193 protein-coding genes, 2 tRNA genes and 4 pseudogenes (2 of these 199 cut by a window edge) are annotated in these 230,686 nt (G+C 59.2%); 70 read left to right on the forward strand and 129 right to left on the reverse strand.

The annotated features are described in order from the left end of the window. Positions 1–266, forward strand: the 3' portion of a protein-coding gene (locus BCF11_RS25860; RefSeq protein WP_098497740.1) for an NRDE family protein. It extends 511 nt beyond the left edge of the window; the window shows 266 of its 777 coding nt (coding positions 512–777); its start codon lies beyond the left edge, outside the window; its stop codon occupies positions 264–266. Positions 267–310: 44 nt separating this feature from the next. On the opposite strand, the pseudogene BCF11_RS25865 reads toward BCF11_RS25860, so the two are convergent. From BCF11_RS25865 to BCF11_RS25915, 11 genes and pseudogenes are all read right to left on the reverse strand, one after another. After that, positions 311–730 (reverse strand): annotated as a pseudogene (locus BCF11_RS25865) (GNAT family N-acetyltransferase); the annotation flags it as partial. Positions 731–757: 27 nt separating this feature from the next. Further along, positions 758–1,186 (reverse strand): PaaI family thioesterase, encoded by a 429-nt coding sequence (locus BCF11_RS25870; RefSeq protein ID WP_098497741.1) that lies wholly within the window; start codon positions 1,184–1,186, stop codon positions 758–760. Positions 1,187–1,195: 9 nt separating this feature from the next. Next, positions 1,196–1,507: a Dabb family protein gene (locus tag BCF11_RS25875; RefSeq protein WP_098497742.1), complete on the reverse strand. Its 312-nt coding sequence runs from the start codon at positions 1,505–1,507 to the stop codon at positions 1,196–1,198. A 114-nt stretch (positions 1,508–1,621) separates the two neighbouring features. Continuing rightward, complete coding sequence (locus tag BCF11_RS25880; RefSeq protein WP_098497743.1) at positions 1,622–2,221, reverse strand: LysE/ArgO family amino acid transporter; 600 nt, start codon at positions 2,219–2,221, stop codon at positions 1,622–1,624. 94 nt (positions 2,222–2,315) lie between these two features. Continuing rightward, positions 2,316–5,177, reverse strand: a complete 2,862-nt coding sequence (locus tag BCF11_RS25885) for a bifunctional diguanylate cyclase/phosphodiesterase (RefSeq protein WP_233212717.1) — start codon at positions 5,175–5,177, stop codon at positions 2,316–2,318. 242 nt (positions 5,178–5,419) lie between these two features. Beyond that, a complete protein-coding gene (locus BCF11_RS25890) occupies positions 5,420–6,217 on the reverse strand; it encodes a hypothetical protein (RefSeq protein WP_199111253.1) in 798 nt (265 codons plus the stop codon). A gap of 194 nt (positions 6,218–6,411) precedes the next feature. Further along, a complete protein-coding gene (locus BCF11_RS25895) occupies positions 6,412–7,137 on the reverse strand; it encodes an ABC transporter ATP-binding protein (RefSeq protein WP_098497745.1) in 726 nt (241 codons plus the stop codon). Between the two features lies 1 nt (position 7,138). Next, positions 7,139–9,142, reverse strand: a complete 2,004-nt coding sequence (locus tag BCF11_RS25900) for an ATP-binding cassette domain-containing protein (RefSeq protein ID WP_098497746.1) — start codon at positions 9,140–9,142, stop codon at positions 7,139–7,141. Positions 9,143–9,144: 2 nt separating this feature from the next. Further along, positions 9,145–10,035 (reverse strand): branched-chain amino acid ABC transporter permease, encoded by an 891-nt coding sequence (locus BCF11_RS25905; RefSeq protein WP_098497747.1) that lies wholly within the window; start codon positions 10,033–10,035, stop codon positions 9,145–9,147. A gap of 186 nt (positions 10,036–10,221) precedes the next feature. After that, positions 10,222–11,379 (reverse strand): ABC transporter substrate-binding protein, encoded by a 1,158-nt coding sequence (locus BCF11_RS25910; RefSeq protein ID WP_098497748.1) that lies wholly within the window; start codon positions 11,377–11,379, stop codon positions 10,222–10,224. A 311-nt stretch (positions 11,380–11,690) separates the two neighbouring features. Continuing rightward, complete coding sequence (locus BCF11_RS25915) at positions 11,691–11,894, reverse strand: cold-shock protein (protein WP_014005790.1); 204 nt, start codon at positions 11,892–11,894, stop codon at positions 11,691–11,693. Positions 11,895–12,241: 347 nt separating this feature from the next. On the opposite strand from BCF11_RS25915, the gene BCF11_RS25920 reads away from it, so the two are divergent. The 3 genes from BCF11_RS25920 (at position 12,242) to BCF11_RS25930 (ending at position 16,456) form a co-directional block, all read left to right on the forward strand. After that, the gene (locus BCF11_RS25920; RefSeq protein ID WP_098497749.1) at positions 12,242–13,825 is read left to right on the forward strand and encodes an ABC transporter substrate-binding protein; all 1,584 of its coding nucleotides are present in this window, start codon (positions 12,242–12,244) and stop codon (positions 13,823–13,825) included. Between the two features lie 99 nt (positions 13,826–13,924). Further along, positions 13,925–15,217, forward strand: coding sequence for an MFS transporter (locus tag BCF11_RS25925; RefSeq protein ID WP_098497750.1), 1,293 nt, complete (start codon positions 13,925–13,927; stop codon positions 15,215–15,217). A gap of 189 nt (positions 15,218–15,406) precedes the next feature. Further along, complete coding sequence (locus tag BCF11_RS25930; protein WP_098497751.1) at positions 15,407–16,456, forward strand: NADP(H)-dependent aldo-keto reductase; 1,050 nt, start codon at positions 15,407–15,409, stop codon at positions 16,454–16,456. Between the two features lie 61 nt (positions 16,457–16,517). Here BCF11_RS25930 and BCF11_RS25935 read toward each other — a convergent pair whose 3' ends face one another. From BCF11_RS25935 to BCF11_RS25955, 5 genes are all read right to left on the reverse strand, one after another. Further along, the gene (locus BCF11_RS25935) at positions 16,518–17,537 is read right to left on the reverse strand and encodes a bile acid:sodium symporter family protein (RefSeq protein ID WP_098497752.1); all 1,020 of its coding nucleotides are present in this window, start codon (positions 17,535–17,537) and stop codon (positions 16,518–16,520) included. A gap of 179 nt (positions 17,538–17,716) precedes the next feature. Then, entirely contained in the window at positions 17,717–19,069 is a 1,353-nt protein-coding gene (locus BCF11_RS25940) for a 4Fe-4S binding protein (protein WP_098497753.1), read from the reverse strand. 58 nt (positions 19,070–19,127) lie between these two features. After that, entirely contained in the window at positions 19,128–19,958 is an 831-nt protein-coding gene (locus BCF11_RS25945) for an FTR1 family protein (RefSeq protein WP_098497754.1), read from the reverse strand. A 91-nt stretch (positions 19,959–20,049) separates the two neighbouring features. Continuing rightward, positions 20,050–20,385, reverse strand: a complete 336-nt coding sequence (locus BCF11_RS25950) for a cupredoxin domain-containing protein (protein WP_098497989.1) — start codon at positions 20,383–20,385, stop codon at positions 20,050–20,052. Positions 20,386–20,418: 33 nt separating this feature from the next. After that, a complete protein-coding gene (locus BCF11_RS25955; protein WP_158229293.1) occupies positions 20,419–20,961 on the reverse strand; it encodes an iron transporter in 543 nt (180 codons plus the stop codon). Between the two features lie 284 nt (positions 20,962–21,245). On the opposite strand from BCF11_RS25955, the gene BCF11_RS25960 reads away from it, so the two are divergent. Then, a tRNA-Arg gene (locus BCF11_RS25960) sits at positions 21,246–21,322 on the forward strand. 402 nt (positions 21,323–21,724) lie between these two features. On the opposite strand, the gene BCF11_RS25965 is transcribed toward BCF11_RS25960, so the two are convergent. Further along, positions 21,725–22,513, reverse strand: a complete 789-nt coding sequence (locus BCF11_RS25965) for a hypothetical protein (RefSeq protein WP_143751526.1) — start codon at positions 22,511–22,513, stop codon at positions 21,725–21,727. Positions 22,514–22,996: 483 nt separating this feature from the next. Here BCF11_RS25965 and BCF11_RS25970 point away from each other — a divergent pair, with 483 nt between their 5' ends. Beyond that, positions 22,997–23,395, forward strand: coding sequence for a hypothetical protein (locus BCF11_RS25970; protein WP_098497757.1), 399 nt, complete (start codon positions 22,997–22,999; stop codon positions 23,393–23,395). A 436-nt stretch (positions 23,396–23,831) separates the two neighbouring features. Here BCF11_RS25970 and BCF11_RS25975 read toward each other — a convergent pair whose 3' ends face one another. Continuing rightward, positions 23,832–24,014, reverse strand: coding sequence for a hypothetical protein (locus tag BCF11_RS25975; protein WP_098497758.1), 183 nt, complete (start codon positions 24,012–24,014; stop codon positions 23,832–23,834). 279 nt (positions 24,015–24,293) lie between these two features. Between BCF11_RS25975 and ompR the strand changes: the two genes are divergently transcribed. Together ompR and BCF11_RS25985 are read left to right on the forward strand one after the other, a co-directional pair. Further along, entirely contained in the window at positions 24,294–25,049 is a 756-nt protein-coding gene (gene ompR / locus BCF11_RS25980; RefSeq protein ID WP_098497990.1) for a two-component system response regulator OmpR, read from the forward strand. Between the two features lie 54 nt (positions 25,050–25,103). Continuing rightward, on the forward strand, positions 25,104–26,441 hold the full coding sequence (locus tag BCF11_RS25985) for a sensor histidine kinase (protein WP_098497759.1): 1,338 nt from the start codon (positions 25,104–25,106) through the stop codon (positions 26,439–26,441). Positions 26,442–26,452: 11 nt separating this feature from the next. Here the strand turns inward: BCF11_RS25985 and ispF are convergent, their stop codons facing one another. Next, positions 26,453–26,938: a 2-C-methyl-D-erythritol 2,4-cyclodiphosphate synthase gene (gene ispF / locus BCF11_RS25990; protein ID WP_098497760.1), complete on the reverse strand. Its 486-nt coding sequence runs from the start codon at positions 26,936–26,938 to the stop codon at positions 26,453–26,455. 10 nt (positions 26,939–26,948) lie between these two features. Beyond that, on the reverse strand, positions 26,949–27,647 hold the full coding sequence (ispD, locus tag BCF11_RS25995) for a 2-C-methyl-D-erythritol 4-phosphate cytidylyltransferase (protein WP_098497761.1): 699 nt from the start codon (positions 27,645–27,647) through the stop codon (positions 26,949–26,951). A gap of 264 nt (positions 27,648–27,911) precedes the next feature. Between ispD and mfd the strand changes: the two genes are divergently transcribed. From mfd to BCF11_RS26020, 5 genes are all read left to right on the forward strand, one after another. Then, positions 27,912–31,358, forward strand: a complete 3,447-nt coding sequence (gene mfd, locus BCF11_RS26000) for a transcription-repair coupling factor (protein WP_098497762.1) — start codon at positions 27,912–27,914, stop codon at positions 31,356–31,358. Positions 31,359–31,404: 46 nt separating this feature from the next. Further along, a complete protein-coding gene (serB, locus tag BCF11_RS26005; protein WP_098497763.1) occupies positions 31,405–32,265 on the forward strand; it encodes a phosphoserine phosphatase SerB in 861 nt (286 codons plus the stop codon). A gap of 60 nt (positions 32,266–32,325) precedes the next feature. Then, a complete protein-coding gene (locus BCF11_RS26010) occupies positions 32,326–32,688 on the forward strand; it encodes a DUF4870 domain-containing protein (RefSeq protein ID WP_098497764.1) in 363 nt (120 codons plus the stop codon). Between the two features lie 68 nt (positions 32,689–32,756). Beyond that, positions 32,757–33,290 (forward strand): GNAT family N-acetyltransferase, encoded by a 534-nt coding sequence (locus BCF11_RS26015; protein WP_098497765.1) that lies wholly within the window; start codon positions 32,757–32,759, stop codon positions 33,288–33,290. A gap of 148 nt (positions 33,291–33,438) precedes the next feature. After that, complete coding sequence (locus BCF11_RS26020; RefSeq protein WP_233212718.1) at positions 33,439–34,206, forward strand: class I SAM-dependent methyltransferase; 768 nt, start codon at positions 33,439–33,441, stop codon at positions 34,204–34,206. A gap of 556 nt (positions 34,207–34,762) precedes the next feature. Here BCF11_RS26020 and BCF11_RS26025 read toward each other — a convergent pair. The 6 genes from BCF11_RS26025 to phaC form a co-directional block, all read right to left on the reverse strand. Then, complete coding sequence (locus BCF11_RS26025; RefSeq protein ID WP_098497767.1) at positions 34,763–35,926, reverse strand: cystathionine beta-lyase; 1,164 nt, start codon at positions 35,924–35,926, stop codon at positions 34,763–34,765. 39 nt (positions 35,927–35,965) lie between these two features. Beyond that, positions 35,966–36,418, reverse strand: a complete 453-nt coding sequence (locus BCF11_RS26030; protein WP_098497768.1) for a hypothetical protein — start codon at positions 36,416–36,418, stop codon at positions 35,966–35,968. Then, positions 36,415–37,797 (reverse strand): 30S ribosomal protein S12 methylthiotransferase RimO, encoded by a 1,383-nt coding sequence (gene rimO, locus BCF11_RS26035; RefSeq protein WP_098497769.1) that lies wholly within the window; start codon positions 37,795–37,797, stop codon positions 36,415–36,417. Before rimO ends, BCF11_RS26030 begins: the two co-directional genes overlap by 4 nt. Positions 37,798–37,907: 110 nt before the next feature. Next, positions 37,908–38,474: a polyhydroxyalkanoate synthesis repressor PhaR gene (gene phaR, locus BCF11_RS26040; protein ID WP_061940049.1), complete on the reverse strand. Its 567-nt coding sequence runs from the start codon at positions 38,472–38,474 to the stop codon at positions 37,908–37,910. A 199-nt stretch (positions 38,475–38,673) separates the two neighbouring features. After that, a complete protein-coding gene (locus BCF11_RS26045; RefSeq protein WP_098497770.1) occupies positions 38,674–39,414 on the reverse strand; it encodes a 3-ketoacyl-ACP reductase in 741 nt (246 codons plus the stop codon). 143 nt (positions 39,415–39,557) lie between these two features. Beyond that, complete coding sequence (phaC, locus tag BCF11_RS26050; protein ID WP_098497771.1) at positions 39,558–41,327, reverse strand: class I poly(R)-hydroxyalkanoic acid synthase; 1,770 nt, start codon at positions 41,325–41,327, stop codon at positions 39,558–39,560. Positions 41,328–41,395: 68 nt separating this feature from the next. Here phaC and BCF11_RS26055 point away from each other — a divergent pair, with 68 nt between their 5' ends. Continuing rightward, entirely contained in the window at positions 41,396–41,659 is a 264-nt protein-coding gene (locus BCF11_RS26055; protein ID WP_098497772.1) for a hypothetical protein, read from the forward strand. A 1-nt stretch (position 41,660) separates the two neighbouring features. Here the strand turns inward: BCF11_RS26055 and pgeF are convergent, their stop codons facing one another. Both pgeF and BCF11_RS26065 read right to left on the reverse strand, forming a co-directional pair. Further along, positions 41,661–42,446, reverse strand: coding sequence for a peptidoglycan editing factor PgeF (gene pgeF / locus BCF11_RS26060; protein WP_098497773.1), 786 nt, complete (start codon positions 42,444–42,446; stop codon positions 41,661–41,663). Between the two features lie 79 nt (positions 42,447–42,525). Then, positions 42,526–43,581 (reverse strand): RluA family pseudouridine synthase, encoded by a 1,056-nt coding sequence (locus BCF11_RS26065; RefSeq protein WP_098497774.1) that lies wholly within the window; start codon positions 43,579–43,581, stop codon positions 42,526–42,528. Between the two features lie 80 nt (positions 43,582–43,661). Here BCF11_RS26065 and BCF11_RS26070 point away from each other — a divergent pair, with 80 nt between their 5' ends. Beyond that, positions 43,662–44,477: an outer membrane protein assembly factor BamD gene (locus tag BCF11_RS26070; RefSeq protein ID WP_098497775.1), complete on the forward strand. Its 816-nt coding sequence runs from the start codon at positions 43,662–43,664 to the stop codon at positions 44,475–44,477. A gap of 262 nt (positions 44,478–44,739) precedes the next feature. On the opposite strand, the gene BCF11_RS26075 is transcribed toward BCF11_RS26070, so the two are convergent. From BCF11_RS26075 to BCF11_RS26090, 4 genes are all read right to left on the reverse strand, one after another. Further along, positions 44,740–45,798, reverse strand: coding sequence for a glycosyltransferase family 1 protein (locus BCF11_RS26075; protein ID WP_098497776.1), 1,059 nt, complete (start codon positions 45,796–45,798; stop codon positions 44,740–44,742). Further along, on the reverse strand, positions 45,780–46,661 hold the full coding sequence (locus BCF11_RS26080) for a UDP-2,3-diacylglucosamine diphosphatase (protein ID WP_098497777.1): 882 nt from the start codon (positions 46,659–46,661) through the stop codon (positions 45,780–45,782). The genes BCF11_RS26075 and BCF11_RS26080 overlap by 19 nt, the downstream gene beginning before the upstream one ends. Next, positions 46,658–47,425: a GNAT family N-acetyltransferase gene (locus BCF11_RS26085; RefSeq protein ID WP_098497778.1), complete on the reverse strand. Its 768-nt coding sequence runs from the start codon at positions 47,423–47,425 to the stop codon at positions 46,658–46,660. Before BCF11_RS26085 ends, BCF11_RS26080 begins: the two co-directional genes overlap by 4 nt. Positions 47,426–47,681: 256 nt before the next feature. Continuing rightward, positions 47,682–48,209 carry a hypothetical protein gene (locus BCF11_RS26090; protein ID WP_098497779.1) on the reverse strand — a complete coding sequence of 176 codons (528 nt, stop codon included), beginning with the start codon at positions 48,207–48,209 and terminating at the stop codon, positions 47,682–47,684. Positions 48,210–48,416: 207 nt separating this feature from the next. Between BCF11_RS26090 and BCF11_RS26095 the strand changes: the two genes are divergently transcribed. Beyond that, positions 48,417–49,529, forward strand: a complete 1,113-nt coding sequence (locus BCF11_RS26095) for an ABC transporter substrate-binding protein (protein ID WP_233212719.1) — start codon at positions 48,417–48,419, stop codon at positions 49,527–49,529. A 133-nt stretch (positions 49,530–49,662) separates the two neighbouring features. Here BCF11_RS26095 and BCF11_RS26100 read toward each other — a convergent pair whose 3' ends face one another. From BCF11_RS26100 to BCF11_RS26110, 3 genes are all read right to left on the reverse strand, one after another. Further along, on the reverse strand, positions 49,663–51,117 hold the full coding sequence (locus BCF11_RS26100) for a Ppx/GppA phosphatase family protein (protein ID WP_098497781.1): 1,455 nt from the start codon (positions 51,115–51,117) through the stop codon (positions 49,663–49,665). 202 nt (positions 51,118–51,319) lie between these two features. Continuing rightward, positions 51,320–53,350, reverse strand: a complete 2,031-nt coding sequence (locus BCF11_RS26105) for an ATP-dependent DNA helicase (protein ID WP_098497991.1) — start codon at positions 53,348–53,350, stop codon at positions 51,320–51,322. Between the two features lie 111 nt (positions 53,351–53,461). Beyond that, entirely contained in the window at positions 53,462–53,662 is a 201-nt protein-coding gene (locus BCF11_RS26110; protein ID WP_199111255.1) for a YdcH family protein, read from the reverse strand. A 365-nt stretch (positions 53,663–54,027) separates the two neighbouring features. Here BCF11_RS26110 and BCF11_RS26115 point away from each other — a divergent pair, with 365 nt between their 5' ends. Continuing rightward, entirely contained in the window at positions 54,028–54,834 is an 807-nt protein-coding gene (locus BCF11_RS26115) for a PP2C family serine/threonine-protein phosphatase (RefSeq protein WP_098497782.1), read from the forward strand. A 67-nt stretch (positions 54,835–54,901) separates the two neighbouring features. Here BCF11_RS26115 and BCF11_RS26120 read toward each other — a convergent pair whose 3' ends face one another. From BCF11_RS26120 to BCF11_RS26180, 13 genes are all read right to left on the reverse strand, one after another. Further along, the gene (locus BCF11_RS26120) at positions 54,902–55,714 is read right to left on the reverse strand and encodes a hypothetical protein (RefSeq protein WP_098497783.1); all 813 of its coding nucleotides are present in this window, start codon (positions 55,712–55,714) and stop codon (positions 54,902–54,904) included. Positions 55,715–55,764: 50 nt separating this feature from the next. Continuing rightward, positions 55,765–56,862 (reverse strand): cell division protein ZapE, encoded by a 1,098-nt coding sequence (gene zapE / locus BCF11_RS26125; RefSeq protein ID WP_098497784.1) that lies wholly within the window; start codon positions 56,860–56,862, stop codon positions 55,765–55,767. Positions 56,863–57,050: 188 nt separating this feature from the next. Next, complete coding sequence (locus tag BCF11_RS26130) at positions 57,051–57,491, reverse strand: hypothetical protein (RefSeq protein ID WP_098497785.1); 441 nt, start codon at positions 57,489–57,491, stop codon at positions 57,051–57,053. 12 nt (positions 57,492–57,503) lie between these two features. Next, positions 57,504–58,931, reverse strand: coding sequence for a dihydrolipoyl dehydrogenase (lpdA, locus tag BCF11_RS26135; protein ID WP_098497786.1), 1,428 nt, complete (start codon positions 58,929–58,931; stop codon positions 57,504–57,506). A 227-nt stretch (positions 58,932–59,158) separates the two neighbouring features. Continuing rightward, positions 59,159–60,424 (reverse strand): 2-oxoglutarate dehydrogenase complex dihydrolipoyllysine-residue succinyltransferase, encoded by a 1,266-nt coding sequence (odhB, locus tag BCF11_RS26140; protein ID WP_098497787.1) that lies wholly within the window; start codon positions 60,422–60,424, stop codon positions 59,159–59,161. Between the two features lie 60 nt (positions 60,425–60,484). Then, entirely contained in the window at positions 60,485–63,340 is a 2,856-nt protein-coding gene (locus tag BCF11_RS26145; protein WP_098497788.1) for a 2-oxoglutarate dehydrogenase E1 component, read from the reverse strand. Between the two features lie 325 nt (positions 63,341–63,665). Continuing rightward, positions 63,666–64,970, reverse strand: a complete 1,305-nt coding sequence (gene gltA, locus BCF11_RS26150; RefSeq protein ID WP_098497789.1) for a citrate synthase — start codon at positions 64,968–64,970, stop codon at positions 63,666–63,668. Positions 64,971–65,076: 106 nt separating this feature from the next. Continuing rightward, a complete protein-coding gene (locus BCF11_RS26155; protein WP_098497790.1) occupies positions 65,077–65,346 on the reverse strand; it encodes a succinate dehydrogenase assembly factor 2 in 270 nt (89 codons plus the stop codon). A 109-nt stretch (positions 65,347–65,455) separates the two neighbouring features. Beyond that, complete coding sequence (locus tag BCF11_RS26160) at positions 65,456–66,169, reverse strand: succinate dehydrogenase iron-sulfur subunit (protein ID WP_038489897.1); 714 nt, start codon at positions 66,167–66,169, stop codon at positions 65,456–65,458. Positions 66,170–66,264: 95 nt separating this feature from the next. Beyond that, a complete protein-coding gene (gene sdhA, locus BCF11_RS26165; protein ID WP_098497791.1) occupies positions 66,265–68,043 on the reverse strand; it encodes a succinate dehydrogenase flavoprotein subunit in 1,779 nt (592 codons plus the stop codon). Positions 68,044–68,045: 2 nt separating this feature from the next. Further along, on the reverse strand, positions 68,046–68,414 hold the full coding sequence (gene sdhD / locus BCF11_RS26170) for a succinate dehydrogenase, hydrophobic membrane anchor protein (RefSeq protein WP_098497792.1): 369 nt from the start codon (positions 68,412–68,414) through the stop codon (positions 68,046–68,048). After that, positions 68,414–68,824: a succinate dehydrogenase, cytochrome b556 subunit gene (gene sdhC, locus BCF11_RS26175; protein WP_098497793.1), complete on the reverse strand. Its 411-nt coding sequence runs from the start codon at positions 68,822–68,824 to the stop codon at positions 68,414–68,416. The genes sdhD and sdhC overlap by 1 nt, the downstream gene beginning before the upstream one ends. Positions 68,825–69,007: 183 nt before the next feature. Beyond that, on the reverse strand, positions 69,008–69,814 hold the full coding sequence (locus BCF11_RS26180) for a GntR family transcriptional regulator (RefSeq protein WP_098497993.1): 807 nt from the start codon (positions 69,812–69,814) through the stop codon (positions 69,008–69,010). A gap of 471 nt (positions 69,815–70,285) precedes the next feature. Between BCF11_RS26180 and BCF11_RS26185 the strand changes: the two genes are divergently transcribed. From BCF11_RS26185 to BCF11_RS26205, 5 genes are all read left to right on the forward strand, one after another. After that, positions 70,286–71,275: a malate dehydrogenase gene (locus BCF11_RS26185; protein ID WP_098497794.1), complete on the forward strand. Its 990-nt coding sequence runs from the start codon at positions 70,286–70,288 to the stop codon at positions 71,273–71,275. Between the two features lie 170 nt (positions 71,276–71,445). Beyond that, positions 71,446–72,423, forward strand: a complete 978-nt coding sequence (locus BCF11_RS26190) for a CoA ester lyase (RefSeq protein WP_098497795.1) — start codon at positions 71,446–71,448, stop codon at positions 72,421–72,423. Between the two features lie 56 nt (positions 72,424–72,479). Further along, the gene (locus tag BCF11_RS26195; RefSeq protein ID WP_098497796.1) at positions 72,480–72,977 is read left to right on the forward strand and encodes a hypothetical protein; all 498 of its coding nucleotides are present in this window, start codon (positions 72,480–72,482) and stop codon (positions 72,975–72,977) included. An 89-nt stretch (positions 72,978–73,066) separates the two neighbouring features. Then, positions 73,067–75,778 carry an aconitate hydratase AcnA gene (gene acnA / locus BCF11_RS26200; RefSeq protein ID WP_098497797.1) on the forward strand — a complete coding sequence of 904 codons (2,712 nt, stop codon included), beginning with the start codon at positions 73,067–73,069 and terminating at the stop codon, positions 75,776–75,778. A 323-nt stretch (positions 75,779–76,101) separates the two neighbouring features. Beyond that, a complete protein-coding gene (locus tag BCF11_RS26205) occupies positions 76,102–77,379 on the forward strand; it encodes a DUF2863 family protein (protein ID WP_233212721.1) in 1,278 nt (425 codons plus the stop codon). A gap of 223 nt (positions 77,380–77,602) precedes the next feature. Here BCF11_RS26205 and BCF11_RS26210 read toward each other — a convergent pair. Continuing rightward, positions 77,603–77,846, reverse strand: a pseudogene (locus BCF11_RS26210) (class I SAM-dependent methyltransferase); the annotation flags it as partial. Between the two features lie 81 nt (positions 77,847–77,927). Beyond that, complete coding sequence (locus BCF11_RS26215; RefSeq protein ID WP_098497798.1) at positions 77,928–79,049, reverse strand: M14-type cytosolic carboxypeptidase; 1,122 nt, start codon at positions 79,047–79,049, stop codon at positions 77,928–77,930. Positions 79,050–79,216: 167 nt separating this feature from the next. Between BCF11_RS26215 and BCF11_RS26220 the strand changes: the two genes are divergently transcribed. From BCF11_RS26220 to BCF11_RS26235, 4 genes are all read left to right on the forward strand, one after another. Then, positions 79,217–79,293, forward strand: a tRNA-Pro gene (locus tag BCF11_RS26220). 1,076 nt (positions 79,294–80,369) lie between these two features. Next, positions 80,370–80,987: a PAAR domain-containing protein gene (locus BCF11_RS28455; protein WP_233212722.1), complete on the forward strand. Its 618-nt coding sequence runs from the start codon at positions 80,370–80,372 to the stop codon at positions 80,985–80,987. Position 80,988: 1 nt separating this feature from the next. Further along, positions 80,989–81,759 carry a peptidoglycan recognition family protein gene (locus BCF11_RS26230; protein ID WP_098497799.1) on the forward strand — a complete coding sequence of 257 codons (771 nt, stop codon included), beginning with the start codon at positions 80,989–80,991 and terminating at the stop codon, positions 81,757–81,759. Further along, a complete protein-coding gene (locus BCF11_RS26235) occupies positions 81,756–82,049 on the forward strand; it encodes a hypothetical protein (protein ID WP_098497800.1) in 294 nt (97 codons plus the stop codon). Before BCF11_RS26230 ends, BCF11_RS26235 begins: the two co-directional genes overlap by 4 nt. Positions 82,050–82,138: 89 nt before the next feature. Here the strand turns inward: BCF11_RS26235 and BCF11_RS26240 are convergent. The 9 genes and pseudogenes from BCF11_RS26240 to BCF11_RS26275 all read right to left on the reverse strand — a co-directional run bounded on the left by BCF11_RS26240 (position 82,139) and on the right by BCF11_RS26275 (position 91,134). Further along, a pseudogene (locus BCF11_RS26240) lies at positions 82,139–82,899 on the reverse strand (helix-turn-helix domain-containing protein). A gap of 117 nt (positions 82,900–83,016) precedes the next feature. Beyond that, entirely contained in the window at positions 83,017–83,616 is a 600-nt protein-coding gene (locus BCF11_RS26245) for a hypothetical protein (RefSeq protein ID WP_143751528.1), read from the reverse strand. Positions 83,617–83,666: 50 nt separating this feature from the next. Continuing rightward, positions 83,667–84,005 (reverse strand): hypothetical protein, encoded by a 339-nt coding sequence (locus BCF11_RS27845; protein ID WP_143751530.1) that lies wholly within the window; start codon positions 84,003–84,005, stop codon positions 83,667–83,669. A gap of 49 nt (positions 84,006–84,054) precedes the next feature. Further along, entirely contained in the window at positions 84,055–84,279 is a 225-nt protein-coding gene (locus tag BCF11_RS28460; protein WP_233212723.1) for a hypothetical protein, read from the reverse strand. Between the two features lie 213 nt (positions 84,280–84,492). After that, positions 84,493–84,777 (reverse strand): hypothetical protein, encoded by a 285-nt coding sequence (locus tag BCF11_RS26255; protein ID WP_098497802.1) that lies wholly within the window; start codon positions 84,775–84,777, stop codon positions 84,493–84,495. A gap of 140 nt (positions 84,778–84,917) precedes the next feature. Next, positions 84,918–85,196 carry a hypothetical protein gene (locus BCF11_RS26260; RefSeq protein ID WP_098497803.1) on the reverse strand — a complete coding sequence of 93 codons (279 nt, stop codon included), beginning with the start codon at positions 85,194–85,196 and terminating at the stop codon, positions 84,918–84,920. Between the two features lie 941 nt (positions 85,197–86,137). Continuing rightward, positions 86,138–87,315 (reverse strand): IS3 family transposase gene (locus tag BCF11_RS26265; RefSeq protein WP_098493244.1). Its coding sequence is split into 2 segments (ribosomal slippage): positions 86,138–87,054 and positions 87,054–87,315, totalling 1,179 coding nucleotides; the frame shifts between segments, so codons are not numbered across the junction. Positions 87,316–87,380: 65 nt separating this feature from the next. Beyond that, positions 87,381–90,587, reverse strand: a complete 3,207-nt coding sequence (locus BCF11_RS26270) for a DUF637 domain-containing protein (RefSeq protein WP_098497804.1) — start codon at positions 90,585–90,587, stop codon at positions 87,381–87,383. Positions 90,588–90,741: 154 nt separating this feature from the next. Next, positions 90,742–91,134, reverse strand: coding sequence for a nuclear transport factor 2 family protein (locus BCF11_RS26275; RefSeq protein ID WP_098497805.1), 393 nt, complete (start codon positions 91,132–91,134; stop codon positions 90,742–90,744). Positions 91,135–91,339: 205 nt separating this feature from the next. On the opposite strand from BCF11_RS26275, the gene BCF11_RS26280 reads away from it, so the two are divergent. The 3 genes from BCF11_RS26280 to BCF11_RS26295 all read left to right on the forward strand — a co-directional run bounded on the left by BCF11_RS26280 (position 91,340) and on the right by BCF11_RS26295 (position 93,035). Further along, on the forward strand, positions 91,340–91,660 hold the full coding sequence (locus BCF11_RS26280) for an antibiotic biosynthesis monooxygenase (protein WP_098497806.1): 321 nt from the start codon (positions 91,340–91,342) through the stop codon (positions 91,658–91,660). Between the two features lie 331 nt (positions 91,661–91,991). Beyond that, positions 91,992–92,291 (forward strand): cyclic-phosphate processing receiver domain-containing protein, encoded by a 300-nt coding sequence (locus BCF11_RS26290; RefSeq protein ID WP_098497808.1) that lies wholly within the window; start codon positions 91,992–91,994, stop codon positions 92,289–92,291. A 135-nt stretch (positions 92,292–92,426) separates the two neighbouring features. Then, on the forward strand, positions 92,427–93,035 hold the full coding sequence (locus BCF11_RS26295) for a hypothetical protein (RefSeq protein WP_098497809.1): 609 nt from the start codon (positions 92,427–92,429) through the stop codon (positions 93,033–93,035). 270 nt (positions 93,036–93,305) lie between these two features. Here BCF11_RS26295 and pbpC read toward each other — a convergent pair whose 3' ends face one another. The 6 genes from pbpC to BCF11_RS26325 form a co-directional block, all read right to left on the reverse strand. Next, positions 93,306–95,513 (reverse strand): penicillin-binding protein 1C, encoded by a 2,208-nt coding sequence (pbpC, locus tag BCF11_RS26300; protein ID WP_098497995.1) that lies wholly within the window; start codon positions 95,511–95,513, stop codon positions 93,306–93,308. A 101-nt stretch (positions 95,514–95,614) separates the two neighbouring features. Beyond that, positions 95,615–101,476: an alpha-2-macroglobulin gene (locus tag BCF11_RS26305; protein WP_098497810.1), complete on the reverse strand. Its 5,862-nt coding sequence runs from the start codon at positions 101,474–101,476 to the stop codon at positions 95,615–95,617. Positions 101,477–101,554: 78 nt separating this feature from the next. Next, positions 101,555–101,890: a hypothetical protein gene (locus BCF11_RS26310; RefSeq protein ID WP_143751532.1), complete on the reverse strand. Its 336-nt coding sequence runs from the start codon at positions 101,888–101,890 to the stop codon at positions 101,555–101,557. A 198-nt stretch (positions 101,891–102,088) separates the two neighbouring features. After that, complete coding sequence (locus BCF11_RS26315) at positions 102,089–103,870, reverse strand: J domain-containing protein (RefSeq protein WP_098497812.1); 1,782 nt, start codon at positions 103,868–103,870, stop codon at positions 102,089–102,091. Then, the gene (locus tag BCF11_RS26320) at positions 103,870–105,579 is read right to left on the reverse strand and encodes a molecular chaperone HscC (RefSeq protein ID WP_098497996.1); all 1,710 of its coding nucleotides are present in this window, start codon (positions 105,577–105,579) and stop codon (positions 103,870–103,872) included. Before BCF11_RS26320 ends, BCF11_RS26315 begins: the two co-directional genes overlap by 1 nt. Before the next feature lie 212 nt (positions 105,580–105,791). After that, positions 105,792–107,246 (reverse strand): MFS transporter, encoded by a 1,455-nt coding sequence (locus BCF11_RS26325; protein ID WP_098497813.1) that lies wholly within the window; start codon positions 107,244–107,246, stop codon positions 105,792–105,794. On the opposite strand from BCF11_RS26325, the gene BCF11_RS28230 reads away from it, so the two are divergent. Next, a complete protein-coding gene (locus BCF11_RS28230; protein WP_199111282.1) occupies positions 107,179–107,436 on the forward strand; it encodes a hypothetical protein in 258 nt (85 codons plus the stop codon). The two genes, BCF11_RS26325 and BCF11_RS28230, sit on opposite strands and share 68 nt — an antisense overlap. A gap of 650 nt (positions 107,437–108,086) precedes the next feature. Next, the gene (locus BCF11_RS26335) at positions 108,087–110,081 is read left to right on the forward strand and encodes a protease pro-enzyme activation domain-containing protein (protein ID WP_158229294.1); all 1,995 of its coding nucleotides are present in this window, start codon (positions 108,087–108,089) and stop codon (positions 110,079–110,081) included. A gap of 184 nt (positions 110,082–110,265) precedes the next feature. Here BCF11_RS26335 and BCF11_RS26340 read toward each other — a convergent pair whose 3' ends face one another. Further along, positions 110,266–111,582 carry an ATP-binding protein gene (locus BCF11_RS26340; protein WP_233212724.1) on the reverse strand — a complete coding sequence of 439 codons (1,317 nt, stop codon included), beginning with the start codon at positions 111,580–111,582 and terminating at the stop codon, positions 110,266–110,268. Positions 111,583–111,594: 12 nt separating this feature from the next. Further along, a complete protein-coding gene (locus BCF11_RS26345) occupies positions 111,595–112,272 on the reverse strand; it encodes a response regulator transcription factor (protein WP_098497816.1) in 678 nt (225 codons plus the stop codon). A gap of 253 nt (positions 112,273–112,525) precedes the next feature. On the opposite strand from BCF11_RS26345, the gene BCF11_RS26350 reads away from it, so the two are divergent. The 8 genes from BCF11_RS26350 to BCF11_RS26385 all read left to right on the forward strand — a co-directional run bounded on the left by BCF11_RS26350 (position 112,526) and on the right by BCF11_RS26385 (position 121,822). Next, on the forward strand, positions 112,526–114,694 hold the full coding sequence (locus BCF11_RS26350) for a TonB-dependent receptor domain-containing protein (protein ID WP_098497817.1): 2,169 nt from the start codon (positions 112,526–112,528) through the stop codon (positions 114,692–114,694). 49 nt (positions 114,695–114,743) lie between these two features. Continuing rightward, positions 114,744–115,463 carry a phosphatase PAP2 family protein gene (locus BCF11_RS26355; protein WP_233212725.1) on the forward strand — a complete coding sequence of 240 codons (720 nt, stop codon included), beginning with the start codon at positions 114,744–114,746 and terminating at the stop codon, positions 115,461–115,463. Positions 115,464–115,568: 105 nt separating this feature from the next. Then, positions 115,569–116,771 (forward strand): ISL3 family transposase, encoded by a 1,203-nt coding sequence (locus tag BCF11_RS26360; RefSeq protein ID WP_098495354.1) that lies wholly within the window; start codon positions 115,569–115,571, stop codon positions 116,769–116,771. Positions 116,772–116,993: 222 nt separating this feature from the next. Next, positions 116,994–117,773, forward strand: coding sequence for a hypothetical protein (locus tag BCF11_RS26365; protein WP_098497819.1), 780 nt, complete (start codon positions 116,994–116,996; stop codon positions 117,771–117,773). A 17-nt stretch (positions 117,774–117,790) separates the two neighbouring features. Continuing rightward, entirely contained in the window at positions 117,791–118,594 is an 804-nt protein-coding gene (locus BCF11_RS26370; protein WP_098497997.1) for a hypothetical protein, read from the forward strand. 18 nt (positions 118,595–118,612) lie between these two features. After that, positions 118,613–119,278, forward strand: a complete 666-nt coding sequence (locus BCF11_RS26375; protein WP_098497820.1) for a response regulator transcription factor — start codon at positions 118,613–118,615, stop codon at positions 119,276–119,278. Continuing rightward, positions 119,254–120,621, forward strand: coding sequence for an ATP-binding protein (locus BCF11_RS26380; RefSeq protein ID WP_098497821.1), 1,368 nt, complete (start codon positions 119,254–119,256; stop codon positions 120,619–120,621). Before BCF11_RS26375 ends, BCF11_RS26380 begins: the two co-directional genes overlap by 25 nt. Positions 120,622–120,724: 103 nt before the next feature. Further along, a complete protein-coding gene (locus tag BCF11_RS26385) occupies positions 120,725–121,822 on the forward strand; it encodes a zinc-dependent alcohol dehydrogenase family protein (RefSeq protein WP_098497822.1) in 1,098 nt (365 codons plus the stop codon). 211 nt (positions 121,823–122,033) lie between these two features. Here the strand turns inward: BCF11_RS26385 and BCF11_RS26390 are convergent, their stop codons facing one another. The 3 genes from BCF11_RS26390 to BCF11_RS26400 all read right to left on the reverse strand — a co-directional run bounded on the left by BCF11_RS26390 (position 122,034) and on the right by BCF11_RS26400 (position 126,072). Continuing rightward, positions 122,034–122,804 (reverse strand): hypothetical protein, encoded by a 771-nt coding sequence (locus BCF11_RS26390; RefSeq protein WP_098497823.1) that lies wholly within the window; start codon positions 122,802–122,804, stop codon positions 122,034–122,036. 456 nt (positions 122,805–123,260) lie between these two features. Beyond that, a complete protein-coding gene (locus tag BCF11_RS26395) occupies positions 123,261–125,381 on the reverse strand; it encodes a hypothetical protein (protein WP_098497824.1) in 2,121 nt (706 codons plus the stop codon). Position 125,382: 1 nt separating this feature from the next. Further along, a complete protein-coding gene (locus BCF11_RS26400) occupies positions 125,383–126,072 on the reverse strand; it encodes an NUDIX domain-containing protein (protein ID WP_199111259.1) in 690 nt (229 codons plus the stop codon). Between the two features lie 206 nt (positions 126,073–126,278). Here BCF11_RS26400 and prs point away from each other — a divergent pair, with 206 nt between their 5' ends. Both prs and BCF11_RS26410 read left to right on the forward strand, forming a co-directional pair. After that, the gene (prs, locus tag BCF11_RS26405) at positions 126,279–127,145 is read left to right on the forward strand and encodes a ribose-phosphate diphosphokinase (protein ID WP_098497826.1); all 867 of its coding nucleotides are present in this window, start codon (positions 126,279–126,281) and stop codon (positions 127,143–127,145) included. Continuing rightward, positions 127,142–128,611, forward strand: coding sequence for a nicotinate phosphoribosyltransferase (locus BCF11_RS26410; RefSeq protein ID WP_098497827.1), 1,470 nt, complete (start codon positions 127,142–127,144; stop codon positions 128,609–128,611). Before prs ends, BCF11_RS26410 begins: the two co-directional genes overlap by 4 nt. Positions 128,612–128,938: 327 nt before the next feature. On the opposite strand, the gene BCF11_RS26415 is transcribed toward BCF11_RS26410, so the two are convergent. From BCF11_RS26415 to BCF11_RS26425, 3 genes are all read right to left on the reverse strand, one after another. Beyond that, positions 128,939–129,340, reverse strand: coding sequence for a nuclear transport factor 2 family protein (locus BCF11_RS26415; RefSeq protein ID WP_098497828.1), 402 nt, complete (start codon positions 129,338–129,340; stop codon positions 128,939–128,941). A gap of 230 nt (positions 129,341–129,570) precedes the next feature. Continuing rightward, on the reverse strand, positions 129,571–130,017 hold the full coding sequence (locus BCF11_RS26420; RefSeq protein WP_098497829.1) for a DUF4124 domain-containing protein: 447 nt from the start codon (positions 130,015–130,017) through the stop codon (positions 129,571–129,573). A 62-nt stretch (positions 130,018–130,079) separates the two neighbouring features. Further along, the gene (locus tag BCF11_RS26425) at positions 130,080–131,303 is read right to left on the reverse strand and encodes a sorbosone dehydrogenase family protein (protein ID WP_098497830.1); all 1,224 of its coding nucleotides are present in this window, start codon (positions 131,301–131,303) and stop codon (positions 130,080–130,082) included. A gap of 530 nt (positions 131,304–131,833) precedes the next feature. Here BCF11_RS26425 and BCF11_RS26430 point away from each other — a divergent pair. Then, the gene (locus BCF11_RS26430; protein WP_158229295.1) at positions 131,834–133,351 is read left to right on the forward strand and encodes a chitin-binding protein; all 1,518 of its coding nucleotides are present in this window, start codon (positions 131,834–131,836) and stop codon (positions 133,349–133,351) included. Between the two features lie 254 nt (positions 133,352–133,605). Here the strand turns inward: BCF11_RS26430 and BCF11_RS26435 are convergent, their stop codons facing one another. The 5 genes from BCF11_RS26435 to BCF11_RS26455 all read right to left on the reverse strand — a co-directional run bounded on the left by BCF11_RS26435 (position 133,606) and on the right by BCF11_RS26455 (position 140,241). Next, positions 133,606–134,463 (reverse strand): hypothetical protein, encoded by an 858-nt coding sequence (locus BCF11_RS26435; RefSeq protein WP_098497831.1) that lies wholly within the window; start codon positions 134,461–134,463, stop codon positions 133,606–133,608. 76 nt (positions 134,464–134,539) lie between these two features. Continuing rightward, entirely contained in the window at positions 134,540–136,150 is a 1,611-nt protein-coding gene (locus BCF11_RS26440) for a gamma-glutamyltransferase family protein (protein ID WP_098497832.1), read from the reverse strand. Between the two features lie 232 nt (positions 136,151–136,382). Next, positions 136,383–137,696, reverse strand: coding sequence for a carbohydrate-binding protein (locus tag BCF11_RS28465; RefSeq protein WP_233212726.1), 1,314 nt, complete (start codon positions 137,694–137,696; stop codon positions 136,383–136,385). A 553-nt stretch (positions 137,697–138,249) separates the two neighbouring features. Next, the gene (locus BCF11_RS26450) at positions 138,250–139,290 is read right to left on the reverse strand and encodes a cupin-like domain-containing protein (RefSeq protein ID WP_199111261.1); all 1,041 of its coding nucleotides are present in this window, start codon (positions 139,288–139,290) and stop codon (positions 138,250–138,252) included. 327 nt (positions 139,291–139,617) lie between these two features. Next, positions 139,618–140,241 carry a TetR/AcrR family transcriptional regulator gene (locus tag BCF11_RS26455; RefSeq protein ID WP_098497834.1) on the reverse strand — a complete coding sequence of 208 codons (624 nt, stop codon included), beginning with the start codon at positions 140,239–140,241 and terminating at the stop codon, positions 139,618–139,620. A gap of 73 nt (positions 140,242–140,314) precedes the next feature. On the opposite strand from BCF11_RS26455, the gene BCF11_RS26460 reads away from it, so the two are divergent. After that, positions 140,315–140,932, forward strand: coding sequence for a glutathione binding-like protein (locus BCF11_RS26460; protein ID WP_098497835.1), 618 nt, complete (start codon positions 140,315–140,317; stop codon positions 140,930–140,932). A gap of 91 nt (positions 140,933–141,023) precedes the next feature. Here the strand turns inward: BCF11_RS26460 and BCF11_RS26465 are convergent, their stop codons facing one another. Continuing rightward, positions 141,024–141,206, reverse strand: a complete 183-nt coding sequence (locus BCF11_RS26465; RefSeq protein ID WP_098497836.1) for a CsbD family protein — start codon at positions 141,204–141,206, stop codon at positions 141,024–141,026. A gap of 538 nt (positions 141,207–141,744) precedes the next feature. On the opposite strand from BCF11_RS26465, the gene tkt reads away from it, so the two are divergent. Next, positions 141,745–143,826: a transketolase gene (gene tkt, locus BCF11_RS26470; protein ID WP_098497837.1), complete on the forward strand. Its 2,082-nt coding sequence runs from the start codon at positions 141,745–141,747 to the stop codon at positions 143,824–143,826. Between the two features lie 11 nt (positions 143,827–143,837). Here tkt and BCF11_RS26475 read toward each other — a convergent pair whose 3' ends face one another. From BCF11_RS26475 to BCF11_RS26505, 7 genes and pseudogenes are all read right to left on the reverse strand, one after another. Then, positions 143,838–145,145 carry a glucoamylase family protein gene (locus BCF11_RS26475; protein ID WP_098497838.1) on the reverse strand — a complete coding sequence of 436 codons (1,308 nt, stop codon included), beginning with the start codon at positions 145,143–145,145 and terminating at the stop codon, positions 143,838–143,840. Continuing rightward, positions 145,142–146,815: a phosphoglucomutase (alpha-D-glucose-1,6-bisphosphate-dependent) gene (gene pgm / locus BCF11_RS26480; RefSeq protein ID WP_098497839.1), complete on the reverse strand. Its 1,674-nt coding sequence runs from the start codon at positions 146,813–146,815 to the stop codon at positions 145,142–145,144. The genes BCF11_RS26475 and pgm overlap by 4 nt, the downstream gene beginning before the upstream one ends. A 58-nt stretch (positions 146,816–146,873) precedes the next feature. Further along, complete coding sequence (gene gnd / locus BCF11_RS26485; RefSeq protein WP_098497840.1) at positions 146,874–147,902, reverse strand: phosphogluconate dehydrogenase (NAD(+)-dependent, decarboxylating); 1,029 nt, start codon at positions 147,900–147,902, stop codon at positions 146,874–146,876. 109 nt (positions 147,903–148,011) lie between these two features. Continuing rightward, complete coding sequence (locus tag BCF11_RS26490; RefSeq protein WP_098497841.1) at positions 148,012–148,260, reverse strand: hypothetical protein; 249 nt, start codon at positions 148,258–148,260, stop codon at positions 148,012–148,014. A 391-nt stretch (positions 148,261–148,651) separates the two neighbouring features. After that, on the reverse strand, positions 148,652–148,954 hold the full coding sequence (locus BCF11_RS26495; protein WP_098497842.1) for a YqjD family protein: 303 nt from the start codon (positions 148,952–148,954) through the stop codon (positions 148,652–148,654). Positions 148,955–148,997: 43 nt separating this feature from the next. Next, positions 148,998–149,150, reverse strand: a pseudogene (locus BCF11_RS26500) (ferritin-like domain-containing protein); the annotation flags it as partial. Positions 149,151–149,438: 288 nt separating this feature from the next. Next, complete coding sequence (locus BCF11_RS26505; protein WP_098497843.1) at positions 149,439–149,957, reverse strand: RcnB family protein; 519 nt, start codon at positions 149,955–149,957, stop codon at positions 149,439–149,441. 637 nt (positions 149,958–150,594) lie between these two features. Here BCF11_RS26505 and BCF11_RS26510 point away from each other — a divergent pair. After that, positions 150,595–159,342, forward strand: coding sequence for a GH36-type glycosyl hydrolase domain-containing protein (locus BCF11_RS26510; protein ID WP_369827886.1), 8,748 nt, complete (start codon positions 150,595–150,597; stop codon positions 159,340–159,342). Positions 159,343–159,365: 23 nt separating this feature from the next. Here BCF11_RS26510 and BCF11_RS26515 read toward each other — a convergent pair whose 3' ends face one another. From BCF11_RS26515 to BCF11_RS26525, 3 genes are all read right to left on the reverse strand, one after another. After that, positions 159,366–160,133, reverse strand: coding sequence for a bifunctional 2-polyprenyl-6-hydroxyphenol methylase/3-demethylubiquinol 3-O-methyltransferase UbiG (locus tag BCF11_RS26515; protein WP_098497844.1), 768 nt, complete (start codon positions 160,131–160,133; stop codon positions 159,366–159,368). Positions 160,134–160,299: 166 nt separating this feature from the next. Continuing rightward, positions 160,300–160,704 carry an EF-hand domain-containing protein gene (locus BCF11_RS26520; RefSeq protein ID WP_098497845.1) on the reverse strand — a complete coding sequence of 135 codons (405 nt, stop codon included), beginning with the start codon at positions 160,702–160,704 and terminating at the stop codon, positions 160,300–160,302. Positions 160,705–160,764: 60 nt separating this feature from the next. Then, positions 160,765–162,330: a S10 family peptidase gene (locus BCF11_RS26525; RefSeq protein WP_098497846.1), complete on the reverse strand. Its 1,566-nt coding sequence runs from the start codon at positions 162,328–162,330 to the stop codon at positions 160,765–160,767. 738 nt (positions 162,331–163,068) lie between these two features. Between BCF11_RS26525 and BCF11_RS26530 the strand changes: the two genes are divergently transcribed. Continuing rightward, on the forward strand, positions 163,069–163,974 hold the full coding sequence (locus BCF11_RS26530; RefSeq protein WP_098497847.1) for a LysR family transcriptional regulator: 906 nt from the start codon (positions 163,069–163,071) through the stop codon (positions 163,972–163,974). Between the two features lie 12 nt (positions 163,975–163,986). Here BCF11_RS26530 and BCF11_RS26535 read toward each other — a convergent pair whose 3' ends face one another. The 11 genes from BCF11_RS26535 to dctP are packed head-to-tail and all read right to left on the reverse strand — an operon-like array spanning position 163,987 to position 174,330. After that, positions 163,987–164,925 carry an ACP S-malonyltransferase gene (locus BCF11_RS26535; protein ID WP_098497848.1) on the reverse strand — a complete coding sequence of 313 codons (939 nt, stop codon included), beginning with the start codon at positions 164,923–164,925 and terminating at the stop codon, positions 163,987–163,989. 33 nt (positions 164,926–164,958) lie between these two features. Then, positions 164,959–166,113: an ABC transporter substrate-binding protein gene (locus BCF11_RS26540; RefSeq protein WP_098497849.1), complete on the reverse strand. Its 1,155-nt coding sequence runs from the start codon at positions 166,111–166,113 to the stop codon at positions 164,959–164,961. Positions 166,114–166,165: 52 nt separating this feature from the next. Then, positions 166,166–167,116, reverse strand: coding sequence for a triphosphoribosyl-dephospho-CoA synthase MdcB (mdcB, locus tag BCF11_RS26545; protein WP_098497850.1), 951 nt, complete (start codon positions 167,114–167,116; stop codon positions 166,166–166,168). Further along, on the reverse strand, positions 167,113–167,790 hold the full coding sequence (gene mdcG / locus BCF11_RS26550) for a malonate decarboxylase holo-[acyl-carrier-protein] synthase (RefSeq protein WP_098497851.1): 678 nt from the start codon (positions 167,788–167,790) through the stop codon (positions 167,113–167,115). The genes mdcB and mdcG overlap by 4 nt, the downstream gene beginning before the upstream one ends. Next, positions 167,774–168,481, reverse strand: coding sequence for a biotin-independent malonate decarboxylase subunit gamma (mdcE, locus tag BCF11_RS26555; protein ID WP_098497852.1), 708 nt, complete (start codon positions 168,479–168,481; stop codon positions 167,774–167,776). Before mdcE ends, mdcG begins: the two co-directional genes overlap by 17 nt. Further along, positions 168,482–169,381: a biotin-independent malonate decarboxylase subunit beta gene (locus tag BCF11_RS26560; RefSeq protein WP_098497853.1), complete on the reverse strand. Its 900-nt coding sequence runs from the start codon at positions 169,379–169,381 to the stop codon at positions 168,482–168,484. It lies immediately after the preceding gene. Continuing rightward, positions 169,378–169,692: a malonate decarboxylase acyl carrier protein gene (mdcC, locus tag BCF11_RS26565; protein ID WP_098497854.1), complete on the reverse strand. Its 315-nt coding sequence runs from the start codon at positions 169,690–169,692 to the stop codon at positions 169,378–169,380. Before mdcC ends, BCF11_RS26560 begins: the two co-directional genes overlap by 4 nt. 31 nt (positions 169,693–169,723) lie before the next feature. Next, complete coding sequence (gene mdcA / locus BCF11_RS26570) at positions 169,724–171,385, reverse strand: malonate decarboxylase subunit alpha (RefSeq protein ID WP_098497855.1); 1,662 nt, start codon at positions 171,383–171,385, stop codon at positions 169,724–169,726. Position 171,386: 1 nt separating this feature from the next. Beyond that, a complete protein-coding gene (locus BCF11_RS26575) occupies positions 171,387–172,736 on the reverse strand; it encodes a TRAP transporter large permease (protein ID WP_098497856.1) in 1,350 nt (449 codons plus the stop codon). Further along, a complete protein-coding gene (locus tag BCF11_RS26580; RefSeq protein ID WP_098497857.1) occupies positions 172,736–173,314 on the reverse strand; it encodes a TRAP transporter small permease in 579 nt (192 codons plus the stop codon). The genes BCF11_RS26575 and BCF11_RS26580 overlap by 1 nt, the downstream gene beginning before the upstream one ends. Further along, on the reverse strand, positions 173,311–174,330 hold the full coding sequence (gene dctP, locus BCF11_RS26585) for a TRAP transporter substrate-binding protein DctP (RefSeq protein WP_098497858.1): 1,020 nt from the start codon (positions 174,328–174,330) through the stop codon (positions 173,311–173,313). The genes BCF11_RS26580 and dctP overlap by 4 nt, the downstream gene beginning before the upstream one ends. Before the next feature lie 196 nt (positions 174,331–174,526). Here dctP and BCF11_RS26590 point away from each other — a divergent pair, with 196 nt between their 5' ends. Beyond that, positions 174,527–175,216 carry a GntR family transcriptional regulator gene (locus tag BCF11_RS26590; protein ID WP_098497859.1) on the forward strand — a complete coding sequence of 230 codons (690 nt, stop codon included), beginning with the start codon at positions 174,527–174,529 and terminating at the stop codon, positions 175,214–175,216. Positions 175,217–175,306: 90 nt separating this feature from the next. Here BCF11_RS26590 and BCF11_RS26595 read toward each other — a convergent pair whose 3' ends face one another. Together BCF11_RS26595 and BCF11_RS26605 are read right to left on the reverse strand one after the other, a co-directional pair. Next, a complete protein-coding gene (locus BCF11_RS26595) occupies positions 175,307–176,890 on the reverse strand; it encodes a hypothetical protein (protein WP_143751533.1) in 1,584 nt (527 codons plus the stop codon). Between the two features lie 272 nt (positions 176,891–177,162). Next, complete coding sequence (locus BCF11_RS26605) at positions 177,163–177,585, reverse strand: hypothetical protein (protein ID WP_098497862.1); 423 nt, start codon at positions 177,583–177,585, stop codon at positions 177,163–177,165. Positions 177,586–177,671: 86 nt separating this feature from the next. Here BCF11_RS26605 and BCF11_RS26610 point away from each other — a divergent pair, with 86 nt between their 5' ends. After that, positions 177,672–178,031 carry a MerR family transcriptional regulator gene (locus BCF11_RS26610; RefSeq protein ID WP_098497863.1) on the forward strand — a complete coding sequence of 120 codons (360 nt, stop codon included), beginning with the start codon at positions 177,672–177,674 and terminating at the stop codon, positions 178,029–178,031. Positions 178,032–178,082: 51 nt separating this feature from the next. On the opposite strand, the gene BCF11_RS26615 is transcribed toward BCF11_RS26610, so the two are convergent. Then, positions 178,083–178,619, reverse strand: a complete 537-nt coding sequence (locus BCF11_RS26615; RefSeq protein ID WP_098497864.1) for a carboxymuconolactone decarboxylase family protein — start codon at positions 178,617–178,619, stop codon at positions 178,083–178,085. Between the two features lie 138 nt (positions 178,620–178,757). Between BCF11_RS26615 and BCF11_RS26620 the strand changes: the two genes are divergently transcribed. The 4 genes from BCF11_RS26620 to BCF11_RS26635 all read left to right on the forward strand — a co-directional run bounded on the left by BCF11_RS26620 (position 178,758) and on the right by BCF11_RS26635 (position 184,108). Then, positions 178,758–179,684, forward strand: a complete 927-nt coding sequence (locus tag BCF11_RS26620; protein ID WP_098497865.1) for an AraC family transcriptional regulator — start codon at positions 178,758–178,760, stop codon at positions 179,682–179,684. A gap of 114 nt (positions 179,685–179,798) precedes the next feature. Beyond that, a complete protein-coding gene (locus BCF11_RS26625) occupies positions 179,799–180,194 on the forward strand; it encodes a DUF2946 domain-containing protein (protein ID WP_098497866.1) in 396 nt (131 codons plus the stop codon). A gap of 90 nt (positions 180,195–180,284) precedes the next feature. Continuing rightward, on the forward strand, positions 180,285–182,651 hold the full coding sequence (locus BCF11_RS26630) for a TonB-dependent receptor (protein WP_233212727.1): 2,367 nt from the start codon (positions 180,285–180,287) through the stop codon (positions 182,649–182,651). Positions 182,652–182,695: 44 nt separating this feature from the next. After that, a complete protein-coding gene (locus BCF11_RS26635; protein ID WP_233212728.1) occupies positions 182,696–184,108 on the forward strand; it encodes a PepSY domain-containing protein in 1,413 nt (470 codons plus the stop codon). Between the two features lie 6 nt (positions 184,109–184,114). On the opposite strand, the gene selD is transcribed toward BCF11_RS26635, so the two are convergent. From selD to BCF11_RS26655, 4 genes are all read right to left on the reverse strand, one after another. Continuing rightward, on the reverse strand, positions 184,115–185,173 hold the full coding sequence (gene selD / locus BCF11_RS26640; protein ID WP_098497869.1) for a selenide, water dikinase SelD: 1,059 nt from the start codon (positions 185,171–185,173) through the stop codon (positions 184,115–184,117). A gap of 70 nt (positions 185,174–185,243) precedes the next feature. Next, positions 185,244–186,305, reverse strand: a complete 1,062-nt coding sequence (gene mnmH, locus BCF11_RS26645; RefSeq protein ID WP_098497870.1) for a tRNA 2-selenouridine(34) synthase MnmH — start codon at positions 186,303–186,305, stop codon at positions 185,244–185,246. Beyond that, on the reverse strand, positions 186,302–186,820 hold the full coding sequence (locus BCF11_RS26650) for a nuclear transport factor 2 family protein (protein WP_098497871.1): 519 nt from the start codon (positions 186,818–186,820) through the stop codon (positions 186,302–186,304). The genes mnmH and BCF11_RS26650 overlap by 4 nt, the downstream gene beginning before the upstream one ends. Before the next feature lie 68 nt (positions 186,821–186,888). Further along, positions 186,889–187,542 carry a TetR/AcrR family transcriptional regulator gene (locus tag BCF11_RS26655; RefSeq protein ID WP_098497872.1) on the reverse strand — a complete coding sequence of 218 codons (654 nt, stop codon included), beginning with the start codon at positions 187,540–187,542 and terminating at the stop codon, positions 186,889–186,891. Between the two features lie 94 nt (positions 187,543–187,636). On the opposite strand from BCF11_RS26655, the gene BCF11_RS26660 reads away from it, so the two are divergent. Beyond that, entirely contained in the window at positions 187,637–188,488 is an 852-nt protein-coding gene (locus BCF11_RS26660; RefSeq protein WP_233212729.1) for a metal-dependent hydrolase, read from the forward strand. Between the two features lie 104 nt (positions 188,489–188,592). Continuing rightward, positions 188,593–189,201, forward strand: coding sequence for a DUF2242 domain-containing protein (locus BCF11_RS26665; RefSeq protein ID WP_098497873.1), 609 nt, complete (start codon positions 188,593–188,595; stop codon positions 189,199–189,201). Between the two features lie 90 nt (positions 189,202–189,291). Here the strand turns inward: BCF11_RS26665 and BCF11_RS26670 are convergent, their stop codons facing one another. After that, positions 189,292–191,223, reverse strand: a complete 1,932-nt coding sequence (locus tag BCF11_RS26670) for an autotransporter outer membrane beta-barrel domain-containing protein (RefSeq protein ID WP_143751534.1) — start codon at positions 191,221–191,223, stop codon at positions 189,292–189,294. A 190-nt stretch (positions 191,224–191,413) separates the two neighbouring features. On the opposite strand from BCF11_RS26670, the gene BCF11_RS26675 reads away from it, so the two are divergent. After that, positions 191,414–191,881, forward strand: a complete 468-nt coding sequence (locus tag BCF11_RS26675) for an Lrp/AsnC family transcriptional regulator (protein ID WP_098498002.1) — start codon at positions 191,414–191,416, stop codon at positions 191,879–191,881. A gap of 2 nt (positions 191,882–191,883) precedes the next feature. Here BCF11_RS26675 and metC read toward each other — a convergent pair whose 3' ends face one another. Beyond that, complete coding sequence (gene metC / locus BCF11_RS26680; RefSeq protein WP_098497875.1) at positions 191,884–193,083, reverse strand: cystathionine beta-lyase; 1,200 nt, start codon at positions 193,081–193,083, stop codon at positions 191,884–191,886. Positions 193,084–193,386: 303 nt separating this feature from the next. Here metC and ilvD point away from each other — a divergent pair, with 303 nt between their 5' ends. The 8 genes from ilvD (at position 193,387) to BCF11_RS26715 (ending at position 202,842) form a co-directional block, all read left to right on the forward strand. After that, a complete protein-coding gene (ilvD, locus tag BCF11_RS26685; RefSeq protein WP_098497876.1) occupies positions 193,387–195,261 on the forward strand; it encodes a dihydroxy-acid dehydratase in 1,875 nt (624 codons plus the stop codon). Between the two features lie 127 nt (positions 195,262–195,388). Beyond that, positions 195,389–195,547 carry a hypothetical protein gene (locus BCF11_RS28115; protein ID WP_158229296.1) on the forward strand — a complete coding sequence of 53 codons (159 nt, stop codon included), beginning with the start codon at positions 195,389–195,391 and terminating at the stop codon, positions 195,545–195,547. A gap of 73 nt (positions 195,548–195,620) precedes the next feature. Continuing rightward, positions 195,621–196,895, forward strand: coding sequence for a TIGR03862 family flavoprotein (locus BCF11_RS26690; RefSeq protein ID WP_098497877.1), 1,275 nt, complete (start codon positions 195,621–195,623; stop codon positions 196,893–196,895). Positions 196,896–196,996: 101 nt separating this feature from the next. Next, complete coding sequence (locus tag BCF11_RS26695) at positions 196,997–197,890, forward strand: hypothetical protein (RefSeq protein ID WP_143751535.1); 894 nt, start codon at positions 196,997–196,999, stop codon at positions 197,888–197,890. Between the two features lie 329 nt (positions 197,891–198,219). Further along, positions 198,220–200,874, forward strand: coding sequence for a DNA mismatch repair protein MutS (gene mutS, locus BCF11_RS26700; protein ID WP_098497879.1), 2,655 nt, complete (start codon positions 198,220–198,222; stop codon positions 200,872–200,874). Further along, positions 200,874–201,857, forward strand: coding sequence for a hypothetical protein (locus BCF11_RS26705; protein ID WP_098497880.1), 984 nt, complete (start codon positions 200,874–200,876; stop codon positions 201,855–201,857). The genes mutS and BCF11_RS26705 overlap by 1 nt, the downstream gene beginning before the upstream one ends. A gap of 186 nt (positions 201,858–202,043) precedes the next feature. Further along, complete coding sequence (locus BCF11_RS26710; protein ID WP_098497881.1) at positions 202,044–202,313, forward strand: hypothetical protein; 270 nt, start codon at positions 202,044–202,046, stop codon at positions 202,311–202,313. A 7-nt stretch (positions 202,314–202,320) separates the two neighbouring features. Next, a complete protein-coding gene (locus BCF11_RS26715) occupies positions 202,321–202,842 on the forward strand; it encodes an AlpA family transcriptional regulator (RefSeq protein WP_098497882.1) in 522 nt (173 codons plus the stop codon). A gap of 69 nt (positions 202,843–202,911) precedes the next feature. On the opposite strand, the gene BCF11_RS26720 is transcribed toward BCF11_RS26715, so the two are convergent. After that, positions 202,912–203,454, reverse strand: coding sequence for a peptidylprolyl isomerase (locus BCF11_RS26720; protein WP_061946072.1), 543 nt, complete (start codon positions 203,452–203,454; stop codon positions 202,912–202,914). Between the two features lie 176 nt (positions 203,455–203,630). On the opposite strand from BCF11_RS26720, the gene BCF11_RS26725 reads away from it, so the two are divergent. Next, positions 203,631–204,752: a cupin domain-containing protein gene (locus tag BCF11_RS26725; protein WP_098497883.1), complete on the forward strand. Its 1,122-nt coding sequence runs from the start codon at positions 203,631–203,633 to the stop codon at positions 204,750–204,752. A 601-nt stretch (positions 204,753–205,353) separates the two neighbouring features. Here BCF11_RS26725 and BCF11_RS28740 read toward each other — a convergent pair. The 10 genes from BCF11_RS28740 to BCF11_RS26775 all read right to left on the reverse strand — a co-directional run bounded on the left by BCF11_RS28740 (position 205,354) and on the right by BCF11_RS26775 (position 213,944). Further along, positions 205,354–205,683, reverse strand: coding sequence for a hypothetical protein (locus BCF11_RS28740; RefSeq protein ID WP_158229297.1), 330 nt, complete (start codon positions 205,681–205,683; stop codon positions 205,354–205,356). A 100-nt stretch (positions 205,684–205,783) separates the two neighbouring features. Beyond that, a complete protein-coding gene (locus tag BCF11_RS26735; RefSeq protein WP_098497885.1) occupies positions 205,784–206,557 on the reverse strand; it encodes an MBL fold metallo-hydrolase in 774 nt (257 codons plus the stop codon). A 61-nt stretch (positions 206,558–206,618) separates the two neighbouring features. After that, positions 206,619–207,794: an outer membrane protein assembly factor BamC gene (gene bamC, locus BCF11_RS26740; protein ID WP_098497886.1), complete on the reverse strand. Its 1,176-nt coding sequence runs from the start codon at positions 207,792–207,794 to the stop codon at positions 206,619–206,621. A 93-nt stretch (positions 207,795–207,887) separates the two neighbouring features. Beyond that, on the reverse strand, positions 207,888–208,766 hold the full coding sequence (gene dapA, locus BCF11_RS26745; RefSeq protein WP_098497887.1) for a 4-hydroxy-tetrahydrodipicolinate synthase: 879 nt from the start codon (positions 208,764–208,766) through the stop codon (positions 207,888–207,890). Between the two features lie 129 nt (positions 208,767–208,895). After that, positions 208,896–209,486 (reverse strand): bifunctional 2-polyprenyl-6-hydroxyphenol methylase/3-demethylubiquinol 3-O-methyltransferase UbiG, encoded by a 591-nt coding sequence (locus tag BCF11_RS26750; RefSeq protein WP_098497888.1) that lies wholly within the window; start codon positions 209,484–209,486, stop codon positions 208,896–208,898. Positions 209,487–209,493: 7 nt separating this feature from the next. Continuing rightward, on the reverse strand, positions 209,494–210,696 hold the full coding sequence (locus tag BCF11_RS26755) for a tryptophan--tRNA ligase (protein WP_098497889.1): 1,203 nt from the start codon (positions 210,694–210,696) through the stop codon (positions 209,494–209,496). Between the two features lie 11 nt (positions 210,697–210,707). Next, positions 210,708–211,382: a site-2 protease family protein gene (locus BCF11_RS26760; RefSeq protein WP_098497890.1), complete on the reverse strand. Its 675-nt coding sequence runs from the start codon at positions 211,380–211,382 to the stop codon at positions 210,708–210,710. Between the two features lie 135 nt (positions 211,383–211,517). Further along, a complete protein-coding gene (locus BCF11_RS26765; protein WP_098497891.1) occupies positions 211,518–212,141 on the reverse strand; it encodes an L-threonylcarbamoyladenylate synthase in 624 nt (207 codons plus the stop codon). A gap of 67 nt (positions 212,142–212,208) precedes the next feature. Next, a complete protein-coding gene (gene htpX, locus BCF11_RS26770; RefSeq protein ID WP_098497892.1) occupies positions 212,209–213,093 on the reverse strand; it encodes a protease HtpX in 885 nt (294 codons plus the stop codon). Between the two features lie 251 nt (positions 213,094–213,344). Continuing rightward, complete coding sequence (locus BCF11_RS26775; protein WP_233212730.1) at positions 213,345–213,944, reverse strand: glutathione S-transferase; 600 nt, start codon at positions 213,942–213,944, stop codon at positions 213,345–213,347. 177 nt (positions 213,945–214,121) lie between these two features. Here BCF11_RS26775 and BCF11_RS26780 point away from each other — a divergent pair, with 177 nt between their 5' ends. Further along, positions 214,122–215,186 (forward strand): acyltransferase family protein, encoded by a 1,065-nt coding sequence (locus tag BCF11_RS26780; RefSeq protein ID WP_098497894.1) that lies wholly within the window; start codon positions 214,122–214,124, stop codon positions 215,184–215,186. A 3-nt stretch (positions 215,187–215,189) separates the two neighbouring features. Here the strand turns inward: BCF11_RS26780 and BCF11_RS26785 are convergent, their stop codons facing one another. The 9 genes from BCF11_RS26785 to BCF11_RS26825 form a co-directional block, all read right to left on the reverse strand. Continuing rightward, entirely contained in the window at positions 215,190–215,504 is a 315-nt protein-coding gene (locus tag BCF11_RS26785) for a cytochrome C oxidase subunit IV family protein (RefSeq protein ID WP_098497895.1), read from the reverse strand. An 8-nt stretch (positions 215,505–215,512) separates the two neighbouring features. Next, positions 215,513–216,229 carry a heme-copper oxidase subunit III family protein gene (locus BCF11_RS26790; protein WP_098497896.1) on the reverse strand — a complete coding sequence of 239 codons (717 nt, stop codon included), beginning with the start codon at positions 216,227–216,229 and terminating at the stop codon, positions 215,513–215,515. 10 nt (positions 216,230–216,239) lie between these two features. Further along, complete coding sequence (locus BCF11_RS26795; protein ID WP_143751536.1) at positions 216,240–216,881, reverse strand: cytochrome c oxidase subunit 3; 642 nt, start codon at positions 216,879–216,881, stop codon at positions 216,240–216,242. Then, on the reverse strand, positions 216,878–218,653 hold the full coding sequence (locus BCF11_RS26800; protein WP_098497897.1) for a cbb3-type cytochrome c oxidase subunit I: 1,776 nt from the start codon (positions 218,651–218,653) through the stop codon (positions 216,878–216,880). The genes BCF11_RS26795 and BCF11_RS26800 overlap by 4 nt, the downstream gene beginning before the upstream one ends. Before the next feature lie 26 nt (positions 218,654–218,679). Then, positions 218,680–219,852, reverse strand: coding sequence for a cytochrome c oxidase subunit II (locus BCF11_RS26805; protein ID WP_098497898.1), 1,173 nt, complete (start codon positions 219,850–219,852; stop codon positions 218,680–218,682). 203 nt (positions 219,853–220,055) lie between these two features. Further along, positions 220,056–220,556 carry a hypothetical protein gene (locus tag BCF11_RS26810; protein WP_098497899.1) on the reverse strand — a complete coding sequence of 167 codons (501 nt, stop codon included), beginning with the start codon at positions 220,554–220,556 and terminating at the stop codon, positions 220,056–220,058. Positions 220,557–220,738: 182 nt separating this feature from the next. Beyond that, positions 220,739–221,569, reverse strand: a complete 831-nt coding sequence (locus BCF11_RS26815; protein WP_098498004.1) for a 3',5'-nucleoside bisphosphate phosphatase — start codon at positions 221,567–221,569, stop codon at positions 220,739–220,741. A gap of 127 nt (positions 221,570–221,696) precedes the next feature. Then, positions 221,697–222,593 carry an alpha/beta fold hydrolase gene (locus tag BCF11_RS26820; protein WP_098497900.1) on the reverse strand — a complete coding sequence of 299 codons (897 nt, stop codon included), beginning with the start codon at positions 222,591–222,593 and terminating at the stop codon, positions 221,697–221,699. A 33-nt stretch (positions 222,594–222,626) separates the two neighbouring features. Further along, positions 222,627–223,652, reverse strand: a complete 1,026-nt coding sequence (locus BCF11_RS26825) for a patatin-like phospholipase family protein (RefSeq protein ID WP_098497901.1) — start codon at positions 223,650–223,652, stop codon at positions 222,627–222,629. A 385-nt stretch (positions 223,653–224,037) separates the two neighbouring features. On the opposite strand from BCF11_RS26825, the gene eat reads away from it, so the two are divergent. The 5 genes from eat to BCF11_RS26850 form a co-directional block, all read left to right on the forward strand. Next, positions 224,038–225,408, forward strand: a complete 1,371-nt coding sequence (gene eat, locus BCF11_RS26830) for an ethanolamine permease (RefSeq protein ID WP_098497902.1) — start codon at positions 224,038–224,040, stop codon at positions 225,406–225,408. A 64-nt stretch (positions 225,409–225,472) separates the two neighbouring features. Then, complete coding sequence (locus BCF11_RS26835; protein ID WP_098498005.1) at positions 225,473–226,846, forward strand: ethanolamine ammonia-lyase subunit EutB; 1,374 nt, start codon at positions 225,473–225,475, stop codon at positions 226,844–226,846. Positions 226,847–226,856: 10 nt separating this feature from the next. Next, on the forward strand, positions 226,857–227,684 hold the full coding sequence (gene eutC, locus BCF11_RS26840; protein WP_098497903.1) for an ethanolamine ammonia-lyase subunit EutC: 828 nt from the start codon (positions 226,857–226,859) through the stop codon (positions 227,682–227,684). A gap of 274 nt (positions 227,685–227,958) precedes the next feature. Next, positions 227,959–230,193 carry a TonB-dependent siderophore receptor gene (locus BCF11_RS26845; RefSeq protein WP_098497904.1) on the forward strand — a complete coding sequence of 745 codons (2,235 nt, stop codon included), beginning with the start codon at positions 227,959–227,961 and terminating at the stop codon, positions 230,191–230,193. Between the two features lie 23 nt (positions 230,194–230,216). Continuing rightward, on the forward strand, positions 230,217–230,686 hold the 5' portion of the coding sequence (locus BCF11_RS26850; RefSeq protein ID WP_098497905.1) for a Fe2+-dependent dioxygenase. It continues 217 nt past the right edge of the window; 470 of the gene's 687 nt are visible here — the first part of the coding sequence; the start codon lies at positions 230,217–230,219; its stop codon lies off the right edge, out of view.

A 230,686-nucleotide genomic window follows, 5' to 3' on the forward strand; every position in this document is an offset into this window, starting at 1 on the left:
GCCAGGGTGCCCCCGACGCCTGCTTCTTCGACATGCTCAGCGACACCACCCGTTCCGGTGATTGCCGCCTGCCGTCCACCGGCGTCAGCATTGAAACCGAACGCATACTGTCGGCCGTATTCATCGAATCGCCGGATTACGGCACGCGTGCTTCCACCATCGTGAGAGTGAAAGCCAACGGCAGCGCCATGTTGCACGAACGAATTGCGACGCCCTCAGGCGCGCCTTGCCACACCCACGCGCCATCCGGCCGCTGTACGCGCTGAAGACGAGCTCCTGCCTGCCATCCTGCCAGGATCAACGTCAGCTGAAAAACCTGGCGCATGCAGACATGCGCAATTCCCGCTTCGTAGTATTCCTCGCCATCGCGGATGAAGCCGTGGCGGCCATAAAAGGCTTCCGCCTGCGTCTGTGCATTCAGCACCACTTCGCGGTCGCCGCGCTGGTGCGCCTGCGCCATCAATGCTTGCAAGATGGCAGCGCCTATGCCCTGCCCACGCCCGGCCGAACGCACCGCCATGCGGCCGATGTGGCCGTCCGGCAGCAAGCGTCCGGTGCCGATGGCATGGCCGCTCTCGTCATAGGCGACGGCATGCAGGCAATGCTCATCCATATCGTCCCACTCCAGCTCGACCGGGATTTTTTGCTCAATCACGAAGACGTCGAAACGCACTGCGCGTGCGTCCGCCTTCTGCACGACCCAGTTGTCGACTGTCAGATCAAATTTCATGTGTTCTACATTTCCCATTGTTGATTTTCAGCCCGGCTTGATCTTGAGCGCAGCCCGGTTGTGCCTGAGATACTTGAAAGTGCCCATCGCCTTTGCCACCAGGTGGTCACCGTGCCACAGCTCGGCATCGCAAAAGCACATGGTGGTGGATTGATGGAAGGCCCGGCCCTTGGCCACGAGCCGCGCGCCGGTGCGCCCCGCCGGCTGCAGGAAGCTGGTTTTCATTTCTACCGTGACAGCCGCTTCGGCTTGCGGAAAAAGCGAACGGCCGGCCAGCGCCATCACCACGTCCAGCATGGTCATCGACACTCCGCCATGGGTCACCTGCCAGCTGTTCATGTGATGCGGCTGCAAAGTCAGGGCCAGCTCGGCCACGCCCTCGCCCATCTCGACGAATTCAACGCCGAGATAAGTCAGGAAGGGATTATCTATCGGAAAAACATGGGAAGGAAACATGGCGACCGCTCAGCTCAGGTAATCCATGCATTGGCGCGCTTCGCGCACCGCGCCGAAGAAGGGCTTGATGGCGACGTGGGCTGGATGGTTCTGGTAGGCGTCCAATGCCGCCTGCGACTCGAATTCGGAATTCAGCAAGACGTCATAAGTCGCTTCCAGGCCGGGCTGGGCCACTACTGCCTCGAACTTCAGCATGCCGGGCACGATGCCGGCGCAACTGTCCAGCAGGGCCTTGAGTTTCAACGCATTGCTGGCCTTGTCGGCGCCTTCGGCGTGGTCTTTCAATTTCCACAATACGATGTGTTTGAGGGTCGCGCTCATGGGATCTCTGCTCTCTGTCTGATATGAATGAATGCCGCGCGCTCCTGCAACGCCGGGGCCGCGGCCAATCCGTCATTTTACATTCTTGGCGCAGCGCTGCCTCTGGCCGCCGGTTTACTCAGTCAGCAATTTATACGCAATCGTCCACATGGTAAGTCCGACCACGACTTCCAATATGCGCCAGGAAACCGGTTTGGCGAAGATCGGCCGCAGCAAGGCGGCGCCATAGCCGAGCGCAAAAAAGAATACCAGCGAAGCCAGCATGGCGCCGCCGGCGAACCCTGCCTTGTCGTCCGGGAACTGGGTCGAGATGGAACCGATCAGCAATACCGTATCCAGATAGACGTGCGGATTGAGCCAGGTCAGCGCCGCGCACGTCAGCAAGGTTGGCAGCAAGGCAGCCGCGCCATTTTCCGCCTGCTCCAGCACCGCCGAGGATTTCCAGGCCGTGTAGAAGCTTCTGGCGCCATACAGGAACAGGAAAGCTGCACCGCCGTAGCGCATCGCGCTGGTCAGCCACGGGGCTTGCTGGATGACGATCGCCAGGCCGGTCACGCCCAGCAGTATCAGGACGGCATCCGAGACGGCGCAGGTCAGGCAGACCCAGAACACATGCTCGCGCTTCAATCCCTGCTTGAGAACAAAGGCATTTTGCGAACCGATCGCCAGGATCAGCGACAGGGAAAGAGAAAAACCAGAAATTGCAGCAGACATGCATCTCCAACGTCAATATTTTTCAGGCGGCGGCAGCGGCCCTGGGCCTGCATTTTAAACCAGCCGGACCAGGCCTGATGGCTGGGGCCTGTCCTCAATGCAGGTTTGAAGACCATTTGCTGCCTTCCACCCTTTCGACAGCGCCCTTGCGGCGCTCGGCCACGAAACGCGCGACGTCCGGATCCACGATGAAACTGGCGGCGGAGCGCGCCAGCAGGATGGCGTCAGGCGATTGCGGCTTGGCCACGATAAAGCCTTGCACGTAGTCGACCCCCAGCTTGGCTAGCGCTTCTATCATGGCGCAGTCTTCCACCCACTCGGCGATGCTCTTCATGCCAAGATTGCGGGCCAGCTCGACGATCGCTTCCACGATCGCCTCATTGGCGGGATGCTTGTTCATGCTTTGAATGAATGCGCCATCAATTTTCAGCGCGTCCGCCGACAAGCTCTTCAGATAGGTAAAAGAGGTATAGCCGGCGCCGAAATCGTCCAGCGCCACCTTGGCGCCCAGCGCCTGCAGCCGCTCGATGATGCGGCTGGTATGGTCGAGATCGTGCAGCGCCACGCTTTCCGTGACTTCGATGCACAGCAAAGGCACCACCTGCAGATGCTTTTCCAGGATCACGAAAAGATCCAGGATGAATTTTTCATCGTTGAGCGAGGCTCCGCTCAAATTCACGCACACGAACTTGGTCAGCGGCAGCTGCGCCTGGTGCTGGTCCAGCCACTCCAGCACGGTCGCCATGACCCAGCGGTCGATCACCGCGATGCTGCCGTTTTCCTCTGCCGCCGCGATCACCCGGGTGGCCGGCACCACCTTGTTGTCCGCATCGCGCAATCTGAGCAAGACTTCAAAATTCAGCGAGTCTTCCGGGTGCTGCAGCGACATGATCGGCTGCATTTCTACAAACAGGCCGGAAGGCAGGAATTCTCCGCCCAGCCTTTCGATCAGGCTGAGCTCTTCCAGCCGCTCGCGGAACACCGGCGCATTCTTGTGATACACCACGATATGTTCGTTATGGGCCTTCTTGGCTTCCCGGCAGGCGCGGTCGGCAGCGGAAATGGCGTCTTGCACCCGCATGCCGGCATCCACCTCGACCAGCCCGATCGAGCCCTTGACCTGGAATGCGCGTGCGCCAATGTGATAAGACTGGTAGCTGATTTTCTGGATGATGGCGGAGCAGATTTCCGTGGCGGCGCCGATCCCCACATCCTGGAACAGGATAATGAATTCGTCGCCGCCGATGCGGCCGATATGATTGCCGTCGCCCAGCAACAGCTCGACCCGTTCGCACAGTTGCTTCAAGACCTCGTCGCCGGACTGATGGCCGAACAGATCGTTGATCAGCTTGAAGCGGTCCAGGTCCAGATAAGCCAGGGCCAGCGGCCGGTCGTCGCATTGGCGCTCGATGGCCTGCTCCAGCATGATCTCGATGCCGCGCCGGTTCAGCACGCCAGTCAGGGGATCGTGCTCGGCCAGGAAGCGCAAGCGCTCGACGGCGTCGGAACGGTCGCTGATGTCTTGCAGCGAGCCTTCGATACGGCCATTGGCGAAGGTGGCTGTGACCAGATAGGTGCTGGCCTTGCCGCCGGCATCGGCAATCCCGTGCAGCTCGGTTTCATTGCCACCCTTACCGGACACGATATGCCACAGCTTGTTATGCGCGCCGGGTTCGAAATAGTCATCCCATTTCTTCAGCCATGGGGCTCCGGCATCGTGGCCGAGTATTTTCTCCAGCGCCGGATTGGTGCGTACAAAGCTGCCGTCGGCAGAAAGCGTAAACAAGCCGATCGGCGTGACCTCATAAGTGGTGCGCAATTCTGCCTGGACCAGGGCTAGCTCGCGTTTTCCGGCACGCATCTGTTCGGCAAAAGCAAACGACGCCATCAGGCTCGACAGCAAGGCCACAATCACATTATTGGGGACTTCATCCAGCGTTTTGATGCCAAATGCGGCGGCGACCACTTCATCCACCCGCGTGAACAGCACGACAAACATGGATGCGCAGTACCACAGCACCGCTCGGGTGCGGGCTTTCCAGACGATGCGCGCCAGCAGGAAGATCAATATGAGTATGCCGACCACGGTCCAGCACCATAGCACCGGCAAGAACCGCTGGTACGACAGCAATAAGGCGGCAATCAGCAGCATCCCTCCGAGCCAGCGCAAAACGTTCTGCAGGAAAACGAAGCCGACCTGTTTCAACTCATTCTGGAACAGTCTGCCGAACAGGGTGAACGTCACGATGTAGTAAGTGGCGAAAGTCAGCTTGCGCAGCCATGGCAGCCACTGGTTGGGAATCGTCCAGATCAGCCAATGGGCATCCCACCCCATCGCATTGGCGCCCAGCCGCAGATTACCCAGCAGCCAGACGGCAAACAAGACATACATCCATTCGCGGTTGATCAGCGCCGCCACCAGCACGAACAGGGTCAGGGTCAACAGGCCGCCTTCCATCAAACCTATGCCGCGATAAAATTCCTTTTGCGACTGCTCGAAATCCGGGACGCTCCATTGGCGCACGGAAATTCGCGCCGGGCCGGAAAAAACACCCCTGCACAGCACCGTCGCCGGCAGAGCCTGCGCCGCCAGCGACAAGATAAATCCGGTCTTTTCAGTCCTGACCTGGCCATCGACACCGGAGCGGCTGCCGCTCCCAAGCAAACGCCGGCCCTCGTCTTGCCAGCAACTCACCTGCTGCGCGTGACGCGAAGGCAATTCCACTTCCGCCGTGCCGGAATCGGCGGCCGGCAGCACGATGAAGGAAAACCAGAATGGCGTTTCCAGCAATTGCGTATTTTGATAAGTCTTTTGAGGGGCGCCCGCCAGTTTCTGAAATGCCTGTTCCGGCTGCAAGTTCTGCTCCGGATCGCTCAGCACCCGCAACGGCGACGAAACCGGATCCTTGTGCCCAAAACGGCTATCAAGCGTCACGAACGCGAGGATCGTAAACAAGATAACCAAAGCTGGCACCAATACAACCGAAAAAAAGAAACCCAGCCAATCCCGCGGCTTTAGGTTATCGGTATTTTCTTCCGGCGTATCAGCATGGAATAGCCACATAAACATCGCGTCCGTAGAGTGAGAGGGTTCTACTGTACTGTAAAAAAAGCCACATTATTTTTTTCAGTAACAATAACACCCTCTCATTATCATATTTTAACAATACTGAACTATATGACTATTCCGGCCCTTGATCATCCCTTCCCTCTGCCGTGAAGGTCGCCGCGGCTGGGAGCAGATTGAGGGGCCGCCAGGAAATTGGAAGGCTGATCCAGCATCAAATCCGCATGGTGTATCTCAAACATCAAGGAAAACAGTGGATGGGCGGCGGCGCTCCAGCGCGCTCTGGCAGTCGCAACTTCAAACGCCATGACGCGGTGAGGCAGCATGCCGACGTGCTGCATGGGGATGAACTGGCCGCCGGCAAAGACATCTTGAAACAGCAAGGCGTCATATTGCCGGTCCAGAGGCGAACGCGCTGTGATCACCATCCAGTCGATCTCGTTTTCGACACAGTACAGAAAATAGGCTTTAAACAACAAGGTTTTCACCATCTTGCCGACCTGTCCGGGGGCTACGCCCAAACGTGTCGCCTCCGCCAGGCGCTGTCCCTGCAGCCACGCCGGCAAGGTCACCGAATGCTCCAGCACCAGGGGCTGGTCATGGTTGGTCTGGATGCGCATCGTACCTAAAGACGAGCCGTCGAGCTTGGACTCCGCCAACAGGATGATCGTATCCTGAGCCAGGTCTGCCGGTTCGAACCGCGACAGCTTACGCGCCAGTTCCGGCAAGTGGCGGCTATAGGCCGCATGCCGGATCCCTACCGCTTTCTGCAAAGCCTGTTCGTCATTCACTATGCGGATAGTGAACGGCAAGCGCTGCTCGCGCAGCGCCGCCACTGCTGGGTTCGAGGACGAGGAAGATGACGGCGGCGGCGTGCTGCCGCCGTCGGCGAGGTGGCCGGACGTGACGACTGTATGATCTTGTTTCATGTTGAATGCTCCGAAATAGAAAACATGGTTGGCCGTTTTATGCGCGTATTGCATTACGGTATTGCCAGATTCTCACGTTCGGCACACTGTAGAAAACTAAACCCTGTCCGCGTTTAAGCCATTAGTGGCATATAACTCACGCAAAATGACTACTCGCCAACATTAATTTCCGCACATCAACATACTGCACCGTTTCAGTGCTGAGAGCCGCCCAGATACGCCGCCTTGACCGCAGGATCGTTCTTCAGCTTCTCGGCCGGGCCATGCACGGAAATCCGCCCATTTTCCAGCACATAGCCGTAATCGGCGACATTCAGGGCGGCGGCGGCGAACTGCTCCACCAGCAGCATCGTCACACCCTCCGCCTTGAGCCGGGAAATGATGCGAAACACTTCTTCCACCAGGATGGGCGCCAGCCCCATCGAAGGTTCGTCGAGCAGTATCACTTCAGGGTTGAGCATGACGGCGCGCGCCATCGCCAGCATCTGCTGTTCACCGCCGGACAAGGTGCCGGCCAGCTGGCCTTGGCGCTCTTTCAAACGCGGGAACAGTTCCAGCGCCCGCTCCAGATCGAGCTTGATATCGCCGCGCGGACGCATGCGGGTGAAGCGCGGAAAAGCGCCTAGCAGCAGGTTGTCGACCACGCTCATGGTGGCGAACACGCGACGCCCCTCAGGCGAATGGGCCAGGCCGGCGCGGGCGATCTTGTGCGACGGCAAACCGGTGACGTCGACCCCGGCCAGCGTCACGCAGCCGGACTTGGCCTTGATCATGCCGGAGATGGCGCGCATGGTGGTGGTCTTGCCGGCGCCGTTGGAGCCGATCAGGGTCACCACTTTGCCTTTCGGCACGTCCAGCGAAATACCGTGCAGCACTTCAACCTTGCCGTAAGCCGCATGCAAATTGGAAATCGAGAGCATCTTATAACCCCGCTGGCTTGGAAGTGGATGGCACACCGGCCTCGGCTGCAACTACAGCAGCAGCGCTGTCAGCGTCTTCGCCGGCGCTGCCACCGAGATAGGCTTCGATCACCTTGGCATCGCTTTGCACCGCCGCCGGCTTGCCTTCGGCGATTTTCTGACCGAAATCCAGCACTGTTACCGTATCGGAAATCGACATCACGACGTCCATGTGATGTTCGATCAGGATAATCGTGATGCCGTGCTGGCGGATCTTGTGGATGATCGCGATCAGCTCCTTGATGTCCGGCGCGGTCAGGCCGGCCGCCGGTTCATCCAGCAACAACAGTTCCGGATTCAAGCCAAGCGCGCGGCCGATTTCCAGCAGGCGCTGCTTGCCGTAAGGCAGGTTGCGCGCCTCTTCGCCGGCCAATTCGCTGAGACCGACGAATTCCAGGATGCTGGCGGCGCGCTGCCGTGCCTGCTGCTCTTCGCGCCGGTAGCGCGGCGTGTGGAAGATCACGTCCAGCACATTGCTACGGAAGGTGTGATGCAGGCCGACCAGGACATTCTCGGTGGCGCTCATTTCGCCGAACAGTTGCACATTCTGGAAAGTGCGAGCGACGCCGCCCAGGGCAATCGCCGCCGGCGTGGTGCCGGAAATCGTCTTGCCGTTGAATTCCACCTTGCCGGCAGTCGGCTTGTAGATGCCGGTGAGGACGTTCATCAAGGTGCTCTTGCCGGAACCGTTCGGCCCGATCAGGCCATGCACGCTGCCTTTGACGATATCCAGGTTGACTTCATTCAAGGCCTTGAGGCCGCCGAACTGCATCAGGATTTTCCGGCCGCTAAGCAGCGTGCTGCCGACAGCGGCGCCGCCGACAGCTGGCCCCCAAGCCTGTCCAGGCTGGGCGGCAACGCTGACCGGCTGGTCGCTTGCCGCCGCTTTGTAGCCAAGGAGATTGCGAGCGAAGCCGACGATCCCGTCCTGCAGGTAATACACCACGAACAGCGTCATCACGCCGAAGATCGTCAGGCGCCAATCGGTGATGTTTTCCAGCCGATAGGAAAATATCGCCATGCCGACAGTCGCGGCCAGGGGCACCGCCAGTTCGCGCAAGGTTTTGCGTTTTTTCCATAGCAGGAAGGCGCTTGCCAGCACGCCGATCACGGCCGCCGCCGTAGCGATCTGGCGGAACAGTTCGATATCAGCCAGCAGACTCGGCAGCATGACCACGATCAGCGCGCCCAGCAGCGAACCGATGCGGCTCTTGCGCCCCCCCATGATCACCGCCAGCAGGAACAGGATGGTCAGCTCGAAGTTGTAGGTGTTCGGCGAGATATATTCTTCCGAATAGGCATACAGGCTGCCAGCCAGGCCGGCCAGCGCGGCGCTGATCACGAACGCGATCACTTTGTAGCGGTACACTGAGACGCCCATGCAGTCCGACGCAATCGGGCTATCGCGCAGCGCCTGGAAGGCGCGCCCGAGATACGATTTGACGATACGGTGGACCACGATCAGCGACAGCACCATCAAGGCCGCCACCAGGTAGAAGTAACCGACTTCGCTGAGACGGTGGCCGAAGAACTCCGGCTTGGTCAGCTTGATCCCCATCGGTCCGTCTGTCAGGAAACTCATTTCATTGATCAGGATCTGGATGATGGTGCCGAACGCTAGCGTCACCATGGCCAGGTAAGGCCCGGTCACGCGCAGCGCCGGCAAGGCCAGGATGGCGCCGAACAAGGCGGTCACCGCCAGGCTGGCCGGGGCGGCGATCAGGAACGGCCAGCCCAGCTTGAACACCAGCACGCCGGTGGTATAGGAACCGATGCCGAACAGGCCGGCATGGCCCAGCGACACCTGGCCGGTATAGCCGACCACGATATCCAGACCGAACAGCAGGATGGCGTAAATCAGGATGGTTTCCGCCAGGTGGATGTAATACGGATTCGGGATAACTTGCGGAAACGCCAGCAGCAGCAAGATGCCGGCTATCGACAGTGCGAATAACTTTTTACTCATCTTCACACCTTCTTGATGGCAGTCTTGCCGAACAGGCCGGCCGGTTTGATCGCCAGCACCAGCAACAGCAGCACCAGACCCGGCACTTCCTTGTAGCCGGTGGAAATATAAAATCCGGTCAGGGTCTCGGCAACGCCCAGGATCAGGCCGCCGACAATCGCCCCCATGCCGGATGTGAGGCCGCCGATGATCGCCACCGCGAATGCCTTGAGGCCGAGCGAAGTGCCCATGGTTGCTCCGGTCAGCGTCAGCGGCGCCACCAGCACGCCGGCAAAAGCCGCCGTGGCCGACGACAGCGCATAGGAAAACGTGATCACCATACTGGTGTTGATGCCCATCAGGCCAGCCGCATCGCGGTCGTTCGAGGTGGCCACCACCGCCTTGCCGTAAATCGATTTGCGATTGAACATTTCCACCGCCAGCATCATCGCCAGCGCGCCCAGCACCACCACGATCTGCATCGGCTGCACATTGGCGCCGAACACCTGGAACGGCGTCGCCGACAGCGGCGTGGGAAAGGTCAGGTCGTCCTTGCCCCAGATGTTTTCCGCGACATTCTTGAAGATGATCGCCAACGCAATGGTCGACATGATCCAGCCGAATTCAGATTTGATCTTGAGCGCAGGCCGCACGCCTATCCATTCCACCACCACGCCTTGCAGCGCGCCGAACACGATCACCACCGGAATCATCAGCCAGTAGTTCAGATAGGGGCCGCCGTGGATGTTGCCAACCAGGCTGAGGCCGACCAGCGCGCCCAGCATCAAGGCTTCACCCTGGCCGAAATTAAGGGTGCCGGAAGTGGCGAAGGTGAGTTGATAACCGAATGCGATGACCGCGTAGATCATGCCAAGCGCGATACCGCTGAAGACCAGTTGCAGCAGGATTTCCATGATGTATATCCAAGAGACATCGCCGGGGAGCGACGCAGGTAAAGGCGTAAGCGACAATCGCAGTATGGCAGAAACAATAGTTGCGACAACAGCGTCAGACGCAGAAAATCCGGCGCACAGGCCGGATCGCAAGCGCAGTCAAACAGATTGCGGCCGGCCTTTGCTGCTGCCGAGGCCGGCCTGCTATCACTTGGCCAGGACTACGCGGCCACCCTTCACTTCGCCGATCACCACCATGTTCGGCTTGATCGCCTCATGATCATCATGGGTGTAAGGCTTGGTATAGCTGGTCACCACGCCGTCGACCGTACCGTTCAGGTTTTCCAGCGCCTCCCTGACCTTGACGCCGTCAGTGCTGCCGGCCTGCTTGATGGCAGCCGCCAGCAGATAGACCGAGTCATAGCCCTGGGCCGCGGAGACCGGGGACGGCATGCGATCGATCTTGTAGGCTTTCTGATAGGCCTCGATGAAGGCCTTGCGCTTAGGCGAGCTTGGATCCTGGATGAAGGTTTGCGGCATGCGCGCGCCGTCGCCGTTCTTGCCGGCGTTATCGATGAAGTTCCCCATCGACAAAGTCCAGCTGCCGATGATAGGTACTTTCCAGTTGAGTTTTTCCATGCCGTTGGCAATCTGCGCCAGCTCAGGGCCGATGCCGTAGGTCAGCACCACTTCCGCGCCGCCCTGCTTGGCTTTCAGCAGCTGCGCCGTCATGTCGACGTCTTTCAGGTTGTATTTTTCAACTGCGACCGGCTTGATCCCCTTGGCAGCCAGGGCGCGCTCCAGGTCTTCGCGGCCGAGCTGGCCGTAGTTGGTGGAATCCGCCAGGATCGCTACCTTGGTATGTTTCTGCCGCACTACCGCTTCGTCGACGATCATTGCCGACTGGATGGTGTCGTTGGCAGCGTTACGGAAAACGTAGTTATCCTTGTTGTCCGGCCCGACGAACTGCTTGGTGACGATGCTGCCGGTGGCGACATTGTTCATGACCGGAATCTTGGCTTCCTGGTAGAAGCGCTGCGACGCCAGGGCGACGCCGGTATTGATGAAGCCGACCGTGCCGACCACTTTTTCCTTGTTGATCAGTTCCTGAGCAACCTGCACTCCGCGTTCATTCTTCGCTTCATCGTCGCGCTCGACCAGTTGCAGCTGACGCCCCAGCACGCCGCCATGCGCATTGATGTCGGCTACCGCCAGCTTGACGCCGTCGCGCATGGAAACACCCATCGGCGCGGAACCGCCGGTGAAAGGACCGCTCACACCAATCTTGATTGGTTCCGCTGCCATGCCGGCCAGCGACCAGCTTATCAGCGCTGCCGCCACACACGCTTTGCTTATGGTGTTCATGCTTTCTCCTCTGTATTTTTTATAAGATAAGTACCGGCATGCACAAATACCGAAGTACTCGATTAACGTAAAACCTCACCCAGCTTACTGTAAAAAAATGTTATCTGTATACAGCAGACTTCTCCAGCATTTCAGGCCACCCTTACAGCTTCCTGACAGCGGCCTTCCTTTACGTTCTTATGGAAAATATATAGAGTATGTCGCGCGGCGCATCTACCCGCATTACAGCGTGCTATTTGCGTTTGCTACAGACGAAAAAAATCCCCGGCGAACCGGGGATTTTTGCGATGCTGATTCAGCGACTAATTAAATTAGATAGCTTGAATGTTCGAAGCTTGCTTACCCTTTGGGCCAGCAGTAACTTCGAAAGAAACACGTTGGTTCTCTTGCAGCGACTTGAAGCCGGAAGAATTGATTGCGGAGAAGTGCGCGAACAGATCTTCACCACCTTCGTCAGGAGTAATAAAACCAAAACCCTTCGAATCATTGAACCACTTTACGATACCAGTTGCCATTACATTTCCTATTTCAGTTAAGTTGGGCTGTCGCCCGTTAGATCGTTTGAAGCAAGAAAGAAATGACAGACTAATACTGCACTACTAGCTCGAATCTTAAACGATGTGCCATTATAACCGATAATTTTATTAAAAGCACCGGCCGGGTAAATAAATATTGCATCGGGAGAAAGAGTTGCCTTTTCGACTGCCCGCCACCGCCTTCTGCTCCCCTTCAGCCGCTGCTTCTGCGCAAAGCGTATATAACTAAAAGACATAACAAAAAGAAATTATTGTGTTTTGATAATTATATGCCCAGTCATAGAATAGGCTCAGTCTTATTTACCTCACACCGATTGGGAGATCGCATGTTTCAGCTTTCCAGAAAGAAAGTACTTGTCCTGGCTTTCGCCGGCCTTAGCGCCCTGGCCTCTTTGAGCCCCGCAGCCAGCTACGCCGCAGATCTGAAGATCGGATTATATGCCGATGTCTCCACCCTGGATCCGCATTTCAACAATATCGCGCCGAATATCTCGCTTTCTTCGCATCTTTTCGATGCCCTGGTGAATGTCGATGCCAACGGCCAGCTGATTCCCGGCTTGGCGACATCCTGGAAAGCCATCGATCCGCTGACCTGGGAATTCAAGCTGCGGCATGGCGTCAAGTTCAGCGACGGCTCCGAACTCACCGCGGAAGATGTTGTATTTTCGCTGGACCGCCCCGCCACCCTGACCACCAGCCCCGGCCCGTTCACCAGCTACACCAAGCAGATTATCGGCAAGCAAGTGGTCGATCCGTATACAGTGCGCCTGAAAACCGCCACTCCGTACGGCCCGCTGGCGCTGGATGTCAGCACGATTTTCATCGTTTCCAAGAAAGCCGCGCAAAACGCCACGACCGAAGACTTCAACAGCGGCAAGGCGCTGGTCGGCACCGGCCCCTTCAAATTCGCCAGCTTCAAGCGCGGCGACAGTATCGAGCTGGTGCGCAACGATGCCTACTGGGGCGAGAAACCGGCCTGGGACAAAGTCACTTTCCGCATCCTGACCTCTGACGGCGCCCGCCTGGCCGCCCTGCTGGCGGGTGAAGTCGACGCTATCGAAAACGTGCCGCCGGCCGACCTGGCCAAGCTGAAGACCAATCCGAAATTCACGCTGGCGCAAAAGATCTCTTGGCGCACCATTTTCTGGACCCTGGACCAGTCGCGCGACAAGTCGCCCGATATCACCGACAAAAACGGCAAGCCGCTCGACAAGAATCCTTTGAAAGACGTGCGAGTACGACAGGCGATTTCCAAGGCCATCAACCGCCAGGCATTGGTCGAGCGCACGCTGGAAGGATTGGCAGTGCCGGCCTCGAACATCATCGCGCCCGGCATCCTGGGTTATGCCGATACGCTGAAAGTGGAAAAATACGATCCTGAAGGCGCCAAGAAGCTGCTGGCTGCGGCCGGCTATCCGAACGGCTTCGGCATCACGCTGCATGGCCCCAACAATCGCTACATCAACGATGAGCGCGTGGTGCAGACGGTGGCGCAATTCCTCAACCGGGTCGGCATCCAGGCCAAGGTCGAAACGCTGCCGCTGGCAGTCTATTTCGGCAAGGCGCGCGCCGGCGAATATAGCGCGGCTTTGCTGGGCTGGGGCACGCTGGCTGGCGATTTTGGCTTGCGCACCCTGCTCGGCACCACCAATCCGGACACCGGCTGGGGTTCCTGGAACTGGGGCAAATACAGCAATCCGAAACTCGACCAGCTGGTGCAATCCTCGCTGGCCTCGGTCGATCAAAAACAGCGCCAGGACTTTGCCCGTCAGGGTGCGGTAGTTGCCCTCAGCGACTACGCCGTGATTCCGCTCTATCATCAATACGCCACCTGGGCGCTGCGCAAAGGCTTGAAGTACACGCCGCGCACGGATGAATTCACCTTTGCCTATCAGTTCCGTCCCGAATAGCCGACATGCTACAAAAAAGCCGCTGAAGTTAGCGGCTTTTTTTATCGGATCGGCATATCCTATGGCCTCGCCCTGATTCCCCGACTCCGCCCCCGCACAATGACTGCCCCCGCCGCCACTCCCCCTGACCCCGAATCCGTCCTGCGCCATCGCCCCTTTACCCTGTTCTGGGGTGCGCGCGTTGCCTCCACCCTCGCCAACCAGATGCAGATCGTCGCAGTCGGCTGGCAGGTTTATCAGCTCACTCATAGCGCTTTCGACCTCGGCATGGTCGGCCTGGTGCAATTTCTGCCTGCCCTGGTGCTGGCGTTGGTGGTCGGCCATGTCGCCGACCGCTACGACCGTCGCAAGATTGCCCGCATCTGCCTGTTCATCGAAGGCCTGGCTGCCGCCGCGCTGGCCATCGGCAGTTACAACGGCTGGCTGACCAAGGAAGTCATCTTTGCGATCGTGTTCGTGATCGGCGCCACCCGCGCCTTTGAATCGCCGACCTTGCAGGCGCTGGTGCCGGGACTGGTGCCGCCGCGCCTGCTGCCGCGCGCGATCGCCTGGTCGGCATCGGCCACGCAAACCGCCGTGATCATCGGCCCAGCGCTGGGCGGCTTTATCTATGTATTGGGGCCAAGCGCGGTGTATGCCAGCAGCAGCACCCTGTTCCTGGCGGCCAGCCTGCTGGTGGCGCTGATCCGGATTGAAAGCGTATTGCCGCGACGCGAACCCGCGACCATCAAATCCGTGCTGGCGGGAATCGCCTTCATCAGGAGCCGGCCGGCAATCCTGGGCGCGATTTCACTGGATTTGTTCGCTGTATTGCTGGGCGGCGCCACCGCACTGCTGCCGATCTATGCGCACGATATCCTGGCCACCGGCCCGCTCGGCCTCGGCCTGCTGCGCTCGGCGCCGGCGGTCGGCGCTTTGTCGACTGCCATTTTCCTGGCGCGCAAGCCCTTGAGCAGGAAGGTCGGCCGCAGCATGTTTACCGCTGTCGCCATCTTCGGCCTGGCAACTGCGGTGTTTGCGCTGTCGCGCTCGTTTCCCTTGTCGCTGGCGGCGTTGGTGGTGCTTGGCGCTTCCGACATGATCAGCGTAGTGGTGCGCTCTTCCTTCGTGCAGCTGGAAACGCCAGACCATATGCGCGGCCGGGTCAGCGCCGTCAACTCAGTGTTCATCGGCACCTCCAACCAGCTGGGCGAATTCGAATCCGGCGTGACGGCGGCCTGGCTGGGACCGGTGCATGCAGTGGTGCTGGGAGGCGTTGGCACCATCATTGTGGTGCTGCTGTGGATACGGCTGTTTCCTACCTTGTTCAAGCTCGACCGGCTGGCCGATCCGCATGCGCAGGCATCTGCCACGTCCGAGCCGCAGTCCGCCGGTACAGCCAAGGCCGGCTAACGGACCCACAGCCTGGCGGGCCGCGGCCTGCAACGAAACGCGCTTGCGGCTATACTCACTATCCTCTTTTTAGAGTATGGCGTGCAACGCGACGACTAGTCCGGCCAGCCACCGGCACAGGCAGGCAAGCTGCCCTGTATTTGTGCAAATCATTCAATTCTCATTCGGCCCGTAGCAAAGGAAGCATCAATGCAATATCGTGAACTGGGACACAGCAATCTGAAAGTCAGCCTGATAACACTCGGCACCATGACCTGGGGTGAGCAAAACAGCGAGGCCGAAGCGCATGCACAGATCGAGCTGGCGCTGGCGCACGGCGTCAACTTGATCGACACCGCGGAAATGTACCCGGTGCCGCCGCGCGCCGAGACCCAGGGCTTGACCGAACGCTATGTCGGCAGCTGGCTGAAAAAATCCGGCAAGCGCGACCAGGTGATGATCGCCACCAAAGCCACCGGACCCGCGCGCAAGCCGCACAATCCGCGTCACGTACGCGGCGGCATCAATAATTTCGACCGCAAGGGCCTGACCGAAGCCCTCAATGGCAGCCTGGAGCGGCTGCAGACGGACTACGTCGATCTGTACCAGCTGCACTGGCCGGACCGCAGCGTCAACTGCTTCGGCACGCTGAACTATAATCACATTGCCGATGAAGATACGGTGCCGATCGAAGAAACGCTGACCATCCTGGCCGATTTCATCAAGGCCGGCAAGGTACGCCATATCGGGATATCGAATGAAACGCCGTGGGGCATCGCACAGTTCTTGCGGGCTTCGGAAAAATTCGACCTGCCGCGCGTGGTCAGCATCCAGAATCCGTACAGTCTGCTGAACCGTACTTTCGAGATCGGCCATTCGGAGTTTTCTTACCGCGAACAAGTCGGCCTGCTGGCCTATTCGCCGCTCGCCTTCGGCGTGTTGTCGGGGAAATACCTGGACGGCGCGCGCCCTGCCGGCGGCCGCCTGACTTTGTTCGAACGCTTCAGCCGCTACACCAATCCGCAAGTCAACCGGGTCATTGGCGACTATGTAGCGCTGGCGAAAAAGCACAATCTGGATCCGGCGCAAATGGCGCTGGCCTTCGTCAACAGCCGCGGCTTCCTGACCAGCAACATCATCGGCGCCACCACGCTGGAGCAGCTGCAAAGCAACCTGGACAGCGTCAACCTGACGCTGGATGAAGAGATCTTGCGCGAGATCGAGGCGATTCATTCGCGTCAGCCTAATCCCGCTCCCTAAGCCTGCAAGCCGGGTTGGCCAACACTAAATCAAGTCAAATCAAGCCAACCCCGGCAAGCTATCAATCTTCCGGACTGACGTCCGACCACACCGGCCCAGGGGCGCCAGCCACGATCTCTACCGGCCGGCTGGCGTAGCGCCTGGCCAGCACCGCGCACACCATCAGTTGAATCTGGTGAAACAGCATCAGCGGCAAAACGATCATGCCCACGGTATGTCCGGCAAACAGGACTTTCGCCATTGGCACGCCGCTCGCCAGGCTTTTCTTCGATCCGCAAAAGACGATGGTGATCTCGTCTTCCTTGTTGAAACCCATGCGCCTGCTGGCGAAGGTGGCGATGCTCAGCATCACGAACAGCAGCAGCGACACCACTACCATCAAGCCCAACAGAGAAACCGGCGGCAACTGCTGCCACAAGCCCTGCACCACCGCTTCGCTGAAGGCTGTATACACCACCAGAAGGATCGAACCCTGGTCGACGATCTTCAAGATGATCTTGTGCTTTTCGATCCAGCCGCTGATCCAGCGCCGCGCAATCTGGCCGGCGACGAACGGCACCAGCAGCTGCAGCACGATGTTCATGATGGAATCGAAGGAGCCCTTGCCCTGGCCGTGCACCACCACCACCAGCCCGACCAGCACCGGCGTCAGGAAAATCCCCAGCAGATTCGAGGCGGAGGCGCTGCAGACTGCCGCCGGCACGTTGCCGCGCGCGACCGAGGTAAAGGCGATTGAGGATTGCACGGTGGACGGCAAGGTGCATAAAAACAGGATGCCCAGGTACAAGTCGGGCGTGACCAGCGGCAGCAAGGCCGGCTTCAGCACCAGCCCGAGCAGCGGGAACAAAACGAAAGTGGCAAGCAGCACCGTCAGGTGCAAGCGCCAGTGCAGCGCGCCCTGCACTACCGCTTCGCGCGACAGCTTGGCGCCATGCAGGAAAAACAGCAGGCCGATGGCGAGTGTCGTGATCAGATTGAAAGACAGCGCGACCTGGCCTCTGGCGGGAAGAAGACTGGCGATAAGAACGGTAGTAACCAGCAACAACGTGAAGTTGTCGGGCAAGAAACGGGGGCGAGCCATGATCAGGAAGGTCAGCTAGAGTTTAAAAAAGCCATCCCGCCATCGCTGCTTTCTATGGATAGAAGGCAAGGCAACGCAGTAAACATAGACGGGATAACAACCTCATTTTACGCATTAACCGCGGCAAACAGCGGGGGATTTTGGTTTTAAGCGCACAACAATGAGGAAGCGATGGGTATTTACCACAGCCAGAACATCAGCAACCAGGCGAAATTGACCAGCGCCAGGCCGGCAATCACCGGCGCCATGCTCGCCAGCCGCCGCCCAAAGGACGGCGTATAGCGGCCGGTGACACGCCACGCCAGCCATACGCTCCACAAGGTGGTGGCGACCAGCAGGATCGCGCGCAAGTCATTGGCCCAGAATACCGGCAGATGTTCGCCGCGCAGCAGGCTGATGGTGGTGGCCGACAAGCCGACGAAGACGCCGCAGCCGGCCAGCGGAATGGTGGACTGCACCAGATGGTTGAAACGTTTGTGGTCCCAGCTGCCGAGCACGCGGCTGCTCAGCGCAAACAGCAGGCTCAGCGCGCTGCCGAGCACCAGACCGGTGGTCAGGATATAAGCAATCACCAGACCGCCGTCGAGCCAGCTGAAAACATCGTTCTGCGCCGGATAATTGGTAAACACCCACCACGGCGCATGCGTATCGAAAGGCCACATGATGTCGCGGTCGATCAGCCAGGTGGCGATGATCTGCTTAATCTGCACAAACCAGGGACTGGCCGACCAGTGGAAAGCGCCGATGGCGATCCCCATCAGGCCGTACAGCGCCAGGGCGCTTTCCCACAGGCTGTTTTGCTGCTCGCCATGGCGCACGATTTCCTCGGTCGGCGCGCGCCAGGTCAGTTCGATGGCGTCGCGGTGTCCGCTGCAGCGGCCGCACATATGGCAGTCGGCGGCCCCCTTCATGGCCCGCAAAGGCAGCAGCGGCGCACAGTTGACCGGAATCACGGTGCGTCCCTGCGTATGGCTGTGGGTGCCATAGGAAGCGCGCCAGGCGGTTTCGTCGACCTTGTAGTGGAACGGCGCCAGCTTGGCCAGCAAGCCGAACACGCCGTTCACCGGGCACAGATACTTGCACCAGACGCGCTTGTCGCGGCCATACAGATAGCCGACTATAATGGCGCCGACGGTAGAACCACCCAGCACCAGCAGTACAGCCTTGGGGTATTGATAGACGCTGACCATCTGGCCGTAAACCGTGGTCAGGGCAAAGGCCACGAACGGCCAGCCGCCCCAGCGCATCCAGTGTGGAATCGCCTTGCCAAGGCCGTGGCGGCTGGCGAATTCGGTCAACGCCCCTTCCGGACACAGCACGCCGCACCAGACCCGTCCCATCAGCACCATGCTGATCAGCACGAACGGCCACCAGATGCCCCAGAAGGCAAACTGCGCGATCAGGGTCAGATTCGACCAGAGGTGCGCAGTCTCGTCGGGCAGCGGCAAAAAGATCGGCACCAGGATCAGGAAGCCGTAGACCAGCACAATCCCCCACTGCACCCAGCGAATCAGCTTCGCATGGTCCCGCATCCAGTCAGCCGTGCGGGAAAGTCGTGTCGTCTGGGGAATTGCACAAGTAGTCATCAGATCATTTCACCGGGGTTGCTTTAGGCCGGGCGCGTTTCAGGAACAGCAGGACACCGATCCAGTAAGCCGCATACACCAGCAAGCTCATCAGCGCAGGCTGTGCGCGATAGCCGGTCAGCGTGGATACCAGGTTGCCAAAGGTAGTCGTATCGTCGAGCAGGCGGGAGCTGTCCCAGACCGGATCGATCAGCGTCGGGATGATATCCAGCGACATCAGACGCTCGATACCGGTCAGCAGCAAACCTGCGGCCAGGAACAATAATATGATTTCGGTGACTTGAAAGAAGCGGCGCCAGGAGAAAATTCTGCCGCCGAGCTGCAGCAGATAGAAAGTCAGGAAGGCCAGCGCAAAGCCCAGCACTGCCGCCAAGATCATGACTCCGGCGGTTTCGCCTTGCTGCGCCAGGCCGAGACCGTACAGAAAAATCACGGTTTCGCTGCCCTCGCGCGCAATCGCCAATGCCGCCAGGGCGAACACGCCCCACCAGCTGGCCTTTTGCATATTCTCGCTGAGCGAGGTTTCCATGTCGCGCTTGAGCGTGCGGCCGTGCTTGCGCATCCAGAACACCATCTGCACGATCAGGAAGGCCGCCAGGATCACCATCACGATCTGGAAGTAATCCTGGGCATCTCCCGACAGCAGCTCGCTGAAACCCAGCAGTGCCGCACCGAGGCCAATCGCGCCCAGGACGCCGACGCCGACGCCGCCCCACAGATAAGGCAGGCCGCGGCGCGCCGCCGCGCCGCCGTTCTTCAGCCACGCATGCAAAATACCCACTACCAGCAAAGCCTCGACGCTTTCGCGCCAGACGATGAATAAAACCTGGCCCATTCCCAATCTCCAGTCAGTCGTGGCTGCGCCGTTCGACGCAGCCACGCAAATATCTACAATCCGAATAACGAAGCCTCTATATATAGAGGCTCTATTTAGCGACGATCACACCCTGCGCGGTGGCATGGAAATCGTCGAAGAACTTGTACTCGCCCGGCGACAGCGGCGCAATCACCACGAAAGACTCCGCGCCAGGCGCCAATACTTTTTCCTTGCGCAGCTGGACGCTTTCAAATTCCGCCGCCGACTTGCCGAGATTATGGATTTCGATTTTGATTTTTTTACCGGCCGGCACTTCGATCCGCGCCGGATTCAATACGCCATCCTTCATTTCCAGCTTGAAGGTCGGCAAATCGGCGGCCAACGAAACCGCCGCCGCAAAGAATAAGCCGATACCCAGCAAGCCGCGCACTTTGGCAGACACCATGCTCATGCTCTCCGATCGAAAATTCATGAGAGATTAATATCCGCCTTTTTTGCCGACGCCGGCGAAGGTGAATTCGTTGACCACTTCAAACGGCTTGAACCAGGCGCCGACACCGGTTTCCTTATCCACGTGACGGCCGAAATGCGCGCCGACATTGGCCGACGGCGGCGAGATGATCATCTTCAAGGTGTACTTGCCCGGCCCCGCCAGCTTGACGTTGTCGCCGTAATGGGGACCATCGCTGGCCACCATCGGCATCATGTCGCCCTTGATCACCTGGTTCGAACCGGCTTTGGTGAATACGTAAGAGATGACCAGGTTCGGCATCCAATCGCCCTCGGCAAAGCCGTTGGGATTGTTTTTGACGGCCCGGATATCCGCCTCGACATGGATGTCCGACAGCTCCGCCTTGCGCATCATGCCTTCCGGTTCCATCTTGATCGGCTGCAGGTAAACAGCGGCAATCTCCAGGCCGTTCATGATCTGCTGCTTGCCGATCGGGTACTCAGCCGCTGTCGCGGCGCCGGCAATACCAAGAGATAACAATACAGCTGCCGCAATTACTTTTACCTTCATGTGATCAACCTTCTTTCGCAAACAACAAATGATAATGATTATTGTTTGATTATAGCACCGGGCGAATTTCCTCATTGCCCGGGCATCCCAGGCAAGCTTCAGCAAAAAAATAGCAATTAATTGCAGAAAAGGCTTCCCATTCTGCAATTGTTCAGGCATAGTAACGGACTTGGTTGAGGGCAAGCAGAAAAAGAAGTTTAGCTCTGCAAGCGAAGCGAAATATGAAGTTTTTAAATATTTCCCTCTTCCAAAATAAACAAAGATCGTATATAATTTTGTTTTTCGCGGCTGTAGCTCAGCTGGATAGAGTACTTGGCTACGAACCAAGGGGTCGTGGGTTCGATTCCTGCCAGCCGCACCAGTAATTCAAGGGGTTGCAAGAGAAATCTTGCAACCCCTTTCTGGTTTACATCACCCAATTTCTTACAATTTGCAGCCGGCGTTATTATTAGCCGATGGCATCCGTTGACCAGATAATCTGCTGATACATGCGACGGCGCCTCACATTGAATCGCATCGATTTGCTCAGGTATGCGCTCAAATTATTTCCGAGAAAACCTCGCTGGAAGTTAATATCGCTTGCCGACATACGCGAGAAAACAGCCGCTCTGATTGCGTATCAAGCTGCTCCTTTTTCTGCTGGTCCGCATAGAGCATCTGCTGTGCCGCATGCTTAGGAAAATGCGGCACATCATTCAATTCAGCGACGAATGCGGCACGCGTCTTAACGGCCAGCGAAATCTGGCTTTTGAATGAATCAGCCTCATCGCTCCTCTTTCTGATTATCAGTTGCAGTTCGAACGTAGGTGCCTTTGACGATTCCACCTTCATCTTCTACGATTAATTGATTAGGCTTATTCGAATCAACGCTTACTGCAGCCGTTTTGAATGCCTGAGATAATTTACCCAGCTCCAATATTGCCACAACGATTTTTGTTTTCTTGCCGTCCACTTTGAACCACTTGCGTTCAAGCTCTATTGTGGGAAAAGCCAAACCTATTTCAGTAACTTCAACACCCTTCCAGTCCGGCGTTTGCCTATCGGCTAAGAAGACCTGGCCTGAACTACCAGTTTTCGCGCTCCGAATTTTCCCATTCGAGAATTTAAAATCGACCTCGACATCTTTCCATCGCATTCCGATTTTCGGAGTACCTGCTACAAGCCCCATCAGGACAGGTTCCTGAGCACCTTTCGTAAAATCAGAATCAAGCTGATCAATTTGCTGAATTTCGCTAAAGTATGGCGGTGACTGATCTGCATTCAAATAGACTTGATTCCCTGTCACAGACCAAGCCCCATCCGCCTGTGCGTCCGTGCCGCCATACATAGCAGCATATTTAAAGTGATGATCGACTTGCAGAATAATGTCTGCTGCGGCCTCACGTGCACCTTTCAGAGAGTAATGCCCTACTAGCGACGAACCGACATTCATATCAGTTGCTTGCCCCAATACGGGCATGAACTGTGCGAATAGGGCAACAGCGAAAGTACAAGGTTTAAATAATCTGGAGAAATTCATAGCATCTTTTATTTTATTTAATATGCATTGCATGAGTGATTCGGATATCAGCGCGTCGTCTGACAGCAATTCGATTTTATAAGAAAAGTCCCTGCTTAAACCTTCGACTGCTTCGAGCTTATTAATCAGCAGCTCGGCCTGCGGACCGTCGTTGTTGACGAACGAAACCCGCAGGATACTTTGAGGACCGCCTCATGCACTACGCTTAGGAAGCCAATATCCAACGGCTTTTCGTCGTCTGGAATATCAGCTATCGACGTGTATTTCTTCGAAAATTTAGAAATCGATATATCCCAACTCATGGATGTGCTCCTGTCCGTTCTTACCAGATCACATGCCAATCGCTTTACGAAGAAGCTGAATGACTGCGACCTCCTCCCAACTTTTTCACGGCTTTGCCGATCAACGGCGATAGATTCGCAATGCCCCCACTAAACGGACAGTCGCCCTTGTGCAATCATCAAAACTACCCTAGTTTACAAAGAGTAGCAACCAGATTGAACAAGGAGGATGTCAATGAAAAAACTTCTCTTGTTTGTAGGTTGGGTATTGTTCACGAGTGCCACGACGGCACACGCTCAAGAAAAATCCTATATCGTCGGTGATGAACTTAGCCAGTTTGTCAGCCAGCCGGTTTCCGTCATTCGTGCGCAAGACCAGATGAGCTTTCGCTTCCAGTTCAAGAGTGACAGTACGGCGTATCTAAATGTCGGCATCGGCATCTCTGGAACCATAATAAAAAACTACAGCGGCACATGGAAGCTCAATCCGAAGCAAACTTTGGTGTGTACTACCTGGAATTCTGTTGACATCAAAAATTGGTGCTTCGGCTATTACCACGAGGGCGACGGCGTGAAAATGTATACGTATGGCGGCCCGAATAATCCGCACGTTGAGTTTGGGACGGTGAAGTAATCGGCGCCTCAAGATTGTTCTTCATAATGACAATGAGACCGTCAAAAAAAATTCGGGCATGGAGGCACATTCGAAATGTCTAACGTCATCACCGCTGATACCTATGTTCTCCGTGACTGGAACGCAGACTGGTCCCAAAATAGGCGCACAAAAATCATCACTTAAAAGACGGCTTCACTGACTTTCGCGTCCCTTATGCAAGGTGACGAACATTTGCAGTCGCCCCTGCCCAATTAGTCCCGCAGGTTTCCAGCCCCGGCAACTACTTGCATAAATAGTTTCCACGTGGGAACATACCAATTGTGGGTGTTCGCGTACAAGGTCATCAAGCAAAGGCAACGACGGCGATATGCGCAAACCGGCCGCCAATAAAAAAACCGGCGACTTATATCACCGGTTTTTGTCGCGCAAGCAGCGCATGCTCATCCTGTCGAAATCAACGCCGCTGCGGATAGATATCGCGGCCTGCCCTGTCGATCTGCTGGCGCAGGGCGCGCCGCTCATCCGGCGACATGCGGTTGCGCGCATTGCCATCGCCTGGTTCGGCGTTGCGTTCGCGGCCTTGCCACTGTTCGCCTGGCGCAGGACCACGGCGTGGTTCATACTGAGAGGGCGGCATGCGGCGCTCGCCACGCTCCTCAGGTCCCCGGTCGGAACGTGCAGAGGCGCCCATCATTGCCGACAGCAATAATAAACAAACACTGATTTTCCGAAACTTCATCATCATATGGACTTCTTTGCTGTGTGTTCAGGATAACGGTTAAGATTAATCGTCACGAATTCAGTGTAAGCTCCTCGACTTATCGCCATAAGACGATTTTGGTAAAGTTTGTAACACTTTGTAATCCATGGGTCCTAACTGTATTTTTGATGCGCACTCTGAAGTTACCATATGACCATGAATACGATCAACACCCCAACACAAACATCCACTGCCCACCAACATAAAATTCTGGTGGTCGACGACGACATTCGCTTGCGCGATCTGCTGCGGCGCTATCTGACGGAGCAAGGCTTCCAGGTGGTCACGGCGGAGAACGCGCAGGCCATGAACAAGTTGTGGATACGCGAGCGTTACGACCTGCTGGTGCTCGACCTGATGCTGCCGGGCGAAGACGGCCTGGCCATCTGCCGCCGTTTGCGCGGCGCCGGCGACCAGACGCCGATCATCATGCTGACCGCCAAGGGCGAAGACGTGGACCGCATCGTCGGCCTGGAAATGGGAGCGGACGATTATCTGCCGAAGCCGTTCAACCCGCGCGAACTGGTGGCCCGCATCGGCGCCGTATTGCGGCGCAAGGGTCCGGACGAACTGCCGGGCGCGCCGTCGGAAACGCCGCAATCCTTCGAATTCGGCGAATTCGTGCTGGACCTCGGCACCCGCACCCTCAAAAAGAACGGCGAATCGATTCCCCTGACCACCGGCGAATTTTCGGTGCTCAAGGTATTTGCGCGGCACGCACGGCAACCGCTGTCGCGGGAAAAGCTGATGGAGCTGGCGCGCGGCCGCGAATATGAAGTCTTCGATCGCAGCCTGGATGTACAGATTTCGCGCCTGCGCAAGCTGATCGAGCCGGATCCGGCCAGCCCGCTTTACATTCAAACGGTATGGGGGCTGGGCTACGTGTTCATTCCGGAAGGCCAGCCGCGTTGATGCCTGTTTGCGCGGCATGGCTTTTCTCCAACGAAGGTTGCATCGCGTGGTCGCATGGTAACCACTAACCGCCTGGCCTGGCTGAAAAGCGGTCTGCTGTGGCGGACCTTTTTCATGCTGGCGTTCCTGATCACGGTCAGCATGGTGACCTGGATCGCCAGCTTCCGCATCGTCGAGCGCGGCCCGCGGGCGCAGGCGCTGGCGGCGCAGATCATCTCGATCGTCACCATCACCCGCGCCGCCCTCACCCACTCGGCGCCCGACTTGCGGCGCGAGCTACTGTTCGACCTCGCCAGCAACGAAGGCATCCGCATCTATCCGCTGGAAGACACCGACCAGATCGATCCGCCGGTCGACGATTCCATCATGCCGGACCTGGAAAAGGAAGTGCGGGCAAAGCTCGGCAACCAGACCCGGTTTTCTTCCAAGGTCAACGAGATCGGCGGCTTCTGGGTCAGCTTCAAGATCGACGGCGATGAATACTGGCTGGTGCTGGACCGCGAGCGGGTCGAGCGCGGCTCCGGCGTGCAATGGCTGCAATGGGCCAGCGTGGCGCTGATACTGTCGTTGCTGGGCGCGATGTTCATTTCGACCCTGATCAACCAGCCGCTGTCGCGCCTCACGGCTGCCACCCGGGCGGTGGCCAAGGGCTTGCAGCCGGACCCCTTGCCGGAAACCGGCCCGACCGAAATTGAAGAGGCCAACCGCAGCTTCAACCAGATGGTCAGCGATTTGCAGCGCATCGAATCGGACCGCGCGATCATCCTGGCCGGCATCTCGCACGACCTGCGCACGCCGCTGGCGCGCATGCTGCTGGAAGTGGAAATGGCGAACCTGTCCGACGACGCCCGCAGCGGCATGCAATCCGACCTGGCGCAGATGGATGGCATCATCGGCCAGTTCCTGCATTACGCCAAGCCGACCGACACCAGCAGTTTCGAGCGGATCAACCTGAGCGAACTAATCGAGAATGTAGTGCAAACGGCGGAACGCCAGTCTGATATCCGTATCCTGGCCCAGATCGCGCCGGATATCCATGTCTCCGGCAACGAGACCGAACTGCGCCGCGTGCTGAACAATGTCATCGAGAATTCCCGCCGCTACGGCAAGAAGGACGGCGACGACTGCGTCACTATCGATATCAACTGCCAGGCGCGCCAGGACCGGGCTATCGTGATCCTGGCCGACCACGGCCCCGGGATTCCCGATAGCGAAATAGACCGCTTGCTGCGGCCGTTCACCCGCCTCGACGTCGCCCGCGGGCAGGCCAACGGTTCCGGCTTGGGGCTGGCGATTGTCAGCCGCATCGTCAAGCAGCACGGCGGCAAACTGCGCCTCAGCAACCGCGAAGGCGGCGGCTTGTCGAGCCAGATCGAACTGCAGCTGAGCTGACTTTTATTTAATCAGCGTGCGAACAGCAAGGCCACGGCTTCCGCCGCAATGCCTTCTTCCCGTCCCAGGTAACCCAGCTTCTCGTTGGTCTTGGCCTTGACGTTGACCTGGCCGGCGGCGATGCCGCAATCCTCGGCGATATGCGCCACCATCTGCGGGATATGCGGCGCCATTTTCGGCGCCTGGGCGATGATGGTCGAATCGATATTGCCGACCACATAGCCGGCTTCGCCGATCAAACGTACCGCTTCCCGCAGCAGCTTGCGCGAATCAGCACCGGCAAACTGCGCGTCGGTATCGGAAAAATGACGGCCGATATCGCCCAGCGCAGCGGCGCCGAACAAGGCGTCGATGATCGCATGCAGCAGGACGTCAGCATCCGAATGGCCCAGCAGGCCGGTTTTATGCGGAATCGTCACGCCGCCGATGATCAATGGCCGTCCGACCTGCAAGGCGTGGCAATCGTAACCCTGGCCGATGCGAAACTGCTGATTCATGCCCGCTCCTTCATACCTGCTCCTTTAAAAACATTTCTGCCAGGGCGACGTCGTGCGGCAGCGTCACCTTGAAATTACGCGGACTACCCTCGACCAGGCGCGGCCGCAGGCCCAGCAACTCGACCGCGCCGGCCTCGTCGGTGACGGTGCCGGCCAGCGTCAAGGCGCGCACCAGCAGCCCATGGCGGAACATCTGCGGCGTTTGCGCCGCCCACAGCCCGCTGCGCTCGACGGTTTGCGCCACGCGCGCATTCTGGTCGCCGCGCTTGAGGGTATCGACCACCGGCAGTGCTAGCAAGCCGCCCACCCGGTCATCTTTCAAGGCCGCGATCAGATGCGCGATCAAGCCTTGGGTCAGGCCAGGGCGGGCGGCGTCGTGCACCAGCACCCAGTCGTCCTCGCCCACCTGCTCCTTGATCGCCTGCAAGCCGTTCAGCACCGATTCATGGCGGCTGGCGCCGCCCTGGAACAGTACCGTCACCCGCCCCTGCAAATGCGGCGCGGCCGCCATCAGGCCGGCGATATAGCCGTCATCGGGGCTGACCACCACGAATACGTGGCTGATCTCGCTGGCGGCGGCAAATGTCGTCAGGACATGCGCCAGCATCGGCTGGCCGGCCAATGGCATATATTGTTTCGGGATCGCGGTTCCCAGCCGGGCGCCGACACCGGCAGCGGGAATCAGCGCAAAATAAGGGGATGCATTCATGCGCAATGGGCTCGCTGGAGTTGCTGAAGAAATGTCATGAATAATTTAGATAAATAGCGAAAAACCGCGCATAGCCTGCATTCCGTGGCGGAAATCGGCAATTCAGCCCGTGGTTTATAATGCGGCTCTGAATTTTAACTGTCAAATCAGGCGTATTGTGGCTTTTTTTGACCATGCAAGACCACCGGCAGGCCATGTGCATCCCATCGGTTGCGTCATCGCTTGCTTCAGCGCTTGCCTTACGTTTCATGTTAACAGGCTCTAATGTCCCTTGATCTAGAAAAATTGCTGCCCAAGCCAGCCACGCGCTTCGCCCTGCCGGCCCTGCACGGCTCGGCCGATGCCTACGCCCTGGCGCAGGCCGCGCTGGCGCTCAAGCCGCAACAACGCATGCTGGTGGTAATCGTGGCCGACGCCACCGACGGCCAGCGCCTGCGCACGGAAATTCCGTGGTTCCAGGCCAGCGGCGAGCAGCCCAACGGCTTGCGCTGCCATTTGCTGCCGGACTGGGAAACCCTGCCCTACGACGCCTTTTCGCCGCACCAGGACCTGGTGTCGGAACGTCTCGCCACGCTATATGAAGTGCAGAGCGGCCAGTGCGACGTCTTGCTAGTGCCTGCCACCACGGCGCTGGTGCGGATGGCGCCGCCCTCTTTCCTGGCCGGCTACACCTTCTTTTTCAAGCAAGGCGAGACGCTCGATGAAGCGCGCCTCAAATCGCAGCTGACGCTGGCCGGCTACAGCCATGTCAACCAGGTCATGTCGCCCGGCGAGTATTCGGTGCGCGGCGGCCTCATCGATATTTTCCCGATGGGTTCGGTGCTGCCCTACCGGCTCGACCTGTTCGGCGACGCCATTGAAACCATCCGCACCTTCGACGCCGACACCCAGCGCTCGCTCTACCCGGTGAAGGAAGTGCGCCTGCTGCCGGGCCGCGAATTCCCCATGGACGAAGCCGCGCGCTCGGCTTTCCGCAGCCGCTGGCGCGAAGTGTTCGAAGGCGATCCCTCGCGTTCGGCGATCTACAAGGACATCGGCAACGGCATCGCCTCGGCCGGCATCGAGTACTACCTGCCGCTGTTCTTTGAAGATACCGCAACCCTGTTCGACTACCTGCCCGAGAACGCCACCTTCGCCCTGGTGGGCGACATCGACGGCGCCATTCAGCGCTTCTGGGGCGATACCCAGTCGCGCTATAAATTCCTGAAATCGGACCGCGAGCGGCCTCTGCTGGCGCCGGAAGCCCTGTTCCTGACCGCCGAAAATTTCTTCGGCCTGGCCAAACCCTTCGGCCGCTGGGTGATCCAGCACAGCGACGCCGCCTCCGACCTGTCGGCGCCGATTCCGAATATCGCCGTCAACCGCCGCATCGACGACCCGCTGACCAACCTGCGCTCTTATCTGCTGCAGAGCGGCAGCCGGGTCATGATCTGCGCCGAAACCAACGGCCGCCGCGAAACCTTGCAGCAGTATTTCAATGAATACGACCTGCCGCTGGCCTTGTGCGACGGCTACGCCGATTTCATCACCTCGAAACACCAGCTGATGCTGGGCGTGGCGCCGCTGCACGCCGGCTTCGAGCTGCCTCAGCTAACCTTGACCTTCATCACCGAAACCGAACTGTATGCAGGTTCCGGTCGCAGGATAGGCAAGAAGAAGCAGGAAGGCGCGACCCAGGTCGAATCGATGGTGCGCGACCTGTCCGAGCTGAAGATCGGCGATCCGGTGGTGCATATCAATCACGGCATCGGCCGCTATATGGGCCTGCTCAGCATGGACCTGGGTGAAGGCGAGACTGAATTCCTGCATCTGGAATACGCCAAGGACACCAAGCTGTACGTGCCGGTCTCGCAGCTGCACGTGATTTCGCGCTACTCAGGCGCCTCGCCGGAAGACGCGCCGCTGCATGCGCTCGGCTCCGGCCAGTGGGAAAAGGCCAAGCGCCGCGCCGCCCAGCAAGTGCGCGATACCGCGGCCGAACTGCTCAATCTGTATGCACGGCGCGCGGTGCGCCAGGGCCACGCCTTCGAATATTCCGCGCACGATTACGAAGCCTTCTCCGAAAGCTTCGGCTTTGAAGAGACCGCCGATCAGGCTGCCGCCATCAATGCCGTTATCAAGGACATGACCAGCGGCAAGCCGATGGACCGCCTGATTTGCGGCGACGTCGGCTTCGGCAAGACCGAAGTCGCCTTGCGCGCCGCCTTTGTCGCGGTGCTGGGCGGCAAGCAGGTCGCCATCCTGGCGCCGACCACCCTGCTGGCGGAACAGCATGCGCAGACTTTTGCCGACCGCTTTGCCGACTGGCCGGTGAAAATCGCCGAACTGTCGCGCTTCCGCTCCGGCAAGGAAATCACACAAGCCATCAAAGGCATGGCCGACGGCACGCTGGACATTGTAATCGGCACCCACAAATTATTATCGGACGATATCAAGTTTTCCCGGCTGGGACTGGTGATCATCGACGAGGAACACCGCTTCGGCGTGCGCCAGAAGGAAGCACTGAAGGCGCTGCGTTCGGAAGTCGACGTACTGACGCTGACCGCCACGCCGATCCCGCGCACGCTCGGCATGGCACTGGAAGGCTTGCGCGAATTCTCCATCATCGCCACCGCGCCGCAAAAGCGCCTGGCGATCAAGACCTTCGTCCGCAGCGAAGGCGAATCGACCATCCGCGAAGCGTGCCTGCGCGAGCTGAAACGCGGCGGCCAGGTCTACTTCCTGCACAATGAGGTGGAAACCATCCAGAACCGCAAGGCCATGCTGGAAGCCTTGTTGCCGGAGGCGCGCATCGCCGTCGCCCACGGCCAGATGCACGAGCGCGACCTGGAAAAGGTGATGCGCGATTTCGTCGCCCAGCGTTTCAACATCCTGCTCTGCACCACGATCATCGAAACCGGCATCGACGTACCGACCGCCAACACCATCATCATGCACCGCGCCGACAAGTTCGGCCTGGCGCAGCTGCACCAGTTGCGCGGCCGCGTCGGCCGCTCGCATCACCAGGCTTATGCCTACCTGCTGGTGCATGACGTGCAAGGCCTGACCAAGCTGGCGCAGCGCCGCCTGGACGCGATCCAGCAAATGGAAGAACTGGGCAGCGGCTTCTACCTGGCCATGCACGACCTGGAAATCCGCGGCGCCGGCGAGGTGCTGGGAGACAACCAGTCCGGCGAGATGCACGAGATCGGCTTCCAGCTGTATTCCGACATGCTGAATGAAGCGGTGCGTTCGCTGAAGAACGGCAAGGAGCCGGACCTGGCGGCGCCGCTGGCCAGCACCACCGAGATCAATCTGCATGTGCCGGCCCTGCTGCCCAACGATTACTGCGGCGACGTCCACGAGCGGCTGTCGATCTACAAGCGGCTGGCCAACTGCAATGCGCAAGACAAGATCGACGACCTGCAGGAAGAACTGATCGACCGCTTCGGCAAGCTGCCGGATCCGGCCAAGGCGCTGATCGAAACGCACCGGCTGCGGATTTCCGCCAAGTCCATCGGCATCGTCAAGATCGACGCCCACACCGATTCGGCCTTGCTGCAGTTCTTGCCGAATCCGCCGATAGACGCCATGCGCATCATCGATCTGATCCAGAAAAACCGCCATATCAAGCTCAACGGCCAGGACAAGCTGCGGATTACCGTCAACATGCCGGACCTGGCGGCGCGCCTGACCCAGGTCAAAGCCACCATCAAAGCCCTGGCCGGATGAGTTTGTTTACCCGATTGTTCATATTTTAGTAAAGCCACAGCGAACCATGAATCTTATCTTGCAAAGCCTGAACGCAGACCGCAGCGCCATTGACCGCATCGCCAGCCTGGCCGACGTTACGGCGGAAGACATCAGCAGCGGCGGCCGCCATGCATGGCGTTGCGCCGGCGTCGCCTATTCCGCCAGCTTGAAAGCACTGATCGATGCCGCCTGCTATGGCGCCTGCATCGATTGCGCCTGGCTGCCAGCGGCGCCGAAACTGGGCGCGAAACTAGCTGACTTTAAATTGCTAGCCATGGACATGGATTCGACCCTGATCACCATCGAATGCATCGACGAGATCGCCGACATGCAAGGCCTGAAGCCGCAGGTCGCGGCAATCACCGAAGCCGCCATGCGCGGCGAACTGGAGTTCAACGAGAGCCTGACGCGGCGCGTTGCCTTGCTCAAGGGCCTGGAAGCCTCAGCCTTGCAGCGAGTGTACGACGAACGGCTGCAACTGTCGCCGGGCGCGCAAACCATGCTGACGGCGGTCAAGGCGGCCGGCATCAAGACCTTGCTGGTCTCTGGCGGCTTTACCTTTTTCACCGATCGCATGAAAGACGCTCTCGGCCTCGACTACGCCCATTCAAACGTGCTCGAAATCGTCGACGGCAAGCTGACCGGCAAAGTGGTCGGAGGCATCGTCAACGCCGAGGAAAAGAAAAACACGGTCGAGCGCGTCTGCGCCGAACTGAATATCGCCCCCAGCCAGGCGATCGTCATGGGGGACGGCGCCAACGACCTCAGCATGATGAGCATCGCCGGCCTCTCGGTGGCCTTCCGCGCCAAGCCGGTGGTGAGAGAAAAAGCCAGCGTGGCCTTGAATTTTGTCGGTTTGGATGGCATCTTGCCTATATTGGCGTGATTTCCCAGGAAATCGGCGCCGACGGTAACGTTAAATCCTGAATAACATAGAAGGAAAAACATGGCCAACGAACTGGTTTTCGATAACAAGCTGCACTCCGAGAAAAATCTGGCCTGGTGGCTCTATTTCGCTCACGCCGCCAGCCTGCTGTTCTCGCTCGGAACGCTTTCCTGGATCCCCTTGATCATCAACTACGTCAAACGCCAGGATGCGGCAGACACGTTTGTGTATAGTCACCACAACTGGCAGATCCGTTCGTTCTGGTGGTATCTGCTGTGGGTGGTCGTCGGCGGCGTGCTGTGCCTGACCTTGGTCGGGATTCCACTGGCGCTGGTGGTGTGGGGCCTGGCCTGGCTGTGGAAGGCCTACCGCCTGATCAAGGGCCTGGTAGACCTGAACGACAACAAGGCAATGCCTGCCTGAACTGGCGCAACACTGCCCGCTGCTGCGGGCAGTGGCAGCATCATCATTCCCTCACATAGCTTCCAGGCATGAGCAATACCCTCGTTTCACCTGTCCGGCCCATGCTTGCCGGCGACATCTCGGCCGTCATGCGGATCCAGGCCGAGTGCTATCCGCCATCGATGCTGGAAGCAGAAGACGTATTCCGCGCCCGTCTGGCGCTGACGCCAGCCACCTGCTGGATCTGGTCGCCGGCTCCTGATAACGCGGCAGCTTATCTATTCAGCTATCCGTCCCGCAAAGATGCAATCACCCCGCTCGGCGCCCAGTTCAAGCTGGCCGCGGCGCCGGATTGCCTGTACCTGCACGACCTGGCCGTCGCGCCAGACGCCCGCGGCCAACGCGCAGCCAATGCACTGGTCGCGGCAGCGCTCGACCATGCGCGCGCAGAAAACCTGGAGTGGAGCGCGCTGGTGTCGGTGCAGCAATCGCAGGAATTCTGGGGCAGGCTTGGCTATGCCGCGATCGAAGTCGAACACTCCCCGGTCAAAGAAAACCTCGACAGCTACCGAGTGTCCGGCAGCACACAGGCCGCGATTTATATGCTGCGAGAATTGACCTGACGACCGCTGCGGCGATAAGATGAAACACGGCATAAGCCGCAACACCGCCCGCCATTTCCGGGCCCGACAGACTGGAGGCTGGGTATGAAAGCTTGCGTTTCTTTTAAGAGTGAAAAAAACATCAACCACTTTAAAGGAACGCGCCGTCATGGCCACTTCTATTTCTGCCCAAGATCCATTCAAGTACACCACCATCGCCCATAGCGGCCATCATTACTGCAGTCCGCTTTCTTCCAACAAAGCCGTCGGCTTGCTAGCTGCGCTGCAGCTGCAGGCTGACGCCCTGGTGCTGGATGCCGGTTGCGGCAAAGCGGCATTGCTGCGCGACTTGCTGGCATCGCAGCCGGTGCGCGGCGTCGGCGTCGACATCAATCCGGCTTTCCTGGCTGAGGCCGCGCATGCCTGGGCAGCCAGCCATCCTGGCGACGGCCGCCTGACCCTGATCGCACACCAGCTTGAGCAGCATCCCCTTCCCCCCAAAGGCTACGACGCCATTCTGTGTGTCGGCTCCACTCATGCGCTTGGAGGATTTGAACGTAGCCTCACCACCTGCCGGCAATGGCTCAAGCGCGGCGGCGTGCTGTTGATTGGCGAAGGTTATTGGAAACAGCAACCATCTGAGGAATATCTGGCCACTCTCGGCGCCACGGAAGATGAGCTGACCAGTCATGCGGAAAACATTAAACGTGCGCTTGCGCATGGTTTCAAGCTGCGCATCGCCACGGAGAGCAGCGATGACGAATGGGATCAATACGAGAACATGTACTGCCAGGCAGTGATGGAGTATTCGGCATCTCATCCGGATGACCCTGACACCCTCGCTTTCCGTGAAAGAGCCCGGCGCTGGCACGACAGCTATCTCGCATCTGGCCGTTCGACGCTCGGATTCGGCTTCTATCTGCTGGAAAAGAGCTGATACTGCCGTCGCATAAAAAAGCCGGCAGTGCAAGCCTAATGCCGTTCAGTTAAGACTGAACGGCATTTTTATTTGCGGAACTCGTAGGGTGGGCACTCCGTGCCCACGCGGACGGGCCGGGGCGCGTAGCCGGGGCACGAATGTCAGGGACACGAATATCCATGATACTGCGTGGGCACGGAGTGCCCACCCTACGGCAGCGATTTTCAGTAGGGAATGATTAATTGTGTAGCGATTTTGTATCCAGCCGGTTGCTGTGCCCCTGCTTGTGTGGTCGAACTGATGGCGCTGCTGTTCGCATTCGGCGCGATAAGCGCTGCGGGCTTCCTGAGCTCGCGACAAAGCACCGGTAGGGTGGGCACTCCGTGCCCACGCGGATAGGACCGGGGCGCGTAGCCCGGGTGCGAATGCCCAGGGACGTAAATCTCCACGGTACTGCGTGGGCACGGAGTGCCCACCCTACGCCATGTCGTCCTGCCCTAACTGAACAGCATTAGGCAGTGCGGGCCGGCTTTTAAAATCGCAATCGCACCGGCTTCACGCCACTTATCTGTCGCTACATTACGGCCAAGGCCTGTTCGATATCAGCAATCAGATCCTGCGGATCTTCCAGGCCGATGTTGAAGCGCACCAGGATGCCCTTGCCTTGCCAGTTCTGGCGCATGGCCTGGATGCGGTAAGGCACGCACAGGCTATTCGCGCCGCCCCAGCTGTAGCCGATCTTGAACAGCTGCAAGCTGTCGACGAAACGGTCGGTCTGCTCTTCGCTGTAGTGCTCGTCGAACACCACCGAAAACAAACCCGCGGCGCCGCTGCAATCGCGCTGCCAGATGTCATGACCCGGGCAATCCGGGAAGGCTGGATGCAGCACCCGGCTGATCTCGGGCCGCTGCTTGAGCCAGCCCGCAATGTTGCGCGCCGCTGCATCATGCGCTTCGAAACGCATCTTCATGGTCGGCAGGCTGCGCAGCACCAGATAGACATCGTCCATGCCGACGCCGAAGCCAAGCCGCATATGGGCGGTCTGCAGGCGCTGGTTCAAGGCGGCGTCACGCGTGATGACCGCCCCCATCAGGACGTCCGAGCCGCCCGACTGGTATTTGGTGAGGGCATGCATGACGATATCGACGCCAAGGTCGAAAGCGCGCAGGGCCAGGCCGGCCGACCAGGTGTTATCGATCGCTACCAGTACATTGTTGGCGTGGGCCGCCTGGCAGATGGCGGGAATATCCGGCATTTCCATCGACACCGAACCCGGCGCTTCGGTCCAGATCAGGCGGGTATTCGGCTGGATCAGGGCGGCAATGCCGGCGCCGATCAATGGATCGTAATAGCGCGCGCTGATGCCGAAATCGCGCGCCAGCCAGTTGCCCAGGTCGCGGTTCGGGTTATAGACGTTATCCGGCAGCAGCACGTCGTCGCCGCTCTTCAGCAAAGCCAGGTTGACCATCGTGATCGCCGCCAGGCCGCTGGGGGCCAGCAGGCAGTGCTGGCCACCTTCGATTTCCGCCAGGCGCGCTTCCAGCGTGAAGGAAGTCGGGGTGCCGTGCAGGCCGTAAGTGTAGCCGTTCTTTTCCTGCCAGTTGCGCGCCCGCATCGCGGCGACATTCTTAAACAGGACTGTAGAGGCGTGGTGTATGCCGACCGGGAAGGCGTCAAAGCCTGCCGGAGCCTGGTAATCGCTGTGGATCACCGCGGTTTGAAAATTCTTTTTTGCCATATGCCTTGGAAGAATTTCTTGATGAATTATTTGCCCGGATTATTTACTTGAATGGGTGGCCTGCGCCGGCTGCTGCACCACCAGTACGAATGGCTTGGTCACCGCATCGTCGGTGGTCGACCAGGTGCCGCTGAAGGTGTTGCCGACCAGGGCGCCGGTCCACTCGCCGGAGACATCCTTGCCGTTGAGCGACTCTTCCATGACGACATCAGTATTTTCCGATTCGCCGGCCAGCAGGATCTTGGCGTTCTGCCCTGCAATCACGTAGCTACCCTGGATGCCCTCAGTCGGATCCGGCTTCAATTGCAGATGCATTTCTATCTTGGCGTCGCCCAGTGTGCCGCGCAAGGTCAGCGGCTTGGCGAACAGGCCGGCTGCGGCAGGCGCCGTGGCAGAAACCGTCGCCGCGCCGCTATCGCTATCAGCTAGCGCCAGGCTCGAAGCCAACCCCAGCGATAAAGTCAGCGCAACGACAAACTTCCCTGCCGTCATGCAGCTGCCCACAGGTCATGCGCATCGGAGGCGGTGATGGTGACATCGACAAACTCGCCGACCACCAGCTTCTTGTGCGGCTCATACGGCGGCTTGACATACACCACGCCGTCGATTTCCGGCGCATCGGCGCTGGAACGGCCGACGCCGCCGCTGCGGTCGACGGAGTCGATCAGCACGCGCATGGTCTTGCCAACCTTGGCTTGCAGACGCTTCTTGGAAATCTCTTCCTGCAGCTGCATGACGCGGCCGCGGCGCTCTTCGCGCAGCTCTTCCGGCACCGGATTATCCAGGGCGTTGGCAGTCGCGCCTTCCACCGGCGAATAGGCGAAGCAGCCGAGACGGTCGATTTCGGCTTCCTTGAGGAAGTCCAGCAGGTATTCAAACTCGGCTTCAGTCTCGCCCGGGAAGCCGGCGATAAAGGTCGAGCGGATAGTCAGGTCCGGGCACATGGCGCGCCAGGCCTGGATCCGTTCGATATTCTTTTCGCCGCTGGCCGGGCGCTTCATGCGCTTGAGGACATCCGGATGCGCGTGCTGCAACGGCACGTCCAGGTATGGCAGCACCTTGCCTTCGGCCATCAGCGGGATGATCTGATCGACGTGCGGATACGGGTAAACGTAGTGCAGGCGCACCCAGGCGCCGTATTGGGCGGCGATCTCGCCCAGTGCAGTCACCAGTTGCGTCATGTGAGTCTTGACCGGCTTGCCGTTCCAGAAACCCATGCGGAACTTGACGTCGACGCCGTAGGCGCTGGTGTCCTGCGAGATCACCAGCAGTTCCTTGACGCCGGCCTTGAACAGGTTCTCGGCTTCCATCATGATGTCGGCGATCGGACGCGACACCAGGTCGCCGCGCATCGACGGGATAATGCAGAAACTGCAACGATGATTACAGCCTTCCGAGATCTTCAGGTAGGCGAAATGCTTTGGGGTCAGCTTGATGCCTTGCGGCGGCAGCAGGTCGATGAAGGGCGCATGCGGTTTCGGCAGATGCTTGTGGACGGCAAACATGACTTCACCGACAGCGTGCGGGCCGGTCACTTCCAGCACTTTCGGGTGGATTTTCTGGATGATGTCGTCGCCGTCGGCGTCTTTCTTGGCGCCCAGGCAGCCAGTGACGATAACCTTGCCGTTTTCGCTCAGCGCTTCGCCGATGGCGTCCAGCGACTCTTGCACGGCGGCGTCGATAAAGCCGCAAGTGTTGACGATGACCAGGTCGGCGCCTTCATAAGACTTGGCAGTTTCATAACCTTCCGCGCGCAACTGGGTGAGGATTTGTTCAGAATCGACCAGTGCCTTAGGGCAACCAAGGGAGACGAAACCGACTTTAGGGGCTGGAACTGGTGCAGCTGGCGCTGCGGAAATGACATTGGACATGACGAAAGGTGGGGTCAAAGCGAAAGACGCTATTGTACCCCTTCCCTTGCCATGGTTACCCGTGATGAGCCCTAAAAACCTGTCACAGGATCAAGAGCCCTTCAGGGCGTTTACTTTTTGGTCTTTTCCGCTGGCGGCGGAGGCGCAAACGGGAAGGTGCCGAACATGTTCTTGGTCTGGTTCTGCATCTGCTCCTGCATCTGGATGAACAGGCCCTTGCTCTGCTCGATGTAGTTGCTCATCATGCCCTGCATCATCGGTCCCTGGACATTCATGAACTGGGTCCACATCTCCGGGCTGAAAGGCTTGCCTTCGTACAGGCCCTTGGAGTTCTCCGCCAGCTTGTTCTGGATATCGATGAAAGCCTGGATGTTCTTTTCCAGGTAGTTGCCCATCATCCCCTGCATGGCGTGGCCGTAGTAGCGGATGATTTGCGACAGCGCCGCGCTGGAGAACATGGGCGTGCCGTTGGATTCTTCTTCCAGGATGATCTGCAACAGGATACTGCGCGTCAGATCGTCGTCGGTCTTGGCGTCCAGCACCACGAACTCTTCATTGTCCAGCACCAGCTGCTTGACGTCAGTCAGAGTGATATAGGAGCTGGTCTGCGTATCGTACAAACGCCGATTCGGATATTTCTTGATCAAGCGTTCAGACGTCTTTTTTGTAGTAGTCATTTCTGTCCCAGGTTACTGCGCTATAACGCGCTTATAGGTGCTGAGCCGCAATCAATTTGCTGCAACACCTCATTATATTGCGCAAAACATGTGCAACCGGCTTTTATAGGGAGATTTATTGCATTGCAATATGGACAAGCAAATCCAGCAGCCCGCGCGGACCGGCAATGCGGTCCACACGAGTCTGGCAAGGGCTGGATCAGCCCATATGCAAGCCGCCGTTCAGCGAGAAGTCGGAGCCGGTGGCATAGCCGCCTTCATCCGACACGATCCAGGAGATGATGGAAGCGATTTCTTCCGGCTCGCCCAGGCGCTTGACCGGAATCCCGGCCACGATCTTTTCCAGCACATCCGGTCGGATCGAACGCACCATGTCGGTCCCGACATAGCCTGGCGAGACGGTATTGACGGTCACGCCCTTGGTTGCCACTTCCTGCGCCAGCGCCATGGTGAAACCATGGATCCCGGCCTTGGCGGTCGAATAGTTGGTCTGGCCGAACTGGCCCTTCTGGCCATTCACCGACGAGATATTGACAATCCGGCCCCAGCCGCGGTCGGCCATGCCATCGATTACCTGCTTGGTGACGTTGAACAGCGAATTCAGGTTGGTGTCGATCACCGCATCCCAGTCAGCCTTGGACATCTTGCGGAACTGGCCGTCGCGGGTGATGCCTGCGTTATTGATCAGGATATCGATTTCGCCGATCTCAGCCTTGACCTTCTCGAACGCCGCCTTGCAGGAATCCCAGTTGGAGACATTCCCTTCCGAGGCATGAATATCAAAACCCTTGGCGCGCATATCGGCCAGCCATTTGTCCTTGCGCGTTGAATTCGGACCGCAGCCAGCGACTACGGTAAAACCATCTGTGCAAAGACGAGTACAAATTGGGGTGCCGATACCGCCCATTCCCCCGGTCACATAAACGATTCGCTTTGCCATCTCTTGTCTCCTTCAAAAAAACAATTCAATAATCGATCTGCTATTCATTTACTGCTGCCTTCTGCACATCCACTGCTGCCTTCTGCACATCCGCACATTCCTGTGACTTGTTTTATTCTGCCCTGATTTTGTTCTGTTCCAGTCTATTCTGCCCTGACTTTGACATAGCTGCCCGGCGCCGCTTCGATCACGCTGTGCTTAGTATTTCCTAATTTGCGCGGCGCTGCCACTTGTTTTCCTGCATGTTCCGATAAAAATTTCGACCATTCGGTCCACCAGCTGCCAGGATGCTCGGCGGCGCCGGCCAGCCAGGCGTCGGCATCGGCTGCCTTGCCGCTGTCATTGGTCCAGTAGCTGCGCTTGTTCTTGGCCGGCGGGTTGATGACGCCGGCGATATGGCCGGAGGCGCCCAGCACGAAGCGGTTCTGCTTCGGCTTTTTCGGATTCAGCAAGCCCAGCGAAGCATAGGCCGAAGTCCAGGGCACGATGTGATCTTCGCGCGAGGCGTAGATGAAAGCCGGCGCATCGATCTTGCCGAGGTCGATCTTGGCGCCGCCCACGGTCAGCTTGCCGGCATCCTTCAATGAATTATCCAGGTACATATTGCGCAGGTAATAACAAAACATCGGCCCCGGCAAATTGGTGCTGTCGGCGTTCCAGTACAACAAGTCGAAGGAGCTCGGCTGCTCGCCCTTGAGGTAATTCGATTCGACATAATTCCACAGCAGGTCGTTCGGCCGCAGGCTGGAAAAGGCCGAGCCGAACTCGCGCCCCGGCATCAGGCCGCCCTGGCCGATCGCCTGTTCGCGCATGCGGATCTGCATATCGTCGATGTAGACGTCGAGGATGCCGGTATCGCTGAAATCCAGGAAAGCGGTCAGCAAGGTCAGGCTGGCCACCGGATTGAGCTTGGCCGCCGCCAGTTTCGCCAGCGCCGTCGAGAGGATGGTGCCGCCGACGCAAAAGCCGAGCGCGTTGACCTTGTCCTGGCTGGAAATTTCCTGCACCAGTTCCAGCGCCTTGATGGCGCCGTCGTCGATGTACTGATCCCAGGTCGTGTGTGCCAGCGACTCGTCGGCATTGCGCCAGGAAACCAGGAACACGCTGTGGCCCTGCTCTACCGCATAGCGCACCAGCGAGTTCTGCGGCTGCAGGTCTAGGATATAGAATTTGTTGATGCACGGCGGCACGATCAGCAGCGGCCGCTCAAACACCTTGGCGGTCAGCGGCTGGTACTGGATCAGCTGGAACAGCGCGTTTTCAAACACCACCGCGCCTTCAGTGGTGGCCACGTCCTTGCCCACTTCAAACGCCGTTTCATCGGTCTGCGAGACGCGGCCCTTGTGCATGTCGGCAATCAGCTGGGCGATACCCTTGGTCAGGCTTTCGCCGTTGGTCTCGACGATTTTCTGCTGCGCCACCGGATTGGTCGCCAGGAAATTCGACGGCGCCATGGCGTCTATCATCTGCTGCACGGTAAAGCCGATCTTGCGCTTGATCTTGGGCGGCGCGTCCAGCGCATCGACCATGGCGTTGAGGAAATGCGCATTCAGCAAGTAGGCAGCGGCATTAAAGGCATACAGCGAATTGCCATGCCAGGCAGCCCCGCTGAAGCGGCGGTCGGCGAAGTCCGGCGGGCGCGCCGCCAGCATGTCTTGCCACAAGGCCGACAGCTTTTGCGTGTACTCCACCTGCAGCTTTTCCAACGCTACCGGGTCCAGCGCAATGCCCAGCTCGCTCAGTCCGGCTGGGCCTTGGCCGTGGGCCGACGCGTTCAACGCACCGAGGAACATATTGGGATCGCCGATGTGGCTGAGCTGCTGGAGAAACTGGGGATTGAAGGCTTGATTGAACTGCTGCGAGAGTTGCAGCAAGGCGGCAGGGTCGAAGACGGAAAATTGGGGCGTATTCATGCGGTAACCGTTGATTTGGCGTATTTTCGTGTATCTTTTATCGGATTGACTCTAAAGCAGGAAACACAATGTATATCGTCGCCATCGCATGGATCTACGTCGTCTTCATGATGGCAATAACGGAAGCTAACGCAGTCGCCGGTGTAATGACATTTTTGCTGTACGGTGTTTTTCCTTTGACAATTGTTTTATACCTGATGGGCACGCCGCAGCGCAAGAGAAATCGACAGCGAGCTGAAAACTCTGCCAGGTTGGCGGCGCAAGAAAAAGCCGCGGAAGCCGCTGCCAAAGCGGCTCAGCAGCCAGCTCCGGCAGAAAAAGCAAAGCCGTAACTTATTTCAGCCAGATCAGCGACGCCATGCGTCCGGTGACCCGGTCCCTGCGATAAGAATAACAATTCCGGTCATTCACGGTGCACAAACCACCGCCGTAAACCTGTGCCACGCCTGCCTGTTTCAATGCAATTCGCGCAAGCTGGTAGATATCCGCCAGGTATTTTCCCGGCCGCTGCGCAATGGCTACGAAACATGCCTGGATTTGCGCCACGCGACTTGCAGCATCGGCATCGCCAGGCTGCACCGCATCGACAAACGCCTGCAGCACATCGGCGCCGACTTCGAAACTGTCAGGGCCGATAGCCGCGCCCAGCCAGGCCACGATAGGTCCGGCGCCGGCAGCCCGCATGCGCGCCGCCGTATTCTGCAGCACCCCGCCCTGCAAGCCCCTCCAACCGGCATGCGCGGCGCCGACCACGCGCCCGTTCACATCGGCAAACAAGACCGGCAGGCAATCAGCCGTCTGGATTGCGCAAACCACTCCCGGACGCGTGGCAATCGCGGCATCCGCTTCCATCACGGCGCCATCGGCCGTGCCAGCATCCACCACATCGTGGCCATGCACTTGCGTCAGCCAGAGCGGCGACGCCGGCAGCAAGACATCCAGCAGCGCTCGGTTGTGCGCCACCGCCTGCGGCGCATCCTCGACATGCGCGCCAAGGTTCAGGCCGCCGCCGCCGTTGCCGTCGTCATAAGGCCCCTGGCTGACGCCGCCGCTGCGTAAAGTGGCGAAAGCGCCGATGTTGCCCGGCACGCCCGTCCAGTTCGGAATAATCAGTTGCATCTGCTTAGCATTCCCAGCTTTTCATTTTGCTCATAAAAAAAACAGCCGCCAACAGCGACTGCTTTCTCCCACAAACCTGCTATTCCGGCACGCTCATGCCGGCCCGGGTCAGCAGCTCGGCGAAATCCTGCGGCAACGGCGCAAACCATTCGCAAGGCTTGCCGGTAGTCGGATGGATCAGTCCCAAGCGCGATGCCTGCAAGGCCTGGCGCGAGAATGCCGGCATCAGATGTTGCTTGCCGTACAAGGCGTCGCCGACCAGGGAAAAGCCGAGCGATTGCATATGTACGCGGATCTGGTGGGTGCGCCCGGTTTCCAGGCGACAACCCATCAGGCTGACCGGACGCCGCTCCAGCAAGCCGGTTCCCAGGCGCTGGTAATGCGTGATGGCCGGCTTGGCGATCAGGCTGTCCGACACCGCCATCTTGATGCGGTCGCGCGGATGGCGCGCCATCGGGCTGTCGACCGTGCCGTTCAGCTGCGGCGTGCCCCACACCAGCGCCAGGTACTGGCGCTTGACGGTACGCGCCTGCAGCTGGCGCACCAGGTCGGTCTGGGCTTCCAGCGTCTTGGCGACCACCATCAGGCCGCTGGTGTCCTTGTCCAGGCGATGCACGATGCCGGCGCGCGGCACCCCGGCCAGTACCGGCCAGCGGAACAGCAGGCCGTTGAGCAAGGTGCCCGACCAGTTGCCGGCGGCCGGATGGACCACCAGGCCGGCCGGCTTGTCGATCACGATGATGGCCGCGTCTTCATAGACTACGTTCAGCGGCATGTCTTCCGGCGTGAAGGCCTGCTCGTCCGGCGCAGGCTGCGGCAGCACCACCACGGTTTCGTCGCCGTAGGTGGTCATCTTGGTGGTGGTCGCAACCTTGCCGTCCACCGTAACGTGGCCGGCTTCTATCCACTGCTGGATGCGGCTGCGCGAAAACTGGGGCACCAGGCTCGAAACCACCTTATCCAGGCGCGTTCCGCACACATCAGGCGTTAATTGCAATACTATCGGCGCGCTGGCCGTAGCGGCGTCGCCGTCGTCGACGCCTTCATCGAGATCTTCAATATTGGCCTCTAAATCAGCTTCCGGCAGAATTTCAGCCAAATTTGGCTTGGTAAATGACATCAGAGGAAGTCCCATCGGCTATAATCGATCAATCGTTAAAGTAATTACCCAAACACAGTAACTACAGGTAAACATACGCAATCTTGCAAAAAACTATGCAAAAAAGACTCTTAAAACTAGCTGCAGCGGCATTCGTTCTATCCTTATCTGCGTGTGGCTTGCTGCCAGACAAAGTCGATGAAACCGCAAACTGGTCCGCCCCCCGATTATACTCGGAGGCCAAGGATGAAATGAACAGCGGTGGCTACGATAAGGCAATTAAGTACTTCGAAAAGCTGGAATCGCGTTATCCGTTCGGCACCTATGCGCAACAGGCGCAGATGGATATTGCCTATGCCCACTATCGCCAGGGCGAACAGCCTGAAGCGCTGGCTGCGATCGACCGCTTCATCAAGCTGCATCCGAATCACCCTAACGTCGACTATATGTACTACCTGCGCGGCCTGGTGAACTTCAACGACAAGGTCAGCATTTTCGACTTCCTGTCGAGCGAAGACGCCACCGAACGCGATCCGAAAGCCGCACGCGATGCATTCGATGCATTCAAGCAAGTTGTGGTGCGCTTCCCGAACAGCACTTATGCGCCGGACTCCATGGACCGCATGAAGTACCTGGTGAATGCGCTGGCGCAGTATGACGTCCACGTCGCCGGCTACTACTACCGCCGCGGCGCCTATGTTGCTTCCGTCAATCGCGCCCAAAGCGCAATCTCGGAATACCGTGACGCGCCCGCAGTGGAAGAAGCGCTGCACATCATGGTGCAATCGTATGACGCCCTGGGGATGCCCCAGTTGCGCGACGACTCCGAGCGCGTGCTGAAGAAGACCTACCCTAACAGCATCTATGTGGGCGGCACCGGTACCGATAGCAAAAAGGTAGCGGCCAAGGCCCCTTGGTGGAAGTTCTGGTAATCCGGCGGAAAATATCCTGCCTCAAAAAAAGCCCCGCACTGCGGTAATGCCGTTCAGTTAAGACTGAACGGCATTTTTATTTGCGGAATTCGTAGGGTGGGCACTCCGTGCCCACGCGGACCGGCCGGGGCGCGTAGCCGGGGCACGAATGGCAGGGACACGAATATCCACGATACTGCGTGGGCACGGAGTGCCCACCCTACACCGTGTCGTTCTGCCCTAACTGAACGGCATTCCCCGCACTGCGGGGCTTTTTTCATGGCTACAGACCGGACGCCGGCCGCGACTGGCTGGTCAGCAGTTTCTTGGGGCGTACCTTGACGCCCTGGATCTGATGCAGGTGCTGCTGGAACTGCAGGGTCGCCGTTTCCCACGAGTACTCAAGTGCGTGCCGCCGCACCTCGCGGCGGTCGAGGCTGAGCGCCATCAGGCAAGCCGAGGTCAGATCGTGGTCCAGTATCCCCGAACGGCCGTGCGCCACCACGTCCACCGGGCCCGGCACCGGATAGGCAGCGACCGGCACCCCGCAGGCCATGGCTTCCACCATGACCAGGCCGAAGGTATCGGTATGGCTAGGGAAGACCATGACGTCGGCGCAGTTGTAGTAGGAGGTCAGCTCGTGGTGCGCCTTGGCGCCCAGGAATTGCACCTGCGGATAGCGTTGCTGCAGTTCTTCGCGCAGCGGGCCGTCGCCGATTACCCATTTGGTGCCGGGCAAATCGACCTGCAGGAAGGATTCGATATTCTTTTCCACCGCGACCCGGCCGACATACAGATACAGCGGGCGGACGATGCAGGCGTGATCCTCATCGACTGGCTTGAAGCGCTCGGTATCTACGCCCCTGCCCCACAACACCAGATGGCGGAAACCGCGCTGTTCCAGTTCCCGCATCACATGCGGGGTCGGCACCATGACAGCCTTGGAAGGGCCGTGGAACCAGCGCAGCCAGCGATAAGTGACCGCCTTGGGCAGCATGGAACGCGCGCTCAGGTATTCCGGAAAACGGGTGTGATAAGCGGTGGTGAAGCCTATGCCCTGGCGCAGGCAGAAGCGGCGCGCCGCCAGCCCCATCGGACCTTCCGTTGAGATATGGATGCAATCAGGAGCAAACGCCTTCAGGCTGGCGGCGACCCTGGCATACGGCTTGTAGGCCAGGCGGATTTCCGGGTAAGTGGGACAGGCAAAGGTCTGGCAATCGTCCGGACTGAGCAGCAATACTTCATGGCCATTGTTGCGCAGGCCGGCGCTGGTGGCACGCAGCGTGTTGACCACGCCGTTGATCTGGGTCTGGGCGGCGTCCGTTACGATGGCAATTCGCATAAGTCTCTGATCTGGTTGCTGGAAACTGCCTTTTTCTGCTGCATGATTTCCTGCCAGGTGACCAGTCGCAGTTCGCCGCTGGCCTCTTCCACCAGCGCCGACAGGCTCTCCACCCAATCGCCGTCGTTGCAATAGGTGATGCCGTCGATGTCGCGGATTTCCGGCTTGTGGATATGGCCGCAGATGACGCCGTCCAGTCCCTTCTTTTTCGCCTCGGCAGCCAATGCATCTTCAAACGAAGAGATGTAGTTGACGGCGTTTTTCACTTTCAGCTTGAGGTATTGCGACAGCGACCAGTAAGGCAGGCCGGCGCGCGCGCGCCAGCCGTTGAACCACTGGTTGAATTTCAGAATCACGGTGTACAGGCCATCGCCGACATACGCCAGCCACTTGGCGCAGGCGATGACGCCGTCGAAACGGTCGCCGTGCAGCACCAGCATGCGTTTGCCGTTGGCGGTGGTATGCACCAGCTCGTCACGGATGCGGATGCCGCCGAAATCGAGATCGACGAACTGGCGCACCGCCTCGTCGTGGTTGCCCGGCACGAAAATCACTTCGGTGCCCTTCTTGGCCTTTTTCAATACCGTCTGCACCACGTTGTTGTGGACCTGATCCCAGTACCAGCGCCGCTTCAACTGCCAGCCGTCGATGATATCGCCGACCAGATACAGGGTATCCGATTCGGTGGCGCGCAAGAATTCCAGCAGGCGAGCAGCCTGGCAGCCAGTGGTGCCCAAATGGACATCAGAAATCCAGATCGTGCGGAAGCGGATCGGATCGCGCTTCGACGAGGTGGAGGTGGAGCCGGCGCCCGCATTGGCGCCGAACAAAGCCGCTTCCAGAAACTGTTCGCCTGGTTTCATGTCGTCCTCGCTTCTTTCAAGTAGTGACGTGCATAGCGGCCGTCCAGTTTCGACAAGGGCAGCAGCAGGAAAAAATCGGCGGAATGGAAATCAGGATCCCAGGCCGGATCGCCGCAGACCCAGGCGCCGCTGCGCAGATAGCCTTTCAGCAGCGGCGGCATTTGCGCCACGTGGCCGGATTCGCGCTCATAGACTGGGAACGGCACATGCGGCGTGACCCGGTATTCGGCGGGTGCAAAGCTGTTTTGATCGAGCGCGTGGTACAGCGCCGCGGCATTGTGGCCGCCGTCGGCCAGGCTGACGCTGGCGCAACCCATCAGGTAATCGCAGCGCTCGCGCCGCATGAATGCGGCCAGGCCGGCCCACAGCAGCATGATGACGCTGCCGCTGCGGTAGTCGGGGTCGATGCAGGCGCGTCCGGCTTCGGCGATGCTGCTGCGCAGGTTGTCGAGCCGGCCCAGGTCGAATTCCTGTTCGGAATAATAGCGGCCCATGCGCCGCGCGCCGTGCGGGCTCATGACGCGATAAGTGCCGACCACGCGCAGCGTCTTGGTGTCGCGTACGATCAGGTGATCGCAGTAAGCGTCGAACTCGTCGCTGTCGAGTCCATCGGCATTGGCCAGCGCAGACAGGCCCATCGTCTCGATAAAAACCTTGTAGCGCAGGCGCTGCACTTCGCGCACTTCTTCCTGCGTGCTGGCCAGGCTAACCGTCAACTTGGCTTCACTTGAGCTCGCTGCGCCAGCATTAGTTAGGAGTTGCATTCATCGTCCTTTCAGATTGTGACGATGACAAGCCTAACCACCGATTACTTCAAGAAAATGACAAAATTATTTCGGTTTTATGACATAGCAACAGTGACTAAATGGCAATTTTCAAGGCAAAAAAAACACGAAAAACGTGGAAATAACCAGAAGGATATTTCATGTTTTTCGTGTTTATTGCGTCCTGAATCAGGACACTGGCAGTTTGCCGAGCCGCGGCGAAAGCCACGGATCTCGCTACCTTGCAGGCCGCTGTTTACTTCTCTTTTTTCGGCCGGCCGGCCTTGACTGGCGGCAGGCTGGCGACTGCCAGCTTCAGGTTTGCCAGGCTCAGGTCACGGATCAGGGCAACGCCGACGCGCAGCAATTCGCTCTTTTTCACTTCCAGGCCAGCCTTCAGGAAAGTCTTTTTGACGTCGCCCAGCACCTGGTATTCATCGGCCGGCATGGTGAAACTGTCGCGCACCAGCTTGGCCTTCTTGACCTTGGCTTTGGCGTCCGGCAAAGCCTTCAGGCTTGGCGCCGGCTTGACGGCCAGCGGCTTGGCAGCGATCAGCGGCTTCAGCGCGGCTTTCAGTTCCGGCTTGGCTGCTGGCTTCGGCCCCGGCTTGGCCGCCGCTTTCACTGATGGTTTCGCCGCAGGTTTTGCCGCGGCCTTTATCACGGGCGCCGCCTTCGGGCTGGCCTTGACTGCGGGCCGCGCGGCCGGCTTGGCTTTGGCGGCCGCTCTGACTGCGACTACCGGCTTTTTAACAGCGCGTTTAACAATTTTACTGGCAACCATTCAATTCTCCATTAACAAATCGTATAAATAATATATACAATTCTTTGACCTTCGGCAAGAACAGCTTTATCGAGCGCTCCATTTCCAGGCCTGCCAATACAACATCAAGACGGCGGCCGACGCCGCAATTTCATCAAGCGGTCATATTAAACAAGGACACTGCGACTCCTCCGCCACCTTATTTCAATTTTTCTGATGAACTTAAACTTGAAACGCATTTTGTGCAAGTGCCTGGCTGCTTTCTCTTTGTTCCTGCCCTTGCTGGCGCATGCTGCCGACACCATCGTGGTCGGCCAGGCCATCGACCTGTCCGGTCCGAACGCCGATCTTGGACGGGACTATGTGGCCGGTATAAAAACCTATTTTGACGTGCTGAACACCAAAGGCGGCATCAACGGCCGCCGTATCCAGTACCTGGTGCGCGACGACCGCGGCCAGGCCGACCTGGCTGTCAAGGCGGTGGCCGAGCTGATCGAGCAGGCCCACGTCTCTTATCTGTTCGGCGGCGTCGGCGACGACGTCACCCGCGCGGTGCTGAATTCCGCCGATTTCAAGCGCAGCGGCCTGACCCTGTACGCGCCGCTGGCCGGCGCCGACTACCTGAAGGACGCCAGGATCCTGTTCTGGCGGCCCAGCTACCAACAGGAAATCCGCCACATATTTTCCCATTTCGACAAGCTGGGAATCAAGGATATCGGCATCGTCTACCAGGAATCGGCCGCCAGCGCCGATGCCTATCAGCGCCTGCTGGAGCAGATGAAGGAAAGCGGCCTCAAGCTCAGCGGCACCGTCCACCTGAGCAAGGATGCGAAACAGATCAGCAAGGAAACCGCCGCCCTGGCGGCAGCCAAGCCGGGCTTCGTGATCATGGTGGCCGACACCGTCAACGCCGGCGTGTTCCTGAAAGAATTCCGCAAGCTGGCGCCGCAAACTTTTGTGGCAGGCTCTTCCCTCACCAACCTGACCACCCTGCGCCAGCTGGCTGGCGGCAAAGCCGTGGAATGGACGGTGTTTTCGCAAGTGGTGCCAAATCCCGGCATCGGCAGTTCGCCTATCCAGCTGGAACACCTCAACATGATGCGCAAATACCGCGATGAACCGGTGTCAGCCCTGACGCTGGAAGGCTTTGCCGCGGCCAAGACCTGGATCCGCCTGTTGCAGCTGGGCGCCAAGCGCGCGGCCGGCCAGCCTGAATACATCATTCCCGGCGGCGGCTTTGATATCGGCGGCTATATGATGGGCGAAACCGCCAGCAGCAACCATCTATCCAATTATGTCGATATTGCGCTGTTCAACAAGGCTAGCGGGCTGACCTACTAAGAACGCTTTACCTCATGCGTAGCGAGGACACTTCGTGCCCACGCGGGAATTCACTTCATCTACTAGTTATTTTGATGCTGCACGGGTCCGTACTCCGCCTATAGCGGTTACGCGCGGGCACGGGGTGCCCGCCCTACGTCCGGCGGATAGCGAAATCGACGCCGATCTCGCGCCACCAGTCCTGTTCCTTGGTCATCCAGTAGGTCGCGGTGGGATGGTCCTCGATCCAGTCGCGCTTGATGTCGAGCTCGATCTTGCTCTTCATTTTCAGGCGCAGTTCGTCAAGATCGATCTCTATGCGCGAATGCAGGAACATGACGGCCAGGCGCAGCGCCAGCACCGCCTTGGAGAAATCCGGATCAAGCAAGGCGTCGCTGATCTTGCGCAGGTTGCCCTTCTGCCCAAGGATCAGCATGCTCATCGCGCGCTGCTCGCGGGTGGTGAAACCGGAGAGGTCGGCGTTTTCGATCAGGTACGCGGCATGCTTGTGATAGCCGCTTTGCGACACCACCAGCCCGACCTCATGCAGCAAGGCGCTCCAGTGCAGATACTGGCTGAGGCCGTCACTGGCCGGCTTGAGCATTTCAAACAGCGAGGTTGCCGTTTCCGCAACACGGCTGGCGCGCAGCTGGTCGACGTGGAAACGCTGCGAGAAATCGTGCACCGACTGGTCGCGCCGGTCTAGCCGCGTGCCGCGCAACTGTAAATCCCACATCACGCCCATGCGCAGACCGGCTTCGATCGGCTGGATCACTTCAATGCCGAGTTCTTGCATCAGGCCGATCAGCACCGCCAGGCCGCCGACCATGACGGCGGCGCGCTCGGGCTTCATGCCGAGCAGGTCGATACGGCTGACATGACCGAACTCGACGAAGCGCGCGCGCAAGGCCTCCAGGCTGGTGTAAGACAGGCGATGATCGCCCAGGCCGTTCTTGTCGATGGTTTCGGCAATCGCGCGGATGGTGCCGGAAGAACCGTAGGCATGGCTCCAGTTTTGCGGCCGGTAAGGCGGCGCGGCATCTTCGAAATGGCTGCGCGCCGACAGCACCGCGGCATCGTAGGCGGCGGCGGTGATCTGGCCGTCGGCGAAGAACGCCAGGCTCTGGTTGACCGTGCCGATGCCGAACGATTCGACCCGCTCGATCTGCTGGCCGCGGCCCAGGATCAGTTCGGTGGAGCCGCCGCCGATGTCCAGCACCAACCGCTTTTCGTTGGGCAGGCGCAGCATGCTGGCGACACCCATGTAGATCAGGCGGCCTTCTTCCTCGCCCGAAATGATTTCAATCGGATAGCCGATCACTTGCTCGGCGATCGGCAGGAATTCGGCGGCGTTCTTGGCCACCCGCAGAGTGTTGGTGGCGACCACGCGCACCGCTTCCAGCTGGTAGTCGGCCAGGATATTGCGGAAGCGCGCCAGAGAATCCAGCGCCACCTGCATCGCCTGTTCGGTCAGGTAACCTTTGCTGTCGAGGCCGGCAGCCAGGCGGATCGGGTCGCGCGCACTCTTGATGACGCGGATCGCATCACCATTATATTTGCCAATATGCAAACGAAAACTGTTGGACCCCAAATCCACTGCTGCAAACATTGCTTACCTTTATCCAAACGAACGTTCGACAAAAACCCGCACCCTCAGCGCGCAGGGCTTGCGAAATGCAAGCTGCGACAATAGAGGCAGATTATTACATGCTGATGACAAGGCAGAGAGGCGTTCCTCAGCCCAGCTTAGCCGATCATGGCGGATCGCGCCAGCCGCGCCGTCATGAATGACGCAAGAACGATCATGCCAGTTATTCGGCAACCGTGTCGCCGCGCCAGAATGCCTTCACCGCATCCAACTCGCGGGTACGCTTGAACGGCGGCAGGCTTTGCCAAATGCGGCGGCCGTAGCCCTTGGAGATCAGGCGCGGATCACAGATCATCAGGACCCCGCGATCGCTTTCATCGCGGATCAGGCGGCCGGCGCCCTGCTTCAAGTTGATGATCGCGGCCGGCAGCTGATGGTGCATGAAGCCGTTCATGCCCTTGGATTCGAGCGCTTCGATGCGCGCCGCCAGCACCGGATCGTCCGGCGGCGAGAACGGCAGCTTGTCGATGATCACCAGCGACAGCGCTTCGCCGCGCACGTCGACCCCTTCCCAGAAGCTCTGGCTGCCGATCAGCACCGCATTGCCGGCGGCGCGGAAGCGGTCCAGCAGTTCGGTACGGCCGGCTTCGCCCTGCACCATCAGCGGAAAATCCAGATGGCGCGCTTCAAATTCGGCGCGCAGACGCTCCGCCGCGCGGTTGACGGCGCGAATGGTAGTACACAGCAGGAAAGCACGGCCGCCGGAGGCTTCGATCACTGGCAGCGCGGCATCGATCACGGCGTCGGTATAGTCCGGCGAATTCGGCTGCGGCAGGTTCTGCGGCACGTATAGCAGGCCTTGCTGGCCGTAGTCGAAGGGACTGGGCCAGGATTGCGCCGGCTCGTCGCCCAGGCCCATCTGCGCCGCGTAGTGCTGGAAATCGTTCTTGACCGCCAAGGTCGCCGAGGTAAAGATCCATGAGCGCGCCACGCCTTCGCGCTGCTTGTTGAAAATCGGCGCGATCGACAAGGGCGTCTGGTGCAACTGCAGCGACGACGAGAAAGCCTCGACCCACAAGACGCTGCCTTCGCCTTCATCAGCGGCCACCGCTTTGCCGGCCTTCTTGCCGCCACCCGCGACCGGCGTACTGTTCCAGCCGTCCAGCTTGTAGCCCAGTTCGACCGCGCGGGTGCGGCACTGCTCGATGGTTTCCGCTCGTTCCGCCTGCTTTTCCAACACGACGATCATGCCGTGCAACTGGCTGCGCATGGTTTCCAGCGCCGGGAAGAAAATGCTCGATGGCGCAATCTGGTTGACCGACAGCCGCACCACGTCTTGCGGGAAAGCCAGGCGCAGATCGCGCGCGGCCTTTTCCACCGGCAGCACGACCTGACCCCAGTCGGCGCCGTCGCGTGCGTGCGACAAGCCTTCCGCCAGCACATCGCGGCACAGCTCCAGGATCTGCGAGGTGGAGACGGTATTGCCAAAGAACAAAGTAGCGACTTCGGGCAGCTGGTGCGCCTCATCGAAGATCACGGTATTGGCCGACGGCAGCAATTCGGCGACGCCGGTATCCTTCAGCGCCACGTCGGCAAAGAACAGATGGTGATTGACCACCACCACGTCGGCCTGCTGCGCCTCCTTGCGCGCCTTCATGACGAAACAGTCCTGGTAGTACTGGCACTCGGCGCCCATGCAGGTATCGCGGGTCGAGGTCACCAGGTTCCAGATCGGCGCGGTTTCCGGCACCATCGACAGCTCGGCCTTGTCGCCGGACGAGGTGGTTTTCATGAAACGCGAGATTTCGCGCAGGTAGCCGACATCCTCGCGCGAGGTCATGCGGCCGTTCTGCAGCGTGCGTTCAAGGTGGAAATGGCAGACGTAGTTGGCGCGCCCCTTGAGCAGCGCAATCGAGACCGGCGCGCTGAGCGCCTTGCGCACGGTCGGTATGTCGCGCAGGAACAGCTGGTCCTGCAGGTTCTTCGTGCCGGTCGAGACGATCACCTTGCCGCCCCACAGCAGCGCCGGCACCAGATAGGCGAAGGTCTTGCCGGTGCCGGTGCCGGCTTCGGCAATCAGGGTTCTCTGCTGGGCGATCGCTTCGGCGATGGCTTTGGCCATTTCAGTCTGCGCTGCGCGCGGCCGGAAACCGCCTACCGCCTGTCCAAGCGGGCCGGAACTGGCGAACAGACGGTCAACATCAGCGTCGTGGACGCCGGGAGCGGGGATATTCGCTACGGCAGCAACGGCGATTTCGGCTGCAAGGGGGGATGTATCTTGGGTCAAGGTAACTTACTTAATATAAAGCGGCGGCTGGGATAGATGCCTGTTCTACTAGCATCCTACCAGCCTCAGGGTGAGCTATCAGGCAGGGATATCAGGAATTAATTGCATTCTTAACAGCGTAATCTGGTCCTTCAGTTGCAATTTGCGCTTTTTCAGGCGCCGCAACTGCAATTCCTCATACAGGACCTGGTTGGTCATGGTATGAATGGCGGCATCGAGATCGCGATGTTCGACTTCGAGTTCTATAATGCGGCGAAGGATTTCTTCTCGATCGATCATGGTCAGATTCTTGCGTTGGAAAATGTTAACATGTGGAAACACCTTGAAAATCATTCCTGCGTATAATATTTCCCATCAGCTTCTTACCGTTCTCATCCTGGATTGGTAAGCAGGTGGCGATCAGCGACGTGTTAGCGCCGGATCAAGGCCCGGCAAATCCGGAATTACCTGTAGTGTTTCGCATGTAAGGGCGCTTAAGAAATGGTGTATTTTCGTGTCAGGCTAGGCGCAAACCGGAGCGATAGCGAGCTATCGCGAGGATTTGCAACGACGCATGGCGCGAAAAGACACCGTTTATTAAGTGTCATTATGTGCGAAATACTACAACTACATTGAACAGGATGCAGTTTAATCTACCCAGACGAATGAGCCAATACAAGATCGAAGCCGGCACCGGCCAGCACATAGGTGACCGCCAGGAACAGCAGGACCGCACTGCACTATTTACCGCCCCGAAAGCGCCGGGCTACATGATGGCCGTGTTGGCGGATGGCATGGGCGGCCGCAGCGGCGGCGCGCTCGCCGCCGAGCAGGTGATTTGCACCGCCAAGCAGATATTCGAGGGATTTTCGCCCTTGATCGACAATGTCGAAGCCATGCTGCACAACATCGCGCTGGAAACCCATACAGTGATCAAGCTGAGCGGCTTTTCCAACGACAAGGATCCGCACACCACGATGGTGATCCTGGTGCTGTCGCCGGATGGCACTGCGACCTGGGGCCATGTCGGCGATTCGCGCCTGTACCGCTTCGACGGCCCCAATTTCGCCGAGCACACTATCGACCATTCCTATGTCGAAAAGCTGGTGGCGGAAGGCAAGCTGTCGCGCAGCGAGGCGAAATCGCACAACCTGTCCAACATCCTGCTCAATGCATTGGGTTCCAGCACCGATACGCCGAAGGTCACCATCAGCCGCCATACCGGCCTGAAGGCGGGCGACGCTTTCCTGCTGTGCTCGGACGGACTGTGGCATTACTTCACCGAAGACGAGCTGGGTGCGGCGATCGCCATGAACAAGCCGCGCGATGCGGCGGAAATGCTGATCAACAAGACCCGCAAGCGCGCCGAAGGCCACGCTGCCGACAACTGCACGTTCGCCATCGTCAAGCTGGTGGCGCCGCCCAAGGAAGCTGCCAGCTACACCGTCAAGAAGATGCGCCGCGCGGTTTAAAGCGGGGACTTAGAGCCGAAAAGAAGCAAGATAGCCGTTAGCCGCGGACGCAGCTAACGGCTTTATTTTATGGCTGTGCAGCGGGCGCCGCAGCCGGCGGCACAGGTGGCGTTGCAACAGGCGCTGCCGGCGCTTTCGTTTCAGCCGCCTTCTTGGCGGCCAGATCCTTGGCCTTGGCGGCCTTGTTGGCTGCTACTTCACGCTGGCGCGCCGCCGAATCCTGCGCCTTTTTCTCGAAAGCGGCGATATTCGCAGCCTTCTGCGATTCCTTGACGGCGGCGTCCTGCTTCGCTTTCAATTCACGCGCATTGTGGTCCGCCACGCGCTTGTCGGCCTCGCCCAGATGCTTGCGGGTGTTGGCTGCCACTTCTTTTTCCTTGGCCGCGCCCTGCTTGACCTTTTGCGCGTTGCTCAGTTTTTTTTCCTTCTGGTCCTGGGCCTTTTGCGTGTCCTCGGCCGGACGCTGGGCTTCGTTCGCCGCCAGCGCCTTGTCGCGCTCGTCGGCGCGATCCTTGCGCAAGAACGCATTGGCGGTGATGTCGACCGGACGGATCGCCTTCAATGCCAGGCGGCGCTGTTCCTTGGCGGCGTCGAGGCAATGGTTGACGAAAAACTTGGTATAACAGACCCGGCGCTGCTCCAGATCGCGCGCCGCCACCTCGGCCTTGGCGTCGGCGACGTCGTTCAGCGCCTTGTTGGAGACGTCCACAGAAGTCAGCGATTCCAGCGGGTAGCGCGCGGTCAGCTCGGCGGCCGGTTCGGCAACCGATTTGAGCGGGACGGCGTCTGCCGCCTGCGCGCCGGCGCTCAAGGCCAGCAGTGCTGCGGCCAGCGCCGGCACCAGACGCCGCGGCGCCAAATTCAAAGAGGCAAATTCCACTAGGACCTATCCATTTCTATACATTGTTTAGACACTACCGCAGAGCCGGCTCAGACGATGGAATCGGCTTCCGAGCGCCGTTCGCTATCCATGTACTCGCGCGACTGCATTTCCATGATACGCGACACGGTGCGGTGAAACTCATTGGCCAGCATGCCCTGCGTGTAGAGCTCTTCCGGCGGCACCGCCGCCGACATGATCAGCTTGATCTTGTGATCATAGAACACATCGATCAGCCAGGTAAACCGGCGCGCTTCGGACGACATGGCCGCCGACATCTGCGGGATACCGGACAATATCACCGTATGGAAGCGGCTGGCAATTTCGAGATAGTCATTTTGCGAGCGCGGGCCGCCGCACAAGGTGTTGAAATCGAACCAGATGGCCCCGCCAGCCTTGCGCAAGGCCTTTATTTTACGCGCTTCGATGTCCACCAGCGGATCTTCGTCGGCGGTTTCGGCCACCCCGGCAAACGCATGGCGCAAGGCGCGGTCGGTATCGGCGTTGAGCGGCGAGTGATAGGTTTCCACCTGCTCGAGCGCGCGCTTGCGGTAGTCGATGCCGGCGTCGATATTCATGACGTCCAGGTTGTCCTGCAGCAGCTTGATGGTCGGCAGCATGCGATCGCGGTGCAAGCCGTCCGGATACAGGGTGCTGGGCTCGTAGTTGGAGGTCATGACGAAAGACACGCCATTATCGAACAAGGCTCTCAGCAGGTTGTAGAGAATCATGGCGTCGGCGATATCGGACACATGAAACTCGTCGAAACAGATCAGGCGGTATTTCTTGGCCACCCGCTTGGCGACCTCGTCGAGCGGATCGGCAACGCCTTTCAGCTCGTCCAGCTGGCGATGCACGGCGCGCATGAATTCGTGGAAATGCAAACGAGTCTTGCGCACCACCGGCACCACTGAATAGAAACTGTCCATCAAAAACGATTTGCCGCGCCCGACGCCGCCCCACATGTAGACGCCGCGCGGCACGTCCGGCCGGTTGATCAGGCGCTTGAAGGAGCTCGAACGTTGCGCCTTGTACGCTACCCATTCGTCGTAGGCCCGCTGCAGGCGATCGACCGCGCGCCGTTGCGCCTCGTCAGCCTGGAAGCCGCGCTGCGTCAGCGCCTGTTCGTAAAACTCTAATACATTCATGGCTTTTCAGTTCAAAAATTCACAGAGCCGATGCGCGAAGCGTCATCCGTTCCATATTTGTCAATATCGCGGCAACGACATTAACAGAAAATCAATACTCGTGATTTTGCAGGGTTCAAAGCGGCGGCTAAAAATAAAAATGGGCGAGCTTTCGCTCACCCACTTCAACTCAGGAACCAGCCAAGCAACTATGACCGCCCCATTTCCACCAGCACACGGCTGGGATAGGCTTTTTCCTTGCCGCCGAAACTGAGCGGCAGGCTGACGCCGATCCCGATGCCGGAGGCGCCGACGCCGCCGCTGCCGCCCGCGGCGCCGATGCCGACGCTAGGGGAATTCAAGCCAGGCGGCGCCCGGTACACCACTTCCGAAGTGCGGTAGCCGGGCTTATCGCACACTACGTGCAGGTCGCCGTCGGCAGCGACGATCAGGACATCGCCCGGCGTCACCACATTCCAGCGGCTGCTGTCGGTTTTCACCACGCAGCGCGCCCCTTCCAGCTGCTGGCTGTCGGAACTGGCTTCGATCAGCACGTGACCGTTCTCCGACGCTACAGTGGCGCAACCGGATAATGCAAGGCCTAACATCAGAGTCAGCAACAGTGACGGCGACAGCTGCAGAACACGCATCTTGCTTCTTTCTTAAAAATTCAAAGACCGCTTGTCGACCGCCAGCGCTGCTTCCTTGGTCGCTTCCGACAAGGATGGGTGCGCATGGCAGATACGGGCAATGTCTTCCGCCGAGGCGCGGAATTCCATCGCCACCACGGCTTCCGAAATCAGCTCGGAAGCCATCGGACCGACAATATGGACACCCAGGATTTCGTCAGTCTTGGCATCCGCCAGGAACTTGACCATGCCCGAAGTATCGCCCAAGGCGCGCGCCCGGCCATTCGCCAAGAACGGGAAAGTGCCAGCCTTGTATGCTACTCCATCTGCCTTAAGTTGTTGTTCTGTCTTGCCAACCCATGCGATTTCCGGCGAGGTGTAGATCACCCACGGAATGGTGTTGAAATTGACGTGACCATGCTGCCCGGCAATACGCTCGGCAACCGCAACGCCCTCTTCCTCAGCCTTGTGCGCCAGCATCGGGCCGCGCACCACATCGCCTACCGCCCAGACGTTCGGCAGGTTGGTCTTGCAGTCGTCGTCAACCGCGATGAAACCACGCTCGTCCAGCTTCAGGCCGACTGCTTCGCCATTCAAGCCGATAGTGTTCGGCGTGCGGCCGATCGAAACGATCAGCTTGTCGTACACGGCTTTCTGTGCGGCGCCGGTGGCGTCGACATATTCCACTGTCACATCGTTCTTGCCAGTCGTGATGGCGCCGATCTTGACGCCCAGGCTGACCTTCAAACCTTGCTTGGCGAAAAGTTTACCGGCTTCCTTGGCGATCTGCTCATCGACTGCGCCGAGGAAAGCCGGCAGCGCTTCCAGCACGCTGACTTCCGCGCCCAGGCGGCGCCATACGCTGCCCATTTCGAGGCCGATGACACCGGCGCCGATAACACCCAGTTTAGCCGGAACCGCGTCAATTGCCAGCGCGCCGGTATTCGACAGGATCAGTTTTTCATCGAACGGTGCGCCAGGCAGTTCGCGGGCGTTGGAACCGGTCGCCAGCACGATGTGCTTGGCGCTGATGGTTTCTTCCGTGGCGCCGGCAACCTTGATTTCATAACCGCCGGCATCGCCCTTGACGAAGGAACCGCGGCCGTGGAAAAAGGACACCTTGTTTTTCTTGAACAGGTACAGGATGCCTTCGTTATTCTGTTTGACAACGCCGTCCTTGCGCGCCAGCATCTGGCCCAGGTTCAGCTCCAGGCCCTTGACATTGATGCCGTGCTCGGCGAACGCATGACCGGCATGCTCGAAATGCTCAGACGACTGCAACAGCGCCTTGGAAGGAATGCAGCCAACGTTGGTGCAGGTGCCGCCCGGCGCCGGGCCGTTCTTGGCGTTTTTCCATTCATCGATACAGGCTGTGCTGAAACCCAGTTGTGCGGCGCGAATCGCTGCAATGTAACCGCCAGGACCGCCACCGATCACTACGACATCAAATTGTTTGCTCATTTTCCATCCTTGGAGTTGTTGCCTTGCCATCTCGCCGCCGCTTTGCCTGCCGGCGCGGTCAATTGCCGCCGCTGCCGGCAAACGCCCGCAGCAAGAGACCAGGCGCTCATCAATTACTTATCATTACTTAGCCACCTAAGCGACGCGCCCTGCTCTGTTTTCTGCACCGTTTAAAGGGCAAAAAACAGAATCAGGGCGCGCCTGCCTAGCCTTGGCGGATTTGAAGCTTACAGGTCCAGCAACAGACGGGCTGGATCTTCCAGCGCTTCTTTCATCGCCACCAGCGCCAGCACTGCTTCACGACCGTCGATGATGCGGTGATCGTAAGACATGGCCAGGTAGTTCATCGGACGCACCACGATCTGGCCGTTTTCGACAACTGCACGGTCCTTGGTCGCATGCACGCCCAGGATCGCCGATTGTGGCGGGTTGATGATCGGCGTCGACAGCATCGAACCGAAAGTGCCACCGTTGGAGATCGAGAATGTACCGCCGGTCAGATCGTCCAGGGTCAGCTTGCCGTCCTTGGCCTTGGCGCCGAATTCGCCGATTTTCTTCTCGATGTCAGCGATCGACATTTGATCCGCATCGCGCAATACAGGCACCACCAGGCCGCGTGGCGAACCGACCGCGATACCGATATCGAAATAGCCGTGGTAGACGATGTCGTTGCCGTCTACCGAAGCGTTGACGATCGGGTATTTTTTCAGTGCGGCAACCGCAGCCTTAACGAAGAACGACATGAAGCCGAGCTTGACGCCGTGTTCTTTTTCGAACTTGTCTTTGTACTTGGTGCGCAGATCCATGACCGGCTGCATGTTGACTTCATTGAATGTCGTCAGGATGGCGTTGGTCGATTGCGATTGCACCAGGCGCTCGGCGATACGTGCACGCAGGCGGCTCATCGGCACGCGCTCTTGCGGACGGTCGTCCAGGTTGGCTTTGGTCGGCACTGCAACTTGCTGCAACAGCGCTTTGGCTGGCGCTGCCGCCAGCGGCGCCGGCGCAGGTGTTGCTGCCTTGTTGGCTACCGCTCCGATAACGTCGCCCTTGGTCACGCGGCCGTCTTTGCCGCTGCCTGCAACCTGAGTTGCCGACATATTGTTTTCCGCCAGCATTTTTGCTGCGGCCGGCATGGCGATGCCTGCGGCCGATTTCGATTGCAACTCAGGCGCTGCCACCGGTGTCGGCGCGTGGCCGGCTTGCGGTACTGGCACGGCTGCGACTTCCATCGGGCTGACCTTGGCCGAAGCGTCGGTGTCGATCACGGCGATGATTTCATCTGCCACCACGGTGCTGCCGTCGCCCTTGATCAGCTGGACGATCACGCCGTCGGCCGGGGCCGGCAGTTCCAGTACCACTTTATCTGTTTCGATATCGATCAGGTTCTCGTCGCGCTTGACTGCGTCGCCGATTTTCTTATGCCATGTCAACAAAGTCGCTTCGGCGACGGATTCCGACAATTGCGGAACTTTTACTTCAAGAAGTGCCATTTAATTCTCCGTAAGATGGTGCGGCGGCGGGCGGATCATCCAGACCCGCCCTATCGTCAATTATTTGGTAAGAACAAAGCCTTTGAGCTTGGAAAATGCAGTGTCCAGCAATGCTTTTTGCTGCGCATAGTGCTTGTCGTAGTAACCGACAGCAGGCGATGCGCTGGCTGGACGGCCTGCATACGCAAGCTTTTGACCATCTTCCAGATTTTCAAAAATATTGTGCTGGATCTGCAGCCAGGCGCCCTGGTTCTGCGGCTCGTCCTGCGTCCACACCAGCTCATTAAAGTTCGGGAACTGCTTCAGTTCGGCAGCGAACGCCTTGTGCGGGAATGGATACAGCTGTTCCACACGGATAATCGCGACATCGGTCTGACCACGCTCTTTACGGGCATTGACTAGATCGTAGTAAACCTTGCCGGAGCAAGCGACGATGCGCTTGACCTTCTTGGGATCGATCTTGTCATCGACTTCGCCGATGACGGTCTGGAAGCTGCCCTTGCTGAAGTCGGACAATGGCGAACCCGCGTCCTTGTTACGCAACAGCGACTTCGGCGTCATGATCACCAGCGGCTTGCGGAACAGGCGGATCATCTGGCGGCGCAGCAGATGGAAGATCTGCGCTGCGGTAGTCGGCTGCACCACTTGCATGTTGTTGTCCGCGCACAGCTGCAGATAACGTTCCAGGCGTGCCGACGAGTGTTCCGGACCCTGGCCTTCGTAACCGTGCGGCAGCATCATGACCAGGCCGGAAGCGCGGCCCCACTTCACTTCGCCGGAGCTGATGAACTGGTCGATCACGACTTGCGCGCCGTTGGCGAAATCGCCGAACTGGGCTTCCCAGATGGTCAGCGTGTTTGGCTCCGCGGTGGAGTAACCGTATTCGAAACCGAGCACGGCTTCTTCCGACAGCACCGAGTCGATCACCTTGAACGGCGCTTGCTGTTCCGAGATGTTTTGCAGCGGAATGTAGCTGCCGGCATCCCAACGCTCACGGTTTTGATCGTGCAGCACCGCGTGGCGATGGACGAAAGTACCGCGGCCGGCATCTTGGCCTGTCAGGCGGATGGCGTAGCCCGACGATACCAGCGATGCGTATGCCAGATGCTCGCCCATGCCCCAGTCGAGGTTGAGTTCGCCGCGGCCCATGGCGGCGCGGTCGTTCAGTACTTTCTCGACCAGCGCGTGGACCTTGAAGTTTTCCGGCACGGTAGTGATACGGCCGGCCAGGCGCTTCAGCTCAGTCACCGGCACCGAAGTGTCGGCAGCGTCAGTCCACTTGCGGTTCAGGAACGGCAGCCAGTCGACTGCATACTTGCTCTTGAAGTTGGAGATGACCGGATCGACCGTGTGCCTGCCGGCATCCATCGCATCGCGGAAAGCCTTGACCATGGCGTCGCCATCATCGGCTGCGATCGTACCCTGGGCAGCCAGTTTGTCCGCGTACAGCTTGCGGGTGCCCGGATGCTGGCCGATCTTCTTGTACATCAGCGGCTGTGTCAGCGCCGGCGTATCTTGTTCGTTGTGACCGAGTTTGCGGAAGCAGATGATATCGACCACGATATCCTTCTTGAATTCCATGCGGTAGTCGAGCGCGATCTGGGTGGCGTACACCACGGCTTCAGGATCGTCGCCGTTGACGTGCAGCACCGGCGCTTCAATCATCTTGACCACGTCCGAGCAATACAGGGTCGAACGGGAATCGCGCGGATCGGAAGTGGTGAAACCGATCTGGTTGTTGATCACGATATGCACTGTACCGCCTGTGCCGTAACCGCGCGTCTGCGCCAGGTTCAGGGTTTCCATGACCACGCCCTGGCCGGCGAATGCGGCATCGCCGTGCACCAGGATCGGCAGCACTTGCGAACCGTCGGTATCGCCGCGGCGTTCCATACGGGCCTTGACCGAACCTTCAACCACAGGGTTGACGATTTCCAGGTGCGACGGGTTGAACGCCAGCGACAGATGCACCGGGCCGCCAGGGCTGGTGATGTCGGACGAGAAACCTTGGTGATACTTGACGTCGCCGGCCGGCAGGTCGTCGGCATGCTTGCCTTCGAATTCCGCGAACAATTCCTGCGGCATCTTGCCCAGGGTGTTGACCAGCACGTTCAGGCGGCCGCGGTGGGCCATGCCGATAACGATTTCCTGGACGCCCTTTTCACCGGCGCGCTGGATGGTTTCATCCAGGGAGACGATGAAGCTTTCGCCGCCTTCCAGCGAGAAGCGCTTCTGGCCGACATAGCGTGTATGCAGGTAGCGCTCCAGGCCTTCAGCCGCGGTCAGGCGGTCGAGGATGTGTTTTTTCTTTTCCGCGGTGAATACCGGCGCCGAGCGGGTCGACTCCAGGCGCTCTTGCATCCAGCGCTTTTCAGTCGGATCGCTGATGTACATGTACTCGGTACCGATCGAACGGCAATAGGTCTCGCGCAGCGCATTCAGCAGATCGCGCAGGGTTGCCGTTTCGGGACCGAAATAGGTATTGCTGATGTTGAACACGATGTCCATGTCGGCATCGGTGAAACCGTAGAAGCTCGGCTCCAGTTCCGGCAGCGCGGAACGTTCCTGGCGTTGCAGCGGGTCCAGGTTGGCCCAGCGCGAACCCAGGTAGCGGTAGGCAGCGATCAGTTGCGTTGCAGCAACGCGCTTGAAGCCCATTTCAGCATCGGCTGAAGCGGAGATGGTACGGATAGGACCTTGCTTGGCGCGCTCGGCGAACGAGGCGATGACGGATGCGTGACCTACGTCAGGCTTGTCGGAACCGTCGACGGCAGGCACGTGCTGCATGGCGTCGAAATAAGCACGCCAGTTGTCGGCAACTGAACCGGGATTGTCGAGGTATGACTCGTACAGCTCTTCAATGTACGGTGCATTACCTCCGAAGAGATAAGAATTAGAGCGGTATTGTTGCATCATCTTGCTCACCTTTCTTCGCGTTTCGCGAGATTAGCGGGTTAACATAACCTTCCGCGACACGGCCTGACCGGTTAGCGGATTGCACATCAAGTTGTGGGGAAGGGCTCTATTGCTGTGTTCTTTTACTGCTACTTAAAAATTCGGGTATTTCTTATTCCTGCCCTTCAAAACACGCTCACCACATGTTCTTACTACGCTGCAGCCTTATAAATCGGCACAGAATAAGAGCATAGCATAACCTGCAGAAATGCAAACAGCGAATCCGTGGATTCGCTGTTTTTGTGTTGTATCAGGATGTTAATGAACCCCGCCTACTGACGCAGGATCAGCCGCGTTTGTCCATTGCAGGCACATCGCGGGTCGGCGAACCGACGAACAACTGGCGTGGACGGCCGATTTTTTGCTCGGGATCGGAAATCATCTCGTTCCATTGCGCGATCCAGCCGACAGTACGGGCCATGGCGAAGATGCCGGTGAACAGCGAGGTCGGGATGCCCAGCGCCGATTGCACGATGCCGGAGTAGAAATCGACGTTCGGATAGAGCTTGCGGGAAACGAAGTATTCGTCTTCCAGCGCCACTTTTTCCAGCGCCATCGCCAGTTTGAACAATGGGTCGTCATGCAGGCCCAGTTCGTTCAGCACTTCGTAGCAGGTTTCACGCATCAGCTTGGCGCGCGGATCGAAGTTCTTGTAGACGCGGTGACCGAAGCCCATCAGCTTGACGCCGGAGTTCTTGTCCTTCACCTGGGCGATAAATGCAGGGATATTGTCGACCGTGCCGATTTCCTTCAGCATGTTGAGCGCCGCTTCGTTGGCGCCGCCGTGGGCAGGACCCCACAGGCAGGCGATACCGGCAGCGATACAGGCGAACGGATTGGCGCCGCTGGAACCAGCCAGGCGCACAGTCGAAGTCGAAGCATTCTGCTCGTGGTCGGCATGCAGAGTCAGGATACGGTCGAGCGCGCGCACCAGCACGTCGTTGACCTTGTACTCTTCGCATGGCGTCGAGAACATCATGTGCATGAAGTTCGCGCTGTACGACAGTTCGTTGCGCGGATAGACGAAAGGCTGGCCAACGTTGTACTTGTAAGCCATGGCGACCAGGGTCGGCAGCTTGGCGATCAGGCGGATGGCCGACACTTCGCGGTGGCGCGGATCGGTGATGTCCAGCGAATCATGGTAGAACGACGACAAGGCGCCGACGGTGCCGACCAGCACAGCCATCGGATGGGCGTCGCGACGGAAACCGCGGAAGAAGAATTGCATCTGCTCGTGCACCATGGTGTGCTGGGTCACGGTAGCGTCGAACTTTGTCTTTTCGGCCGCGGTCGGCAGTTCGCCGTTCAGCAGCAGGTAGCAGGTTTCCAGGAAGTCGCAATTGACCGCCAGCTGCTCGATCGGGTAACCGCGGTATTGCAGCTCACCCTTGTCGCCATCGATGTAGGTGATCGACGAATTACATGCCGCCGTCGACATGAAACCCGGGTCGTAAGTGAATTTGCCGGTAGCGCCGTACAGCTTGCGGATATCGATGACTTCGGGGCCGACGGTGCCCTTGTAAATAGGAAATTCTACGGATGGGCTGCCATCGGAAAACGATAGCGTGGCTTTTGTATCAGCGGTGGTCATGGCTCTTCCCTCAATCAAAAGGTGACTCTAAATCAAAAAAACAAAAGACGTGTTTGCAAGCTGTGCTACGTCTTCAGCGGCTGTCGCCGCCTGTGAAGACACAAGCTTAAGCAGTGCGTATTCTGGCTAACAGGGCATGCACTTGCGGCAAATCAAGCAAGCCGTCCGGTTCTTTACGGACCAGTAGCAAATCCATTAGTTCATTGTCTGACAATTCCATCAAACGCGAAAAAGCGTCGACGTCATCATCCGTCATGCTGGCTTCATTTGCATCCAGGTAACGGGTCAGTATCAAATCGTTTTCAAGCAGACCGCGTCTTGCGCGCCAGCGCAGTCGGGCTCGGTTGGCGGGATCGGCTTGATGGGTGATAGTCATGGCAAGCACTTATTCTATTTGAAATCGCTGTTCGCCGCAGTCGACGAACAGTTCTAAAACCAGGGCGGGAGATTGCAACGGTGCGCCACAGTCTCGCCACCCTGCTCGCTTATACCGCGCGACGCACCATCAGTTCTTTGATCTTGCCGATTGCTGCATTCGGGTTCAGACCCTTAGGACAGACATCGACGCAGTTCATGATCGAACGGCAACGGAACAAACGATACGGATCTTCCAGGTTGTCCAGGCGCGCGCCGGTGGCTTCGTCGCGGCTGTCGGCGATGAAACGGTAGGCTTGCAGCAGGCCGGCCGGACCGACGAACTTGTCCGGATTCCACCAGAACGACGGGCAGGAAGTCGAGCAGCATGCGCACAGGATGCACTCGTACAGGCCATCCAGTTCTTCACGCTGTTCAGGCGATTGCAGACGCTCTTTTTCCGGCGGGATGTTGTCGTTGATCAGGAACGGCTTGATCGACTCGTACTGCTTGAAGAACTGCGTCATGTCGACGATCAGGTCGCGGATCACCGGCAAGCCTGGCAGCGGCTTCAAGATGATCGGCTCGCTCAGCTCGTTCAGGTTGGTGGTGCAAGCCAGACCGTTCTTGCCGTTGATGTTCATGGCGTCGGAACCGCACACGCCTTCACGGCACGAGCGGCGCAGGGCCAGCGAATCGTCGACGTCGGCCTTGATGCGTTGCAGCGCATCCAGCAGCATCTTGTCGGTTGGCAGCAGTTCCACCGTCAGGTCCTGCATGTAAGGCTTGGCATCCTTATCGGGATCGTAGCGGTAGATTTTGAATTTCAAAGTACGTGATGACATGGCTATACCTCTTGTTTTGGCGTTTTTATCTAGTCAGTTGAGGACAGAGTAATTCGGCGCACGGCGGCGCCTCTTAAACTCTGTCCCGCAACCAGTTAGAACGTGCGTGGCTTTGGCTTGAACGTATCAACTGTCAGCGGTTTGGTAATCACTGGCTTGTAGTCGAGACGATTACCTTCGGAGTACCACAAGGTGTGCTTCATCCAGTTTTCGTCATCACGCTTTTCATAATCGCGATGCGCGTGGGCGCCGCGCGATTCCTTACGGGCTGCGGCCGAAGTGATGGTGGCCTTGGCGGTTTCGATCAGATTGTCCAGTTCCAGCGCTTCGACACGTGCGGTGTTGAAGACCTTGGACTTGTCCTTGAACGAAACATGCTTGCGCCGCTCGTCCAGCACCATGATTTCCTTGTAGCCTTGCTGCAGCAGCTCGTCGGTACGGAACACACCGCAGTAGTGCTGCATGGTCTTGCGGATATCGCCGGCCACGTCTTGCACGCGCTCGGAACCGGTGCTGGTTTCCAGCTTGGCCAGACGCGCCAGGGCGACGTCGGCTGCATCCGCCGGCAACGGCTTGTTGCTGCGCTCCTTGAGCTTGCTGTCGACAATGTGATTGCCGGCCGCGCGGCCGAACACCACCAGGTCCAGCAGCGAGTTGGTGCCGAGGCGGTTGGCGCCGTGCACCGAAACGCAGGCGCATTCGCCGATAGCGTACAGACCGTTGACCACCGCGTTAGGGATACCGTTTTTCGGCACCACCACCTGACCATACACATTGGTTGGGATACCGCCCATTTGATAGTGGATGGTAGGCACGACCGGGATCGGTTCTTTCAGGGCATCGACGTTAGCAAACTTGTGGCCGATTTCCAGGATCGACGGCAGGCGCTTCATGATGGTTTCGGCGCCGATGTGGCGCAGGTCCAGCATCACGTGGTCCTTGTTCGGACCGCAGCCGCGGCCTTCCTTGATTTCCTGGTCCATCGAACGCGACACGAAGTCGCGCGGCGCCAGGTCTTTCAGGGTTGGCGCATAGCGCTCCATGAAACGTTCGCCGTTGGCGTTGATCAGGATCCCGCCTTCGCCGCGCACGCCTTCAGTGATCAGCACACCCGCGCCGGCCACGCCGGTCGGGTGGAACTGCCAGAATTCCATGTCTTCCAACGGCAGGCCGGCACGCGCCGCCATACCCATGCCGTCGCCGGTATTGATGAAGGCATTGGTGGAAGCCGCCCAGATGCGCCCTGCACCGCCGGTCGCCATAACCGTGGTCTTGGCTTCCAGGATCATGACATCGCCGGTTTCCATTTCCAGCGCAACCACGCCGATGACATCGCCTTCGGCATCGCGCACCAGATCGATCGCCATCCACTCAACGAAGAAGTGGGTCTTGGCGCGCACATTGCGCTGGTACAGCGTGTGCAGCAGTGCGTGACCGGTACGGTCGGCAGCGGCGCAGGCGCGCGCTACCGGCTTTTCGCCGAAATTGGCCGAGTGGCCGCCGAACGGACGCTGGTAAATGGTGCCGTCGGCGTTGCGGTCGAACGGCATGCCGAAGTGTTCCAACTCGTACACAGCCTTAGGCGCTTCGCGACACATGAATTCGATCGCGTCCTGGTCGCCCAGGTAATCCGAGCCCTTGACGGTGTCGAACATGTGCCAGTACCAGCTGTCCTCGGACATGTTGCCGAGGGAAGCGCCGATACCGCCCTGCGCTGCCACTGTGTGCGAACGGGTAGGAAATACCTTCGACAGTACTGCAACGTTCAAGCCAGCTTCCGCCAACTGCAGCGAAGCACGCATGCCGGATCCGCCGGCGCCAACGATAACCGCATCAAAGCGGCGTGTAGGAATTGTGGATTTGATTGCTGACACGATTACACTCTCCACAAAATCTGCGCCGCCCATCCGGCACAACCGACCAACCACAGGATTGTGGCAACTTGCAAGACCAGACGCAGAGCGACCGGCTTGACGTAATCCATCCAGATATCACGCACGCCTATCCATGCATGAAAAAACAGCGCCATCAGCGCTACAAAAGTAGCCAGCTTGAACCACTGGTGAGAAAACAGACCTGCCCAGCCTTCATAGGTGAAGTTGCTGGCAGTCAGGAAAGAAATCAGAAGAATGACGGTATAGAGCGCCATGACCACGGCTGTAACGCGCTGCGCCAGCCAGTCGCGCAAACCGTAATGCGCTCCCACTACCAGGCGCTTACCGCCGATATTGTTGTTATCAGCCATTAGAATGCTCCGAACAGTTTCAATGCAACGACCAGCGCCAGCGGCACGCTGATGATCAGGACGCTTGCAGCCGACTTGCGCGCGCTTTCCTTGCTCAGGCCGATATGATTGTCCATGACGAGGTGGCGGATGCCGGCGCAGAAATGATGCAGGTAAGCCCAGGACAGGGCCAGTATGACAAGCTTGACGAACCAGCCCGACGTAAAGCCTTTGAAATATTCGAAAGAGCTTTCAGATACCAGGCTTTTATCCAGCATGAACAAGATGAAAGGCAAGAGCAAAAACATCAGCAAGCCACTAACACGATGCAAGAAAGAAACTAGACCAGCCAATGGCAAACGATAGCTGCTTAGTTCGGTAATGTGAATATTACGAAACTGTGGCCGATTGGGCTTCGCGGCTTCAGACATAACAGGGTTCTCCTCAGTTTAAAAATTTACTGCAAGCGCAATCCCGCAATTTTCGCCGATTTTTGTGCAGCACACCAATAGTTATTATTCGTTATTGCGAATAATCGCCGGCGCCTCTCGAACTTTGCCATTTTGCCACCACTCGGTCGCGCTCACACGCGATCGCCATTTCCACCCACGCCCTCAGCTCAGTTCGTTCTGATAGTGATGGCGGTTGGTGACATACAAACCGCGCCGCACTTCCACCGGCTTGTCGCCGTAAGTGAAAGACACGCGCTCGACACACAATAAAGGCGATGATTTTTCCACGGCCAGCAATTCAGCAGCATCTGCATCGGCGCTGGCGGCGCGGATCTGCTCGGTCGCACGTATCATGCGCGTGCCGAATTCGGTTTCAAACAGGCCGTACATCGGCCCTTTGTACTCAGCCAGGCGCTCCAGCGTCAAAGCCTTGAACAAAGCACCCGGCAACCAGAGCTCTTCGAGTATAGTCGGCACGCCGTCGAACGCCAGCACGCGCTTGACATACACCACCGAGTCGCCCGACTTCATGCCGAGCTGGCGCGCGATATCCGCCGGTGCGCGCAAACGCTTCAGCTCTATCACTCTTTTATCGGTAACCTGAGGCTGGTCGCTGTCCGGCATCAGGCGCAGGAAGCGGAATTGCGAACGGGCTTCGTGATGGGTGGCGACAAAGGTGCCTTTGCCCTGGCGCCGCACCAGCAGATTCTCCGCCGCCAGTTCGTCAATCGCCTTGCGCACGGTGCCCTGGCTCACCTTGAAACGGTTGCCAAGTTCGACTTCGCTGGGGATCAATTCACCGGACTTCCACTCGCCGGACTGCAGGCGCTGCATGATCAGCGCCTTGATTTGCTGATAGAGCGGACTGAATGTCGGGGAACTTGCCGCGGAAGCAGTCGGCGACGCTCCCGGGGCTGCAGCGCTCGGGCTGGCAGGGTCACTACTCGGATTGGACGGGATGGAGCTCATAACCTTGGATTTCACCATAAAACCCCCATTGTCGTCCAGCAAAAATTGCGCAATGATATGTCTTATATAAGACATAAGATATTGATTGACATACCATGTTGCCAAGCCTAAACTCGCGGGCATTAGGACTATTTGATGGCCTGCGCCGCGCGCCAACCGGTTTTCCCGGCTGAACCAGCTGAAGCCCCTGAAGTTGCATACTGCAATCCTGGCGACAATTTCAAGCCGCCGGATCAACGCGAAACAAACTGACGGTTGCGCTTTTCGCCGGTATCATTAGAGGTTGCATATAGAGTCGCCGCTTTTTATCTGGCTGGGACTTTTGTAATTTAACCGTCTTGTTTTTATTTAGATCAGACGGCTAGGGACAAGACCACACGGAAGCGTAATCCGCCATGCTCTGCAGGCCCTTGAACGTATCCGCGCGACGCTGTTCCGCAAATATTTTTATCACCTCTCTGGAGATTCAACATGGCTAAGTCCCCTCTGCGTGTTGCCGTTACCGGCGCCGCTGGTCAAATCGGTTATTCACTGCTGTTCCGTATCGCCAACGGCGACCTGCTCGGCAAAGACCAACCGGTCATTCTGCAATTGCTGGAAATCCCTGACGAAAAAGCACAAAAAGCGCTGAAAGGCGTGATCATGGAAGTCGACGATTGCGCCTTCCCGCTGCTGGCCGGCATCACTGCCCACAGCGATCCGATGACTGCATTCAAGGATGCCGACATCGCCCTGCTGGTCGGCGCCCGCCCACGCGGCCCAGGCATGGAGCGCAAGGACCTGCTGGAAGCCAATGCCCAGATCTTCACGGTGCAAGGCAAGGCGCTGGACGCCGTCGCTTCGCGCAATGTCAAAGTACTGGTGGTCGGCAATCCAGCCAACACCAACGCTTACATCGCCATGAAATCGGCGCCTAGCCTGCCAGCCAAGAACTTCACCGCCATGCTGCGCCTGGACCACAACCGCGCCCTGTCGCAAGTCGCGGCCAAGATCGGCAAGCCGGTTTCCGCTATCGAAAAGCTGTGCGTATGGGGCAACCACTCGCCAACCATGTACGCCGACTATCGCTACGCGACAGCCGACGGCGCATCGGTCAAGGACCTGATCAACGACCAGGCCTGGAACAAGGACGTGTTCCTGCCGACAGTCGGCAAGCGCGGCGCCGCCATCATCGAAGCACGCGGCCTGTCGTCGGCAGCATCGGCAGCCAACGCAGCCATCGACCACGTGCGCGACTGGGTATTGGGCACCAACGGCAAGTGGACCACCATGGGCGTGCCATCGGACGGCTCCTACGGCATCCCTGAAGGCACCATGTTCGGCTTCCCTGTCACTACCGAAAACGGCGAATACAAAATCGTTCAAGGTCTGGAAATCGACGCCTTCTCGCAAGAGCGCATCAACCTCACGCTGAAAGAACTGCAAGAAGAGCGTGATGGCGTGAAACACCTGGTCGGCTAAGCAACAATGTAGGGTGGGCACCGTATGTACTCCGGTTATCCCGTTCACGCGTGGGCACAGAGTGCCCACCCTACTTATTTTTGTGCCATGAAGGCATGTACTCCGGTTATCGCGTTCACGCGTGGGCAGCTTGTGCCCACCCTACCCCGTAATCTTTAAAAAACTTCGCAATGCACCCTACCCAGGTCTTATTCCTAGGCAAGCAACAACCGGTCTCGCTACCGGTCTGCGATCATTACGCCGGCGCTGAAAAGCTCATGCGCAAGTCGATCGCCCTGCAGCAGGAACTGGGGCCGGTCTTCGACATCACCCTGGACTGCGAAGACGGCGCCAGCGCCGGTAATGAAGCAGCACATGCAAAACTGGTTGCCAGCATCGTCGCCGGCGACGACAACCGCTTTGAGCGCATCGGCGCTCGCGTACACGACAGCGGCAGTAACTTTTTCGAACAAGACATCAAACTCATCTGCGGCAACGGCAGCGCTGTCAGCCGGCTGGCCTACCTGATGCTGCCCAAGGCCGAAAGCCTGGCCGAAGTGCGCGCCGCCATAGCCCTGATCGAACACCACAGCAAGCATGCTGGCCGCGCAGACTTGCCGGTGCACGTGCTGATAGAAACCCATGGCGCCCTGGCCGACGTCTTCGCCATCGCCGCGCTGCCACAGGTGCAGTCGCTGTCGTTCGGCATCATGGATTTCGTATCCGCCCATTTTGGTGCGATTCCCAGCGCAGCGATGCACTCGCCGGGCCAGTTCAGCCATCCGCTGGTGGCCCGCGCCAAGCTGGAAATCGCCGCCGCCTGCCATGCGCACGGCAAGGTGCCGTCGCATAACGTCACCACCGACATCAAGGACAGCGCCAGCGTCGCTGCCGATGCCGGCCGCGCCAGGGCGGAATTCGGCTATACCCGGATGTGGAGCATCCATCCGCAGCAGATCAAGCCGATCCTGAACGCATTTACCCCGCCGCAGTCCGAGATAGCGACTGCGGCACAGATTCTGCTTGCAGCCCAGCAGGCGGATTGGGGACCGATACAACACGAGGGCACGCTGCATGACCGCGCCAGTTACCGTTATTACTGGAGCGTTTTGCAGCGGGCAAAAAATAGCGGCGCCGCATTACCTGAAACCACCAGTACCTTGTTATAACCGCGCCCTGCCGCTTACTCAAGAACAGTAGCGGGACGCACTACGGAGCAATAGAAATGAGAAAGATTCTGTCCACGAGCTTGTCAACCTTGGTCTTGCTGTGCGCCAGCCTGGCGGTTACAGCACCGCAGGCGCAAGCACAGACCACTACCAAGAAAACCACCAAGAAGGCCGCCAAGAAACCGGCAGCAAAAGCTGCTCCGGCCGAAGTGGACGACGGTGAAGACGAAGGCACGCCGGATGTCAAGGCTTCGGTTACTGTCGATTACAAATGCGAGCTGGGCAACAGCCTGACGCTTTTCACCAACGCAGAAGACGACAAGCACATCGCACTGCGCTGGGGCAAGACCCTGCGCCGCCTGACCCGTGTGCCGACCACTACCGGCGCCAACCGTTTTGAAAACCGCAAGTACGGCCTGCTCTGGATCGGCATCCCGGCCAAGGGCATTTTGCTGGATTCAAAAACCGGACACCAGCTGGCGAACGAATGCAAATCGGCAGCGCAGGAAGAAATGCCGGCGCCGGCGCCAGTTGACCCGGCACATAGTTTATAAAATTGCGGGACAGAGTTTAAGAGCCGCCGTAGCGCGGCGAATTACTCTGTACCCAACAAATTAACCTAGTTGAAATCTCAGGAGATATCATGTCCCGTAACACATTGAACACACTCAAGGAATTCAAGATTTCCGATTCCAAGAAAGGCAAGTTTTACTCCTTGCCTGCCCTGGAGAAAAAACTCGGCGTCAACATCTCGCGCCTACCGATTTCCATTCGTATTGTGCTGGAGTCCGTACTGCGCAACTGCGACGGCAAGAAGGTCACTGAAGAGCACGTCAAGCAGCTCGCGAACTGGGGCGCAACCGCGGCCCGCACCGACGAAATCCCGTTCGTGGTGGCCCGCGTAGTGCTGCAAGACTTTACCGGCGTGCCGCTGCTGGCCGACCTGGCCGCGATGCGCAACGTCGCCGCCAGCCTGGGCAAGAACGCCAAGAACATCGAGCCGCTGGTGCCGGTCGACCTGGTGGTCGACCACTCGGTGCAGATCGACCATTTCCGTGAAAAGAAAGCGCTCGACCTCAACATGAAACTGGAATTCCAGCGCAACAACGAGCGCTACCAGTTCATGAAATGGGGCATGCAGGCATTCGACACTTTCGGCGTTGTGCCACCAGGCTTCGGCATCGTCCACCAGGTCAACCTGGAATACCTGGCGCGCGGCGTCCACAAGAAGGATTCGGTCTACTATCCGGACACCCTGGTCGGCACCGACTCGCACACCACCATGATCAACGGCATCGGCGTAGTCGGCTGGGGCGTGGGCGGCATCGAGGCGGAAGCCGGCATGCTGGGCCAGCCAGTCTACTTCCTGACACCTGACGTGGTCGGCGTCAACCTGACCGGCCAGTTGCGTGAAGGCGTCACTGCCACCGACCTGGTGCTGACCATCACCGAACTGCTGCGCAAAGCCAAAGTGGTCGGCAAGTTTGTCGAATTCTTCGGTGAAGGCACCGCCTCGCTGAGCTTGACCGACCGCGCCACCATCGCCAACATGGCGCCGGAATACGGCGCCACCATGGGCTTCTTCCCGGTCGACGATGCGACTATCGAATACTTCCAGGGCACCGGCCGCAGCAAAGCTGAAATCGACGCTTTCGCCGGCTACTTCAAGGCGCAGAACCTGTACGGCATTCCAAAGGCTGGCGACATCGACTACACCACTGTGGTCGAACTGGACCTGGCTGCCGTCGCACCGTCGCTGGCTGGTCCAAAGCGTCCGCAAGACCGTATCGAAATCGGCAATGTCAAAGCCAACTTCGCAGAATTGTTCAGCAAGCCAATCGCAGAAAACGGCTTCAACAAGAAGATCGAAGACCTGGATGCGACTTACACCAATGCCGACGGCGTCAAGCTGCAGAACGGCGACGTCCTGATTGCTGCCATCACTTCTTGCACCAACACTTCCAACCCTAGCGTCATGCTGGCGGCTGGCTTGCTGGCCAAGAAAGCAGTCGAAGCCGGCCTCAAGGTTCCTGCGCATATCAAGACTTCGCTGGCTCCTGGCTCGCGCGTCGTTACCGAATACCTGGAAGCGGCTGGCCTGCTGCCGTACCTGGAAAAACTCGGTTTCGGCGTCACTGCCTACGGTTGCACCACCTGTATCGGCAACGCCGGCGACCTGACGCCAGCCATGAACGAAGCCATCGTCAAGAACGACGTGGTGGCATCGGCCGTGCTGTCCGGCAACCGTAACTTCGAAGCGCGTATCCATCCGAACATTCGCTCCAACTTCCTGGCTTCGCCGCCGCTAGTCGTCGCTTACGCGATCGCCGGCAACATGACGCGCGACCTGATGACCGAGCCTGTCGGCAAGGGCAAGGGTGGCAAGGACATTTATCTGGGCGACATCTGGCCAACTTCGCAAGAAGTCGCCAAGCTGATGAAGTTCGCGATGAACGCCAAGACCTTCAAAGCCAACTACGCTGACGTCAAGGGCGCACCAGGCAAGCTGTGGGAAGCCATCAAGGGCGTCGCCGGCGGCGAGGTCTACAACTGGCCGAAATCGACCTACATCGCTGAGCCACCGTTCTTCCAGGACTTCACCATGGTGCCGAAGGCAGCAGCGACCGGCATCACCGGCGCGCGTGCACTGGGCGTGTTCGGCGATTCGATCACCACCGACCACATCTCGCCAGCCGGTTCCATCAAGGAATCCAGCCCGGCCGGTAAATGGCTGATCGCCAACGGCGTGTTGAAGGCTGACTTCAACTCCTACGGTTCGCGTCGCGGCAATCACGAAATCATGATGCGCGGCACATTCGCCAACGTTCGTATCAAGAATCTGATGATTCCTGCTACACCGGACGGTTCACGGGTTGAGGGCGGCATCACCTTGTTCCAGCCTACTGGCGAAGAAACCTCGATCTATGACGCAGCGATGCAGTACGTCAAAGACGGCGTGCCAACCATGGTGTTTGCCGGCGAAGAGTACGGTACCGGCTCGTCGCGCGACTGGGCAGCCAAGGGTACCCAGTTGCTGGGCGTGAAGGCCGTGTTTGCGCGTTCGTTCGAGCGTATCCACCGCTCCAACCTGGTAGGCATGGGTGTCTTGCCTTTGCAATTCATCGGCACCGACAGCGTGCAAACCCTGGGCATCACCGGCCACGAGACTTTCGACCTGAAGGGCATCGAGGGCGAAATCAAGCCACAGCAAGACGCTACCCTGGTGATCCACCGCGCAAACGGCGAAACCAAGGAAGTCAAGGTTCTGCTGCGCATCGATACGCCTATCGAAGTCGACTACTACAAGCACGGCGGCATCCTGCCATTCGTGCTGCGTCAGTTGCTGGCAGCATAAGCAACAGCAGGTAGCAAGAAACAATAGCAGGCAGCAGTTTGCCTGAACGACAAACGCCGGCAATGCCGGCGTTTGTCGTTTCTACAACCCATCTCATCGGCTTGATTGTCTTGAAACAGTTTTATTCCATACACCGTTAAATCCACTACAATAGGATCTAGCAGTCTTCCTGCCTCTGAGTCCCAGAAAAACTCACAGCAAACGGTCGTAGGCCAGAAGGCAGCGCAGAACAGCGGAGCATGTTCGTAAAGAATATGTGAGCATCTCGGTTGCCGAACTTTGGATGCAAGCATCCGCTACGGTCGCGCAGTAAGACATTGACCATGTTGTCAGCCCTTATATTCACTATGCGCCGCCCGTCAAAAAAACCTTCCCGTAAATTTTCCGCCGACAGCCATCGCCTGGCCGAACTGGCGCAAGCATTGATTCAAGCCTCCAGCCGCCTTGAGGAGCGCGCATGGGAGCGCGAGATTGAAGTGTTGCTCAACAAGCATTTCAAGGCCCAGCACCAGGAACCCATCGACAGCGCCCTGGAGCAGCTGTTCCCGGCCCAGCCCGACGCTTACGACGCCCTGATGGACGTGGTCGAGGCCTGCAGCGAATCCTGCAGCATCGACTACCAGGGCAAGCCGTACGACTGCCTGCTGATTGGCATTCCGCTGCTGGCATGGACCCGCTTTTCGATCGGCTCGGGACCGGTTGCGGCCGACACCATGACAGCCATCAGCGCCCACCTGCACGCCCACATCCTGGCGCCCGAGGTACTGACCGGCATCGTGCCCTCACTGTACGCCATCGACCAGCTGCCGCGCAGCCATGCCGACACCTTCGCCCTGCTGCAGCAGCTGTCGCACGCAGCGCTCAGCGCCGCACCGGTGCGCAGCCCGGCCAATCCGCCGCAGACAGCGCCCTACCTGGCCGATACCCGCTACCTGCTGGCCGCCCTGGTGGTGCCAAGCGGCATGCCGCTGTTCCGCTGGCAGATGACGCGCGGGCAAGCCGGCCACATCGCCACCGACAAGGAACTGGCGCTGGAACAATGGCGCAAGCAGGTAACGCCCAATGTGACGCGCTTGCTGCCAGGCTGCGGCGTCCAGCTGTTGCTGCCGGAAGCCTACTACGCTGCCTGCCGCGAAGCCGACCTGCAAATCCGCCCTGCCTCGCTGCGCGCCGCCAGCTACTACCTGTCGCACACGCTGGACATCGCCTCCAAGGATCTGCACGCCAGCATCGGCCGCTTCAGCGAGCAGCCGGAAAGCGGCCGCGTGGATGAATACCGCATCGGCTTCTCGCTGGGCCAGACCAACGAAATCATCTACGGCGTGGTGTGGCCGCTGTACGGTCCGGAAGAAGCCAACGAAGAAATCATCACCCGCTCCAGCGACAGCGATGCCGCCGCGGCCGAACCGGAAACCCCGCTGGAACAGATCCTGAGCCTGCTGCGCGAATGCGGCATCGACGATATCCAGCGCCACACCGACCTGTTCGCGATGGAATTCTGCGACGACTGCGGCACGCCGTTCTATCCGGACCGCGAAGGCGAGCTGGTGCATCCGGAAACGCCGGAAGATACGCCAAGCGGGTCGGCGCACTTTCACTAAGCGTTATTGAGAATTTCATAAAACGCGACACAGCCGTAATCCGGTTTTCGTCGCGCTTCATATACGTAGCTAACTGGGGTCGGAGTGAACTTTCTGCGCGTCTTTTGCAGAAACTTCACTCTGACCCCACTTAGCGGGATACGGAGTGCAGACCTCAAGAAAGGGCGTGGATTCAGCGCTGCGCCGCCACCAGCAACATCATCGGGCGGTCGCGCTCTTCCGCCAACTCCAGCCGCTCCAGGTCGGCGCGAACGTAGCTGACCGCGGCGTCCGAGGTGGTTGCCACCGCCCGCTCCAGCATTTTTTCAGAAACGTCGAGACCGACAACCCGCGCAGCGCCCTGCTCGCCCGCGCAGCATGGCTTGCAGCGCCGGCCACTCCGGCGCGCCTGCCAAGCCCTGCACTGAACGTCCGAGCCGGCTATAGCCTTCAAAGAAGGCCGGATCGTCATAGATATTTTGCGTCATCGGTAAAACAATGCTTTCTTGAACCCTATTGCACCTGCATCATGGAAACGGCAGCCTTGGCTGCCGTTCATTACCGCATGATTATTCAAAGGCACGCAAGATCGGCTGCAGCACCACCTCGCCGAGCCGGGCGCTGCGCGCACCGTCCCAGCCCACCTGCGCATCCGGCAGATTGGCGTTGTCCTTGAACGGCAGCTCCAGCGTCAGCGAGACGCACTTGAAGGTGTGGCCGATATACTTGGACGCCAAGGTCAGCACATCGCTGCTGTACTTGCTCGCGGCATAGCCGAACTCGGTCTGGAAATCTGGGCTGGCGCGCTGGAAGTCGTCGATGAATTTCTGCTGCTCCTTAGCCTGTTGCGGGCTGAAGTCTTCCAGCATTTCCGAACCGGCCACGAAGATGTACGGCAAGGCTTCATCGCCGTGCACATCGAGGAACAGATCGCAGCCGATTTCGTGGATCTTGTTTTTCACCGCAAACACTTCCGGGCTGCGCTCCAGCGACGGCGTCATCCATTCACGGTTCAGGTTGGCGCCAGCTGCATTGGTGCGCAGGTTGCCGCGCACCGAGCCGTCCGGATTCATGTTCGGCACGATATAGAACACCGCGTGCTGCAGCACTTTGGTGGCGAGCGGATTGGCGCTGTCCAGCAAGGCGTCGACCATGCCTTCGACGAACCACTCCGCCATGGTTTCGCCCGGATGCTGGCGGGCGATGACCCAGACCTTCTTGGCCGCCTCGGGATTGCCGATCACCAGCACATTCATGTCGCGGCCATCAACCGTGCTGCCGATATCCAGCACGCGCGCCAGCGGCGATTGCTCAGCCTGCCCCAGCAACGCCAGGTGACGCTCCCAGGAGTACGGCTCGAAGTAAGCGTAGTAGACACTGTCGTAATCCGGCGTGTGGCTGATGGTCATGACCTGGCCGTCAAAGCTAGTCGGCACACGGAACCAGTTTTCCCTATCGTAGCTGGCCACCGCCTGGTAATTTTCCCAACCCTTGGGATAGGTCGTGGCGCCGGCGTTCAGGAAACGGATGGTGCAATCCTCATCGCGCGCGCCCTGCAGGCGGAAATAAAACCACTGCGTGAAATCGGCATGCGAATCGCTGCGGATTTTCAATTCAATCTGCTGAGGACTATCCGCGCGCACGACTTCAATTGCGGCGGCGTCGAACTGCTGGCTAATTTTTATTGGCATAAGATTATTGGATGAGGATCATCGGCAAGGTGTGCTGGCCAATCAAGCGGAATGATGACGCAAGGATCGGCGGCAACACAGGCCGGATAATCGGTGGAAAAAATTTTTAGATTCTTTGCATTCCGTTGGGAACAAAGCAACTAGGCCTGATATAATAACAGGCTTGTCGGGGCGTAGCGCAGCCTGGTAGCGTACTTGCATGGGGTGCAAGGGGTCGGAAGTTCGAATCTTCTCGCCCCGACCAATTGAATCAATGACTTAGGCCAATCTTCGGATTGGCCTTTTTCATTTTTGTAGATTTGTACCCCACTTTGTACCCCACCATTTGAGAATCTATCAACGCGAACAACAGGTTGTAAGCTCGCTTCTATTTTTTATACTTCAGATTTATCCCGTCATTCCCAGCGCACGCTGTCTGCTCCTGCCTTTGATTGTTTTTCAAATACGGCCGCAATTGGTCGGATTGTCTCCCCTACCCCCTTGATTTTTTTTAGAAAAAAATCCTAAAATTTTTCTCATGTTTGGCCTATGCCGTATCGCGCGCATGATACCCATACGACAAATATCCAGTGCAGGGGGTTCTATCTCATGATGGACTGGATAGAGAATTAAGGATTCATGCGGATTTTGAGGCTGTGTGTGCAATTGATGTGCAGTGAGCTCCAGAGAGTCTCGTCCGTCCAGTCAACTCAGTAATTATTGATTCTTTATGTGGCTGCGGTGGCTTCGGTGCCGGGTGGCGGCGAATTTCAGAAGTAAGCCAGGAAAAAGGAGAAAATCCTGTTCCATCTTAGAAAAAGGATTAGAATCAAATCGCAGTACATGAAGTAGAAACAACAAAGACCCGCTATCCCTAACAGGAGGCAGGTTGTTATCTAAAACTTGTGAAAAAGGACCTTATGTGCAAGCCAAGCTAAACTTGCAGTTCCACACCAATTCATTCTTGATCGATCTTCACATCAAAATATCGATTGCAGTCGGTACTTTGATTTTGCTGCTAAAGGACAGCAATATTTTCTAGTGTTGCCCGGCACCTCAAAAATCGTTCACTCTTTTGGGGTGCCATTTTTTCTAACTCAAACAAAGCTATTTATCGTTGCTACCAACGTTAATAACGATTCGATTTTATAGCAAGTGCTATATTTGTGCATCACATTTGATAAATTTCTGAGCTACGTAATTTGGTTGTGGAAATTTTATGATGTAAAAGGTCGCGATTGAATGGGCTAGCGTTGTTATCTAAGCGGATGAGCCAGGAAACTACTTGCAATAAAATTAATCCTCTGTAAAGATGGCCTAGAAGCAATTTTAAGGGCATCTATGGCATTGAGAAAAATTGTCGTTGTGGGCGACAAGACAACTACAAACGGCGTGATTCTTCCCAATGCGAACTCGACGTTCTCACTTGGTAATGCTGGACACAAAGCGGCGCTAATCGGCGGCCCGGTGCAATGCCTTGCCTGCAAGAGCGAGGGTGTCATTGCTAAGGCTGGGGGCCCACGGCGCATGCAATTCATGGGCGAGGTGGCGCTGGAACACGATATCGTCATCTGCGGCTGTCCTGTCCATCCAAAGCTCATAGCGAGTCTCCACCAAACAATGACCTACGATGACGGCATAGAGTCATCTGGTCCCCTATCGCCTCCTACGGGCGCTGGTGCTGCATCTGCTGCCGTTGCAGCGGCCACAGCTATCGCCTCTACTGGCAGCACTCAGGATACTCAAGAAAAGCAAGGCAAGCGCTTCCTATTCCAAGACAGCGAAACTGGAAAGCCATTGGCTAACCGCGCATATCTTGCCAAAGTTGGCGGCGCTCAACAGAGCGGCGTCACAGATGGGGATGGATACGCTAATGTCGATGCTACTCCTGGGCAGACCATTCAATTGCATTTAATTTTCAATGCTCCTACGGGCGCTTTGAAGCACGGAGAGGCTTGAGATGGGAACAGAAGCGCATTACACGCCGACGCAATGGGCAACTGCATTTACAGAGTCAGACTACATGTGCAAGCCGTTCAAGGTAGTGACGGTAAACGATAGGGCAGCAACGCGACAGGCAATCATTGATCAAGTACAGAAGCAAGGCGTCAAGTTTGTGGAGCGGTCGACATGGGATGCACACAGGCATAAGCCAGACAGCGCTGTGAACGATTGGGACTATCAGTCAATCGCACTCCATCATGCCGGGAATAGCTTTAGCTGCTCTGCAAACAGCGTTGAGCAGATGCAGAGGGTTGAGACGATTGATATGGGGTCGTTTAATCAGATCAGCTACCACTATGCTATCGATTGCCAAGGCGTCGTATATGAGGCTCTCGATATCCGCTTCAAAGGCTCACACATTGAGGGTGGAAATACCGGCGTGGTAGGGATTGTTTTTCTCGCTGATCTCAGTGTTAGAGGCGAGGCACAGCGTTATGGTCCGGGAGCTTGGAACGTTACTGTAAAGCGCGGTGTCGTAGCTGGCTTGAAAGAGTGGATTGGACAAGAAAAAGATAAGGGTGCGGTGAAACACGACGAACCTACTGAGCCACAACTCGCCGCTGCTGAAGCACTCATCAAATCTCTAACGGAGTTCTTTAAAATTACTAAGCTCGGTGGTCATCGTGAATTTGCCATGACTCACGGTTCAAGTCGAGCATGTCCCGGTATATATGGGATGATCATTGCAAATCAAATGCGTAAAGCATTCAACTTAGCCCCACCATGAAGAAAATATTATTCGTTGCAATCCCTGTTGTCGTGCTGGCTTGGCTTTTTGTCGGGATGGATCGCTACGTTGGCGACCATGAAGCAGGCTCTGCATGGGACCCTTTCATTAAGCACAAGCCGACAATAACAACGTTCTACAAGAACCCTGCTCAGGTAGGGCTTGATATGGTTCCGATGGAGACCTTGGATGAGAGCGGAAAAAAGAGCCTGATCGAGTATTGCCAAGTGCGATACGGGACGGATGATATTAAGCGCTGCTATGAGGCGTTTTTTGCCAGTCGAGTGTAAAACAGATTTTACGACCAGCGTATTATTTGTAGTAGTCGCGATCTGATCTGACATTCCCCGGTTTGACGTGTGCAGTTGTCAGGTCAAATTCAGTTGTTCAGTGTCGTGATTTTATCTTGCCAGGCCTCCTTTCCGTCAATTAGTGTTTGTATGGGTGTCCGACCGCAGCACATCTTCCCTTGGTGTGTGCGGTCATTGTTGTAATAAGCCAGCCAGTCGTCGAGATCGCTTTGCAGCTCTTCAATCGAGCGATAGATCTTGCGCCGGAATGTGACCTGATAAAACTCCTGCAGAATGGTTTTATGAAAGCGCTCGCAGATTCCATTGGTCTGCGGATGCCGAACCTTCGTCTTGGTGTGCTCAATGTCATTGAGGGCCAGGTAGAGCTGGTAGTCGTGGGCTTCCGGCCTGCCACAATATTCGGTACCACGGTCGGTCAGCACGCGGATCAAGCCCATTTCCTGTTCTGCCAGGAACGGCAACACTCGGTCATTCAATAGATCGGCTGCGGTGATTGGCGTCTTCGTTGTATAGAGCTTGGGGAAACAAAAACACCACGCTTACGCAGTTCGTTCGATACACGGACTTGGCCGAACGCCGGCTGCTCCAGGGCGAATTGAGCTACAGCCATTTCAGTGGCTTCTTCAACGCGATTTCTGAGATTGGACTTTCTACGGTTGGCATCAATCAGGGCATCCACACCGCCTGTTTCTACTGCCGTTTGATAGCGATAAAACGTGTCGCGGGAAAATCCCATCACCTTGCAGGCACGAGACACGTTTCCGAGTTCTGCAGCAAGATTGAGCAGGCCGACCTTGTGCTTGATGACATTCTGAGGAACACTACGCATGGGGTTACTCCTTGGCGCTTACGCGCTGGTTTAATAAAGATTCGCACCTCTATCAAACCGGGTAACCCCACCCATTGGCAAGGTCTTACTGTCCGATCAAGTCGGAACTACTACATATTATTTGCCGCTTGCTACAGAAAATGCGGCAACCAAAATGGGCCACCACTTTTGACAGATGTCGGTTATATCACCAGCTAATGCCGTAACTTTCATTGCCTGATTCAGAAGCGTAAGGGCGACTGAATTTCGCCTAGTGTCTTTCGTTGCGGCTGCTTCTTGAGCAATGGCACTGAGGCTATCAACGAGTTCGCTTTTCTGAGTTTCGTTTAGATCTTTACTCTCAAGGATAGCTTCGGACAGGGCTTTGATAGCATCAGCAAGCCCCGGTTCACCTGTTTGTTTGAGTACTGTAATCGATTGATCAACCGTGCCAATGGAGCCAGTGTTGATCGTTCCGATAGTACTGCCTGTGACATTTATGTTGTTCAATTTCACTTCGCCTATGACTACTGGACTTGGGCGTGGTGGAAGTCGAGAAAAAAATGATGAAGGAATACCAGACACTTCCGCCATTTGATCCAGCGAATAATTCATCATCCGTTCTGCATTCTCGATCTGTTGTTGAGCAATTTGCGCGAGCGTAGCGTAACAGGTGAGACATAACGGATTATTCCCAATCATACCAACTGCTGGTTTACCGCATTGATTGCATGTCACAAGGCTCTCCCAGCGTTAACTATTGTGGGTATGAACTGCTTCTTGCAGAATTATTGCTTTCCGGCCATTACTGCACCTAATCTCTTTTTTGCAGCGGAAACCTGTTTTTTTGCACGTTCAAGCTCACGTTCAGCAACTGTGATTTCGTCAAGACATGCTGCTATCGGGGAGTCAGATAACCAACTGGCGACGGTTGCAACTTGCTCGATGTTCGCACTTACGATGTCTGCCCTATTGCCCTCAAAGATTGAGACACGATGCTTGCATGAGGCTCCCATGGTGCCCGCAGAACATGTGCATACTGCAATGAGGCCATCTTCATCGCGAATGAAAGTTACTTCGTAAGGCACTGCCGCTGAACCCTGAACAGAAAATTGAATCGTCTCCATGTCGCTTCCCCTATGTTGTCAATGATGACATTCTACTATTTGCAACTCTTCACAGCATATTTATGAGGGGCATAACCAGCAATGTGTCATTCCACGAACCTCGGATTGGCAATTTCCGTTGTTCCTCGGTAATGGCGCCGACCTTCCATTCTTTGTCACCGTCCCAGAACCACCAGGTTTCTACTTTATTGGTAGCGGGATCCACAACGCCGGCACGGAAGACCGGAGTATTCCGTGAATGCTCAGGAATCGCGCAATTTGTAATTTTCTGCACGACTCCCTTCTTTAGGGCAGCACTTACAGGAAAAATATCCAGAAATTTGTATCGAGACCTACAAGTTCGTCCCAGTCGGGATGCCCTTTGAAATATGTACCCGGCAGTACCCGAATTAAAGAGCCCATAGGAGCGACATTCTTCACGAACTGGAAATAAGCTTCTCCGTTCGCAGTTTTTATACCAAATACGTCTCCGATTTTCACCATCACTTCAAGAGATTTCGGATTGCGGCCGAATGCCATCGCTATCTATTCGGCAACACCACTTTACGTGTTGGCCCCATCCAGTGGCGGCGTTCTTCTCAACAACGCCAGATGCCGTCAAGTTATCCACATTTCCTTTTTCATCCAAATCGTCCATATACACGTCAACCCGCATCCCCTCCTGGAGAACAACCGTTACGCCGTTCATACCGGCGGCGCTATCTCCAACCGAAAGCAGCACGAGATTGAGTTCCACCAATTCATTAAAATCGACATAAATCATGGGTACCATAGCTAATCTTCATCTACCACGTTGCAATACTGATGCTGGATTGTTTCTCGTTGACGCAAAAAATTCTTTAACTGGCTCAACGCAGCACTGGCAGCCGTGAATTGCGCTAATTGTCTTGGAATAAGCGCTTGATCATTTCCTTATCCTTCTGAGAGAAACGCTTCGAATCTGCACCATTGCGGAAAATCGCCCACAAAAATAAAAAAATCATCAATATAAATTAGCCCAATTTTTTCAAGAGATCTCATGCAATCGTCAGCAGCATCTCCCCCAAAAAATGGGCCGAGTGAAATGAAATTTTTGGACTCATCAAAATACCGATCAAAATGAAACTCTATAAGTATCTGAGACAGATTTACAGCTTTTTCTTTCAGTGCCTCACGGCGAATGACGATCCCAAAATCAGAAGAAATTCGCATATTACCCTCCTACTTAGCCTTGGGAAGAACTACCCCATTTGGCACATTGATCTTTACGTTGTAAGTCGGTGTACTAGAAGACGGCTGCAATATTTGAAAATTATTTGACGCATTCCCGGGTTGCAGCATAGCACCCGGCACGGCAAAATCGATACGTATGGTCCCATTTGCCCCCGGAGGATATGCTGCACCTGCTGTCGTTACATACACCTGAGGAGTGCCGTTTTGTGGCACAGCTGACGGTATCGCAGTTCCCTGATTCTGTACCCAAAGTGCAGCCTCTGCCGGAGATACCCAACGCGAAACTGTGACATACCCTGGTGGCAATGGTCCATTCGCGGCACCTGGGCCAAGCGGATACACCGTGTGGGTATTGGGTGGCGCAGGTATGCTGTTTGCTGCGTTGGCTCCACTATCCGAATTCCCCGAATTAAATATTACAGTAGATCCCTGAGGCTGCACCTGTGGATTCACCAGCACGTTATTGCCACCACCAGACTGGTCACCTGGATTAAACAGCGGGCCGCTGGCTTGCGGACCTGTGTTCGGTGTGAATATCGGCCCGCCAGCTTGTGGCGCGGGATTCGGAGCGCCGCTAATAACCGTCGATCCTTGCGGAGCGGAAATCGGTTTTCCATTAACGCCGCTTGGCCCGAAAAGACTATTGGAGAGATCGTTTAGCAAGCCAGAAGCGCTATCCACAAAATTACCAAGCTGATTACCGGCAGCAGCCCCAACTAGTCCCCCGGCCAATCCGCCAAGAGCCGTTCCCCCAGAGATTTCAAGTGGCGTAAGAGGAAGATTTCCACCAGCGGTAAGCACAGTGCCTCCTGCTGCTGCCCCGGTGGAAAGCACAGCTCCAATACCCAGTCCCGCAACGGTACGAAAATCGGGGTCAGGTCTGAGGTTCCCTCTGTTTTTCGTCTTCCAACAGACGACTTCTATGCAGCTCGTTTTTCCTGATTCTGTTCACTGATCCAGCGCTGTAGAAACTGGAGCGGCGATTTATAACCGAGGGTCGAATGCTGCCGCTTGCGATTGTAAAACACCTCGATGTATTCGAAACTGGCCGCCCTCATTTCAGTCTGGGTGGTGTAGCGCAGGCCATGGTAACGTTCGTTCTTGAAACTGTTGAACCAGCTCTCAGTCGGCGAATTGTCCCAGCAATTTCCCTTGCGGCTCATCGAACACGTCATACCGAACTCACGCAACTTGTCCTGGTAGGCCTGACTGGCGTACTGGCTGCCGCGGTCCGAATGATGCAGGACGCCGGGCGCAGGACGTCGGCGGAACCAGGCCATCGTCAGCGCGTCTGCCACCAACTCAGTCGTCATACGCGGCTTGAGCGACCAGCCGATCACTTCCCGATTGAACAGATCCAGAACGATGGCGAGGTACAGCCAGCCTTCATCGGTCCACAAGTAGGTGATGTCGGCCGTCCAAACCTGATTCGGCGCCGCCGGCGCGAAATCGCGGTCAAGCAGGTTTCTCGCCACTGGCAAACCGTGCTTCGATTCGGTCGTAACCCGGTAGCGCCGCTTGTGGCGCGCATGAATTCCGTGCGTGCGCATCAACCGCTCTACGCGTCCCTTGCTCGCCGTGTAGCCCCGCCACCGCAACTCGCGGATCATCCGAGGACTGCCATAAGCACCTTTTACCTCGGCGTGGATGGCGCGGATCATGGCCAGCGTCTGGCCGGCCGTCAGGCGCTTGCGATCGGGCGTGCCGCCACTCTTCCAGGCTCGGTAACCGCTGATGCTCACGTCGAGCGTATCGCACATTTCCCTCAGCGCGAATCGATTAGTCTGCGCATCGATCCAGGCGTACTTCACAGAACATCCTTCGCGAAGTACGCCGCTGCCTTTTTTATGATTTCGTTCTCCCGCTTGAGCTTGGCATTCTCGGCACGTAAGCGCGACAATTCCATCTCTTCCGGTGTCACAACCTTGCTACCAGCGCCGTTCAACTTGCCAGCCTTAGCGGCCTTGACCCAGTTGCGCAGCGTTTGTTCGCTTAGACCAAGTTCCTTGGCTGTCGCCGCGAAGGACTCGCAGGCATTGACCCGTCTGACTGCCAATTCCTTGAATTCCGCCGTGTATGAACTTCTTGAAATCTTCATTTCTTGCCTTCCCAAAGTAACGTCAATTTTACGTCACCTGTGGAAGACGAAATTTCAGGGAAAGCTCAATTGGCTTTTGCCGCGTTAGTTCCCGCTCCAGTCCCTGAAGCGTCGCTACTTTGGACTGCCGGATATACGATGCTCTGATTTGAAGTCAAGGTAGATCCACCAGTTTTAACCTCTACAATGGCCTGCCCCTGCGAGTTTAGATTGAATGATGTTATCGGTTTACCGTTGGAGTCAACCAACATTTTTCCGTTAGTGTCTTCTGCGATATATCCGGCTGGTATCTGAACAGTTGCGTTAGGAGCACCATTTAGAGCACAGTCAGCGACACATCGGGTAGAGCCATTCGTTAGGGTTACTTGGCCCTGAACTTGCATACCTTGCCCTTCAAAGTCAGATATAACTTCAGCCTCTGCAGCTTTTCCTACCGATCTGTTATTTACGATAGTGCTTGTAGTTGAAGACGGCCCACTTCCTGTACTTAAAATCAGTCCCAATCCACCGCAGAAAAGTGCCGCTGCCCCTACACATGATGATGGATGAGTCAGCAGATTGTTCGCCCACTGCCCAAGCTGATTCGGCAACCCCATAATGGAGTTTCCTAGATCCCCCAACCAAGCAGGTAAAGTCGTCCCGGTATTGGTAAACAATCCTGACTGATTTGTGCTTGGTGGCAGCAACCCATCCAGTGCCTCCAATTGCTGATCAAAAGTTGGTTTCCCCGGAAGTCCAAGACCTCCGATCGGAAGCGCTCCCATCATCGGTATAGGTCCGAACGGAGTCATCAATAGTCCCCCAACAGGGACTGCGCTCATCCACCATTTAGTAGTCGTAGCGTTATTAATCGTTTCGTTGGCCGCGGCATTTGCTGAAGTCGTCGCGTTGAGGCCGAGTGCCGCTGCAACACCGCCACCGGCGAGAATAGCCAGTGCATCGGTCGCCGTGTTATACGCCGAATTGTTATACGCCACGGTTGTCGTTTGCGTGCCATCGGCATTGTTGACGGTAGTGGTGGTGTCTTGGACGTTATAGAGACTATCCCGAATCAACGGTGCAACCACCGCACTGGTCGCGCCACCAACAGCGCCGGCAGAACAACTGTTACCAGCCAAGCTCGCTGCAGCACAACCCAATAGCGCATGGCTTGCAATGTTTGCGGCAATGGTGGTGTCCGTCGCGTTACCCATTCCAATACCAGGGATATTCTGCCCGATCCAATTCGCCCCAATTGCAGCAGCAGAGCCAATCAAATTATTTTTGAGTGCATTGCCGAAGCTGCCGCCCTCGATGATGGTCTGAACTCCTGCGCCAATGGCGCTGTTGGCCACGGTTGCACCGATTCGAATTCCTATCGAGGCAGTCGAGCTCGTAGCCTGCGTCAATGTAGTCCCTGGCAAACTATTAGTGACGCTTTGCGTACCACCAAGATTAGCCAGGCTATTAGGGTCGTTGGCCACGCTATCGAGCCCCACGCCATCGCCGCCATAGGTAATGCCCTGCGTCAATCCTGCGGTGATGCCGGAAACTGCCCCCGATTTCAAGGCCGCCCCCACATCCAGGTTGCCGGTAGTGATCAGTTGCGTTGCGGCGCTGCTCAATGTCCCTACAATCGCCCCTTGCACGGCAACGGATGCAACAGAAGCCACGACGCTGGCCCCCACTTCAGCAGCCGTCATGTCTGCGACCGCACCAACAACCGCTGCACCTGCACCGGCAGTCACGATCGAGATGGCTATGGCTGCCACGATCGCAACAATCATGGCTGTTGGATCGGCCTTCTTGGTCTGCACCCAAGTCTGGGTAATATTATTTTGGGCCGTGCTTTGGGTGAAATCGCTGCCTAACTGCGCCTGCAAGTTGCTCAGCACAGCCTGGCTACCGGCCTGATTCACTGAACCATCGGCATTAGTTTGCTGGAATTGGCCGCTGATGCTGTTGACGCGGTCAACGTTCAACTGATAGTTCGTCGCCGACAAGAAGCCGCCCGGCTGAACTTCAGTGCCGGTCAATTTTGTGTAGCCCTGGTCATTGGTACGAATCGTCTGGACGCCGATGTCGGCAGACCGCGCCTCGTTGTCGAGCTCGCCCGCATTGATGATTAACTGCTGGGCGCTGATATAGCCGGTATTCGTTACTGTGCCGTTCGGATTTTGTGCTGTCCCTGTGCCGGTGGCCGTCAACGTCACCTGGTTACCCTGGATGACGCCGCCGGCCAGCGCACCTTGCGTGGTTTGCGGCAGATAGACCTGCGGCATCAGCGCGTTGATGGTGCCGCATTGGAAGGTGCCAGCAGCTTTGCAACTCGGATCCGGCACGGTTTCTTCGACGTACCACAACATCGGCGCCGTCAGCGCATTGATCTGCTGTTGCGACAGCGCCTGGCCCAGCTGAATATGGTTCTCGGTCGCGTAGTTGATCGCGTTGCTGTACAAGACCGCTTTTTGCTGATCAGCCAGGCTTACCTGATTCTTGCTGTCCCATTGCACACCGCTGACGAAGCTGGCATTGCCGGTCTGCGCCAACGCAGCTTGTTGCAACTGCTGATCTTCGGTAAAGGGATCAAAATAGAACGGCACTGAGCCGTTCGGCTGCAACGCCGCCGGCAAGCTGTTCAGCAAGACTTGCGGCGTCAAACCACCCAACACATTGCTGGCCGGATTGGTGATCACATATTTCGGATCGTTCTTGGTGCTCTGGGTCGGCAAGCCGCCCTGTCCGGCCGGCGTACCCGCGGTGAAATGGAAATCGCCGTTGCCGACGGTGGACGTCGGCGCTGTCGCAAAGCCTTGGCTACCGATGGTTGCCGTTGAAATGCTGCCGTTACCGGCAACGGTCGACGCCGTATGGCTGCCAACAGGTGCTGTGGACGTGGCGCCATTGCCGCTGCTGCCGTTAGCGCTAGAAGTTGGTATCGACGTTTGCGGCCCTACATTTGGATTGGCATTGACCTGCGACGCGGCGCCGCCGGCCCCTGCTGCCTGGCTAGCACCATTTTGGGCGTTCGTCGCGGCAACCGGCACGCCTATCGGTCCCAATGGGATGATGTTTTTCGGGGTAGAACCCGCCGGCGTCATGACTTGCGGGTTGGTATAGCCGTTGGTGATGTTGCTGCCGGTCAGGTTGACCTGGTAGCCAGTGATGGCGCCGGTGTTTTGCAATGCGGCGTACTGGCCGCCCTGGCCGTTGACATTCAGGCTTCCAGCTGCCTGAATGATGCTGTTGGATTGATTCGGCGTATTGTTGTTGACCGGATCGTTCTCGCGCACGTGGTCGCAAGAACCCAGGCTGCAATGGTTTTCGACGTGGTTGTGGTAGCTAGTTACTGCCAGTACATCCGTCGCGCGCTTGGGGCGTTCTATCGCGACGGCAACTGATCCGTGACGGATTGAGATCGCAGACGAGCTATTTAACTGCAGACTCTCATTGAATTGCTTCGACCAAATGCTTTCGATTGGCGGGAGCGAGATAAGACTCAGGCCAGTACTCAACCAGCCCGGTGATCTTGCCGGCCACCACCGTGAAGAAGGAAATGGCTTTGGCCTCTTGCACGCCGTCGGTAATGCCGACCTCGGTCACAACCTCCGCTTCATTGCCGACAATGCGATGAATTGAAAAGCGCCACGGACCGTTTGCAGGGTATTCAGCATTCATCGCAGCGAACCGCTCCCTGCCACGGATGCGCTCATTGCTTTGCGGCCAATCGAGAATGAATTCATCGGCAAGCACCGCGCCGACTGCTGTGAAATCGTTGCAGGCCATGAGCCGCCAGAACTCCTGGACGACCGGGACTGCGGAACGGAATGCTGGGTTCATTTGACAAGCGCCTAACGTTTTATTTTGAGATGGGGATGAAGCTGATTGTCACTGATTTAACAACTATACTAGCTCAGTCTTGAGCTGACGTTGCCTGTCGCGCCTAATGCGGCCGCCATGTAAATGGCTGAGGCCAGCTACAGGCGGACGATCGCAACCATCTGCCGAAATCTCTGAGAACGTATAAATTTTTTAAGGGGATGTAATGTACTCCGCAACATTCATTTTTGAGACAAAGCAGTTTGATGATGATTTTCACCGGCTGGATGGGCTGATTGCGAAGGCTGCCAAGGAGAGCACCGGTTACCTCGGCGAGGAAGCCTGGGAAGACCCGAAAGCGGGACGAATCGTCAATGTGTACTACTGGGAATCGGAGCTCGGCCTGCAGCAATTAATCGCACATCCCAGTCACATTGAAGCAAAGCGGCGGTATTCTGAATGGCTTGGTGGCTATCAGGTCATCATTTCCAAAGTTATTCGAACATATGGCGACAACACGATGAACCATATTACTGAGGGCACATAAGTGCTTGCCTGCAATCGGCCAAAAGCCATCGTTCATATTGGTTTGAAACTGAACTGTTAAAAGCTGGATCATGATGGATAATCAGAAAATCGTCGCACAAAGGCATGCAAAAATCTTCGACGTCTGCGAAGAAAAACTTCAACGTTCCCTTTCAGACCACGAGCGAAATTTCGTGCGGAGCCGGGAAGGATTCATAGCGCTAGAGATGATTGAGGATTCGGTAGCTGCTATGTCGCCGCGAGAGTTGGTGGCGTACTTGAATTCCGAAATCGTCTCCTAACGATCAGAAGTGGACTTCTCTGTAGCTGGCAAGTTCAGAAATAAGGAAAACATGCGTATATTTTTAGATGATGAACGTACGACGCCAGAAGGATGGATTCGGGCGTATTGGCCTGATGAGGTTATTGCTTTGCAAAATGCAGGAGGAGTGACCGAACTCGGTCTTGACCATGGTCTTGGAGATGATACACGCGGTACCGGTTACGACGTCATAGCCTGGATAGAAGAAGCAGTGGCGATTCGAAATTTCCATCTCCCAAAAATTTCGGTCCATTCTGCAAATGCGTCGGCACGCGAAAAAATACTTGCCGGAGTTCGATCGATTGGAACATTCGCAAAACGCTTCTTATAGATGTCCACAATCGGCCAGAGGCTGACAGTCAATGCGACAATACGAAAGCAATCATAGCGCTGCTGAACGCACAATACAAAAATGTAAAAGACTAAAAAGCTCGAATCGGCCAAATTAGAAAGGCTTAGTTTATTGATGTTTAAATTCATTGTGGTAATTTGTGCTCTTGTTATGCCCTTTAGCGAGTCTATGTTCGCTCAGGAAATGACCCAGGCTTGGGAGGTACACGGCACGAGTCCAGCGGACACAGCAAAGGTGGCGAGTATTATTGAAGCACGGTTCAAAGAAATAAAACCACATTTCTACAACTCGGTGTCAACAACATTGACCAAAAATATTGTTACAGTTCGCTTCTCTGGTTGGCAGCCGACTTCCAAACAAACCGATATCTTGCTTCATACCGTAGGTAAACTAAGGATTACACTAGAGTTGAGGTTTCGAGAACAGGAACTACTACTGACCGAAAATGACATAGAAGATGCTGGATTTCTGAGAAACCCGCCACAACTCGCGCTCCGTTTGAAAGATGCAGCCTCAAAGCGGATAACAGCCCGCACCCAAAATGCAACGGGGCAAACTATCGACGTAATTTGGGATGGGCGACTCGTTAATCGCTTGCGAATTGCTGAACCCTTGAAGAAAGATATATCTCTCACTGCACTGTCAGAGGATGAGGCTCAACTAATGAGTGTTGTTCTTCAAACTGGGGCACTTCCAAATGGCGTGACGCTCACGCCAAGGTAAATAGATTATCGGTTGTACTCTAACCGACCAAGTTACGATTCTTTGTATTGTATTTAGCTACGCGTCGACGATGGTGCATGTTTCGAAACTGTATTGTCACTAATCACCGGCGCTCAAGCGAGCATGGCTGACTGTCTGGTTTGGAGAGATTTGACAGGCAGTTCAGGGGCGTTTCCGGACGAAACCTCGTACAACGAATGTCAGATAAAATTTAATCTAATACAATTTAACGTCGGCAATCCGAATGGCACTGCCGAACGTCCGCATCAATTATCTTTTCACGCGACGCCCAGATTTCGGAGCTGCTTCTCTTTCAACAGCGCCGCGCACCTCAAACCGGACCTGATCCAGCACTGCCTGCTTATCGTCCAACAATTCCAGCACATGCCGCCCCGGCCATGGCATCCAGTCGAATGCGAGCTGCGGGTTTTGCGTATGCGCCCGCCGGCTATTCTTTTTCTTGCCGCCTTTAAACGCCGCTTCCGGCATGGCCAGCTGTTTGCCGTCTAGCCGCCATATGGCATTGGACACACCGCCCGCTTCAAACCGTATGCGCTGCCGCTCCGGCGGGATATCGGGGTCCAGCGCCACCAGCATGCCTGCCGTCGGATAGCGTATCGCAATGCCGATGTCGTCGGATTTCGCGGTCCTGATCAGCGCCTGCTCGGTCCCGGCCAGGAAATATTCCTGGCGCGGCGCTTCTTGCTTGTCTTGGTAGCTGACCTCCTGCGCCACCACACCATCCGGCTTTTGTGGAATGGTCTGGCGCTGCTGGTCGCGTGTGTGCAGGTATTGCATGACTTCCTGCCAGATCGGGGCGGCGCCGGTGACGCCGGAGACGTCCCACATCGGCAGGCCGGAGGCGTTACCGACCCAGACGCCGACGGTATAGCGGTCTGAATAGCCGACCGCCCAGTTGTCGCGCATGTCTTTCGAGGTGCCGGTCTTGACTGCGGTCCAGACCCGCGTCGACAACGCATTCTCAAGGCCGAAGGTGCGGCTGCGGGCGCTGCGGTCGGACAGGATGTCGCCGATGATGAAGGCGGCGCCGGGGTCCATCGCCTTGCTCATTTTTACCGGCGGGTCGCTCAGCGAGGTTCGTATGCCGCTGTAGCGGCCCTGGTTCGACAGCGCGCGGTAGGCATTGGTCAGCGCCAGCAGGCTGACATCGGCGCTGCCCAGCGCCAGGCTGTAGCCGTAGTAGTCGCCGGATTCGCGCAGCTGGAAGCCAAGGTTTTGCAGGCGTTGGAAAAAGGCGGTCGGCGTCACTGTGACCAGGGTACGCACCGCTGGAATATTCAGCGATGAACCGAGCGCGGTGCGCACGCTGACCAGGCCTTTGAACTGTTTGTCGTAGTTTTGCGGGATATACAAGCCGCTGGCGGTCGGCAGGTTGATGGCGGCGTCGTTGAGCAGCGAGGCGGCCGTCATCCATTTCTTTTCGATCGCCATCTCGTACAGGAAGGGCTTCAGGGTCGAGCCGGCTTGGCGCAAGGCCACCACGCCGTCGACCTCGGCGGCATTGGAAAAGGTACTGCTGGAGCCGACCCAGGCCAGCACGTCGCCGCTGGCGTTGTCGATGGCGAGGATGGCGCCGTCCTGGATGTTGCGGTCGGTCAGCGCCGCCAGCTGCCGCTGCAGGGCGTCGGTGGCGATGCGTTGCACGCCGCCATCCAAGGTCGAGCGCAGCGATTGTCCCGGCGTGCGCAGCAGCTTGCGCGCCAAATGCGGCGCCAGCTGCGGCGCGGTGGTGGTGACCACCACTTCGGAATTGGAGCCGGTACGCGCCAGCGCCAGCAAGGTGAAGCTTTCCAGGTCCTTGCACTCCTGGCCGGCCTGCTGTTCCTGCAGGATGCGGCAGGCGCGTTCGGTGACTCGGGCCGGGGTGGCGTTGGGGCCGCGGATCAGGGCTACGGCGATCGCCGCTTCGCGCCGGCTCAGGCCGCCCGGATGCTTGCCGAACAAGACACGCGACAAGGCATGGATGCCGACCAGTTCGCCGCGAAAGCTGACCAGATTCAGATAGGCTTCCAGGATCTGGTCCTTGCGCCAGTTGCGCTCCAACAGCTGCGCGACCATTACCTGCGACAGCTTCTGGCTGAAGGAGCGCGGCGAATTGCGGCGCCGCAGATCGTCGTCCAGCAAACCGGCCAGCTGCATGGTGATGGTCGAGGCGCCGCGGGTGCGGCTGTTCCACAGATTGCCCCAGGCGGCGGCCGCTACCGCATTCCAGTCGACCCCGCTATGCTGGTAGAAGCGTCGGTCTTCCGACGCCACCAGGGCGTTGCGCAAGGCTGGCGAGACATCTTCCAGCGCCACCCAGGATAAGCGCCGCTCATGCGGATTCAGACGGATCTGCTGCAGCAGCTGGCCCTTGCGGTCGTACAGGCTGGCTTCGGAGGAACGGAATTCCCGCTGGACGTCGGCGAATTTTTGCAGCGCATGCGCCGGCGCGGCGCTCAAGGCCAGCAACAGCATGGCCGCAAGCGGCCAGCCTTTCAGAGATGGCAGACAGCCCCGGCTTCCGGACGCCGCAGCGTTTTCGCTGCCTGCGCCGAAAGCCGCGTTTTGCTTCAATTTCACTTCACCGTCCATTTCGGATTAGGGCTTTCGCCAAACATTTCCGGCGCATACATCGCTTCCACCCGGGTCGGCGGCAAGCTGAACTCACCCGGATTGTTGAGGCGGAAGGTATAGGTCATGGTGAATTTACCCTTAGGCACGTATTCATAGTAGCTGCGGAAAGACTCGAAGCTGCGCTCTTCATACGCCAGCCAGGCGCTGCCGCTGGGCCGCTGGCTGCTGGTGGCGATCGCCGAATCGCGGCCCAGGCCGGAGCCCAGCAAGGTGGCGCCGGACGGAATCGGATCGGTCGCCACCACCCAGGTCATGTCTGTCTGGGCATCGATCTCCAGGTCGACCCGATAGATATCGCCGCGGCTGTATTTGCCCTTTTCCTTTTGCTCGACCGGCACGATGTTCTTGGTGATCCGGTAACCGCTGGAGAACGGCTTCTTCAGGACTACTGCCGCCAGGCTTTGCACGGTAACCCATGGCGCGCCGCTGCCGGCGTGGCTCAGCTTGAGCTCCGCCGGTACCGCGGTGACAGGCCATGGCAGTTGCAGCTTGCCGCCTTCCGCCGTCGTGGTCGGCCAGCTGAAGCTTTGGCTGTTCGCCACCGCAGCGCCCTGCTCCAGAGAAGCCTTGGTCACGCCAGCAACTTTTTCCGCCTCGAACTTCTGGCTGAATTTTTGCATGGCCAGGCTGCCCCAGACGTTGGCCGTAGTGGTCGCCCAATGGCCGCGCGACTGCCGCTGGATGGCGCCGTTGATCAGCTTCGGCATGTCTTCCTTCCAGGCCGGATTGTCGAGCATGGTCAGCACCAGCCGGGTGGCGTTGACATCGCCGCCGGCCATCAGCCACCACCAATAGTCATCGGTCTCGGTGGAGAATCCCATGCGCGTGCTTTGGTAGTTCAGGCGGGCGCGGATGATCTGGTCGGCTTCGGCCAGGCGCTTGGCGCGGTCGGGAATGCTGGAGACCCGCTGCAGGACGTTGATCCAGTCCAGCACCGCCGATGTCGGCCACAGGTTGGGCGACAGCTGGATCGAATCCAGCATGGCCGGCCGCACCCGGTCATAGCGCGACAACGCTTCCAGCGCAGCCAGCTTGCGCACGTCCAGATCCTTCTTGGGCGACCAGAAATCGCGCGTGATCTTGCCTTCGACAAAAGCGGCCAGGCCATCCAGCATCTTGTCGCGGCTTTGCTGCGGAATCGCAAAGCCGGACTCTTGCGTGACTGCCAGCAGATAGGCGGTCAGGGTGTCGCTGCCACGCCCGGCATTGCTTGCGCTAGGCGGATAGTAGTAAGCCAGGCCGTCGCTGTCGAGATAGGTCGGCAGGTCGTTGGCCACCTTTTGCCAGGCGACGTCGTCACGCAAACCGATGGCGCGCGAAGTTTTTTGCTCCAGGCAGGAGAAAGGATAGTTGACGAAATAACGCCGCAAGCCTTCGCTATTGCCGGCCAGCGAAGACGCCAGCGATACCGCCAGGCCACCGCGGCCCGGCAAGCCGTCGGCCGGCGGCGCCACCGCCATGCTGAACGGCTTGTCGAGCTGGAACATGGTGGCCTGCTGCACCGTCACCGGCACTGCCGGCACCACGCGCTGGGTGAACTTGATGGCGTCCTTGACCTTGGGTCCGCCCTGCTCCTGGGCATTGATTTCCCACACCAGCTGCTTGGCGTCGGCCGGCACGGTCACCGCCCACACCAGTTCGCGCGATTCGCCAGCCGGAATGCTCACATCCTTGGCGGGCAATGGCGTAGCTAGGCCGGCGGCCTGGGCAGTCGCGTTGACTTGCATGACGCGGGTGGTGGTGTTACGCACCGTCACCATCGCGCTGAAATCATCGCCCTCGCGCACCAGCGGCGGCAAGCCGGAGATCAGCTGCAGGTCCTGGGTCGAGCGGATGCTGACGGCGCCGGTACCGAACAGGCTGTCGCCGCTCTGCGCCACGGCGACGATCTTGAAGCTGGTCAGGGCGTCGTTGAGGGGCACGTCGATCTGGGCGCGGCCATTGGCGTCCAGCACGATGGCCGGTTTCCACAGCAGCAGAGTATCAAACAGTTCGCGGGTCGGCGACTTGCCGCCGCCACCGCCAGCCGGTATCGCCTTGCGGCCGTAGTGGCGCTTGCCCACCACCTGCATCTGCGCAGTCGAGGTTTCCACTCCGTAGCTGCGCCGCTGCAGCATGGCCTGCAGCAGGTCCCAGCTCTTGTTCGGCTCCAGTTCGAGCAAGGCTTCATCCACCGCCGCCAAGGCGATTTCCGCGCCGGCGGCCGGTTTGCCGCTCGGCAGGTTGACCTGGATGTTCACCTTGGCGGTGGTGCGGATGGCGTAGCTAGGCTGGTCGGCCTTGACCGTCACCGCCAGCTGGTTGGCGGCGCTGCCCACTGAGATTTCGGCGATGCCGAACTTGTAGGCCGGCTTGGCCAGGTCGACGGTGGCGCTTGGGGCCTGGTATTCCTTGAACTCATGCCACCAGTTCAAGGGTTCTTTCCAGCCCCAGGTAAAGAAGGAATACCAGGGGACGTCGCGCATGCGGCCGCGCACCGCCAACACCGAGACGAAGATGTTTGGTGCATAGCCGGCCTTGACCGGCAGGCTGAAGGTCGGATCCTGGCCGTTCAGCTGCAGCACCTGGGTTTCGACCACGCCTTCGCGTTCCACCGCCACCAGCACGGTGGCATAGCGGAACGGCATGCGCACCTGGAACTTGGCGGTTTCGCCCGGCTGGTAACTCTTCTTCTCCGGCAGGATATCGATACGGTCCTGGTTTTCGCCATCGAACCACAGCTCGCCCTGCTTGGTCACCCATACCGAGCTGGTGGCGACCGACAACTTGCCGCTGTCGTCCTTGCCCTTGGCCGTCAGTTCGATATTGCCCGGCTCCGACAGTTCGACGGTACAGATCATCAAGCCGCGGGCGTCGGTTTTACCCGAGCACAGCGAACCCAGGTCGGTGCCGGTGCTGGTGTTTTCATAGGCGTAGAAACCGCCGACCATACGCTTGCGATGCGAGTTGGTGACCTTGGACGAACCACTGATCTCAATCGGCACGCCGCTTTGCGGCTGGCCCGCGGCATTCAGGGCGACCGCGGTCAAGGTCAGCTTCTTCTTGACCGAGACCCACTCCCCCGCCTTGAGGCCGACCACTACCGCTGCCGGCCAGACCGGGGTAACGCTCGACACGGTCTGGATTTCACCATTCGGATCGGCGAAAGTCATTTCCGTCAGCAATTCCTTGGGCGCCGTGATCGCCGGCAAATCCTTCACCACAGTCTTGCCGCCGCCGTTCTTGTCCAGCGTCACCGGCAATTTGTCGGCGACGATCTTCTGGTCGTCGGCGCTGCTGTCTCCCTCGTTGCGCGCGGCGGAAAAGGAATAGCCGTCGTAGGCGGAAAAGCTCACGCCCTTGCTGCGCAACAGGCTGGTGACGTGCACCGACTGGCCGGAAGCGCCGCCGCCGTTCAGGTAGTTCAACTGCACGTCCAGCGGCACTTCCTTCGGCGCCACCAGGCTTTTCGGTGGCGTGATCCGCCCTTGCAGCAACGGCAGGCGGAATTCCTCGACCCGGAAGCTGCCTGTGCTGTAACTGCGGCGGCCGTGGCCCTCGTCATCGCCCTCGTCGGCACTCTCGCTGTCGCCATTCGCGCTACCGGCCTCGGCGACGTTCTTCGGCGCGCCGCTGTCGAGCATCACTTCATAGCTGCCGAGCTTGGCTTCTTTCGGGATCTCAAACACGGTTTCGGCATTTTTCTGGCCGCGCCAGGCCAAGGCAAACTGGTACTCCTGGCCGCTGCCCTGATGAATGATGCGCACCCGGGTCGGCAGCTTGTCTTTCGCCAGCAGGCCGAAACCCTGCATGGTCTCGGTGCGAATCACATGCTTCATCGACACCGTTTCGCCGGCGCGGAACAAGGTGCGGTCGAACACGGTGTGGGCCCGCACGGTGGAAGCCTTGTCGGTATCGGTCGGCAGGTTGAAGCGCCAGGATTCGATGCCGTTGTTCCAGGAAGTCAAGGCAAACGCCATGTCGGCGCGGCCTTTTTCATCGGTCTTGCGGGCGCTGACAAAGTATCCGGAGATTTTCCCCGATTCGCCGTCGCCGCCGTTGCGGCACACGTCGTCCGGGAATTCCGGCACCATCACGATCCCGGTCTTGTCGGTCTTGCCGCGCCACAGTTCGGTGCCGGTGCAGTCGGAAATCCGTACATCGGCATCGCTCACCGGCTTGGCATTATCCAGCGTGGTGACCCACACCGCGCCGTTCTGGCGGCCGATCTTGACGTGCACCGACAGATTGGTCACCAGCGCGCTGGTGCGCACGAACATCGGCGCGGCCTTGCCCAGCAGTGCCGCGCCCAGCTTTTGCGATTCCAGTTCCACGATATAGAAGCCGGGATCCTTGAGCGGAATGCCGATCACTTCAAACGGCCGTATGCCGTCCTTGTTTTCCGGCGACTGCGGCAGCACCAGGGTCTTGACACCGGCCTGCTTGGCCAGGATGCCGATGCTGCGCGTTTCCACCGGCTTCTTGTTGATGGTGATGCTGCTCTCGTGATAGCGGTTAAGCTTGGTCAGCCAGGCGATGATGCTTTGGTCGTCCGTGACTTTGAGGTTGCTGACATTGCCCGGATGGATCTTGCCGTCGGCGCTGCGCGCAACCATGCTGGCCTCGACGTTGCGCAGGGTAACCGGCAAGGTGGCGTCGGCGTTGAGTTCGATGATGCCGAACGGCGCCGAGGGGAATTTCGCCAGCGGCGGATAATCCGCCATGCGGGTTTTCATCGGGAAGGCGGCAGCGTTCGACAAGGGACGGCCGTTTTCATCCTGGAAGTCTTTCGGCAGCTCGATGCTGAGTTCCGACTTTTCGGCGAAAGGCGGATTGAAGGTCAGCTGCGTCACCGTATCTGCGGTGTCGGTTTTGTCAAAGAATGGCTTGAGCTTGCCGTTGGCGCCGCTCAGCGTGACATTTTCCGCCAGCTTGCGCGGCACCGGCGAGGTAAACAGCAGGCGTGCAGGCAGAATCGGCGCGCAGGCCGCATTGGCATTTTCGCGCTCGCAGCTGAAACTGGCGGTAAAGCTCGGCCGCACCTTGAACTTGAACACCTGCGGCTGGCGGCTGGCGATGCCGGACGGCGTCATCACGCCCTTGTCCCAGGTCAGGCTGACCGCGCTGTCGTTAGGAAGGCGCTGCTGGCACTGCAGTGTGCTGACGCGCTCGGGATTGATTTTTTCGGCAAAATGCTCGAGCAGGTCCTTGCGCACCGTGCCGGCGATCAGTTTTACCGGGATCCGTTCATGCACGCCTTCCGCTTCGCAATACACATGCTGCAAGATGCTTTCGCTGGTCGCTGCGCCGTTCTGCACCAGGATGAAAATCTGCTCTTCCTCGATGCGCTCTCCCGACGGCATGACATTGATCACGGCGGGACCGCCGGTATTGAATTGAAAGCTGGTTTTACCGGACACCGCGGCGCCGGACAATAACTTGAAGCCCGGCTTGAGCGTGAAGCTGCAGCGCGTACCCGGCCCTATGTCCTTAACGAAATCATAGATCCAGTTGCGCTCATCGGCCCAGCGGCCGCTGCCAGCCTCGGCGCAGCTGATATCGAAGGGCATCGGCGCCTTCGGATCGCCAAATTTGACGGCCGCTTCCGAGAAATTGACGCGCACCTGGCGCACCTGGGTGATGTCGCCCTGCGGAGAAAAGCTATTGATGCCGGCGGCATGCGCCATCTGGCTGAACAGCATGGCTGCAAGCAGCGCAAGGATAAGCCGGCCGCTAGCTCGCGGGAAGCTGCAGGCGAAAAAAAACAGCCCCGGAAAATTCATGGCGCTGTTGCTTGCTGTTTTACGCTCGATTACTTGTCGCATGGACGTCCTCAGACTAGGAAAACATGAAAACGGCAGCTTGCCGTGCGCTGTGCCGTTCTATTTTTAAAACCGACTACTTCAGGACGATCGCCCCACAAGCAGATTGACCAGCATGAACAGGCCGATCGCGCCGGCAATGAACGCCCAGTACTGCATCTTGATGAAGAACAAAGAATGGTCCGGCTTCAAAATCACTTCGGCGCCAGTCTGCTTGTCGAGCAAAACCCGGTTCTTCAGCGGCGAATTGAACTTGTTTCCGGCTTGCCAGATCGCGCCTGCGGAAAGGATCATCCCGAGCGCAGCACCATAGGCTACGGATAAGCCGGCTTTTTCAAAAAGCACCGTCGTCAATACTACTATCAATGTCGTGATGACAATCACCAATAGACCCCATCCTTTCCAGATCACAATCATTTCGTCGTCCTGTATTCATCTTGTATTTAGGCGGATAAAAAGCTCTATCCCGAATAGGCGCAACGCAAAACCAGCCATTTACAGGCTGGTCCCGCAATTTTGCGCCATTAATTTTGTTGCAATTTTTTTGTTGCTATTCTACAACTAATTACATTGGATTGCGACAACTAAATTTAATCGGAATGATGGAGATCGCTCTCAAGAGAATTTGCGGCCGCTATCTCTGCAAACCTGGAGATTGCAGCCGATGAACAAGGCCATGACGAGCAGCAAGGTCGAAGTCAAATGGATGGAAGGAATCGTTTTTTCGAGTACTGCGCTGGCTACAATGGTCACTAGGCCAAAGGCATACACTCTCATGCCGGTAGCGCCGCTGCCGAGATAAACGTTGGCAATCGGAAAGCTCAGTAAACACCAGATCCATGCCGCCACGGCAGGCACAATATAGTGCTCCGGCGTGGCCAGAGTCCCCAGATAAAACACCAGCCCGGCGATTCCAAGCCAGGCTAAGCGAATCTTCCAGAGAGAACTGCCGGAAAAATTCGACAAGCCATAGTAGTACTCGCCGCCCCGCACCAGCATGGTCGCGATAGGCAGCGCGATCAGGCTGCACTCCCAAAATCCGAATCCTGGAAAAATGGAGAGCCCTAGTCCGCCGATTCCTCCTAAGACACTGGCCAGCAGGACAACAATAATGAAGCCGACGATATTGAGAAAGCGCCACGCCGCAAACGAGGAAAGCAGCAGGCATACGAACAAGCCCACATCGATCAGGCCATGCGCCAACTCGCTGCGGAGATCGAACATGGAGGCGGTCGAGCACAGCACGAACAGAGGCATCCAGCCGACCTGCACCCGTTTCGTCAGATGTTTGGCGTACAGCCACTGCATTATGCGTTGCGGGATGCCGCGCTTGACCGCCAGGTAAGCCAGCCAGAGCGCGCCTGCTTCGATCACGGCAAAACTTGCCACCGCGACCGCATCCTGCAGGTTTTCCGGGATCAAGCTGGCGCACAAGGCCCTGAGCAAACCGAACACCAGCGCGCCGCACAGCAAGGCAACGACGCCCGAATGCACGCTCAGTCGCGGCGTATGTACTTGCCGCTCCCACCATGCGAAGACTTCTGCATTGAGGCGATACGCCAGCAGTTCAGAGGAGTGCCAGCGGATTCTTTGCGCCAGCTCCTTCATTTCAGCCACGAATTTGCGCTCGTACAATCGCATAGAACGCTTGGGAACCACGGTCTGTATCAATGCCAGGGCGGCCTTCGAGCCGACGATGGCGGAATTTTCCAGCCATTTGTATCCCTGATCCGCCTGGTAGCGGGCCAGCGCCGTCCGCGCCAGCTCTGGATTGTGCTGGAACAGATGCTGCGCATTGTCGACCCAGCCGAAGTGTTCGACCATGGCGGCACGCGCCGTCTGGTCGGCATTCTGGCTGGCGCAGTATTGCATCGCGTGGAATTCAAAGGCATCGCGGACGTCGAAATTCTCGAAATCCTCGGTCTTCACGAAGTTTGCCAGGATCGCGGAGGTATAGCGCAACTTCCCGGGCGTCATCTGCAGCATCAAGGCCTGCCACAGAGAATCCGCCGCTGCTGCCGCATCAAACGCCGGCTGCACGGCCTCCAGCAAGCTTGCCTGGTCTTGATGCAAGGCGACGGCGCGCTTGTCCGCAGCGGGCCGGGAAAGCGCCGCGGCTTCCACTTCCACTTTCGCTGGCGCTGCCGGCTCTCCTGCCGCAGCCGCATCTTGCGCGACGGCCGGCAATTCCGGTTCTTCATCCTTGCGGGAAAACGAATGCTGGATCAGTGTCAAGGCGCGCTCATACGCCTGCCTCAAGGCCTGGAATTTTTCCGGATCGTCGTCCGGACGCACCACCTTCAGGCGCTTGGCATAGGCGCGCTTGACGGTGCGTTCATCGTCGGAAGGCGGGATATCGAGGGCGCTCCAGATCCACTGGTTCCATTCAGAGTGCATCAGATGTAGCTTTCATTTTCGACGTGATCGAGATGCTTCTTCAACTCTGCGCGCGCATGCCGGATCTCATCCATCTTCTGCGATTCAAGCAGCGCCTGAAACGAAGCGATGCGATGCGAAAGAAAGGTCCTTACATCCCCTAACGACTGCTCGTACAGGCGCTCCGCGCGCGCCATCAAGGCCCGGTTTTCGGCCTGGCTGCGCGGGTGGATCTTGAGGTGCTCCAGCTCCTGGAAACGCTGTTCGATTTGCTCGGGCGACATGACGCCGGGATTTTCCGCAATCACCAGCTTGTGTACCTGATCGGTCCCGGTCACCGTGGCTTCGGCCTCCAGGATGCCGTTCAGGTCGTAGGTGAAGCGCACATCGACCGCGATCTGGCCCGCCTTCTTCGGCGGCACCGGGAACTGGATCGTTCCAAGGTAGACATTGTCTTTCACCAGGCGCGACTCGCCCTGGTAGATCGCCACATGCAGTTCCTTCTGGTTATCCTGGATGGTGGTGATGTTTTCGACGCGCGACACCGGCACCACCATATTGCGCTCGATGATCGGCAGGTAATGGCCAGGGATGTATTGGTTCGGGCCGACCTGGCGCGAAATCGCGATCCCCAGCGAATAAGGCGAAACGTCGGTCATGACGACTTCATCCAGCGCCGAATCGCGCATTTTCAGGCCGGCCTGTACCGCCGCGCCCAGCGCCACCACCTCATCTGGATTGAAATGCACCAGCGGGAAGCGGCCGAACATGCGCGACACCAGCTTGCGCACCATTGGCATGCGCGTGGCGCCGCCGGCCAGTACGATCTTGTCCAGCGTCGCGGCGCGGATGCGGGCATCACGCAAGGCCCGTTCGATCGGGGCTCGCAAGCGCGCCAGCAACGGCTCCGCCAGCTTGGTGAAGGCTTCTTCATCGATGAGCCATTTATATTCCTGCTCGCCGTACTGCATGCGCATGGTGACGCTGGAAGCATCCGAAAGCTGGCGCTTGACCTTCTCGGCCTCGTCGCGCAAGCGCTGGTCCTGCTGGGGCGTGCGCAGCATGCCGTCCATCGATGCCCGCAAGCCGCTTTTTTCCACAAAGGCGTCGCACAGCAAGGTGGCGAAATCTTCACCGCCGAGGAAATTGTCTCCCGCCGATGCCCTGACCTCCATGACGCCTTCGAACATTTCCAGGATCGAGATGTCGAAAGTGCCGCCGCCCAGGTCGAACACCAGGAATTTGCTCTCGGCAGCGACATCCTGCATGCCATATGCCAGCGCCGCTGCGGTAGGTTCGTTCAGCAGCCGCTCCACCTTCAAGCCTGCCAGCTGGCCGGCGACACGGGTAGCCTTGCGCTGGGCGTCGCTAAAATAAGCGGGGACAGTGATGATGGCTTCTTCCACGGCTTCGCCGAGGAAATTCTCGGCATCCGCTTTCAGGGAACGCAGCACCATGGACGACAGTTCTTCGGGACGAAACTCCTTGCCGGCCAGGCGAATTTTCTTTTCGCTGCCCATATAGCGCTTGAACAGGGCCGCGCTGCGGTTGGGATGGGTTTGCAAGCGCTCCTGCGCCGCCCTGCCGACCAGCACGCTGCCATCTTCATCGATGCTAACGCAAGACGGCGTCAGGTTTTCACCTAAGGCGTTGGGAATGATATGGGACTGTCCATCGCGCCAAACTGACACCAGGCTGTTGGTGGTGCCGAGATCTATGCCAATAATCATCATTATTCGTTTCTAGTTTTGTGATTCTAGTTTTGTAATAGCTGCTGCTGTCACGCTCCCTTGGGCCAGACCGATTTCAACTGAAAAAACGGCGCCGGCGATCAACCGTCGATTGTAAATGAAACAAGTTGGCAAATTGCAATATCGCACGATATTCCGATGCAATTCTGGGACTCTGTAGCGTTTTTGTCACTCAGCGCCCTGCCTGCCGCTCAGCGGGCGCTGCCGGTCCGCGCCTGATGCGCGCCGCCGCCGAGATTGCTGCCGGCATTCCGCGCCAGTCCGCGATAACCGAGCACGGTCAACAGCGTCAGCACACCCGCCATCACGAAAGCCCAGTGAAAGTCGGCGAGCACGAAATGGACGTCCGGCGCCGCCGGCATCATCGCGCCAGCGCCGCGAAAATAGGCGGCGACCCGCAACGCCAGCGCGCCAAAGGCGATGCCCATGCCGATCGTCATCTGCTGCGCCACGCTCCACAAGGTGCTGGCGGCGCTTTTTTGCGCTTCGCCGATATCGGCATAGGCCAACGTTGCCAGCGTCGAGAACTGCAGGGAACGCGCCAGGCCGTAGATGAACAAGGTCAGCAATATCCATGGCAGCGGCGTGGCAGGAGTCAGCCGGCTGCAGGTGATCACGAACAGCGCGGCGATCGTGACGTTGGTGACGGCGACCCGGCGGAAGCCGTAGCGCCGGATGATGCGCGTGGTGAACATTTTCATACCCAGGTTGCCGAGCGCGCTGGCCAGCAGCAGCAAGCCGGAACGGAACGCCGACAGGCCGAAGCCGATCTGGAACAGCAGCGGCAGCAGATAAGGCACTGCCTCAATGCCGATGCGGGTGGCCGACCCGGTAAGCACCGTGACCGAAAAGGTCGGCACTTTCAAGGTCGAAAAATCAAGCAAGGGATGGGCGCTGCCCAGCGCATGGCGATAGGCAATCGCGCCCAGGACCAAGCCAGCCAGCACAAAACTCAGGGCCGCCAGCAGATTGGCCTCCATGTGGCTGGCCAGTTCGGTGCCGTACAACAGAGAGGTCAAGGCAGCGCCGCTGAGCACGAAGCCCGGCATGTCGAGCGGCCGCCGGTTGCCGCCGCGCTCATTCGGCACCATGGCGATCACCGCAGTCAAAGCCGCTATGCCGAACGGCACATTCATCAGGAAGATCCAGTGCCAGGAAGCATAGGTAGTGATGAAGCCGCCGATGGAAGGACCGACTACCGGCGCCACGATGGCCGGCCAGGTGATGGTCGAGATCGCCTGCATCAGCCGGTCTTTGCTGGTGTTGCGCACTACGATCAGGCGCCCGACCGGCACCATCATGGCGCCGCCCATTCCTTGCAGGATGCGGGCAGCGGTGAATTCGACGACGCTGCTGGACAAACCGCACAGCACCGAAGCCAGCGTAAACACCACGATCGCGGCGCCGAATACCGTGCGTGAACCTACGCGGTCGGCGACCCAGCCGCTGACCGGAATGAATACCGCCAGGGTCAGCATGTAAGCGGTCATGCCAAGGCTGAGCTCATTCGGTCCGACGTGGAAATCACGCGCCATCTGCGGCAAGGCGGTGGCGATGATGGTGGTGTCCAGGTACTCCATGAAGAAGGTGGCAGCGACAATCAAAGGTAAGCAACCGGTGCGCGATTTGGCAGATTCTGCTGACATGAAGCCCCTCGGGAAAATGGCTGGACCATTGGCCGATCCGCTCAACGCTGGAGTATACAAAGAACCGTGGAAACGCGCTTGCAGCCTGGCGATTCGGCCTGATCGCGTATTTCCGGAAAGCGTTTTAGAGCGCCAAAAACAGGCGCTTAAAAAACAGACAGATCTTTCTGTTTTTAGTTACAACTTGTAACACTAGTTACAAAATAAAGAGCAACATATATTGCCACTCAGAAATAATTCCTTTAGTCTAAATTCCTGAGAAGACTGAAGAAAAATTTAGAAACATTGTGCATAACAGTTGCAGCAGCGATATTTTCCCGCGCGTGTTGCCGGCGCCATGAGGGAGGCCTTAGCTGCCGATGATCCTCAAGAGGAACGCCTTATGCCTTGCCATGGATTCGAATCAGCCATCCTGTTTCTGCCGGAATTGTCGGCCGACGATTCCGCTCGCAGCTCTGGACTCTGCGCCTGCCGCTTGCCGGCATCCGTCGAGGCCATGCTGCCCTCGCCCAGCTGAAGGGCGTAGCACCGCGTCACTGATCCAACCTTGATGTAGCACCAGTTCATGCGCCTGCAGGCAGCGCTGCATGCAGTCTTTCTGTTCGCCGATTTTTTGTCAAGCCAGGCAGCCAGCAAGTCGCCGCCGGGTGTTTGCGCCATGTCCGCTGCTTCCGCGCGGCAGGCAATAAGGCATTTCTCCACAGCGCCTGCTGTCAGGCGTTGCGGGAAATTGCGACTTCCCTTGAGAGCTTTACATTTCACGGGAATGCATCCACTGAGCAGATCCAGTCGACCACCGTCGACGGGATCACTTTATCCCTTAAAAACCGGAGTAAAGTAATGACATTCAGATCCAACTTTAAACTGCTGGCGCTCGCGGGCTTGACCCTTGCCGCGTTTGCCACGACCGCCCAGGCGGAAACTTGGGCGCCAACCGCGACCAAGGCAACCGCTGTCGCAAGCACGGCGCGAACCGCTGTGACGCATATTTCGGCAATGCAGTCTGGCGCACTGACCCACGTGGTGGTGGCGCTGAAACTGCGCAATAAACCTGAACTGGATCAGCTCACTGCCGACCTGATGTCCGGCCGCTCGCACAAAACCTTGTCCAGCGCAGACTTCATGCGCCTGTATGCCCCCACCAAGGAGCAGGTGCAAGCTGTCGTCAGCCATCTGGCTAAAAGCGGCTTCACCAATATCACCGTGTCCGCCAACAACCTGCTGATCAGCGCCAACGGTTCCGCCGGTTCGGTGAAGACCGCTTTCAATACCGAGCTGCATACCTATAGCGTGAACGGCCGCAACGCCTACGCCAACATCAGCGACGCTTCGGTGCCGCAGACACTGGACGGCATCGTGCTGGCCGTGCATGGCCTGCAAACCGTGCACCTGCATCACACCATGCTGAAGAAACAGGATGCGCGCGTGGCCGCAACAACCATGTCGGCAGTCGGCCACAACCCGACCGATTTCCCGACCATCTACAACGCCAGCAGCCTGCCTAGCGCCACCAACGCCACCATCGGCATCATCGCCCAGGGCGACGTGACGCAGACTATCGCGGACCTGAACACTTTCACGTCCAACTCCGGCTATCCGCAAACCAATGTCTCGACCGTGGTGATCAACGGTGCCAGCAGCGATACTGCCGGTGTCGATGAATGGAACATGGATACGCAAAGTTCGCTGGCGGCCGCAGGCGGCACCGTCAAGCAAATGATCCTGTACGTCGCCAACACCCTGAGCGATTCTGACCTGACATCGGCCTACAACCAGGCGGTGACGGACAACAAGGCGCAAGCCATCAACGTCTCGCTGGGCGAATGTGAAAACGACGCGCAATCATCCGGTATCGAAGCCAGTAACGACCAGATCTTCCAGACTGCCGTTGCCCAAGGACAGATGTTTTCGGTATCGTCGGGCGACTCCGGCGCTTATGAATGCAACACCAGCACCACTGCACAGAGCTTTCCGGCGGTTTCGCCGTACGTGATGTCTTTGGGCGGCACACTGGTCAGCACTGGCTCCGGTAATAGCTGGTCCTCGGAATCGGTATGGTCTTGCACTGACTGGCAGAGCTGCCAGCAAAGCGCAAGCGGCGGCGCCGGCGGCGGTCCTAGCCTGACTGAGGCAGCACCCAGCTGGCAAGTCAGTTCCGGCGTTCTCGGTTCCTCGAACAAACGCGGCGTGCCTGACATTTCGCTGGATGCCGATCCATCGAGCGGCGCCCTGGTCCTGATCAACGGTTCCCCTACCCAGATCGGCGGCACCAGCCTGGCTGCGCCGCTGTTCACCGGTTTCTGGGCCCGCGTGCAATCGGCCAACAACAACAGCCTGCCATTCCCTGCAGCAGCGATCTATCAGAAAGCCGCAGCCAACCCAAGCATGTTCCACGACGTCACTTCGGGTAACCAAGGCTACGCCGCCAAGGCCGGCTGGGATTACGCCAGCGGCTACGGCAGCCTGAATGTCGCCAACTTTGCCTCGGTCATCGGTTCCGGCACCACTCCGCCGCCACCGCCGCCAGGCAATGTCCTGAAGAGCGGCGTGCCGGTGACAGGCCTGGGCCTGCCAGCCGGTTCCAGCAAGGTCTACACCATCGTGGTTCCTGCCGGCCGCACCAGCCTGACCTTCAAGACTTCCGGCGGCACAGGCGATGCCGATATCTATGTCAGTTTCGGTTCCGCACCGACCACCAGCTCTTACCAATATGTGTCGGATGGCTATACAACGTCTGAATCCATCACTATCCGCAATCCGAAAGCAGGCACTTATTACCTGCTGCTCAATTCCTACGCAACCTTCAGCGGCGTCACGCTGATTGCCAACGATTGAGCAAGATTCGGCAACATAGCTAGAAATATCCATGCTTGAACGGGCGCGCAGCTGCGCCCGGGCGAGGAAGCGGCTGCAACGCCGTTTCCTCCGCCAGACTACCTTACATCCCCCTTCTTCAGCACGCCCGCCAGAGACCGCCAACGTGGGTCGAAAATATTGCCTGCCGGCGCCGCTTTTCGTATCAGACAGAAACCAGCGCATTGAACCGGACGCTGGCTTTCAAGCCCGGCAAGCGGCCGGCACGTTCCAGGCAGACTTCGGCCTGATGCTGTTCCGTGACTTGCTTGACGATCGCCAGCCCGAGGCCGCTGCCGGCTGCCTGCGGCACCAGGCAGCGGTAGAAACGGTCGAACACGCGCTGCCGCTCTTCCGGCGGAATGCCAGGCCCGCTGTCTTCGATTTCCAGGACGATTTTTTGATTGCCGGCGCGGATGGCGACGTCCACCTGGCCGCCGCTGGGCGTGTAGCGGATCGCATTATCGATCAGATTGCGAACCAGGATAGGGATGTGATATTCCGATCCCATGATGATTCCCGCATCCAGCTGCTCCACCCCGAGATTGATTTTTCGGCTGTTGGCGTAGGGGATGAAATCGATGGTCACCTGGCGCACGATTTCATGCAGCCGCAGCGGAACGTGCGGATCGTGCATGCCGCCGAACTCCAGGCGCGAAGCCATCAGCAGCTGTTCGACCAGGTGGCTGCTGCGTTTCACCCCTGCTTTCAGGTCGGCCAGCGCGCTGGCTTCGCGGCCGCTGCCCAGCGATTGCTCCACCAGCTGGACCTGGATTTGCAGGGTCGCCAGTGGCGTGCGCAGCTCATGCGAGGCATCCGCGATGAATTTTTTCTGGCTTTCGAGCGCCACGCCGAGCCGCTGCAGCAAGGTATCGATGGCTTGCGTCACGGGCTGGATTTCCAGCGGCTGGTCCTGAGATGTCAGCCTTTCCAGCTTGTCTGGCGTGCGCTTGGCCAGCTCTTGCGACAGGCGGGTCAAGGATTGCAGGCCGGTGCCGACGCTCCAGTGAATCAGCAAGCCCATGATCAGCAAGAAAATCAGCAGCGGCACCAGCGAGCGCAGCGCATGGTCGAGTGCGATATTGCGCCGGCCGTCCAGCGACTGCGCCACCTGGATCAGATTCTGGCCGGTCTTGCGCACGAACAGCTTCCACTCGTTGCCATGCCATCGCACTTCACTGTAGCCGGGCGTAGGAAATGGCGGCAGGGCGATGTCCGGATGCGAACGGTAAGTCTGCCTGCCGTTTTTATCCCAGATCTGCAGGATGCTGTCGTCGCCATCGTATTTCAGCGCCGGCGTGTTCTTTTCCAGGTCGCCGCCGCTGAAATTGGCGGGGATGGCGAAGGCGATCTGGTTCATCTGATCGTCATAGATATCCGCCAGCAAGGCGCGATCGATCAGATAGTCGGCGACCATGAAGCACACGCCGAGGATGGCGAGGCCGGACAGCAGCCAGAACAGCAGGCGATTCCTGATCGACACTGTCAATAGCCCCTAACCGCCGCACAAGCTATCGGCGCTGGACAGCATATAGCCCAGGCCGCGGATGTTGCGGATCACACCGGGCGCAAGCTTTTTGCGCAATGCATGGATATGCACTTCGATGGTGTTGCTTTCCACTTCATCGTTCCAGCCATACACCTTGTCGACCAGCTGTGCGCGCGACAGCACCGCGCCCGGTTTCTCGATCAGCGCCGCCAGCACCATCAGCTCGCGGCTGCTGAGGCCGATATGCTTGCCCTTGTAGGCAACGGTATTGCTGGCAGGGTCGAACTGGATGTCGCCGTGCACCAGCTGCGGGTTGGTGCGGCCGCCGCTACGGCGCAGCAAGGCGCGCACCCGCGCCGCCAGTTCATCCAGGTCGAAAGGCTTGTTCAGGTAGTCGTCGGCGCCGGCGTCCAGTCCTTCGATACGGTTCAGCACGCGGTCGCTGGCGGACAGGATGATCACCGGCGTGCTGTTGCTGTCGGCGCGCATTTTCTTCAGCACTTCCAGTCCCGACTTGCGCGGCAATCCGAGATCTAGCAAGACTGCCGAATACGACTCCGCGGCCAGCGCCGCTTCGGCGGCGATGCCGTCCTGGGTCCAGTCGACCGTGAAGCCATAGGGATAGAACCCTTTGCGGATGCTGTTGCCCAGCATGTAGTCGTCTTCAATCAACAGTATGCGCATCGCGGCGGAAGCCCGGTTTAATCGACCTTACAAAATAGCAGCCGATTATGACGAGCGCGTGAAATCAAGCCGCGATTGGCGTAAATCAGACAGATTGCGCACAGCTCATTTTCGCTTAATTTTCAAAGCTTATGCTTCGCCCCGAACTCGCGCCAAGCACAGCACAACCCAGCAGGCGAGCGGCCGGAGCAGGGCTGCCGGATATTTATCACCGATTTTTCATAAACACGATTCGAAAAAAGGAAAACCAGCAATGAAGCGCCCAAGTTTGAAACCCGCCACCCTGCATGTCCTGCACGCCCTGGCCGTGATGTGCGTAGCAGCGCCGCAGCTCAGCCACGCCCAGCAAGCCGCCGAACTGGCCGCCGCCGGCGACGCCACCAACACGATTGAAGTGGTCGGCAGCGCCGTCAGCGCCAGCCGCAGCGCACCGGCGCAGAGCTCGTTGTCGGCCCGTTCCGCGCAGTCTATCGTCAGCGACGAATTCATCCGCAACCTGACTTCGCCGGTGGCCGATTTCAGCCAGGTGCTGCAAATGACGCCGGGCATGTACAGCTACAGCCCGAACGGCGTCGGCCTGGGCGACACCAAGACCTATTTCCGCGGTTTCGCCGACGGCGACTACACGGTCAGCTTTGACGGCATCCCGTTCCAGGACACCAACAGCCCCTCGCATCACACCTGGGCCTTTTTCCCCAGCCAGTTCCTGGGCGGCGCGGTGGTCGACCGCAGCCCGGGATCGGCGGCAACCATCGGCCCGGCCAATTTCGGCGGTTCGGTCAACCTGCTGTCGCGCATTCTGGAAAACGAACAGCGCACCAGCGTCTTCGACTCGTACGGCTCGTTCAACACCAAGATCTACGGCGCCGAATTCGAGAGCGGCCAGTTCGGCGCCAACGGCGCCCAGAACCTGTTGCTGAATGCGCACCAGATGACTTCGAACGGCTACCAGAGCTACAACAAGCAGACGCGCGATGCGGTGTCGCTCAAATACCAGTTCAACCTCACCGACAGCACCGCCCTGACCTTGTTCGGTTCGTATATCGACCTGAAAGCCAATACCCCGAACACCAAGGGAGCTACCCGGGCTCAGATCGCCCAGTTCGGCGACGACTATTTACTGAGCAATAATCCCAAGCAAGCCAACTACTATGGCTACAATTTCTACCACGTCACCTCGGATTTCGAATACGCCGGCCTGACATCCAAGCTCGGCAACGGCTGGCAACTGGACGACAAGCTCTACACCTACGCCTACCACAACCAGCAGAACTACAACGGCAGCGCCATCACCGCCACCAGCGCCACCGACAAGCTCAACAGCTACCGCACCTACGGCAACCTGCTGCGCCTGAGCCAGGAATCCAGCTTCGGCATCCTGCGCACCGGCCTGTGGGCGGAAAACGCCGACACCAACCGCTATCAGATTCCGTCCGATCCGCGCACCTGGGTTGATGCCGTCCTGCCGAATTTCCACGAACGCTTCAAGACCACCACCCTGCAACCGTTCGTTGAGTATGAATTCCAGGTTGCCAGCGACCTGAAGATCACGCCGGGCGTGAAGTATTCCTCATATCGCCAGTCGCTGACGCAGTATGCGGATAACGGCAAGACCGTCGGCAACCTGGGTGGCCTGCCTAGCATCGAGCATGCCGTCACCTACAACAGCGTGCTGCCGTCGTTCGACGTGCATTACATGCTGCAGCCTAACTGGTCGGTATACGGCCAGTACGCCACCGGCGACGAAATTCCGCCGACCAGCGTGTTCGACGTCAAGAACGCCAACGTCACTGCCCTGCCGTCGTCGATCAAGAGCAAGACCTTCCAGATCGGCTCGGTGTGGAAGTCGGACCGCTTCACCTTCGATATCGATGCTTACCACATCAAGTTCGACAACGCCTATTCTTCGTTCACCGACAATGCCGGTAACACTACCTTCTTCTCGAACGGCAGTTCCACTACCCAGGGTATCGAAGCGGAAGGCAACCTGGTGCTGGGCGCCGGCTTCAGCCTGTACGCCAACGCTACCTACGGCACCGCCAAATACGGCAACGGCCAGTGGGTCGCCAGCGCCCCCAGCGATACCGAAACGCTGGGCTTGAACTACAACCGCGGCGGCTGGGACATCGGCTGGCTGAACAAACGCGTCGGCACCATGTACAACGACAACGGCAGCGTCCACCAGGCGGTCAAGATCGCGCCGTTCACGATTTCCAACCTGTTCGTCAACTACACCATCCGCCATCCTCTGCAATTTGTGAAGAAGGCCAAGATCCAGTTTGGCGTCAACAACCTGTTCGACAAGCACAGCATCGTCGGCGTCAATCCGGCCAGCACAGCTACTTCGGCGCCGGCGCCCGGCGATGTGCTGACGCTGTTGCCGGCACGCGCCTTGTCGCTGACCGTCAGCCTGGATTTCTAAGGTCGGCCACAACCATTATCTTGATCAGCCCAATATGAAAGTGATACCCATGCGCAAATTCATCGTTCCTTTAATCGTCATGTCCTTCCTGGCCGCAGGCGCATCCGTGCAGGCGCGCGAAGAACATCCCTTCATCACCTCCAAGGAAATCGACCTGGTCAAGCTGCTGCCGCCGCCACCGGCCAACGATTCGCTGCAGACCAAGGCGGAGCTGAGCGAAATCCTGGCGCTGCAGGCGGCGCGCACGCCAGAAATGGTGGCGCGCTCGCAAGCCGACGCCAGCGAAGAAATCTGGCGCTTCGCCGACGTCATGGGAGTGAAATTCAAGCGCGAACAGCTGCCGGTCTTCGCCAAGTTTTTCCAGCGCGTGGTGGATTCCGAGGGTGCGGTGGTCGACACCTACAAGGACGTCTGGAAACGTCCGCGTCCATTCATGGCAAGCGACATGGTCAAGCCGGTGGTGAAACTGTCGCGCTCCGGCGCCTATCCGTCCGGTCACGCGACCGCGGGCACGCTGATGGGCATCGTGCTGTCCAACATGGTGCCGGAAAAACGGGCAGAAATCATGGCGCGCGCCACCGAGTACGCCAACAATCGCATCATAGGCGGCGTCCACTACCGCTCTGACATCGAAACCGGCCGCATCACCGGCACCGTGATCGCCGCCAGGCTGCAGACCCGCGACGACTTCAACACTGGCTTCATCGCAGCCCGCGATGAGCTGCGCAGCGTGCTGGAGCTCGGCCCGGAGCCGGTTGCAGAAAAATAAGGTTCTTCACGGATTATCGGGAAGTAATCTAGAAATGGGAAAGCGGTGAAGTAAGTTTAAACTTGTTGTGCGACCAACAGTTTCTACCCAACCCCACCGCTTTCAATGACGGATAATAATCTTGACCTCCCATTCTGGGAAGGCTTTCGCGTCTGGAATTTTGACCGACGCGACGACGGCACTTGGATCAGCCTTGTGCCCACTGACGGCGCGCCAATGATTTGCTCCGGCTGTGAGCAATCTTGTTCCCAAGTTCACGAGACCTACTGGCGCACCATACGTGACATGCCGATGCTCGGCGATTCTGTGTGGCTGCAGGTGAATCTTCGGCGGCTGCGCTGCGATTCCTGTGGCACACGCACCGAGCGTGTGAAGTGGCTGGATCGGCACGCACGCATTACTCAGCGTCTGGCCCAATTCGTTGGTCTATGGTGCGAGAAGCTACCTGCGGCTCACGTCTGCAAGCTGTCCGGGCTGCACTGGGAAACGGTGCGCAAGATCGACCGACAACGCCTGGAGGGTAAATTGGCTGAGCTGCCTGACGCCCAGCCAACCAGGCTAGTGATGGATGAATTCGCGCTGTTCAAAGGACATCGCTATGCCACGGTTGTCCTCGATGCCGACACGCGCCGCGTTCTCTGGGTTGGCGAGGGTCGTAGCAGAGAGGCAATTCGCGTGTTCTTTGAATGGCTAGGGCCGGCGCGTTGCGCCGATATAAAGGCAGTGGCCATGGACATGAATACGGCTTTCGACCTCGAAGTCCAGCTGCATTGCCCGCAAGCCAGAGTGGTCTACGACCTGTTTCATGTGATTGCCAAATACGGTCGGGAGGTGATCGACAGGGTGCGCGTGGACGAGGCCAATCGCCTTAAAGGCGATCTCCCTATGAGGCGTGTCGTCAAGCGCGCCCGATGGCTGTTGTTGCGCAATCGCAGCAACGTGCCGTCCGAGCAGCAGCCGAAATTGGACGAACTGCTAGCTGCAAACAAAGCATTGATGACGGTCTATATCATGAAGGCCAGTCTGAAGGAACTATGGCAGGCCACTAGCGCTTGGCATTGGCGCAACGCCTGGCGCGCCTGGCTAAAGATGGCCCATGACAGTAGCATCGAGCCGCTACAGAAATTTGCCAAAAAGCTCAAAATCTACTGGCGTGGAATCATAGCCAGGGTACGCTGGCCGATGCACACAGGGCAGCTCGAAGGAATTAACAATCGCATCAAAGTGATGAAGCGCATGGCATACGGATACCGGGATAGCGCCTTCTTCTTCCTGAAGATTAAAGCCGCCTATCCCGGTAATCCGTGAAGAACCAAAAATAAGCGCCGCTAAGCGATACCCGCTGCATCCCGTCCCTGCAACGCCCTGACGCCCGTCAGGGCGTTTTCATTGGACGATCGGAATAGCGCTCAGTGACAGCTAAGTTTGCCTGGGTAAGCTTCCCCCTGACCCAAGGATAGCGTTGCGCATTCCTGCTCTTTTCTCCCTTTGGACAGGGGTTCTCCATCAAATTCACGCATAGGAGTTCTTATGACTATTGCAACTGTCAGAGCCGGCCACGGCTGGATCAACAAGGTGCCTGAGGCCACGCTCCTGTTCTGGATCATCAAGATGATGTCCACCACGGTGGGCGAAACCGGCGCCGATTACCTGGCGACCGACCTGCATTTCGGCCTGGTCGGCACTTCGCTCACGACCGGGCTGCTGCTGGCGTGCGCGTTGCTGTTCCAGCTGCGCGCCAAGCGCTACCTACCGGCGCTGTATTGGATCTGCGTGGTGCTGGTCAGCGTATTCGGCACCCTGGTCACCGACATGCTGAGCGACCTGGCAGGCGTGCCGCTGGCATTCTCGACCACAGCCTTCAGCATTGCCATGATTGCCACATTCGCCGCCTGGCATGCCCGTGAAAAGACTTTATCGATCACTGCCATCGACAGCCCCAGGCGCGAACTGTTCTACTGGACCGTGATCCTGTTCACCTTTGCGCTCGGCACCGCCGCCGGCGACTGGGTCGCGGAAGGCCTGAGCCTGGGCTACGCCAATTCGGCCCTGCTGTTCGGCGGCCTGATCGGGCTGGTAGCCCTGGCCCGCTATGCATTCAAGATCAACGCCACCGCCTGTTTCTGGGTTGCCTACGTATTGACGCGCCCTTTCGGCGCTTCCTGCGGCGACCTGCTTTCCCAGCCGGCCGGCAACGGCGGCCTCGGTTTTGGTACGATAGCGACCAGCGCTTTATTCCTGGCGGTTATCGTGAGCCTGGTCAGTTATCTCTCCTTTACTCAAAAACGTTTGACGGCGCAAGGCGCCTGATGAAAAAGGAAACAATGATGAATAAAACAATGCAGCTGGCGGTAAGCAAGGTGCCTGAAGTCACCCTGATGTTCTGGATCATCAAGATCGCCGCCACCACCCTTGGCGAAACCGGCGGCGATGCGGTTTCGATGTCGATGAACCTGGGCTACCTGGTCGGCAGCGTCATCTTCGGCGCGATCTTCCTGGTCGCGGTGGCCGCCCAGATCCGCGCCACGCGCTTCAAGCCTTTCCTTTACTGGACCACCGTGATCGCCACCACCACCATCGGCACCACGCTGGCCGACTTTGCCGACCGCTCGCTCGGCATCGGCTACCCGGGCGGTGCGTCGCTGCTGTTTGCGCTGTTGCTGATTTCCTTGTTTGCCTGGTACCGGACCATGGGATCGGTAGCCGTCGACAGCGTCCATTCACCGGCAGCGGAAATATTCTACTGGGTCACGATCATGTTTTCGCAAACGCTGGGCACCGCGCTGGGCGACTGGGCGGCCGATACCGCCGGCCTCGGCTATGGCGGTGCGGCTATCCTGTTCGGCGCCCTGCTGGCACTGGTGGCGCTGGCCTACTACCGCACCAAGACTTCGCGAACGCTGCTGTTCTGGGCCGCATTCATCCTGACTCGCCCGCTGGGCGCCGTGGTCGGCGACTTTCTCGACAAGCCGCTCAACGCGGGCGGCCTGGCGTTGAGCCGCTATTCGGCGTCGGCAGCGCTGCTGTTCTTTATCGTTGCCTGCATCCTGCTGTTCCGCCAGCAAGCGGCGCAAGCCCTGAAGCGTGAGAGTATACGGGTGGAGCGTACAGCCGAAACCATAAATCAATAGCGTAATAACGGAGGATGCATGCGGGTATTGCTGGCTGAAGACGATCCGATGATCGGAGAGGCCATCCAGGCGGCGTTGAAAGACGCCTCCTACGCCGTCGACTGGGTAAGGAACGGCAAGACAGCGTTGGATACGCTGTCCTGCCAGCACTATGACTTGCTGCTGCTCGATCTCGGCTTGCCCGGGAAAGACGGCTTCGAGGTGATGGATGCCATCCGGCGCCAGGACAATCCCCTGCCCTTGCTGATCATCACGGCACGCGACGGCCTGGAACACCGCCTGCGCGGACTGGATGGCGGCGCCGACGACTATATCCTGAAACCGTTCGACATGGCCGAGCTGCTGGCGCGCGCGCGCGCCGTGCTGCGCCGCAAAGGCGGCAGCGCCACGCCATTGCTGAGCAACGGCGTCCTCTCTCTTGACCCGTCCACACGCCTCGCCAGCAGCCAAGACCAGCCGCCGCAGCAACTGTCGAACCGCGAATTCGCCTTGCTGCAGGCGCTGATGCTGAGGCCAGGAGCGATCTTGTCGCGCAGCGAGCTGGAGGAGCGGATCTATGGCTGGGGCGAGGAAGTGGAAAGCAACGCCGTCGAATTCCTGATCCATGCCTTGCGCAAGAAACTGGGCAGCGCAGCCATCAAAAATGTCAGGGGTGTGGGATGGATGGTTTCCAAAGGAAGTTGAAGAATTCGATCCAGTTCCGCCTGTCGCTCTGGCTGTCGCTGGCGATCCTGGCGGTGGCGCTGCTGGCCGGGGTATTCGCCTTTATCTCCGGTTTCGACGAGGCGCATGAATTCCAGGACGACATGTTGCGCCAGGTGGCCGCTCTGTTCGACCAGGAGCATATTCCGGTTCCGCCGCGGCAGGATGCCGCCAAGGTCGCCATCGGCGACGAGGAAGCGCGCGTCATCGTACAGTATCTGGGCGACGACGACAGCGGCGCGAGCTCATCCCGGGCGAAAGGACTGAAGCTGCCGACGACCCTGCCGGACGGCATGCAGACTTTGCACTCAGGCCATCATCGCTATCGGGTGCTGGTAAAAACCCTGGCGTCGCAGCAGCGCATCGCCGTCGCCCAGGAAACCGCGGTGCGCGATGAAATCGCCCGCGACAGCGGTTTGCGTACGCTGATGCCCTTCCTGATCCTGATTCCGCTGCTGCTGGTGCTGGTGGCCCACCTGGTGCGCAAGATGTTCCAGCCTATCGCCAGGTTGTCAGCCGAGATCGACAGCCGCAACGAACAAGAACTGCATGCGCTGGCAGCGGAGCCGCTGCCGGTCGAAGTGCGGCCATTCGTGATCGCCATCAACCGCCTGCTGGAGCGCGTGGCGCAAGCCATGGAAGCACAGCGCCGCTTCGTCGCCGATGCCGCCCACGAATTGCGTTCGCCGCTCACGGCGCTGTCGCTGCAAGCCGAGCGGCTGGCCGATGCCGAGATGCCGGACACCGCGCGTCAGCGGCTGGCGACGCTGCGGCAAGGGATTGAACGCGGACGGCGCTTGCTGGATCAGCTGCTGGCGCTGGCGCGGGCGCAGTCCGCGCCGCTGGCGCCCAGCGACACGGTAGCCGTCATGCAGGTCTACCGGCGCGTGCTGGAAGACCTGATGCCGCTGGCTGACGCCAAACAGATCGACATCGGTGTCGAAGGCGAAGCCGACCTGCGGGTGCCGGTGGCCGAAGTCGACCTCATTACCATCGTGAGGAACCTGGTCGACAACGCCATCCGCTATACCCCGCCAGGCGGACGCATCAACCTGTCCATGCACAGCAGCGCCGGCGGCGTCAGCTTGCAAGTGGACGATACAGGACCCGGCATCGCGCCGGAAGAACAAGCGCGCGTGTTCGATCCCTTCTACCGGGTACTCGGCAACGACTCCACCGGATCGGGACTGGGCCTGTCCATCGTCCAGACTATCGCCAGCCGCATCGGCGCCCGCGTCACACTGGCGCATGCCGACCGGAAAACACAGACAGGATTGTGCGTCACCGTATTTATTCCCCTGGTGCCGGCTAAAATAGGCGTCTGATTTGCAGCTCTTCAATTGAAGTCACAATTTCCGGGCCCTTGCACGCAACGGAATATCTGCGGGTGTCGCTGCGTGAGGTAAGCACTGGAATAGAGGAAGCCATATGAAAATCCGCGCCGCCGTACTGCGCCAGACCGGCTTGCCGCATCCCTATCGGCAATCCAAGCCGCTGGCGATCGAAGAACTCGAACTGGCGCCGCCCGGACGCGACGAAGTACTGGTGCGCATCCGCGCCGCCGGCCTGTGCCACTCCGACCTGTCGGTCATCAATGGCGACCGCCCGCGGCCGATGGCGCTCGGCCACGAAGCCGCAGGCGAAGTCGCGGCGCTGGGAGACGGCGTTACCGACCTGCAGCTCGGCGATCACGTGGCGCTGGTGTTCGTCCCCAGCTGCGGCCATTGCCCGCCCTGCTGCGAAGGGCGCCCCGCCCTGTGCGAGCCCGGCGCCCAGGCCAACGGCAACGGCACCCTGCTGTCCGGCGCACGCCTGCTTGAAAGCGCGCGTGGCGAAGCGGTCAATCATCATCTGGGCTGCTCGGCGTTCGCCGAATACGCCGTCGTTTCACGTCATTCACTCGTCAAAATCGACCCTGCTCTTCCATTTGACGAAGCCGCGCTGTTCGGCTGCGCGGTCCTGACCGGCGTCGGCGCGGTAGTCAACACAGCCCAGGTACGAGCCGGCCAGTCGGTCGCGGTAGTCGGCCTGGGAGGCGTCGGCCCGGCTGCGGTGATAGGCGCGCTGGCCGCCGGCGCACGCGAAGTGATCGCCATCGACCTCGCCGCAAGCAAGCGCGAACTCGCCACCCGGTTAGGCGCAACCATGAGCTTTGACGGCGGCGACCCGAACTGCGTGGCAGCGGTCAGGGATGCCACCAACGGCGGCGCCGATCATGTATTTGAATTCGCCGGTTCCGTCCGAGCCTTCGAGACCGCCTACTGCATCACCCGCCGTGGCGGCACCACCACCACCGCCGGACTGCCGCTGGTCAACCTGGTGGCGGAGGAGCGCACAGTCAAGGGCAGCTATATCGGCAGCTGCGTACCGGTACGGGATCTGCCGCGATACATCAGCCTGTATCGCGGCGGACGGCTGCCGGTCAACCTGCTGCTGTCGCACCGTTTGCGGCTGGAAGATATCAATGAGGGTTTTGACCGCTTGCATACTGGTGAAGCGGTGCGGCAGGTGGTTGTTTTTGATTGAAGACTGTTATCGACGGCGGATTCAACTGGTTGATTTCGACCCGGAGCGGGAGTTGGGCGCAGGAAGAGCGGCCGTTCAAACTAGACTCCAAGTGCAGCAAAGGAGCCGCATCGACAGGAAAACCAAGGTGCCGCGCCGCCTGCAAGGTTATGAAGCACCGCGAAAAATCCAACCGTTCGAAGTTCCAGTCGCCTCAGGACGCGCTTGTGGGCTATTTCGGAGGCGCAGTTATTTTGTGCAAGCGTTTCTTGTAATCGAAGTAACATTCAGGGTAGAAGAAATTGTCGAGACTGGCGTAGAGGTCAAAACTCGACAAAGGCAGCAGTCTTGTCGAGGGAAATCGAATCTCCCCAGTCACTGCGTTTTTTGGGCGAACACCCCGTTCGAATTGGTCTTGTGCTACCTCCTGTTGCATCAGGCTTGCAGTGGAATCGCCCGCATCGGACATCGTCAGCCAGCATTCACCCCGTGAAGCGATAAGATTCGTGCTGGCCCCTGACCACATCTCTTGGCTCTTATAACCTGGCGCGTCTAGCTCCTCCTCGGAAACGCCGTAATCGCTCAGCGACATATCCTGCGATTCGATACCAATCATCTTGAATTCGTCGCCGACGCGCTTGAACTGGTATTGGATGAATCGGATGCCGTGATGAGCGTAGTCCTGACGAATGTAGATCGAATTGTTCTTAATTTTGACTTTCGACACGACCCCATCCCCAACATCGATCTCAGTAAGTAATTTGTGCAGCCCATCTCGGCTTTCGAATATTACGATAGCTGGGAGGCGGTCTTCCTTAGGGTTTCCTCGATTTGCCACGACGGCCGTATAGGCTTCTCCGTCGATCTTGCCTTGCGAATACTGCACGATGACTTCAGAGTTATTGAGATTTTGGTAGAGCCAGGCCGGGTCGCTGGCCGCTTGGACAGTAACGACAAAGCTAATCAGAAATAAGGCGACTATTCTCTTCGTGTGGATCGTCATGGCTTAATATTCATGAAATTTGGGAGCATCGATTCGATACGACGCACTACACACGCGATCGCATGAGGTTTGCTAGCTCAGCTCCTCCGCGATCGGCGGGTAGTACGGACAAGATTAAGGTTAAAATGCTACCTACACAGCTGTAGAACGTAAAAGGCCGCTTTGAGCACGAATCTCGGCCGGCCGCTCTTGGCCGTTTTGAGCCAGTCGCGATAGACTCAAATTCGACCCAAGCCTGTCATAGCGATTTCAAGAAAGCTTACGGTCAACATCCCGGTTTAGGTGTGTATTGGCGAAGCACGCGCACTACCTACAACAGATTATTGGACGACCTTTCCCGCGTCAATTAGCTCAAATTCACTGGAAGAGCACATTACACTGACACACACTTCTACTAAGAAAAAACGCTTCTCAAATAAAAACTATGAATTGAATTCAAAAACCATCTCAATGTAACTAAGCCTGAATAATCGTTCCATCCCCATACTCCCCCACAACGGGGTCTAAATTTTCTGGCGAGTGAAGAATCGTGGGGCCTCGGGAGCAAGCCTGCCGCGTCAGGTACTCCGTCAATCCTTCCGCTTGAACTGCGGGAGGAATTTCCGCATGCATTTCCGTCAGTAATTCTACGGTTGCTCTCACAATCCACTCTACCGTGCGATATTTTGGAGATACTATCTGAATGTTCTGCGAGTCAGTCTGGTCAAAGAAACCGTGTTGCAATTTGTGCCTGACATAAGAAAGTGCAGTGATGCCAGGAATGGTGCGCTTTTCCAAATAAGCTTGATTCGCGCCTTCATCATAACGGACGACGTGGTCCGGAAACTCGTATCCCTCATCTTCCAGAAGTGCCTCCTTGACGATATTCGGCAACAGAGGTCTCGCGTCTTCGTGACTGACTTCAAACAAGAGAATTTTCTTGAGCTTCTTCATTTCTTTCTGTTGTTCCGTGTCTGTTTTTCGGATGGCGATACTCGGAAAGTACTCGCGAATGAATTTATTTGATTCATTCATGAGATCATCCCTGCTCAACTTTGGTTGTATTTGCAAAAACCTGTCGTCCATGTCCATCATCTTCCAAGCATGGTTAAGATCGTGAATGAGGAATTCGAGTGGGGACTGCCAGAATTCATCAACATACACAGGTTCCGTTGATACCCCTATAAAATATATTGGAGTACCTCGGATTTTCATGAGATCGGTGGCAGAAATGTTATCAAAAGTCGGAATGATGATTACTTTGGGAATTCGACGCATCAGCTCCTCGTATCGGTACCAGTACTTCTTTTGAAAATGAGTGCTCAAATCCTTCTCAATTCGGCACGCCACATCAAAGAAGCCTGCAGCTTCAAACAAGATACGCAGCGTCGGAGCATAGGGACACATCGGGCCGTTCTGGATCGTAACGTGGTGAAGTTTATGTAGCAACTGGTCGCGCATCGACGCAAATGCCGCATTGCCGCGGCACTTCTCTTCTATCGCGGATAGCATCATCTGGCTACGAACGTACTCAACCACTGGCAACAACTCCAGAACTGCCGTATCCAAGTTGTCGTTATTCGATTCAAACCGTGTCCGTAATCCACGGTACACATCCAATGGGCTGTTTACCGTTTCGCGTATCCATTCGTGATGAGAAGCCCCCAGCGTTTTAGTAAAGTTTTTCGCAATGAGCGCAGCGGCAATCTGTTTGTGGTGACCGAAGGCAAAGGAGCCTTCTTTCGCGTTCGGCGTAGTAATCACGCTCTCCGGAAGCCACCGGCCCTCAACCCCTTCCGTTTCGGAAATTTCTACGAGAAATCCAACCGTGTCAACTATATGACGCGGATCTGAGGGGAGAGCGATGTCTTTAAGGTGATCGCGATATCCATGAGAAATGGTTCTATCCATATAGATTCGCGCTTCTTTTCCTGCTTCGTTCCGGACGAAATAGTATTTACGTCCGTCTAATTCCGCAATTCCATATTCTGGTGTTACTGATCCGAACACTTTGCTGCCCGTTACCCTTAGCGCTGCAAATATGTTGCCGGGAATTCCGATCTCGTTTTGCTCATCTTCATCCCGAAGTAAGCCGCCAGGCAGCGACATACCCTCAGGAAAAAAAGTCCGGTCCAATGTCAGGAATTCCCGCCCATGTTCTCCGTCTCGCATCACAAGTACGTCGACAGTCTTGCGAACCATGACTCCCTGATCAATTCGCTGCTTTGCTTGAATTTTGAGTTTCTGATCGGACAATAACGCGTTCACTACTGCGGATTGATGATCCACGTTTAGATATTTTCCGATGCAATTTTCGATACCATTCTTGCGGACGGGGTCACGTAGGCGATGGAACCAATAAATCATGTACAAGAGTGATTCGGCATAGAGGCTCGCCGGATAACTTTGCGTATCGAGAGCTATCGCGTATTTATCGAGTATTTCCAAAACGATGCCCGCGACGGTATCGCCTTGTGTGGCTGAGAACAAAGCTGAAAGATCATCGATAACTTCTGGGAATTCACTGGTATCTGACAATCCGAGGAGAGGCGCAGGCGCGTTAAATTCCATAATGTTTTCCTTGCCGGTTTCTCTCATGTTAAACACTTAAATTGCGTTCAAAATTGACGATGTCAGCGCCTGGCTTCAGTGCATAGAGCTGCGCCAATCGCCCTCCTGAAGATATTTTTTCATTGGAAATTTCAAACATTTCTGATGCCTCAATTCGTCGCATTAAACTTTTTCTTTGAATTGGCTTTTCGATGATTGCTTCAATCACCTTGATCAATTGGCCGATGCTAAATTTTTCAGGCAAACAAAATACTGGGATCATTGAGTACAGTGTTTTCTGTTGTAGTCGCTGCTGCGCCATATCAATGATGTGTCGATGATCGAAAGCGATCAACAGCTTGGACAATTCACTCACATTCAACCAACAGGTACTCTCAACGGACGCGATTTTAGACTCAACGTTTTGATGTGCTACCAACGCATAATAGGCAAGCGTAACGCTATATCCACGCGGGTCACGCTTAGGTCCAGAGATCACCTGCAGTTGTTCTAAATAGCTCGGTACCAGCCCCGTTTTGTCCAACAACTTTCGACGTGCAGTCATATCGGTGTTTTCATCCACATTGATATCAATAAATCCACCGGGCAGCCCCCAATAACCGACAAACGGCGATTCAGCACGTTTGGCCATGAGCACTTTCAAAACGCCATCGTGAACAGTGAAAAGCACACTGTCCACAGTGAACAAAGGTTTGTCTATTTGCAATATGGCATTCATTTTTCTCATCTTTTTATGTCTTTGGGACACTTTCCTTATAGCATAAATGGCAGCTTGCTAAAAGTTGCTAAATTCCACTTTACTTTGTGTCTCAAAGACATTAATATCTATTCATGTTTTATTCATCCCCCGATAAAACTAAAGAAAGCATAGTCAAACGAGCAAGAGTTGACTGCGCTCTGATTACTTCAAAACAGGGTTAGCAAATGGGCAGCCACGCTACAACCAACAATCGTTATTTTTTACCAAATCCTCAACAAGCTGAAGATTCGTTTAAACATTTTCAATTTAAGAGCGGTGAAAATCACCTCCAAATTTTGGCGCCCAGTAGTTCCCATGTCGAAATTATGTTTCGCTACAGCGGAGATCAATCGCTAATTCAGCTCCTACTGCTGACCGATGCACTTCGCCGCCAGGGCGCAAATGTGATCGATTTATGTATCCCCTATTTTCCAGGTGCAAGGCAAGACCGCGTTTGCAATTCAGGCGAACCACTGTCGGTTAAGGTCTACGCCGATTTGATCAATCAACAGCATTATCAAAAGGTTTGTGTTTTTGATCCCCACAGTGACGTGGTTATTGCCCTTTTGAATAACGTCCATGTAGTCAAAAACCATCAATTTATCAAAGACGTCGTGAATGACATTCGATCAGATTTTATTTTGGTGTCGCCAGATGCCGGTTCGAATAAAAAAATCTTTGAATTATCTAGTCAACTGGGTGGGGTGCCGGTAGTACGGGCAGATAAAATACGCGATGTAAGGAATGGGGCAATTATTGACACCGAGGTTTTTTGTGAAAATTTAAGCGGAAAAACAGCGGTGATTGTCGATGATATTTGTGCAGGCGGCCGAACTTTTATCGAATTGGCGAAAAAACTCAAAGCCAAAAACTGCGAAAAAATTATCTTAGCTGTATCGCATTATGAAGGCACTGCCAATGAAGAAAGATTAGCGGAAAGTGGCATTGATGCGGTGTACACCACCGATAGTTTGCAAAACTTGGTCGCATCGAAATTATTAAATGTAAAAAATATTTGGCGCTTTATGCCAACACAAGGAGAAAAACAATGAACTTGAATCCTGCTACCGCAATTGATGGTTACAAAGTCGATCATCGTCGTCAATACCCGGACAATACTGAAGTGGTGTTTAGTAATTTAACCGCTAGAGCAACACGTCGCGACTACACCGATGATCTAGTTTTTTTTGGTTTGCAGTATTTCATAAAAAACTTCTTAATAAAAAGCTGGCAAGAAGATTTTTTCCAACAGCCAAAAGACGAAGTGATTCGCCGCTTTGCCCGCCGCATTAACAATTATTTAGGCCCAAACAATGTCGGCACTCAGCACATTTCAGATCTTCACGATCTAGGCTATTTGCCCATCAAAATCATGGCTTTGCCGGAGGGATCAGTTTATCCGCTAAGAGTCCCATGTCTCGTGATTTTTAATACAGATGACCGCTTTTTCTGGCTCACCAATTATTTGGAAACTATTTTATCAACTAATGTATGGGGCATGTGCACCAGCGCGACGACTGCACATGAGTACAAAAAAATACTCAACGCTTATGCTCTAGAAACTGATGGCAGCACCGATTTTGTGAATTGGCAAGGACACGACTTTAGTTTCCGAGGCATGTTTGGTGCTGAAGCCGCTGCAATGAGCGGTGCAGCGCATTTATTGAGCTTTACTGGAACCGACACCATTCCTGCCATTGATTTTCTGGAAGATTATTACGGTGCCAATAGTGACCTTGAGCTGGTTGGGGGCAGCGTTGCCGCAACTGAGCATTCGGTGATGTGTGCAGGCGGCATGGATAATGAGCTCAAAACCTTTCTCCGTTTGATCCAGGACATCTATCCAGCTGGCATCGTGAGTATCGTGTCGGATTCTTGGGATTTCTGGCAAGTGATGACCGACTTTACGGTCAAACTGAAAAAACAAATTTTAGCGCGCGATGGCAAAGTTGTGTTTCGCCCTGACACCGGTTGCCCAGTCAAAATGATTTGTGGCGATGCTGATGCCGAAATCGGCTCATCAGAATACAAAGGCGCGATTGAATGCTTGTGGGAAGTGTTTGGCGGTAGCGAAACTAAGCAAGGCTACAAAATTCTGGATCCCCATGTTGGATTGATTTATGGCGATTCCATCACTATTGAGCGTGCCACGGCAATTTGTGCAGGACTCAAAGCCAAAGGATTTGCCTCAACCAATGTGGTTTTTGGAATTGGCAGTTACACCTATCAATACGTAACTCGCGATACCGATGGTTTCGCCGTTAAAGCGACTTTCGCCAAAATTTCCGGTGAAAATCGTGAAATCTTCAAAGCACCAAAAACGGGAGATGGAACCAAGAATTCAGCCAAAGGCCTAGTAGCAGTGTACAAAAATGATCAAGGTGAATTTTATTTGAAGGACCAAGTGAGTTGGAATGAAGTCAATAACTGCGAATTTGTTCCTGTGTTTGAAAATGGAAAATTACTCAACGAGGTAACCTTAACTGAGGTTAGGGAGCGTTTGGCCGCCACGATTTAATATAGGTAGTCAATTAGATATGTTTTTCAGTTTGGAATTTTTTATGTTCCTCGATCCTGTTTTTTGTTTTAAACGATAGATTTTCATGTCGAAGAGCTGCATATAAAAAAAGCAATTTATCATTCAATAAAAGAGCAGGTTCAGTTAGCTGGAACTCGTGGGCGAGAGAAGACAGAGAGGCGAAGTGTAGACGTCCGCGCTGAACCGGATGTTTGCATAATCTAATTGGCAATATGTCTTTCTTCTCGCAACTCTTTGAATTCCGGCTGCTGCTGGCCGAAAGTTTGCAGTCATTATTGCCACATCAATTGCAGCGAGATAGCAATTTTACCGTTGTTGGGCCGCTTCAAGCTGGAGCATCTGACCCATCATTTCGTGAATTTTGTTGACCGCTTTTAGCGGGCGGATCATTACCTTAAAATGTGTAATCAGGCCCTCGTCGTTCCACGTGATCATGTCCACGCCGTTGATCAGGATGCCGTCGTAGCTTGATTGGAACTCCAACACTGCGGAATGCGGTCCGAGCCATTCATTCAAATATTGGAAGGTGTCGTTATTCAAGACATGCAAGGCCGCGGCAAGATATTTGAATGTGATTGCCTTGCCGCTTTGGGCCGTGTGAACAACCGGTGATTCGAAGACCACATCATCGGCCAGCAACGCTTTCAAGGACGCGATGCCGCGCGATTTGACAATCTCGTGCCAGCGTTCAATTGCGGAATTTTCCAAGGCTACTCCCCCTTATTTTAGACGACGGTTTGTGCTTAAAAGCTCAGGACATGCCGTCGATTGGCGCTTCATGGAAATGAACTCAACACCCGCAGCGCCGGTAAATTTTCAGAATATCATCGAATTGATGGCAAGCCAGAACATCCGAATCTGGCCGACTTCAGACATTGATAAATGACTGCCTACGACCCAAGCATCAATATTGAAGCGAAATTTCCCGTTGAAAATGATCAAGGCGGAGGATTGTTGTAATATCTGGCCGGCAGCTCTCTCCCTTCCCTTCTGTCTTGGCGCACGGCCCGACGCAGTTCTTCAAGCCTGCGCGCCTTTTCTTGTACATCGGGCCATTCAGTAGCTTTTGCCAGCTTCTTCAATGCCTGATCGTGCTGCGCTTTGTCCTCCGCCGCTTTCTCTGCAGCTTGCTGACCAGCTCGCCGCTTTTGAAACTCTGCGTCCTGCAACTGCCAATCCTTCGGAGTATCGGATTCCTGATTCATGGCTGCAGGCACAGCTGTGTTTACATGAATTTCCGTGGCTTTCTTCGTAGCAGTGGAGCAAGGCGCGTCGGAATAGCTTACCTTGCCGTCGGCAGCGATGCATCGATTGATATTATCCGCATGCGCGTTTATCCCAAATGAGGCGATAACGGCGAACAAGCAAAGAATTTTAGAATTCATATTTATCCCTTTTTATCAATCACTGAATTCTGTTACTTGTCAAATCAAGTTTCACTGCCGGGTTAGTCAGGCGCCAGCCGCAACAACGTCCCATTCCTGTCCTCTGTAATCACCAAGCTCCCATCGTCCAGCGTAGCCAGCGCCACCGGTGCGCCCATCGGATAGCCGCCGTGCCGATAGTTCCATCCCGCCACCAGATCGCGCGGCTCGCCCACCGGCTGGTAGGCGGCATCCAGAGCCAGGCTGACCAGCCGGTGGCCGGCGGCGCGGTAGCCGTGATAGCCGATGATCAGGTGGCCGTTCAGCGCCGGCAGGCTTTTGCCGTTGTAGATCAGCATGCCCAGCGGCGCTGCATGCGGTGGCAGAAGGCGGCCGGGCGGCGTCTTGGCGCGGCAATCGAATCCCGGATATTCCGGACTGGCCCTAAGTTTGTCGAAACAATAGGGCCAGCCGTAATCGGCGCCAGCGCTGAGCCAGCTGAGGGTGTCGTGCGGCAGCTCGGCGTCGGACAGCTTGGGATCGGCGACGGTGATGTTGTCGCGCGAATTGGTGGCGGCAACCAGCGTGCCGTTGGCGGTGAGCGCCAGCGCCATGCTGTTGCGCAAGCCGCGCGCGTGCACCGGCAGCGCGCGCGCATCAAGCGGCAGGTGGGCGTTTGTCAGGCTGGCGCGCAGCACGCTGGCGCGCGGCGGCGTCTCCTTGATCTCGGGGCAAGGCGAATCCGACTTGCCGGGCTGGTCGGGCCGGCTTTCGCAATTGTCGGTGGCGGAGCCGACATTGATGTACAGTGCGCCGTCGGCGCCGAGCACCATCGCCGTCAGCGGATGGCGGCCAGTGGTCGGCAGGTTGACGACGATATCCTGGGCGCTGCCCAGCAGATCCTTGGCGGCCGGATCGATGCGGACGATGCGGCCGTGCATGCCGATCAGCAGCTTCTTGTCCGGGGTAGCGACGATCCCATTCGGCATGTCAAGCTGGCTCAGCAGCACTTCCGGCTGGCCCTTCTGCTTCTGTTTCAGGTTCAGGTGCAGCAGGCGGCCGCGCTTGCTGACCCAGCCGCCCATGTCCAGCATATAGATATCCTGACCGATCGCGGCCACTCCGCGCACGAAGCCGAGGTGATCGGCGACCAGCCCCATGCACATGCCCTTGGCCACTTTCAGGTCGACACGCGGAAAGCCGTCGCAGCTGCCGGCGGTGCGGTAAGTGCTTTGCGCCGACGCTGCCGCGCAAGCAAGCAGGAACAGCGTGCCAAGGACATTGCGGAGAAAAGATGCTGGTCGCATGAAAGAAACCTTCTGTTCTGTAAAACGATGGGCTCAGCCCTGCCGCGTAAACGAGCCGATTGAGGAATATGTCGGCAGGGAAATATCCGGCATATTGCCACACTCCGTCATTGACGGATTGTTTTCCTGATTGGCATCACCTGCCCGACAAGAATCCACTGCAGAAGCACTAAGACCACATGCAAAAAAATGGAAAAGTGGTATTACGCCTGTCTATCACATGACAGACGCTCGCCCTCTCCGGCAGCGCCAAATTCCGTCGAAAAAATTATCAAGAAGATATTTTTACGAAAAACCTATTCATTGCTACTCGGAAATAATTTCACTTCGCCTAGCGTTCTATTTGTGACTTAAACAGACACCCGCCACGAATGAAAGTCAATACCGCTTCGCAACTGGTATGGTCGCTGCAAAAAACCGTGCAAACCACTTGACGCTCAATTTCGCTTCCCTCATCCTCGGCCCGGATTAGTTGGCGTGCGGAAACTATCTGGTTTCACGCACTTCCCCATTCGACACAGGAGATATGCATGAAAACAAGAATAGTCAGCACCGTGCTGTGCAGCGCGATCGGCAGCATGCTGGCAGGTTGCGGCGACGGCGGTTCGAGCGATGCCGGCAGCGCCAGCCAGAAGCAGATTGCCGCCACCGGCAAGGCCAGCGCGCCGGCCTGCGCTCCCGCCTGGAACGCCAGCACCATTTATGTCGGCGGCAACAGCGCCAGCGCCAACAGCACCAACTACACCGCCAACTGGTGGACCCAGGGCAACGATCCGGTTACCGACAGCGGCGCCAGCGGCAGCGGCAAACCGTGGACGTCCGCCGGCGTATGCGGCAGCGGCACGCCCACCCCGCCGCCGGTCACGCCGCCGCCGGTGAATCCGCCGCCAACCACCCCTGGCAGCACCACCGGCGCCATCAACTATCACCTGCTGCTGGGCGCCGGCAGCGCCCAGGACCAGCTGGTGCTGGATGGCGGCAACTACAATGACCTGATCATGTCGAACATCATCGCCGGCGTCATGTACGGCCACCTGGTGCAGCAATACTATCCGGGCATGCAGTTCCAGAAGGACTACATGTACGGCTCGATCATGGGCCAGCTGCTGCAGGAAAATATCGAGACTGGGCTGTACGCCAGCAGCGGCAGCCTGATCGATCCATCGCCGGACCAGCAAGCCGTGATGGGCGCCGGCCAGGGCGGACCCTACCAGATCAACAACTACGCCGCCGACATGGTTTCCGGCTCCTATGCGCCGGCCGGCCATTCGCTGATCAACTACGTCGCCATCCAGAAGAACATCGGCTACACCATGGCCACCGCGGCCCAGCAGTACACCAAGGTGACGCCGCCTTCGTTCAACAATAAATACTACGGGCCGATGCTGACCGCGTATTTCCATTACAACGACTTTGTCGCCCTGATCCTCACCGGCAAGGGCACCGGCGGCTGGACGACGCCGTGGCAGCCTTACTATGACAATACGCTGGCCAACTTCACCAAGCTGCCTGGCAATTTCCTGGATGTCTTGCTGAATGTCGCCTACAACCAGGGTTACTACGGCACCCTGATGACCAGCTACAGCAAACTGGGAGCGACGGCGACCGCAGCGACGGTCAGCAGCGTCAACGCCTACAGCTCAGTGTGGGGCGCGACCGACACTTATCAGCAATATCCGTATCAGGTGCGCTATTACCTCGACCAGCTGTACGGCAACCCGATCCCGACCACCAGCGCCACTACCTTCACGATGCCGGCCAACCATGTCGCCTTCAACATGCCGGCGCTGGAAACCGTGTTCTCGAACGTGTTCCAGACGCTGGCGTATGTCAACAGCTCAGGGACCTCGGTCTACATTTCAGCGGCGCAGGCGCAAACCGCGTTCAACAGCGCCCTGGCCAGCGTCGGCGTGACCACCAGCGCCACGCTGGACTTGAGCAACGCCGCCAACCGGGCGCAAATCTTCAGCATCCTGGAAAAGGCAATCGGCAACCTGGAAACCAATCTGAACACCAAGTTCAGCGCCACCACAAATTCCCAACTGTAATCGTTGGGAAGCCCAGCAAACGGGCAGAGTCATCTGGGGTCGGAGAAAGAAGAAGCGCATTCATGGTTCTGTTTTCTAGCAACGAGGCGTGCACTCCGTAGCCCGCTAAGTGGGGTCAGAGTGAAGTTTCTGCAAAAAGCGCAGAAAGTTCACTCTGACCCCAGTTAGCTGCGTGTGTTAAGCGCGACGAAAACCAGGTTACGATTTTGTCGCGTTTTATGAAATTCTCAACAATCAAACTTCTTCGACTTATCTCAGAACAAGGAATTGGAGCGCAGATGCTCCAGCCCGGTGAGCTGCATCTGCGTGCCTTGCGGCGCGCCTATCGCGTAAGGCAAGGAGGTACGCAGTGAATTGGCGAAGTCGCCCGTGTACAGCTTGGAACCCTGGTGGCTCAGGTTGGAATTGGCATCGATATAGATGGACTCGCCCAGCCCAGACCATAGCCGGCAAAACCCATAGTCTTCCGACAGATAGCGGCGCGTATCCGGATCGACCATGACGTCGAAGAAGCGGTAATGCAGTCCCTGGTCCGGCACGCCTATGCTGTCGGGCACATAGTTGAGCTCAGGGTAGCTGGCGATCAGCCGCTCAAACACGCTGCGCTTGATCACCATGAAGCCGGTCGGCGCTTCTTCCATGCGCATGAAACCGTCGGCCTGCACCTCCAGGTTGACCTGCTTGCTGCCGTCGGCAACCTTGGCGTTGACGGTATAACGCGCATAGGTCGCTTCGAACTGCTGCTGGGTGGTACCCTGCGGCAGGCCTCCCTGAGGCCAGGTTTCGTGCTTGAGCGGATAGACGCCGGCGGCGATGTCGTAGCCAGAACGCAGCAGTCGGAACGCTGCCTCGGCGGAAAAGCCGATATCGGCGTCGATCCAGAACAGATGCGTCCATTGCGGATTGGCGAGAAAGTCGGCGACGCAGTTGTTGCGCGCCCGCGTCACCAGGCTTTCCCCTTGATGCATGACCACTTGCATCGGCATTCCGCAGCGTTCTGCCTCCACTGTAAAATTCAATAGAGACATCACGTAGTTGCGGAAAAATTTTCCGTCATGGCTAGGCGTCATGATCACCGGACAGATACGGGTAAGGTCGACTGCTTCAGGCATTTTGCTTTCCTTCTTGATAGGTGTGTGGTGCAAACCGGCAGACGCGAGATTGTAGCAAGACGGTGCGGCGCAGGCGCTACCAGGCCGCAATGCAGCCGTCGGTGCGCGGCTCCGTGCCGCCGCACAGCACGCCGTGGCGGTCGCGCCAGATGATCTGGCCGCGGCCGAAACCGAGCTGGTTGGCCGACCACGACGCCTCGTGTCCGAGGCCGCGCAAGCCGCGCAACAGATGCTCAGCGGTCGTATGTTCGATGCTGACGTTATTGCCGCCCTCCCATTCCCAGCGCGGCGCATCCAGCGACGATTGCGGATTGAGGTCGAAGTCTACCGTGTTCATGATCATCTGCATGTGCCCTTGCGGCTGCATGAAGCCGCCCATCACGCCAAACGGACCGACCGCCTCGCCATCCTTGGTCAGGAAGCCCGGAATGATCGTGTGATACGGCCGCTTGCCCGGCGCCAGGCAGTTGGGATGGGATGCATCCAGCGTGAAATTGTTGCCGCGGTTATGCAGCGCAATGCCGGTTCCCGGCACCACCAGGCCCGAGCCGAAACCCATGTAGTTGCTCTGGATGAAGGACACCATATTGCCCTGATCGTCGGCAGTGCTGAGGTAGACGGTGCCGCCGCGCGACGGCTGCCCGGCCTGCGGCAATGCCGCTCGCGCGCCGATCAGCTTGCGGCGTTCGTCGGCATAGGCTGCCGACAGCAAATCCTGCACCGACACCCGCATGTGGCCGCTGTCGGCGATATGCGCCAGGCCATCGGCATAAGCCAGCTTGATCGCTTCGATCTGGCGGTGGTAAGTCAGCAAGCTGTCGCGCTGGCTGAAGTCGAAGCCTTGCAGGATATTCAATGCCAGCAGGGCCACCAGGCCATGGCCATTAGGCGGAATTTCCCAGACATCGTAGCCGCGATAGTTGCAGCTGATGGGATCGACCCACTGCGGCTGGTAGGCTGCCAGGTCTGCTGCATCGAGATAACCGCCGGCGGCGCGCACGAAAGCAGCGGTCTTTTCTGCCAGGGCGCCGCGGTAAAAGCTGGCGGCGCCGTCAGCCGCGATAGCACGCAGCGTATCGGCATGCCCCGGCGAGCGCCAGATTTCGCCGGCGCGCGGCGCCCGCCCGCCGACGCTGAATGTATCGAACCAGGATTGGAAATGCGCTTGCTTGAACTCGCCCTGGAACAGGCTGTGAGCCTGTTGCCAGGCATAGGCAATCATCGGCGACAGCGGATAGCCGTCCTGCGCCAGCGCGATCGCGCCGGCCATGGACACCGGCAAAGGCAAGCTGCCGAAGCGCTCGGCCATGCTGGCCCATGCGCCCGGCGCGCCGGGCACGGTGACCGGCAGCGGGCCGTACTTCGGCATGCTTTGATGGCCGGCGGCGCTGAGCTTGGCGATCGAGATCGCCTGCGGTGCGGCGCCGCTGGCGTTCAAGCCGTGCAGCTTGCCTTGGCGCCAGATCAGCGCAAAAGCGTCGCCGCCGATGCCGTTGGCGGTCGGCTCGACCACGGTCAGAGCAGCTGCAGTGGCGATCGCCGCATCGATGGCGTTGCCGCCGGCCTGCAGCACCGCCAGCCCGGCTTGCGCCGCCAGCGGCTGCGAGGTCGCCACCATCCCGCGCCTGGCGTAGACCGCGCTGCGGCGGGAAGCATAGGGATAATGATCGGGATCGAAATTGAACATGTTTTTTCCTGGCGCATCGGCTACAGCGAAAACAATAACTTTTCGCGCCGCGCCTGCCATGCGGCGTGAGGAATATGATGTCGCAAGTCCAACCCCATGTATACAAGAAAGTAGGCAAGGATCAGATACGTTTGATGCCTGCCATGCAAGGCATTGCGGATCGCGCCAGCCGGCGCCATGAAAAAAGCCGGCTCTTGCGAGCCGGCTTGATGACAAGGCAATCAGCAGCGGATCAGAGACCGAGATCCGAGATGAAGCGGTTGGTGTAAGTCATGCCGGTGTCGCGGTCGAACGACCAGTGATGCAAGCCGGCGATGCCGTTGGCCTTGGACCAGGCCGACAAGGTGTCGGTATCGGCCAGGGTGAAGGTTTCACCGGCAGTGTCGTTGGCGCCTATCATCGGCGTCAGCTCGATCTGGCTATACGGCACCTTGTAGAAGCCGCGGAAGTCCATCGCCGCCTGGATCGCCGACTGCCCCATCTGGCAAACGCCGCCGCTGATCACGCAGTTGACCGCGGTAGCCGAGCCATAGTCCATCACCATCAGGTTGACGTAGTAGTTCTTGAGGCCGGCGGACTGGATCGCCTGCATCACCGCTATCCCCATCGAACCCAGCGGATTAGGCGAAGCCGAGCCCATGTCCACCGCCACCGAGGAACCGCTCTGGCTGGTCGCCAGCGTGGCGATGGTGAAGCTGAAGCGCAGGTTCGGATACTTGACCTGGGCGGCCTGGACCCGCGCCACCAGGTTGTTGATGTCGGACTGGCTCTGGCCGTCTTCGATATCGAAATCGATGCCGACCAGATTGGCTGAGCTATACGTGTTGATGAAAGCATCGAAACCGGCATCCGAGGTACAGGTGAACGACCCTGCCGCTCCGCCGGTTGACACGATGTATTTCTTGCCGGCGGCCACGAAAGACTGGACGTTGGTGGCAATCATCGCCGGTGTGATGCCGGCCCAGGTCTCGGAACCGCAGCCGCCTGTGGCGAAGGCCCAGGTCAGCACGCCGTTATGCGCCGGCATGGCGGTAGTGACCGGCAAGGATGTGCCGGTTGCCGTGCTCTGCATGGCGCCGGTGTTCCAGTTGGCGTCGGCTGTGACGTCCTTGTATGCGCTGAACACAAAACCTGGTGTCGGCGTTGGCGTTGGCGTCGGTGTGGGGGTAGGCGTCGGAGTTGGCGTCGGGGTCGGAGTTGGTGTGGGAGTCGGGGTTGGCGTAGGAGTCGGCGTTGTGCTGCAGGCGCCGTTCGACGTCCACGGCTGTCCGCTGCCGCTGCCGCCATTGTTGGTGGATGGATTATTCCCTTGGGTCCACCAGTTGGCCGTGTAGTTCACGCTGCTGTAGCTGGCCTGGTTGCCGCCGGTGTAGACGGCGGAAGCGCTCCAGGCGGGGGCGCAGACCGGCACGCTGGATTTCACGGTGGCTGAAACCTGCTTCAGGCTGGCCGCCGTCGCTGCTCCCGACGAACCGCCATCGCTACAGCCTGCCAGCAGGCCGCCTATCAATCCCATCAACAAGGTATTGCATACAGTTGTTCTCATGCGCCACTCCTCCTCTATCAAATGACAATGTGCGAGAAGCAGGTCGATGCGACCAGCGCCTGCGCACTCCCTAAGCTGAATCCGTTATATGTCTAACTGGCAGCTGGGCTGAGAATGGAGGTCTGAAAAATCAACGTCAAGTGGTTTAAAAATATTACGGTATAAACCATACCACTTGCAAACAACCTGGGATTTTGAATCGAGAAATTCTATATTTTTCCGCAATCGAAAAGAAAATTTCATCCGCAATACGATGCCACACAGCAATAAAAAACTTCTAAAGATCTCTGTTTTTCTCATATAGAGAACGTGCAATCCACTGCTGCCGGAAAATCAGCCGGAAAAAGTGTGACAATCGGTGCGATACCACTTTTGCAGATGTATGCATGTGGTCTTAGAGATGTGAACGCCATCTTTACGGTTTTGCTGCGCCAACCTGAAAAATCGAGCCAGGAAACAGCCTGAGCCAAGCCGCCGAAAACGCCAGGATCAAGGCTGGATGCGACGCATTTGCAGGAATTCGCGCGAGTTTGCAATATCAGCCGGCGCCTGGCTACAGTTCGTCGTAGGTCGAGTAGAAAGCGCCGAAATTGTTATCCGGCTGGAAGTTAATCAGCGACACGGTAATGCTCGCCTCCAGCCCTTCCACGTAGTGCCAGCAGCCGACCGGCAGGAACAGCAGTTCGCCCGCGGCCAGTTCGCATTCGAGCAGCTGCGCGTTGCGCATCAGCGGGAAGCGCTCGTAGTCGATGGCGGCGCCGTCGACCGGCGAATAGCAATGATGGTGGTTGTAGACGTAGGCCAGTTCGCAGGCTGGGATCAGCTTGACGCGCTTGCGGCCGGCCACCTGCGCCATGAAGTTATTGGTCAGGTCGTGGTGAAACGGCGTTCGCGTGCCTTTTGGCCCCAGCCAGAGAAAGCCGTCGTCCACCGAATCCGGGTTCAGGTATTCCGGCAGACGGCCGATGTCTTGCCACAACTCCGCCAGTGCTTGCCGATTGGACGAGGAATTATTCGCCGTCATGTAGAAATCGTTGCTCTCCTGCGCGCCCTCGATCATATCCAGATAGCTTGCCAGCGGCATCTTGCGCTTGTGCTGGCTGGAATTGATTTCATAGTTGGCGTCCTGTGAACGCCCCATCTGCACTTCGACCTCGCGTTCTCCGAAATGTGCGCGCAAGAAATCGAAATTCCATTTCGTCAGCGCCGGCCAGTCATCCAGCATGCCGGTGATGATCACCGGTTTGTTCAACAGATAATACTGGCGATAGAACTCCTCGCGCGACAGGCGGTGGCGGCGCTCAATCACGCTGCTGCCGGCAGTCTGCCGGTTCAGGGTGCGGTAGATGTCGAGCACCCAGTCATGCTTCTTCAGGCGGTTCTTGAGGCGCTGGCCGGCCTGGCGCGCGCCCAGCAAGTAAGGACTGGCCAGCGCGGCCTGTACTTCGCGCTGCGCCTCGTCTGCAGCCACGCCTTGCGCGACCAGGACGTTGAACAGGTCTTGCGGAGTGGCGTCGAGCGCCAGGTTTTCGCCGATCCAGCGGCGCCAGTCGTCGTTGATGATGATGCTTGCACTATGCTTCGCTTGCGCCATGACTCGTCTCCATATACCGCGCGCCGGTTGGTATTTTCAATCACGCTGTTGCCGCTCCCACTGTCGGGCGGCAGAGAGCAACATTGGGATAATACGGATCAAATTGCAAGTGGTTTTGAATTTGGAGGCACCACGCCGCGGCCGTGCTGGCGCGGTCCCGGAGTGGTATTGATACCGGATGCGGCCGGCGCGCCTTGGATAGCGGATGCGCCTAGTGTCGTGTCATGCCTCCGCTGTCGGCATCTCGCTTGCCTTGACCCGTATCGCGTCGTTGCGCCTCGGACCAAGGCCGGCGCGATATACCGACAGCGGAGGCATGACACGACACTAGCGCGCCTGGCCGCAAATCAGCTGGATGCCGGCGGCGGCGGTCGCCTCCAGCGAGGCGCGGCTGTCGCCCGCGCGCGAACGCAGCGCCACGGTATGCAGGACCGCCGACGCAATCTTTGCCAGCAGCGCCGGCTCCATTGCGGCAACCGGTTCGCCCTGCTCTAGCGCACGCTGGAAACGCGCTTCGAAAACCTGGTCGAAACAGCGCAAGCCGTCGCTCAGGCGCTCGCGCACCTCGGCATCCACTACCGCCTGGGTGGCCGCGGTGCCGATCAGCAGGCAGCCGCGCGCAGCGCTGCCGGACGGCAGATACATGCCCAGCGCCAGCTGGTACACCCGCAGCAGCGCCTGCGCCAGCGGCAGATCGCCGGCCATCGCCTCGATCATCCCGCGGCGGCCGAGCTCGATGTAGCGCTCCAGCGTTTGCAGGTAGAGCGCATGCTTGTCGCCGAACGCTGCGTACAAACTGGGCCGGTTCATGCCGGTGGCCGCGCTGAGGTCGTCGAGCGAGCTGCCGCCATAGCCCAGCAGCCAGAATACGTCGCGCGCATTGTCCAGCGCCTGCTCCGGATCGTAGGCGCGCGGACGTCCGCGGGCACGCTTGTTTTCTTTTTGTTCCATACAGTATAAAAATGTTGACCAAGGTATTTTTGTACATTATAGTACAAAAACAAACCACCCATGGAGATTCCAGATGAAACTGTATTTTTCCCCGCTCGCCTGTTCGCTCGCCACCCGCATCGCCCTGTATGAAGCCGGCGCCAAGGCTGACTATATCCAGGTCGATACCAAGTCGAAAAAATTGCAGGATGGCGCCGATTTCTACCCTGTCAGCGCGCTGGGACAAGTGCCGGTATTGCATACCGACGATGGTTATCTGCTTACCGAAAACACCGCCATCCTGCCCTATGTTGCAGATCAGTTCCCGCAAGCTCAGTTGGCGCCAACCGACCGGCTGCAGCGCGCCAAGATGCAGCAATGGCTGGGCTTCGTCAGCACGGAACTGCACAAGGCCTTGTTCGTGCCGCTGCTCGATGCGCACGCTGCCGACGCGGTAAAAGCCTATGCACGCGACAAGGCGGCCTCGCGCCTCGGCCTTCTGGAAAAGCATTTCGCCAGCCACGAATTCCTGCTAGACCGCTTCAGCGTGGCCGATGCTTATCTGGCTACCGTGCTCAACTGGGCTGCGCACGGCGGCATCGATCTGGCGCAATGGCCGCGGGTCAAGGAATACTATGGCCGGCAGCTGCAGCGCCCGAGCATGGCGAAAGCATTGGCCGAAGAACTGGCGCTGTATCGGGCGCAATCCTGACAACAACGAAAAAAAAGCTGCCGCCGGCGAACCGGTTGCAGCTTTTTTTGGATGGGTCCGCTGCCGCAACCAGGCGGCAGGCCTCGATCCCTTATTTGCCAGCGATGTCCCTGGCCACTTCCTTGGCATCGCCGAGGGTTTTCTCAATCTTGCCCTCGACCTGTTTTTGCAAGCCCTTGGCCTGCTGTTCCTTGCTGCCGACCAGCTTGCCGGCTTCTTCCTGGATTTTACCGGCGATGTCTTTGCTTACGCCCTTGACTTGATCTTTGTTCATGCTTGATTCTCCAATTGGTTGAAATGATGATTCCTGGCGCAGGTACAAGCTCTCTTGCCATGAACCGATATTAATTAATGCCGCCGCGGTCCAATATCAGCGGAACGCCGATATCCGTGTAGGAGACAAGGAAGCCGCGGAGGACGCCGGCGCCGCGTTACGCGCCGGTGCATGAATTGGCTTTTCCCCTATGTGGTTCAACGCACAGAAGGATCCGCTGCTGTTTGCTAGAGTAGCTGCGCCTTCCCTGCCGGGCTCCGAAAACAGGCAGTTTGAGCTTAGCGATAAGTACGCTGTGCGCTTTGAAGATGACATCGTTTTACCGGCTGTTTATCGTAAAACGCGAGTGTAAATATCGAACTACCGGAGCTGGCGGTCGGGAAACATACCAGCACCACTCTGCCCATCCGGCGCCGCTTCCCTCAGTCAAATACGGCACGCAGGGTAAGCGCCTGCAAAGGGTGCTATCTTGCTTTGATCATCCGCCACGCTGGTCTCTTTCAACCGAGCCGATCCAGCGACTTCAAGGAGCTGCAGAATGAGTTCAATCCCCTCGATTCCAATTCCGGCACGCGACAATCTGTGCGTCAACACTTTGCGCTTTCTCTCGGCAGATGCCGTACAACAGGCCAACAGCGGCCATCCCGGCCTACCCTTGGGCGCCGCGCCCATGGCCTACGTATTGTGGACACGCTTTCTCAAGCATCATCCCGCCAACCCGCAATGGTTCGATCGTGACCGCTTCATCCTGTCGGCGGGACACGGCTCGGCGCTGCTGTACAGCCTGCTGCACCTTAGCGGCTACGACTTGCCGCTGGCGCAGCTGCAGCAGTTCCGGCAATGGGGCAGCAGCACGCCAGGCCATCCTGAGCGCGGCCTGACGCCCGGCGTCGAAGTGACGACCGGCCCGCTCGGCCAGGGTTTCGCCAATGGCGTCGGCATGGCGATGGCGGAGGCCAACCTGGCGGCACGCTACAACCGCCCCGGCCTGGATGTCGTCAATCATTTCACCTATGCCCTGGTCAGCGACGGCGACCTGATGGAAGGCATCGCCTCGGAAGCGGCCTCGCTGGCGGGCCATCTGCAGCTGGGCAAGCTGATCTATCTGTATGACGACAACCAGGTCACCCTGTCGGCCGGCACCGACATCACCTTTACTGAAGAGCGGCAACGCCGCTTCGATGCCTACGGCTGGCATACGCAGCTGGTAGCAGACGGCAACGACCTGGCGGCGATCGCCGTGGCGCTGGAGGTAGCACGCGGCGAAACCGGCCGTCCTTCCCTGATCCTGGTGCGCACTCATCTCGGCTACGGCTCTCCCAACAAACAGGACAGCTTCGAAGCGCACGGTTCGCCGCTGGGCGTGGAAGAACTGCGCCTGACCAAGCAGAAACTAGGCTGGCCGGAGCAACCCTCTTTTTACATCCCGGAAGAAGCGCGCGCGCATTTCCTTGAGAGCGCAGCGTCAGGCAACGGGGCAGAAGCCGCATGGCAAGAAAAATTCGCGGCCTATCAAAAACAGTTTCCCGAACTAGGACGCGAACTGCAGCAACTCATAGGCCAGGGCAGCAGCGCCCTGCCCGCCGGCTGGGATGCCGACATTCCCATCTTTCCGGCAGACGCCAAGGGCATCTCGACCCGGGTTGCCGGCGGCAAGGTGATGAATGCCATCGCCGCGCATCTGCCGGCCCTGATCGGCGGCTCGGCCGACCTCGATCCCTCGACGTTTACCGCTTTGAAAGGCTTCGGCGATTTCGAGCCTGCCGGCATCGTCGGCGGCGACCGCCAGGGCTCCGACGCCGGCGGCTGGAGCAGCGCCGGCCGCAACCTGCACTTCGGCGTGCGCGAACATGCCATGGGCGCCATCATCAACGGTATGGCGGCGCACGGCGGCACGCTGCCTTACGGCGCCACCTTCCTAGTGTTCTCCGACTATATGCGGCCGGCGATCAGGCTGGCGGCGCTGATGGGGCTGCACGTCATCTATGTGTTTACCCACGACAGCATCGCCCTCGGCGAGGATGGCGGCACCCACCAGCCGGTGGAACAGCTGGCCAGCTTGCGCGCCCTGCCCAAGCTGGTGGTGCTGCGCCCGGCCGACGCCAATGAAACCGCGGTCGCCTGGCGCATCGCGGTGCAGGCCACCGGCCGGCCGCTGGCGCTGGTGCTGAGCCGGCAAAACCTGCCGACGCTGGATCGCAGCCAGTTCGCCGCCGCCGAAGGCGTGCGGCGCGGCGCCTACATCCTGGCCGATGCGCCCAGCGGCAAACCGGACCTGATCCTGATCGCCAGCGGCTCGGAAGTAACGCTGATCATCGCCGCCCGCCAGCAGCTGTTGGCGCGCAATATTTCAGTACGGATCGTCTCGATGCCGAGCTGGGAATTGTTCGATGAACAGGATCAGGACTACCGCGACCAGGTATTGCCGCCTGCAGTCGGCGCCCGCCTGGCGGTAGAAGCCGGCGTCTCGCAGGGCTGGCATCGCTATGCCGGCGATCGCGGCGCGGTGCTGGCGCTGGATCATTTCGGCGCCTCGGCGCCGGGCGATGTGGTGATGCGCGAATTCGGCTTCACGGTGGACAACGTCTGCCAGCGCGCGCTGGCGCTGCTGAGCCGTTAAGTTGCCAGCGGCTAAGCAGACGGCAGCCAGCCGCCCGTAAAACCTGCGCACTTCAGGCCGCTGACGATATACGGACAATTGCGCATCAAGCGCCACAGCATTTCGCTGCGATAATTCTCGATCATTAAAATGATCGGTCCCTGGTCGATGCCAAAATGCCAGGGCGAGACCCAGCCGTATAGGTTATCGCAGTTGCAGGGGAAACTCGGATTGAAGGTGGACTTGAAGCCATACGGATTGCCTGCCTTCAGCCCGACCTGATGGATAAAGAAATCGATGGTCGGCAATACGATTTCCGGCGCAAACGGCAGCGACGACACCACCACCCACGGCGCGATGGTGCCGTCGTCGGGGCCAAGCGGCACGCCGCGCGCCACATAGTCGTAGAACTCACGCTGGCTGCCGTTGACCTCAAGCACGGCGGGTCCCGGTCCGTCGCTGGCGGTGATGCCCCAGCACAGTTCGCTGTAGCCGGCGAAACCGCGGGGATTGTCTATCGCATATCGCTGCTGCACCAGGGTGGCGCGGCGGCTGTTCTCGAAATAGTCGATGCCCTTGGCGCGCATGGCGTTGTCCTGGATGCCGCGGAAATCGACCCAGATATGCGACAGCTGGTGGGTGAACAGCGAGCCGGCGTAGACGTATTCGATGCCGTAGCTCTGCTGCCACTTGTAGGCCGCGGCCCAGTCGCCATAGCTATCCTGCGCCAGCGGATGGGAAGGCGAACCCAGTCCCAGCACATACAGCAGCAAGGCCTCGTCGTAACCATTCCAGCGATTCGTCAAGAAGCCGGATTCCGGCTTCCAACCCATGGAAACCGCGCCGCCGCCATCCTGCGCCCAGGCCCAGTCGACGCGCAGGTACAAGGCGTCGGCCAGCCGGCGGCACTCGGCCTCGTCTGCCCCCGGTCCATCGAAATAGCAGCCGGCAGTCAGCGCGCCGGCCAGGAAAAACGTGGTGTCGATGGTGGAAAGTTCGCACTGCCAGGCGCGGCGCCCGCTTTGCATGTCGAGGAAATGATAGTAGAAACCCTGATAGCCGCTGGCATCCGCTTCCGGCCCTTGCGGGCTGTTCCAGAAAAAACGCAAGGTGGCCAGCACCCGCTTGAGCGCCGCAGCGCGTGTGATGAAGCCGCGCTCTATCGCCACCGGATAGGCTGCCAGCGCCAACCCCACGGCGGCGATGCTGGCCGGCCAGTCGGGCGCGGTCTTATCGATCACCAAGCCGTTGTGCGGATTGGTTTCATGCATGAAGTAGCTGAACGACTCGCGTTGCAGCAGGTCCAGTTCAGCCGTTTCGCTCAGCGCTCCGTGACTCATTTTGCGGCTGCGGCAGGCGATTGCGGTGTAGCTGCCAGGGCGGCGTCGACAATCGCCTGCGCCTCTTGCACGATGCGCTGCAAGTGTTCGGCGCCCTGAAAACTCTCGGCGTATATCTTGTAGATGTCTTCCGTGCCGGAGGGCCGCGTCGCAAACCAGCCTTTGTCCGTCGCCACCCGTACGCCGCCGATGGGTGCATCGTTGCCGGGCGCCTTGCTGATGATGCTGCGGATTTTTTCGCCGGCCAGCTCGGTGCTTTGGATCTGCTGCGGCGACAAGGCGGCCAGCAGCTTCTTTTGCGCCGGGGTGGCGCTGGCTTCCACCCGGGTCGTCAGCGGATCGCCTAGCTCGCTGGCCAGCTGGCGATACACTTCGCCGGGATCGCGGCCGCTGCGGGCGGTGATCTCGGCCGCCAGCAAAGCCGGCGCCAGGCCATCCTTGTCGGTAGTCCAGACCGCGCCGTCCAGGCGCAGGAAGGCAGCGCCGGCGCTCTCCTCGCCGCCGAAACCGAGTGAACCGTCGCTCAGGCCGGGCGCGAACCATTTGAAGCCGGCCGGCACCTCGTACAGTGTGCGTTTAAGCCTGGCGCTGATGCGGTCGATGATCTGGCTGCTGACCACGGTCTTGCCGACGCCCGCCGCCTGCGGCCACTGGCTGCGGTGCTGGAACAGATAATCGATGGCTACCGCCAGGTAGTGATTGGCCGGCAGCAGACCGACGCTGCGCGTAACGATGCCGTGGCGGTCGTGATCGGTGTCGCAGGCAAAGGCGATGTCGTAACGATCCTTCATTCCGAGCAGGCGCTGCATGGCGTAGGACGATGAGGGATCCATGCGGATGCGGCCATCCCAGTCGGCCGTCATGAAGCGGAAGGTCGGATCGACCTCTGCGCTGACCACGCTCAGGTTCAACTGGTAGCGCTCGCCGATGCGCTGCCAGTAGTGCACCCCGGCGCCGCCCAGCGGATCGACGCCGAGGTGGATGCCGGCGTCGCGGATCAGCGCCATGTCGATCACCTGGTCGAGTTCGTCGACGTAGGTATTCAGATAGTCATAACGGTGCGTGCTGTCCAGCCGTAAGGCCTTCTGCAACGGCATTCTCTTGACGTCCTTGAGGCTGCCGCGCAGCAGCGCGTTGGCAGCGGCCTCGATCCAGCCGGTGACATCGGTATCCGCCGCGCCGCCATTGGGCGGATTGTACTTGAAGCCGCCGTCTTCCGGCGGATTGTGCGAGGGCGTGATGACGATGCCGTCCGCCAGGCCGCTCTTGCGGCCGCGGTTGTATTTGATGATGGCGTGCGACACGGCCGGCGTTGGCGTGTATTCGTCGCCTTCGGCCAGCATGATGTCGACGCCGTTGGCCGCCAGCACTTCAACCGCGCTGGCGCAGGCAGGCACCGACAAGGCATGGGTATCGATGCCGATGAACAACGGCCCGCTGATGCCCTGCTTGCTGCGGTAGGCGCAAATCGCCTGGCTGATGGCCAGCACATGCGCTTCGTTAAAACTGCAATCGAAGGATGAACCGCGATGACCCGAGGTGCCGAACGCCACGCGCTGCTCGGCCACCGCCGGATCGGGGATATTGCTGTAGTAGGCTGATACCAGCTTCGGCACATCCACCAGTAATGCCGATGGCGCCGGCTGGCCGGCCAGAGGACTGATTTTCATGATAGAGCTCCTGGCGGGTCGGACCGCGCAGCGCAACCTGAGGTGCCGCGCGCTGTAGTTAATCGCCCTGCGGCTCGACCGGCTTTTCTACATGGCCGCCGAATCCTTGCCGCATGGCCGACAGCACTTTGTTGGAAAAATCGTCCTCGCCGCGTGAACTGAAGCGCGCAAACAAGGCGGCGCTCAGGATGGGCACCGGCACCGCTTCGTCGACCGCTGCATTGATGGTCCACCGACCCTCGCCCGAATCGGCGACATGGCCTGCGTAGTTTTCCAGCGTTGGATCTTTCTGCAGCGCGCCGGCGGTCAGATCCAGCAGCCACGAACCGATCACGCTGCCGCGCCGCCACAGTTCGGTAATTTCCGGCAGATCGAGGTCGTACTGATAGTGTTCAGGATGGCGCAGCGGCGTGGTTTCGGCGTCAGCCACGCTGCCCTGCTTGCCGACGTTGGCGTGGCGCAGGATATTCAAGCCTTCGGCGTAAGCGCCCATGAGGCCGTACTCGATGCCGTTGTGAACCATCTTGACGAAATGCCCGGCGCCATGCGGACCACAATGCAGATAGCCTTGCTCGGCGCTGCTGCCGCTCGCGGTGCGGCCGGGAGTCGGCGCTGCCGCGCCGGCGCCGGGAGCCAGCGTAGCGAAAATCGGCGCCAGATGGCCTACCACTTCCTTTTCCCCGCCTATCATCAGGCAATAGCCGCGGTCAAAGCCGGCGACGCCGCCGCTGGTGCCGACATCGACGTAATGCAGCTGGCGCGCTTTCAGTTCGGCGCCGCGGCGGATGTCATCGTGGTAATAGGAGTTGCCGCCATCGATCACGATATCGCCGGCTTCCAGCAAAGGCAGCAGCAGCGCCAGGTTTTCATCCACCACCGCAGCCGGCAGCATCAGCCACAGCACGCGCGGCGCGCGCAGCTGGCTGACCAGGTCCCGCAAGGATGAAGCGCCGGTCGCGCCCGGATGCACGGCGGCCTTGACGGCATCCGGATGCAAATCATAGACCACGCACTGGTGATCACCTTTGGTCAGACGCCTGACCATATTGGCGCCCATGCGCCCCAATCCAATCATGCCAAGTTGCATCCTGCTCTCCTCGCTGAATAAATATGACAACGACAGCCATGTTACCCGCTGCCGTTTTTTATGTCTTTTATTATGTCTTTTATTCGCTCGATTGTTACGCTTCCCTTGCTTAGTGGACTTCCTTCTTGCGGCCTTTTTCTATCAGCGCGATGGCGCAGGCGCGGGCCTCGGCTTCCGCCTCCTGCTCGCTGGCGAAGACGGTGTCGACCGCCACCCGCTGCGACGGGAAGATATCGTTTCTATGCATGGGATTGCAGGAAGGCGCGTAGATCACCAGGTTGGCGACCCAGCCTTCGCTGTCAGGCAATGGCAGCCCGGAACATTCTATTTCGTACTCACCAATTGTTTCTGAATGCATGGCAGTCTCCAGACGGTAGCGGGGAAAATTCGGGCGGCATCTGCCGCATCTTGCATGCGGCAGACAAGCAATAAAGTGCTTCCGATCAGATCACGTTTTTCCAGTCTTCACCACTGTAAACAGTTGCAGCGCAATCGTGTGTCCGACAACACCGCATTCGAAAGCAGGAAAAGCGAACCCGCTCGCCAATCTTCCATAAAATTCCTTTGCTCTTCGGCCAGTGTATATGAAGTCGGCGCCGGTGTGTGCGGCCTGCGGTTTGCTGCACCGGGCAGCCGCTGCCGCAGCTGTGACCATGGCCCGAGCGGCATCTCCTGCCTGATGCCGGCAGCAATGAAAACGTGGCGCCGCATATGACAGGCGCCACGCTTTTTTACACCCGATTATTTGATCATTTCCTGGTCATTATCACGCCGACCAGAAATCCCACGCCAGCCGCCGCGGCCAATGCCTGCCATGGATTTTCCTTGACATACTGTTCCGCCGAATCCGCCATTTCCTTGCTGGCGCCGACGGCAACGGTTTGCGCTTCCTGCGCGGCGACCAGAGCACTGTCCAGCAAGCGCATGGCGCGTGCGCGCAGTTCCTCGGCCTTATCGCCGGTCAATGCCGCGGCCGCCTGAAACAAGGCTTGCGCATCCTGGACCAGCACCTTTACATCGCGATTGACCGCTTTCAGATTTTTCTCTAACAAGATGAACTCCTTGAAATTGATGATGAACAGGGTCGCCTACATTTCAACCCAGCAGGTCACGCATATCGTCAGCGTGTTCTTCTTCCTTGGCCATGATGTCCGTTGAGGTGTCGTACTCCACATGGCTGCGCTCGGCCAGCGCAACCGGATTGAAATCCGGTTCGCCGTTGAGCTGCACGATACGTTCGGCGATTCTGGATGGGAGTACGAAGCTCTACACTAGATTTATATTACTTATGCGCGGCAAGATCGGTGCGCTGACGCACATAGCACTGGTTTTAACCCTGACTCAGGGTGACGGCCCGGCATCGGCAAGCTGTGTGTGCTGACGCACAGACCGCTGGCGGTGCTGACGATGTTCATGACACTTGCACAACAACGCGACTCCCCTACGCAGCGGCGGCATAAAGCAAAATCCCCCGCGCTCAAATGAGCGCAGGGGATTTCTTCAGGCCTGCTGCTGAAAAGCGCTTTGCTGTATTTGTCAGTTACCCAACAACATCTGCAGGATGATGCCGGTGGATATCGCCACCAGCACATAGTCGCCGCCGGTCTGCACCCAATGATAGCCGCGCGGCGGCGCATTCAGGTGGTGAGCCCGCCAGTCATCGACCACGTACTGGCGGCCGCGGTATTCCGGCGGCAGCCGCTGGCCCCGATAGAACGCGTGGTCGGGACCAGCCCCGCGCTCGTCGCGGCGCTGCTCACCGTAATCGCGGCGATCCGGCTGACGACGCTGATCGTTGTAATTGCCACGATCCGGCTGACGACGTTGATCGTTGTAATTGCCACGATCCGGCTGGCGGCGCTGATCATTGTAATCGCGGCGATCCGGCTGCCGGCCCTGATCGTTACGCTGCTGGTCATCGTAGCGCTGCTGGTCATCGTTGCGCTGCTGCTGATCGTAGCGCTGGGCGGGCCTGTCACGTTCCTGGCCGAACGCCAGGCCACCCGTGAGCAGCGACATCGCCATAATGGCGGAGACAACTGTTTTCGTTTTCATGCTGGGCTCCAGTGTGTGCGACGGTTCAATATTCTTGCGCCTGCTGCCGATTCATTGTCGGCTATATGCAGAATAGCCCCGCAAATGCCCGCATTCCGTACGGCAGCGCACACAAGCATCTGCTCGCCCGCAAATAGGCTTGCTGTTCCCGCAAAACATCATACTGCTACGCTATGTGTCCCAGCGCACCAAACCGCCAGGACAACCGCCGTAGCCTGAGCGGCAGGTCCTGCCAGTCCACCGGGCGCAACCAACAGCAAATGAGTTCGAGGCGGCACCGGCGCCAGGGGCAAGGTGGTGCTGCTGGCCCGCTGAGCGTTCCCGGGCGAGTTCCAGGCGCTTGCTTGGAGCTTCGTCCGAGAATCTGCTAATCTGTAAAACGTAGGACGGTCCGCAGGTCAGCAATCCGCGCTGCCGGCGCCAGTACTTTCACGCATCTTCTACGGGCCGCATTTCTACCGCCCCCTGTCGAACGTCTTCTCCTGACGCGGCGCCCTTCCGCTTGCCAGAAGCGATATCCAGCAGGGCCAGAATCTGATCACTGCAAACTCTTCCGCGCCCTGCGATCCGGTTCTCTTTCGTTATAAAAATAGAAATATCAAAATTGAAAACAGACCACAAATCCGTATTCGATTACCTGCTCAGCATTAAAACCGCGCTGCGCTCGGATAATGGCGGCGGCCGGGACGATGACGAGCTTCCCTTGCGCGCCGAATTGTTCAGCGCCTTGCAAATGGAGCAGCACGGCCGGATCCTGGCCAATGCGCACAAGCTCAGCCCTGAACGCGGCCGCGACCAGTTGCTGGCGCGCCTGGCCGAGAACGAAACAGTCATCATCGATGCCTGCAGCCAGCTGACCGAGGCCATCAAGACCAGCCGCCAGGTGACGCCGGCGGCGGAATGGCTGCTCGACAATTTCTATCTGATCGAAGAACAGATCCGCACCGCCAAACGGCACCTGCCGAAAAACTACAGCCGCGAGTTGCCACGCCTGCTGCGCGGCAACTCCGCCGGCCGCCCGCGCGTATACGATATCGCGCTGGAAACCATTTCGCACGGCGACGGCCGCGTCGATCCGGAAAACCTGAGCCGCTTCGTCGCTGCCTACCAGCAGGTGACGCCGCTGACGCTGGGCGAGCTATGGGCGATTCCCATCATGCTGCGCCTGGCCTTGATCGAGAACCTGCGGCGGGTCGCCACCCACCTGGCGCAGACCCGCCTCAACCGCAACCTGGCAGAATCCTGGGCCGACGCGATGGCGGAAAGCGCCGAGAACGATCCCGGCAACCTGATCCTGCTGGTGGCTGACATGGCGCGCTCCAATCCGCCGCTCGACAGCTCTTTCGTAGCCGAGCTGGTGCGGCGCCTGCAAGGGCAAAGCCCGGCGCTGACGCTGCCCATGACCTGGCTGTCGCAGCGCCTGAACGAATCCGGCCACACCATTGAACAGCTGGTCCAATCCGAAACCCAGCATCAGGCCGCCGACCAGGTCTCGATCAGCAACAGCATCGGCAGCCTGCGCTTCCTGAGCGCCATGGACTGGCGCGAATTCGTCGAAACCATGAGCGTGGTCGACCATATCTTGCGCAAGGACCCGGGCGATATTTATGCACGCATGGATTTCGCCACGCGCGACTGCTACCGCCATGTGGTTGAAAAGCTCGCCAGGCACAGCCGCATGTCCGAAATCGAAGTAGCGCAGCAGGCGCTGCAACTGGCGGCAGCCAGTATGCAACCGGTCGACAACGAAACGCGCAGCAGCCATGTCGGCTATTACCTGATTGACAAAGGCTTGCCGCAGCTTGAGGCGGCAGCCGCTTACCGGCCGCCGTTGCCGGAACGGCTGCGCAGCGCCGCCCGCGATTCACCGCTGACGGCGTACCTCGCCAGCATCCTGCTACTGAGCCTGCTGGTGGCTGGGCTGGTGCTTGCCAAGGCTTATGCCGACGGCGCCGGCGACTGGCTGCTGGCGGGGCTGGCGATAATCTCGCTGCTCGCCGCCAGCCAGCTGGCGCTGGCCATGGTCAACTGGCTCGCCACGCTGATCACGGTGCCGCGGCCGCTGCCGCGCATGGATTTCTCGGAAGGCATACCGCGTGAGTCGCGTACGCTGGTAGTGGTACCCACCATGCTGTTCACCCGGCAAAACATCGACGAGCTGACCGAAACGCTGGAAGTGCGCTACCTCGCCAATCGCGATGACAACCTGCGCTTTTGCCTGCTCACCGATTTCGCCGATGCCGGCAGCGAAAACCTGACGGGCGAAGACAGCCTGCTGGAACATATCAATAACAATATTACCGAGCTGAACCAGAAATACCGCCAGGAATATAGCAAAGCCCATGACGACCGTTTCCTGCTGCTGCATCGTCCGCGGCGCTGGAACCCGCAGGAAAAAACATGGATGGGCTACGAACGCAAGCGCGGCAAGCTGGCCGACCTGAACGCCTTCCTGCGCGGTGGCGAAGCGGATACCTATTCGCTGATTACCGGCGATACCGACGGCCTCAGCAACGTCCGCTACGTCATCACGCTGGATACCGACACGGAATTGCCGCGCGATGCCGCCAGGCAGTTCGTCGCCACTATGGCCCATCCGCTGAACCGGCCGCTGTATGACGCCAGCCGCGAACGCGTGGTCGACGGCTACGGCATCCTGCAGCCGCGGGTAGCGGTCAGCCTGCCGAGCGCCTCGGCATCGCGCTATGAATTGCTGTGCGGCGGCGAGATCGGCATCGATCCCTACACCCGCACCGTATCGGATGTATACCAGGATGTGTTCGGCGAAGGTTCTTTCGTCGGCAAGGGGATCTACGACATCGACGCCTTCGAGCAGGTGCTGGGCAACCGCATGCCGGAAAACCGCGTGCTCAGCCACGATCTGCTGGAAGGCTGCTATGCCCGCGCCGGCCTGCTGAGCGACGTCCAGCTGTATGAGCAGTATCCGTCCCGCTACAGCGCCGACGTCCGCCGCCGCCATCGCTGGATACGCGGCGACTGGCAGATCGCCTCCTGGCTGCTGCCCAGCGTGCCGGGCGCGCGCGATGCGGCGAGCGGCAGGATCCTGCGCCACCGCAATCCGCTGTCCGCCTTGTCGCGCTGGAAGCTGTTCGACAATCTGCGCCGCAGCATGGTGCCGTTTGCGCTGACAGCCTTACTGCTGGCCGGCTGGCTGCTGCTGCCCTCGGCCTGGTTCTGGAGCTGCGCGGTGCTGGCGATCATCCTGATTCCATCAATCTGCGCCAGCATCGTCAGCCTGCTGCGCAAACCTGCCGACGTCTTGTTGCGCCAGCATTTTTCAGCCACCCTGAAAGCCGCCGGCCAGCATTTCAGCCATGCGGCGCTGACGCTGATTTTTCTGCCCTATGAAGCCGCCGTCAATCTCGACGCCGTGATCCGCACCCAGTGGCGGATACTGGTCTCGCACAGGAAACTGCTGGAATGGCAACCGTCCAGCGCAACCAGCCGCCAGTCAGGCGACGGCCTGCTGTCCTATTATCGCGACATGTGGATCGCCCCCGCCATCGCCGCGGCGGCAGTCGTCTACCTGAGCGTCGCCCGACCGCTGGCGCTGCAAGCCGCCGCTCCTATCCTGCTGTTATGGCTGACGTCACCCTTCATCGCCTGGTGGATCAGCCAGCCTGTCAGCCGCCGCCAGGCACAGCTGACTAGCGAGCAAACGCAATTCCTGCGCGCGCTGTCACGCAAGATATGGCTTTTCTTTGAAACCTATGTCGGTCCGGAAGACAACTGGCTGCCGCTGGACAATGTCCAGGAACACCCGGTCGCGGTGGTGGCGCGGCGCACCTCGCCGACCAATATCGGCCTGTCGCTGCTGGCCAATCTGGCAGCCTACGACTTTGGCTACATCCCGGCGGGACAGCTGATCATACGCACCCAGAACACCTTTCAGACCCTCGCCGCCCTGGAGCGCTACCAAGGCCATTTCTACAACTGGTATGACACCCAGTACCTGAGACCGCTGCATCCCATCTATGTCTCGAGCGTGGACAGCGGCAACCTAGCCGGGCATCTGCTGACGCTGCGTCCCGGCCTGGAAGGTTTGCTGGACAGCGCGATCATCGGCGCGCGCGTCTTTCCGGGCTTGCGCGACACTTATGAAATCCTGCGCGACACCGCCGGCGGCGGCCCGCTGGCCAAGCTGGTCCAGTTCGAAAAGGATCTCGATTCGGCCTGCCAGTCCACTCCTGCCACCCTGACCGTGGCCCACGATTTCTTGCAACGCCTGAGCCATTGTGCGACCAGTTTTGTTGCCGGGCTCGACACCGTGCCCGACACCCAGCTCAACGTCTGGGGGCGCGCACTCGCCAGCCAGTGCAGGGAAGCGCAGGAAGAACTCGATCGGCTGACGCCATGGAACCAGATGCTGGCGCCGGCGGACTGGCTGGATGACTTTCCCGAGCTCGACCAGATCCCGACCTTGCGCCAGCTGGCGCGCATGCATACGGAGCTGACCGAGAAATTTGAAAGAAAGCTGGCCGAGCACAGCAATGCGCTGCAGATCGAACGCCTGTCCACGCTGCAGCGCCTGCTGGCTGAAGGCAGCCGGCGCGCCAGTGAAAACATCCTGCTGATCGAGCAGCTGGCGACCCAGGCCGAAGAGTTCGCCAGGATGGAGTACGGTTTCCTGTACGACCCTGCCACCCATCTGCTGGCGATCGGCTACAACGTCAGCGAACGCCGGCGCGACCTCAGCTTCTACGACCTGCTGGCCTCGGAAGCCCGCATGACGACCTTCATCGCCATCGCCCAGGGCCAGCTGCCGCAGGAAAGCTGGTTCGCCCTCGGCCGCCAGCTGACCATCGCCGGCGGTGAGCCGATCCTGCTGTCGTGGAGCGGTTCGATGTTCGAATACCTGATGCCGCTGCTGGTGATGCCGACTTTCGCCAATACCCTGCTGGACCAGACTTACGACTCCGCCATCAAGCGCCAGATCGAATACGGCGCCCAGCGCAACGTGCCGTGGGGTATTTCAGAATCGGGCTACCACACCTTCGATGCCAGCCTCAATTATCAATACCGCGCGTTCGGCGTGCCGGGCCTGGGCTTCAAGCGTGGCCTGGGCGACGATCTGGTAATCGCTCCCTACGCCTCGATGATGGCGCTGATGGTGGCGCCGGAACAGGCCTGCAGCAACCTGCAACAACTGGCGGCGGAAGGGTTCGAAGGCGAGTACGGCTTCTTTGAAGCCATCGACTACACGCCATCGCGCCTGCCGCGCGGACAGAGCAATGCCGTGATCCGCTCCTTCATGGCGCATCACCAGGGCATGGGATTCCTGGCGCTGGCCTACCTGCTGCTCGACCGCCCCATGCAAAAGCGCTTCGAATCCGATCCTCTGTTCCAGGCCACCATGTCCCTGCTGCACGAACGCGTGCCCAAAGCCAGCGCGACTTATTCCAACACCTCCGACCTGGCCGATATCCGCACCGCGGCCGGCGACCAGGGCATACAGATGCGCATCTTGCAGCGTCCCGATCCGCGCACGCCGGAAATCCAGCTGCTGTCGAACGGCCGCTACCATGTGATGGTCACCAGCGCCGGCGGCAGCCGCAGCCGCTGGAACGACCTGGCGGTCACCCGCTGGCGCGAAGACAGCACGCGCGACAACTGGGGCGCCTTCTGCTACGTACGCGACGTCGATGAAAGCAGCAACGAAGACAGCGCCTACTTCTGGTCGACCGCTTACCAGCCGACGCTGGCGCCGCCCAGGAATTACGAGGTGATCTTTTCCGAAGGGCGAGCGGAATTCCGCCGGCGCGACAACAATCTCGACATGCACACCGAGATCGTGGTGTCGCAGGAGGACGATATCGAATTGCGCCGGACCCGCATCATCAACCGCTCGCGCACACAGAGAACCATCGACATCACCAGTTATGCCGAGGTGGTGCTGGCGCCAGCGCCTGCCGACGCCACCCACCCGGCCTTCAGCAACCTGTTCGTGCAGACCGAGATCCTCGGTCCGCAACGCGCCATCCTGTGCACCCGCCGGCCGCGTTCGATGAACGAGAAAATGCCCTGGATGTTCCACCTGATGGCGATCCACGGCGCGGAACTGGATGCGGTATCGTACGAGACCGACCGCATGGAATTCATAGGCCGCGGCAACACCGTCACGGCGCCGCAAGCCATGCGTAAGCCCGGCCCCCTAAGTGGCAGCGCCGGGCCGGTGCTCGATCCGATCGTGGCGATCCGCTGCCAGATCACGCTGGAGCCGGAACAGGTGGTCACCATCGACATGGTGACCGGCATCGGCGACTCGCGCGATATCTGCCTCGGACTGATCGAAAAATACCAGGACCGTCATCTGGCCGACCGCGTGGTCGAACTGTCCTGGCCGCATAGCCAGGTGGTGCTGCGTCAGCTTAACGCCAGCGAGGCCGACGCCCAGCTGTATGGCCGCCTGGCGAATTCGGTGATCTTTGTCAATCCGCTGCTGCGCGCCGACGCCAGCGTGCTGATCCGCAACCATCGCGGCCAGTCCGGCCTGTGGGGTTACGCCATTTCCGGCGACCTGCCGATCGTGCTGGTGCAGATCAAGAGCCAGGAGAATATCGAACTGGTGCGGCAACTGGTGCAAGCCCATGCCTACTGGCGCTCGAAAGGACTGGCGGTCGACCTGGTGATCTGGAACGAAGACCATGCCGGCTACCGCCAGCTGCTGCAGGAACAGATCATGGGCTTGATTTCCTCGGTCACCGGTGCCAATGCGATCGACCGCCCGGGCGGCATTTTCCTGCGGCTGGTGGACCAGATCTCCGACGAAGACCGGATCCTGTTCCAGGCCGTGGCGCGGGTGATCCTGACCGACAGCCGCGGCACGTTGGCCGAACAGATCAACCGCCGCGACCTGATGGAAATTCGGGTGCCGCGCCTGACGCCGATGCTCAGGCCGCAAGCGCTCAGCGTGCCCGACGGGCTGACCCTGGCCAGCCGCCAGTTGCTGATGGCAAATGGCCTCGGTGGCTTCAGCGCCGACGGCCGCGAATATGTCATCGCCACCTCAGCTACGCAAACCACGCCGGCGCCATGGAGCAACGTGATCGCCAATCCGCAATTCGGCACGGTCGTTTCCGAAAGCGGACAAGCCTACACCTGGGGCGAGAACGCCCACGAATTCCGCTTGACTCCCTGGGCTAACGATCCGGTCAGCGATAGCGGCGGCGAAGCCTTCTACCTGCGCGACGAAGAAAGCGGCCACTATTGGTCGCCGGCGCCGCTACCGCGCCGCGGCGCCGGCGAGTATGTGACGCGCCACGGCTTCGGCTACAGCGTCTTCGAACATATCGAGGAAGGCATCGTCTCTGAACTGACGGTCTATGTCGCTATCGACGCCCCGGTCAAATACTCCGTGCTGCGCGTGCGCAACGAATCGGATGGGGTGCGCAAACTGTCCGCTACCGGCTATGCCGAGTGGGTGCTGGGCGAATTACGCCCCAAGTCGGTGATGCACATCGTCACGGAAATCGATCCTGCCAGCGGCGCCCTGCTGGCGCGCAATCCCTACAATACCGAATTCCCCGACCGCATCGCCTTCTTCGATGTTGACGCTACCGTCCGCAGCGTCAGTGGCGACCGCTACGAATTCATCGGCCGCAACGGTTCCCTGCAAAGCCCGGCGGCGATGGAGCGGATACGCTTGTCGGGCAAGGTCGGCGCCGGACTCGATCCGTGCGCCGCAATCCAGCAGCAGTTCGAGCTCAGTCCCGGCCAGCAGCGCGAAATCGTGTTCATGCTCGGCGTCGCCGATAGCCGCCACAGCAACCTGGGCGAACTATTGCAACGTCACCGCGGTGCAACTGCGGCGCAGACGGCATTGCAGGCAGTCCATGCGTTCTGGGAACGCACCCTGGGTGCAATACAGATAGAAACGCCGGACCCGGCGCTGAACCTGCTGGCCAACGGCTGGCTGATGTATCAGGTCGTCTCCTGCCGCATGTGGGCGCGCAGCGGCTACTACCAGTCGGGCGGCGCGTTCGGCTTCCGCGACCAGCTGCAGGATGCCATGGCCCTGGTGCACAACCAGCCGCAGCTGCTGCGCGAACATCTCCTGCTGTGCGCCGCCCACCAGTTCATCGAAGGCGATGCTCAGCACTGGTGGCATCCGCCCACCGACCGCGGCGTCCGCACCCATTGTTCCGACGATTTCCTGTGGCTGCCGCTGGCAGTGCATCGCTATGTCAGCAGCACCGGCGACACTACCGTGCTGGACGAAGCCGCGCACTTCCTTGAAGGACGGGCAGTGAACCCGGATGAAGATTCCTACTACGACCTTCCGGGCCGCTCCAGCGAGGTGGCGACGCTGTACGTCCATTGCGTGCGCGCCATCGAACACGGTCTGCGCTTCGGCGTGCATGGGCTATCGCTGATGGGTTCGTGCGACTGGAACGACGGCATGGACAAGGTTGGTGAAAAGGGCAAAGGCGAAAGCGTCTGGCTCAGCTTCTTCCTGTACGAGGTCCTGACCAGCTTTAGCGAAATCGCCGCCGGCCGCCAGGACCAGGCCTTTGCCGAGCGCTGCTGGACTGAAGCCGTGAAGCTGAAGAAAAACATCGCCGCCAACGGCTGGGACGGCGCCTGGTACCGGCGCGCCTATTTCGATGACGGCACGCCGCTCGGCTCGGCCAAGAATGTCGAATGCCAGATCGATTCGATTTCGCAAAGCTGGTCGGTGCTGTCCGGCGGCGGCGATCCGCAGCGCAGCCTGATGGCGATGCAGGCGGTAGACCAGCGCCTGGTGCGGCGCAAGGACGGCATCATCCAGCTGCTCGATCCGCCGTTCGACAAATCCGACCAGAATCCCGGCTACATCCGCGGCTACGTCCCCGGCGTGCGCGAAAATGGCGGCCAGTACACCCACGCGGCAATCTGGACCGTGATGGCTTTTGCCAAGCTGGGCGACCAGAAACGCGCCTGGGAACTGATGCGGCTGATCAATCCGCTCGGCCACGGCAAGACTGCAAGCAAGATCGCCAGGTACAAGGTCGAACCCTACGTGGTCGCCGCCGACGTCTATGCCGGCGTACCACACGTCGGCCGCGGCGGCTGGACCTGGTATACCGGATCGGCCGGATGGATGTATCGCCTGATCGTCGAATCACTGCTCGGCCTGCGCCTGGCCGGCGACAAGCTGCACATAGCGCCCTGCCTGCCGGACAACTGGACATCCTGCCGCCTGGCCTACCGCTATCGCGACACCACCTATCAGATTGTGCTGCACCAGGGTGTCGCCGATGGCCTCGCCAGCTACATCAAGGTCGACGGCGCGATACAGACGGACGCCGCAATTGCGCTGGTGGACGACAAGCGCGAGCATGCGGTGGAGATATTGCTGCCGGCGCGGCCGGCAGCGGCTGCGTAGTCTCGATGCAGCGGGTGGACAGTTCAGGCAGCGGGACGCACGGCTGCGACAATCGGCTGGTAATATCCGGTCGCAGCCGGCGGCAGGATTTGCACCTGCTTAAAGCCGGCCTTGCTCGCATGAGCAGCCACTTCCTGCGGCGTAATCGCGCGATAGCGGCCGGCAAAGTGGCTGGTCTTCCATGCCATGTCCGGCATCTGGCGCGTGATATACAGATGGAGCATGTAACGGCGCTCATCCAGCCAGTCCCACACCTGATGCACGATACGGCGGCGGCCGTCGTCCATGAACATGGCCGGCGGCATGATGCCCGGCCGCTGCTCCATCAACGGCCCGTAGTCACGCAGGCTGAGCATGAGCCTGCCGCCGGGCCGCAGCCTCTGGTACATCGCCACCAGCGCCTGGTCGATATCTTCTTCGCTATCGAGATGCGGCAAGGCGTTATCGAAAGCCAGCACCACGCCGTATTCACCAGAGGCCGAGGTGTGCAGCAGGCGCATGTCATCCGTGCGGAATGGAATAGACAAACCACGCTTGCCTGCTTCCAGCCTAGCGCGCTCGATCTCGGCCGCGGAAAGATCGCTGCCTTCGACCTGATAACCGTGGCCTGCCAGTCCCAGCGCCTGGGTGCCGATGCCGCAGGCGCAATCCAGCACCTTGCCGGCCGCGGCCGGCGCTGGCAGCAGTGCGGACAAAATCATTCCCTGCTGTTCTATGGTTGCAGCCCAGTCGGCGAAAATCAGATGATAGGCGGAGGCCATGTCATCGTAGAAGGTATCGGCAATCTGCATCAAGGACCCGCCTTCTTGGCGGGCAAGGTAGGCAACAACGGGCGCATCGGCATTCCCCTTTTGGTCCGGTGACGTCGGGTTAATTTAACACGGATAAACGGCATGGATGACAGTTTGCCATCCATGCCGTCGGCGTGATTTTGCCGCCGCAGTGCTTCGTCAAAACCTAGAAGTTCGCCCCGTTGGCGCGCATATAGGTCTTGACGTTGTCGAAAGTGACCCTGCCAGCGTGATTGACATCGATCTGCTCGAAATTATTGGCGACAAAGCCGAAGCCCGCCTGCTGCGCCTGGGTCTTGGTGACGGAACCGCTGTTGCTGCTGTCGGCTTCGCTGAACTTCGCTTGCAGTTTCTGCAAGGCCCGTTCTTGCAGCGAAGCGCCGGCCGCGGCTGGCTTGGCGGCGACGCGGGCGGCGGCTTTGACGTGCGCCGGCACGTAAGGATCGCCCAGTTGCGCCATGCCCTGGCGTGCCGGTGTAGTGGTGGCGTTGACCGTGCTTTGCGCCAGCGCCGCAGCAGGCAGGATGATGGCGAGAGACGAAACTGCCACGAGTGTCAGGAATGATTTCATATCAGCTCCAGTACCTATCAGATTGAATGGTCAGCAGGATGTGCGAAATATCCGCGCGCATCATGAGCGGCTGTCGTAATACCGCACCAGATCGCTTTTCATCATCAGGCGCGACGGATCGAACAGGTAAATCATGTGGCCGCCGCGATAGTGCGTGATCTGCAAGCCGGAAATCGGACCGAGACGGCCCAGGTCGAGCTCCGTATTGTAGAAAGGCGTGGCGAGGTCATGGTAGCCATTCGCCGACAATACCTTGAGCTTGGGATTCTGGTAGATGGCTGCCGCCAGGTCGGGAATCGTATCCGGCAGAGGCAGGCCATCGTGGGTCCAGACCCAGTTCTGGATGGTGTCGCCGTTTTCTATATTGTAGGTCGAGACCGCGGTGTATTTCAAACCGTGCGGCAGATAGTCATTCATGCGATCGGTGAACGGCTGTGTGATCAGGGTGCTGGAAGGATCGCCATCGGCCGCCAGCGGGCTGCCATTGACCGCCACCACCCGGCCGTCATAGCGGCCGATCACGGAACCGGGAATCAGGTTGGCGCGGAAAGTGGTTTCATCCAGGTTGAAATCGGCCTTCCATTGCGGCACCGTATAGCCGCTGTTGAAGAACAGCTGGTTCAGCAGGTCGGCCGAGGGCTGCGTATTCGAAGCCAGGAAGGCATCCACTGCAGGCTCATAGCCGCCGGCCACGAAGGTGCGCATCTGTTTGGCGAATTTGGTGAGATTGGTCGGCGGCGGCGTCACCAGGTTGAAATAGGCTCCCACTGCGGCATAGCCTGGGAAGTACGGTCCATACGAGCCGCCGTTAAAGTCGGCGTTCGAGTTGTAGTTCAGGATCGCCGATTGCAGCACCACGCCGGTCAGCTTGGTGCCGGCCATTTCCAGCAGGTTGGCGAGGACGTCGGTGCGCGGCGTGCCATACGATTCGCCAAACAGGTACTTGGGCGATTCCAGCCGGTGATTGGCATTAAGGTAGCGCGTGACGAAATCCCGGAACACCGCCGCATCGCTGTCCACACCCCAGAAAGTCTGGTTGGTGTTGGGGCTGATGGCTTCGGAGAAACCGGTGCCGACCGCATCGATGAACACCATGTCGGTAGTATCGATCAGGCTTTGCTTGTTGTCGACAAACGGGAAAGGCAGCGGCTCCGTAGTGGCCGGATCGCCGGTCACGATGCGCTTGGGGCTGAAGGAGCCGAGGTGCAGCCATACCGACGATGAGCCCGGGCCGCCATTATAGAAAAAAGTGACCGGCCGCTTGCCGGCATTCTGTTTGTCAGCGGTATAGGCAACGTAGAAAATCGAGGCTTCCGGCTTGCCGGTTTTCGGATCGGCGGCAGTCAGATGGCCTGCGGTCGCCGTGTAGTGGATGGTCCTGCCGTTGATCGAAATGCTGTTGTGGGTGACCGCGGCGTTTTCCGTCACCTGCGCGGCAGCGAGCGCATCGCCGGCGCCGAAGCCATATAGCGTCTTGTCGTTATAAGGCTGGTCGGCCGGCGGCCGCACCGCTGCCACCTCGCTTTGCGGGGCCTCCTGCGCCAGCGCCTGATGGGCGGCAAATGCCAACGCACATAATTGTAGGGAAACGGCCAGGCCAAACAGTAGTTTTCGTTTAATCGACATGTAGTCCTCGCAAGTTGTATTCACCGATGCTGCCGGCGGCAAACAATAAAAATCCCACCTGTGACAAGCGGCTGACGCTGGTCACGGGAATTCGACATCGACACAGGACCGGGGCCTGAGTCAGTCATGCATATGCAAGTTGTATTTTTACGGACTGAAAGGAAGTGGTGAAACGGGTAAAAATTTGTTGTCGTATGACAATATATGCAAAGAACGCGAGGTATTCAAGGTGGCGGCCAGCAAGTTCGTGAAATTTATTTCCTGCCGCTGCACAGCCATATACAGACCTGTATGTACTGATACCCTATGCGCAAATATTACCAGTTGCGCAGGCAGGCTTGCATGCGATTTGCGGTGCCGTCGCTGAAGGCATGCCGGCGTCAGCAGCAAGCGCTTTGACGACGATCAAGGCTCGCGCCGCTTCGATCCGTCCGTTGCTGTCGGGACCTCGGTAGAGTCGCTCCGCCGCGCAAATGCCAAATTGGCGAAAATGCTGATCGCGACGCCGCTCGTGCCAATCACAATGAGTAAAATTTCGGACATAGATTCCCCTTATCGTCCTGGTGAAAGCACCAGCGATTTTTATGTTGACCACCTCGAAAAGCCAAGGTAAAACAGCTTGGCGGCAATGCGCCGAACACGATATCGGCAAGCGTCGCATGCCTTCACTGTAGCGTTACAGGCAAGGCCAGCGCCAATACCGAATATGGCGGCCATCTATCTCGAAACGGCATAGCAATGATTTCACTCAGACAGCTCAAGTATTTCGTCGAAATTGTCGACGCCGGCAGCTATACCCGCGCCGCCGAGCACTTGTTCATCGCGCAGTCGGCCTTGAGCCGGCAGATGAAGGAACTGGAAACCGACATGCAGGTCAGCCTGCTGCAGCGCGATTCGCGCCATATCGAGCTGACCGAGGCGGGACAGCTGTTCTATGAAAGAAGCAAACGGATCCTGGAAGATATCGAAGACGCCATTGTCCAGGCGCATCAGGTCGGCAAGGGCGAACAGGGCCGCATCCGCGTACTGCATTCGAGTTCGGTCACCTTATCCGCCGCCATGGGCAATATTTTCAATACGCTGCTAATGCAGTTTCCCGGCGTATCGCTGGATTTTTCCCGCGCGCCATCCGAACACCAGGCGCTGGACATCGACGAAGGCCGCGCCGATTTCGGTCTGGTGCGGCTGCCGATTTTGCGCCAGCTGCCGAATATCCAGGTCAAGAAAGTGTTTTCTGAAAAGCTGGTGGTGGCGCTCTCCAAGGACCATCGCTTTGCGCACAAAGGCACAATCGGCATCGCCGAGCTGCGCGACGAACACTTTGTGTCGGTACCGCACAAGGATCGCGGCGGTCTCAGCTACCTGGTAGCGGCGCTGTGCATGCGGCATGATTTTTTCCCCAAGGCTTCGCGCGCCACCTCGCGCAAGGCTTCGCTGCTGAATCTGATTGAAGCCAACCTGGGGATTGCAATCGTGCCGGAAAGCATGCAAGAGATCGCGCCGACGGGGATCCGTTTCCTGCAACTGCCGCCACAGGATGCGCAGTCCGACGTTGCCGTGATTTACCGGCGCGATGCCGCACCCATGGTGGCCGCCTTTATCGCCGCATTCCTGCAGCTGATGCCGCATGCGGAGCAAGCCTGAGCGGCTTGGCCATCACAAGCGCTGCAGCCAGTTGACGATACCCTGCAACGAACGGAATTCACTCACCGAGCGGCATGCAATATGCGGATGGCGCGCCGCCAGCATGCGCGACAGCGCTGCCCCCGGTCCCAGTTCCAGCGCCGCCGTAATGCCGCGCTCGGCGCAGGCATCCATGCAAGCGCTCCAGCGGATGGTGTGCGCCATCTGTCGCGACAGAGTCTCTATCGCTTGTTCTTTTCTTGTCAGGATACGGGCATCAAGGCCGGACAGCAGCGGCAGCGAGGGGTCGCGCGACAATTGCAGCTTGAGCTGCTGCGCAAACGGCGCCACTGCGGCTGCCATCAAGGGAGTATGCGAAGCCACCGTCACCGGTAGCAGCGTTATTTTTCCGCCCTGCCTTTCGATTTCGGCGGCAGCGCCCGGCAAATCCTGCTGCAGGCCGCCCACGATGCAGCTGTCGGCATCGGTTTCAATCGCCACGTACATGTGCTGCGACGCCAGCAAGGCTGCCAGCGGCCGCAAGGCGATGCCGCTGACGGCAAACAAGACTTGCGGCGACCCTGGCTGCGGACATGCGTCCATCAGCTGCGCCCGCGCCTGCGCCAGGGCGATCGCCTGCGGCGCGGACATGGCGCCTGCGACGTGCCAGGCCGCCAGCTCTCCTATACTGTATCCGGCCACCAGTTCAGGGGCCGGCAATTGCGCCTGCAATGCAGACCAGATGGTGGCCGTCGCAGCCACGATCAGCGGTTGGGCCAGGCGGTTGGAGAACAGCAGATCCTGGTCCGACAGGACCTCTGGCAGCGACCGGCCGGGTATTACCGCCGCCAGCCACGGATCCAATAATTGCGCCAGCAACCGGGCGCTTGCGGGATCGCTGCACGCCAACTCGAACATCGCCGCATGCTGGCCGCCCTGTCCTGAGCACAGCAGCGCCAGCCGCGGCGTCATGGCTGACTCTCCGCGGTTTGCTTTGGTTGCGGCTTAACGCAGTACGTAGCCATCCTTGCCGATCACGGTCAATTCAATGAAATTCAGGCCGTCGCGGCTGTTCGGGCCATATTTGAGGGCCATGCCGCCGATATCGTAACCGCCCATGCTTTCCAGGCCGCTGACCAGGCTGTCGCGGGTCGGCTTGTTGCCGGCGCGGCGCAAGCCTTCCACCAGCACCTTGGCCGAGATGAACCCTTCCAGCGTCGGGTAGGAATCGGACAATTCGCTGCGGGTCTTCAGCGCGGTCATGAATTCCTTGGAAATCTGCGTGCTGGAGCTTCTTGGATTCGGAAACACTTGCGTCATGCCCAGGCCGCGCGCGTCTTTCCCCAGGCCTTGCAGAAACACCTGCGAGCTGACGTTGGACAAGGTGATCAGCTGCTGCTGGCCGCCGGCTTCGCGATACTGCTTGATGAAGGCGCCGCACGGCTTGGCGGTGCAAATCATCAGGACTGCCTGCGGCTTGGCATCGAAAATCTTCTTGACCGCGCCTTCCACCGCCACGGTGTTGCGTTCATAGTTGGCGACTACCGGCTCCGGCAATTTATTCTTCTTGATCGCCTGCTTCAAGCCTTCCAGCGCGTCATTGCCGAAGGAATCGTTGGAGACCAGCACCGCATAGCGCTGCAGGCCCATGCCCGACAGCTGCTCGATCGCGGTGCCGACTTCGTCGCGGTACTTGGAACGCACATTGAACAGATAGTGCTGCATAGGCTCGTGCAGCGAAGTCGCGCCGCTGACCGGCGCAATCAGCGGCACCTTGGCGTCGTTGATGGCGCCCAGGATGGATTCGGTGGTCGGTGTGCCGCGATACAAGAACAGCGCGAACGCATTCTTTTCATTCAGCAGCTTGCGGGTATTCTCGACAGTGCGCTTCGGCTCGAAACCGTCGTCCAGCGATTCCAGCACGATCTTGCGGCCGAACACGCCGCCTTGCTTGTTGACGATATCGAAATACAGCTGGGCGCCGGCAGTGGCTTGCTTCACTTCTTCCGCCGTGGTGCCGGTAAAACCGGCAGACTGGCCGATCACGATGGTGTTGCTGGTGATGCCCGGTTCCGCGATAGCGCTACCAGCCGCAAGCAAGCCAAACAGGCCCAATGCGCTGATGCTGACAGCCAAAGACAACTTCTGATGCACTTTCATTTGTTCTCCAGAGATATTCGTCGACGCAGTATCTGCATGGGAGGCCGCCCGCTCAACGCAAGTAGCTCAATCCATGCAGCAAATAAGTGGCTGCCAATAAATCGGCAGCGCCACCGGGCGACAGCTTATCCTGAATAAATACTTTATGGCAACTAATTGCGTGTTCACGCCAATCTTTTGTCGCACTGCCTCCCATTTCCAGGAAAGCCCGCGCACATGTTTTTACCTTGTCGACCGCCGCCGGGCCGCCCCGATGGTAGAGATTGGTGTCGCTGATGCTGGCCATGAGGACGAACAAGGCATCCACCGCGGCGGCGTCGTAGCCGCGGCCGGCTCCCAGCGTCGACAGGAAGCGCGGCAAAGCCGCCTCGAACAGCGAGGGAAATCCCAGCGCCGCTTCTTCGCTGGCGCCGCTGACTGCATATTTTTCCGCCGCCAGCCGTCCATGGGAGGGTTCGACGCAATGCGGGATCGCTGCCCTTTCCTGCATATGCCGGGTCAAGGCATCACCCCACTGTATCAGCAATGTGGCGCGGATGGCCGGCGCCGACAAGGACATGCTGCGGCCATGGCAATAGCCGGCCGCGGCGCACAGCATGCCGAGGCAAAAAATCGCGCCGCGATGGGTATTGACGCCGGCGGTCGCCTTCAGCATGGTCTGTTCGGCGCTAATGCCGAGTTGCCGCAATACGGCGAATTCCTTGCCTGCCATGCCAGCCTGCGTGATGCGAACAAAATAATGGCGCAGCGAAAACAGGCTGCGCATGAATGTGCCGGCATCCATGTCGCTGTGGCTGCCGTTGTCTACCAGGGACACCAGGCCGGGCTTCGGATACAACTGCAATTCGCGATACAGGCTGCGCAAGGCGAGCCGCGCGACTTGCTGGCAGAAGGCTTGCTGCTGGCGCGCGCTTTGTTGCGGCAGGCCATGCCGGCGCAACTGCGGCGAGGCTGGCGGGCGCAGAGCGGGATGGCGGGCCGCGCTTGTCACGTCGATTTTCATGCCGGTTCCAGGCTGGCGATCAGGCTGGCCAGCGTGCTCAGCTGTACCGAGACTGCCGTCTTCACCAGCACGCGCGCTACAATGCCGCCTTCAGCGCCGGCCTGCATGGCTTGCCAGCACTCCTTCCAGGCCACGGCCCGGCCGTCCGGAAAGATCACTTCGCCATCCAGCGGCAAGCGTGCCGCATGCTGCGCCAGCAAGGCCATCCCGCGCGAAAATTCCAGCGTGCTCCTAGGCGCAAACAACAGGTCGATATCCGAAGCGGCGGTGACATAGTTTTGCCGGGTCAGGACTTGCCAGGCCCAGGAACCGTACAGCCGCAGCGCGATGCCGCTATGCAGGCAATCGCCGGCAAACGCGCGCAACGGACCGCTCCAGCCAGCTGGCATGTGCGCCAGCGCCTGACGCAGCGTCAGCGGCTCTTCAATCCGTTCGACATCTGCCAGTTGCGCCCGCAGCGGAATCCTCAGCTTATCGCCGTTGCCGTCCGGCGGCAGCGCCAGTCCCAGGCACAACTCATGTTCCGGTGTATCCGCTTCGCGCCGCCGCAGCACCAGCGGCCAATCCTCCTGCCGCCAGCGTTCCAGCGTCGCGCGGCAATCCGCCGCCACTGTCTGCGCCGCCCGCTGCCAGCCGTCGGCGCTGAGCCAGACCAGGTTATGGCGCGTTAGCACTCAACACCGCCTGCGCTACTGGAAAAGCCTGGCTGCGGCCGCCGCGCTGCAAACCTGCGGCGCTGCGCCGGTCCTGCGGGTTGACGTCGCGCAAGGCCTGGGCCATCTGCAGGGCGAGATCGCCATCCCAGATCGCATCGATGCCGCCCATATGCAAGTAATTCACCGGTCCCGGCGCAAACACCGGATTGCTCTTGGCCAGTTCCGTCAGGCGCTCCAGCGGCACCTTGGTGATGCGCGCCATGGCTGGCAAGCCCATCACCCGGATGGTCGCCTGCGGCAAGGCAAAACAGGCGTCGGCCATCAGGCCGCTGGTGATGAAGCCGCCCGACAGCGCCTGGTCGTACACCAGGCCGATGATCTTGTGTCCCTGGCTGCGCGCCAGCGCGATGCATTTCCCCAGATGCGCCATATAGCTGTTAATGCCCAGCATTTCATCGCGATGGCGCAGGCGCTGGCCTTGGGTATCGACCAGGATGACGATAGGCCGCTGCGGGAAATTGCGCACCGTGGCCAGCACCGCCTGCGCCTGCAGCAAGGCGATTTCGACGCCGATCGGCGCGTGGCCGCTGCTGCCGATCACGTTCACCGCAGCACCGTCGACTTGCGCGGTGCCGGTCAGGAAATTATCCTGCTCGACGATGGTGTGGCCTTGCGGGAAAAGCTGCGCGGCTAAGGACATCCAATCCATTCACGGCCTCCGTCGCAGTTGTGCTGTGGCGGCGACAAAGGCGTCGGCTTCCAGCATGGGAAGATTGACCGCATCCACGACGCCGATTTTTTGCCAGATGTCGAGCGGGTCGACGGCGGCGCCGAAGGCATCGACGCGGTCCTGTAAAAACTGCTGTTCGGCTTCCAGCGCCTCCAGCGTCAAGGCGATCGCGCCAGCCGCGGCATGGCATTCCTGCATCAAGGCAAAGGCCGCCTGCCGGAACGCGGCGCTGTCGTCGGCCACCAGCATCTGGCAATCGCCCAGCAGATAGCGGTGCTTGCCGCCGGTGGTGCGCCAGACCAGCGCGCGGTCGCGTGCATCGAACTCTTCGACGCCGTTGGCGGTTTCTATCACTTCCGGTCCGGACATCGCCAGCCGCCCTTCTTCCGACATCACAATCGCATTGGCGCAGCAGGCGACGATGCCCATGCCGCCGAAACAGCCGTTGGAACCGCCGACCAGCACGATCACCGGGATGCCGGCGGCGCGCACCTCAAGCAAGGCGCGCATCACTTCGGATACCGCAATCAGGCCGGCATTGGCTTCGTGCAAGCGCACGCCGCCGCTTTCCAGCAGCAGCAATACCGCATACGGACGCTCCAGCAGTGCGCGCTGCAGCAGGCCGGTCAGTTTGGCGCCGTGCACCTCGCCCACCGCGCCGCCCATGAAACCGCCCTCTTGCGTCGCCACCAGTATCGGCTCGCCGAACAGCCGCCCGGCGCCGATGGCGACGCCGTCGTCGAACGACACCGGCGCATCCAGCTGGCCCAGGTGCGGGCTGACGATGCGCAGCGATGGCGGCAGGAATTCGCTGAAACTGCCGGCATCCAGTACCGCATCCAGGCGCTCGCGCGCATGCGCTTCCAGATAACTGTTCATGGTTGCGCTCCCAGCGCCGCTTCCACCGCCTGGTCCAGGCGCAGGCTGACCACTGCCGGCGTCGCTCCCATGTCGTTGATGGCGATGCGCGTATCGGCCAGTTGCCAGCGCTGCTGGAAATCCGCCAGCACTGCTTGCCAGATCTTGCCGAAGCCGCGCGCGGCAGTCCTGATTTCAATCGTGCAGGCGCCGTTCAGTGACGCCGATTCGATCAGTACTTCCAGATTGCCCGAGCTGACAACGCCCGACAGCTGCGCCGTGGCGGGTAGCTGACGCTGGCCGTGTTCAAAACGAAAATTCAAGGTTTCCATCGCAACGCCCTATCACCTTTACCGGTTAGTTTCACCAGTTCCTGAAACGCTTCGGCGGCTGGTACAAGCCGCCCGAGGCACGCACCAGGTCTTTCATGTTCTTGGCCGCCAGCAGGTCGCGCGTGGCCAGCCGCTTGTCGATGCCCAGATCTTCCGGGCGCCGGATGATGCCGCGGTCGCGCAGGTTTTCGACCATGCGCTTGTCGCGTCCCAGGCCGATGGCGGTATAGCCGGCGACGCCGCGCACGGCCTGCTCGCGCTCTTCATCGCTGCGGCACAGCAGCAAGTTGGCCAGCCCTTCTTCGGTCAGGATGTGGCTGACGTCTTCACCGTAGATCATCACCGGTGGAATCGCCATGCCGGCCTGCTCGGCCAGTTCCCAGGCATCCAGCTTTTCGACGAAGGCCGGCTGCATGTGTTCGCGAAAGGTCTCGGCCATCTGCACCACCAGCTTTTGCCCGCGCGGGATCAGATTCCTGCCGTCGCGCGCCTGCTGGCCGGCTTTCAGCCAGGCCGGGCTGGCGTGACGCCGCCCGCGCGCATCGGCGCCCATGTTGGGCGCGCCGCCGAAGCCGGCAATGCGGCCAGCGGTGGCGGTAGACGAATTGCCCTGCAAATCGATCTGCAAAGTGGAGCCGATGAACATGTCGCAGGCGTAGTGGCCGGCCATCTGGCTGAAGGCGCGGTTGCTGCGCATCGAACCGTCGGCGCCGACGAAAAATACGTCGGAGCGGGCCCGGATGTAGTCTTCCATGCCGAGTTCGGAACCGAAAGAATGAACAGACTCGACAAAGCCGGCCTCGATCGCCGGGATCAGCGCCGGGTGCGGATTGAGCGCCCAGTGCTGGCAGATCTTGCCCTTCAGTCCCAGCGATGCAGCGTAGGTCGGCAGCAGCAGCTCGATGGCGGCTGTGTCGAAACCGATGCCGTGGTTGAGGCGCTGGATTTCATACTCGGCATAGATGCCCTTGATGGCCATCATCGCCATCAATACCTGGATGTCGGAGATCTGCGCCGGGTCGCGCGTGAACAGCGGTTCGATATAGTGCGGCGTCGGCGCCTGCACCACGAAGCCGACCCAGTCTGCCGGGATATCCACCCGCGGCAGGACATCGACGATTTCATTGACCTGGGCGATCACGATGCCGCCGCTGAAGGCCGTGGCTTCGACGATCGCCGGCGTGTCTTCGGTATTCGGCCCGGTGTACAGGTTGCCGTGGCGGTCCGCCGCCTGCGCCGCCACCAGCGCCACGCGCGGCGTCAAGTCGACGAAGTAACGGCCGAACAATTCAAGATAGGTATGGATGGCGCCGATGTTCAGTTTGCCGGCCGCGACCAGCCCTGCCAGGCGCCCCGCCTGCGGCCCAGAGAAAGAAAAATCCAGGCGCGCGGCGACGCCGCTTTCAAAGATGTCCAGGTGCTCCGGCAAGGCCAGCACCGACAGCAGCATGTGCAGACCGTTGACGCGCGCCGGATCGAGTTTGGCCAGCGCCTTGGCGAGGAAGTCGGCCTGCTTCTGGTTATTCCCTTCCAGGCAGACCTTGTCGCCGGTTTCCAGCACGCTGTACAGCAGGTCCTGGATGCGGCCGGTTTCCACTACCTTGCCCTGGCAGCCGCTGCCGAGTGTCTCGGCGGCGCGCCGCAGGCGCTGCTCGCGATTGGCGTTGCGCAGGTCCCAGCGGCGGCCGTCCATATTATCTGGCTCCCATCAAGATATCCGGCAAGCCGGTGACGATGCCCGGAAACAGGCACAGCAGGATGATCGCCGCGAACATCAGCAGCAGGAACGGCAGCGTGCCCTTGATCACGTCGGACAGCGGAATGTCGGGCGCGATGTTCTTGATCACGAACAGGTTGAGGCCGACCGGCGGATGGATCAGGCCCATTTCCATCACCACCGTCATCACCACGCCGAACCAGATCAGGTCGAAACCGGCTTCGCGCAGCGGCGGCAGGATGATCGGCGCGGTCATCAGGATGATGGACACCGGCGGCAGGAAGAAACCGAGCACGATCACCATCAGCAGGATCACCGCCAGCAACAGCCATTTCGAAAGGTGCAGGGCGACCACCCATTGCGCCGCCGACTGGCTGATGTGCAGGTAGCTCATCACATACGAGTACAGCAAGGACATGCCGATGATCAGCAGCAGCATGCAGGATTCCTTGATGGTCGAGTTCAGGAACGGCATCAGGTCGCGCGGCCGCCACATGCGGTAGACCACGGCGATCAGCACGATCGCCAGCAAGGCGCCGAGGCCGGCAGTCTCGGACGGCGTGGCGAAGCCGCCGTACAACGCAATCATGACGCCGATCAGCAAGATCAGGAACGGCAGCACGCGCGGCAGCATCTCAACCTTCTGGGCAAGCGTGAAATGTTCATCATCCAGATAGGCCGACTTGACGCCGCCCTGGCGATAGATCTCGTGCGCCAGCCGGTATTCCTTGCGGGCACGGTAGACCGCGTAGCCGGCGAACATGACTACCAGCAGGACGCCGGGGCCGATGCCGGCCAGGAACAAACGTCCCAGCGATTGTTCCGACGCCACCGCGTACAGGATCATGGTGATCGATGGCGGCAGCAGGATTCCCAGGGTGCCGCCGGCGGCGATGATGCCGGCCGCGAATCCCGGCGAGTAGCCGCGCCGGCGCATCTCCGGGATGCCGGCGGAACCGATCGCCGAACAGGTCGCCGGGGAGGAACCGGCCATTGCCGCAAACAAGGCGCAGGCAAAGACGTTGGCGATGCCGAGGCCGCCCGGAACCCGGCTCAGCCAGGCGTGGATCGCCGAGTACAGGTCGCGCCCGGCCGGCGATTTGCCGATAGCCGCACCCTTCAAGATGAACAGAGGGATGGAGAGCAAGGTGACGGAGGCGATTTCCTCGTAGACGTTTTGGGTGACGGTATCCAGCGAAGAAGCCGGCATGAAGAAATACATGAAGCTGGTCGCAACCACGCCGAGCGCAAAGGCAATCGGCATGCCGGAACACATCACGACAATCGTGACGATGCCATACAGGGCACCAAGGGCAAGCGGACTCATTACACTCCCGTGACGGTTGGTTGGTTGGCGCCGCGATCGGTCAGGCGCGTCAGCACCTGCGCCAGGATCTGCAAGGTCAGCACGGTCATGCCGAGCGCCATCAAGGAATAAGGAATCCACAGCGGCGGTGCAAACGTGGACGAGGTAGTCTGGCCTTCGGACCAGGCTTCATGGAACAAGGTCCATGACTTCCACGAAAAGAAACCGCAGAACAGAAAAGACACCACATCGACCAGCAGCAGGCGCACTGCGTTGACCGCGGCCGGCAGGATCGAAGACAAGGCTTCGATGCCGATATGGCCGCGATACGATTGCGCATAGCCGGCGCACAGGAAGATCACGCCGACCAGCATGAAGACGGTGGCGTCGTCCTGCCAGTCGGTCGGCACGTGGAAGAAATAGCGCGCCACCACGGAATACGTCATGATCAGCGCCGTCAGCATTAGCGCTACCATCGACAGGTACAAGGCAAGTTTATTGAAGCGTGCCAGTGTGCCGGCTAGCACTGCCACTACCGGATTATCCGGCATGGCAGGCAGGTCGGCAGCGGTCGGCTTCGCGTCGAAGCCGTGGCTCATAGGAGTTTCTCAGCCAGTTTCAGCAGCTTGGCGCAATTTTCGTTTTTGGCCGCATAGTCTTTCCAGGCGGTGTTGCGCGCAATGTCCTGCCATTTCTTGACAGTAGCGGCATTCAAGTCGACCACCTTGGCGCCGGCCTTCTGATAGACCGCCGCGACGCCGGAATCGTCCAGCCGCGCCGCGCTTTCAGCGAATTTTTCCATGTCGGCGCCGACCGCCATCACCGCCGCCTGCTGCTCCTTGGTCAGGCGGTCGAAGGTGGCTTTCGAGATCATCAGCGGTTCCAGCATGTACCAGTAAGCCTTGTCGCGGCCGCTGGTCAGGCTCTTCGATACTTCTTCCAGGCGGAAGGAAATCAGCGAGGTCGAGGATGTCATGGCGGCGTCCATCGCGCCAGTCTGCATCGCTGCATAGATTTCATTGGACGGCAGCGTCACCACCGCGGCGCCGGCTTCCTTCAGGATCAGGTCCATCTCGCGCGAACCGCCGCGTATCTTCAAACCCTTGGCGTCGGCAGGGTCGACGATCGGCTTGGTGCGGGAAGCAACGCCGCCAGCCTGCCAGATCCAGCTGACGATGATCACGCCCTTTTCCAGCAGGATGCGCGACAGTTCCTTGCCGACTTCCGCATTCTTCCAGGCCGCGCCTTGCTCGTACGAGGTGACCAGGCCAGGCATCAGGCCGATGTTCACTTCCGGCACTTCGCCGCCGGCGTAGTTGAGCGGCACCAGCGAGAAATCCAGCGCGCCCTTGCGCAGCGCGGAGAACTGGGAGTTGGTTTTCATCAGGGAGGAGCCCGGATAAATCTCGAATTTCAGACTGCCGTTGGTGCGCTTGCCTACTTCCGCGGCAAACATGCGAGTCAGGCGGTCGCGGAAATCGCCTTCACTGATGCTGCCGCCGGGAAACTGATGGGATATCTTAAGAGCGCTGGATTGCGCCCAGACTGACGACATGGACCAGAACGGCGTGCTCGCGAGTGCGCCCAGCACGGTTCTTCTGCTGACTAAAGACATATCCCCTCTCCTCGGTGGAAAAACTATCGATACAATTTTAGCTACTTTTCATGCGGTTATTGCTGAAGATAGATGCTATGTATTCTTATTGCACTTCCTTGTATACACAATATTCCATAAAACATTTTTATGTCAACGAATAAATACGCCTTACAATCAAATCTGGAATACACATAATCCCAGAAACGGCCAAATTATGCTCACGACAAAAAATCGCTCGGAATCGCTACGCGAAACCATCGAAGAGATGATCGCGGTTGGTGAGTTTCGCCCAGGCCAGCATCTTGATGAAACCGACCTGGCTATCAAGTTCGGCGTGTCCCGCACGCCGGTGCGCGAAGCCTTGATCCAGCTGGCTTCCATGGGCATCGTAGTGACGCGGCCGCGACGCGGCACCGTGGTCGCCGAAATCGGTCCGCGCCAGCTGGTGGAAATGTTTGAGGTGATGGCAGAGCTGGAAGCGATGTGCGGACGCCTGGCGGCGCGCAGGATGTCCGGCGAGGAACATGCGCACCTGCTGGCGGCGCACCAGGCATGCATGGAAGCGCGCGATGCGCACGATCCGGACAGCTATTTCTACAAAAATGAAGCCTTCCACGACGCCATCTATGAAGGCAGCCACAATGCCTTCCTGGCGACCCAGGCGCGCTCGCTGCAGCGCCGCCTGCGGCCCTACCGGCGGCTGCAGCTGCGGGTGCGCGACCGCCTGAATGTCTCGTACCAGGAGCACGACGGCGTGGTGCAAGCCATCATCGCCGGCAACAGCGAGCAAACCGCCGACCTGCTGCGCCAGCACGTCACCGTGCAGGGGCAGCGCTTCGCCGATCTGATTGCCTCGCTGCAACAACTGACTGCGATGCCGGAGCCACAGTACACCTATAACTAAACTGCGGACAGCTGTATCAGCGCGGCCGTGGCGATTCAGGCCACAAGGCGGAACAGTGCGGCTTGCTCCGCCCCGCTAACTGCTTTCTGATTACTGCGCAGCGGGAACCAGGCTCACGCTCAAGGTCCCCTGGTCATTGCCGGAAACCCAGCCCACGCGGCCGGCGTTGGGGCCGCCCGTGAAGCGCAGCAGCGGCAGATCGGCGATGAACTCGATGCCTGACACCGGATTCGAAAGCACCAGCGGATTCAGGCTTGCATCCAGCTGGACGAAATGCCACTCGATCGCGCGGTTGGTGCGGTTGCTCGAATTCCACAGGCCGTAGGACACTACAAAGCCGCTGCCGTAGGCTTCCAGCTTAGGCATGATGGCTTGCGTGTTGGCGACGTTGCTGGTCAGCCAGGTGCTCGAACGCACGCTGCCATCCGTGCCGCTAACCAGGCTGATGCGCACATCGCGGGCGGCGCGACCTTGCGAAGTCGCGTGCACAATCGCAAAATCGCCGCTGCTCAGCTTGATGAACTGACCGGTCTCGGCGTTGGTGGTGTTGTCGCCCTCGGCGCCATCGATGACCTGGTATGGCTTATCGAAAACGGTGCCGTCGCTGCCGAGATATGTGGCCAAGGTACGTGCCGACAGGCCCAGTTGACGCGGGTAGGCGTCACCATGCGCCAGCGTATAGGTGATGCCGTTGTCGACCAGCAGGCGCTGGTTGAAATTGTGCGAATAGAACCAGGCCGAGCCCATGTTCATCGAATTGCCGGCAGGCGCAACGACGCTTCCGGTAGCGGCATCGAAATAGCGGAAATAACCGGCCTGGTGACGCGTGCCGTTATCGCCCCAAGCCATCTGGTGCGCCACATACAGCACCAGCTTCTGGTTCACCGCGTCGTAGCTCAAGACGCCGCCCCCTGCCGTGCCGGGGTTGCCCTTGCTCTTGTCCTTGCTGTTGTCCTGGTTGCCGAACACCAGTGTATCCCACGCCTTCGCCGTGAAGCCGGCGCTGGAAGCCTTGGCGATATGCAGCTCGTTGCCGTTGACGTTGTTGACGTCGCCCGCGACCGCATTCCGGTACGGATGGTCGACGTTATAGGCCACATAGAAGGCGCCGCTGGCATCCTTGGTGAAGCCCAGCAGCTTGTACGAACGCAGGCTGGTCGCAGTTGTGGCGCCAGTACTGAGATCAGGGTTAACGTGGGTGATGCTGATCGTGGCAGGCGTTCCCAAGCCGGAAACCGAAGACTGGGTCGCGCCGGAGTAATCCAGCCACGCCACATCCAGGCTGCCATCCACGTTGACCACCGGGATGACCGGATTGGGAAAGCCGTAGTTCGACATCGGGCTCGGCGGCACCAGGCCGTCATTGAAAAAATTGGCTTTCAGGCCAAAGACCTTGCCCGTTGCGCCGGTCGCGATCACCTGTGTCGTAACCTTGAAATCCGCGACGGGCGCCGATACTGGAGTCGTGGTCGGTGGAGTTACCGGTGTTGCGGTCGTTGGCGGCGTCGTCGCCGGCGTGGCTGGAGCCGCAGTCGATGGCGAGACCTGGCTGGCAGACGAATCGGACGAGCCACCGCCGCAGGCTGCAAGCAGCAAAGGCAAGGAAAGCAGCAACGGCAATACGAACGGATGGCTCCGATCAGATGATTTCGGAGAATAGCTAAATGAAGACATTGTTTTAATCTTTGCTGTAGATGCGCGAACCCATTGTTCACGCCGTATCACAGGCTCCGGAATGAAGCGTGCCCACGGATCTGGCGATGTATCGCAAACATCGTGCCACCGCATTACAGCAAGACAGGCAGGCATTTGCGGCTAGCGCTTGCCCCAATGCTGACCAAGAGGGTCAGCCGGGTGACATTCTTGGTCAGCCAGTCCCGGCTACAACACAGCAGGACGGCGCAAACGCTGTTAGCGCCAAGGCTTAGGCTGCGACACAAATACAGCTAGGCCGATTTGCCCTCGTCTGCCACGGCGGCGCGCACTGGCATGCTCTGCAAGATGCCGAACATGATTTCCATCGCCGTGAAAGCCAGGATGATCACGCTGGCGCCATGAGCCACGGCGTATATCTGCCACACCGCAAACAAAAAGCGCGCCGCAGCGTCGTAACGGCCGAATTGCAGTTGCGGATCGCGAATGCGCAGCAACGCCCATATCGTCACCACCGAACCGAGCAGGTTTGCCATCAGCACATGCGCCGGCGCGAACGCCGGAAATATTCCCGCCAGCTGCCATTTCTGAGTCAGCCACAGCAAGCCGGCGTGGACGGCGGCAAAACTCCACGGGGTGGCGAAGCCGATGGTCGCCAGCAGGTCATACCAGGCGCTGGCGCGGATGATGCGGCGGTATTGCTTGGGATCGAACATGTTTACCCCCTCCTCAAAAATATCAATAAGCAAGCAGGGTAAAGCCTCGGGTACACTCCAAGGTCAAGCAAAAAAACGGAGGAAACATGCGCATCGGAAGCCTGGCCGAAGCCAGCGGCCTGAGCCGCGACACCTTGCGCTTCTACGAGGAGCGCGGACTGATACGTTCAGCGCGCGGCAGCAACGGCTATCGCATCTACCAGCCCGAGACGCTGCAGCTGCTGGGCTACATCCGCAGCGCGCAAAAGCTCGGCTTCAGCCTGAATGAGATAGGCGCCAGCCTGCCGGCCTTGTGGGATGCGCCCGAGCCGGACCAGGCGATAGCGGCGCTGCTGCGCGAGAAAGCGACGATCATCGATCAGAAAATTACCGAACTGGTCCAGCTCAAGCAAGACCTGCTGCTGCGTGCTGCGGCGGCCTGCCCGCTGGCCAACGCCCGGCAATGACGATACTCCAGATCGCTCGGCAAGCCGCAGACGCCGCTGTATGCCGGCGAGTTAATCGGCGGCGGGGAAATCCACTACTGTGTCATTGATGCGATTGACCAGATTGGTAAAGCTGATGGCAGCGATAGCCAGCGCCGCATCGACGATCTGCGCATCGCTGAAGCCGGCTGCCCTGACCGCGGCCAATACTTCGGCCGCTACCGTGCCGCGCGTCGTCACCAGGCTGCGCGCGAAATCCGCCAGCGCGTCGTTGCGCGCATCGCCGGACGGCTGGCCATGGCGCAGGCCGAGGATGGCTTCGCGGCTGAGCCCATTCTTCTTTCCCATCAGGGTGTGGGCCGCCAGGCAATAATCGCAGGCCACGGCTTCACTCACCGCCAGCCGTACCACTTCAATCTCTTGCGCACTCAGGCTGCTTTTTTTCAAGGCGCCATCCAGATTCAGCGCCGCTTCCAGCGCCGCCGGGCTGTTGCCGCCGATGGCGGCATAGGCGTTCGGCACTTTGCCGGCAGCGCTTTTGATGGCGCTGAACAATTGCGCGGCGTGGCCGCTGGCTTCGGCTACTGGCGGGGTGTGAAGACGGCTCATGATGGTTTCCTTTAAGTGATTGAGAAGTGCTGACGCCAAGGTCGAGGCGGCATGGAAACCAGTATAGGCAGGCCAGATATAATTATTAATGCCACAAATATCCTATAATTTGCTCAATCGTCTCAATCAGGAAATCGCATGGATGCACTTAGCCGGCTGCTGTCGCTCTACCCGCTCAGCACCACACTGGACGTGCGCTGCCTTTTTGGCGCGCCATGGGTGCTGGACCACAGCGCCGTCGCCAGCGGCATCGCCCCCTATCATCTGGTGGTCAGCGGCGAGGCGTGGCTGGATGCAGCGGGACAAACAGGCATCGCCTTGCTGGCCGGCGATATCATTGTTTTCCCAAAAGGCAGCGCCCATCGCTTGTACACCGGCGGCGAGGGTGAAGCTACGCCGTTGCGCGACTTGCCTGACGGGCGCGCGATCGCCAGCGTAGTCAACGATGGCAGCGGCGCCCTGACCGACATCCTGTGCGGCCAGTTCGAATTCGATGCCGGCAGCTCGAACGCCTTGCTGCAAGCCTTACCCGAAATCCTTCTGGTGCGCAGCAGCGGCCGCCCGGATTTCGCAGGACTGCAAGCGCTGGTCGCCATGCTGCGCCAGGAAACCGATATCCAGCGGCCTGGCGCCAGCGCTGTGGTGGCGCAACTGTCGTCTGCCCTGTTCGCGCTGGTGCTGCGCGCCTGGCTGGAACAGGCAGAGGCTGTGCCCGGGCTCTTTGCGCTGCTGGCGGACCGGCGGCTGCAGGCGGCGCTGCAAGACATGCTGGCGGCGCCGGAAAAGCCGTGGACCCTGCAAGACATGGCGGCGGCCTGCCACATGTCGCGCGCCACCTTTGCCCGCGTGTTCCATCGGGTTGCCGGCATCACGCCGGCCGCCATGCTGATGCAGATGCGCATGGCGCAGGCGGCTTTATGGCTGGCGCAGGGAAAACGCGCGGTGGGCGACATCGGCGAGGCGGTCGGCTATCAGTCGGAGGCGGCTTTCAACCGCGTATTCAAGCGCTGCTTCGGAGTCGGACCGGGCCAATACCGGCGTAGCGCCCGCGCCGGCAACACATAAATGTCCCCACACGGCCGCCGTCACGGCTTACGGTCTTGTGCTCACCCGGGCCTCATCCTATAATCGGCAGGCTTTGCCGCACGGCATCTCCCTGCACGTCCTCGTTGCTTATCCATGTTACGTATCCGCCGCCAAAAAATTGTTGTCTGGAGCTGCCTGTTCGCCATCTGGCTAGGCATCCTGATGCCGACAGTTTCGCAGTCGCTCAAGGCGAGCGGGGCGATCCAGGCTTACCAGCAGATATACAACGAGATTTGCACCTCGGCCGGACTGGCCCAGGGCAATGGCGGCGGCGGTGGCAAATCGTCCATGCCGGCCGGCGACCACTGGAATGCCTGCGGCTACTGCTCGCTGCTGGCCAACAGTCCGCCGCCGACGGCGTCTTTCGATCTCCTGCTGGCGACTTCGGCGGCGCCAGAGCATGCCAGTCCGCTGCTGTACGACTACATCCAGCCACGGCCATTCCGCGGCCGTACCCATCCGCTCGACCCGCCTCCTGCCTTTTCCTGATCGACCGTTTTCCGGCAGCTGAGCTGCCGCGAATCCCCTGTTGCCGCGGCAATACGGGGATGCTTATCCATTGAAGTCCAGGGGAATTTTATGCTTGATTTGCTTACGCAAACTGAGAGTGTTTCGTCGCGCCGCTACCAGCCGCCAGTGCTTTTTTCTTTACGGCGCTCATGCGCGCTGTCAGCCGCATTGCTGCCGCTGTCGTTTGTCTTGCCCATGTTTGCGCAAAGCGCCCGCGCCGCCGACGACGATGCGCGCGCGGTGCCGGAAGTATTCGTCACCGGCGCCCGCGAAAAGCGGGTGCTCGATCCCAACCTGCCGGCCAGCAGCGAGCGCATCACTGCCGAGCAATTGCAAAACCTGAACGTCGTCAACACCGAAGACGCCTTGAAATACATGCCGAACATGGCGATACGCAAGCGTTTCATCGGCGATGAAAACGCCACCATTTCGGTGCGCGGCAACGGCACTTCGCAGACTGCGCGCGGACTGGTTTACGCCGACGGCCTGTTGCTCAGCAACCTGCTCGGCAATACCCACAGCTTTCCACCGCGCTGGTCCATGGTTTTTCCGGAAGACATCGCCCAGGTGGATGTGATCTACGGACCGTTTTCGGCCCTGTATCCGGGAAACTCGATGGGTGCGACTGTCGCCATCACTACCAAGATGCCAAGCAAGCTGGAAGCCATGTTCAAGACCGAGGTGTTCAGCCAGCAGTTCAGCCTGTTCGGCGTCGACGGCCATTTCGACGGTAACAAGAGTACCGCGGCGATCGGCAACAAGGTCGGCGACTTATCCTTCCTGCTCGGCATCGATCACCTGAGCAACGCCGGCCAGCCCTTCGTCTATGCCAGCCAGCCGCGCTCGACGCAGGCGGCCGGCGCGGCCGCCGTACCGGTCAGCGGGGCATATTCCTATACCGACCCGAACGGCGCTCCGGCCACCATCTTCGGCGTCAATGCCGAAGGCGCCGAGCGCGCAGTGCAGGACCAGTTCAAGTTCAAGGCTGCCTACGACATCACCCCCACCCTGCAAGCCGGCTTCACTTTCGGCTACTGGCGCCAGCAGGTCAGCAACAGCACCCAGACCTTCCTGCGCGACGCCAAGGGCAATCCGGTCTACTCGGGACTGGTGAATATCGGCGGCTACCAATACCGGCTGCCGGAGTCGTTCTTTGCTCCGGCGGCCAGCGAGAGCGAGAACCAGCTGTACGGGCTGACGCTGAAAAGCCGCAACGCCAGCGGCTGGAATTATTCGGCAATAGCGTCCTGGTTCGATGTATCAAAGAGCATCTCGCGCTCTGCCAGCAGCGGACTGGCCAGCAATTTGAGTGGCGTGGCCACCTTCGGCGACGGCTCCGGCTGGAAAACGCTGGACCTGGCGGCCGACTACAAACCCGCGACAGTTACCCTTGGCAGCCATTGGCCGACCTTCGGCTATCACTACGATAATTATTTTCTTGAAAATGCCACCTACAACCTGAGCAACTGGCGCCGCAGTGACAGTGGCGACAGCAGCGGCTTCAATAACGCCTTCGCCGGCAAGACCGAAACGCAGGCGCTGTTCGCCCAGGATGCCTGGCAGCTGAACCAGTTGTGGAAACTGACTTACGGCCTGCGCTACGAAGACTGGCGCGCCTACGACGGCGCCCGCGCCGTCACTGGCTCGGCCCAGCGCTACACCGATCGCAGCCTTGCCTACTGGTCGCCCAAGGCCGCGCTTTCCTACAAGGCCAGTTCCGACCTGACCCTGCGCTTTTCGAGCGGCCGCGCCTATCGTTTTCCGACCGTCAGCGAACTGTTCCAGGGCAGCCTGACCGGCTCGACGCTGGTCAACAACGATCCCAACCTGAAGCCGGAAAACGACCTGGCCAAAGAGCTGAGCGCGGAATGGGCGCATTTCAGCGGACTGCTGCGCATGTCGCTGTTTGAAGACGACGTCAAGAACACCTTGTTCAGCCAGACCAACACCACGGTGTTTCCCAACGTAAGCAGCATCCAGAACATCGACCGCGTCAGGTCGCGCGGCATCGAGCTCAGCTATGCCGCCGAGGATGTCTTGCTGCGCGGCCTGGACCTAAGCGCCAGCGTCGGCTATACCCGTTCCATCATCCTGGAGAACAGCAAGAATCCGGCGACGGTCGGCAAGAATTTTTACCGTATCCCCTTGTGGCGCGCCAACCTGGTGGGCAGCTACCGTATCGGCGAGCAGGCCACGGCGACGCTGGCCGGACGCTATTCCGGCCGCCAGTACAACACTCTGACCAACAGCGATGTCAACCCGGACACCTTCGGCGGCACCAGTTCCTTCCTGGTGTTCGACAGCAAGCTGACTTTCAGGCCGACCAAGAATACCGAGCTTGGCATCGGCGTCGACAATCTGACCAACCGCCGCTACTACGTCTACTACCCCTACCCGGGCAGGACCTTCTACCTGGAAGCCAAGGTCGGCCTGTGAGCCTTTCGTTTGTTCGAGCACCCTATTTCTAGCAAGGAAAAACCATGCAAATCGCCTCTCCGCCAGCAATGCCAGACGACGGCACTTCCGTCGCATCGCGCAACTATCGCATCCTGTGGCGCTGGCATTTCTATGCCGGCCTGTTCGTCATGCCCTTCCTGATGGTGCTGGCGATCACCGGAGCCATCTATGTCTTCAAGCCGCAAATCGAAAACCTCTTGTACCGCGACATGCTGCACGTCGCCGCCAGCGGCCAGCCAAGACTGGCCTACGGCAAGCTGCTCGGAATTGTCGCCGGCGCCCTGCCCGCAGACGCCGCGCCAACTTCGGTATCAGTCAGCGCCGATCCGTCGCGCAGCACCGAAGCAGTGTTCCGCCTGCCGTCCGGCGACAGCACCAGCGTCTATCTCAATCCGTATAGCGGTCAGTTGCTCGGCACGCTCAGCGTCGAGCACCGGCTGATGAAGCAGGTGCGGCAAATCCATCGCGACCTGCTGCTGGGACGCTGGGGCGGTTGGTTGATGGAGCTGGCTGCCTGCTGGACCCTGATCATGGTCGGCACCGGGATTGCATTGTGGTGGCCACGCAAACGGTTTTCCGTCCGGGGCAAGCTGCTGCCGCGGCTCGGCTTGCGCGGCCGCGCAGTCTGGCGCGAACTGCACCTGGTGGCCGGCATCTGGGTTTCGATAGGCGCGCTGTTTTTCATCTTGAGCGGTTTGCCGTGGTCCAGCTTCTGGGGCAAGAATTTCCAGGCCGTGGTGACCTGGGCCGGCGCCAGCCAACCCAAGGTTGTCGCGAAAGCGCCGCCGGCGCAGGACATGGCCGCCATGGAAGACATGTCTTCCATGAAGATGCAGGATCTGCCGCTGGCGAACGTTCCCTGGGCGGTGGGAGCAACAACAGTGCCGCAGTCGCATGACATGCAGCAGCAAGCGCTGAACATCGATCAGGTAGTGGAAATCGCCGCGCGCAAGGGCATGGCGACTTATCAGCTGGCGCTGCCGGGCAAGAGTTCCGGCGTGTTCACGGCGTCCTATGCGCCCGGCGCCGGCGAGTTTGTGCGTTCCGACCTGGACAGCCAGCGCACCCTGCATATCGACCAGTACAGCGGCAAGATCGTCAAGGACCTGCGCTTTAGCGACTACAACCCAGTCTCGAAGCTGGTGACGCTGGGGGTGGCGCTGCACATGGGAGAATATTTCGGCCTGGCCAATCAACTGCTGTGCGCAGCGATTTCGCTGGCGCTGCTGGGCATGGCTGTCACCGGCTTCGTGATGTGGTGGCTGCGCCGCCCGCAAGATTCGCTGGGCGCGCCCAAACGCGTAGCGCAGCCGCCGCCATCCATCGTGCGCTGGAAAAGCTACATGGCGCTGCTCGGCATCATCTTCCCGTTAATGGGTGTGAGCATGATTGCGGTATGGCTGGGCGACACGCTGTTTTTCAGGAAGCGGGCCTGAACGCCGTCAGGCAATCACTTCGACGCCGGCAGCGCCTGCGGTCATCTCGCCAATCACCGCGGCGCCGGCAAAGCCTTCGCGCCGGAACAAGGCCAGCACTTCCTCGACCGCGCCGGCGTCGCAAGAGACCAGCAGGCCGCCCGAGGTTTGCGGATCGGTCAGCAAGCTGCGCTGGACATCAGTGATGGCGGCCGCCAGCTTTACTTCATGGCCATAGCCGTCCCAGTTGCGCGGCGAGGCGCCGGTGACATAGCCCTGCTCCGCCAGTTGGAGCACTCCTGGCAGCAAAGGCACCGCGGCCATGCTGAGGCGGGCGCACAGCTTGGCGCCGCGCGCCAGTTCCAGCGTGTGGCCGAGCAGGCCAAAGCCCGTGACGTCGGTCAGCGCGTGCACCGCTGCCATCTCCGCCAGCAGCTTGCCCGGCTTGTTCAGCTTGGTGGTGTTGTCTATCAGCGCCGCATAACCGGCGGCATCCAGCGCCTCTTTTTTCAAGGCAGCGGAGAGCACGCCGACGCCGATCGGCTTGCCCAGGATCAGTTTGTCGCCGGCCTTGGCGCCGGCATTGCGCTTGACCTTGGAGGGATGGACCAGGCCCAGCACCACCAGGCCGTAGATCGGTTCGACCGAGTCGATGGTATGGCCGCCAGCAATCGGAATCCCGGCCTCCGCGCAAACCGACTCGCCACCCTTGAGGATGCTGGCGATGACTTCCAGCGGCAATTTATTGATTGGCATGCCGACCAGCGCCAGCGCCATGATCGGCGTGCCGCCCATGGCGTAGACGTCGGAAATGGCATTGGTGGCGGCGATGCGGCCGAAGTCGAAGGGATCGTCGACGATGGGCATGAAGAAGTCGGTGGTGGCGATCAGCGCCTGCTCTTCATTAAGCTTGTAGACGGCGGCGTCGTCGGCGGTTTCAATCCCGACCAGCAATTCCTTGGGCACTGGAAAACCGCTGGAGCCCTTGAGGATCTGCGCCAGCACGCCGGGCGCGATCTTGCAGCCGCAGCCGCCGCCATGGGAAAAGGAAGTGAGTTTGATGCTGTTTGCGGAGAGATCGGACATACGGTTCCTGGGGTAAAGGTCGCCTGGAGTAAGCGTCGGTTAGCGGCTGGCAAGCGCCTGGCCCGCCCTGTTATTTATCTTGATGCAACTGCCTTGCAGCCTGCAAAAAAGCCTCTGGCGAAATATCCGTCAGATCAAGTATCTGCGCCGTCGAGAACTGGCCGAAGTTGCGCTTGATCGATTGCGCATAGGCCGGATCATAGTGCTTCAGCAACAGCTCATCAACCAGCGGCTCGACCTGCCCGGCCGTGGCCATCTGCTGCCACTCGCCTACCTTCTCGCGGCCGTGCAGGTAGCTCAGGCAAGCCAGTTGCGTATTCAGCAAGGCTGGGTCGACGACGAAATGAGCATAGTCTTCCATCAGCAGCCTGACCCGCTCGGTACGCGGCAGCGTCAGCGCGATGCAGGCCGACTTGCGGATCTGTTCCATCAAGGCCTCCGGCACCCGCAAGTTGCCGATCTTCTTGCTTTCCGATTCGACAAATACCGGGTAGCGCAGATCGAAGTATTGCAGCTTGTCCCAGATCCTGCTTTCAAACGCCTTCTGCGACGGCTGCGCTTCCTGCGGCAGATTGCCCAGCACCGAACCGCGGTGCGCCGCGATCTGCTCCAGGTCGAGCACCTGCGCGCCCTGCTGCTCCAGCACCTGCAGCAAGCGACTCTTGCCGCTGCCGGTAGGACCGCAAATCACCTTGAAAGTGAATTGCTGCGGCAGCTGCTCCAGGCTGCCGATCACGTAACGGCGGAATTCCTTGTAGCCGCCGTCCAGCTGCACCACCGGCCAGCCGATTTTGGCCATGATATGCGCCATCGCGCCGCTGCGGTTGCCGCCGCGCCAGCAATAGATCAGCGGCGTCCATTCGCGCGGCTTGCCGATGAACTGGGTTTCGATATGCTGCGCAATATTACGCGCGACCAGCACCGCCCCCAGCTTCTTCGCTTCAAACGCGCTGACCTGTTTGTACAGCGTGCCGACCTGCACGCGCTCGGCGTCGCTCAGCACCGGGCAATTGATGGCGCCCGGAATCCGGTCTTCGGCAAACTCGGCGGGCGTGCGGGCATCGATGATGGTGTCGAACTGCCTGATCTGGGGGAAAACTTCTTCAAACGATAGTAATGCTGGATATTTCATTCGTGTTTGGCAGCAGCCGCAGCATGCTCTTCTTTGTCGACGTAAACAATATTGGTAATCAAGCCATTCTCGACCTGGTAAATAGTCAGTTCATCGGCGCTCTGGCCATCCGGCAGGCCCGTAACATGGTCGCGCGAAACCACCTTGTCGCCCAGGCTCACCATGCTGATCACCTCGACATGCAGCCCTTGTTTCCTGGCGAAGGAGCGGCTATACACTTCCCGCATATGCGCAATGCCCTGCGAGGCCGGGGTTGCGGGAAAACGGTACTTCGCTATGCCTGGCGCGTACAAGGCCAGGAACCCTTCCAGGTCGTTGCGGTTGGCGGCATCGACATAGGCCTGCACCACCGCCATCGGCGCCGATTTTGCATCCAGGGCCGGCGTCGCATTCTTCGCCTGCCCAGGCTCGGCCGCTACAGCCGTTACAATCGCTACAAGCATTGTAAACGATGCGGCAAGCGGCATGATCCTTGCCATCCAGCTGTGGTTACGAAGATTGCTGTCGTGGTCCATGATTCCCTTTCCAAGGCCAGGTTGGTATTGCAGACGATACTACACGCTCATTCCTTGCATTTCTGTGCTTACAGGTCAGCCGGCCGCGCCAGCATGCCCCAGGCCAGCTGCACCAGTTCATCTTCAAATTCGATGCTGCCCAGCAGCGGCGATTTCTCCAGCGACGCGCTGCGGATGGCGCCGATCACCGCGCGCGTCACCACGAACATCATGGCCGGCGTCGGCTGCCGCAGGTTAGGATGATGGATACGCTGCATGCTGATGGCGATCCGTTCCGCCGTCTCGCGCAAGGCCTGGGTGATGTCTTCGTGATGGTCGTGCTGCCAGGCAAAGCGGATCATCGCCCGCTTGGCGCTCCTGCCGCTGCCCAGGCCCTCGATGTTGATGCGGATGAACTGGCGCAGGAAGGCTTTCGGGTCGAGCTGGTCGATCTGGGTCTCGGCGCTTTCCATCAAGGCGTCCAGCTCATCCATCACGCGCCGCCGCTCGCGGGCGATCAAGGCCGTCAAGATGGCGTCTTTGCTGGGAAAATACTGATACAGGGTGCCGATCGAAAAGCCGGCTTTTTCCGCCACCTTGTTGGTGGTCAGGCCGGACTCGCCTTCGCTTTCCAAAATCTGAGCAGTGGTCTCGAAAATGGTTTCGATGGTGCGCTGCGCCCGTTCCTGGGTCGGAAATTTTCGCATTGTTTCAGAGGAAGAACCGGGAATTCGCTTGGCCATGTAGGCGCCTTTGAAAAACTGAGCAAGTTGCGAGTTTAAAAACTGAATAATGCTCAGTATACTGGTTCTGTCGTCAATCGCCAGAGGCAAGCCAGTGAATACATCCAGTCCCTTGTTGGTAAGAAAACTACTAGTCGACCTGTCGCATGGCTTTCCCCGTCACTGGCTGGCAGGCAAAGCCTTCCGCACCCAGTTTTTCAATGCCTTGTCGATGAGCTTCCCAGTCGGCGAACAAGATTTTATTGATTCCGTGCGGGAAGCCGCGCTGGCCTTGCCGGACGGCGCCGAACACGCGCAACTGCAGGCGACGATACGCGATTTCATCGGCCAGGAAGCGACCCACCGCCGGGTCCATGCGCTGTATAACGCCGAGCTGGAAAAACAAGGCTTGGTCAATCACTGGCAATACTGGGCTGCCGACCTGATCGAAATGGGGCGCAAGCGCGGGGTGCCGCCCATCAGCAGGCTGGCGGTTACCGCCGCCTTCGAGCACTACACCGCGGTGCTGGCCGATCTGACGCTGCGTTATCCGCAAGTGATGCAAGGCGCCGATCCGATGCTGCTGACGCTGTGGCGCTGGCATGCGGTGGAGGAAACCGAGCACAAGGCGGTCGCCTTCGACCTCTACCGGACCCTGGACGGCAGCTACAAAACGCGGGTACGCTGGTTTATGTTCGCCATGCTGCGCTTTACCGTGATGGCCACCAAGCAAACCGTCAACAATCTGTGGCATGACCGGGTCTTGTTCAAGCCCAGCACCTGGCTCGATGCGGCCAGCTTCTTTTTCGGCCGCCACGGCCTGGTCTGGCTCAGCACCCGGCCTTTGCTCAACTACCTGAAACGCGACTTCCATCCATGGCAGCATGACAACCGTGAACTGGCGGAGCAATGGCTGGCCGCCAATGCCGCCCAGTACAGCATCGTGCGCGGCTTGAAAGGCGCATAGGCACACTTCTCCAGCGCGAATGCAACGAAACTCCGCCGCTTGTGTCGGATAGACTAAAATGCGATCCGCCGCATTCATTTAGCCGATTCAAGGAGTTTTCGTTCATGTCCAGGATGTTCCGCTTATCGCCTGCCCTGCTGCTGGCCCTGCTGGCCGGCACGGTCGCCGGCTGCTCGACCACCAAGCCTAACGTCTACCAGGGCGAGGAATTCAGCGACACCAGCACCTTTTCCCACGATTTCGCCACCTCCAGCTCGGCCACCTGCGAAGCAGCGCGCCGCACCTTGCTGAGCCAGGGCTATATCATCAAGCAGGCCAAAGGCGCCCTGGTGGACGGCCACAAGCACTTCCAGCCGGATCCGGACACGCATGTCGAAATCGAATTCCATGTGGTGTGCGCACCCAACGGTAAGGACGACAAAAGCAGCACCTTGTTCGTCAGCGCCACCCAGGACCGCTACGCGCTCAAGAAAACCAACAATTCCGCCAGCGTCGGCCTGAGCGTGCTGGGATCGGTATCGCTGCCGATCGGCAGCACCTCCGACTCGCTGGTCAAGGTCGCCAGCGAAACAATTCCCGCCGGCCTGTTCTACGACCGCTTCTTCGGCCTGATCGAACACTACCTCGGCCTCGACGGCGGCTTGCCGGTGGTGGATTTCGACGACAAGCCGGCATTACCGACCAAAGCGGCGGCAAAAGCCGAGCAGGAATGAAGCCGCTGTAATGAAAAATGCCGCTAGTGCATATAGCACCAGCGGCATTTTTATCAGGTGACGAAATTATCCGCCACCGCTCAAGACAGATTAGAACGCCTTTTTCAAGCCCACCTGGAAGGAGTTGGTCTTGTTACCGCCTGCAAACTGACCGTTATAGCTGGCGTAGGCAGTGAAATCCGTCGCCAGTGCAATGCTGGCGCCGAGTTCCAGCCTGGCGCTGTTGCTTGGCCCCTGGTAGGCAGGCAAGCCGAAGCTGCCGGCCATGCCGACCAGATTGGCGCGGACATCGCGCTGACTGTCTTCAAACTCTTTTTCCCAGGCCAGCTTGGCAAACGGCTGTACCGCGTAGCTGCCCAGCGTCAGTTTGCTGGTGACTTGCGCGCCCAGGCTGGAAACCAGCGAATTGCGCCGCTGCGAGCTGAAGTTCATGGCGCTGCTGTCATTGCCGTTTTCCGCATAGCCGCCGACATTGACTTGTTGCCAGGTCAGGTTGGCGACCGGGCTGAGCGTCGCCGCGCCAAGGTCGAAGTCATACTGGCCGCCGATGCGGAACAGGAACTGATGGCCGTTGGCGTTGCCGCTTTCATTGCGGGTAGCGGCGCCCAGCACGATGTTGCGGGTAACGTCCTTGTACTGCAGCGAACCGATCATGCCGATGGCGTTGAGCGCCCAGGCGCCGTCGCGGTACTGGGTGTACGCCGACAGCATGGCCTGGTCCAGCTTGAAACCGCCGGTGTCATTACCGAAATTCGCCCGGTTATGGGCAAAGCCGAAAGCGCCGCCGACCGTCACGTTCTGATTGACTGCATAGTCGGCGCCTACCGTCAGGCTGTTGGCCGAACCGTCCAGGCCTGGGTTGTTGCCATTGTGGTCCAGGCTTTGATGGGTATTGTCGTAAGCTGCATAGGCTTCGACCTGGCCGGCGCGCGGCGTCAGCCGCAAGCGCTCATCGATGACGCGGGTGAGGCTCTGGGCGCTGGCCAGCGGCGCTTCCGCCAGCAGGCCGATCTGGCCTGGCGCCTGCAATACCGATTCAATGTATTGCGCCAGAACGGCATGGCCGGCGCCGGTCGGATGGACGCCGTCGGCAAACAGATAGGTTTGATTAGCGCCCGGAGCGACCAGGGTCGACGTCGTGCAGTTGCCCGAAGACGAAGTGGTGCAGGCTGGCGCGGTGACGTTGGTGAAACCGTACAGACCCGGATTGGCGATCACCTCACGCAGCAAACCGAAGGCGTTGATCGCCACGATATTGCCGCCCAGTCCGCCCAAGCCGTTGTTGAGGGCTGTGTTGAAACTGCTGGAGGAAGCCGTCCACAAAGTGGCCAGCGCCGGAATCGCCGAACCTTCCGGCGTCTTGCCGACATCCGGCAAGTTGACCACGATCACGGTGCCGGCGCCGGCCTGCTGCAACTGCCGCACCAGCCCCACCACGTTGGTGGCCTCGCCGGTCACCAGCTGGATCACCTGGGCGGCGGTGGCGGCTTGCGTCGCCGGATTAAGCAAAGCGCCGGCACTGCTGCTGGTGTAGCCGAAAACATCGTTGGCGCCGGCCCAGACCGCATACAAACCCTTGCTGTCGAGCCGCGGATTGGCCGCCAGGTAGCCATTGACCTGGCTGGTGACGGTCGGCACCAGAGGCGCTGTCGCCGCATCGGGCCAGCCGTTCTGCGCGGTGACGCGGGCGCCGCCGACCGCATAGTCGCTGCCGCCGGCAGCCTGCACCCCGCTCGGCGTCAGGACGGCTGCGGGATTGGCGGTGGTGCCGTATTTATGCGCCAGCAGTTGCGCCCAGACCGGATCGGGATTGGTAGTGAACGAGCGCTGCTGGCCGACGCCGGTAAAATAGCCGCTGTCGGTCAGCGAATCGCCGAAGAACACCATCTGGGAAAAATTCGCCGCGCTGGCCGGAGCACTAATGATGAAGCCGGCGCCGATCAGTGCAGCAGTACGGCTTGCCAGGGTCAGCGCCCGCGACATCGGGCTCAGGCGGAATGATTTTGGTAAAGATATGCGCAATTAAGTCTCCTTCTTGTATTTATAGATTTTGCGCCCTTAATATCTGCCACCCGGCTGCCAAAGTCAATCAACTACATAGGGAAAACACTCGAAAAGCACACTGACAGCGCGACTGGCGCTACACTCGTTGCTGCCGGCGCGCAGCAGCAACAGCGGCAACGGCCAGCCCCTCTCCTTACTCAAGCCGACCATGGATAAAATAGATAAACAGATTCTCGCCATCCTGCAAGAAGATGCCAGCACGCCGGTGGCGGAAATCGCCGAGAAGGTCAATCTTTCGTCGACGCCATGCTGGCGCCGCATCCAGAAGCTGGAAGAAGACGGCGTGATATTGCGCCGCGTGGCGCTGCTGGACGCCGACAAGCTGAATGTCGGCGTGACGGTATTCGTCTCGATCAAGACCAGCCAGCATAACGCCAGCTGGTATGCCCAGTTCAGCAATACCGTCAAACTGATTCCGGAAGTGGTCGAGTTCTACCGCATGAGCGGCAATATCGATTATCTGCTGCGGGTAGTGGTGCCGAACATCGCCGCCTATGATGCGGTGTACCAGAAGCTGACGCAGTCCAACGCCCTGTTCGACGTCAACGCCAGCTTCGCCATGGAGCAGATCAAGCACACCACGGCGCTGCCGCTTGACTATGCCGGACTAGACTAATTTTAAAGCGCTTGTTCCATGCGCTTGAACGCCAAGCCCATGTCGGCGATCAGGTCGTCGATATTCTCCAGCCCGACGTGTATCCGCACCAGCGGATTCGGATAGGTGGTCGCCGAAGCCACCCGGGTCGGCGGTTTGTCCAGCGGCAGAGCCAGGCTTTCAAAGCCGCCCCAGGACAAGCCGATGCCGAACAGTTGCAAGCCGTCGAAGAATTTGGACAGCGCCGGACGGCCGACTTCCTTCAACGCAATCGTAAACAAACCGCTGGCGCCGAGGAAATCGCGCTGCCACAGCTTGTGGCCGGGATCGGACGGCAAGGCCGGATGCAGCACCCGCTCCACCAGCGGCTGGCTCTGCAGGTACTCGGCCAGCTGAATGCCGCTCTCCGAGTGCTGGCGCAGGCGCACCGCCATGCTGCGCATGCCGCGCAAGGCCAGGTAGATATCGTCGGGGCCGGCGGTCTGGCCGAAATCGTGGGCGCCGTTCTTGAGGATGTTCCAGGCGCGCTCATTGGCGCTGGCAACGCCCAGCAAAGCGTCGGAATGGCCGACGATGTACTTGGTGGCGGCGTGGATCGAGACATCGACGCCATGCTCGAACGGCTTGAAGAACAAAGGAGTAGCCCAGGTATTGTCGAGCAGGACGTAGGCGCCGACCTTGTGCGCTTCTTCCGCGATAGCCGGGATGTCTTGTACTTCGAAAGTCCAGGAACCTGGCGACTCGACAAACACCACGCTGGTGTTCGGCCGCATCAGCTGGCGGATGTCGCCGCCGATCAGCGGATCGAAATATTCCACCTCGACGCCCATGCGGTGCAGCACGCGGTCGGCGAAGGTGCGGGTCGGGCCATACACGCTGTCGGTGATCAGGATATGGTCGCCGCTTTTGACGAAAGCCAAGATGCTATGGGTGCAGGCCGACAGGCCGGACGGGAACACCAGGCAGTTATGGCCGCCTTCCAGCGTCACGATCGCCTGCTCGAAGGAGCGCGTGGTCGGGGTGCCGAAGCGGCCGTAGTTGGACATCGGATTGTCGATCTGGCGGCTGGCTTCCCAGTCTTCCAGGTTGTTGGCGATGATGGTCGAGCCGCGGAAAACCGGCGTGTTCACCATCCCCGCAAAGCGCGCAGGCTCGCGGCCGCAATGGACCAGCTGGGTATCGACATGCGTGGCCGGGGAACTGGAAGAATGATCGGTAGACATAGGGACTCCAAAAATAACTGTACGGCGGGATTACCTATGTCTATTGTAGGATTGTGGGCGTGGAAAATCGTCGCAACAAATTGCTTAAAAATAGAATTTATTAGAATATTTTTCTATGTTTTATTTGTTTTAAAGAAAATAAAAACAATACAACATCTTACGATAGCAAATTACTTACACATATTGCCGGCCCAACATATATGTAAAACATATTAATAAGCCACAAATCATATATTTGACACAGCCTTATGGGCAAGGCAATCTAGCAGCAGCCCTAAAGCCATTTTTCTGGAGATGTAGATCATGCCGCAATATCGTTCCCGCACCACCACCCATGGCCGCAACATGGCCGGCGCCCGCGCACTGTGGCGCGCCACAGGCATGAAAGACGGCGATTTCGACAAGCCGATCATTGCGGTGGTCAACTCCTTCACCCAGTTCGTCCCCGGCCACGTCCACCTGAAAGACCTGGGCCAGATGGTCGCGCGCGAAATTGAAGCAGCCGGCGGCGTCGCCAAGGAATTCAATACGATTGCGGTCGACGACGGCATCGCCATGGGTCACGGCGGCATGCTGTATTCGCTGCCGTCGCGCGAACTGATCGCCGATTCGGTCGAATACATGGTCAACGCCCACTGCGCCGACGCCATGGTCTGCATCTCGAATTGCGACAAGATCACCCCCGGCATGCTGATGGCCGCCATGCGCCTGAACATTCCGGTGGTGTTCGTTTCCGGCGGCCCGATGGAAGCCGGCAAAGTGGTGGAAAAACTGCCGGGCGTGGCGGTGATCGACCAGAAGATTTTCAAGATCGACCTGGTGGACGCCATGATCAAGGCCGGCGACGCCTCCGTCAGCGATGCCGACATCGCTGAAATCGAGCGCTCGGCCTGCCCGACCTGCGGCTCTTGTTCCGGCATGTTTACCGCCAACTCGATGAACTGCCTGACCGAAGCGCTGGGCCTGGCCCTGCCCGGCAACGGCACCATCCTCGCCACCCACGCTGACCGCAAGGAATTGTTCCTGCGCGCCGGCCGCCTGATAGTGGAGCTGGCCAAACGCCATTACGAGCAAGACGATTACTCGGTGCTGCCGCGCTCCATCGCCACCAAGGCCTCGTTTGAAAACGCCATGACGCTGGACGTCGCCATGGGCGGCTCGACCAACACCGTGCTGCACTTGCTGGCGGCGGCGCAGGAAGCCGAAGTCGATTTCAAGATGGCCGACATCGACCGCATCTCGCGTCACGTGCCCTGCCTGTGCAAGGTGGCGCCGATGACTGACAAATACCATATCGAAGACGTGCACCGCGCCGGCGGCATCGTCAGCATCCTCGGTGAACTGGCGCGCGCCGGCTTGCTGGACACCAGCCGGCCGACCATCCACGCCAAGACATTGGGTGACTCGATCGCCAATAACGACATCACGCAAACCCAGGACGCCGCCGTGCACAAGCTGTTCAGCGCCGCGCCTGGCGGCGTGCCGACCCAGACTGCGTTTTCGCAGGAAAAGCGCTTCACCAGCCTCGACACCGACCGCAGCAACGGCTGCATCCGCGACAAGGCGCATGCCTATTCGCAGGACGGCGGGCTGGCGGTCTTGTACGGCAACCTGGCGGAAAACGGCTGCATCGTCAAAACCGCCGGCGTCGACGAAAGTATCCTCAAATTCAGCGGCCGCGCGCGCGTCTTTGAAAGCCAGGACGACGCGGTGGAAGCGATTCTCGGCGATACCGTGCACGCCGGCGACGTCGTCATCATCCGCTACGAAGGTCCGAAAGGCGGCCCCGGCATGCAGGAAATGCTGTACCCGACTTCGTACATCAAATCCAAGGGCCTGGGAAAATCCTGCGCACTGTTCACTGACGGCCGCTTCTCCGGCGGCTCGTCCGGCCTGGTGATCGGCCATGCCTCGCCGGAAGCGGCCGAAGGCGGCGCCATCGGCCTGGTGGAAGAAGGCGACATCATCGAAATCGATATCCCGGAACGCCGCATGCACCTGAAAATCAGCGACAGCGAACTGGCCCAGCGGCGCGCGGCGATGGACGCCAAGGGCAAGGATGGCTGGAAGCCGGTCAACCGCCAGCGTTATGTATCGCAGGCATTGCAAGCCTATGCCGCCATGGCGACCTCGGCCGACCGCGGCGCGGTGCGCGATATCAGCCAGCTGAAGCGTTAAACTCAGCGCGATATTCGCTATTGTTTCCTAGCGTTTATCTGGCAAGAAAAATGTAACTCTCTGTAAAGGAGGCCAGTGTAAACAGGCCTCCTTTTTTTTCCTTGATTTGTTATTTTTCTGAAAAAACATGTCCACGGAAAACACGAAATCCGCGAAAAAAGCCGGAGATCGATGGCTGTCGACGCTCTTTTGGGTGTTTTCCGTGCTTTCCGCAGACAAAGACTTCCGCGAATCTCGCGCTGAAAACCCGTCTTCGCGCTACATGCTGCGCTCGCGCCCTGCCTAAACCAGGCTCTCCATATGGTAAAGTTGCAAACCCTGCCGGACCGGCTTTGCGTCCGGCAGTTTCCCGGCTATAGATGACTTCGTTGAATAATCCAGAAATACAAACAGCAGCAACTCACGCTACCAGGCATGCCGTCATTATCGGCGGCGGCCCTGCCGGACTGATGGCGGCCGAAGTGCTGGCCGCCGGCGGCGTCCAGGTGGATGTTTACGACGCCATGCCGTCGGTCGGGCGCAAATTCCTGCTGGCCGGCAAAGGCGGCATGAACCTGACGCATTCCGAACCCTACGAAGCTTTTCTCTCGCGCTACGGCGCACGCCGCGCGCAGATCTCACCCATGCTCGACCAGTTCGGCCCGGATGCGCTGCGCGCATGGGTGCAAAGGCTGGGCATCGAAACTTTCATCGGCTCCTCCGGCCGCGTATTCCCGACCGACATGAAAGCCGCGCCGCTGCTGCGCGCCTGGCTGCAGCGCCTGCGCCAGGCCGGCGTACGGTTCCACATGCGCCATCGCTGGCTGGGCTGGGACCAGCACGACGCCCTCAGTTTCGAGACCCCGCAAGGCAAGCTCACCGTCAAGGCCGATGCAGTAGTGCTGGCGCTCGGCGGCGGCAGCTGGGCGCGGCTCGGCTCCGACGCCAGATGGCTGCCGCTGCTAACGCAACGCGCGGTGCCGGTGGCGCCGTTACGACCATCCAATTGCGGCTTCGACGTCGGCTGGAGCGAATATTTCCGCGACCGCTTTGCCGGCCAGCACCTGAAGTCGGTAGCCATCCTGACCGGCGATGCCGATGGCGAGCAGCCGCCGGCACGCAAGCAGGGAGAGTTTGTCGTCACCGCCGATGGCGTCGAGGGCAGTCTGATCTATGCCCTGTCGGCCGGGCTGCGCGACCGCATCGCCGACAGCGGCGAAGGCACGATGATCCGGATCGACCTGCTGCCGGACTGGCCGCTGCAAAGAGTAATCGACGAAGTAGCGCGGCCGCGCGGCGCCCGCTCCTGGTCCAGCCACCTGCAAAGCCGGCTGGGACTGAAAGGCGTCAAGACCGGCTTGCTGAGAGAGCTGGTGCCGGCCGCCGATTTTATCGATCCGCTGCGGCTGGCGCATGCCATCAAGGCGCTGCCGCTGACCTTGCTGGCGCCGCGTCCTATCGATGAAGCCATCAGCAGCGCCGGCGGCGTGGCGTTTGACGGCATGGACGGGCAACTGATGCTGAACGCCTTGCCCGGCGTGTTTTGCGCCGGTGAAATGCTTGACTGGGAAGCCCCCACCGGCGGCTATCTGCTGACCGCCTGCCTGGCTTCCGGCCGGTCCGCCGGCCATGGCGTTTTGAACTGGTTACCGTAAAATGAGCAATTTACGTACAGGCACTTTACTCATGAACCACGCGGCTGTGCATGGCGCCGCTAGCAGACTTGCATGCAAGTCGACCAAACAAGGCTGAACCGATGAAGGAAGGGAGTGTAAAACCAGGCAAATTGTCGTGGATAGACAAACGGCGCGCCAATCAGCAACGCATCCCCAAGATCGTCGGCGTGCTGATTTCCATCCTGTTCCACATCGTTGGCATCTGGTATCTGCTGACTCAGCTGCCGGTTGAAATGCAATCGCCGGCGCAAGGCAACATGGGCGCGGTCAGCATCACCCTGGCGCCGGCGCCCACCAGCACGCCGAAACCGGCGGTCAAGACCCCGGCCCCGCCGGCCAAGCCCAAGACTGCTCCGGCGCCGACCAAGCCGCGCCGCACTCCTCCCAAGGTCGCGCAGGAGCGCATGCCGATCACGCCGGAGGCGCCGCGCACTGTGGTCACACCTCAGCCTGATGCTCCAAAATACGAGCAATCGGTGCAGGAAGATTTTTCCGCGCATATCCAGGCGCGCCGCGAGCAGCGCGAAGCTGCCCAGGCGCAGGAACGCGCCATGGCAGGCGAAGATTCGCCCAGCGAGGAAGCGCCGCAGTCGCCGAACGACATCGCCAAGGCCAACATCCAGGCGCAAAGAGGCTGGATGGGCATAGACAAGGCGAAGAATGGCGGCATCTTCGAGGTGCGCGACAAGACGCCGTTCCGCGCCAACCTGGTGTTCCACGGCTGGAGCACAGACAACAACCGCAGCGCGACGCAATACATCCCGGTCGAGCGCGGCGGCGAAATCAGCATCGAAGCCGCCATTGTCAACAAGATGATCGACATGATCCGCAAGAAAACCCAGACCGACATCCCCTGGCGCTCGCAACGCCTGGGACGCCTGATCACCCTCAGCGCGCGCGTGAAGGATAGCGACGAACTGCAGCAGTTCCTGATGCGGGAAATGTTCTACCAGGACAGCGCCCCGCCGCGCTGACAGTCGGGCGCTGTCATGGCGCCTGTCCGCTGATTGCCTAAACCGCAAAGAAATGGCGGCTGGGTCTGCTTCCGCTTACAATATCGTCTACAACCGAATACCCAGTGTAGTGTTTCGCCCTTAATGGTAATGGTGTATTTACGTGCCAGGCTAGGCGCAAACCGGAGCGATAGTGGACTATCGCGAGGATTTGCAACGACGCATGGCGCGTAAATACGCCGTTTATTAAGTGCCATTAAGGGCGCAATATTACACTAGCAGTCGGGCGCCAGCGGCGCCTGGGAAAGAACCTATTTAATGCACTCAGTTTTTTATCAGCGGGCCGCCCAATGACGGTAGCGGCGCAAAAAGTCTCACCCGGCATGCAGCAATATCTCGGCATCAAGGCCGACTATCCGGACACGCTCGTGTTCTATCGGATGGGAGATTTCTATGAACTTTTTTTCGAGGACGCGGAAAAGGCCACGCGCCTGCTCGGCATCACGCTGACCTCGCGCGGCACCTACAACAATGCGCCGATCAAGATGTGCGGCGTGCCCTTCCATTCGGCCGACCAGTACCTGGCTAAGCTGATCAAGCTGGGCGAGTCGGTAGCGCTGTGCGAACAGATCGGCGACCCGGCCACCAGCAAGGGCCCGGTCGACCGCAAGGTGCTGCGCGTGATCACGCCCGGCACCCTGACCGACTCCAACCTGCTGCCGGAAAAATCCGACCAGCCGCTGCTGGCCCTGTTCGTCACCCAGCAGCGCAAGACGCTCAAGGTCGGCATGGCCTGGCTGTCGCTCGCCAGCGGCGTGCTGAAGATGATGGAATTCACCTGCGAAGCGGCGACGCTGGACACCCTGCTGAAGCAGGAACTGGAGCGCATCGCGCCGGCTGAAGTGCTGGTGGCCGACATGGTTGACGCCATGCTGGCCAAGGGCGTGGTCGACAAGGCCACCAACGTGCCGGAATGGCACTTCGATATTACCCACGGCCAGAAAGCGCTGCTGGACCAGCTCGCCGTCAGCACCCTGAGCGGTTTCGGCGCCGAGGGCTTGAGCGCTGCCATCGGCGCGGCCGGCGCCTTGCTGCGCTACGCCCAGTCGACTCAGGGTAAGGGCTTGCAGCACGTACGCACGCTCACGGTTGAAACCGAAAATGAATTCATCGGCCTGGACGCCGCCACCCGCCGCAACCTGGAACTGACGGAAACCATACGCGGACAGGACGCCGCATCTGGCGCGCCTACTCTGTTCTCGCTGCTGGACCACTGCCGCACCGCGATGGGCTCGCGCCTGCTGCGCCACTGGCTGCATCACGCCAAGCGCGAACAGACGGTGGCGCGCGGCCGCCACGCCGCGATCGGCGCCTTGATGGCGGCGGATGCCGGCAGCGCCATTTCCAGCACCCTGAGCGCGGTGCCGGATATCGAACGCATTACCGCCCGCATCGCCCTGCTCTCGGCCCGGCCGCGCGACCTGGCCGGTCTGCGCGACGGCTTGCTGCAGCTGGATGCGCTGCGCGCCGACATTGCCATGTGCGGCAGCGAAAGCGAAGCGCCTTTGCTGCGCGAGCTGCAAACGGCGCTGGCAACTCCGATCGACTGCCTGCAGCTGCTGCAAAGCGCGATTGCCGCGGAACCGTCGACCATGGTGCGCGACGGCGGCGTCATCGCCGCCGGCTTCGACGCCGAACTGGACGAGCTGCGCGGACTGTCGGAAAACGCCGGCCAGTTCCTGGTCGACCTGGAAACGCGCGAACGGGCCCGCACCGGCATCGCCAACCTGCGGGTCGAATACAACAAGGTGCATGGCTTCTACATCGAAGTCACGCACGGCCAGACCGACAAGGTGCCGGACGACTACCGCCGCCGTCAGACCCTGAAGAACGCCGAACGCTACATCACGCCGGAACTGAAGGCGTTTGAAGACAAGGCGCTGTCGGCGCAGGAACGGGCCCTGGTCCGCGAAAAAATGCTGTACGAGCAGATCCTGCAAGACCTGGCGCCGCATATCGGCACCCTGCAAAACATCGCCCACGCGCTGGCCCAGCTCGATACCCTGGTGGCGCTGGCGGACCACGCAGCGCGCCATGACTGGTGCCTGCCGCAACTAGTGGCGGAACCGGCGATCCAGATCATGCAAGGCCGCCATCCGGTGGTCGAAAAGCAGATCGAACGCTTCATCGCCAACGACTGCCAGCTGTCGACCGAACGCAAGCTGCTGCTGATCACCGGCCCCAACATGGGCGGTAAATCGACCTTCATGCGCCAGGTGGCGTTGATCACACTGCTGGCTTACGTTGGCAGCTATGTGCCGGCCGACAGTGCAGTGCTGGGACCTATCGACCGTATCTTCACCCGTATCGGCGCCGCCGACGACCTGGCCGGCGGCCGCTCAACTTTCATGGTGGAGATGACCGAATCGGCGGCCATCCTAAACGGCGCCACTGAAAACTCGCTGGTGCTGATGGATGAAGTGGGCCGCGGCACCTCGACCTTCGACGGCCTGGCGCTGGCCTGGGCGATCGCCCGCCACCTGATCGACGTCAGCCGCAGCTTCACCCTGTTTGCCACGCACTACTTTGAACTGACCCAGCTGCCGGACCTGCATCCGTCGGCCTCCAACGTACATCTGTCGGCGGTCGAGCACAAGGACAGTATCGTTTTCCTGCACGCGGTCCAGGCTGGTCCGGCATCGCAAAGCTATGGCTTGCAGGTGGCGCAACTGGCTGGCGTACCATCGCCAGTAATCCGCGCCGCGCGCAAGCATCTGGCTCTGCTGGAGTCGCAATCGATGCAGGCGACGCCGCAGTTCGACCTGTTTGCACAGGCGGCCAGCATGGATGAGCATGAAGAAGCCGACACCAGCAATGGCAGCGACGCTTTGGGTGGCGAGCTGATCGCAACCCTGGATGGCATCGACCCCGACGCCCTGACGCCGCGCGAAGCACTAGAGCAGTTGTACCGCCTGAAGCATCTGGCGACGGCGCAAAAAAACTGATGGAAGCCGCGCTGCTACGCAAACCACCGGTGGCCCTGCTGTCGAGACTGGCGCTTCTGCTCAGCCTGACAGCGGCACTGACGGTCAATTGCGGCGCGGCTCTGGCCGACACCACCAGCTTCAGCTTTGCCGTGATCGCCCACGCTTTCCGCAGCAACTCCGACGAAACCACGCTGCGCAACGCCATCGCCGAAACCGATGCCGACAACCTGGCGTTTGTGGTGGCGAATGGCATCAAAGCCAGCAGCGAGCCTTGCTCGGACAAGTTGTACAGCCAACGCAAGGCTTTGTTAAGCAGCGCCAAAAACGGCTTGATCGTGTCGCTCTCGGCAAGCGACTGGGTAACCTGCCGCACCGCGGCCGACCGCTCGGCCGCGATCGAACGCCTGAACCGGGTGCGCGACCTGTTCTTCTCCGACGAATTCTCTTTCGGCGACAGCAAGATCCCCCTGATCAGGCAATCGACCTCGCCAAAATTCCACAGCTATGTGGAAAACGCCAGATGGGAGATCGGCAACGTGGTATTCGCCACCATCAATCTGCCGGCCAGCAACAACCACTATCTGGCGGAAGGCGGCCGCAACAGCGAATTCGAAGACCGGCAGATCGCCAACCGCGAATGGCTGCAGCGGATTTTCCTGAATGCGGCGCAAAAAAAATCGGATGCGGTCGTCTTGTTTTGCGATGGCGATCCGCTGGCGACCCAGCGTCACCGAGTCTTCGATTTCAACGTCAAGCGCGACGGCTTCGCCGAAATCCGCCAGCGCATCAGCGTCCACGCCAGCCAGTTCGGCGGCAAGGTGCTGATCATCCACGGCCCGCATGGCGCCGACGCGCCCGCCTCGACTGCTATCGTCTGGCAACGCAACCTGGGCGACCTGGAAGTCAGCGGCAGCTGGCTGAAAGTCAATTTCGACCCGGCCAATCCCAAGCTGTTCGATCTTGGCAAGAACGCCGACCAGGCAAAGCTGACGCGCCGCTAAGCACGCCATCCCCCGCCTGAGAACCTGCGTTCTAAGGACACGCCTAAGTTTCGCATCAATTAATAAAATATCTATTTTTTAGCACGCTCCTTTGCGAAGATAGCTGTTGCAAATGCGTATATTAAAAACATTACGCATGGTTGTCACTTGACACCCAGCATGCAACCATCTACACTGGAGACGTTAATGACTCGCCCCGCTCATCCGCAAAAGGAAATCGAAAAGTCTCTTAAGCATGCGGAAAGCTGCGGCTGGCGAGTGAAGCTTGGCGGCAGTCACGCCTGGGGCAAGATCTACTGTCCTTATAACGATGCGGAATGCCGTTGCGGCGAATTCTGCATCACCTGCGTCTGGAGCTCGCCCAGGAATCCGGGCAATCATGCCCGCGCCTTAATGCGCGTGGTGGACAACTGCACGACGCACAGGCAGCAGATAGCAACAAAAAAACCGGAGTAATACCATCATGGAATACACCTTCACCCTGAAGTACCAGCTCTCTGCCGCGGACTGCGACCATGATCAGCTGGTCGAGCGCCTCGGCGCTGCCGGTTGCGATGACGCCCTGGTCGGCGTCGGCCAGGTGCGCCGCATCGCCCTCGAATTCACCCGCGAATCCGCAACAGCCGAAGCCGCGCTGCTAAGTGCGCTGGCAGACATCAAGCGCGCCATTCCCGGCGCCAGGCTGATCGAGGCGACGCCCGATTTCGTGGGACTGACCGATGTGGCGGAACTGCTGGGCGTGAGTCGCCAGAATATGCGCAAGCTGATGGTTAACAATGCCAGTTTTCCAGCCCCGATTCATGACGGCAACGTCGCCATCTGGCATCTGGCTGATGTCTTCGCATGGCTAACGTGGAAAGGCGGCTATCAATTGGAGCAAAGAACGGTTGCTGTGGCAAAGGCTGCCAAGCAAATCAACCTGGCCAGGGAGGCTGGCCAGCTTGCCCCGGAAATGCGGCTCGAAGTACAAGCCTTGTTCGCCTAGGGTCCCGCTAACGGACCCCGGCATTTTCCGGGAACGGCATCGCATGGGCGGCAGCAACCGCCCTGCGATTTAGTGGATAGGATGACTGCGGAAATGATCATCCGCGCCATCTTCGTCCTGGTCGTCGTGATGATGACCGTGGGCGCCGTGGACATGCTGATGCGCGATTTCTTCTTCTGTCGCAGCGCGGACTTCCGTCACGTTCAGATCGAAACGCAAGGCGATGCCGGCCAGCGGATGATTACCGTCGAGCACGACCTTGTCGTCGGCAATATCGGTCACCGTGAAAATCAGGGCTTGCTCTTCCTCATCTTCATTGTCTGGCGTGCCTTCAAATTGCATACCGACTTCCAGCGGTGTCGGCAAACGGTTGCGCGGCTCTATCTTGACCAGGTTCGAATCGTATTCGCCAAAGGCGTCGTCCGGCTCGACCTGCAGCTCGGTGTGATAGCCGGTTTCCTTGCCATCCAGTGCTTCTTCGATTTTCGGCAACGTGTTTTCATAGCCGCCGTGCAAATACACCATCGGCTCGCTGCTTTCTTCGATCAGATTGCCTTGGGCATCTGACAATTTGTAGCGTACAGTCACTACCGTATTTTTGGCAATCTTCATGATCATTCCTTTCATTTAACATGCGTTGGGATTATACCCGCCGGAATGGCTCAGCCTTGCCGAGAACGCAAAATTTACTCACTCAACGTTAGCCCAGGCCGCTGGAAATTGCCGATAGCGCACGGAATCATTAGTCCTGCCTAATTTTACGGCATGCAACCCGATATAATACGCGCATGAAAAATTCCACACTCCTGGGCGAACTGACGCCCGCACAATTCCTGCGCGACTACTGGCATAAAAAGCCGCTGCTAATCCGTCAAGCCTTGCCCGGCTTTAAACCGCTGCTATCGCCCGAGGCGCTGTTTGAACTGGCCCGGCGCGACGACGTCGAATCGCGGCTGGTCACACATTTCAAGCAGCAATGGCAAGTCAGCAACGGCCCGGTCACCGATTTGCCGACGACTGAGCAAAAAGACTGGACCCTGCTGGTGCAAGGCGTCAACCTGCATGACGACAACGCCGACGCCTTGCTACGCCAGTTCCGCTTCATTCCCGACGCCCGCCTGGACGACCTGATGATCAGCTACGCCACCGACACCGGCGGCGTCGGTCCGCACTTCGATTCCTACGATGTCTTCCTGCTGCAGGCGCATGGCCAGCGGCGCTGGAAAATCGGCGCCACCCAGGACCTGAGCCTGGTGGAAGGCAGCGCCTTGAAGATCCTCAAGAATTTCAAGCCCGAAGAGGAGTTCGTGCTCGAGCCCGGCGACATGCTCTACCTGCCGCCGCAATATGCGCACGACGGCGTCGCCGTCGGCGAATGCATGACCTATTCGATCGGCTTCCGCGCACCGCCGTTCCAGGAATTGGGCGAAGCCTTCCTGCAATTCATGGCCGACTCGATCGACCTGCCCGGCCGCTATGCCGATCCGCAACTGGAAGCCAGCAAGCATCCGGCGGAAATCAGCGGCAGCATGCTGACGCAGATTGCGGATGAGCTGAATAAAGTGCGCTTCACCGATGACGACATCGCCATCTTCGTTGGCCAGTACCTGTCTGAACCAAAGGCCAGCGTATTCTTCGACTCGCCGGCCAAGCCGCTGACGCTGGCGCGCTTTACCGCCGCGCTCGGCAAGCGCGGCGTAGCGCTGTCGCGCAAGACCCAGATGCTGTATCGCGGCAAGCACGTATTCATCAATGGCGAATCGTTTTCCATCGGCCGCGCCGACAAGGCATCGCTGACCTTGCTGGCCGACGAACGCCGTCTGGACAGCGCAGCAGCCGCAAAAGTATCGACCGACGTGCTGGAAGCGTTGCACACCTGGTACGAAGACGGCTGGGTTACGCTCGGCTGATTGTGGCGGGATGTTTTTGGAATGGTGAATTTTTTCCGGGAACATCCACCTCTCGCTCCGAAAAAGTAAAGTCGATTTTATTATTTGCTTACGATATTTGAATATCTGCTAAAGGCTGAAACACCTGCTGCATAAAAACCGTGCATAAAACAAATAGAAATTCGTTAAATGTAATTAATAATAAAACAAACATCGAATTAATATTTACTGCCAGTTTGCTTAAATATTATTCACAATTGACAGTATTTAACAAATCCAAAGTCAATCCAACAGTAAACGACGCCTGCCATAGCACTGTTTCGACGGCAATCGCCCTACACCTTTTAACAGTAATTCTGACAGCCGGCAGCGCTCACGCATCATCCATAAAATTGAAGCGGCTTCCATAAGATTGAAAAGCGCTGTTGCGTTGATACAAATTCTTACCAAATAGCAAACCGTCAATGTCATATTTAACAAATTCCGGCTATAATCCTGAGCTGGAAAGTTTTTGTTGCAACGCGATGCGCAGTCCCGGCAAAGCACTGCGAAAACATCCTGTAGAGCGATAATTACCGGTAATTATTCATCGCAAAAATTTTGATTACTACTGAAGGAACATTCATGAAAAAAACACTGTTGATCGCATCCCTGTTGGCTCTGACTCTGGCTGCTTGCGGCAAAAAAGACGAAGCTCCTGCTGCTGACGCTTCGGCTCCAGCACCAATGGCTGCTCCAGCACCTGCTGCTGCTGACGCTGCCGCTTCCGCTGCATCCGACGCTGCTGCTGCTGCAACTGCCGCTGGTTCCGCTGCTGCTGACGCTGCAACTGCTGCTGGTTCCGCCGCTGCTGCTGCTGGCTCCGCTGCTGCTGATGCTGCTCACACAGCTGTTGACGCTGCTGCTGACGCTGCCAAAGCTGCTGCCGCACCTGCTGCTTCCAAGTAATCATTGGTTGCGTAGAAAAAGCCGACCTCTGGTCGGCTTTTTTATTGCCTGCGTTTTAACGCCAGGCCACCCCTCTCGCCTTCTCTTCCCTTATCCGCAACAGCTCACATCTCGATCCAGCTGAAACCCTCTTCCTGGCAAGCGATCGTGATCTCCACCAATTCGTTGTGACGGGCATCGGACAATGCCGCGTAAGCCAGCTCCGGCAAGTTATTGCGGGCACTCAGATGTGCGCCCACCACCTTGCGCAATCTCGACTGGTCCAGCGCCTTCAAAATTTCACACGCTGCCTGGTTCGACAAATGGCCGTACTCGCCGCCGATGCGACGCTTGAGCGAAGGCGGATAGGCCGAGTTGCGCAGCATCTCGCGATCATGGTTGCATTCCAACACCAGCGCATCGCTGCCACCCAAGGCTTGCACCAGGTGATCGGTCAGCTTGCCGGCATCGGTGAGCACGCCCAGCTTATGCTTGCCATCGGTGGCGACGTACTGCACCGGCTCGCGCGCATCATGCGGGACTGTATAGGGGATTAATTGCAGATCGCCGATGGCGAGGGCTTCGCCGTCGCGGCAAAAGCCGACCGTCACGCCGGAGCAATCCTGGCGCAGCGCCTGGAAGGTGCCGTAGGTAAGCCAGACCGGCAAGCGATGGCGGCGGGCGAACTTGAAAACGCCGCCGATGTGGTCTTGATGTTCGTGGGTGACGACAATTGCAGAGAGGGAGGCGCCATCCAGGCCCAGGCGGGCCAGACGCCTTTCGGTTTCGCGTATGCCGAAACCGCAGTCGAGCATCACATTGGTCGTGCTGCCGGCGGAAGTAGCCGATATCAGCAGTGCGTTGCCTTCACTACCACTACCCAAACTTGCGAATTTCAAGGATAGGTCCTATAGCTTAAGAAACGCACCGCAGTTTTGCCGGCATGCCAGATGAACAGATTTACTTCAGCTGTTCATTCAGCAATGCCAGGATCTTGTCGGAAGTTTTCGACAATTCAGGCTTGCCATCCTTGTTCAGCACAGTAACCTGGCTGCCGGCATCCGAACCCTTGACGGCAATGCGATAGCTGGCTGCATTCTTTGCCTTGTCGCTGTCCGAGCTGCTGAATATCTTGGCGAAGAAACCCTTGTCCGATTTCTTGTCCTTGGCATCCGCATCCTGGTCAACGTAGCGCACGAAGTACACGCCTTGCGTACGGTCACGGTCTTCCACGGTAAAGCCGACACGGTCCAGCGCCAGGCCGACGCGACGCCATGCGCGGTCGAAGCCTTCATCTATCTGGACGAAGTCGCCGGCAGCATTCTTGACCAGCTTGGAACGCGCCTGCAGCGACGGCGTATTGGCCACAGCGGCCTTGGCCTTCACTTCATCGGCGCCCAGGCGGCCCATCAGGCGCGACAGAAATTCTGCTTCCAGCTGCGGATCGGCGGGGCGTGCGGTCCAGATGCTGGATTCTTTTTGCGCGCCGGACAAGACTTCTTCGGCGCCGCGGTGGCTGACGTAGATTTCGGTAGTGCCGTTCGGACCACGCTCCAGACGGGTGCGGAACTTGTCGCGCTCACCTGTCGAATACAGCGAATCGAATACCTTGCCCAGGGTGTTGCGGACGAAATCCTGCGGGATCTTGGCGCGGTTTTCAGCCCAGTCGGTTTCCATCACGCCGGTTTCCGGATTTTCGATATTGATCAGGAAGCCTGAATCCTGCCAGAAATCCTTGACCTTAGGCCACAGGTTTTCAGGCGTTGAACTGACTACCAGCCAGCGCTGCGAACCATCGCGCTCGATGTGCATGTCAGGCGCCGCATTAGGCGCAACCGCCGCTGCCGCTGCCGCCGGACGCGCACCTTGCTCCAGGTTGTAGCCGGAGGCAGTGGCTGTACCTGCATTCGTCTCAGGGATGGCATAACGATTTTCACGCTGCAGCTGGGTCAGGTCGGGCGGGATGTCCAGCTTCGGCGCCGTTACCTTGCCTGCGCTTTTGTAATCGATACGATCCGGCTCAAGCACCGAATTGATCGAAGAGCATCCTGCCAGACCGGCCAGCGCCAAAGCGATAACAATGCCACGTTGTGGGAGACTGAATTGAGTCGATGGAATGTTCTTGCGAATAGTCATGTGGATACAGGATCAAAAAGACGAAGGAAATTTTAGTGTAGTGTTTCGCAGATCATGAAACTCTACACTAGAGAAAACGCCTGTCAGCGCAGCTTATTGTAATACACCCGCTTCACGCAACGCCGCGCGGACGGTTTCATGATATTCAGCGGCCAGCGGCACCAGCGGCAAACGGATGCCGTCCGCCATCATGCCCATCTCGGTGAGCGCCCATTTCACGGGCAAGGGATTCGGCTCCACAAACAACTTGTTATGCAGAGGCAAAAGCTTGTTGTTCAATTTGACAGCTTCCGCCACGTTTCCGTTCATTGCCGCCACGCACAGCAGGTGCATGTCGCGCGGCGCGACGTTGGCGGTCACGGAAATATTGCCCTTGCCGCCGCAGAACATCAGCGCCATCGCAGTGGCGTCGTCGCCGGAATATACGGCAAATTCAGGCGGCGCCAGGCGAATCAGGTCGGAACCGCGGCCGATGTTGCCGGTAGCATCCTTGACGCCGATGATTCCCGGCACCTGCGCCAGGCGCAGAATGGTTTCGTTGCTCATGTCGGCAACGGTGCGGCCAGGAACGTTGTACAGGATAACAGGCAGATCGACCGATTCGGCGATCTTCTTGAAATGCTGGTACATGCCCTCTTGCGTCGGCCGGTTGTAGTAAGGCACGACCTGCAGCGATGCATCGGCGCCGGCTTCCTTGGCGAAGCGGGTCAGCTGTATCGCTTCCGCGGTGGAATTGCCGCCGCTGCCGGCGATGATAGGGATGCGCTTGGCGGCGTGATCGACCGCCAGCTTGATCAGGGCGCAATGCTCTTCAACCGTGACTGTCGGCGACTCGCCTGAAGTGCCGACGATGACGATCGCATCGGTGCCTTCGGCAACGTGCCAATCAATCAGTTTGCGCAAACCCGGCAAGTCGAGACTGCCGTCGGTATGCATGGGAGTAACGATTGCAACAATGCTGCCCTTGATCATGATCGTGAATGCGGAAAAATAAAAGACTGATTGTAGCGGATCATAGTGGCTGTGGGGTATTTCCGCTTGTAAAACAAGGTGTAAATACAATTACCTTACGGCAACACACCAACTGGACTATTCATGTTTTCAGGCGACACGACGCGCCGAAGCTACTCCGCCAGGCTGCTTGATGGCGCACAGCCGCTGCACCATGGCCGCTTTCGGCTGCTCCACGTAGCCGTCCTCAAAGGCCAGCACATGCCAGCGGCTGGCGCTATCGGCCGCCAGCAAGGCTAGCAATTCGCCCGGCTGCAACAGGAAATCAGGATTAGAAGGCTTGCCAAAATGCTCATTACCAGCGGCAAATGTTTCGTAAAGTAAAACGCCCTGCGCCGCGATGCTGTCCAGGATCAGCGGAAACAAGGGACGGTGCAGGTAATTGGTAACCACCACGCCGCTAAACCGATGGGGCCGGAACAGCTGCGCCAGCGCCTCGGCATCGCCGCTTTCCAGGTCAACCTGGCGGGTAGCAACGCCGACCGCATCGATCTCGGCCAGCGCGGCCGCATCGCGGTCGACCGCCAGCACGCTGAGATTCTGGCTCAGGCTGGCCAGCCACAAGGCGTGGCGGCCGCTGCCGCATGCCAGATCCAATACGGCGCCGGCCGGGATCAGGCGGCCGAAGCGGCCGATCCAGGGCGAGACAGGATTCGATGCAGGACTGGTCTCAGTGCTCATGGGAGAATTAGCTATAGCCCAGGCCCATGGCTTCGCGCACGTCGCGCATCGTATCCTGCGCCAGCTTGCGTGCGTGGTCGCAGCCATCCGCCACGATCGCCCGCACCAGCGACGGATCGTCCAGATATTGCTGGGCCCGCTCGTGCATCGGCTCCTGCTCGCGGATGATGGCGTCGATCACCGGCTGCTTGCATTCAAGGCAGCCAATGCCGGCGCTGCGGCAGCCCTTGGCGGCCCATGCGCGGGTAGCGTCGTCGGAATACACGACGTGGAACTGCCATACCGGGCATTTGTCCGGATTGCCCGGATCGGTGCGGCGCACCCGCGCCGGGTCGGTCGGCATGGTGCGCACTTTCTTGCTGACCACGTCCTTTTCCTCGCGCAGGGCGATGGCGTTGCCATAGCTCTTGGACATCTTCTGCCCGTCCAGCCCCGGCAGGCGCGACGACTCGGTCAACAACGCCTGCGGCTCCGACAATATCAGCTTGCGGCTGCCTTCGAGGAAACCGAACAGACGCTCGCGGTCTATCATGGACAGGTTCTGGGCATCGTCCAGCATCGCCTTGGCCTGCTCCAGCGCGTTCTCGCTGCCTTGCTGCTGGAACTGGGTGCGCAGCTCGTTGTACAGCTTGGCGCGCTTGCTGCCGAGCTTCTTGACCGCTTCCTGGGCCTTTTCTTCAAAGCCCTTTTCCTTGCCGTACAGATGATTGAAGCGGCGCGCGATTTCGCGCATCATTTCTATATGCGGCACCTGGTCGTCGCCCACCGGCACCTGGCTGGCGCGATAGATCAGGACGTCGGCCGCCTGCAGCAGCGGATAGCCGAGGAAGCCGTAGGTGGCCAAATCGCGGTCGGCCAGTTTTTCCTGCTGATCCTTGTAGGTCGGCACCCGCTCCAGCCAGCCCAGCGGCGTAGCCATCGACAGCAGCAGATGCAATTCGGCGTGTTCCGGCACCTTGGACTGGATGAACAAGGTCGCCTGTGAGGGATCGACGCCGGCCGCCAGCCAGTCGACCAGCATGTCCCAGACACTGGTTTCGATCACGCTGGGATCGTCGTAGTGCGTGGTCAGCGCATGCCAGTCGGCGACGAAAAACAGGCAAGGCAATTCGGATTGCAGCCTTATCCAGTTTTTCAGCGCGCCGTGATAATGGCCAAGATGCAAGGCGCCGGTCGGGCGCATACCGGAGACAACACGATCAGGATACATGGTTGATTTGGTTATCGTAATAAAAAGGAAAGCGGCAAGGTAATGAATTGCAGCACGTCTAGCGCAAATGAGCGAACCGGACCGACCCAAAAGTACAGCAACGGCACATCGCCAATTTTAATGAAAAGGAATGCCAGCACAACAAAGAAACCGTAGGGTTCGATTTTCGCAAACTGATAGGCATACTTGGTCGGCAGCAAACTTGTCAGGATGCGCCCGCCATCCAGCGGCGGAACCGGAAACAGGTTAAAAGCAAACAACGCCAGATTGACTAGAATACCGGCCCTGGCCATCAGCATAAAAAATTCTTGCGCTCCGAAAAATTGCCCCAGCACCTGGTACAGCACGAGCCACATCAGCGCCATGAAGAGATTCGCCGCGGGCCCGGCCAACGCCACCCAGGCCGAATCGCGCCTGGGCTTGCGCAGCTGGCCGAAATTGATCGGCACCGGCTTGGCGTAACCAAACAAGAAGGCGCCGCCGGTCGACAAATACAGCGCTATCGGAATCAGGATGGTCCCGAACGGATCGATGTGCTTGATCGGATTGAGGCTCATGCGGCCCAGCATATAAGCGGTGGGATCGCCGAAATACTTGGCGGCGTAGGCATGCGCGGCTTCGTGCAGCGTAATGGCGAACAACACGGGCAGCGCATACACTGCGACGGTTTGGATAAGATCATTCATGGGCGGGATTCTATCAGAGCAGCGTTGGCATCCGGTACGGGGAACGGTAAAAGATCTGCTCCCGGGATGGTTTGGACAATCGGGAATTACAAAAAGACAATATGGACGCCGCAAGCGGCGCCCTGGCAACCGGAATCAAAAACCAAACAAGCCGGCGTCGCCGCGCCCCTGGCGTATCAGTTCCGGCTCGTCGCCGCTGAGGTCGATCACGGTGGTCGGCTCCAGGCTGCAGGCGCCGCCGTCGATCACCAGTTCGATCTGCTTCTCCAGCTGGTCGCGCACTTCTTCCGGATCGGTCAAAGCCTGGTCCGCTCCCGGCAAAATCAAGGTGGTGCCGATCAGCGGCTGCCCCAGTTCTTCCAGCACCGCGCTGACGATACTGTGCTGCGGTACGCGCAGGCCGATAGTCTTGCGCGCCGGATGGCTGAGACGGCGCGGCACTTCCTTGGTGGCTTCGAGAATGAAGGTATAAGCGCCCGGCGTTGCGCTTTTCAGCAGCCGGAACTGACGGTTGTCGACCTTGGCGTACAGCGAGATTTCGCTCAGGTCGCGGCACAGCATGGTCAGATGGTGCTTGTCGTCGACGCCGCGGATGCGCCTGACCCGGTCTACCGCGTCCTTGTTGTCCAGCTGGCAGACCAGCGCATAGCAGCAATCGGTAGGCAAGGCGACGATGCCGCCGGCCTGGATGATTTGCACCGCCTGCTTGATCAGGCGCAATTGCGGATTGTCCGGGTGGATCTGGAAAAACTGGCTCATGGCTGTTCAGCTCAAAAAATGAAAAACGGCGCTAACCCGAAGGTCAGCGCCGTCGAATCAAGAAAAATTACAGGGCAGTGACTTGCGGATTACGCAAGGCTGCGATGCGTTGTTCGATCGGCGGATGGCTGGAAAACAGCGCCATGAAACCGGGCTTGTCGTTGATGCCCAGGGCTGCCATCGATTCCGGCAAGGTCGCGGGCTCAATCCCGCCCAGGCGCGCCAGCGCGTTCTGCATCGGCAAAGCGCTGCCCAGCAGTTTGGCGGAGCCGGCGTCGGCGCGGAATTCGCGATGGCGCGAGAACCAAGCCACGATCAGCGACGCGCCTATACCCAGCACAATCTGCGATACCAGCACAGTCGCCATATAGCCGATGCCAGGACCATCATTATTGCCACGCGACAAGGCGCGGTCGACAGCATAACCGATGACGCGCGACAGGAACACCACAAAAGTGTTCACCACGCCCTGAATCAGGGTCATGGTCACCATGTCGCCATTGGCGATGTGGGCGATTTCGTGGCCCAGCACTGCTTCGACTTCTTCCTTGGTCATGCTTTCCAGCAGACCGGTCGATACCGCGACCAGCGCCGAATTCTTGAAAGCGCCGGTGGCGAAGGCATTGGCGTCGCCCTGATACACGGCCACTTCAGGCATGCCGATGCCGGCGCGCTGCGCCAGCTTGCCGACCGTATCCACCAGCCACATCTCGGTCGAATTAGACGGCGAGGCAATCACACGGGCGCCGGTCGACCATTTCGCCATCTGCTTGCTGATCAGCAGCGAGAAGATCGATCCGGTGAAGCCGACCACCAGCGAAAACACCATCAGCATCGGCAGGTTGAGGCCGGCGCGAGTCAGGAAACGGTCCACGCCCAATAGCGACAGCACGACGCTCATGACAAGCATCACTGCGATATTGGTAGCAAGGAACAAGAAAATACGTTTCATGTGGAAACTCCAAAATGGGGAAAGAAGTGTCTTTAAAATAAGGTCGCCGACCCAAATTTCAAGAGTGCGGCGGCCAATTATGCCAGACTGCCTGCAGCAGAAAACAAAGCAATTAAACAATATTCACGCCAATATTCACGCCAATATTCACGCCTGATGCCGCCGAACTCAGTTATCCCCTCCCATTCTTCCACAAAATCTGCCGGCTGTTCCTGCTGCTGCCGGCTTAGGGCTAGCCGATGCCGCAGCAATCACTTTTGCATCACGGACTGGAATAGCGGCGATGCAAGCAAGCCGTCCAGCCAGCCGGCCAGGCTCTGGTACCGGCTGGCATAAAACCACTCCGGGTCGACCGCCACGAATTGCCGTACGAACGGGAAAATCGCCATATCGGCCAGGCCTCTCTTGTCCCCGTTGAGGAAACCGCTGGCAGCAATCCGTGTATCCAGCTGCGCCAGGATTGCTTCGCCCTGCTCACGGTAATGGCTGGCGGAATACTCCGGAAAGCGCTCCGCATACTTGTAGCGGTCCAGTAGACCCTTGAAAGCGCCATCGTTTTGCACGATCAGTTCCTGCGTCTGCCGCACCACTTCGGGATCCGTGCTCAGCCATTGTTCCGGGTCGTTCTGCGCCAGCGCCCAGCGCATGATGTCGAGGCTTTGCTCAAGCACGGCGCCGCCAGGCAACGCCAGCACCGGCACCGTGCCCTTGGGTGAACAGTCCAGCATGGCTTGCGGCTTGTTCCGCAGGCTGACCTCATGCATCTCGACCTCGACGCCGCTGATCTTGACAGCGAGGCGGGCGCGGATGGCGTATGGGCAACGACGAAAGGTGAATAAAATCGGCTTCAAATCAATCAACCTGCAAAAATTAATGCCAATAAAATAACACAGATGCAACCACATCGTTATTCACGCGGCGGCTGCTTGAAGGTGCGCTGAATTCTGCTATCTTTGCCGCACGGAAATTATTGGAGCCCCTATGCACAGTTCAACACCGCCGCCTGTCCTGCATGCGGCCGATCATCCATGACGCGCCGCCTGGCATCGGTCGATGCATTGCGCGGCTGCACCGTAGCAGCAATGCTGCTGGTGAACGACCCGGGCGACTGGGGCCACGTCTACGCCCCGCTGGAGCATTCTGCCTGGCACGGCTGCACGCCGACCGACCTGGTGTTTCCGTTTTTCCTGTTCATGGTCGGCCTCTCCACCGCCCTCGGCATCGAACCGCGCGTGGCGCAAGGCGGAGATCGCGCGGCATTGACGCGGGCGGCCTTGCTGCGGGCCTTGCGGATCGTGGCGCTGGGCCTGGCGATCAATCTGCTGGCCTGGCTGATCATGCCTGGCGTGCATTTACGCGCGCCGGGAGTGCTACAGCGGATCGGACTGTGCTTTGCCGCCACCGCACTGTTTGCGATCCACACCCGGCCGCGCACGCAATGGGGCGCAATCGTCGCCATCCTGCTCGGTTACTGGGGCTTGCTGGCGCTGGGCGGTTCGCTGGACCCCTGGGTCAACCTGGTCAGCCGCAGCGATAGCGCCATCTTCGGGAAACTGGTATATCAAATCGATCCGCTCAGCGGCCGCGGCCATGATCCGGAAGGCTTGCTTGCGACGCTGCCGTCTCTGGCCACTTGCCTACTCGGCCTGTGCGCCGGCCGCTGGCTGCGCACAGACCAGCTGAAACCGCTGCTCATCGCCGGCATTGCCGCGTTGGCCTTGGGCGCGCTGTGGTCGCTGGCGCTGCCGTTCAACAAAAATCTGTGGACGCCGTCGTTCGTGCTCTGGTGCGCCGGCTGGGCCATGCTGGCAACGCTGCTGTTGCATTGGCTGATCGACCGGCGCGGCTGGCCGGCGCTGGGGCGCCGCTTCGGCGTCAATGCCATTGCCGCTTATGCGGGGTCGGAACTGATGCAGATCCTGCTGCCCGGCCTGGGCTGGCAAGAGCCGCTTTATCAGCACTTGTTCGCAGGATGGATCGCGCCGCTGGCCGGAGCGCAGCTCGCTTCGCTGGCGTTTGCAGTGGCCTTCGTCGCCCTGTGGTGGCTGATCGTCTACGTGATGGACCTGCGGCGCTGGTATATCAAACTATAGCCCTCAGCGGAAGAACAGCAGCCTGGTCAGGAACGTATAGTCGGCCTCGGTCGCCATCAGGGCCACCAGCACCAGCAGGCAAAGCGGCGGCACCAGGATGGCGAACACCAGCGCCAGCCGCTCCCACGCCATGTGCATGAAAAAGGCGACGATCAGCCCTGCCTTCATCAGCATCAGGACGATAATCAGGGTCCAGCGCAGATAGCTATGGAAATTGAAGTAGTCGACCAGATAAGACAGCGTGCTGAGCACAAACAGCAGCCCCCAGATCTTGAGGTAGAGGCTGATCGGATGTTGTTGTCCTGTGGCGGAAGTCATGAGCGCACCTACCAGAGATAGAACAAGGCAAAAATGAAAACCCAGACCAGGTCGACGAAGTGCCAGTACAAGCCGGCGATTTCAACGATCTGGTAATTGCCGCCCGTGCCACCCTTGCCGCCGGGCCCGTCATAACGGCCTTTCAGCAAGCGCACGGCGACTATAATCAGGTAAATCACGCCGGCGCTCACGTGCAAGCCATGGAAGCCGGTGATCATGAAAAAAGTCGAGCCGAACTGCGGCGCGCCCATCGGATTGCCCCAGGGCCGCACGCCTTCCTGCAAAATCAGCTTGCTCCACTCAAACACCTGCATGCTGACGAAACAGACGCCAAAAGCGGCGGTGACAAACATCAGGACCGCCGCCCGCACGCGCTCGCGGCGATAGGCGAAATTGACTGCCATCGCCATGGTGCCGCTACTGCTGATGAGGACGAAAGTCATGATGGCGATCAGCAGCAGAGGCACCTCGGCGGCGCCTATCTTCAGGCTGAACACCAGGCTCGGATTGGGCCAGGGAATGGTGCTGGAAATGCGCACCGTCATGTAGCCGGTCAGGAAGCAGCTGAAGATGAAGGTGTCGGACAGCAGGAAAATCCACATCATCGCCTTGCCCCAGGACACCTGGAACGCGCGCTGGTCAGACGACCAGTCAGCCACCAGCTGGCGCCAGCGGCCGTGGCCGGATGCTTCTGCCGTGCTTGCCGGCGGAGTTGCAATGCTCATATATCCCCCTTCAACGGGTACCGCACACCATGCGCACAAAATCCGGCGTCAGCCAGCCCAGCGCGGCAAACAGCAGCAGCCAGACCGCCAGCAGGAAGTGCCAGTAGCGCGCGCACAGGCGGATACGCCAGGCCAGCCGGCGCGGCTGCTGGCGCCAGGAGCCGGCGGCAGCCATGCCCCAGCCGACCAGGCCGCCCGTCACATGCAGGGCGTGCATGGCGGTCAGCAAGTAAAAAAAACTGCCGGCCGGATTGCCGCTGGCGGTCACGTGAATCGCCTGCAGCGCCTGCCATCCCCATAGCTGGGCGGCGAGGAAGGCGATGCTGCAGGCACCCGCCAGCAACAGCAGGCTGCGGGCGCGTTCCATCTGATGGTTGTTGGCGGCGGCGACTGCAAGCTGTAAAACAACGCTGGCGATCGCCAGTATCGAGGTGCTCAGCCAGAGCTGCCAAGGCATCGCCAGCGGCGACCAGTCGGCGGCATCCATGCGCATGATGTAGGCCGCGATGAACAGCAGGAACAAGGCGCTGGCGACCGCCATGAACAGCCACAGGGCGACGCTGATGGCGGCGTAGCGGCGCTCAAGCGGGTTGTCCGCAGCCGGTTTGCCGTAACCGCCGCCCGATGATTTCAAGATCGCAGCGTCGCTCATGCCAGCACCTCCTTATCGACCGCCAGGCGCGACTCGGCGTCGCCGGGAACCGGCGGCGCGTTCTGGGCGATGAAATCTTCCTGCGCCCCGGGCACGCTATAAGTGTAGGCGCCACGGTACACCACCGGCAGATGCGGCCCCCAGTTGCCATGCACAGGAGGCGTTTGCGGCGTCTGCCATTCCAGCGATGCCGCGCGCCACGGATTGGCGCTGGCGCGCTTGCCGTAAAAAACGCTCCACACCATATTGAAGATGAAGATCAGCTGCGCCGTCGCCACGATCAGGGCGACTACGGTAATGAAGGCGTTCATGGTCTGCGCCGAATCCGGAATGAACTTATAGTCTTCGAAAGCATAGTAACGGCGCGGCATGCCGAGGATGCCGAGGTAATGCATAGGGAAAAAGATGGCATACGTGCCGAGGAAGGTTACCCAGAAATGCAGCTTCCCGAGGCCGTCGTGCAGCATGCGGCCGCTGATCTTGGGATACCAGTGATAGATGGCGCCGAAAATCACCAGCAGCGGCGACACTCCCATCACCATATGAAAATGCGCCACCACGAAATAGGTATTGGAGAGCGGAATATCGACGCTGACATTGCCGAGGAACAGGCCGGTCAGCCCGCCGATCAGGAAGGTGCTGACGAAGGCCAGCGCAAACAGCATCGGCACCGACAGGTGGATATCGCCTTTCCACAGGGTCAGCACCCAGTTATAAACCTTGAGGGCGGTGGGAACCGCGATGATCAGTGTGGTGGTGGCGAAGAAAAAGCCGAAATACGGATTCATGCCGCTGACGAACATGTGATGCGCCCACACCACCACGCTGAGCACGCCTATCGCGATGATCGCCCACACCATGGTGCGGTAGCCGAAGATGCTCTTGCGCGCATGCACGCTGATCAGGTCGGAGACGATGCCGAACGCCGGCAAGGCCACGATATACACCTCGGGATGGCCGAAAAACCAGAACAGGTGCTGGAACAGCAAGGGACTGCCGCCTTTGTAGCCGCTGATCTGCCCCATCGACACCAGCGCCGGCATGAAGAAGCTGGTGCCCAGCGTGCGATCCAGCAGCATCATGACGCCGCTCACGAACAGCGCCGGAAACGCCATCAAGGCCAGGATGGTGGCGACGAAAATACCCCACACCGTAAGCGGCATGCGCAACAGGGTCATGCCCTCGGTGCGCGCCTGCAGCACCGTGGTGACATAGTTCAAGCCGCCCATGGTGGCGGCGACGATGAAGATCAGCAGCGACACCAGCATCAGGATGATGCCCCACTCATAGCCCGGCGTTCCCGGCAGGATCGCCTGCGGCGGGTAGAGCGTCCAGCCGGCGCCGGTCGGCCCGCCCGGCACGAAGAAACTTGCCATCAGCACGATCACCGACAGCAGGTAGACCCAGAAACTCAGCATGTTCAGGTAAGGAAACACCATGTCGCGCGCCCCCACCATCAGCGGAATCAGGTAATTGCCGAAGCCCCCGAGGAACAGCGCTGTCAAGAGATAGATCACCATGATCATGCCGTGCATGGTCATGAACTGGTAATAGTGCGCCGCATCGATGAAGGCGAACTTGCCGGGAAACCCCAACTGCAGACGCATCAGGTTCGACAGCCCCACCCCCACCAGCCCGGCCAGGATGGCGACGCTGGCATACTGGATCGCAATCACCTTGTGATCCTGGCTCCAGACGTATTTGCGGAAGAAACCTTGCGGCAAATGGTCTTCATGCGGGTCTTGATGCGCGCTGTCGTCAGTGTAGGCCATGGCTTTCCTTGCTTAGCGGATGATGTTTATTGTTGCGCCTGCTGTTTCGGTGCGGCTGCCGGCGCCGCGCCTACCGATTTGATGTAAGCCACCAGCGCCGCCAGCTCGGCATCGCTCATGTCGATTTTCGGCATCATCGGCGCGAAGCCTTTCACCACGCGCGCCTGCGGATCGCGGATGAACGCTTTCAGATATGCCTCGTCCACCAGCGCGGTGGCGCCGTTTTCCATGGTTTCGGTTTTGCCGTACAAGCCTTTCCAGGTCGGGCCGACGCGCGGCGTGCCGTCCACCGTATGGCAGGCCACGCAAGCCTTGGACTCCGCCAGCGCCTTGCCCTGCCCCGCCAGCACATCGCCGGCTGCAGCCACGGCAGCACCGGCGGCAACGCCGACAGTTGCCGCGGCCGGCGGCGCCATGCTCTGGGCAAAGGTCGGCTGCGCCTTCAGCCACTTCTGGTAGCTGGCGGCGTCTTCCACCACCACATAGCCGCGCATGCCGGCGTGGCCGACGCCGCACAGCTGCGCGCACAAGACTTCATAGCGGCCGATCTTGTTCGGCGTGAACCAGAATGAAGTGATCATGCCGGGCACCATGTTCATGCGGGCGCGGAACGGCGGCGCATAGAAATCGTGCAGCACATCCATCGAACGCAGCAGCATCCGCACCGGCTGGTCGACCTGCAGATGTAGTTCATTGTTATTGATAAGGATATTGTCCTGGCCGGCCGGATCGGCCGGATCCAGCCCGAAGGGATTGGCGGCGCTGATCAGCGCCACGCTGGAGCGCCCCAGTTTGCCGCTGGGGCCTGGATAGCGGAAACGCCATTGCCATTGCTGGCCGACCACTTCGACATCGCGCGCATTCGCCGGCACGGTGACGTAGGCGGCATACACGAACAGCCCCGGCGCCAGCAAGCCCATGATGGCAATGCTGGTGCCGACGATCAGCCAGCGTTCCAGCTTGAGGTTCTCCGGCCGATAAGCGGCCTGGCGGCCTTCGCGGTGGCGAAAACGCAGCAGGGTGTACACGATGAACAGATTGATGACGACGAAGAAGATGCCGGTGATGATCAGGGTGATGGTCAGCGTATCGTCCATTTGCCGCCAGTTCGATGCCAGCGGGGTCGCCCACCAGGGGCTGACGAAATGAAACAGCACCGAAGCGACGACGATCAGGATGAGTGCGACTGCCATGGCCATAGCTACCCTCTTTCCTGCGGAGCGCTCCGCGGAAGTGATGCAAATGTAATGAAGTACTCTCTGAATGCTTGTAACGACAGCCGCAACCACGCTCCGGCCTACCGTATATCCGCATATGGGTACGCGAACGGATCAGGGCTTAACTCCTGATCCGTCGGCACTCACGGCAAATGATGGTTAAACGGATAGCTAAACGCGCGCCGCTATTGTCCCAAAGGCCGTTCCAGCTTCCAGTAGATGATCGCCGCCGACATACCGAATACCAGGTGGGCGGCCAGCGTCGCCCAGCCGCGCATATCAGCAAACCACGAGAAGAAGCGGACCATGCCATAAAAATTGAACAGATAGACAGCCAAGCCGAACACAGCGCCGGTCAGCAAGACCATGCCGACGCTGGAGTCAAAGTGGAAAGGCGCGATGATGGCGGCCAGGATCAGGGCCAGCACAATCCCCAGCACATAATGGGTGCCCAGCGCCACGGCGACCACGCCGATGTTGAAGGTGGTTGATTGCAAGGCATCCGGCCCCATCACGATGGCGGCGATCATATGCGATGTAGCCCAAGGGCTGGTGTCCTGGAAGATCGACGACCATAGCAGTTCCAGCACCATCATGACCGCACCGGCGGCAAAACCGGAGACTGCTGCTGCCGGCCAGTCTGGCAGGCGATGCTCCAAGTGATGCGAATGCATGTGAAGTTCCATGATGACCTCCTGAAAGCGATGACAAGCAGCTACGCCACGGCAACAATAGCCGCGACGCCGGTCCGCCACGCAGACACCGCGCCGGACTCTCTTTCAGAGTAGTACAGAATCATAGACATGCAAAGGCAGTAACTATGCTGCGACGCAGCAACCAGGCCGCTCTGCGGCCGGTCAGAAGTTTGTTACCAGTTATGCCAGACCGGGGTAACGCTATCAGGCAAAGGCGGCAAGGCGCCGAGGTCGACCCGCGATTCGGCCGGGCTGTGGAAATCGGAACCGCGCGAAGCCAGGAAACCGTACCTGGAGGCAACCTTGGCGTAATAGTCATACTGATCCGGCGTATGGCTGCCGGTCATGACTTCGATCGCAGCGCCGCCAAGCTGCTTGAATTCGCTGAAGAAAGCGTCAAAGGCCAGGTCGCTCAGCTTGTAGCGCCCCGGATGCGCCACCACGGCAATACCGCCGGCGTCGCGTATCCACTGCACCGATTGCGCCAGCGAGGCCCAACGGTGAGGCACATAGCCCGGATTGCCTTCGGTAAGATAGTTGCGGAATACTTCGCTGGTGTCGGCGCAACGGCCGATCTCCACCAGGTAACGGGCGAAATGGGTGCGCGAAATCAGGTCGGGATTGCCGACATGCTTCAAGGCGCCTTCGAAAGCGTCGGGAATGCCGACCGTCGCCAGTTGCGCCGCCATTTCATGCGCGCGCCGTTCACGGCCGCCACGGGTTGCCGCCAAGCCCTGCACCAGCTGCGGATTGGTTTCGTCGATTTGCAAGCCGACGATATGGATGGTGTGGTTAGCCCAGGTAATCGAAATTTCCACGCCGGCGACATACGGCAGGTCCAGCGCCGCCGCAGCCGCCCTGGCTTCAGCGATACCGTCGATTTCGTCGTGATCGGTCAGCGCCCACATGTCCACTCCATTCGCCTTGGCGCGCGCCGCCACCGCCATCGGCGTCAGCGTACCGTCGGAAACATTGGAGTGGCAATGGAGATCAACATTCAACATCATTAGTCCTACAGGGGGAAGTACGGTAAAAAGCTGGCTAGCCGCCTGGCAGCAGCCTCATATCAGGATTGTACGCCTCTTGGCCGGCATATGCTGCAGCGCACATTTCCCCCGTTTCAGCGCTTCCTCAAGCTGCGCCCTGCTCCTGCAGGAATTCTTCGATCAAATGCGCCAGCGTCTGCGGCTGGTCGTGATGCAGCATGTGGCCAGCTTCCGCAATGAACACCATCCTGGCGCGCGGCAGGACGGCGATACGGCGGTCGACTTCCTCGCGCATGGTTTCCTGGCCGCCCATCCATTGCCACATATTGGTTTCCGCCGCCTCGACGCACAGCACCGGCGCCGTGGTGCTGCGCCAGCAGGCCAGCATTTCTTCCACCCGAGGCAATACCGGATTGATGATCTTGTGCGCCGGATCGGCCAGGATTTCCCAGCGGCCGAGATCGTTCTGGCGTGCCCAGTGCTGCGCCAGGAAGGCCGCCCGGCTGTCGCTCAGGCGCGGATTGGTTTTCTGCAGGCGAGCCGCCACCGCCGCCAGGTCTGGATAGCTTTGCAGGGACGCCGATTCGATCAGCTGATCCAGCCATTTGGCGTAACGTGTTGGCGCCAGGTCAGCCGCCAGACGGGTGCCGCCGAAACCTTCCAGGTTGATCAGTGTCTTGATCCGCTGCGGCCGCGTGCCCGCATACAAGCCGACGGCATAGCCGCCCATGCTGTGGCCGAGCAGGTTGACCGCTTCATCCGTCGCATAGTGCTGCAGGATGGCGTCGAGGTCGGCCAGGTAATCGGGAAACCAGTAGCTGTCCACCGGCGGTCCCTCGGTCAGGCCGAAGCCGCGCCAGTCCGGGGCGATCACATGCCAGTCGCGCTGCAGGCAATCCACCACGAACTGGAACGAGGCGGAGACATCCATCCAGCCGTGCATCATGAAGATTTTCGGGGCGCCGGCGCGGCCCCAGTGGCGCACGTGATAGCGCAAGCCGCGCAAGGGAATGAATTCTGAACGGGATAATTTCATCGACATAGGACTTGTACAGTTTGCGTGATTAGATGGATGCTATGCCAGGAACTGGCCGAGATCAAAGTTGGACTTCAGCTCGCCGCCGGAAAATTCTTCCTGCAGCCAGTGCTCCGCGCGCGTCCGTCCGGCATCGCGCAAGGCATGGATGAAGGAGGCTTTGGTGTTGAGCTTGCTGGCCACGCTCAGCTGGCTCATCAGGGCATCGGAATCGATCACGTGGATCTGCAATTCCATCAGGCGGTCATGCATTTTTCCGCGTGCCTCGGGATCTGCCTCGGATTCCCGCTTGGCCAGCGCCAGCCCGCCCAGCTCGGTGAAAAAAGTCGAACTGAAACTGATTTCGCTCAGGCGCTGGCCGATCTCTTCGGTGCTGGTCGGCGTCAGCGGCCGCCGGAACGGATGCAGCAGCACCGCCAGCACATCCGGCGAGGTACACAGGTGCAACAAGGGGAAAATCGGCGGGTTGGCAGTCAGGCCGCCATCCCAGTAGGCTTCGCCGTCGATCTCGACCGCATGGTGCATCGACGGCAGGCAAGCCGAGGCCAGCAAGGCGTCTTGCGTCAGGTCCTCATTGCGGAAGATGCGCAGGCGGCCGGTGCTGACCTGGGTGGCGGCGATGAACAGCTTGATCTTGCCCTCTACCCGCAGCCGGTCGAAATCGATCTGCTTGCTGAGGATATCGCGCAAGGGATTCAGGTCGAAAGGATTGAGCTGGTAAGGCGAGAACATGCGGGTCACCGAAAACATATGCTTGAGCAGCGCCGAGGAAGTCGCCTGCGAGGCAATGCCCGCTTCGCTTAAGGCATCCGGCCGCATGAAGCTGTACAGGTCGCGGGTGCTGACGCTGTCCCAGAAATCCGCCAACGCCTGGCGTGCGCCGTCGCGGCCGCCGGTCGCCAGTCCGTAGCTCATCACCACTGCATTCATGGCGCCGGCGCTGGCGCCGCTGATGCCTTCGATATCGATGCGCGGTTCTTCCAGCAGGCGGTCCAGCGCGCCCCAGGTAAAGGCGCCGTGTGAACCGCCGCCCTGCAGGGCTAGCGTGATTATCTTGTTTTGCATGAATAGTTCCTGAAGATGGTTATCTGTCGCATGTCGTCATGCGCTGAAATTCGGTCGCATGGAGCACAATCTATTGCGGCGTCTGCCCATACCCTCCCACATATTCCACTAATTTACCAATCTTTCGCATAGAGCGTTTTCTTGGAATCAGTTTCATGCCCATCTTGACGACTTGCTTTGCGAGCAGCCGCCAACGCATTGTGCACCACAACGGCACGCATTTTGCTTTTCAGCATTCAAGATCGGACGTGCACAAGCATCGCTGCCGCCATTGCACCGCTTTCTTTCGCCGGCGAACCAAAGTTGCGCAGCGGCGCGCCGCAATCGGGCAATAGATTTTTCTTTGGATTTTCGTGCAGCTGAAACCATCTCGTGGAGAAGAATCATGAATGCAAATACCGGCGCCCCAGCCCTGAAACAGACCCTGGGCACGATACAGTTGTGGGGAATTGCGGTCGGCCTGGTCATATCGGGCGAGTATTTCGGCTGGAGCTATGGCTGGGCCTCGGCCGGCACCCTTGGGTTTACCGTGACGGCGCTGTTTATCGCCGCCATGTATACCGCCTTCATCTTCAGCTTCACGGAATTGACTACCTCGATCCCGCATGCCGGCGGCCCTTTCGCCTACAGCAAGAAAGCCTTCGGCCCGCTGGGCGGCTATATCGCCGGCGCCGCCACCCTGATCGAATTCGTGTTTGCGCCGCCAGCGATTGCACTGGCGATCGGCGCCTATCTGAATGTCCAGTTTCCCGCGCTCGATCCCAAAACCGCTGCAGTCGGCGCCTACCTGGTGTTCATGACGCTGAATATCGTCGGCGTGCAGATCGCCGCCATGTTTGAACTGTGTGTGACCCTGCTGGCGATTTTCGAGCTGCTGGTGTTCATGGGCGTGGTTTCGCCGGGCTTTTCGATTGCGCATTTCGTCAAGGGCGGCTGGTCCGGCCAGGACCATTTCAGCCTGGCCTCGATTCCCGGCATGTTTGCGGCCATTCCGTTCGCGATCTGGTTTTTCCTGGCCATCGAAGGGGTGGCGATGGCAGCCGAGGAAGCCAAGAATCCCCAGCGCTCCATCCCGATCGCCTACATCACCGGCATCATCACGCTGGTGCTGCTGGCGATCGGCGTCATGGTGTTTGCCGGCGGCGCCGGCGACTGGACCAAGCTGGCCAACATCAACGATCCGCTGCCGCAAGCCATGAAACTGATCGTCGGCGAACACAGCAGCTGGCTGCACATGCTGGTGTGGCTGGGCCTGTTCGGCCTGATCGCCTCCTTCCACGGCATCATCCTCGGCTATTCACGGCAGATATTCGCGCTGGCCCGGGATGGCTACCTGCCGGGCTATTTCGCCAAGATCCATGCGCGCTTCAACACCCCGCACCGGGCGATCCTGGCTGGTGGCGTGATCGGCATCGCCGCCATCTACAGCGATGAGCTGATCACCCTCGGCGGCCAGACCCTGACCGCCAATATCGTCACCATGTCGGTCTTCGGCGCCATCACCATGTACATCATCAGTATGCTCAGCCTGTTCCGCCTGCGCCGCAGCGCGCCCGACATGCCGCGGCCGTTCCGCGCGCCGTTGTATCCGTGGCTGCCGGCGTTTGCACTGGTTGGCGCCTGCGTCTGCATGGCCACCATGATTTATTACAACCTGCTGATCTTCGGCGTGTTCGCGGCCTTCCTGGCCTGCGGCTATGTGGTGTTCCTGATGACCAAGAATAGTCGTACACTGGAACCCAGCGCTGTGGCGTAAGCCAATCCGACAAACTGCATGGAGGACCGCATCGGTGGGCAACAGCAAGCATCCTTTCAGTCATATGGTCGGAACCAAAAGCTATATTTTCCGCGACCTCAAGGACCTGATGGCCAAGGCCACGCCGCCACGCTCCGGCGACTACCTGGCGGGCCTGGCCGCCGCCAGCGCGGAAGAACGGGTGGTGGCGCAGATGACCCTGGCCGCCGTGCCGCTGGCCACCTTCCTCAGCAATTTGCTGATCCCTTATGAACAGGATGAAATCAGCCGCCTGATCGTCGACGATCACGACGCCGCCGCCTTTGCCCGCATCAGCCATTTGACCGTGGGCGACTTTCGCAACTGGCTGTTGAGCGATGCGGTTGACGAACAGATGCTGACCGCCGTGGCGCCCGGCGTCACGCCGGAAATGGCGGCCGCCGTATCCAAGATCATGCGGGTGCAGGACCTGATCCTGGTCGCAAAAAAATGCCGGGTGGTGACCCGCTTCCGCAACACCATCGGCCTGGCCAACAGCCTGTCGACCCGCCTGCAGCCTAACCATCCGACCGACGATGCCAGCGGCATCGCCGCCAGCATCCTCGACGGTCTTTTATACGGCAGCGGCGATGCGGTGATAGGCATCAATCCGGCCACCGACAACCTGCCGCAAGTGATCAAGATCGTCAGCATGCTCGACGACATCATCCAGCGCTACCAGATTCCGACCCAGTCCTGCGTGCTGACCCACGTCACCAATACCATACAAGCTATCAATCGCGGCGCGCCGGTGGACCTGGTGTTCCAGTCGATTGCCGGCACCGAGGCCGCCAACCTCAGCTTCGGCATCAACCTGGCGCTGCTGGCGGAAGCGCGTACAGCGGCCTTGTCGCTGCAGCGCGGCACGGTCGGCGACAACGTCATGTATTTCGAAACCGGCCAGGGCAGCGCGCTATCGGCCAATGCACATCATGGCATCGACCAGCAGACCTGCGAAGCGCGGGCCTATGCGGTGGCGCGCAAGTTCCAGCCGCTGCTGGTGAATTCGGTGGTCGGCTTTATCGGCCCCGAATATCTGTACGACGGCAAGCAGATCATCCGCGCCGGACTGGAAGATCATTTCTGCGCCAAGCTGCTGGGCCTGCCGATGGGCTGCGATGTCTGCTACACCAACCACGCCGAAGCCGACCAGGACGACATGGATGTATTGCTGACCCTGCTCGGCGCCGCCGGCTGCACCTTTGTCATGGGGATTCCGGGTTCGGACGACATCATGCTCAACTACCAGACTACCTCCTTCCACGATGCCTTGTATGTGCGGCGCCTGCTGGGATCGAAGCCGGCGCCGGAATTCGAGGCCTGGCTGAAGAGCATGCAGATTTTCAGTGAAGGCGAACAGGTCAAGCTGGGCACAGCCTTGCCATCGATATTCAAACAAGCGCTGCTGCGCCTATCCTGAGGCTGCCTGCATGACTAAACCGAACCCCACCGTCGTCAACAATCCGTGGCAAGCATTGCGGCAGTTTACCGCCGCCCGCATTGCGCTCGGACGCAGCGGCGTCAGCTTGCCGACATCTGCCCAACTGGATTTCCAGCTAGCGCATGCGCGGGCGCGCGATGCAGTGCACCTGGCACTGGACGCCAAGGCGCTGAGCAGCCGCCTGAGCGAGTCCTTTGCCGGCAACACGCACTGCGTCACCGTATCGAGCGCGGCGGGAAACCGCGACACCTACCTGCAGCGCCCCGACCTCGGACGGCGGCTGGACGCCGCCTCGCGCAGCATCTTGCAGGAACTGCGGCAAAACCAACAGCCGGCGGCCAACTACGATCTCGCCATCGTCATTGCCGACGGCTTGTCGGCGCTTGCCATCGAGCAGAATGCCCAGCCTTTCCTGGAGGCGCTGATGAAGCGCCTGGCGCCCGAGAACTGGGCGCTGGCGCCGATCGCCATCGTGCGCCAGGGACGGGTCGCGGTGGGCGATGAAGTCGGCGAAATATTCGGAGCCAAGCTGGTGGTGATCCTGATCGGCGAACGCCCCGGCCTGAGTTCGCCCGACAGCATGGGGCTGTACCTGACTTGGGCGCCGCGCATCGGCCTGACCGATGAAAGCCGCAATTGCATTTCCAATGTGCGGCCCGCCGGCCTGTCGTATGAAGAAGCGGCGTTCAAGCTGCATTACCTGCTGACGCAAGCGCGCCAGCGGCAACTCTCCGGCATCCACTTAAAAGATGAAACCGGCACCGCCGGCGGACAATTGCCGCAGCCTTCACGCAATTTCCTGCTGGACGAATGCTAGGCCCCGCCGCCGGCGACCCACAGAAAGACAGCAATGAGCAGTCTGACAAGCTGTTGTTTTTTTGCGCGATTTTACAATTCCCAGCTATAGACACAACAGAACTCTCATCTATAATTGCAACGGAAATTAACAGTAAATAAGAATCGATTACAAAATTACCTTGCTTTACATGCAACACCATCAGCCAGCCAAACGAGATCATCCGCCGTACTAGCCAGCCAAAATTCCGCGCGCCGCACAAGCCGGCCTGCCAAACTTTTTGCTGACTATAAAAATGAACCGCCTCAACCCGATTGCCGCTGCCCTGGTCGCAGTGTTCGCCGCCCCTCTGTCCTCGCAAGCGCAACAAGCCCCCAGCCCAAAAACAAGTGCCAGCCCTGCCGTACTGCAGGAAGTCGTGGTGGAAGGCAGCCGCGGCGATTTCAACGCCAACGGCACTTCCCTCACCAAATTGCCGGCCGACCTGCATGACGTGCCGCAATCGGTCGTCGTCGTCAACAAGGCGCTGATGCAATCGCAAGGCGCGAGTTCGCTGGCCGATGCCCTGCGCAACGTCGCTGGCATCACGCTGGGCGGCGCGGAAGGCGGCCAGATCGGCAACAATATCAACCTGAACGGCTTTTCGGCACGCACCGACATCTATCTGGATGGCTTCCGCGACCGCGGCCAGTACTACCGCGACACTTTTGCCATCGATGAAGTCGAAGTGCTGATGGGGCCGTCCTCGATGCTGTTCGGGCGCGGCTCCACCGGCGGCGTGATCAACCAGGTGACCAAGAAGGCCAACCTGCATGCCTCGACCGAAGTCTCGGCGTCGGCCACCACCAACGGCCTGGTGCGTACTACCGCGGACTACAACCGCCCATTGTCGGACACTTCGGCATTGCGCCTGTCGGCCATGGCGCAAAGCGGCAAGGCCACTACGCGCGACCAGACCGACGTCCAGGATTTCGGCCTGGCCGGTTCCTATGTGTTCGGCATCGGCACGCCGACCGAAATCACCCTGTCAGCCCTGATCCAGCACAACCACGACATGCCCGACTACGGCCTGCCGCCGCTCAACGGCCATCCGGCCAATGTCGGCCGCGATACCGCCTACGGCCTCAACAGCGACCACACCAATCAGGACGTGGCGTCGCTCAACACCACCATCCGCCACAAGATCACGCCCGACGTAGTGCTGCGCAACCAGACCCAGTTCAACTATGTGCGCACCAGCGCGGTAGAGACCGCACCGAACACCATCGGTACGGTGTCCGCCGCCGGCTTCACGCCGTTGCCGACTTCGGCCGTCAGTTCGCTGCCGTTGAGCAGCCTATATGTGCGCGGCCAAAGCCATGACCGCGACATCCGCGACTATTCGATTTTCAACCAGACCGAACTGTCGGCCAAGCTCAGCACCGGCAGCATCAAGCATGAACTGCTGGCGGGCTTCGAAGTCGGCCACGACGGTTACGACAACCAGGCTTACTACCGCAACGGCAGCTGCAACGGCGTGGCCTTGAATGCACCTTCGACGGTAGCCGGCTACAACGACTGCGTGCCGCTGCTCAATCCGAGCTACAGCACGGCCGGCAGCAATGTCGTCAGCCAAGCCGGCAACCGTGCCGGTGGTTCCGCCAATACGATCGCCGCCTATCTCAACGACACCGTGACGCTCACCGATCAGTTCAAGCTGGTCGGCGGCCTGCGCTTCGACCGCTACATCGCCAGCATCACCAACTCGCTGAACTCGGCCACTGCGCCGGCGGCCGCCAAGAACACCGCCCTGCCGTCAGCCCAGCAAACCGTCAACTTCACCAGCGTGCGCCTGGGCAGCATCTGGCAGCCAAGCGCGGCACAGTCTTACTACCTGTCCTATGGCACCTCGTTCAACCCGTCGCTGGAACAGCTGACCGGCACCACCGGCCAGCAAAACCTCGATCCGGAAAAGAACCGCTCCTACGAACTGGGCGGCAAATGGGATCTGCTCAACGACAAGCTGTCGCTCAACGCCGCTATCTTCCAGATCAAGAAAGAAAACGCGCGCAGCCTGGTCAGCACCGGCGTCTATGTGCTGGACGGCACGGTAAGAGTCAATGGCGCCCGCGCCGGCGCCACCGGTCACATCACCAAGGATTGGCAGGTCGCGCTCGGCTATACCTACCTGGACGCCAAGGTGATCCAGTCTTCCAGCCTCGACGGCACGCTGGGCAAGATCCCGGTCAACACGCCGAAGAACACGCTGACCAGCTGGACCACCTACAAGGTTGCGCCGCATTGGGAAGTCGGCGGCGGCGCCAGCTATATGTCGGCGCGCTACGCCAATCCGACCAACACGGTGCAGGCCGGCGGCTATACGCGCTGGGATGCAACGGTGGCGTATACGCAACCGAAATACGATATCCGCCTGAATCTGTTCAACCTGACCAACAAGATGTATTACGATGCCTTGATCCAGTCCGACGGCGGCCGTTCGGTGCCAGGCACAGGCCGTACCGCCATGCTGTCGCTCAACTATCGTATGTAATTAGAAAAGCCAGAGAAACGTTCATGCTGATTGCTATTCCCAAGGTACTAGATACACAGCAGCTGCAAGCTGTACGCCAGTTGCTGGACCATGCCGGTCCAGCCTGGGTGGACGGCCGCGTCACCGCCGGCTACCAGGGAGCGGCAGTCAAGTTCAATCAGCAGATCGATGAACGTTCTGAAGTGGCGCGGCAATGCCAGCAGATCATCCTGGCGGCATTGGAGCGCCACCCGCGCTTCATCAGCGCGGCGCTGCCGAATACCGTCTACCCGCCGATGTTCAACCGCTACGGCGAAGGCATGACTTTCGGCGCCCACGTCGACGGCAGCGTGCGCATCGATCCGCACAGCGGCCGCAAGCTGCGCACCGACATCTCCGCCACGCTGTTCCTGTCCGATCCGGAGTCCTACGACGGCGGCGAACTGCAGATCGACGACACCTACGGCACGCATGCCGTCAAGCTGCAGGCCGGCGACATGGTGCTGTATCCAGC

The sequence above is a fragment of the Collimonas sp. PA-H2 genome (genome assembly GCF_002564105.1).
Taxonomy (GTDB): domain Bacteria; phylum Pseudomonadota; class Gammaproteobacteria; order Burkholderiales; family Burkholderiaceae_D; genus Collimonas.

Coding starts and splice junctions, on each gene's coding strand:
- BCF11_RS25870 (WP_098497741.1), bottom strand. CDS start 1,186: ATGTTTCCTTCCCATGTTTTTCCGATAGATAATCCCTTCCTGACTTAT.
- BCF11_RS25875 (WP_098497742.1), bottom strand. CDS start 1,507: ATGAGCGCGACCCTCAAACACATCGTATTGTGGAAATTGAAAGACCAC.
- BCF11_RS25880 (WP_098497743.1), bottom strand. CDS start 2,221: ATGTCTGCTGCAATTTCTGGTTTTTCTCTTTCCCTGTCGCTGATCCTG.
- BCF11_RS25890 (WP_199111253.1), bottom strand. CDS start 6,217: ATGAAACAAGATCATACAGTCGTCACGTCCGGCCACCTCGCCGACGGC.
- BCF11_RS25895 (WP_098497745.1), bottom strand. CDS start 7,137: ATGCTCTCGATTTCCAATTTGCATGCGGCTTACGGCAAGGTTGAAGTG.
- BCF11_RS25900 (WP_098497746.1), bottom strand. CDS start 9,142: ATGAGTAAAAAGTTATTCGCACTGTCGATAGCCGGCATCTTGCTGCTG.
- BCF11_RS25905 (WP_098497747.1), bottom strand. CDS start 10,035: ATGGAAATCCTGCTGCAACTGGTCTTCAGCGGTATCGCGCTTGGCATG.
- BCF11_RS25910 (WP_098497748.1), bottom strand. CDS start 11,379: ATGAACACCATAAGCAAAGCGTGTGTGGCGGCAGCGCTGATAAGCTGG.
- BCF11_RS25915 (WP_014005790.1), bottom strand. CDS start 11,894: ATGGCAACTGGTATCGTAAAGTGGTTCAATGATTCGAAGGGTTTTGGT.
- BCF11_RS25920 (WP_098497749.1), top strand. CDS start 12,242: ATGTTTCAGCTTTCCAGAAAGAAAGTACTTGTCCTGGCTTTCGCCGGC.
- BCF11_RS25925 (WP_098497750.1), top strand. CDS start 13,925: ATGACTGCCCCCGCCGCCACTCCCCCTGACCCCGAATCCGTCCTGCGC.
- BCF11_RS25930 (WP_098497751.1), top strand. CDS start 15,407: ATGCAATATCGTGAACTGGGACACAGCAATCTGAAAGTCAGCCTGATA.
- BCF11_RS25935 (WP_098497752.1), bottom strand. CDS start 17,537: ATGGCTCGCCCCCGTTTCTTGCCCGACAACTTCACGTTGTTGCTGGTT.
- BCF11_RS25940 (WP_098497753.1), bottom strand. CDS start 19,069: ATGCGGGACCATGCGAAGCTGATTCGCTGGGTGCAGTGGGGGATTGTG.
- BCF11_RS25945 (WP_098497754.1), bottom strand. CDS start 19,958: ATGGGCCAGGTTTTATTCATCGTCTGGCGCGAAAGCGTCGAGGCTTTG.
- BCF11_RS25950 (WP_098497989.1), bottom strand. CDS start 20,385: ATGGTGTCTGCCAAAGTGCGCGGCTTGCTGGGTATCGGCTTATTCTTT.
- BCF11_RS25955 (WP_158229293.1), bottom strand. CDS start 20,961: ATGAAGGTAAAAGTAATTGCGGCAGCTGTATTGTTATCTCTTGGTATT.
- BCF11_RS25965 (WP_143751526.1), bottom strand. CDS start 22,513: ATGCAATGCATATTAAATAAAATAAAAGATGCTATGAATTTCTCCAGA.
- BCF11_RS25970 (WP_098497757.1), top strand. CDS start 22,997: ATGAAAAAACTTCTCTTGTTTGTAGGTTGGGTATTGTTCACGAGTGCC.
- BCF11_RS25975 (WP_098497758.1), bottom strand. CDS start 24,014: ATGCCGCCCTCTCAGTATGAACCACGCCGTGGTCCTGCGCCAGGCGAA.
- ompR (WP_098497990.1), top strand. CDS start 24,294: ATGAATACGATCAACACCCCAACACAAACATCCACTGCCCACCAACAT.
- BCF11_RS25985 (WP_098497759.1), top strand. CDS start 25,104: ATGGTAACCACTAACCGCCTGGCCTGGCTGAAAAGCGGTCTGCTGTGG.
- ispF (WP_098497760.1), bottom strand. CDS start 26,938: ATGAATCAGCAGTTTCGCATCGGCCAGGGTTACGATTGCCACGCCTTG.
- ispD (WP_098497761.1), bottom strand. CDS start 27,647: ATGAATGCATCCCCTTATTTTGCGCTGATTCCCGCTGCCGGTGTCGGC.
- mfd (WP_098497762.1), top strand. CDS start 27,912: ATGTCCCTTGATCTAGAAAAATTGCTGCCCAAGCCAGCCACGCGCTTC.
- serB (WP_098497763.1), top strand. CDS start 31,405: ATGAATCTTATCTTGCAAAGCCTGAACGCAGACCGCAGCGCCATTGAC.
- BCF11_RS26010 (WP_098497764.1), top strand. CDS start 32,326: ATGGCCAACGAACTGGTTTTCGATAACAAGCTGCACTCCGAGAAAAAT.
- BCF11_RS26015 (WP_098497765.1), top strand. CDS start 32,757: ATGAGCAATACCCTCGTTTCACCTGTCCGGCCCATGCTTGCCGGCGAC.
- BCF11_RS26020 (WP_233212718.1), top strand. CDS start 33,439: ATGGCCACTTCTATTTCTGCCCAAGATCCATTCAAGTACACCACCATC.
- BCF11_RS26025 (WP_098497767.1), bottom strand. CDS start 35,926: ATGGCAAAAAAGAATTTTCAAACCGCGGTGATCCACAGCGATTACCAG.
- BCF11_RS26030 (WP_098497768.1), bottom strand. CDS start 36,418: ATGACGGCAGGGAAGTTTGTCGTTGCGCTGACTTTATCGCTGGGGTTG.
- rimO (WP_098497769.1), bottom strand. CDS start 37,797: ATGTCCAATGTCATTTCCGCAGCGCCAGCTGCACCAGTTCCAGCCCCT.
- phaR (WP_061940049.1), bottom strand. CDS start 38,474: ATGACTACTACAAAAAAGACGTCTGAACGCTTGATCAAGAAATATCCG.
- BCF11_RS26045 (WP_098497770.1), bottom strand. CDS start 39,414: ATGGCAAAGCGAATCGTTTATGTGACCGGGGGAATGGGCGGTATCGGC.
- phaC (WP_098497771.1), bottom strand. CDS start 41,327: ATGAATACGCCCCAATTTTCCGTCTTCGACCCTGCCGCCTTGCTGCAA.
- BCF11_RS26055 (WP_098497772.1), top strand. CDS start 41,396: ATGTATATCGTCGCCATCGCATGGATCTACGTCGTCTTCATGATGGCA.
- pgeF (WP_098497773.1), bottom strand. CDS start 42,446: ATGCAACTGATTATTCCGAACTGGACGGGCGTGCCGGGCAACATCGGC.
- BCF11_RS26065 (WP_098497774.1), bottom strand. CDS start 43,581: ATGGGACTTCCTCTGATGTCATTTACCAAGCCAAATTTGGCTGAAATT.
- BCF11_RS26070 (WP_098497775.1), top strand. CDS start 43,662: ATGCAAAAAAGACTCTTAAAACTAGCTGCAGCGGCATTCGTTCTATCC.
- BCF11_RS26075 (WP_098497776.1), bottom strand. CDS start 45,798: ATGCGAATTGCCATCGTAACGGACGCCGCCCAGACCCAGATCAACGGC.
- BCF11_RS26080 (WP_098497777.1), bottom strand. CDS start 46,661: ATGAAACCAGGCGAACAGTTTCTGGAAGCGGCTTTGTTCGGCGCCAAT.
- BCF11_RS26085 (WP_098497778.1), bottom strand. CDS start 47,425: ATGCAACTCCTAACTAATGCTGGCGCAGCGAGCTCAAGTGAAGCCAAG.
- BCF11_RS26090 (WP_098497779.1), bottom strand. CDS start 48,209: ATGGTTGCCAGTAAAATTGTTAAACGCGCTGTTAAAAAGCCGGTAGTC.
- BCF11_RS26100 (WP_098497781.1), bottom strand. CDS start 51,117: ATGTTTGCAGCAGTGGATTTGGGGTCCAACAGTTTTCGTTTGCATATT.
- BCF11_RS26110 (WP_199111255.1), bottom strand. CDS start 53,662: ATGATCGATCGAGAAGAAATCCTTCGCCGCATTATAGAACTCGAAGTC.
- BCF11_RS26115 (WP_098497782.1), top strand. CDS start 54,028: ATGAGCCAATACAAGATCGAAGCCGGCACCGGCCAGCACATAGGTGAC.
- zapE (WP_098497784.1), bottom strand. CDS start 56,862: ATGAATGTATTAGAGTTTTACGAACAGGCGCTGACGCAGCGCGGCTTC.
- BCF11_RS26130 (WP_098497785.1), bottom strand. CDS start 57,491: ATGCGTGTTCTGCAGCTGTCGCCGTCACTGTTGCTGACTCTGATGTTA.
- lpdA (WP_098497786.1), bottom strand. CDS start 58,931: ATGAGCAAACAATTTGATGTCGTAGTGATCGGTGGCGGTCCTGGCGGT.
- odhB (WP_098497787.1), bottom strand. CDS start 60,424: ATGGCACTTCTTGAAGTAAAAGTTCCGCAATTGTCGGAATCCGTCGCC.
- BCF11_RS26145 (WP_098497788.1), bottom strand. CDS start 63,340: ATGATGCAACAATACCGCTCTAATTCTTATCTCTTCGGAGGTAATGCA.
- gltA (WP_098497789.1), bottom strand. CDS start 64,970: ATGACCACCGCTGATACAAAAGCCACGCTATCGTTTTCCGATGGCAGC.
- BCF11_RS26155 (WP_098497790.1), bottom strand. CDS start 65,346: ATGACTATCACCCATCAAGCCGATCCCGCCAACCGAGCCCGACTGCGC.
- BCF11_RS26160 (WP_038489897.1), bottom strand. CDS start 66,169: ATGTCATCACGTACTTTGAAATTCAAAATCTACCGCTACGATCCCGAT.
- sdhD (WP_098497792.1), bottom strand. CDS start 68,414: ATGGCTGATAACAACAATATCGGCGGTAAGCGCCTGGTAGTGGGAGCG.
- sdhC (WP_098497793.1), bottom strand. CDS start 68,824: ATGTCTGAAGCCGCGAAGCCCAATCGGCCACAGTTTCGTAATATTCAC.
- BCF11_RS26180 (WP_098497993.1), bottom strand. CDS start 69,814: ATGAGCTCCATCCCGTCCAATCCGAGTAGTGACCCTGCCAGCCCGAGC.
- BCF11_RS26185 (WP_098497794.1), top strand. CDS start 70,286: ATGGCTAAGTCCCCTCTGCGTGTTGCCGTTACCGGCGCCGCTGGTCAA.
- BCF11_RS26190 (WP_098497795.1), top strand. CDS start 71,446: ATGCACCCTACCCAGGTCTTATTCCTAGGCAAGCAACAACCGGTCTCG.
- BCF11_RS26195 (WP_098497796.1), top strand. CDS start 72,480: ATGAGAAAGATTCTGTCCACGAGCTTGTCAACCTTGGTCTTGCTGTGC.
- acnA (WP_098497797.1), top strand. CDS start 73,067: ATGTCCCGTAACACATTGAACACACTCAAGGAATTCAAGATTTCCGAT.
- BCF11_RS26205 (WP_233212721.1), top strand. CDS start 76,102: ATGTTGTCAGCCCTTATATTCACTATGCGCCGCCCGTCAAAAAAACCT.
- BCF11_RS26215 (WP_098497798.1), bottom strand. CDS start 79,049: ATGCCAATAAAAATTAGCCAGCAGTTCGACGCCGCCGCAATTGAAGTC.
- BCF11_RS28455 (WP_233212722.1), top strand. CDS start 80,370: ATGGCATTGAGAAAAATTGTCGTTGTGGGCGACAAGACAACTACAAAC.
- BCF11_RS26230 (WP_098497799.1), top strand. CDS start 80,989: ATGGGAACAGAAGCGCATTACACGCCGACGCAATGGGCAACTGCATTT.
- BCF11_RS26235 (WP_098497800.1), top strand. CDS start 81,756: ATGAAGAAAATATTATTCGTTGCAATCCCTGTTGTCGTGCTGGCTTGG.
- BCF11_RS27845 (WP_143751530.1), bottom strand. CDS start 84,005: ATGGAGACGATTCAATTTTCTGTTCAGGGTTCAGCGGCAGTGCCTTAC.
- BCF11_RS26255 (WP_098497802.1), bottom strand. CDS start 84,777: ATGGTACCCATGATTTATGTCGATTTTAATGAATTGGTGGAACTCAAT.
- BCF11_RS26260 (WP_098497803.1), bottom strand. CDS start 85,196: ATGCGAATTTCTTCTGATTTTGGGATCGTCATTCGCCGTGAGGCACTG.
- BCF11_RS26275 (WP_098497805.1), bottom strand. CDS start 91,134: ATGAACCCAGCATTCCGTTCCGCAGTCCCGGTCGTCCAGGAGTTCTGG.
- BCF11_RS26280 (WP_098497806.1), top strand. CDS start 91,340: ATGTACTCCGCAACATTCATTTTTGAGACAAAGCAGTTTGATGATGAT.
- BCF11_RS26290 (WP_098497808.1), top strand. CDS start 91,992: ATGCGTATATTTTTAGATGATGAACGTACGACGCCAGAAGGATGGATT.
- BCF11_RS26295 (WP_098497809.1), top strand. CDS start 92,427: ATGTTTAAATTCATTGTGGTAATTTGTGCTCTTGTTATGCCCTTTAGC.
- pbpC (WP_098497995.1), bottom strand. CDS start 95,513: ATGCTGTTGCTGGCCTTGAGCGCCGCGCCGGCGCATGCGCTGCAAAAA.
- BCF11_RS26305 (WP_098497810.1), bottom strand. CDS start 101,476: ATGCGACAAGTAATCGAGCGTAAAACAGCAAGCAACAGCGCCATGAAT.
- BCF11_RS26310 (WP_143751532.1), bottom strand. CDS start 101,890: ATGATTGTGATCTGGAAAGGATGGGGTCTATTGGTGATTGTCATCACG.
- BCF11_RS26315 (WP_098497812.1), bottom strand. CDS start 103,870: ATGCACTCTGAATGGAACCAGTGGATCTGGAGCGCCCTCGATATCCCG.
- BCF11_RS26320 (WP_098497996.1), bottom strand. CDS start 105,579: ATGATTATTGGCATAGATCTCGGCACCACCAACAGCCTGGTGTCAGTT.
- BCF11_RS28230 (WP_199111282.1), top strand. CDS start 107,179: ATGAAGAAGGTGGCAGCGACAATCAAAGGTAAGCAACCGGTGCGCGAT.
- BCF11_RS26325 (WP_098497813.1), bottom strand. CDS start 107,246: ATGTCAGCAGAATCTGCCAAATCGCGCACCGGTTGCTTACCTTTGATT.
- BCF11_RS26335 (WP_158229294.1), top strand. CDS start 108,087: ATGACATTCAGATCCAACTTTAAACTGCTGGCGCTCGCGGGCTTGACC.
- BCF11_RS26345 (WP_098497816.1), bottom strand. CDS start 112,272: ATGCGCATACTGTTGATTGAAGACGACTACATGCTGGGCAACAGCATC.
- BCF11_RS26350 (WP_098497817.1), top strand. CDS start 112,526: ATGAAGCGCCCAAGTTTGAAACCCGCCACCCTGCATGTCCTGCACGCC.
- BCF11_RS26355 (WP_233212725.1), top strand. CDS start 114,744: ATGCGCAAATTCATCGTTCCTTTAATCGTCATGTCCTTCCTGGCCGCA.
- BCF11_RS26360 (WP_098495354.1), top strand. CDS start 115,569: ATGACGGATAATAATCTTGACCTCCCATTCTGGGAAGGCTTTCGCGTC.
- BCF11_RS26365 (WP_098497819.1), top strand. CDS start 116,994: ATGACTATTGCAACTGTCAGAGCCGGCCACGGCTGGATCAACAAGGTG.
- BCF11_RS26370 (WP_098497997.1), top strand. CDS start 117,791: ATGAATAAAACAATGCAGCTGGCGGTAAGCAAGGTGCCTGAAGTCACC.
- BCF11_RS26375 (WP_098497820.1), top strand. CDS start 118,613: ATGCGGGTATTGCTGGCTGAAGACGATCCGATGATCGGAGAGGCCATC.
- BCF11_RS26380 (WP_098497821.1), top strand. CDS start 119,254: ATGGATGGTTTCCAAAGGAAGTTGAAGAATTCGATCCAGTTCCGCCTG.
- BCF11_RS26385 (WP_098497822.1), top strand. CDS start 120,725: ATGAAAATCCGCGCCGCCGTACTGCGCCAGACCGGCTTGCCGCATCCC.
- BCF11_RS26390 (WP_098497823.1), bottom strand. CDS start 122,804: ATGACGATCCACACGAAGAGAATAGTCGCCTTATTTCTGATTAGCTTT.
- BCF11_RS26395 (WP_098497824.1), bottom strand. CDS start 125,381: ATGAGAGAAACCGGCAAGGAAAACATTATGGAATTTAACGCGCCTGCG.
- BCF11_RS26400 (WP_199111259.1), bottom strand. CDS start 126,072: ATGAATGCCATATTGCAAATAGACAAACCTTTGTTCACTGTGGACAGT.
- prs (WP_098497826.1), top strand. CDS start 126,279: ATGGGCAGCCACGCTACAACCAACAATCGTTATTTTTTACCAAATCCT.
- BCF11_RS26410 (WP_098497827.1), top strand. CDS start 127,142: ATGAACTTGAATCCTGCTACCGCAATTGATGGTTACAAAGTCGATCAT.
- BCF11_RS26420 (WP_098497829.1), bottom strand. CDS start 130,017: ATGAATTCTAAAATTCTTTGCTTGTTCGCCGTTATCGCCTCATTTGGG.
- BCF11_RS26425 (WP_098497830.1), bottom strand. CDS start 131,303: ATGCGACCAGCATCTTTTCTCCGCAATGTCCTTGGCACGCTGTTCCTG.
- BCF11_RS26430 (WP_158229295.1), top strand. CDS start 131,834: ATGAAAACAAGAATAGTCAGCACCGTGCTGTGCAGCGCGATCGGCAGC.
- BCF11_RS26435 (WP_098497831.1), bottom strand. CDS start 134,463: ATGCCTGAAGCAGTCGACCTTACCCGTATCTGTCCGGTGATCATGACG.
- BCF11_RS26440 (WP_098497832.1), bottom strand. CDS start 136,150: ATGTTCAATTTCGATCCCGATCATTATCCCTATGCTTCCCGCCGCAGC.
- BCF11_RS28465 (WP_233212726.1), bottom strand. CDS start 137,696: ATGAGAACAACTGTATGCAATACCTTGTTGATGGGATTGATAGGCGGC.
- BCF11_RS26450 (WP_199111261.1), bottom strand. CDS start 139,290: ATGGCGCAAGCGAAGCATAGTGCAAGCATCATCATCAACGACGACTGG.
- BCF11_RS26455 (WP_098497834.1), bottom strand. CDS start 140,241: ATGGAACAAAAAGAAAACAAGCGTGCCCGCGGACGTCCGCGCGCCTAC.
- BCF11_RS26460 (WP_098497835.1), top strand. CDS start 140,315: ATGAAACTGTATTTTTCCCCGCTCGCCTGTTCGCTCGCCACCCGCATC.
- BCF11_RS26465 (WP_098497836.1), bottom strand. CDS start 141,206: ATGAACAAAGATCAAGTCAAGGGCGTAAGCAAAGACATCGCCGGTAAA.
- tkt (WP_098497837.1), top strand. CDS start 141,745: ATGAGTTCAATCCCCTCGATTCCAATTCCGGCACGCGACAATCTGTGC.
- BCF11_RS26475 (WP_098497838.1), bottom strand. CDS start 145,145: ATGAGTCACGGAGCGCTGAGCGAAACGGCTGAACTGGACCTGCTGCAA.
- pgm (WP_098497839.1), bottom strand. CDS start 146,815: ATGAAAATCAGTCCTCTGGCCGGCCAGCCGGCGCCATCGGCATTACTG.
- gnd (WP_098497840.1), bottom strand. CDS start 147,902: ATGCAACTTGGCATGATTGGATTGGGGCGCATGGGCGCCAATATGGTC.
- BCF11_RS26490 (WP_098497841.1), bottom strand. CDS start 148,260: ATGCATTCAGAAACAATTGGTGAGTACGAAATAGAATGTTCCGGGCTG.
- BCF11_RS26505 (WP_098497843.1), bottom strand. CDS start 149,957: ATGAAAACGAAAACAGTTGTCTCCGCCATTATGGCGATGTCGCTGCTC.
- BCF11_RS26515 (WP_098497844.1), bottom strand. CDS start 160,133: ATGCAGATTGCCGATACCTTCTACGATGACATGGCCTCCGCCTATCAT.
- BCF11_RS26520 (WP_098497845.1), bottom strand. CDS start 160,704: ATGAAATCATTCCTGACACTCGTGGCAGTTTCGTCTCTCGCCATCATC.
- BCF11_RS26525 (WP_098497846.1), bottom strand. CDS start 162,330: ATGTCGATTAAACGAAAACTACTGTTTGGCCTGGCCGTTTCCCTACAA.
- BCF11_RS26530 (WP_098497847.1), top strand. CDS start 163,069: ATGATTTCACTCAGACAGCTCAAGTATTTCGTCGAAATTGTCGACGCC.
- BCF11_RS26535 (WP_098497848.1), bottom strand. CDS start 164,925: ATGACGCCGCGGCTGGCGCTGCTGTGCTCAGGACAGGGCGGCCAGCAT.
- BCF11_RS26540 (WP_098497849.1), bottom strand. CDS start 166,113: ATGAAAGTGCATCAGAAGTTGTCTTTGGCTGTCAGCATCAGCGCATTG.
- mdcB (WP_098497850.1), bottom strand. CDS start 167,116: ATGAAAATCGACGTGACAAGCGCGGCCCGCCATCCCGCTCTGCGCCCG.
- mdcE (WP_098497852.1), bottom strand. CDS start 168,481: ATGGATTGGATGTCCTTAGCCGCGCAGCTTTTCCCGCAAGGCCACACC.
- BCF11_RS26560 (WP_098497853.1), bottom strand. CDS start 169,381: ATGAACAGTTATCTGGAAGCGCATGCGCGCGAGCGCCTGGATGCGGTA.
- mdcC (WP_098497854.1), bottom strand. CDS start 169,692: ATGGAAACCTTGAATTTTCGTTTTGAACACGGCCAGCGTCAGCTACCC.
- mdcA (WP_098497855.1), bottom strand. CDS start 171,385: ATGGACGGCCGCCGCTGGGACCTGCGCAACGCCAATCGCGAGCAGCGC.
- BCF11_RS26575 (WP_098497856.1), bottom strand. CDS start 172,736: ATGAGTCCGCTTGCCCTTGGTGCCCTGTATGGCATCGTCACGATTGTC.
- BCF11_RS26580 (WP_098497857.1), bottom strand. CDS start 173,314: ATGAGCCACGGCTTCGACGCGAAGCCGACCGCTGCCGACCTGCCTGCC.
- dctP (WP_098497858.1), bottom strand. CDS start 174,330: ATGTCTTTAGTCAGCAGAAGAACCGTGCTGGGCGCACTCGCGAGCACG.
- BCF11_RS26590 (WP_098497859.1), top strand. CDS start 174,527: ATGCTCACGACAAAAAATCGCTCGGAATCGCTACGCGAAACCATCGAA.
- BCF11_RS26595 (WP_143751533.1), bottom strand. CDS start 176,890: ATGTCTTCATTTAGCTATTCTCCGAAATCATCTGATCGGAGCCATCCG.
- BCF11_RS26605 (WP_098497862.1), bottom strand. CDS start 177,585: ATGTTCGATCCCAAGCAATACCGCCGCATCATCCGCGCCAGCGCCTGG.
- BCF11_RS26610 (WP_098497863.1), top strand. CDS start 177,672: ATGCGCATCGGAAGCCTGGCCGAAGCCAGCGGCCTGAGCCGCGACACC.
- BCF11_RS26615 (WP_098497864.1), bottom strand. CDS start 178,619: ATGAGCCGTCTTCACACCCCGCCAGTAGCCGAAGCCAGCGGCCACGCC.
- BCF11_RS26620 (WP_098497865.1), top strand. CDS start 178,758: ATGGATGCACTTAGCCGGCTGCTGTCGCTCTACCCGCTCAGCACCACA.
- BCF11_RS26625 (WP_098497866.1), top strand. CDS start 179,799: ATGTTACGTATCCGCCGCCAAAAAATTGTTGTCTGGAGCTGCCTGTTC.
- BCF11_RS26630 (WP_233212727.1), top strand. CDS start 180,285: ATGCTTGATTTGCTTACGCAAACTGAGAGTGTTTCGTCGCGCCGCTAC.
- BCF11_RS26635 (WP_233212728.1), top strand. CDS start 182,696: ATGCAAATCGCCTCTCCGCCAGCAATGCCAGACGACGGCACTTCCGTC.
- selD (WP_098497869.1), bottom strand. CDS start 185,173: ATGTCCGATCTCTCCGCAAACAGCATCAAACTCACTTCCTTTTCCCAT.
- mnmH (WP_098497870.1), bottom strand. CDS start 186,305: ATGAAATATCCAGCATTACTATCGTTTGAAGAAGTTTTCCCCCAGATC.
- BCF11_RS26650 (WP_098497871.1), bottom strand. CDS start 186,820: ATGGACCACGACAGCAATCTTCGTAACCACAGCTGGATGGCAAGGATC.
- BCF11_RS26655 (WP_098497872.1), bottom strand. CDS start 187,542: ATGGCCAAGCGAATTCCCGGTTCTTCCTCTGAAACAATGCGAAAATTT.
- BCF11_RS26665 (WP_098497873.1), top strand. CDS start 188,593: ATGTCCAGGATGTTCCGCTTATCGCCTGCCCTGCTGCTGGCCCTGCTG.
- BCF11_RS26675 (WP_098498002.1), top strand. CDS start 191,414: ATGGATAAAATAGATAAACAGATTCTCGCCATCCTGCAAGAAGATGCC.
- metC (WP_098497875.1), bottom strand. CDS start 193,083: ATGTCTACCGATCATTCTTCCAGTTCCCCGGCCACGCATGTCGATACC.
- ilvD (WP_098497876.1), top strand. CDS start 193,387: ATGCCGCAATATCGTTCCCGCACCACCACCCATGGCCGCAACATGGCC.
- BCF11_RS28115 (WP_158229296.1), top strand. CDS start 195,389: ATGTCCACGGAAAACACGAAATCCGCGAAAAAAGCCGGAGATCGATGG.
- BCF11_RS26690 (WP_098497877.1), top strand. CDS start 195,621: ATGACTTCGTTGAATAATCCAGAAATACAAACAGCAGCAACTCACGCT.
- BCF11_RS26695 (WP_143751535.1), top strand. CDS start 196,997: ATGAAGGAAGGGAGTGTAAAACCAGGCAAATTGTCGTGGATAGACAAA.
- mutS (WP_098497879.1), top strand. CDS start 198,220: ATGACGGTAGCGGCGCAAAAAGTCTCACCCGGCATGCAGCAATATCTC.
- BCF11_RS26705 (WP_098497880.1), top strand. CDS start 200,874: ATGGAAGCCGCGCTGCTACGCAAACCACCGGTGGCCCTGCTGTCGAGA.
- BCF11_RS26710 (WP_098497881.1), top strand. CDS start 202,044: ATGACTCGCCCCGCTCATCCGCAAAAGGAAATCGAAAAGTCTCTTAAG.
- BCF11_RS26715 (WP_098497882.1), top strand. CDS start 202,321: ATGGAATACACCTTCACCCTGAAGTACCAGCTCTCTGCCGCGGACTGC.
- BCF11_RS26720 (WP_061946072.1), bottom strand. CDS start 203,454: ATGAAGATTGCCAAAAATACGGTAGTGACTGTACGCTACAAATTGTCA.
- BCF11_RS26725 (WP_098497883.1), top strand. CDS start 203,631: ATGAAAAATTCCACACTCCTGGGCGAACTGACGCCCGCACAATTCCTG.
- BCF11_RS28740 (WP_158229297.1), bottom strand. CDS start 205,683: ATGATTACTTGGAAGCAGCAGGTGCGGCAGCAGCTTTGGCAGCGTCAG.
- bamC (WP_098497886.1), bottom strand. CDS start 207,794: ATGACTATTCGCAAGAACATTCCATCGACTCAATTCAGTCTCCCACAA.
- dapA (WP_098497887.1), bottom strand. CDS start 208,766: ATGATCAAGGGCAGCATTGTTGCAATCGTTACTCCCATGCATACCGAC.
- BCF11_RS26750 (WP_098497888.1), bottom strand. CDS start 209,486: ATGAGCACTGAGACCAGTCCTGCATCGAATCCTGTCTCGCCCTGGATC.
- BCF11_RS26755 (WP_098497889.1), bottom strand. CDS start 210,696: ATGTATCCTGATCGTGTTGTCTCCGGTATGCGCCCGACCGGCGCCTTG.
- BCF11_RS26760 (WP_098497890.1), bottom strand. CDS start 211,382: ATGAATGATCTTATCCAAACCGTCGCAGTGTATGCGCTGCCCGTGTTG.
- BCF11_RS26765 (WP_098497891.1), bottom strand. CDS start 212,141: ATGAGCCAGTTTTTCCAGATCCACCCGGACAATCCGCAATTGCGCCTG.
- htpX (WP_098497892.1), bottom strand. CDS start 213,093: ATGAAACGTATTTTCTTGTTCCTTGCTACCAATATCGCAGTGATGCTT.
- BCF11_RS26780 (WP_098497894.1), top strand. CDS start 214,122: ATGACGCGCCGCCTGGCATCGGTCGATGCATTGCGCGGCTGCACCGTA.
- BCF11_RS26785 (WP_098497895.1), bottom strand. CDS start 215,504: ATGACTTCCGCCACAGGACAACAACATCCGATCAGCCTCTACCTCAAG.
- BCF11_RS26790 (WP_098497896.1), bottom strand. CDS start 216,229: ATGAGCATTGCAACTCCGCCGGCAAGCACGGCAGAAGCATCCGGCCAC.
- BCF11_RS26795 (WP_143751536.1), bottom strand. CDS start 216,881: ATGAGCGACGCTGCGATCTTGAAATCATCGGGCGGCGGTTACGGCAAA.
- BCF11_RS26800 (WP_098497897.1), bottom strand. CDS start 218,653: ATGGCCTACACTGACGACAGCGCGCATCAAGACCCGCATGAAGACCAT.
- BCF11_RS26805 (WP_098497898.1), bottom strand. CDS start 219,852: ATGGCCATGGCAGTCGCACTCATCCTGATCGTCGTCGCTTCGGTGCTG.
- BCF11_RS26810 (WP_098497899.1), bottom strand. CDS start 220,556: ATGGAACTTCACATGCATTCGCATCACTTGGAGCATCGCCTGCCAGAC.
- BCF11_RS26815 (WP_098498004.1), bottom strand. CDS start 221,569: ATGTTGAATGTTGATCTCCATTGCCACTCCAATGTTTCCGACGGTACG.
- BCF11_RS26820 (WP_098497900.1), bottom strand. CDS start 222,593: ATGTCGATGAAATTATCCCGTTCAGAATTCATTCCCTTGCGCGGCTTG.
- BCF11_RS26825 (WP_098497901.1), bottom strand. CDS start 223,652: ATGCAAAACAAGATAATCACGCTAGCCCTGCAGGGCGGCGGTTCACAC.
- eat (WP_098497902.1), top strand. CDS start 224,038: ATGAATGCAAATACCGGCGCCCCAGCCCTGAAACAGACCCTGGGCACG.
- BCF11_RS26835 (WP_098498005.1), top strand. CDS start 225,473: ATGGTCGGAACCAAAAGCTATATTTTCCGCGACCTCAAGGACCTGATG.
- eutC (WP_098497903.1), top strand. CDS start 226,857: ATGACTAAACCGAACCCCACCGTCGTCAACAATCCGTGGCAAGCATTG.
- BCF11_RS26845 (WP_098497904.1), top strand. CDS start 227,959: ATGAACCGCCTCAACCCGATTGCCGCTGCCCTGGTCGCAGTGTTCGCC.